The 230686-nt window shown below is 46.5% G+C and carries 209 protein-coding genes and 3 pseudogenes (1 of these 212 running past the window's edge); 58 read left to right on the forward strand and 154 right to left on the reverse strand.

Annotated elements, in window-relative coordinates; genetic code table 11:
* From cas8c to EBB54_RS14290, 19 genes and pseudogenes are all read right to left on the reverse strand, one after another.
* Nucleotides 1-1180, reverse strand: partial view of a type I-C CRISPR-associated protein Cas8c/Csd1 gene (gene cas8c / locus EBB54_RS14200; protein ID WP_125127892.1) — the 5' portion only. Its footprint begins 689 nt before the window's first position; only the first 1180 of its 1869 coding nucleotides appear in the window; the start codon lies at nt 1178-1180; the stop codon falls past the left edge of the window.
* The gene (gene cas5c / locus EBB54_RS14205) at nt 1155-1904 is read right to left on the reverse strand and encodes a type I-C CRISPR-associated protein Cas5c (RefSeq protein WP_125127893.1); all 750 of its coding nucleotides are present in this window, start codon (nt 1902-1904) and stop codon (nt 1155-1157) included. The genes cas8c and cas5c overlap by 26 nt, the downstream gene beginning before the upstream one ends.
* Nucleotides 1905-1931: 27 nt before the next feature.
* The gene (cas3, locus tag EBB54_RS14210) at nt 1932-4355 is read right to left on the reverse strand and encodes a CRISPR-associated helicase Cas3' (protein WP_162307142.1); all 2424 of its coding nucleotides are present in this window, start codon (nt 4353-4355) and stop codon (nt 1932-1934) included.
* 211 nt (nt 4356-4566) lie between these two features.
* Nucleotides 4567-5418 carry an aldo/keto reductase gene (locus EBB54_RS14215; RefSeq protein ID WP_125127895.1) on the reverse strand — a complete coding sequence of 284 codons (852 nt, stop codon included), beginning with the start codon at nt 5416-5418 and terminating at the stop codon, nt 4567-4569.
* A gap of 67 nt (nt 5419-5485) precedes the next feature.
* Nucleotides 5486-6676: a glycerate kinase family protein gene (locus tag EBB54_RS14220; protein WP_125127896.1), complete on the reverse strand. Its 1191-nt coding sequence runs from the start codon at nt 6674-6676 to the stop codon at nt 5486-5488.
* A 31-nt stretch (nt 6677-6707) separates the two neighbouring features.
* The gene (gene garD, locus EBB54_RS14225; RefSeq protein WP_125127897.1) at nt 6708-8228 is read right to left on the reverse strand and encodes a galactarate dehydratase; all 1521 of its coding nucleotides are present in this window, start codon (nt 8226-8228) and stop codon (nt 6708-6710) included.
* A gap of 25 nt (nt 8229-8253) precedes the next feature.
* Nucleotides 8254-9420, reverse strand: a complete 1167-nt coding sequence (locus tag EBB54_RS14230; RefSeq protein ID WP_125127898.1) for an aromatic acid exporter family protein — start codon at nt 9418-9420, stop codon at nt 8254-8256.
* Nucleotides 9389-11308: a sigma 54-interacting transcriptional regulator gene (locus tag EBB54_RS14235; RefSeq protein WP_125127899.1), complete on the reverse strand. Its 1920-nt coding sequence runs from the start codon at nt 11306-11308 to the stop codon at nt 9389-9391. Before EBB54_RS14235 ends, EBB54_RS14230 begins: the two co-directional genes overlap by 32 nt.
* 240 nt (nt 11309-11548) lie before the next feature.
* Nucleotides 11549-12877 carry an enolase C-terminal domain-like protein gene (locus EBB54_RS14240; RefSeq protein ID WP_125127900.1) on the reverse strand — a complete coding sequence of 443 codons (1329 nt, stop codon included), beginning with the start codon at nt 12875-12877 and terminating at the stop codon, nt 11549-11551.
* Nucleotides 12878-12996: 119 nt separating this feature from the next.
* On the reverse strand, nt 12997-13896 hold the full coding sequence (locus tag EBB54_RS14245) for a dihydrodipicolinate synthase family protein (RefSeq protein WP_125127901.1): 900 nt from the start codon (nt 13894-13896) through the stop codon (nt 12997-12999).
* Nucleotides 13897-13918: 22 nt separating this feature from the next.
* Nucleotides 13919-15319, reverse strand: a complete 1401-nt coding sequence (locus EBB54_RS14250; protein ID WP_125127902.1) for a GntP family permease — start codon at nt 15317-15319, stop codon at nt 13919-13921.
* A gap of 241 nt (nt 15320-15560) precedes the next feature.
* Nucleotides 15561-16448, reverse strand: a complete 888-nt coding sequence (garR, locus tag EBB54_RS14255; protein WP_125127903.1) for a 2-hydroxy-3-oxopropionate reductase — start codon at nt 16446-16448, stop codon at nt 15561-15563.
* 427 nt (nt 16449-16875) lie between these two features.
* Nucleotides 16876-17064, reverse strand: coding sequence for a PD-(D/E)XK nuclease domain-containing protein (locus EBB54_RS32635; RefSeq protein WP_330554518.1), 189 nt, complete (start codon nt 17062-17064; stop codon nt 16876-16878).
* Nucleotides 17065-17080: 16 nt separating this feature from the next.
* Nucleotides 17081-17738: pseudogene (locus EBB54_RS32240) on the reverse strand (AAA family ATPase); the annotation flags it as partial.
* 3 nt (nt 17739-17741) lie between these two features.
* Complete coding sequence (locus tag EBB54_RS14265) at nt 17742-18263, reverse strand: hypothetical protein (RefSeq protein ID WP_125127904.1); 522 nt, start codon at nt 18261-18263, stop codon at nt 17742-17744.
* Nucleotides 18264-18633: 370 nt separating this feature from the next.
* Nucleotides 18634-19626, reverse strand: coding sequence for a virulence RhuM family protein (locus tag EBB54_RS14270; RefSeq protein ID WP_125127905.1), 993 nt, complete (start codon nt 19624-19626; stop codon nt 18634-18636).
* Nucleotides 19627-20026: 400 nt separating this feature from the next.
* On the reverse strand, nt 20027-20893 hold the full coding sequence (locus tag EBB54_RS14275; protein WP_162307143.1) for a Fic family protein: 867 nt from the start codon (nt 20891-20893) through the stop codon (nt 20027-20029).
* Nucleotides 20894-21586: 693 nt separating this feature from the next.
* Nucleotides 21587-23302, reverse strand: a complete 1716-nt coding sequence (locus EBB54_RS14285; protein ID WP_125127907.1) for an adenine deaminase C-terminal domain-containing protein — start codon at nt 23300-23302, stop codon at nt 21587-21589.
* A 15-nt stretch (nt 23303-23317) separates the two neighbouring features.
* Complete coding sequence (locus EBB54_RS14290; protein WP_004070401.1) at nt 23318-24622, reverse strand: NCS2 family permease; 1305 nt, start codon at nt 24620-24622, stop codon at nt 23318-23320.
* Nucleotides 24623-24745: 123 nt separating this feature from the next.
* On the opposite strand from EBB54_RS14290, the gene EBB54_RS14295 reads away from it, so the two are divergent.
* The gene (locus tag EBB54_RS14295; protein ID WP_125127908.1) at nt 24746-25654 is read left to right on the forward strand and encodes a LysR family transcriptional regulator; all 909 of its coding nucleotides are present in this window, start codon (nt 24746-24748) and stop codon (nt 25652-25654) included.
* A 103-nt stretch (nt 25655-25757) separates the two neighbouring features.
* Nucleotides 25758-26105 carry an arsenate reductase family protein gene (locus EBB54_RS14300; protein ID WP_125127909.1) on the forward strand — a complete coding sequence of 116 codons (348 nt, stop codon included), beginning with the start codon at nt 25758-25760 and terminating at the stop codon, nt 26103-26105.
* 221 nt (nt 26106-26326) lie between these two features.
* Here EBB54_RS14300 and EBB54_RS14305 read toward each other — a convergent pair whose 3' ends face one another.
* Nucleotides 26327-27379, reverse strand: coding sequence for a DUF1810 family protein (locus EBB54_RS14305; protein WP_125127910.1), 1053 nt, complete (start codon nt 27377-27379; stop codon nt 26327-26329).
* 187 nt (nt 27380-27566) lie between these two features.
* On the opposite strand from EBB54_RS14305, the gene EBB54_RS14310 reads away from it, so the two are divergent.
* Nucleotides 27567-27785 carry a thioredoxin domain-containing protein gene (locus tag EBB54_RS14310; RefSeq protein WP_162307144.1) on the forward strand — a complete coding sequence of 73 codons (219 nt, stop codon included), beginning with the start codon at nt 27567-27569 and terminating at the stop codon, nt 27783-27785.
* Here EBB54_RS14310 and EBB54_RS14315 read toward each other — a convergent pair.
* Nucleotides 27782-29173, reverse strand: coding sequence for a sensor histidine kinase (locus EBB54_RS14315; RefSeq protein ID WP_125127912.1), 1392 nt, complete (start codon nt 29171-29173; stop codon nt 27782-27784). The two genes, EBB54_RS14310 and EBB54_RS14315, sit on opposite strands and share 4 nt — an antisense overlap.
* 100 nt (nt 29174-29273) lie before the next feature.
* On the reverse strand, nt 29274-29996 hold the full coding sequence (locus EBB54_RS14320) for a response regulator transcription factor (protein ID WP_125127913.1): 723 nt from the start codon (nt 29994-29996) through the stop codon (nt 29274-29276).
* 263 nt (nt 29997-30259) lie between these two features.
* On the opposite strand from EBB54_RS14320, the gene EBB54_RS14325 reads away from it, so the two are divergent.
* The 4 genes from EBB54_RS14325 to EBB54_RS14340 all read left to right on the forward strand — a co-directional run bounded on the left by EBB54_RS14325 (nt 30260) and on the right by EBB54_RS14340 (nt 32843).
* Complete coding sequence (locus tag EBB54_RS14325; RefSeq protein ID WP_125127914.1) at nt 30260-31015, forward strand: ABC transporter ATP-binding protein; 756 nt, start codon at nt 30260-30262, stop codon at nt 31013-31015.
* Nucleotides 31012-31731: an ABC transporter permease gene (locus EBB54_RS14330; protein WP_125127915.1), complete on the forward strand. Its 720-nt coding sequence runs from the start codon at nt 31012-31014 to the stop codon at nt 31729-31731. The genes EBB54_RS14325 and EBB54_RS14330 overlap by 4 nt, the downstream gene beginning before the upstream one ends.
* Nucleotides 31728-32492 (forward strand): ABC transporter permease, encoded by a 765-nt coding sequence (locus EBB54_RS14335; RefSeq protein ID WP_125127916.1) that lies wholly within the window; start codon nt 31728-31730, stop codon nt 32490-32492. The genes EBB54_RS14330 and EBB54_RS14335 overlap by 4 nt, the downstream gene beginning before the upstream one ends.
* 75 nt (nt 32493-32567) lie before the next feature.
* Entirely contained in the window at nt 32568-32843 is a 276-nt protein-coding gene (locus EBB54_RS14340) for a hypothetical protein (protein WP_125127917.1), read from the forward strand.
* A 398-nt stretch (nt 32844-33241) separates the two neighbouring features.
* Here the strand turns inward: EBB54_RS14340 and ltrA are convergent, their stop codons facing one another.
* Nucleotides 33242-34540, reverse strand: coding sequence for a group II intron reverse transcriptase/maturase (gene ltrA, locus EBB54_RS14345; protein ID WP_004070134.1), 1299 nt, complete (start codon nt 34538-34540; stop codon nt 33242-33244).
* 527 nt (nt 34541-35067) lie between these two features.
* Here ltrA and EBB54_RS32495 point away from each other — a divergent pair.
* Nucleotides 35068-35190 (forward strand): HTH domain-containing protein, encoded by a 123-nt coding sequence (locus EBB54_RS32495; protein ID WP_408640799.1) that lies wholly within the window; start codon nt 35068-35070, stop codon nt 35188-35190.
* A 122-nt stretch (nt 35191-35312) separates the two neighbouring features.
* On the opposite strand, the gene EBB54_RS14350 is transcribed toward EBB54_RS32495, so the two are convergent.
* The 12 genes from EBB54_RS14350 to EBB54_RS14405 form a co-directional block, all read right to left on the reverse strand.
* Nucleotides 35313-35771 (reverse strand): NUDIX domain-containing protein, encoded by a 459-nt coding sequence (locus tag EBB54_RS14350; RefSeq protein WP_125127918.1) that lies wholly within the window; start codon nt 35769-35771, stop codon nt 35313-35315.
* A 105-nt stretch (nt 35772-35876) separates the two neighbouring features.
* Nucleotides 35877-36698 carry an MBL fold metallo-hydrolase gene (locus EBB54_RS14355; RefSeq protein WP_125127919.1) on the reverse strand — a complete coding sequence of 274 codons (822 nt, stop codon included), beginning with the start codon at nt 36696-36698 and terminating at the stop codon, nt 35877-35879.
* Entirely contained in the window at nt 36695-37156 is a 462-nt protein-coding gene (locus tag EBB54_RS14360; RefSeq protein WP_125127920.1) for a DUF1810 domain-containing protein, read from the reverse strand. Before EBB54_RS14360 ends, EBB54_RS14355 begins: the two co-directional genes overlap by 4 nt.
* 185 nt (nt 37157-37341) lie before the next feature.
* Nucleotides 37342-38295 (reverse strand): ArsA family ATPase, encoded by a 954-nt coding sequence (locus EBB54_RS14365; RefSeq protein WP_125127921.1) that lies wholly within the window; start codon nt 38293-38295, stop codon nt 37342-37344.
* Between the two features lie 11 nt (nt 38296-38306).
* The gene (locus tag EBB54_RS14370) at nt 38307-39503 is read right to left on the reverse strand and encodes an ArsA family ATPase (RefSeq protein ID WP_125127922.1); all 1197 of its coding nucleotides are present in this window, start codon (nt 39501-39503) and stop codon (nt 38307-38309) included.
* Between the two features lie 102 nt (nt 39504-39605).
* Nucleotides 39606-40217 (reverse strand): MarR family winged helix-turn-helix transcriptional regulator, encoded by a 612-nt coding sequence (locus tag EBB54_RS14375; RefSeq protein WP_125127923.1) that lies wholly within the window; start codon nt 40215-40217, stop codon nt 39606-39608.
* Nucleotides 40218-40348: 131 nt separating this feature from the next.
* Nucleotides 40349-40975, reverse strand: coding sequence for an SGNH/GDSL hydrolase family protein (locus tag EBB54_RS14380; protein WP_162307145.1), 627 nt, complete (start codon nt 40973-40975; stop codon nt 40349-40351).
* Nucleotides 40972-41736, reverse strand: coding sequence for a creatininase family protein (locus tag EBB54_RS14385; RefSeq protein WP_125127925.1), 765 nt, complete (start codon nt 41734-41736; stop codon nt 40972-40974). The genes EBB54_RS14380 and EBB54_RS14385 overlap by 4 nt, the downstream gene beginning before the upstream one ends.
* A 27-nt stretch (nt 41737-41763) precedes the next feature.
* Nucleotides 41764-42594, reverse strand: a complete 831-nt coding sequence (locus tag EBB54_RS14390) for a carbohydrate ABC transporter permease (RefSeq protein WP_125127926.1) — start codon at nt 42592-42594, stop codon at nt 41764-41766.
* A 13-nt stretch (nt 42595-42607) separates the two neighbouring features.
* The gene (locus tag EBB54_RS14395; RefSeq protein ID WP_243127672.1) at nt 42608-43492 is read right to left on the reverse strand and encodes a carbohydrate ABC transporter permease; all 885 of its coding nucleotides are present in this window, start codon (nt 43490-43492) and stop codon (nt 42608-42610) included.
* A 54-nt stretch (nt 43493-43546) separates the two neighbouring features.
* On the reverse strand, nt 43547-44848 hold the full coding sequence (locus tag EBB54_RS14400; protein WP_243127673.1) for an ABC transporter substrate-binding protein: 1302 nt from the start codon (nt 44846-44848) through the stop codon (nt 43547-43549).
* A 57-nt stretch (nt 44849-44905) separates the two neighbouring features.
* Nucleotides 44906-47062: an FAD-dependent oxidoreductase gene (locus EBB54_RS14405; RefSeq protein WP_125127927.1), complete on the reverse strand. Its 2157-nt coding sequence runs from the start codon at nt 47060-47062 to the stop codon at nt 44906-44908.
* A gap of 231 nt (nt 47063-47293) precedes the next feature.
* Between EBB54_RS14405 and EBB54_RS14410 the strand changes: the two genes are divergently transcribed.
* The 5 genes from EBB54_RS14410 (at nt 47294) to EBB54_RS14430 (ending at nt 52662) form a co-directional block, all read left to right on the forward strand.
* Nucleotides 47294-48205, forward strand: a complete 912-nt coding sequence (locus EBB54_RS14410; RefSeq protein WP_162307146.1) for a helix-turn-helix domain-containing protein — start codon at nt 47294-47296, stop codon at nt 48203-48205.
* Nucleotides 48206-48544: 339 nt separating this feature from the next.
* The gene (locus tag EBB54_RS14415; protein WP_004070419.1) at nt 48545-49078 is read left to right on the forward strand and encodes an RNA polymerase sigma factor; all 534 of its coding nucleotides are present in this window, start codon (nt 48545-48547) and stop codon (nt 49076-49078) included.
* Between the two features lie 205 nt (nt 49079-49283).
* Nucleotides 49284-50021 (forward strand): hypothetical protein, encoded by a 738-nt coding sequence (locus tag EBB54_RS14420; RefSeq protein WP_125127929.1) that lies wholly within the window; start codon nt 49284-49286, stop codon nt 50019-50021.
* A gap of 357 nt (nt 50022-50378) precedes the next feature.
* On the forward strand, nt 50379-51305 hold the full coding sequence (locus tag EBB54_RS14425; RefSeq protein WP_125127930.1) for an ABC transporter ATP-binding protein: 927 nt from the start codon (nt 50379-50381) through the stop codon (nt 51303-51305).
* Between the two features lie 142 nt (nt 51306-51447).
* The gene (locus tag EBB54_RS14430) at nt 51448-52662 is read left to right on the forward strand and encodes an ABC transporter permease (protein ID WP_125127931.1); all 1215 of its coding nucleotides are present in this window, start codon (nt 51448-51450) and stop codon (nt 52660-52662) included.
* Between the two features lie 200 nt (nt 52663-52862).
* Here the strand turns inward: EBB54_RS14430 and EBB54_RS14435 are convergent, their stop codons facing one another.
* Nucleotides 52863-53873 (reverse strand): hypothetical protein, encoded by a 1011-nt coding sequence (locus EBB54_RS14435; RefSeq protein WP_125127932.1) that lies wholly within the window; start codon nt 53871-53873, stop codon nt 52863-52865.
* A gap of 282 nt (nt 53874-54155) precedes the next feature.
* On the opposite strand from EBB54_RS14435, the gene EBB54_RS14440 reads away from it, so the two are divergent.
* The gene (locus EBB54_RS14440) at nt 54156-54590 is read left to right on the forward strand and encodes a hypothetical protein (RefSeq protein ID WP_125127933.1); all 435 of its coding nucleotides are present in this window, start codon (nt 54156-54158) and stop codon (nt 54588-54590) included.
* Between the two features lie 189 nt (nt 54591-54779).
* On the opposite strand, the gene EBB54_RS14445 is transcribed toward EBB54_RS14440, so the two are convergent.
* From EBB54_RS14445 to EBB54_RS14595, 29 genes are all read right to left on the reverse strand, one after another.
* The gene (locus tag EBB54_RS14445; RefSeq protein ID WP_125127934.1) at nt 54780-55976 is read right to left on the reverse strand and encodes a UDP-N-acetyl glucosamine 2-epimerase; all 1197 of its coding nucleotides are present in this window, start codon (nt 55974-55976) and stop codon (nt 54780-54782) included.
* A 375-nt stretch (nt 55977-56351) separates the two neighbouring features.
* Nucleotides 56352-57011: an acyltransferase family protein gene (locus tag EBB54_RS14450; RefSeq protein ID WP_125127935.1), complete on the reverse strand. Its 660-nt coding sequence runs from the start codon at nt 57009-57011 to the stop codon at nt 56352-56354.
* 29 nt (nt 57012-57040) lie between these two features.
* A complete protein-coding gene (locus EBB54_RS14455; protein WP_125127936.1) occupies nt 57041-57646 on the reverse strand; it encodes a GtrA family protein in 606 nt (201 codons plus the stop codon).
* A gap of 31 nt (nt 57647-57677) precedes the next feature.
* On the reverse strand, nt 57678-58124 hold the full coding sequence (locus tag EBB54_RS14460) for a glycosyltransferase (protein ID WP_162307147.1): 447 nt from the start codon (nt 58122-58124) through the stop codon (nt 57678-57680).
* Between the two features lie 14 nt (nt 58125-58138).
* Nucleotides 58139-59416, reverse strand: a complete 1278-nt coding sequence (locus EBB54_RS14465; RefSeq protein WP_125127938.1) for a hypothetical protein — start codon at nt 59414-59416, stop codon at nt 58139-58141.
* A 45-nt stretch (nt 59417-59461) separates the two neighbouring features.
* A complete protein-coding gene (locus EBB54_RS14470; protein ID WP_125127939.1) occupies nt 59462-60337 on the reverse strand; it encodes a hypothetical protein in 876 nt (291 codons plus the stop codon).
* Nucleotides 60338-60426: 89 nt separating this feature from the next.
* Entirely contained in the window at nt 60427-61563 is a 1137-nt protein-coding gene (locus EBB54_RS14475; RefSeq protein WP_148099365.1) for a polysaccharide pyruvyl transferase family protein, read from the reverse strand.
* A 13-nt stretch (nt 61564-61576) separates the two neighbouring features.
* A complete protein-coding gene (neuC, locus tag EBB54_RS14480; RefSeq protein ID WP_125130813.1) occupies nt 61577-62734 on the reverse strand; it encodes a UDP-N-acetylglucosamine 2-epimerase in 1158 nt (385 codons plus the stop codon).
* A gap of 25 nt (nt 62735-62759) precedes the next feature.
* Nucleotides 62760-63452 carry an acylneuraminate cytidylyltransferase family protein gene (locus EBB54_RS14485; protein ID WP_125127941.1) on the reverse strand — a complete coding sequence of 231 codons (693 nt, stop codon included), beginning with the start codon at nt 63450-63452 and terminating at the stop codon, nt 62760-62762.
* A gap of 1 nt (nt 63453) precedes the next feature.
* On the reverse strand, nt 63454-64641 hold the full coding sequence (locus EBB54_RS14490) for a GDSL-type esterase/lipase family protein (protein ID WP_125127942.1): 1188 nt from the start codon (nt 64639-64641) through the stop codon (nt 63454-63456).
* Nucleotides 64626-65666, reverse strand: a complete 1041-nt coding sequence (neuB, locus tag EBB54_RS14495; RefSeq protein ID WP_125127943.1) for an N-acetylneuraminate synthase — start codon at nt 65664-65666, stop codon at nt 64626-64628. Before neuB ends, EBB54_RS14490 begins: the two co-directional genes overlap by 16 nt.
* Nucleotides 65663-66304, reverse strand: coding sequence for a NeuD/PglB/VioB family sugar acetyltransferase (locus tag EBB54_RS14500; RefSeq protein WP_125127944.1), 642 nt, complete (start codon nt 66302-66304; stop codon nt 65663-65665). Before EBB54_RS14500 ends, neuB begins: the two co-directional genes overlap by 4 nt.
* A gap of 15 nt (nt 66305-66319) precedes the next feature.
* A complete protein-coding gene (locus EBB54_RS14505; RefSeq protein WP_125127945.1) occupies nt 66320-67459 on the reverse strand; it encodes an N-acetyl sugar amidotransferase in 1140 nt (379 codons plus the stop codon).
* Complete coding sequence (locus EBB54_RS14510; RefSeq protein WP_125127946.1) at nt 67456-68928, reverse strand: oligosaccharide flippase family protein; 1473 nt, start codon at nt 68926-68928, stop codon at nt 67456-67458. Before EBB54_RS14510 ends, EBB54_RS14505 begins: the two co-directional genes overlap by 4 nt.
* A complete protein-coding gene (locus tag EBB54_RS14515) occupies nt 68921-70177 on the reverse strand; it encodes a hypothetical protein (protein ID WP_125127947.1) in 1257 nt (418 codons plus the stop codon). The genes EBB54_RS14510 and EBB54_RS14515 overlap by 8 nt, the downstream gene beginning before the upstream one ends.
* 93 nt (nt 70178-70270) lie before the next feature.
* Nucleotides 70271-70822, reverse strand: coding sequence for an acyltransferase (locus tag EBB54_RS14520; RefSeq protein ID WP_125127948.1), 552 nt, complete (start codon nt 70820-70822; stop codon nt 70271-70273).
* Nucleotides 70823-70828: 6 nt separating this feature from the next.
* On the reverse strand, nt 70829-71701 hold the full coding sequence (locus EBB54_RS14525) for an NAD-dependent epimerase/dehydratase family protein (protein ID WP_125127949.1): 873 nt from the start codon (nt 71699-71701) through the stop codon (nt 70829-70831).
* A 42-nt stretch (nt 71702-71743) separates the two neighbouring features.
* Complete coding sequence (locus EBB54_RS14530; protein ID WP_125127950.1) at nt 71744-72730, reverse strand: CgeB family protein; 987 nt, start codon at nt 72728-72730, stop codon at nt 71744-71746.
* A complete protein-coding gene (locus tag EBB54_RS14535; RefSeq protein WP_162307148.1) occupies nt 72715-73734 on the reverse strand; it encodes a hypothetical protein in 1020 nt (339 codons plus the stop codon). The genes EBB54_RS14530 and EBB54_RS14535 overlap by 16 nt, the downstream gene beginning before the upstream one ends.
* A 147-nt stretch (nt 73735-73881) precedes the next feature.
* Entirely contained in the window at nt 73882-74826 is a 945-nt protein-coding gene (locus tag EBB54_RS14540) for a glycosyltransferase family 2 protein (protein WP_125127952.1), read from the reverse strand.
* Nucleotides 74826-75887 (reverse strand): glycosyltransferase, encoded by a 1062-nt coding sequence (locus EBB54_RS14545; RefSeq protein ID WP_162307149.1) that lies wholly within the window; start codon nt 75885-75887, stop codon nt 74826-74828. Before EBB54_RS14545 ends, EBB54_RS14540 begins: the two co-directional genes overlap by 1 nt.
* Before the next feature lie 54 nt (nt 75888-75941).
* Nucleotides 75942-76799 (reverse strand): dTDP-4-dehydrorhamnose reductase family protein, encoded by an 858-nt coding sequence (locus tag EBB54_RS14550; protein WP_125127954.1) that lies wholly within the window; start codon nt 76797-76799, stop codon nt 75942-75944.
* 27 nt (nt 76800-76826) lie between these two features.
* On the reverse strand, nt 76827-77894 hold the full coding sequence (locus EBB54_RS14555) for a polysaccharide biosynthesis protein (protein WP_125127955.1): 1068 nt from the start codon (nt 77892-77894) through the stop codon (nt 76827-76829).
* Between the two features lie 2 nt (nt 77895-77896).
* Nucleotides 77897-81037: a sugar transferase gene (locus EBB54_RS31210; RefSeq protein ID WP_243127674.1), complete on the reverse strand. Its 3141-nt coding sequence runs from the start codon at nt 81035-81037 to the stop codon at nt 77897-77899.
* A gap of 173 nt (nt 81038-81210) precedes the next feature.
* Entirely contained in the window at nt 81211-82614 is a 1404-nt protein-coding gene (locus tag EBB54_RS14575; protein WP_243127675.1) for a DegT/DnrJ/EryC1/StrS family aminotransferase, read from the reverse strand.
* 228 nt (nt 82615-82842) lie between these two features.
* Complete coding sequence (locus EBB54_RS14580; RefSeq protein ID WP_162307150.1) at nt 82843-83379, reverse strand: transcription termination/antitermination NusG family protein; 537 nt, start codon at nt 83377-83379, stop codon at nt 82843-82845.
* Between the two features lie 64 nt (nt 83380-83443).
* Nucleotides 83444-83995, reverse strand: coding sequence for a hypothetical protein (locus EBB54_RS14585; protein WP_004072532.1), 552 nt, complete (start codon nt 83993-83995; stop codon nt 83444-83446).
* Between the two features lie 367 nt (nt 83996-84362).
* Entirely contained in the window at nt 84363-85511 is a 1149-nt protein-coding gene (locus EBB54_RS14590; protein WP_125127957.1) for a tyrosine-type recombinase/integrase, read from the reverse strand.
* 329 nt (nt 85512-85840) lie between these two features.
* Nucleotides 85841-87739 (reverse strand): IS1634 family transposase, encoded by a 1899-nt coding sequence (locus tag EBB54_RS14595; protein WP_125126599.1) that lies wholly within the window; start codon nt 87737-87739, stop codon nt 85841-85843.
* Nucleotides 87740-87971: 232 nt separating this feature from the next.
* Between EBB54_RS14595 and EBB54_RS14600 the strand changes: the two genes are divergently transcribed.
* Nucleotides 87972-88325 carry a type II toxin-antitoxin system RelE/ParE family toxin gene (locus EBB54_RS14600; RefSeq protein ID WP_193554361.1) on the forward strand — a complete coding sequence of 118 codons (354 nt, stop codon included), beginning with the start codon at nt 87972-87974 and terminating at the stop codon, nt 88323-88325.
* Between the two features lie 5 nt (nt 88326-88330).
* On the forward strand, nt 88331-88627 hold the full coding sequence (locus EBB54_RS14605) for a helix-turn-helix domain-containing protein (protein ID WP_125127958.1): 297 nt from the start codon (nt 88331-88333) through the stop codon (nt 88625-88627).
* 80 nt (nt 88628-88707) lie between these two features.
* On the opposite strand, the gene EBB54_RS14610 is transcribed toward EBB54_RS14605, so the two are convergent.
* From EBB54_RS14610 to EBB54_RS14655, 11 genes and pseudogenes are all read right to left on the reverse strand, one after another.
* Nucleotides 88708-90279, reverse strand: a complete 1572-nt coding sequence (locus EBB54_RS14610; protein ID WP_125127959.1) for an alpha-L-rhamnosidase-related protein — start codon at nt 90277-90279, stop codon at nt 88708-88710.
* An 88-nt stretch (nt 90280-90367) separates the two neighbouring features.
* Complete coding sequence (locus tag EBB54_RS14615) at nt 90368-91285, reverse strand: nucleoside hydrolase (protein WP_004072539.1); 918 nt, start codon at nt 91283-91285, stop codon at nt 90368-90370.
* 97 nt (nt 91286-91382) lie between these two features.
* Entirely contained in the window at nt 91383-91517 is a 135-nt protein-coding gene (locus tag EBB54_RS31595; protein WP_279229967.1) for a hypothetical protein, read from the reverse strand.
* 28 nt (nt 91518-91545) lie between these two features.
* Nucleotides 91546-92979: an MFS transporter gene (locus tag EBB54_RS14620; protein WP_125127960.1), complete on the reverse strand. Its 1434-nt coding sequence runs from the start codon at nt 92977-92979 to the stop codon at nt 91546-91548.
* A 236-nt stretch (nt 92980-93215) separates the two neighbouring features.
* Nucleotides 93216-94406 (reverse strand): AraC family transcriptional regulator, encoded by a 1191-nt coding sequence (locus tag EBB54_RS14625; protein ID WP_125127961.1) that lies wholly within the window; start codon nt 94404-94406, stop codon nt 93216-93218.
* Nucleotides 94407-94545: 139 nt separating this feature from the next.
* Nucleotides 94546-95199 carry a TetR/AcrR family transcriptional regulator gene (locus EBB54_RS14630; RefSeq protein WP_004072545.1) on the reverse strand — a complete coding sequence of 218 codons (654 nt, stop codon included), beginning with the start codon at nt 95197-95199 and terminating at the stop codon, nt 94546-94548.
* Between the two features lie 71 nt (nt 95200-95270).
* The gene (locus EBB54_RS14635; protein ID WP_125127962.1) at nt 95271-96632 is read right to left on the reverse strand and encodes an MATE family efflux transporter; all 1362 of its coding nucleotides are present in this window, start codon (nt 96630-96632) and stop codon (nt 95271-95273) included.
* A 226-nt stretch (nt 96633-96858) separates the two neighbouring features.
* Nucleotides 96859-98220 (reverse strand): MATE family efflux transporter, encoded by a 1362-nt coding sequence (locus tag EBB54_RS14640; protein ID WP_125127963.1) that lies wholly within the window; start codon nt 98218-98220, stop codon nt 96859-96861.
* Nucleotides 98221-98295: 75 nt separating this feature from the next.
* Nucleotides 98296-98505, reverse strand: a pseudogene (locus EBB54_RS14645) (AAA family ATPase); the annotation flags it as partial.
* A 218-nt stretch (nt 98506-98723) separates the two neighbouring features.
* Nucleotides 98724-100049 carry an IS4 family transposase gene (locus tag EBB54_RS14650; RefSeq protein ID WP_125127865.1) on the reverse strand — a complete coding sequence of 442 codons (1326 nt, stop codon included), beginning with the start codon at nt 100047-100049 and terminating at the stop codon, nt 98724-98726.
* 115 nt (nt 100050-100164) lie between these two features.
* Nucleotides 100165-101367, reverse strand: coding sequence for an AAA family ATPase (locus EBB54_RS14655; RefSeq protein WP_125127964.1), 1203 nt, complete (start codon nt 101365-101367; stop codon nt 100165-100167).
* A gap of 191 nt (nt 101368-101558) precedes the next feature.
* On the opposite strand from EBB54_RS14655, the gene EBB54_RS14660 reads away from it, so the two are divergent.
* From EBB54_RS14660 to EBB54_RS14685, 6 genes are all read left to right on the forward strand, one after another.
* A complete protein-coding gene (locus EBB54_RS14660; protein WP_125127965.1) occupies nt 101559-102149 on the forward strand; it encodes a TetR/AcrR family transcriptional regulator in 591 nt (196 codons plus the stop codon).
* An 85-nt stretch (nt 102150-102234) separates the two neighbouring features.
* On the forward strand, nt 102235-102981 hold the full coding sequence (locus EBB54_RS14665; protein ID WP_125127966.1) for an ATP-binding cassette domain-containing protein: 747 nt from the start codon (nt 102235-102237) through the stop codon (nt 102979-102981).
* Nucleotides 102953-103648, forward strand: coding sequence for an ABC transporter permease (locus EBB54_RS14670; RefSeq protein WP_125127967.1), 696 nt, complete (start codon nt 102953-102955; stop codon nt 103646-103648). The genes EBB54_RS14665 and EBB54_RS14670 overlap by 29 nt, the downstream gene beginning before the upstream one ends.
* An 18-nt stretch (nt 103649-103666) precedes the next feature.
* Entirely contained in the window at nt 103667-103891 is a 225-nt protein-coding gene (locus EBB54_RS14675) for a hypothetical protein (RefSeq protein ID WP_125127968.1), read from the forward strand.
* 9 nt (nt 103892-103900) lie between these two features.
* Complete coding sequence (locus EBB54_RS14680) at nt 103901-104146, forward strand: hypothetical protein (RefSeq protein ID WP_125127969.1); 246 nt, start codon at nt 103901-103903, stop codon at nt 104144-104146.
* The gene (locus tag EBB54_RS14685) at nt 104136-104378 is read left to right on the forward strand and encodes a cysteine-rich KTR domain-containing protein (protein ID WP_125127970.1); all 243 of its coding nucleotides are present in this window, start codon (nt 104136-104138) and stop codon (nt 104376-104378) included. The genes EBB54_RS14680 and EBB54_RS14685 overlap by 11 nt, the downstream gene beginning before the upstream one ends.
* Before the next feature lie 220 nt (nt 104379-104598).
* Here EBB54_RS14685 and EBB54_RS14690 read toward each other — a convergent pair whose 3' ends face one another.
* Nucleotides 104599-105474 carry a LysR family transcriptional regulator gene (locus EBB54_RS14690; RefSeq protein WP_125127971.1) on the reverse strand — a complete coding sequence of 292 codons (876 nt, stop codon included), beginning with the start codon at nt 105472-105474 and terminating at the stop codon, nt 104599-104601.
* A 247-nt stretch (nt 105475-105721) separates the two neighbouring features.
* Here EBB54_RS14690 and EBB54_RS14695 point away from each other — a divergent pair, with 247 nt between their 5' ends.
* The 4 genes and pseudogenes from EBB54_RS14695 to EBB54_RS32245 all read left to right on the forward strand — a co-directional run.
* Nucleotides 105722-106882: an iron-containing alcohol dehydrogenase gene (locus EBB54_RS14695; RefSeq protein ID WP_125127972.1), complete on the forward strand. Its 1161-nt coding sequence runs from the start codon at nt 105722-105724 to the stop codon at nt 106880-106882.
* A gap of 36 nt (nt 106883-106918) precedes the next feature.
* Complete coding sequence (locus EBB54_RS14700; protein ID WP_125127973.1) at nt 106919-107434, forward strand: flavodoxin family protein; 516 nt, start codon at nt 106919-106921, stop codon at nt 107432-107434.
* 17 nt (nt 107435-107451) lie between these two features.
* Entirely contained in the window at nt 107452-107679 is a 228-nt protein-coding gene (locus tag EBB54_RS14705) for a DUF4368 domain-containing protein (RefSeq protein WP_243127676.1), read from the forward strand.
* Between the two features lie 10 nt (nt 107680-107689).
* Nucleotides 107690-107773: pseudogene (locus tag EBB54_RS32245) on the forward strand (helix-turn-helix domain-containing protein); the annotation flags it as partial.
* A gap of 162 nt (nt 107774-107935) precedes the next feature.
* Here EBB54_RS32245 and EBB54_RS14715 read toward each other — a convergent pair.
* The 19 genes from EBB54_RS14715 to EBB54_RS14805 all read right to left on the reverse strand — a co-directional run bounded on the left by EBB54_RS14715 (nt 107936) and on the right by EBB54_RS14805 (nt 129071).
* Nucleotides 107936-109924 (reverse strand): glycoside hydrolase family 31 protein, encoded by a 1989-nt coding sequence (locus EBB54_RS14715; RefSeq protein WP_125127974.1) that lies wholly within the window; start codon nt 109922-109924, stop codon nt 107936-107938.
* A 30-nt stretch (nt 109925-109954) separates the two neighbouring features.
* Complete coding sequence (locus tag EBB54_RS14720) at nt 109955-110803, reverse strand: carbohydrate ABC transporter permease (protein WP_125127975.1); 849 nt, start codon at nt 110801-110803, stop codon at nt 109955-109957.
* Nucleotides 110803-111702: a carbohydrate ABC transporter permease gene (locus EBB54_RS14725; RefSeq protein ID WP_125127976.1), complete on the reverse strand. Its 900-nt coding sequence runs from the start codon at nt 111700-111702 to the stop codon at nt 110803-110805. Before EBB54_RS14725 ends, EBB54_RS14720 begins: the two co-directional genes overlap by 1 nt.
* Before the next feature lie 94 nt (nt 111703-111796).
* Nucleotides 111797-113086, reverse strand: coding sequence for a sugar ABC transporter substrate-binding protein (locus tag EBB54_RS14730; RefSeq protein ID WP_125127977.1), 1290 nt, complete (start codon nt 113084-113086; stop codon nt 111797-111799).
* Between the two features lie 190 nt (nt 113087-113276).
* Entirely contained in the window at nt 113277-114947 is a 1671-nt protein-coding gene (locus EBB54_RS14735) for a response regulator transcription factor (protein ID WP_125127978.1), read from the reverse strand.
* Between the two features lie 79 nt (nt 114948-115026).
* Complete coding sequence (locus EBB54_RS14740) at nt 115027-116805, reverse strand: cache domain-containing sensor histidine kinase (RefSeq protein WP_125127979.1); 1779 nt, start codon at nt 116803-116805, stop codon at nt 115027-115029.
* Nucleotides 116806-116947: 142 nt separating this feature from the next.
* Nucleotides 116948-117400: a GNAT family N-acetyltransferase gene (locus EBB54_RS14745; protein WP_125127980.1), complete on the reverse strand. Its 453-nt coding sequence runs from the start codon at nt 117398-117400 to the stop codon at nt 116948-116950.
* Nucleotides 117401-117418: 18 nt separating this feature from the next.
* Nucleotides 117419-117958, reverse strand: a complete 540-nt coding sequence (locus EBB54_RS14750) for a GNAT family N-acetyltransferase (protein ID WP_125127981.1) — start codon at nt 117956-117958, stop codon at nt 117419-117421.
* A 92-nt stretch (nt 117959-118050) separates the two neighbouring features.
* Nucleotides 118051-118629, reverse strand: a complete 579-nt coding sequence (locus tag EBB54_RS14755; protein ID WP_125127982.1) for a methyltransferase family protein — start codon at nt 118627-118629, stop codon at nt 118051-118053.
* Nucleotides 118630-118701: 72 nt separating this feature from the next.
* Nucleotides 118702-119160, reverse strand: coding sequence for a GNAT family N-acetyltransferase (locus tag EBB54_RS14760; protein WP_125127983.1), 459 nt, complete (start codon nt 119158-119160; stop codon nt 118702-118704).
* 93 nt (nt 119161-119253) lie between these two features.
* The gene (locus tag EBB54_RS31215) at nt 119254-119376 is read right to left on the reverse strand and encodes a hypothetical protein (RefSeq protein WP_330554522.1); all 123 of its coding nucleotides are present in this window, start codon (nt 119374-119376) and stop codon (nt 119254-119256) included.
* Between the two features lie 314 nt (nt 119377-119690).
* The gene (locus tag EBB54_RS14770; RefSeq protein WP_125127984.1) at nt 119691-120596 is read right to left on the reverse strand and encodes an Rpn family recombination-promoting nuclease/putative transposase; all 906 of its coding nucleotides are present in this window, start codon (nt 120594-120596) and stop codon (nt 119691-119693) included.
* 613 nt (nt 120597-121209) lie between these two features.
* A complete protein-coding gene (gene deoC, locus EBB54_RS14775; protein ID WP_125127985.1) occupies nt 121210-121953 on the reverse strand; it encodes a deoxyribose-phosphate aldolase in 744 nt (247 codons plus the stop codon).
* 129 nt (nt 121954-122082) lie between these two features.
* Nucleotides 122083-123324, reverse strand: a complete 1242-nt coding sequence (locus tag EBB54_RS14780) for an oxidoreductase (protein ID WP_125127986.1) — start codon at nt 123322-123324, stop codon at nt 122083-122085.
* A gap of 25 nt (nt 123325-123349) precedes the next feature.
* Nucleotides 123350-124873, reverse strand: coding sequence for a sugar ABC transporter ATP-binding protein (locus EBB54_RS14785; protein WP_243127677.1), 1524 nt, complete (start codon nt 124871-124873; stop codon nt 123350-123352).
* Nucleotides 124874-124884: 11 nt separating this feature from the next.
* Entirely contained in the window at nt 124885-125859 is a 975-nt protein-coding gene (locus EBB54_RS14790; RefSeq protein WP_125127988.1) for an ABC transporter permease, read from the reverse strand.
* A gap of 29 nt (nt 125860-125888) precedes the next feature.
* On the reverse strand, nt 125889-126953 hold the full coding sequence (locus EBB54_RS14795; protein ID WP_125127989.1) for a zinc-dependent alcohol dehydrogenase: 1065 nt from the start codon (nt 126951-126953) through the stop codon (nt 125889-125891).
* A 15-nt stretch (nt 126954-126968) separates the two neighbouring features.
* Nucleotides 126969-127949, reverse strand: a complete 981-nt coding sequence (locus EBB54_RS14800) for a sugar phosphate isomerase/epimerase family protein (RefSeq protein WP_125127990.1) — start codon at nt 127947-127949, stop codon at nt 126969-126971.
* A gap of 81 nt (nt 127950-128030) precedes the next feature.
* Nucleotides 128031-129071, reverse strand: coding sequence for a substrate-binding domain-containing protein (locus EBB54_RS14805; protein WP_125127991.1), 1041 nt, complete (start codon nt 129069-129071; stop codon nt 128031-128033).
* A gap of 319 nt (nt 129072-129390) precedes the next feature.
* Between EBB54_RS14805 and EBB54_RS14810 the strand changes: the two genes are divergently transcribed.
* The 3 genes from EBB54_RS14810 to EBB54_RS14820 are packed head-to-tail and all read left to right on the forward strand — an operon-like array spanning nt 129391 to nt 133203.
* Complete coding sequence (locus EBB54_RS14810; protein WP_125127992.1) at nt 129391-130182, forward strand: DeoR/GlpR family DNA-binding transcription regulator; 792 nt, start codon at nt 129391-129393, stop codon at nt 130180-130182.
* Nucleotides 130183-130230: 48 nt separating this feature from the next.
* Nucleotides 130231-131658, forward strand: a complete 1428-nt coding sequence (locus EBB54_RS14815) for an ATP-binding cassette domain-containing protein (RefSeq protein WP_162307151.1) — start codon at nt 130231-130233, stop codon at nt 131656-131658.
* A gap of 21 nt (nt 131659-131679) precedes the next feature.
* Nucleotides 131680-133203 carry a xylulokinase gene (locus EBB54_RS14820; protein WP_125127994.1) on the forward strand — a complete coding sequence of 508 codons (1524 nt, stop codon included), beginning with the start codon at nt 131680-131682 and terminating at the stop codon, nt 133201-133203.
* 60 nt (nt 133204-133263) lie between these two features.
* Here the strand turns inward: EBB54_RS14820 and EBB54_RS14825 are convergent, their stop codons facing one another.
* The 6 genes from EBB54_RS14825 to EBB54_RS14850 form a co-directional block, all read right to left on the reverse strand.
* Complete coding sequence (locus EBB54_RS14825) at nt 133264-134337, reverse strand: SIS domain-containing protein (RefSeq protein ID WP_125127995.1); 1074 nt, start codon at nt 134335-134337, stop codon at nt 133264-133266.
* A gap of 25 nt (nt 134338-134362) precedes the next feature.
* Nucleotides 134363-135187 carry a PTS system mannose/fructose/sorbose family transporter subunit IID gene (locus tag EBB54_RS14830; protein ID WP_125127996.1) on the reverse strand — a complete coding sequence of 275 codons (825 nt, stop codon included), beginning with the start codon at nt 135185-135187 and terminating at the stop codon, nt 134363-134365.
* Nucleotides 135180-135962 carry a PTS mannose/fructose/sorbose/N-acetylgalactosamine transporter subunit IIC gene (locus EBB54_RS14835; RefSeq protein ID WP_125127997.1) on the reverse strand — a complete coding sequence of 261 codons (783 nt, stop codon included), beginning with the start codon at nt 135960-135962 and terminating at the stop codon, nt 135180-135182. The genes EBB54_RS14830 and EBB54_RS14835 overlap by 8 nt, the downstream gene beginning before the upstream one ends.
* An 18-nt stretch (nt 135963-135980) precedes the next feature.
* Complete coding sequence (locus tag EBB54_RS14840; protein WP_125127998.1) at nt 135981-136460, reverse strand: PTS sugar transporter subunit IIB; 480 nt, start codon at nt 136458-136460, stop codon at nt 135981-135983.
* Nucleotides 136454-136885 (reverse strand): PTS sugar transporter subunit IIA, encoded by a 432-nt coding sequence (locus EBB54_RS14845; RefSeq protein WP_125127999.1) that lies wholly within the window; start codon nt 136883-136885, stop codon nt 136454-136456. The genes EBB54_RS14840 and EBB54_RS14845 overlap by 7 nt, the downstream gene beginning before the upstream one ends.
* Nucleotides 136886-137180: 295 nt before the next feature.
* Complete coding sequence (locus EBB54_RS14850; RefSeq protein WP_125128000.1) at nt 137181-139955, reverse strand: sigma 54-interacting transcriptional regulator; 2775 nt, start codon at nt 139953-139955, stop codon at nt 137181-137183.
* A gap of 195 nt (nt 139956-140150) precedes the next feature.
* Here EBB54_RS14850 and rpoN point away from each other — a divergent pair, with 195 nt between their 5' ends.
* Both rpoN and EBB54_RS31600 read left to right on the forward strand, forming a co-directional pair.
* Nucleotides 140151-141539, forward strand: a complete 1389-nt coding sequence (gene rpoN / locus EBB54_RS14855; RefSeq protein WP_125128001.1) for an RNA polymerase factor sigma-54 — start codon at nt 140151-140153, stop codon at nt 141537-141539.
* A gap of 30 nt (nt 141540-141569) precedes the next feature.
* Nucleotides 141570-141701 carry a hypothetical protein gene (locus EBB54_RS31600; RefSeq protein ID WP_279229968.1) on the forward strand — a complete coding sequence of 44 codons (132 nt, stop codon included), beginning with the start codon at nt 141570-141572 and terminating at the stop codon, nt 141699-141701.
* Between the two features lie 93 nt (nt 141702-141794).
* Here EBB54_RS31600 and EBB54_RS30555 read toward each other — a convergent pair whose 3' ends face one another.
* The 4 genes from EBB54_RS30555 to EBB54_RS14875 all read right to left on the reverse strand — a co-directional run bounded on the left by EBB54_RS30555 (nt 141795) and on the right by EBB54_RS14875 (nt 144724).
* Entirely contained in the window at nt 141795-141980 is a 186-nt protein-coding gene (locus tag EBB54_RS30555; protein WP_170178095.1) for a hypothetical protein, read from the reverse strand.
* Between the two features lie 215 nt (nt 141981-142195).
* Nucleotides 142196-143452 (reverse strand): uracil permease, encoded by a 1257-nt coding sequence (gene uraA, locus EBB54_RS14865; protein WP_004072593.1) that lies wholly within the window; start codon nt 143450-143452, stop codon nt 142196-142198.
* Nucleotides 143453-143506: 54 nt separating this feature from the next.
* A complete protein-coding gene (locus tag EBB54_RS14870) occupies nt 143507-144118 on the reverse strand; it encodes a P-loop NTPase family protein (protein WP_004072596.1) in 612 nt (203 codons plus the stop codon).
* Nucleotides 144119-144139: 21 nt separating this feature from the next.
* Nucleotides 144140-144724, reverse strand: coding sequence for a sugar O-acetyltransferase (locus EBB54_RS14875; RefSeq protein ID WP_004072597.1), 585 nt, complete (start codon nt 144722-144724; stop codon nt 144140-144142).
* Nucleotides 144725-145376: 652 nt separating this feature from the next.
* Between EBB54_RS14875 and EBB54_RS14880 the strand changes: the two genes are divergently transcribed.
* Both EBB54_RS14880 and EBB54_RS14890 read left to right on the forward strand, forming a co-directional pair.
* On the forward strand, nt 145377-146684 hold the full coding sequence (locus EBB54_RS14880) for an MFS transporter (RefSeq protein ID WP_125128002.1): 1308 nt from the start codon (nt 145377-145379) through the stop codon (nt 146682-146684).
* Nucleotides 146685-146856: 172 nt separating this feature from the next.
* Nucleotides 146857-147267: an HI0074 family nucleotidyltransferase substrate-binding subunit gene (locus EBB54_RS14890; RefSeq protein ID WP_125128003.1), complete on the forward strand. Its 411-nt coding sequence runs from the start codon at nt 146857-146859 to the stop codon at nt 147265-147267.
* Between the two features lie 110 nt (nt 147268-147377).
* Here the strand turns inward: EBB54_RS14890 and EBB54_RS14895 are convergent, their stop codons facing one another.
* A complete protein-coding gene (locus EBB54_RS14895; RefSeq protein ID WP_243127678.1) occupies nt 147378-147587 on the reverse strand; it encodes a hypothetical protein in 210 nt (69 codons plus the stop codon).
* 293 nt (nt 147588-147880) lie between these two features.
* Here EBB54_RS14895 and EBB54_RS14900 point away from each other — a divergent pair, with 293 nt between their 5' ends.
* From EBB54_RS14900 to EBB54_RS14955, 11 genes are all read left to right on the forward strand, one after another.
* The gene (locus tag EBB54_RS14900; RefSeq protein ID WP_125128004.1) at nt 147881-148423 is read left to right on the forward strand and encodes a helix-turn-helix domain-containing protein; all 543 of its coding nucleotides are present in this window, start codon (nt 147881-147883) and stop codon (nt 148421-148423) included.
* 93 nt (nt 148424-148516) lie between these two features.
* On the forward strand, nt 148517-148720 hold the full coding sequence (locus tag EBB54_RS14905; protein WP_125128005.1) for a PLDc N-terminal domain-containing protein: 204 nt from the start codon (nt 148517-148519) through the stop codon (nt 148718-148720).
* A 221-nt stretch (nt 148721-148941) separates the two neighbouring features.
* Entirely contained in the window at nt 148942-149256 is a 315-nt protein-coding gene (locus EBB54_RS30785) for a hypothetical protein (protein ID WP_004083136.1), read from the forward strand.
* A gap of 17 nt (nt 149257-149273) precedes the next feature.
* Nucleotides 149274-150833, forward strand: a complete 1560-nt coding sequence (locus EBB54_RS14915; RefSeq protein ID WP_125126762.1) for an IS66 family transposase — start codon at nt 149274-149276, stop codon at nt 150831-150833.
* A gap of 85 nt (nt 150834-150918) precedes the next feature.
* Nucleotides 150919-151818, forward strand: a complete 900-nt coding sequence (locus EBB54_RS14920; protein ID WP_125128006.1) for an ABC transporter ATP-binding protein — start codon at nt 150919-150921, stop codon at nt 151816-151818.
* On the forward strand, nt 151815-152573 hold the full coding sequence (locus tag EBB54_RS14925) for an ABC transporter permease (RefSeq protein WP_125128007.1): 759 nt from the start codon (nt 151815-151817) through the stop codon (nt 152571-152573). Before EBB54_RS14920 ends, EBB54_RS14925 begins: the two co-directional genes overlap by 4 nt.
* 364 nt (nt 152574-152937) lie before the next feature.
* Nucleotides 152938-154059, forward strand: a complete 1122-nt coding sequence (locus tag EBB54_RS14935) for a helix-turn-helix transcriptional regulator (protein ID WP_125128008.1) — start codon at nt 152938-152940, stop codon at nt 154057-154059.
* A gap of 143 nt (nt 154060-154202) precedes the next feature.
* A complete protein-coding gene (locus tag EBB54_RS14940; RefSeq protein ID WP_125128009.1) occupies nt 154203-154409 on the forward strand; it encodes a PLDc N-terminal domain-containing protein in 207 nt (68 codons plus the stop codon).
* Nucleotide 154410: 1 nt separating this feature from the next.
* Entirely contained in the window at nt 154411-155307 is an 897-nt protein-coding gene (locus EBB54_RS14945) for an ABC transporter ATP-binding protein (protein ID WP_125128010.1), read from the forward strand.
* A complete protein-coding gene (locus EBB54_RS14950) occupies nt 155304-156065 on the forward strand; it encodes an ABC transporter permease (protein ID WP_125128011.1) in 762 nt (253 codons plus the stop codon). The genes EBB54_RS14945 and EBB54_RS14950 overlap by 4 nt, the downstream gene beginning before the upstream one ends.
* 127 nt (nt 156066-156192) lie before the next feature.
* Complete coding sequence (locus EBB54_RS14955) at nt 156193-156999, forward strand: helix-turn-helix domain-containing protein (protein WP_162307152.1); 807 nt, start codon at nt 156193-156195, stop codon at nt 156997-156999.
* Nucleotides 157000-157067: 68 nt separating this feature from the next.
* Here EBB54_RS14955 and EBB54_RS14960 read toward each other — a convergent pair whose 3' ends face one another.
* On the reverse strand, nt 157068-157745 hold the full coding sequence (locus EBB54_RS14960; protein WP_243127679.1) for a hypothetical protein: 678 nt from the start codon (nt 157743-157745) through the stop codon (nt 157068-157070).
* A 326-nt stretch (nt 157746-158071) separates the two neighbouring features.
* Between EBB54_RS14960 and EBB54_RS14965 the strand changes: the two genes are divergently transcribed.
* Nucleotides 158072-158512 (forward strand): MerR family transcriptional regulator, encoded by a 441-nt coding sequence (locus tag EBB54_RS14965; protein ID WP_125128013.1) that lies wholly within the window; start codon nt 158072-158074, stop codon nt 158510-158512.
* Between the two features lie 93 nt (nt 158513-158605).
* Here the strand turns inward: EBB54_RS14965 and EBB54_RS14970 are convergent, their stop codons facing one another.
* A complete protein-coding gene (locus tag EBB54_RS14970) occupies nt 158606-158926 on the reverse strand; it encodes a FlxA-like family protein (RefSeq protein ID WP_125128014.1) in 321 nt (106 codons plus the stop codon).
* Nucleotides 158927-159308: 382 nt separating this feature from the next.
* Between EBB54_RS14970 and EBB54_RS14975 the strand changes: the two genes are divergently transcribed.
* From EBB54_RS14975 to EBB54_RS14985, 3 genes are all read left to right on the forward strand, one after another.
* Nucleotides 159309-160022 carry a LytR/AlgR family response regulator transcription factor gene (locus EBB54_RS14975; protein WP_004072640.1) on the forward strand — a complete coding sequence of 238 codons (714 nt, stop codon included), beginning with the start codon at nt 159309-159311 and terminating at the stop codon, nt 160020-160022.
* Nucleotides 160023-160153: 131 nt separating this feature from the next.
* On the forward strand, nt 160154-161314 hold the full coding sequence (locus tag EBB54_RS14980) for an ATP-binding protein (protein ID WP_162307153.1): 1161 nt from the start codon (nt 160154-160156) through the stop codon (nt 161312-161314).
* Between the two features lie 301 nt (nt 161315-161615).
* Nucleotides 161616-164102, forward strand: a complete 2487-nt coding sequence (locus tag EBB54_RS14985) for an ABC transporter permease (RefSeq protein WP_243127680.1) — start codon at nt 161616-161618, stop codon at nt 164100-164102.
* A 63-nt stretch (nt 164103-164165) separates the two neighbouring features.
* Here EBB54_RS14985 and EBB54_RS14990 read toward each other — a convergent pair whose 3' ends face one another.
* The gene (locus tag EBB54_RS14990; protein ID WP_125128017.1) at nt 164166-165038 is read right to left on the reverse strand and encodes a DMT family transporter; all 873 of its coding nucleotides are present in this window, start codon (nt 165036-165038) and stop codon (nt 164166-164168) included.
* Nucleotides 165039-165301: 263 nt separating this feature from the next.
* On the opposite strand from EBB54_RS14990, the gene EBB54_RS14995 reads away from it, so the two are divergent.
* Both EBB54_RS14995 and EBB54_RS15000 read left to right on the forward strand, forming a co-directional pair.
* Entirely contained in the window at nt 165302-165565 is a 264-nt protein-coding gene (locus EBB54_RS14995; protein WP_162307241.1) for a zinc ribbon domain-containing protein, read from the forward strand.
* A gap of 107 nt (nt 165566-165672) precedes the next feature.
* On the forward strand, nt 165673-166578 hold the full coding sequence (locus EBB54_RS15000; RefSeq protein WP_125128019.1) for a YaaA family protein: 906 nt from the start codon (nt 165673-165675) through the stop codon (nt 166576-166578).
* On the opposite strand, the gene EBB54_RS15005 is transcribed toward EBB54_RS15000, so the two are convergent.
* Nucleotides 166537-167031, reverse strand: coding sequence for a helix-turn-helix domain-containing protein (locus tag EBB54_RS15005; protein ID WP_125128020.1), 495 nt, complete (start codon nt 167029-167031; stop codon nt 166537-166539). The two genes, EBB54_RS15000 and EBB54_RS15005, sit on opposite strands and share 42 nt — an antisense overlap.
* Before the next feature lie 127 nt (nt 167032-167158).
* Nucleotides 167159-168718: a hypothetical protein gene (locus EBB54_RS15010; protein WP_125128021.1), complete on the reverse strand. Its 1560-nt coding sequence runs from the start codon at nt 168716-168718 to the stop codon at nt 167159-167161.
* Between the two features lie 785 nt (nt 168719-169503).
* On the opposite strand from EBB54_RS15010, the gene EBB54_RS15015 reads away from it, so the two are divergent.
* Entirely contained in the window at nt 169504-171690 is a 2187-nt protein-coding gene (locus EBB54_RS15015) for an alpha-galactosidase (protein WP_125128022.1), read from the forward strand.
* 97 nt (nt 171691-171787) lie between these two features.
* Here EBB54_RS15015 and EBB54_RS15020 read toward each other — a convergent pair whose 3' ends face one another.
* From EBB54_RS15020 to EBB54_RS15045, 6 genes are all read right to left on the reverse strand, one after another.
* A complete protein-coding gene (locus tag EBB54_RS15020; RefSeq protein ID WP_125128023.1) occupies nt 171788-172255 on the reverse strand; it encodes a hypothetical protein in 468 nt (155 codons plus the stop codon).
* Between the two features lie 9 nt (nt 172256-172264).
* Nucleotides 172265-173110: an AraC family transcriptional regulator gene (locus EBB54_RS15025; RefSeq protein ID WP_125128024.1), complete on the reverse strand. Its 846-nt coding sequence runs from the start codon at nt 173108-173110 to the stop codon at nt 172265-172267.
* A 214-nt stretch (nt 173111-173324) separates the two neighbouring features.
* Nucleotides 173325-174245 (reverse strand): DUF5692 family protein, encoded by a 921-nt coding sequence (locus EBB54_RS15030; RefSeq protein WP_125128025.1) that lies wholly within the window; start codon nt 174243-174245, stop codon nt 173325-173327.
* A gap of 37 nt (nt 174246-174282) precedes the next feature.
* A complete protein-coding gene (locus EBB54_RS15035; RefSeq protein ID WP_125128026.1) occupies nt 174283-175449 on the reverse strand; it encodes an iron-sulfur cluster-binding domain-containing protein in 1167 nt (388 codons plus the stop codon).
* A gap of 1 nt (nt 175450) precedes the next feature.
* Nucleotides 175451-176983 (reverse strand): phytoene desaturase family protein, encoded by a 1533-nt coding sequence (locus EBB54_RS15040; RefSeq protein WP_125128027.1) that lies wholly within the window; start codon nt 176981-176983, stop codon nt 175451-175453.
* 101 nt (nt 176984-177084) lie between these two features.
* Complete coding sequence (locus tag EBB54_RS15045; protein WP_125128028.1) at nt 177085-177942, reverse strand: hypothetical protein; 858 nt, start codon at nt 177940-177942, stop codon at nt 177085-177087.
* 199 nt (nt 177943-178141) lie between these two features.
* On the opposite strand from EBB54_RS15045, the gene EBB54_RS15050 reads away from it, so the two are divergent.
* Entirely contained in the window at nt 178142-178888 is a 747-nt protein-coding gene (locus EBB54_RS15050) for a FadR/GntR family transcriptional regulator (protein WP_125128029.1), read from the forward strand.
* An 80-nt stretch (nt 178889-178968) separates the two neighbouring features.
* Here EBB54_RS15050 and EBB54_RS15055 read toward each other — a convergent pair whose 3' ends face one another.
* The 3 genes from EBB54_RS15055 to EBB54_RS15065 form a co-directional block, all read right to left on the reverse strand.
* Nucleotides 178969-179775 (reverse strand): anti-sigma-I factor RsgI family protein, encoded by an 807-nt coding sequence (locus EBB54_RS15055; RefSeq protein ID WP_125128030.1) that lies wholly within the window; start codon nt 179773-179775, stop codon nt 178969-178971.
* A complete protein-coding gene (locus EBB54_RS15060; protein WP_004072674.1) occupies nt 179759-180241 on the reverse strand; it encodes an RNA polymerase sigma factor in 483 nt (160 codons plus the stop codon). Before EBB54_RS15060 ends, EBB54_RS15055 begins: the two co-directional genes overlap by 17 nt.
* A gap of 107 nt (nt 180242-180348) precedes the next feature.
* A complete protein-coding gene (locus tag EBB54_RS15065) occupies nt 180349-181026 on the reverse strand; it encodes a hypothetical protein (protein WP_125128031.1) in 678 nt (225 codons plus the stop codon).
* Nucleotides 181027-181400: 374 nt separating this feature from the next.
* Between EBB54_RS15065 and EBB54_RS15070 the strand changes: the two genes are divergently transcribed.
* A complete protein-coding gene (locus EBB54_RS15070; protein ID WP_125128032.1) occupies nt 181401-182465 on the forward strand; it encodes a hypothetical protein in 1065 nt (354 codons plus the stop codon).
* Between the two features lie 286 nt (nt 182466-182751).
* Here EBB54_RS15070 and EBB54_RS15075 read toward each other — a convergent pair whose 3' ends face one another.
* The 4 genes from EBB54_RS15075 to EBB54_RS15090 form a co-directional block, all read right to left on the reverse strand.
* Nucleotides 182752-186036: a glycosyl hydrolase family 2 protein gene (locus tag EBB54_RS15075; protein ID WP_162307154.1), complete on the reverse strand. Its 3285-nt coding sequence runs from the start codon at nt 186034-186036 to the stop codon at nt 182752-182754.
* A 69-nt stretch (nt 186037-186105) separates the two neighbouring features.
* Nucleotides 186106-186954 carry a carbohydrate ABC transporter permease gene (locus EBB54_RS15080; RefSeq protein WP_125128034.1) on the reverse strand — a complete coding sequence of 283 codons (849 nt, stop codon included), beginning with the start codon at nt 186952-186954 and terminating at the stop codon, nt 186106-186108.
* Nucleotides 186955-186958: 4 nt separating this feature from the next.
* Nucleotides 186959-187870: a carbohydrate ABC transporter permease gene (locus EBB54_RS15085; protein WP_243127681.1), complete on the reverse strand. Its 912-nt coding sequence runs from the start codon at nt 187868-187870 to the stop codon at nt 186959-186961.
* Nucleotides 187871-187996: 126 nt separating this feature from the next.
* On the reverse strand, nt 187997-189115 hold the full coding sequence (locus tag EBB54_RS15090; RefSeq protein ID WP_148099366.1) for an ABC transporter substrate-binding protein: 1119 nt from the start codon (nt 189113-189115) through the stop codon (nt 187997-187999).
* A gap of 30 nt (nt 189116-189145) precedes the next feature.
* Here EBB54_RS15090 and EBB54_RS15095 point away from each other — a divergent pair, with 30 nt between their 5' ends.
* Together EBB54_RS15095 and EBB54_RS15100 are read left to right on the forward strand one after the other, a co-directional pair.
* Nucleotides 189146-190498, forward strand: coding sequence for a sensor histidine kinase (locus tag EBB54_RS15095; RefSeq protein WP_148099367.1), 1353 nt, complete (start codon nt 189146-189148; stop codon nt 190496-190498).
* A gap of 16 nt (nt 190499-190514) precedes the next feature.
* Nucleotides 190515-192071 (forward strand): response regulator transcription factor, encoded by a 1557-nt coding sequence (locus tag EBB54_RS15100; protein WP_162307155.1) that lies wholly within the window; start codon nt 190515-190517, stop codon nt 192069-192071.
* A 30-nt stretch (nt 192072-192101) separates the two neighbouring features.
* On the opposite strand, the gene EBB54_RS15105 is transcribed toward EBB54_RS15100, so the two are convergent.
* Complete coding sequence (locus EBB54_RS15105) at nt 192102-192611, reverse strand: acyl-CoA thioesterase (RefSeq protein ID WP_125128038.1); 510 nt, start codon at nt 192609-192611, stop codon at nt 192102-192104.
* A gap of 251 nt (nt 192612-192862) precedes the next feature.
* Between EBB54_RS15105 and EBB54_RS15110 the strand changes: the two genes are divergently transcribed.
* Both EBB54_RS15110 and EBB54_RS15115 read left to right on the forward strand, forming a co-directional pair.
* Nucleotides 192863-193336, forward strand: coding sequence for an RNA polymerase sigma factor (locus EBB54_RS15110; RefSeq protein WP_125128039.1), 474 nt, complete (start codon nt 192863-192865; stop codon nt 193334-193336).
* Between the two features lie 2 nt (nt 193337-193338).
* Entirely contained in the window at nt 193339-194136 is a 798-nt protein-coding gene (locus EBB54_RS15115) for a hypothetical protein (protein ID WP_125128040.1), read from the forward strand.
* Between the two features lie 121 nt (nt 194137-194257).
* Here the strand turns inward: EBB54_RS15115 and EBB54_RS15120 are convergent, their stop codons facing one another.
* Complete coding sequence (locus EBB54_RS15120) at nt 194258-195397, reverse strand: DUF362 domain-containing protein (protein WP_193554362.1); 1140 nt, start codon at nt 195395-195397, stop codon at nt 194258-194260.
* 503 nt (nt 195398-195900) lie between these two features.
* Between EBB54_RS15120 and EBB54_RS15125 the strand changes: the two genes are divergently transcribed.
* Entirely contained in the window at nt 195901-196986 is a 1086-nt protein-coding gene (locus tag EBB54_RS15125; protein WP_125128041.1) for a glycoside hydrolase family 172 protein, read from the forward strand.
* A gap of 111 nt (nt 196987-197097) precedes the next feature.
* Here EBB54_RS15125 and EBB54_RS15130 read toward each other — a convergent pair whose 3' ends face one another.
* The 27 genes from EBB54_RS15130 to EBB54_RS15260 form a co-directional block, all read right to left on the reverse strand.
* Nucleotides 197098-198390: a putative ABC transporter permease gene (locus EBB54_RS15130; protein ID WP_125128042.1), complete on the reverse strand. Its 1293-nt coding sequence runs from the start codon at nt 198388-198390 to the stop codon at nt 197098-197100.
* Between the two features lie 12 nt (nt 198391-198402).
* The gene (locus EBB54_RS15135) at nt 198403-199104 is read right to left on the reverse strand and encodes an HAD family hydrolase (protein ID WP_125128043.1); all 702 of its coding nucleotides are present in this window, start codon (nt 199102-199104) and stop codon (nt 198403-198405) included.
* A 523-nt stretch (nt 199105-199627) separates the two neighbouring features.
* Nucleotides 199628-200740 (reverse strand): non-hydrolyzing UDP-N-acetylglucosamine 2-epimerase, encoded by a 1113-nt coding sequence (gene wecB, locus EBB54_RS15140; RefSeq protein WP_125130829.1) that lies wholly within the window; start codon nt 200738-200740, stop codon nt 199628-199630.
* 108 nt (nt 200741-200848) lie between these two features.
* Nucleotides 200849-201919 (reverse strand): UDP-2,4-diacetamido-2,4,6-trideoxy-beta-L-altropyranose hydrolase, encoded by a 1071-nt coding sequence (pseG, locus tag EBB54_RS15145; protein WP_125128044.1) that lies wholly within the window; start codon nt 201917-201919, stop codon nt 200849-200851.
* Nucleotides 201916-202473, reverse strand: coding sequence for a formyltransferase family protein (locus tag EBB54_RS15150; protein WP_125128045.1), 558 nt, complete (start codon nt 202471-202473; stop codon nt 201916-201918). The genes pseG and EBB54_RS15150 overlap by 4 nt, the downstream gene beginning before the upstream one ends.
* A 28-nt stretch (nt 202474-202501) precedes the next feature.
* Entirely contained in the window at nt 202502-204064 is a 1563-nt protein-coding gene (gene pseI / locus EBB54_RS15155) for a pseudaminic acid synthase (protein ID WP_125128046.1), read from the reverse strand.
* 65 nt (nt 204065-204129) lie between these two features.
* Complete coding sequence (pseF, locus tag EBB54_RS15160; RefSeq protein ID WP_125128047.1) at nt 204130-204852, reverse strand: pseudaminic acid cytidylyltransferase; 723 nt, start codon at nt 204850-204852, stop codon at nt 204130-204132.
* A 6-nt stretch (nt 204853-204858) separates the two neighbouring features.
* Entirely contained in the window at nt 204859-206055 is a 1197-nt protein-coding gene (gene pseC, locus EBB54_RS15165; RefSeq protein WP_125128048.1) for a UDP-4-amino-4,6-dideoxy-N-acetyl-beta-L-altrosamine transaminase, read from the reverse strand.
* 28 nt (nt 206056-206083) lie between these two features.
* Nucleotides 206084-207079, reverse strand: coding sequence for a UDP-N-acetylglucosamine 4,6-dehydratase (inverting) (pseB, locus tag EBB54_RS15170; protein ID WP_125128049.1), 996 nt, complete (start codon nt 207077-207079; stop codon nt 206084-206086).
* Nucleotides 207072-208499, reverse strand: a complete 1428-nt coding sequence (locus EBB54_RS15175; RefSeq protein ID WP_125128050.1) for a hypothetical protein — start codon at nt 208497-208499, stop codon at nt 207072-207074. The genes pseB and EBB54_RS15175 overlap by 8 nt, the downstream gene beginning before the upstream one ends.
* Nucleotides 208500-208513: 14 nt before the next feature.
* Complete coding sequence (locus tag EBB54_RS15180; protein WP_125128051.1) at nt 208514-210253, reverse strand: ABC transporter ATP-binding protein; 1740 nt, start codon at nt 210251-210253, stop codon at nt 208514-208516.
* A gap of 48 nt (nt 210254-210301) precedes the next feature.
* On the reverse strand, nt 210302-211726 hold the full coding sequence (locus EBB54_RS15185) for a phenylacetate--CoA ligase family protein (RefSeq protein WP_125128052.1): 1425 nt from the start codon (nt 211724-211726) through the stop codon (nt 210302-210304).
* 30 nt (nt 211727-211756) lie between these two features.
* Nucleotides 211757-212287, reverse strand: coding sequence for a GNAT family N-acetyltransferase (locus tag EBB54_RS15190; RefSeq protein ID WP_125128053.1), 531 nt, complete (start codon nt 212285-212287; stop codon nt 211757-211759).
* Nucleotides 212288-212336: 49 nt separating this feature from the next.
* On the reverse strand, nt 212337-213470 hold the full coding sequence (rffA, locus tag EBB54_RS15195) for a dTDP-4-amino-4,6-dideoxygalactose transaminase (RefSeq protein WP_125128054.1): 1134 nt from the start codon (nt 213468-213470) through the stop codon (nt 212337-212339).
* A 16-nt stretch (nt 213471-213486) separates the two neighbouring features.
* Entirely contained in the window at nt 213487-214569 is a 1083-nt protein-coding gene (locus tag EBB54_RS15200; protein ID WP_125128055.1) for a TDP-N-acetylfucosamine:lipid II N-acetylfucosaminyltransferase, read from the reverse strand.
* Between the two features lie 168 nt (nt 214570-214737).
* Nucleotides 214738-216201 carry a DUF362 domain-containing protein gene (locus tag EBB54_RS15205; RefSeq protein WP_125128056.1) on the reverse strand — a complete coding sequence of 488 codons (1464 nt, stop codon included), beginning with the start codon at nt 216199-216201 and terminating at the stop codon, nt 214738-214740.
* Nucleotides 216198-218171, reverse strand: a complete 1974-nt coding sequence (locus EBB54_RS15210; protein ID WP_125128057.1) for a heparinase II/III domain-containing protein — start codon at nt 218169-218171, stop codon at nt 216198-216200. The genes EBB54_RS15205 and EBB54_RS15210 overlap by 4 nt, the downstream gene beginning before the upstream one ends.
* Before the next feature lie 19 nt (nt 218172-218190).
* Nucleotides 218191-219402: a nucleotide sugar dehydrogenase gene (locus tag EBB54_RS15215; RefSeq protein ID WP_125128058.1), complete on the reverse strand. Its 1212-nt coding sequence runs from the start codon at nt 219400-219402 to the stop codon at nt 218191-218193.
* Nucleotides 219403-219464: 62 nt separating this feature from the next.
* The gene (locus EBB54_RS15220) at nt 219465-220658 is read right to left on the reverse strand and encodes a glycosyltransferase family protein (RefSeq protein WP_125128059.1); all 1194 of its coding nucleotides are present in this window, start codon (nt 220656-220658) and stop codon (nt 219465-219467) included.
* A 10-nt stretch (nt 220659-220668) separates the two neighbouring features.
* Complete coding sequence (locus EBB54_RS15225; protein ID WP_125128060.1) at nt 220669-221448, reverse strand: glycosyltransferase; 780 nt, start codon at nt 221446-221448, stop codon at nt 220669-220671.
* Between the two features lie 65 nt (nt 221449-221513).
* A complete protein-coding gene (locus tag EBB54_RS15230; RefSeq protein WP_125128061.1) occupies nt 221514-222944 on the reverse strand; it encodes a hypothetical protein in 1431 nt (476 codons plus the stop codon).
* Nucleotides 222945-222958: 14 nt separating this feature from the next.
* Nucleotides 222959-223732: a glycosyltransferase family 2 protein gene (locus EBB54_RS15235; RefSeq protein ID WP_125128062.1), complete on the reverse strand. Its 774-nt coding sequence runs from the start codon at nt 223730-223732 to the stop codon at nt 222959-222961.
* A gap of 39 nt (nt 223733-223771) precedes the next feature.
* Entirely contained in the window at nt 223772-224647 is an 876-nt protein-coding gene (locus EBB54_RS15240; protein ID WP_125128063.1) for a hypothetical protein, read from the reverse strand.
* A complete protein-coding gene (locus tag EBB54_RS15245) occupies nt 224628-225479 on the reverse strand; it encodes a sugar transferase (protein ID WP_125128064.1) in 852 nt (283 codons plus the stop codon). Before EBB54_RS15245 ends, EBB54_RS15240 begins: the two co-directional genes overlap by 20 nt.
* A 6-nt stretch (nt 225480-225485) precedes the next feature.
* Nucleotides 225486-226808, reverse strand: coding sequence for a DegT/DnrJ/EryC1/StrS family aminotransferase (locus EBB54_RS15250; RefSeq protein ID WP_243127684.1), 1323 nt, complete (start codon nt 226806-226808; stop codon nt 225486-225488).
* A 228-nt stretch (nt 226809-227036) separates the two neighbouring features.
* On the reverse strand, nt 227037-228377 hold the full coding sequence (locus tag EBB54_RS15255) for a DegT/DnrJ/EryC1/StrS family aminotransferase (RefSeq protein WP_125128065.1): 1341 nt from the start codon (nt 228375-228377) through the stop codon (nt 227037-227039).
* Nucleotides 228378-228836: 459 nt separating this feature from the next.
* Nucleotides 228837-229745, reverse strand: coding sequence for a transcription termination/antitermination NusG family protein (locus EBB54_RS15260; RefSeq protein ID WP_125128066.1), 909 nt, complete (start codon nt 229743-229745; stop codon nt 228837-228839).
* Nucleotides 229746-230686 lie beyond the last annotated feature (941 nt).

Consider the following 230686-nt stretch of genomic DNA (forward strand, 5'->3'; position numbering starts at 1 on the left):
TTTTCTCGTTGAATTTAATATATTTCCAATTGCAGGTTTGGCCCCAGTAGATCATATTCGCCAGGAAATCCGACGCGGCCAGTTCGTGATAATAGGTGACCGAAAGCCGCCCTGTTGTCGCCGCGTCCAACCCCATCACAATAATCGAATCCATTTCTTCGAATTGGTCCTGATATCCCTGAAATGCTTTTTTCAGTTTTTTTCGATAAGAAATGTCCGTATCCAGTATTCCCTCATCCTCAATCAAACCGAGTTCATCAAATAAATCCGGTGTTTTCTTTCCTTCTGGATTCCAACAGATAAAAGTCCTTTTATTCTGACTTCCGATCGGCACCCCCTGCTTTTTCACGAGCCAAGTCAACGCGCTGTGTATTTTCTGAGATGCTTCATAACTTAATGCATAAGACTGCTCCGCATCCCGGAATCTTCCCCGGTAAGTATATCCCTGGGGGTCATTTGCCGATACCAGCTTTGCTCCATAATCCGATGCTACGATTCCTCTTGGATGATTCGTGGAAATCGTATTCTCTTCACCTGATAAATAACAAACATCCTTTTTTCCCTGTTGCCTGTTTAAATAATATTTTGTATAAGTCTGTATCAAAGAATCATCTTCCCATGTACAGTCACGCCCTTGTCCTTCCAAAACCCGAAATCTGACTATCACCTTTTCATAAGGCTGACCGCTGATTTTTTTCTTTTCAAATACCCCGTCTTCTCTTACCTCAATAAAACCAGCTTTGACAAGGTCTGAAATCAGCATTTCCTTTACAAGATAATTATAAATAATCCGTACCTTCGGATGCGAATCCTCAGATTCCGCCCACCTTCTCAGGTTCTCAATATAAGACTTAAATTTCTCCTGGGCACTCTTTTTCTGCTCCGCATTTTCACAATGTGACGAAAAATCCCCCGCTATATAGGGAAGCATGTCACTTAATGCATGAGGTGCTATCAACTTGCCCGATCTGCTTGCAGATGCCTCCGTAACCGGAATCAGCGTAGCCGTTTCTTTTTTATCTATATTTACTGCCCCTTTAAATTCTCCTTCATGGTCTAATGTAATCTCTACCTGAGCATTCGCATTCATATGTGCGATCGGAGTCAGCTGAATCTCTGACTGCTGCCCTTTTCCTATATTTTTTTCATAGGTTTTATAAAGTTGGCTCATCCATGACATCCAATCCCCCTCCTTCCTCGCTGACCATTGAAAAATTGCCGGCTGCCTCGTCAAATTGTTTCATATTCATCTCTCTTACCGGACGGTGGATACATTCCCATGGAGGCAGAAATGAAATTACACCCTCCTTCATGACTGCCTGCCAGAGCCGCACGCTCATTTTCCCCTTCGTTTCTTCCGAAAATGCTTCATCCGCATATGTAATCCCATGATACATCATCCCAAAACTCAATTCTGGAAGGTGATCATAGAATCCCTCTTCTTCCCCAAAAACACAAGGTCTTACATATCCCTGGCATTCTCTGGTTCCCAAAAAAATATCTCTTCTCCCACCACGTTCGATCATCCTTTTCGCAATATTATGATGCTTATTTTCATTACGGTCCTTTTCCAGTTCCGGACGGTTCTCATTCCAGATAAAGTGTGCCAGTATCTGATATCTGCAGTCTTTTAAATATGTATAATAAGACAGATCGTTATCATCGTTGTAATATTTGATCGGGCGCACTCCTTTTGTCTCCGTCTGGATCGGGTTCATGATTCGCACTTTATCTATGATCCAGATGAGTGTAGGCTTCCAATATACGCTTTGCAAGATCCCTTTCAGCGCTTCATATGTTGGAACCTGATATGTAAACTTCTCTCCTCCCACACGGGTAACCGGATCTGCAAAGAGTCCATAATCTCCAGTCACCTCAAATTCCACCGAATTTCTGTGTTTCATTTCTTCCTCCCTTCTATCCTGAACCACTCATAAAATATAATGTTCAACCGCCTGTTCCTCCACAACCATCAAGCCAAAGCAGCTGTCATATGCCTGGCTGTCAAGCACTTTAGCCCTGCCTTCAAGAATATGATATAAGAGTCCTGCCTCATCCAGTTTTTTCTTTTGCCATTCATAAATGCTGACCATATACTTCTTAAGCTGTCTCATAATCTCTTTGTATTTTTCCAGATCAAACCACTCTTCTTCCATCATTTTCAACTGACGGATCAAATACTCTCCCTGTCCATAGGGAACCAAAACATCCATTGTATTCTGATCAAATACGGTAAATGTTTTTCCTATATATTTAAATGGCTGATGCAAAACAAATTTTTTATTTTTTTCATTTCTGGCATTGCCGTTGGAATTGGCCAGAAGATCCGCCAGATAAATCTTGATCCCGCAGTCCATGACCGGATATTTTATTTCCCCTTTTGTTTCCTCAAATAAATACCGGTAAAACTGTCTGGCTGATTTTTCTTCGATCAATGATCCCTTTTCTGCTTCCCAGGTCTCCAATACTTTCCGGGTACTGTCCTGGGCATGTTTTATGTCTTTCAGCATACTTAGGTTTTCATTCTTCAGATAAATCAAATATACCTTTCCCAACTGTCCGTATTCATTTCCTCGGTTACATCTTCCTGCCGCCTGTGCCAGATTATCAATCCCTGCCAGAACACGAACAACGCACGCAAAAGAAATATCAATTCCCGCTTCAATCAACTGCGTAGAAATACAGATTACTTTCTGACGCTGAACACTATTTTTTGAAATACTCTGCTGTACGGCATGCAGACTTTCTCTCAACTGCCTCAACACATTCTGCCTGTGATCCTGACACATCGCCGTAGACAGATGAAATATCTTCCATCCCTGAATCTCTGCCTTTTCCTGTAAATTTTGAAATAATGTTCTTGCCTCTGCTTTCGTATTACAAACTACCAGAAGCGAATCATACTCTTCCATCCTATCCTGACAAAAGCCGGCACACTCATTCCTGTCCATGCCATAAGCGTCCACGTGAGGGATTATTTCTGCCCGCTGAAAGACCTGCATCTGCTCCTTATTTAGCCTAACCAGATCCGAATTTTCCGCAAGCTTCAACGGCCATTTCAACTCCTCAAAACATGGCTGTGTAGCCGAAGACAATACGATCGTTGCATTACAATACTGGCATAAAAAATTCATCGCCATATTGAACATAAATGTCATTTTCTTTGGCAGTGACTGAATCTCATCAATCACAATCACACTGTTGCATAAAGCCTGCATCCTCCCTATTGACGAGGTCCCATCCGAAAAAAGAATATCCGACAGCTGAACCAAAGTAGAGACCACTACAGGAAAATTCCAGCTTTCTGCCAGAAATTCATATCTGTCTGTTTCCTCACCGTTTTCCTTTTCCCTGATCACATTAGAATGATGTTCCAATATCTCACTTTTATTTGGAAGGAAGTCTTGGATTACTTTTACATTCTGGTCAAGAACGCTCAACAAAGGAATAATAAATATAATCCTCTTTTTGTTATATTTTTCTGCATGCGCTAACGCATATCGCAAGGTACATAATGTCTTTCCGGCTCCTGTAGGAACATTTAACCGGTAAATTCCCGGCATTCTTTCTGACGCCTCCAGGCATTGCGCGGAAATACATTGCCTTACCTGATTCAAAGTCGTAGACGAATCCATTTGTCCCAACTTCGTTTCAAAATATGCTCTTCTGCTTTTCCAATCTGATGTAGAGACCTGTGGAGTTTTTCTCTGCCGCATAAACTCACTGGTATCTCTTCGGTCTCCATAAATAACAGAAGATAGCACCATTCTGATCAGCATACTAATCTGAAAAAAAACTTCTTTCGAATCCGAATGGTATTCCTCTTTTGCGATAGCAAAAAAATCTTTTATCTCCTGTACCGCTATCTGAAAATGTCCATCAACAGTATCTTCCTCCGCGATCTCTGCGTAAAAATTATTTACCGCTTCTTGGTAACAGAGAATCTCCCTGTCTTTCTGCAAACGATGCAAAAAGCCATTTTCTCCATCCAGATCCACACAATCAAACATACCATGATGGGAACCAACAGCATAGCCAATCACTTCACACGCCATACGCTCCATCGTCGTATTATGATATTTTTCAAGTAGCCATACAACACCAGCAAATGTATGGTTTACACTCCCTCTTTTCACTTCTTTTCCCTGATATGCATCTTCCAGATATGTCACAAATTCCGACTTTGCTTTCCCCATATCATGTAATAGACCTGCCAGATACGCGGTGTGATATAATTTCGCATTTCCAATACTTTCAGAAGCATATTCCGCAACCTGAAAACAGTGTTCTTTTAAACCCTGTTCCCTTCTCTCGCCGTCAATATTGGTCAGGTGTGCCAGAAAATACATATCCATATCCCTCCCGCCTTTACCAACCCGCAAAAAAACAGGCTGCTCATCTACCATAAGATTCTCTATTCTATTCGCCACTATTCATTATTATCTGACATTTTAACACAAAAATCAAATATTTTTTTACTCATTCTTCAACTCCGCCGAAAGAAAAAGAGCATGACGAATGCCATACTCTCCAAATTAAAATGATAACCTGTATACAATTTTTCTGTCACACGATATCCAGATACGTCTTATGATCCGGCGCGGGAAATGCCTGATCTATTTCCGCCAGTTCCTGCTCTGAGAATCGGATATCCAATGCTCCGGCATTTGCCTCCACATGTGCGCTCTTCCCGCTTCTGGGGATCGCGATCGTATGTTCCCGCTGCAGAACGAATGCCAGCAAAAGCTGTAGCACCGTAGCCTGATGCTCTGCGGCGATGCGTTTCAGAACCGGATGATCCACAAGCCCTCTCTGCAGCTCCCCGGCCTGGGCCAGCGGGCAGTATGCCATCAGGGCCACATCGTGGGCGTCCATCCAGGGCTTCAGAGAATACTCGATTCCCCGGGAACCAAGATGGTACAGGACTTGATTGACCAGACAGTTCTTTCCCTCTGGAAGAGAGAACAATTCTTCCATGTCGTCGGTATCAAAATTGGACACGCCCCAGGCCCGGATCTTTCCTTCCCTGACCAGTTCCTCCATACATTCTACCGTTTCCCGCAGCGGGATATTTCCTCGCCAGTGGAGCAGATACAGATCCAGATAATCCGTGCGCAGCAGGCGCAGGCTGTGGTTGATGCTTCTGCGGATCCGCTTTTCTCCGGCATTCTGGGGCAGTACCTTGGATACCAGGAAAAGCTTCTCCCGATCCAGGCTGCGGATGGCCTGCCCTACCAGCTGTTCGGCCAAGCCGTTTCCGTACATTTCCGCGGTATCGATCAGTGTCATTCCCTGCTCGATCCCGGTCTGCAGGGCGCGGATCTCTTCCTCACGGGCCGATAGCTTTTCCCCCAGATACCAGGTTCCCAACCCCAGCTTCGGAACCGATACTCCATTTTTTAATGTGATATATTCCATATTCTTCATCTCCTGTTTACAATGATTCCCGGCTGCGGTTCGGCAAGTGGGTTGGGGGATTCTATATTCACACAGACAGCGCCCGGAACACCTGCTCTACGGACAACTCCATATTCTCCCTGGCGTTCTCCAGAACCATGGCCTCATCCAGTGTCGTCACGCCCCGGACGATGGGGAAAAATGCGTCGATCCCCGCAGCGTTGCACTCTCCCGCGTCCTTTGTGACACCTCCGGCAAATGCCAGCACCTTTGCGCCGTATTTTTTCGCCAGCCGGGCCACGCCTACCGGCACCTTGCCCATGGCGGTCTGGAAATCCAGCCTGCCTTCCCCGGTGATCACGATATCCGCGTCCTTCACTTCCTGCTCCAGCCGGATCGCGTCCAGCACAATATCAATCCCGGACTGTAACTCCGCATTAGGAAGATAGCTTAAGAACGCAAAGCCAAGTCCGCCTGCGGCGCCTGCTCCTTCCGCCATCCTGTGATCCTGGCCGGTAAATTCCTGTGTCTTGTCTGCAAAATGCTTCATCTTCTCGTCAAAGCTCTGTTTTTCTTCTTCCTTAACCCCCTTCTGCGGCCCAAACACATACACCGCGCCGTTGTCGCCGCAGAGCGGATTTTTCACGTCGCAGGCAATGCGGAAATGGCATTCCTTCAATGCGTCCGGCACATGCTTTGCGGTGATCGACGCGATCCTGTCCAGATCCCGGATCCCCGGCCGGATGGGATTGCCGTCCCCGTCCAGAAATTCGTAGCCCAAGGCCTGGAGCATCCCTGCGCCGCCCTCGGTTGTGGCGCTGCCGCCGATCCCGATGATCAATTCCCGGCAGCCCCGGCCTACCGCATCCAGGATCATTTCACCTACGCCGTATGTAGTGGCTCTGGATGGGTCCAGCTCTTCTCTTTTTATTAAAATGATTCCGGAAGCCTCCGCCATCTCCAGCACGGCGGTTCTTTTGTCTCCCAGGATGCCGTATCTGGCTTCCGTTTTCTCTCCCAGCGGGCCGGTTACCGGAACGGTCACATATTCCCCGCCCAGACCTTCCACCAGCGCCTCTGTAGTTCCTTCCCCGCCGTCTGCCAGAGGTTTTACAACAATTCTGTCTGCGCCGCAGGCTCTTTCAATTTTGTCCGCACCGCAGGCTCTTTCAATTCCATCTGCACCGCGGGCCCTTTCGATCCCGGCCTTCGCCGCGCAGCCCGCTTCCATGGAGCTCATACTTCCTTTAAATGAATCGATTGCGATCACGACCTTCATATCGTTTCCTCCTAAAACCAATCCGCACAGATCAGGTGATCGGCGCCGGATTGAAGATACACATGTCATTATGGAATCCGTACTGGTCGCTGTAGGGTTCCCGGATCCCGCTTGCCACATCCAGGATCATGTGGAAGATCTCTGTCCCCACATCCGCGATGGTCGCTTCTCCCGCTGCCACACCTCCTGCAGAAATGTCGATCATATCAAACCAGTGGTTCTTCATCTCATTGCGGCTGCACACTTTGATGACCGGACAGATATCCAGTCCGTAGGGAGTTCCCCGCCCGGTCATAAAGACCTGCAGGCCGATTCCGCTGGCAACCTGGCTGGGGCCGCACACAATATCGCTGGCCGGGGTCGCCGCATAGATCAGGCCGTGCTTTTCGGGCTTTTGCGCCGGGCTTAAGACCTCCACGATGGGGCTTGTGCCGGATTTTGCGATGGAGCCCATCGCTTTTTCCACGATATTGGCCAGGCCGCCTTTTTTGTTGCCCGGCGTGGGATTGGCATCCCGGTCTACGCCGCCGGCTTCCAGATAATCGTCATACCACTTCATCTCTGCCGCCAGGCGATCCCGCACCTGTGCGTTCACGCATCTTGCCGCCAGCATGGGAACCCCGTCCCGGACTTCTGTTACCTCGCTGAACATCACAGTGCCGCCGCCTCTTACCAGCATATCGGCCGCATAGCCTGCGCTGGGGTTCGCGGTAATCCCGCTAAACGCATCGCTTCCGCCGCACTGCATGCCGATCAGCAGGTCGCTTAAGGGCAGTTCTTCCCTCCGTCTCTGATTCAGCTTCTGCAGCTTCTTCTCCGCCATCTCCAGGATCGCGTTCATCATGGCGTCGTGTCCCGCATAGTCCTGCAGGGTCAGCACATTTTCCGGGGTAATATCCTCCGCAGGGAGCACTCTGTCATAGGTCAGTTTTTCACAGCCCAGGCCGACCACCATGATCTCCCCGCCGAAGTTGGGATGGCGGATCACATTGGTGACAGCCCGGATCGGAATCTCCGCCATGGGCGCATTGATGGCCACACCGCAGCCATAGGGATGGGTCACCGCAACCACACCGTCTACATTCGGATATTTGGGCAGCAGCTCCCTTTTGATCTGATCCACCGCAACCTTCAATACCCCTGCGGCGCACTGTACAGTGGTCACGATCCCCAGCAGATTTCTGGTGCCTGCCGGGCCGGTCTTGTTCCGGTATCCCATCCATGTGGTGCGGACCGGAACCGGCAGCTCCTCCATGGGAACCAGGTTGGTCCCATATTCCAGATTTTCTACGGACGGGCTCTCCGGCAGGTCCAGCATATGCTCGTTGATCCACTGTCCGGTGCGGATATCCGCCTTCGCATAGCCCAATACGACTCCATACCGGATGATCTCTCTGCCTGCCGGAATGTCCGCAAGGGCGATCTTATGCGCCTGGGGAATGTCATCCAGCAGCACCAGTCCCGGCTGCACCTCCGTGCCTGCGTTCAGGTCATGGACCGCCACCGCCACATTATCTATATCCTTGATCTTTATGATCTCTTTTGATTTCATGATCTGTCTCCTCAATGATCTTCGCTCATTTTTCTTTCCAATACAGCTTCTTCTGCCGTTCATCCAGCGATCTCACGAACCGCTGTTTATAGACCAAAAATTCCTCCATATCCATCAAAATGTGATAGAGGATCGCTCTGTTTTCAAATTCCTCCCTGGACTTGGGCAGCTCTTCCTTTTTCATGTCCCGGAAGATGCCTTCCAGCTTTTCCATCTGTGCGGACGGGACATTCCGCTCCACCACATAGTCCGCCAGGTACAGCATGTACTCTGCCACCACCCCGGCCTGCTTCGGTATGTAACGGATCTTTTTCACCTCATAGTGCAGGTTGTGGAGCACATGGCACTGGTCGGAGCGCATTTCAAAGTAATCGATGTAATAAACCGGGTGGGAATGGAATGTATTTTCCTGATATTCATATGCTTCCAGAACGAAGCCCTGCAGCTCCTTCTCCAGCAGGATGATATCATCCCACAGATTGCCGGAAGGCATAGGGCCGCCCTGCCGGATTTTTCCCCGCGAACCGTTGTCCGCCGCAGCCTGCTCCTGTCCTGCCTGCAGCGCAGAACCTGCCGCACCCATGTTCGCTCCCCTGTCTGCGGCTCCCGGAATCTCCTCCTGGGATAAATACTGTGCGAACCGGCGCAGGATCTGCTGCAGCCGTTCCTCCGTGTAGCGCATATTTGCGATGATATCCTTTTCATTCCTGTCATTGTTCTGGAACAGGTTCAGCAGAAAGGCGATCACCACCCCGATCAGTACGAGCAGAAATTCATTTTCCACGAAGGACATGCCAAAATCCCGGCTGGTCAGCAGATGGGCGCCGATCACGGAATTGACCGATATGGTGGCCCGCCAGCCCATAACCTCTGCGAACAGGACGACGCAGAAAATAAAGACTCCGTATCCGATCCACATGCTCTTGATATGAGCAAAGGAGGCCCATGCCAGCAGGATCGTCACAGCAAACGTGACCAGGCGGAATGCCGACAGCCTGACGGTCTCCCACTTGGTAGTCAAAAGCGTCAGCAGCGTGATGGTCCCCGCGGAAATGGCGTACTCCAGGCCCAGCATTTGGGCAATATAAATCGCCGCGCTGCTTCCCACCGCGATCTTCACTGCCAGAAGCAGCGTTTTCCTCTTTTTCGCCAGTTCCTTCTTAATCCATTCCAAATTTGGACTCGATCCCATACTTATTCATTTTCCTCCACAGTGTGGTCGTGCTGATCCCAAGCTCCTCCGCCGCCAGCTTCCGGTTTCCCCGGTGCTTTTTCAAAAGCTCGCTGATCTTCACCGCCTCTTCCGTCTTGTACACCACCAGTTTTTCTTCTCCGCCCACTTCCCCCACATAGGGGTACAGCTCTCCGAACAGCGTTCGGATCGTACCCTCGGCAATGCTCCGCTTGTTCGCCGTCAGCACCAGCCGTTCCAGAAATGCTTTGAGCTGCAGCTTGTTCCCCTGCCAGGAGAACTGCGCAAGCTGCGCGTATCCGCCCTCGGTGATGACCAGGTACTTGTTGTATTTCCTGCAAAATTCTTTGAAATATCTGTCGATATAGTACCGCAGATCCTCGCTCCGTCTGTTCAGCGGCGGGATCTCCAGGGTCAGCCCGTGCAGCACATAGAACAGGCTTTCCTGGAACAGCCCCTTGTTCACGCCGTACCGCAGATTTTTCTGAGCCGCCGCAATGATCCGCACATCAATATTGTCCATGGGAAGCGCGTCGGTGCGGTTCACCGCCCCGTCCAGAATGACCCGCAGCAACTGGTACTGGGCTTGTATGGTCAGCTTCTCGATATCCTTGATCAGAAGCGTGCCGTGGTTGGCCCGGATCACCGCCCCTTTTTCCCGGGGATGTGTTCCCAGGGTACCGTTCCTGCTGCCGAACAGGAGCTCCATCTGCTTCTCCTCCTCCAGGCCGCTGATGTTCACGCTCACGAAGGGGCCTCCCTTGCGGATGCTGTTGTTGTGGATCGCCTCGGAGATCTGGTAATACTCCGTCCCCGTCTCCCCGTAGATCAGCACCGGGCTGTCCGACAGTGAATATTCCCTGGCCGTCTCCAACACCCTCCGCATAGTTTTATTTTCCGTATGGATATTGGAAAAATGAGTCTCTGCCGTGAATCCGTGGAGCAGCATGTCATTGGCCAGCTTCCGGTCCTTGCGCACGATCTCGGTGATGGCATGGAGGGACAAGATAGCTCCCGTGATCTGGCCGTCAAACTGGATCGGCGCCGCCAGAAACATCCAGTTCCGGCCTCTCACCTCAATGGAGGAGGAGCAGTTTTCCCTGGCTCCGGTCAGAATGTCGTCCACGATCCATTTGTCGATCTGCGGAAACATATCGTAGAGCAGCTCCCCTTTGACGTCTTCCATATTTTTTCCGAGCAGGTTCTCGATCAGCCGGTTGATGGCGATGATCCTGCCCGCGGAATTGATCTTGATGATCCCGTTAAAGGAAGTGTCCAGCACCGTCTCAAACTGGGCCGCGTTCCGTTTTTCGTTCTCCACTGCGTAGGCCATATTTTTCGCCCGTTCCATGGCCTCCCCGATGGATTCCCCGGTGGCCTTGAACTTGATGGACAGACAGCCGATCTTTTCTGCCTCCCGGTTCACCGTGTCTCCGCCGATCACGCAGTCCACGCCTTCCTTCTTCATGCCGTGAAGGAGATCCGGCACCTCCTCGATCCGTTCCACATAGGCGATCCGAAGCCGGACGTCGAACAATTCCTCCATGTGGGACAGGTCGCAGAGCATATTTTCAAACGCGATCAGACCGATGACCGGGCGCTCCTTGTGGGAGAGTCTTTTCGCACGCTGCAGGAGCAATCCGATCTCCTGGGCGTGGAAACGCATTTCCACCACCGGGATGTTGGTATATTCCTTGATGAGCTGCGCCTGATAGCCCCGGGCAATGATGATATCCGCCCCCTGCTCCGCAGCGATCCTGGCTTCGTTTACGGCATTTTCGCTTTCAATGACCTTGATATAGTCGATTTCATAATGATTTTCATGGATCACCTTCCGCGCCGTCTCCGCCATATCCTCATATGGCAGCAAAATCGCAATTCTGGCCATGGCCTGATCTCCTGTTTTTTCAATCTGTTTCCGGCTGTGCGGCTGCAATCCGACGGTCGTTGACATGCAATTCATTGCAATGGAAATGACTTGTCGGATTCGCAGCCGCACAGATGGATCTGTTTTCTGTTCGCCCGGACCGCCCGCCTGCCGCAGGAGGACCGTAAAACGCGGCGAATGTTCTTACTAATAAATATACACGATGCCGTCCGTTTTTCCAATGGATATTTTAGAATCTTTTTATCTCACCAGGCAGGGCTTCTTCGGATTGAACTTCCAGCCCGGAATCAGGTACTGCATTCCCACTGCGTCATCCCTTCCGCCCAGACAATTGTCCAGATAGAGCTGGTGTGCCTTTTTGATCTGCTCCATATCCGCTTCGATTCCCAGTCCCGGCTTCTTCGGAACCGCCACGCAGCCGTCGATGATCTGCAGCGGTTCTTTTGTCAGACGCTCTAAGCCCTCCTGCCAGATCCAGTGGGTATCCAGCGCGTTGTACTCGCCCGGTACGGCCGCCCCGACCTGGGTGAACATAGCCAGGGAAATGTCAAAGTGGTTGTTGGAATGTGATCCCCAGGTATAGCCGAAATCATGGCACATCTGGGCCACTCTCACAGAGCCGCTCATGGTCCAGAAATGGGGATCTGCAAGGATGATATCCACTGCCTGGGATTCCAGGGAATGTCCCACCTGCCGCCAGTCCGTGGCGATCATATTGGTGGCAGTCGGGAATCCGGTCCTCCTGCGAAATTCGCTCATCACCTCACGTCCGGAGTATACGCCCTCCGCCCCGCAGGGGTCTTCGCAGTAGGTCAGGATGCCTTTCATGCCCTTCACATATTCCACCGCTTCCTCCAGAAGCCAGCCGCCGTTGGGATCCAGGTCGATCCTTGCGTCCGGAAATTCCTTTTTCATGGCGCGGATCACGTCCATCTCTTCATTTCCCGCAAGGACTCCGCCTTTCAGCTTAAAATCCTGGAATCCGTATTTTTCCTTTGTCGCCTTTGCAAATGCTACGATCTTGTCCGCAGTCAGGGCTTCCTCGTGGCGGATCCGGTACCATTCGCAGTCCGCGTCCGGCTCTTCGTCATAGGGCAGGTCTGTTTTTTTGCGGTCTCCCACAAAGAACAGGTAACCCAGCATGCGCACCTTGTCTCTCTGCTGTCCGTCGCCCAGCAGCTCGCAGACCGGAACTCCCAGCATCTTTCCCATCAGGTCCAGGCAGGGCGCTTCAATGGCGGTGATCACGTGGACACCGGTGCGCAGGTCAAAAGTCTGCTCTCCGCGGACGTCCTCCTCGCCCTTGGAATCCAGGTGCCTCTTTACTTTTAACAAAGTGCTCTTGTACTCGGCCAGGTTGGTTCCTTCTACAAGAGGAATGCATTCCTCCAGGGCCTTCGTGATCTTCTCCCCGCCGGGAACCTCTCCCACACCCGTATCTCCGTTATCCGCGTGAAGGATCACGATATTTCTTGTAAAATAAGGCGCGTGGGCGCCGCTTAAGTTCAATTCCATACAGTCTTTTCCGGCTACCGGGTAAACTTCCATTTTTACGATTTTTCTCATCATCTTACGTTCCTTTCCGAATTTTTTGTTGTACGGTCCGCAGACCGCCGTTTTGACTGGCCTTCTGTTCTGAATCTCTTTATTCCCGCGAAGCAGCGAGCCAGGCTTCCTCAGATCGTTCCTCAGATCAGCCCCGCCTGCTTCATCTCCGCTTTGATCTTATCCAGCACCGGCCCCTCCGGGGTAGGCAGGCTGGGCGTATAGGGCAGGCCTGCGTTTCTTCCCCGCAGATTTGCCATATCCTTTGCCGCAACCGGGAAGCTGGCCCCATCCATGGACAGGCGGACCGGGTTGAGCTTGAACTGAGCTTCCAGGGAACCTTCCAGATCGCCTGCCGCGTATTTGTTGTAAATCTCCGTGATCAGCTCCGGCATGAAGTTGCCTGCCGTACATACGCCGCCTACCGCCCCGTGGCACAGGGACGCGTACAGCAGGGTATCCTTGCCCCCGAACACCTTGAAGCCCACATCCCGGGTCCTGCGGATAAATTCCGAGGTCTGGGTCATATCGCCGCTGGTGTCCTTCATTCCCACAATATTTTTCACTTCATGGGCCAGCCGGTCCACCAGGTTTCCGGACATGGTATAGCCTACCCGGCCCGGGTTGTTGTACAGCAGCACCGGGGTATCCGGCACCGCGTCCGCAATGGCTTTGAAATGTCCGAACAGCTCCGCTTCCGTAGGCTTCAAAAACATGGGCTGGAGCACGGAGATCCCTGCCGCTTTGTTTGCCGCCGCCATCCTGGCCAGGCGGACACATTTTCTGGTGCTGATGGCTCCGATTCCGAAGTAGACCGGCACACGGCCCGCTGCCTGATCCGCCATGATCTTCAGACCCCGTTCCATCTCATCCTCTTCGATCATATAAAATTCGCCGTTGCTGCCAAACGCAAGGATGCCGTGGACACCGCCCTCGATCACATAATCCACCTGCTCCCGCAGGGCTGTTTCATCAATCAGCTCGTTTTCATCAATCGGTGTGATGATCGGCACGATCACGCCTTTTAAAAAATCTGTATTCATAATCCGGTTCTCCTCCTATATCTTAATGCATAAAGATGGATAATATCAACAGTTCTACAATACCAACGCCGGCCATGATCAGTGAGATTGCCGTCTTGCACCGGATCTGGTCTTTCAGTTCAGTCACGCCGAACATTCCGTTCCATACCCAGAACCCGCTGTCATTGAAGTAGGAGAAGGAAATCGCGCCTACACAGCAGGAGATCGCCATCAGCAGAGGGCTTACCGCGATCACGCCCATCAGGGAAGCGGAAAGAGATGCCGCTGTGGTGATGGCCACCGTTGCGGAGCCCAGGGCGATCCGCATCAGCGCCGCAATGATAAACGGGATCAGGATTGCGGGCAGGGGAAGCGCCATCACCGCTTCGCCCAGGGCATCGCCTATGCCGCTGACTTTGATCACATTTCCAAGGGAACCGCCGGCCCCTGTGATCAGCATGATGATGCCGGTGCTCTTGATGGCATCGTCCATGATCCCCAGGACTTCTTTGGTGTCATCCTTCGCCATCAGGCCGTAGATCGCAAGCAGGGTGCCGATGGCAAGAGCGATGATCGGAGAGCCGAGGAAGGACAGGACCGCAAGCTTCATGCCTGCCATTCCCAGGATCGTGTTGGAAAGGATCAGGACAAGCGGGATCACGATCGGGGCAATGGACATCCACAGACCCGGAAGTTCCTTTTGTCCGATCATGCTGTCCAGCTCTTCCATGGATTTGATGTATTCCTGTTTAAATTCTTTTCTTTCAAAACCGCCGTCGTCTGTCGGGATCTGGTAGATCTTCTTTCCCAGCCTCTGGCAGTACAGCACCGCAATGATGAGCATCGGAATGGAGATCAGGGCGCCGAAGATGATCATCTGGCCCACGTCAACGCCAAGCATGCTGGCCGCGGTGGTCGGGCCGGGTGTGGGCGGAACCAGGCAGTGTGTCAGCTGGAGCCCGGCTGCCATGGCAAGCGCAAGTCCGATCAGGGATTTTCCGGTCACCTTGGAAATGGCTTTGCATAAGGGGGCGAAGATCACGATGGCGGAATCCGCGAATACCGGGATGGAGATGAACCATCCTGTGATCGCCAGTGCCCATTCTTCTTTTTTCTTGCCTACCGCCTTGATAAAGGAGTACGCCATCCGTTCAGCCGCCCCGGATTTTTCCAGGATGCCGCCCATCATCACGCCTAAGCCGATGATGATGCCGGTGCTTTTCAATGTATTTCCGAATCCGTCCTGGATGGCCGTCACCAGTCCAGTGATCTTGGACTCATCCTCCAGTGTCACGTCTACCAGGGGCATGCCCCCGATGATTCCTGCGATGCAGCATGCCGCCAGCAGCGCGATAAATGTATGTACCTTTGTCTTTGATACCAGGATCACCATGATCACGATCCCCAGGATCAAACCGATCATCATTCGTGTTGATTCACTCATATTCCCACCTCTTCTGTTCTTTTTTACTTGCTCTCTTTATAATGCATCATAGCTCTCTCGCTTTTTACTTGCTCTCTATCATAACGCATCATAGTCGTCTCGCTTTTTACTTGCTCTCTTTATAACGCATCATAGCTGCCGCCGTTTTCTTTGCCTCCGCCTCCGCATGGACCACGGTTTTCGCCCCATGCACCACCTCTCCGGCGGCAAATACACAATCCGGTTTTGAGCCGTGATTTTCCTATTTTTTCTCCACCGATACATCCGCGATCTTTTCATAATATTTTACGATCGCGCTGTGGTCGTCCTTCTCATTCCCGTCTGCTTTGAGCGCCTGCATGATCTCCATCACCTGGGAGGTAAAGGGCACCGGAGCGCTTACGGCATGGGCCGCGTTCAGGGCATTGTTCAAGTCCTTGATGTGGAGCTCGATGCGGAAGCCGGGCTTGAAGTTGTGGGCCATCATCATGGGGGCTTTCGCGTCCATCACGGTGGAGCCTGCCAGCCCGCCCCGGATTGCCTGATAGACCAGCTCCGGGTCCGCGCCGCTCTTCACCGCCAGCGTCAGTGCTTCAGAGACTGCGGCAATATTGACTGCCACGACCACCTGGTTTGCCAGCTTGGCCACATTTCCGGAGCCCAGGGGGCCTACATACACAACGGAACCGGCCATTGCCATCAGGAGGTCATAATATTTGTCAAAATCTTCCTTCGCGCCGCCCGCCATCACGGAAAGCGTGCCGTCGATGGCCTTGGGTTCCCCGCCGCTGACCGGCGCGTCCATCATGTGGATATCCTTCTTCGCCAGCTCCGCCCCGATGGCTTTGGACTCTACCGGGTCAATGGAACTCATGTCGATCACAATCGTACCCGCTTCTGCTGTTTCCAGGATTCCCTTTTCTCCCAGGCAGACCTCCCGCACATGGGGGGAATTGGGAAGCATGGTGATGATCACCTGGCATTTGGACGCCACGTCCGCCGGGCTGTCCGCCGGTTCAGCCCCAAGGGCCGCCACTTCCTCTACACTGTCACGGCTTCTGTTGCAGACCACCAATTCATAACCTGCCTTGATCAGGTTTTTGCTCATAGGTTTTCCCATAATTCCAAGTCCGATAAATCCAATTTTCATTTTGATAACTCTCCTTTATTGTTTAATCTATTGCAGGTTTCATATACGCGGGCGCCTTGCGTTTATGAGCTTATTTTAGAAAAGAAGAGGAAAAATTTCTATTGACAGAATCCCCAAGGCCGGGAGGGAAATTTTATTGCAGTGTTCCAATCTTTCAATATGTGAAATAATGATTGCAGTTTTTATTTTATCTGATGCTTATTGGAATGATCCCGCGGTGAAATTGAATTTTGCTTCACGGTTTGAAATGGATTTTGAAATAAGAATTGCAGTTTTGGAAAATCAAGGTAAAGTGTTAAATTTTAGGGGCTGGTATCTGTAGGAAATGAATATAAGAAAAGTGCATGTCCCCTGCCGCCGGGCGCACCAGAACGTAGAAAAGATGGCTGATAACAGCCATCTTTTCTACGTTCACAGACAATTCTGTTTATGTTTCTGCCAGCATAACCTTACAGCGCTTTTTATAACATGCGATCCCGTATTTCAGGATGCTCTTTACTCCTTCGTCTTCACGGCCGTCTTCATATCCGGTATGCTCTATCTGCTCCAATGCGGCTTTGCATGCGACGTCCAGGTTTCTGTCATGTGCATATTTCACCTCGATGATGATCCCCATATCTCCGGTATCCGGTTCCGAAATGATATCCGTCATACCATTTCTTTGCCGCATCATAGCTGTCGGAATATCCATAATGCTCCAATAACGCCTTTACTTCTGAATCTGTAAATCCAAAATACCGGTCAAAACGTTTATCTGTAATGGAACGGACTTTCAGATGATTCAGCCCGGTAAAAATACTTTCCTTTGAAATCCTCACACACTCTGTCAGCACTGCGAACTTCAGGCCGCTGTTTGTCTTAAGTACCTGTCCGAACAGGCTGCGGATCAGAGAGAGCATCTGGCTGTAATATGCATTTGCGAATACCTTTGCCAGCAAAACGTCATATTCATCAATCAGCAGAACCGCTTTCGTTCCGTAATGCTTTTCCAATAATCCTGATAGCTTTCTCAGACTGCTGCAAAGCATGCCTTCATTCATATGATCGTCCAGCAGTTTTCGATATTCTGCTTTATCATGCTCATTCAATTTTTCGTTAAAAGAAATTTTCCAGCATACTCATATTCAGCGTTTTGCCGAATCTTCTGGGACGGGTAAACAGATTTACCTCTCCCCAATTATGAAGAAGCTCTCTGATCAGACCGGTTTTATCAATATAGTAAAAGTCATCTGAACAAAGTTTTTCAAAATTTTCAATCCCGATCGGAATTTTCTTTTTTCGCTTCTCCATTTCTCAGAGATCCTTTCCGAGTATAATCAAATGAAAACCTGTTTCGTAGGCATTCGGCTGGATACCTATCACCCGGAAGCCCTGTTCCAGATACCATATATAATCAATCCGGCTGCACTCCAGCCCTGCGATTGCGTCTGCAATGCTGTCAATCTTCTTTCCATGAATGTTAAATCCTACGGAGCTGATCCCGCTGCGAAATGTCAGATAACCTTTTCTTCTGGCATAGTCCTCCGCAGCCTCAAACAAATCACCGAGCTTATGCTCCAGTTTAAACACCCCATTGTCGTCGAAGCCGCTGCATTCCAGTTCCAGCGCCCGGTATCCGATCAGCTCCCGGCACAAAATCCAGCCCTTTGGAGTATCCCTATTCTCCCCCAGATACCAGCCCACTGTCCGGATTGATTCCTCCGTACCGCTTAACTGCCCATATGCCCCTTCATAATCCCACCAGTCGGGTTTGATTGTACACATCAGCTCCGCAATCTTCGGTATAGATCCCGAAGTCATTTCAAAAACGTCCACTGTGTCCTCCTCCTTTGCTATACTCCTTCATTCATTTGCTGAAGTGGCAGACGAATAGTATCTTAATCTTAATCATAATAAAAATTCCTCCTAAAATGCGATGATTTGCCGTGTTTTGACACGTTTTGCGTGGTTTAATTTTCTGATGAATATTGTTAAAAAAATCACAGAATGGGCAAAACGGGGCAAAATGCTCCCATTGTTTCACAAGGGAACCATAGATGAATGGCCTTAGGGAATCAGATCGGCTGTTGCCGGTAGTTGACAGTGCCGTGAGGCAGGCATTTAAACGCTGGTGTATCAAGTCAGGCGTGAAGAAAATCCGCGTACATGATCTGAGACCCCCGTATGTCAAGCCCACGACAAAAAATTATTTTTTATCTTCCAATTCCTGTAATTCCTCTATGCTTTCAAGGAAATGGCATTCCACTGGAGAAAGGATATCCTCCTGCTTTTTCTGATATTTGTCGTATTCTCCATGCGCCTTTTCAAGAGCCTGTTTATGAGTCACTCTTCCTTTTGTAGTTAAAATATCCCTTCTTGTCATTTTCAGGTAGTCATCAATTGTTTCCAACCAGTCTTTCATATACATTGGTTCTTGATTCAAGGCATGGACTTCCGCAATATCTAAATACGCCGTAACGATTTTATTTAACGCATCTATTTCTTTTTCGTTTAAATAATTCTTTGCAACCTCTACATCAGAACGTTTTATTTCCTTTCCAGCCCACGCTGTTAATCCCATATTGTCCTTATCTGCATCTGCCCGCTGATAGATTACTTCTGCTGCTGTATGCTTATGAGCCGCCCAGTGCATTTTATTTTGTACCTGCTTAAAAAATATAATCGAACTTTCTGCTTTTGGGTCATAATCAATACTTGTTGCATATATTTCCAGAACTTTTCTCCAAAATACTTTTTCAGAAGAACGAATATCACGGATACGAGCTAACAATTCATCAAAATAGTTTCCGCCTCCAAGATTCTTAAGTCGATCATCATCTAATGCGAACCCTTTTTTCATATATTCCTTCAAAATAGAAGTAGCCCATATTCTAAACTGTGTTCCTCTCAGGGATTTTACCCGATAACCAACGGAAATAATAACATCTAAATTATAAAAATCCACCTGATAGGTCTTGCCGTCAGAAGCAGTGTAGGCAAATTTTGCCCAAACTGCTTCTTTTGCCAATTCTCCTTCTTTAAAAATATTTCTTACATGTTTTCCAATTACGCTTTTATCCCGTTGAAATAATTCGGCCATTTGATCTATAGAAAGCCAAACTGTATCATGGTCAAATGTAACTTCTATTTTTGTGACTCCATCTTCTGTAGTGTACATGATAATATTTGATTGCGTCATTATATCCTCCAAATCTTAGATATTTATCGCTGCCTAAAGTTCTAGAATAAAGAGCCAATAATTTGATCTTATCGAATATTCCTTTAAAACGAACATTAATCTTATATAAATGGGATGCAAGCGCAGTATACTTCCAAATACGATTCCTCATGTTGTCGTTTTCTTGAGTGACGATGCCATTCTCTCTCAACAAGTGCAGGGCATTTGAGATTGAATTGAACGAACTTCCCAACTGTGTGGCGGCATGGGAAATGCTAGTACATCATTGCATTAATAACCGAGTAAATAGTGCCCGCTGTTCACACCATCGCTGCGTTGGAGTCAGTCAACGATGCTACCAGCATCGCCTCCTTCCTCCGTCTTGCGCTGCTGTAAACATCAGACGCTATTTACTTCGGAATTAATACAATGATGTACTAGTCACAGGAAAAAACTTAAGATAATCATATACACGCCAGACACTTTTGGGTAACAACTGTATATCTTCTAATTGTTTTATATCTTTTGCTACAATATCTTCATACTGTATAAGTAACTGAGCTAACCGTTTTGCGGTTTCATTTATTGCATTTACACAAAATTTGATCCACCGAATATAACCACCACTGTATTGGGTAGTTCGAAGCAAGTCGAAGTATTCATTCTTGTTGTGATACAAATACTCGGACAGACATATTAGCGGTTTTGCTTCTCCAACAATATTGCACAATATCGTTGGAACAATGATTCGTCCTACAATCCCGTTATATCTCTCAAACGGATGTATCATCTCAAACTGATAATGCACTAATGCAGCCTTAATTAACGGATCAGTGTCTTTGTCATTATATAGATAAGTGGAAATATCGGCCAGCGCTAGTAAAACTGCGTCAGGGGCTGTGGGGTTGTAAGATATAAGGTTCGTCCTGGCATCCAATAAAAAAGTCTGCTTGTCCCTAATATCAACTGGCTTACTAACTGCATCACCATATAATGCAATTCCGCAAAGTTCACTTAGAACTGGAGCTGAAATTGTCCTATCTATCGCTTTCTTGTATGCCAGTTTGAGATTAGTAATTGATGCAATAGCGTTTTTACCACTCCCGCGACTGGCAAGTACATCGTGAAAAGTGAGAGTATCGTAATCAATCATTCGGGAATATGTGCATTCTTTTAATAGCATTAATTCGACGAATGCTTCTCTATTTGGGGCATACTTAAAAAGTCCCTTTAAAAATCCAATATTTCGATAAGCTTCAATTAGCGAAGTGGATAGTTCATCGTCCATTTTATACATATCCCCATGCATCAGAGGACGTGGGGTAAATGTGTAATATTTAAAATTATCTATGCTACCATCAATATGTTCAATGTAATCTCCAGTATAAGGAATCGTCTCATATACCTCAATAGTAAAAATCTATTTTCAGTATATCATTAATATTGAAATAAATGAAGTACAATTTATTGAGTTCATTTCAAAATTAAAGAAATAGTGCAATATAAATTCAAAAGCAAGTTTCATGACTTAGACATTCCCATGTATCATTATTAATTGACATAGGATTCCCAGCAATGCTCATTGCGGAGCGAATCGGCGATACTGTAGAAATGATCAATAATACATACGGACACCTGTACCCAAACCAGCACGAGGAAGTAGCAGACAAGCTGGAGCAATTAGTATCAAATTAGTATCAAAACATAAAGGAAACGCCCGGAATCCCCTTATTTTGAGGGTACGAGAGTGTCAGATAATCTGTGTAAATTGTCCAGACCACAATTCTGATTTTATCGAATTGTCAAAATCCTGTAAAGGCGGAAACCCTTACCTTGGAGGGCACTGAAAAAGTCTGATTCTTTGAAAAAGGATTAGGCTTTTTCAGTGCCCTCTATTTTGAAGGTTTCCGGGTTTTCTGTTACAGGACACACCTTGACCAGGCGTGACCTGTAACTCATCCAGCCACAGATACGCTGCGGATCACGATACGATCAGCGGTACCACCTCGCCCTGTTTGACATCCACAAGACCTTTGTCTGTCAGTTTGATGGCCGGACTTACCGGAAGGCCAATCGTTCCAAGCGACATCACGGGATTGCTGTGATGATACCCCAGCTCTTCCAGGCTTTCCCGGACTGCCTTTAGACCAAGGGCTGTATCCCGGACACCTTTTCCGGAAAGAATCCCGCATACAGGCAGCGCAAGCTTTGCCAGGACTTTTCCATTCCTGACAGTCAGAAATCCGCCCTGCATTTCCTGAATCTGTTTCACAGCGAACAGCATATCTTCCGGGTTATCCCCGGCAACAAAGAGATTGTGGTGGTCGTGAAAATACGTGGTGGCCACGGTGCCGGTATTCAGGCAGGCTCCGGTAATAAATCCGTACCCGATATTCCCGTTTTTACCATGGCGCTCCAGCACCATCGCCAGCAGGCAGCCGCTGCCTCTCCAATCCAGCAAATGGTCCCGCACCGGCATCGTGACCAGCTTCTCCGTGGTCTGCGTCCGGTCCGGATGTATCTCTATCACTCGGACAGTGACCTCCTCCTGATCCGTGTCTGCCGGGACTGCAAAATCCTTAAGCGTGACCGGCGGCAGGCAGACGCTCCGATAAAAATCCTCCGGGAACCGATAGGATACCGGAAACTCCTGCCTGCTTTTCTGTGAAAAGATCTGGACACCGTTTTTGTATACACAGGACGGGGCCAATACCGCAGGATCTGCAAGCAAGGCAAAATCCGCAAGTTTCCCGGGCGCTATGTCGCCCCTGTCGTACAGATGCATCCTCCGAGCCGGCGTGTATGTGGCACAGTAGATTGCCATTTCCACAGGGAAGCCGGACTCCATTGCCTTCTGTACGACATAATTCAACTGCCCTTTCTCGTAAAGGACGTCCGCCATGGTATCGTCGGTCACAAAACCGCAGTACTCATAGAGCTGATTCCGGCAGATGTATTCCAGAACTTCGGGTTTCAGCATTTTATCCTGAATCTCAAAAAACATCCCGTTTTCGATCCGCTGCTTCACCTCTTCCAGTGTATGCTCTGTGTGATCTCCGTTAATTCCCAGATACAAAAATCGGGCAAGATCCAGATCCAGAAGGGACGGGCAATGCCCCTCAATCACGTATCCCGGACGTGCGCCGCGGAGATAGCGCAGAAATTTCGTAATCTCCAGGTCATTTTCCTGTATGATCTGCCTGTAGTTCATAATCTCTCCCACACAGACCACATCCTCTTCCCTGAGAAGCTGCTTCATAGCGCTGCAGTCAATGATCCCCCCGGTGGTCTCCAGCCGTTCGCTGGTTGAAGGCACGCTGCTTGGGATTCCGTAGAAAATATCGATGGGCGCGCTCCCGGTCGCGGAGATCATCTCCAATACCCCCCGGGTTCCCTTCACATTTGCCATCTCATGAGGCTCCGATACAATCGTAGTCACACCGTATGCCGCCACGCAGTCTCCGAATGGCTCCGGTGTCATCATACTGCTTTCAATATGCATATGGATGTCCACAAGTCCCGGAATCATATACTGCCCGCCGGCATCCAGCACGGCTTCCGCCTGAAAATCGGTGTCCATTTTCCGGTCGATGTAATAGAACCTTCCGTCCTTCACAGACACATCCGCAGGAATAAATTGTTTCAGATAGCTGTTAAATACTTTTGCGTTTCTGATCAGCAAAGAAACCGATTCCATAAGTCTTCCTCCCGCTTAAACAATGGTATAGAAATAAAGCATGCAGACCACCACAAGCACATACATCACAGGCTCGATCTCCTTGATTTTCCCTGACGCGATCTTCATGATCAGATATGCCGGGAGCGCGACGCAGATTCCGTTTGCAATATTGTTTGCAAAAATCGTAAAGGTCACGCAGATAAACGCCGGCACATATTCTGTGATGTCCGAATAATTGACATTGCGCATCCCGCTCAGCATGTTCATGCCGATGAAGATCAGGATCGGGCCTGTGGCTGCCGACGGAATGATCAGCGCGATGGGAGCCAAAAACAGCGACAGCGCAAAGAAAATACTTGTGAATACCACGGTCAGCCCGGTCTTTCCGCCGGACTCCACACCTGCCGAGGACTCCAGGTAGGTCGTCATGCTCGGCATGGTAAACAGGGCGCCGAAGCTGGTTGCAATTGCATCCACCTTGAAGCATTTGTCGATGCCCGGAAGGTTGCCGTCCTCATCCAGATATCCGGCCTTTGCGCCGACTCCGAGCACAGTCCCGAACGTGGAGAAGAAATCCGGTACAAACAGCGCGATCAAAAACGGAATATACGCAAAATTCAAAGCTCCTGCAAAATCCACTTTCAGGAACTGGGTCCCGATATTAGCAGGAAGGGAGAACAGGCTTTCCGGAAGCTTGGTCACTCCAAACGGAATGCCGATGACCGTGGTAATCAGGATTGCCAGGATCATTCCGCCCGGAATGTTCCGAACCTTGATGACCAGAAGCAGGATAAATCCGATCACGGCAACGATCACGGAGGGAGAAGTCAAATCTCCGAATGCCAGATTATTTTTATTCGCATTTGCCACGATCAGCCCGCAGTTCTTCGCGCCCAGAAGTGCAATAAACAGTCCGATGCCGGCGCTGACCGCGTGCTTCATGCTGACCGGGATCACCCGCACAACCGCTTCCCGAAGCCCCAGAAAGGAAATCAGGATGAACAGGACGCCGCTCCAGAAGATGACGCCTGCGGCAATCGGCGCGCTGATCCCCTCGTTTGAGATCATGGACGACACGATCCCCACGCTTCCGAGTCCGGGCGCCAGCGCAAACGGGCGGTTCGTATAGAATGCCATCGCACAGCTTGTCAGAATGATCAGAAGGACCATGGCCGTCAGCACAATATGCTTGTCCAGCCCGGCCCCGCCCAGAATATTCGGAACGGTTGCAAGGACATACGCCATCGTGACAAATGTGGTCAGCCCCGCCAGAAGTTCTGTTTTTACATCTGTTTGGAATGCTGACAGTTGAAATTGTTTCTCAAGCCAGTTTTTCATTTGTTTTACTCCTTTTCCTCTTGATAATGTTTCCATATTTATAGTATGATGATCATGATAGATTGTCCAATTCATATTTTCCATAAAAACTATGCCGAATCGGAATACCACAGGGAGCAAAACATGCATTTTCAGGAATTGAATTATATCTTATGTATTGCAAAGCACCAAAATCTTACCAAGGCAGCCCAGGAGTTGTATATCTCCCAGCCGACCCTGACAAAGTACCTGCAGAGGCTTGAGCGGGAAGTGGGCGGAAAGCTCTTTGTACGCAGCGGAAACAGCTATACGGCAACTTATCTGGGCCGGAGGTATCTGGAGTATGCCAGGAAGATTTTGACGGTGGACCAGGATTGGAAGAAGGAATTGCAGGATCTGACATCCTACAATGAAGGGGAACTCAATATCGCATTCCCGCTGATGCGCAGCTCCTTCATGGTTCCCCAGATCATGGAGACATTCCACAGGCAATATCCGGGAATCCGGGTGAACCTGATGGAGGAAACCTATGCCATCCAGGAGAAGCTGCTTCTGGACGACCAGCTTGATTTTGCGATTTTCAACGAAGCGAAGCCCCATCCCAAGCTGGAATATGAGACGCTTCTGAAAGAAGAGGTGCTGCTGGTGATGCCCCGGGGGCACCCGTTGGCCGCCCTGGGGGAGAAAAAAAGTGGGAGGGAATATGCCTGGATCGACCTGCGGCTGCTCGGGCAGGAGCCGTTTATTCTGCATTTTCCGGAGCAGACCACCGGACAGATCGCACTGGAATTATTTGAAAAGTACGGCATCTGCCCGGATGTCCCCATACGCACAAGGAACACGGTAACCTGCGTAAAGCTCTGCCAGAAGGGAATGGGACTGTGCTTTATTCCGGAGACCTATCTGAAAAATATAGAGCTTCGGCAGCCCCCGCTTTGTTTTTCTGTGGGCAGAGAGGGAGCCTTCAGCACGCTTACGATCGCGTACCGCAAAGGCGCTTACCTTCCGGCCTACGCCCGGGATTTTATCCGGATCGCACGGGAGAAGCTTTGAGGGCCGGATGAGTGAACCGTTGGAGCGTTATGCCGGCCGACGGTTCTCTTGTCAAATATAATGCGTATTGTCAAACCATGAACTTTTAAGGAGGAAATGAAACATGCTGTTTGTAAATTATCCCAAATGTTCCACCTGCCAGAAGGCAAGAAAGTGGCTGAGTGAGCATCAACTGGAATTTGAGGACCGCGATATCAAGGGGCAGAACCCTACGGCGGCCGAATTGAAGGAGTGGCATCAGAAAAGCGGCCTGCCGCTGAAACGGTTCTTTAATACCAGCGGCATCCTCTATAAGGAGATGAACCTGAAGGAAAAGCTTCCCGCCATGAGCGAGGAGGAACAATATGGCCTGCTGGCCACCGACGGCATGCTCGTCAAACGGCCCATCGTAGTAACCGGGCAGACGGTTCTGGTCGGTTTTAAGGAAAAAGAATGGGAGAGCCTGATTTAGGATCGGCTTCTTCAGCCAAAAACTACTCTTTGGGGCTGCTATATCCGAGTTTTTTAACCTCTGATACAACAGCCCCGAACTGTTTCCTCCCCCTGCTCCTGCGCTTCACCAGCGCAAGGCACCACGATTCAGTCTGCTTTCTTGCCGCTTTCCATGAACTGGAAAAACATATCGCAGCTTTTTATATATATTCACGGCCAATAAAATTTACCTCGCACTCCCTATCCGATTCCATCTGCCACTTTCTGTATTTCCGAAAGATCAACGGCCAGCTCCCCTGCGAATATCTTTACCGGAACCGTCTCGTCCATTCCATGGATCACCGGGATATCGTCCGCTTCAAAATCATAGGTAATGACCCGGCCCTTGTCCAGATCAATCATCCAATATTCGCGCACCCCGGCCTTTTTATACTTCATCAGCTTCAGGAACATATCCTTTTCCCTGGTAGACGGGGACAGGATTTCCACGATAAAATCCGGCGCGCCCGCAACGCGCTTTTTGCCCAGCTTCTTCTTGTCACAGACAACGATCACATCCGGCTGCACAATGGTACGGTCATCCCGGTCAAGCTGTACGTCCGCAGGGGCGGCAAATACAGAACAGCCTCCCCCCCTTTTCCGGATAAAATTACGGATCTGAAAGGATAATTCCATGGAAACGGCCTGATGCCCCAGAGAAGGAGCCCACATTTCAAAAAACTGTCCGTCGATCAGCTCTACCCTTGTATCCTCCGGCAGTGCCTCATAATCCTCCACCGTATAATCGTGCCTCTCGCCGAAGCTATACTTTGGAGACGGCTCCCGGATGAGATCCGCATCCTTTCTCACCGTATACCGTCCTTTGTCCTTTTTTTCTTTTTCCAGAAAATCCAGGGTTAGCTTGTCCCGCTCCCCGGCAAAAAATTTGTCCAGTACCTGTCCGAATACCGGCTCTTCGCTTACCGCCTCAAATAAGGTCATAGAGGATTTCAGATTCATGTCGTCCGGCCAGCCGAACACCTCCCTGGCATCGCAGGATTTCAGACGGGTCAATTCCCCGGAGATCTCCAGGAGCCTGCCGCCGAGAAGTGGGTGATCCATATATGCTTTAGCCTCCGCCCGGTCTTGAACCGCATAATACTGCGCGGTGGGACTGTGCCCCAGCCCCTGGAGCTGGGGGAAAATGAACCACATCCAATGGCTGGCCTTGTGCCCGTTTCTGATCTCCAGCAGGGCCTGCGCGTAAAACGGCTCCTGCGCTTTTACAAACCGTTCTAAACCTTCGTTCTTCATGATGCTGCCTCTCTTTCCTGGATTCTGTATGTTAAGCGGAAAAATAGTATCTGTTTTTTCCTGTCCGGCCTGCTTACACATTCCATGTGCATTTCATTATATCATACGTCATCAGGAAATGCCTTCTTTTTTCCTTATTTTGTCCAACCTCCGGCCAAAACAGCAGCCATGGTCATGTGAGTATCTGTTGCAGGAACAAAGTCCATTTTTGACATATATTTCCCATTGTGATACGTTTCTGACCTTGCGGGCTTCCTGTACAATGTCCTCTAAAAACTTCCAGTTCACAACAGCACTTGATAAGGAGGAAATGAACCTGAAGGAAAAGCTCCCCGGCATGAGCGTGGAGGAGCAGTATGACCTGCTGCCACCGACGGAATGCATGTACCCAAGCTGGTTCCCCTAACCTTCCGCAGGCATCCCAAGGTTCACCGTAAATCCGCCGTACGCATTCCGTTCGATCTCCGCCTCCCCACCGTGGGCCGCCATGATCTGCCTGACGATGAGCAGCCCCAGCCCATGCCGCTGCTCCGTGGTTATCTCATCACAGACCATATAGTGGGGGCTGCGGCTGAGGGTTTCCATCTGCTCCTGGGATGCTCCCACGCCGTCATCGGCAACAGTAACCGTACATCTCTCATTTTCCATCGTTACGCGGACATAGATCGTGCATCCATGCTCATTGTGGTTGACGCAGTTCTGGATCAGATTGCTGATGGCCCGTTTCATCAGATCCGGATCCGCGCGGACCGGACAGACTGTCAGGTTTTCTTCTGTTTCCCATTCTATGGGATGCGTGCCGCTGATATCCAGATTCATGAAATCCACTACCACCTGCCGGACCACTGCAACCAGATTCACCTTCCGCAGATGGAAGGGCTGCATATTATACTCCAGCCTGGAAGCCAGATTCAGGTCGTTGATCAGGTTCCGCATACGCTCGCTCTGCTTTACGATGACCGCCGCCTTCTGACGTTCCCCGCCGGTCAGATGGGGATCGTCTCTCAGCTGGCCCGCATAGCCCATCACCATCGAAAGCGGCGTCCGGATGTCATGGGATACCCCTGCGATCCAGTTCGCTCTTGCCGTTTCCTTCCGCCTCAGCCGGCTGCTTTGAGACTGCAGGAGCTCCGAGGTTTTGTTGATACTCATGGCGAGCTCACAGAGCAGCCCTTTTTCCTTAATATAGACAGCCTCCCCTTCCGGCAGGGCCTGGATGCCGTCTATGATGGGCCTCACAGACCCAAGCAGCCTGGTATTCGCGGCCATATAGATCAGAAAAACCATTGCGGCATTTACTGCCAATACGGAAAGCATTGTTTTCGGCAGATTTGCAATAAACTGATAATCCCAGCTCGGCCACATATGCTTCCAAAAACGGTCCTTCGGATATCCCAGCACTGCCAGCCCGTCTTCTGCCTCCCCTGTAAATGTAGGATAATCATCAATATAGCCCCTGGTCAGACGCGCAATGTCTGAAGCCGAATAGGACATGGGCACCGTCTCCGGCAGGTCATCTGTCTGCCAGACTACCTGCATGGAAGCGTTATCTATGAAGATCGCCCAGGCATCCGACTCCTTTAGTTCCTGTGTGACCGCATCCGGCAAATGATATCCTTCCCCGTCGCGCCGCAGGCTTTCCGCCAGCTCCTGGGCGGTTTTCCAGGGATAGGCATTGGGCGTCGACGCGGACGCGATGATCCCCAGCAGCACAAGATTCAAAAGAAGCAGCAGGATCGCCGAAAGCACCAGGATTCCCACGAAACGCCGTATCAGCTTTGGTAAACTTTTCATATCAGACTATATTCCCTTCTTTCTGTAGTTGCGATTCCCAGCCACCTCACTCACATGCGCAAAAACAGCCGGCAAAGCCGTCTGACGATGCCGTGCGTCTTCATTTTTGCTTATGTGAATAGTAACCCTCTGTAATCAGTTTATACCCCAGCCCTTTCACCGTGATCAAAGATTGGGGATGGGAAGGATCGGCCTCAATCTTTTCCCGTATGCGGCGGATATGGGCCATCAGGGAATTTTCATATCCGAAAGGATTCTCTCCCCAGGCCGCTTCGCACAGGGAGTCGATGGTCACGATCCGGCCTGCGTTCCGGTACAGCGCTCCCAGGATTTCATATTCCTTTGCAGTCAATGCAATCTGTTTCCCATCCCGGACCACCTCCGCGCGGTCAAAATCAATCTCACAGTCCCGCAGCCTGACCAGATGATTTTCCCCCTGATAGCTCCGGCGGAGGATGGCTGTAATGCGGAAGATCAGTTCCTTCGGCAGAAAAGGCTTCACCACATAATCGTCCGCCCCCAGGCCGAACCCCCGGAACTTATCCTCATCCTCGCCCCGGGCTGTCAAAAACAGAACGGGGTATTCGCCTCCCCGCTTCAATTGTTCCATCAAGGAAAATCCGTCGCCGTCGGGAAGCATCACATCCAAAACGGCCAGCTCTGGCCGGAAGCTGTCGGACAACTCCAATGCTTCCCGGACTGTCCGGGCCGCCGCGATCTGCCAAAAGCCCTCTTCCTTTAAAATCGAGATCACCATTTCCAAAAGCTCCTGCTCGTCATCCACCAGGAGGATACGTTTCTTTTTCAAATATTCCAGATCCATAAGAACACCTTCTTTTTTATTGAGAGCACTCTATTGATATCAGCTATTCAGAGCACAGGTCGAACATCCGCCCTTTTTTTACTGACATTATAGCACACCCGCCCTTACTTTTCCTCATGTCCCGGGAAATGTAAGGTAAATGTAAGGCTGCGGGAATGTGGTTGTAAGGCTGCCCCTGTACAATAAAGAGGGCGGACAGTGATGGTTCACTGCACGAACACCTGTATTGAACAAGAAAACAGTTATGAAAGGAGCAAACTGCTATGTACATGATCGAAACGAAAAACCTGACCAAATCCTACGCGGATTTTACCGCCGTCGCCGGGATCAGCCTGCATATTCCCAAGGGCGCGGTCTACGGCTTCCTCGGCCCCAACGGCGCCGGCAAGTCCACCACCATGAAGATGTTTCTTGGGCTGACAGCCCCCACCGGCGGATCATTTCGGATCGGCGGGAAACAATTTCCGCGGGACCGGATGCGCATTTTAAAGGAGACTGGTTCCTTCATTGAAGCCCCCGCATTTTACGGCAACCTGACCGGTGAGGAAAATCTGGACATTGTCCGCAGGATCTTGGGACTGCCGAAATCCGCCGTCTCCGAAGCCCTGGAGCTGGTTGGGCTGAGCGCGCACAGGCACAGGCCTGCCAGAACCTACTCCCTGGGTATGAAGCAGCGGCTGGGGCTTGCCAGCGCTTTGATCGGGAGGCCGCCGATCCTGATCCTGGATGAACCCACCAACGGGCTGGATCCGGTGGGCATCCACGAAATCCGGACGCTGATCCGATCCCTGCCGGAACGATTCGGCTGCACCGTACTGGTGTCCTCCCATTTATTATCGGAAATCGAACTGATGGCGGACCGCATCGGCATCCTGAACCATGGGCATCTGCTGTTCGAGGGAACACTGGATGAGCTGAAATTCAATGCCGCTTCCCAGGGATTCCCCACCGATAACCTGGAAGAGACCTTCCTGGCCCTGATCGAATCGGATAACCTGCAGAGAGGAGGCGCAAGATGAGCTTTTATCTGGAATGCAAAAAAATGAAACGGACCGGACTGGTTCCCGCGTTTTTCTGCGGCGGTCTTCTGGCGGCGGCGGTTCCCGTCCTCAATATGGCCTTCCGTTCCGAAATGTATCTGGGGCTGGATGCCCCGCCCATCCAGATCCTGATGGAGGCCAACTGGCAGATGATGTCCATGCTCAACATCCTGCTGGTCACTGCGGGGGCATGCCTGATGTACCACACGGAATACGCGGACAACGCCATCCAGCGGATCTGCACCCTTCCGGCAAAAGAAAGCCGGCTGTTTTTCGGCAAATCCGCTTTCCTGTTTTTGATGTGCGCCGTCATTCTGGCCGTCGAAGCCGCCGGTATGGCGTTCTGTATCTTTCATTGGTTCGGGCACTTTGGAGGACTTTGGAGTGTTTTTAAAAGCTTCGGATATGCGTTTCTTCTGATGCTCCCCGCGGTCTTCGGCTCCCTCTGGATCGCCTCGGCCTGCCGGAATCTGTGGGTGTCGCTGGGGATCAGCGTGGTCTGTATCTTTACGGCCACCCTGCTGCCTGTGAAAAACTTTGCCTTATCGCTGTTTTTCTTTGCCATGCCCTTTCAGATCCTTGCGGATACTCCTCCGCAGGCTGCCCGCCGTTTTATGATCGCGGCTGTGGCCGAGCTGCTGGTCATTGCCGCCGGGGAACTTATTTTTCTAAAGCTAAGGAGGTCTTTCACATGAACTTTTTTTCACTCATCCGCATCGAAGCGAAAAAGCTGCGGCGCTCCAAAATCCTGTGGTTCCTGGCGGCCGCCGCCTTCCTGCTCTGGCTGCCCTCCGTCCTGAACTCCCATCTGAACTTCGAGATGCAGGCGGAAGGAATTTCCCCGGAGCACAATTTCCTGATCCAGGGCCTTTTGGGAATGTCCTGGTTCCTGTTTCCGGCCGGTATGGTGGTGAGTACGGTCCTGCTGAATCTGACAGAAGAAATGAATCACGGCATCCTGAAAATGCTGGCCCTGCCGGTCCGTCCGGCCCGGCTGTGCCTGGCAAAATTTGTGATCCTGGCGGTTCTGGCGGCGATCCAGATCCTGATCTCTGTGGGAATGTATTACGCAGGCGGAGCTATCGCTTCCTATACCCAGGATTATCCGCTGCTTCTGCCGCCCCTGTTCGTACTGAGGGAAGCAGGGCTGATCTATCTGGCCGCGATCCCGATGCTTTCGATTTTCTGGCTTCTGTCCGTCTGCATTCGGACGCCGATTTTTTCCATCGGAGTCGGGCTTGCTTCCATCGTCCCCTCTGTGCTGATCATCAACACAAAGGCGTGGTTCGTGTATCCCTGTTCCTATCCGCTCTTTGTGATCACGGCGGAATATGGAAAGCTGGCCGCCAATCTGAATACAGCGCCGGTGGAGCTTGTTCCGTGGCTTCCCGCCGCGGCCGGGATCACGCTCCTCTGTTTATTCATTTCCTGCCTTTGTTTCGGACGGGGCAGGTAAGGGAAGCTATAGAAAACATAATAAAACAGGCGATCTGTTTTCAGATCAGCTGCCTGGAACTGAAAGGAGATTTTTATGAAAGAGAAAATTTTAACCGCTGTCAGTACCCTGATGATCTTTATACCCTGGACGATCCTGCCGCTTCGGACCTTTGACTGGGCGCTGGAATCCCCTGCGGCAGAAATCATGATCTCCTGCTATGCGGGATTCATGATCTTTGGCGGGCTGTTTACGATTCTTTCTTATATGAAAGCAAGAGCGCGGAACAACCTGATGAAGGTATGCCTTGTGATCCATGGGCTGTATCTGGCAGGCGGGATTGCCGTGGTGGCTATGATGTTTTTATCATAAAACGATTCTCGGTGCCTTGCACATTGCTGCAAGGCATTCGGGCGGTAAAGCAGCGGTATCGTACACTTGCTGCACGGCATCCGGCCACAGTGATGGAGCGGCATCCAGCCCCCGGCCGACCTTCGGGCCGCTATCTGATCCGGGGATTTACCCACCGCGATATCCGAGAAAGCCTCTAGAACAAAAGTGCGCTTCGCACACTCCCGCGTTGTTACATTTTTAGCAGCGCAGCTTTTGTTCCGCGCGCGTAGCTGCGCATCCCCCGGAGGGTTTTTGTTCTATAGGAAAATTCGGAGAAGTTTGGTAAGTAGGTAAGTCCCTTGCGGGGCTTACCCCTCTCAGAACCGGACGTGCAGCTTTCCCGCATCCGGCTCCCTGCAAAGCTAATACATCTACAACTATCCGTATATACTGACATAGATACGTGGTCGGACGAGTGGGAATTGTCTCATCAATTCCTTATATCCTTCCTTTGTATAGCTTCTTCTCTGGCTTCTTCTATTCAGCCAGTAGAATAACCGGAACCATACTACATTATAGAATGAGTTCAGGCTTCTTGAATTGTCAGTAATTCCGTAGTAATGATAGTAACCAGTTAAGATTTCATTCAGCTTCTTTACTATCTGGTTTATGCGTAGAAATCTCATATCTCTTATCGTAGCATTTATTTCCTTGCTTTTCTTTGCTAGCTTTTTCTTACTGGTCTTCCTCTTCACTCTGAACTTTCCCGTTCTTCCATGCGAACAGTAATGCGTGAATCCGAGGAATGTAAAGGTCTCCGGTTTCCCGTCTCCACGTTCTTTCCGGTTCCTTTCTGCAAATCGGCCGAATTCTATCAGCCTCGTCTTTTTCTCCTCCATTTCCAGTCCAAAGTGCATCATTCTGCGCTTTAAATATTCATAGAACATCTCTGCGTCTGTTTTGTATTGAAAGCAGACTACAAAATCATCCGCATATACCACCAGCCCTGCGTACCCTTTCATGATCGGCTGCATTTTCTCCTTGAACCACCACACCAGTACATAGTGCATATATATGTTTGCGATTACTGGTGAGCAGACCGAACCCTGTCCGGCTCCTTCCTCTGTCTCTTCATATCTGTAATCTTCCATGATTCCGGCTTTTAACATCCGGCGTACCAGCCTGATGATATTTGGGTCTTTAATTCTTGATTCTATGAACTTTATTATCCATTCATGGTCCAAGTGGTCGAAAAATCCTTTTACATCCGCATCCAATACCCAGTTTGTCTTTTCTTTTTCCAGCATTCCGTTCAGCTTTCTTAATGCCTTATGACAGCTTCTCCCTGGTCGGAATCCCATCATTTCATCATAGAAATGTGGTTCGAACACTGCTTCCAGTACTCGTCTCAATGCTTCCTGCACCAGTTTGTCTTCATAGCAATAGATACTGAGCGGCCGTGTCTTTCCGTTTTCTTTCGGTATCTCCACTCTTTTTGCTGGCTTGGGCTTGTATGCTTTCTTCTTAAGCTTTTCCTCTAATTCTTCCAGATTTTCCTCCAGCCTTGCCCCGTATTCCTCTTTGGTTATCCCATCGGTTCCTACTGCTTTCTTTCCGTCCATTTCCTTGTGGCACTCTTTTAATAATTCCTTATTTATCAAATGCCCTATGGACGTAAATACCATGTCTGGATGTTCGCCTGATAGTTGTGATATTCTCGCCAATTTCGTTTCCATAGCTCCTCCTGTCTCTGCGTACAGTCTATGTTTCCTCCTTGATATGACTTTGCATGGCTAGCCTGCGAGGACAGGCATTTCTCGACTTCCACTGTATGTTTTACCGTGTACTATTCGGCCATCCGACTTCTGCTGGCCATTTGCGGTTCTCCCTTCGACAGTTGTTCCGCATACCTGATGTACGCAACTCATCTGGAACCAGACAGACCTCCTCCAGTTGACTTGAAATCCTTGATTGCATGACCAACCTCAAAACTCCGGGGAAGCAACTGTATTCTCGCTCTTAGTGACTACAGTTATGTTGCTTTCAGTGTATAGGAGCACCTCTGCCTTCCCACTTTCATTTTCATATCGAAGCTATGTGCAGTTATGCCCTGCAATCTCGCTGTCTACGCTTAGCAGACAGCATCTCTGCTGTCCACCCAAGACTCGCTTGGTGCGGTATAGCTTGTACCTTACACCGTAGGACTTTCACCCACCGAATTCCAAGCCCTTAGCTGGGCGCACCCTATAGAATAAAAAAGGGGCTGTCTGTACAGTCCTTTTTGCTACTTTATGTTGAAAAATATCACATATCTAAGAAAGCGGTTGCTGCTATGGCTGGTGTAGAAACAAAAGACATTGAAAGACTTTTATTAAACACGCAGTAGGTTTGCTGTAATATTCAAATAAAAAGAGTTTGGGCAAGTTTTCCTCAATCTTTGTATCTTCCGCAAAAACGAATGAGTTCCGTAAATATCCACCCTTTAATTTGGCTTACCACAAATTATGCTCATAATCTATGAATATTGTATACTTGCTCAACCGCCCAGATTTGATGAGGTAAAAATAATTTTTCTTTGATTTGCTCAAAAGTCAACCACACCAAATAGTGGTCAGGTTCAGTTGGTTCTGATACAATATCTCCAATTTCCATGTAATAGAAATAGCCGACACCATGAAAATCTGTTTTTGTTTGTTCTATCAAATGATAATAATCACCTTTGCATACAAGCTCTTTTGGCATTACAGAAAGGCCGGCTTCTTCCAATGTTTCTCTAATAATACAATCAATATGACTTTCATTGTTTTCAATACCGCCGCCAAGCAAAAAGTAACCTTTTTCTCCATTATACAAATGGGTCATTGCGACAGGTATTTTATCATCATACGAAAAACCAATACCATATGCACCAGTTCGTTCCTTGTATATCGTATTAGACTTTTTTATGCCAAACGTTTTTTCTAACAAAACAGCACCCTCCTGTTATTATTCCTAATAGAATACCACAATCACATTTATGTTTCTTTGTTCATCTGCATCTGGTAAATGAGTGCAGCAGTCTCTCCTGCCTTTTTATAACAAAATTTGATCCCCGGAATGCATGTACCCAAGCTGCTCCCCCATGATCTCCCGCATCATCTGAAAAGCCGCATTCCCGGTGCAGTGCCCGGTATAGAACCGTGTCCCCATCCCCCGGAGCTCCTTTGCCGCATCCCGGATCAGTTCCCTCTCATCTGCTTCATACCCGGTCTGTTTCATCATGTGGAAACCGCTGATCACAACATCCGGATCGCCCCCATACAGTTCCCGGAAGCGGTCCAGAATATTCAGGATTCCGTTATGCGCACACCCGGAGACCAGAACCTTCTTCCCCTCTGCCTCCGCCACGATGTACTGCTCATGGTCAAAGGAATCCTGCCGGAAACCCTCCTCTGTTTTTCGTTTCAGAGTCAGGTTGCTTTTCGGCCATTTCCTCCTGCCCGTCACGCCGGAAAAAACGGAGATCTCCCTGTCAATCCTGCATCCGTCCTCCAAAAGGACAACCTGGGGCAGTTTGGGGATTCTCTGATCAATGCCGATATATTTTTCCCGGCCGTCCTTCAAATTGTAATAGTCATGCAAGGCCCGGGCATGTATATAGATCTTCGCATCTTGGTTCCTCTCTGCAAAGGACAGGATTCCGCCGGAATGGTCATAGTGGCCGTGGCTCAAAAATACGAGATCAATACCGTTCAGATCCACCCCCAGCCTCGCGGCATTCTCCCACGTCTTTTCAGAGGCCCCCGTATCCACAAGAAGCCGATGCCCCGGCGTCTCTATATAGACGCTGAATCCATGCTCCGCATATACGTCGTTTTTTCCGGTCGTATCTTCCATTAAATTGATGATTTTCATAAGCTCCGCCTTCCTGCCCCTTGATCCGCCTGCCCGTTCTCTTTTTTCAGAAAATCCAGAGTAAGCATATCCCTCTCCCCGGCAAAAAATTTGTCCAGCACCCGGCCGAATACCGGCTCATCGCTGACCGTCTCGAATAAGGTCATGGAGGATTTCAGCTTCATGTCGTCCGGACTGCCAAACACCTCCCTGGCATTACTTGATTTCAGCCGGAGCAGTTCCTTGGAAATCTCCAGAAGCCTGCTGCCAAGAACCGGATGGGCCATATACGCCTTTGCCTCCGCCTGATCCCGAACCGCATAATATTGTGCGGTGGGACTGTGTCCCAGTCCCTGGATCTGCGGAAAAATGTACCACATCCAATGACTCCTCTTCCGCCCGTTTTGGATCTCCTGCAGAGCCTGTCCGTAAGACTGTTCCTGTGCTTTTACAAATCGTTCTAAACCTTCGCCCTTCATGAAGCCGCCTCCCTTTTCTGATACTGTATCTTTACGAAGCCTGTCTGAAAAAAACAAACCGCCTTTTCGCTGCTCATCCTTTTTTGAAAATGCAGATACATGACCTGCCCGCGCATCCCATATACAGTTTATTATATCATACATCCTCTTGGACTGGCCTTCTTTTTTTCTCATTTCAGATCATTTCAGAGGGCTGCCGGGTCCATCTCTCCATAAAGCAGCTTCGCCGCGCTGCTCAGCGCGTCCACCCCCTGCAGTTCATGATCCTGAAGCTCCAGAGTGAGCACCGGAATCCCCCTGGAGCGTTCCGTCCACTCCCGCAGATTCTCCTCCTGCCGGGCGATCCACGCCTGGAAATAGCCCTCCAGCGCCTGGGGCGGGTAAATCCGGTTCAGGATCAGCGCATCCACCCGATATCCCTGCGAACAAAGGCAGTCCAGCAGATGCTCTGCCTCCCGCATCACGATTTTTTCCGGCGTGGCGACGATCCGCAGGCTGACCGCCAGACGGTTGTTCATCAATTGTTCCAGGCGTTCCAGTTTCTCCACCAACCGGGTCAGCTCTTCAAATACGTCCTCCCTGGGCATGGGAATTTTTGTAATCCTCTCCATGGCCGGCCCTGCCATATGCACTGCCTTTTGCTTCAGCGGCAGCACAGTCCGCAGAATACCGCCGAACCGCTCCGGCAGTTTCAGCATGGAAAGAGTTTCTCCGGTGGGCGCGCAGTCAATGACCAGTACTTCATAGAAAGTCTGCAGAGCGCACTGGGAATCCGCCTCATAAAAATCCAGGATTTTGAAGAGGGAGAACAACTCCTCCAGTCCCGGAAATACCAGAAGCTCCTCGGCTTCGAGCCCGCCCTGGGCATGGCTGGCCAGCAGCCTTTTCAGGTATCCCTGCAATCTGCCCCATGCCTTTTCGCTTTCGCTGACCACATTGATTTCCAGCGCATCCAGATTTTCCCTGACCTGCAGGGGGTCCTCCGTCAGCTTCACCCCGAAGGCGTCGCCCAAGCTATGGGCCTGGTCCGTGCTCATCACCAGCACCTTTCTCCCCTGTTCCGCCAGACGGCAGGCAGTTGCCGCTGCCACGCTGGTCTTTCCCACTCCGCCTTTTCCCGTAAAAAATAGGATTCTCATGTTCAACCTCCTTACACCGTACGCGATATTTCCTGCCGGGCAAACCGGATCTCCAGCATGTCCCCGTTCTGCCTTGCCCCCGCTGCCTCATAATGCCGCAGAGTATCCGGAAGCGCGATATTCCTTTTAAAATTGCCTGCCTTTAAAATGAGCGTTCCGTCCGACTGAAACATCTCCAGATCTTCCCTGGAAGCACAGGGGACAAATAATTTCAGCACATATCCCACCTCTGTTTTCTCGTATACCTCGCCGCCCCGGTGTTTCTGCACATCAAATACAGGGACGCCCTCCAGAACCTCCCTGCAGATACGATCCAGAGCTTCCATGGTACACGGTTCTGTCTCATACCAGGGAATCCGTACTATGGGTACCTCCCGAAATCCTTCCTCCAGCTCTGCCAGAGCATTTTTCTGCAGCGTCTTCCAGCCATCGAAAAACCGGTTATCCACAGCATCGGGCAGCACCCGGTTGATGTAGAGCCCGTCCACATAAAAGCCATAAAGATTGAGATACATGTAGTTTCTTCTTGTCTCCTCCACGACCATTTTTTCCGGCGCAGCCACGATGCGAACCGTGGTGAGCGCGTCATCCTTCAGCAGTTCCTGCAGCCGGATCAGCCGGAAATAGAGCCGTTCTATATCCGTCATCGCATGTCTGTCGGGCAGCTCTATTTTCAGCACCGCCCTGGAAAGGGGAGACAGTACGCGCACGGCAAGCTTTCCGATTGGGAAAAATTTTTCCATATACCAGCAAAACAGCTCCGGAAATTTCAGCAGCGCCAGCGTCTCTCCGGTGGGTGCACAGTCAATGACCAACCTGTCGTATATGCTGTCCTCATACAAATCCAGAATCTTTAGCAACGAAAACAGTTCCCCCATTCCCGGAAGGCCCGCCACGGAAAAAAGGCCATTTTCCCCGCCTGCCCCCAGTCCGGCAAAACCCGGCAGTTTCTCGACGGCATGCACCATATCCCGGTAGTTGTGCTCCATCATGTATTCCGGGTCTGCCTCCAGGGCATACAGATGTGGGGCGATCCGGGTTTCCTCCCGGCCGATCTCCTTTCCGAACAGGTCGCTCAGATTGTGGGCCCTGTCCGCCGAAAAAAGCAGCGTCTTCTTCCCTTCCCCGGCTGATTTAACTGCGTGCGCCGCGGCGATGCTGGTCTTTCCCACACCGCCTTTTCCTGTAAAGATCAAAATCCTGTCCATTTGGTCTCCTCCTTTTCTTCTATCTCCGAATTATTCGAATGTCGAAGTATATATTTCAGCAAAAGAGCCCGTTCAAATGGACTCCTGCATAATCTGGTTCTTCTATTCAATCCGGATCTTCCGCACTTTCCTGACCGGTGCTGCCTGGTCACTGCCGTTTGGGACTTTCCCATCCGAAGCCTCTTTGCAGTTCTGCTCCTTCCCGCACGGCTCTTTTCCATTCGAAGCCCTCCCGCGCAGCTCCTTTTCGTATGTTCCCTTCCTGTACTGCGCTTTCCCGTACTCCTCCTTCAGCCCTTCCAGCACTTTATCGATCAGCCGTATCCCGGTATGCAGCTCCTCCGGGGTAAGACGACCCAAGATAGACTGCCCATAGCAAAAAGCCTGCTCCAGAATGTCCTTGATGCAGGCTTTCCCCTGCTCTGTCATCCTAATCGTCACCACCCGCTTATCCTCTGCGCTCCTTTGGCGCTCCAGGAGCCTGCGCTTCTCCATCCGGTCGATGATCCCTGTGACCGTGTTCAGCGGCGACTGGAGGTAATCGGACACCTGGGTCATGTTCACCTCGCCCTTCCGGTAGAGCAGCAGCATCACGAAAACCTCGTTCTTCGAGCAATCCAGCAGAAGATTCTCCCAGGTCCGGGGCGAAAGCAGTTCCTTCACCCGATCCAGATAATCAAAAATCAACTTCTCAAAATCCGGTATTCCTTCCATTCCATTTCCCGCCTTTTTAAATACTTCTTCTCTCGAAGTAATTTGAGTGTACTCTATTTAAAGGGAGATGTCAAGCAGGCTGGAAAGAAATTTCCGAAAAACCGGATTGCAGCCGCACAGCCGGAATCTTCTTACCTTAATATGATTTCCGCAAATTTTTCCGCAAGCCTGCGGTGGGAGGTCCGGTTCATATGATGCTGATCCGCCGGGTCGGCCGAGGCCGCCAGTCCTGCTTCAAAAAAAGCGCATTGATACCGGGCAGCCACCTGCCGGATCAGCTCCGGCAGCATCCTGGAATACCTCGCCGCCTCCTCCCGGAATCCTCCGTACCGGCTGCTCTCTACATCTTCTCCCATTGCCACCGGAGAGGCCAGCAGGATTTTAGGCGGCCCAGGCTGCTGTTTGTATGGGTGGTGCAAAATAGTCACTGTCAATTTTTCGATTCCCGCGGCCACATCCTCGGGCAGCGCCGCAAAATGATGCTTCAGGTCATTATTTCCCAGCATCAGTATGATCCAGTCCAAAGGCGCATGGCTGTCCAGCAGCATAGGAAGCGCGGAAATGCCGCATCGATGGCCCGCCAGCGGGTCCTCCCACACCGTTGTGCGCCCGCACAGCCCCTCCTCAATCACACTGTACCCTGTCCCCAGCAGTTCCCGCAGAATCCCCGGCCATCGTTCATTTCCGGCCAGCCGCATGCCGGTTGCCGGATCGATCCCATATGTATTGGAATCCCCGAAACACATGATTGTTTTCATTGCATCATCTCCTCCAATATGCTCCTGCATCGTTCCACCTCAAAATCCAATATGTTTTCTCCTAGTTCTCCGGATGCATCCCTTGGGTCATGCCTGACAAAATATCCGCTGCTGCTTCCCCCGGAATCCGCTATCCCAAACTCTTTATAATACAGCAGTTCCGGTTTTGGCGGCAGTTGCCCCAAATCCACTGCTTCCGGGCGGATCGACTGCATGATGGATGTCTCCGCCAGACCGGCATGTCCCAGCCCCGTACCGCAGTCTTTGAAAAGCACCGTGATTGAGATCACCGCTGCCCCGTCCGCCTGTTCCTCTTCACAGATCTTCCCCAGAAGTTCCTTCTGAACCGCAGATGCATGTCCGTTCAGGATCACGATGCGCCGAAATCCCATATCGAGCAGCATGTCTACCTGCTGTTTTACGATCCGGTAAAACAGTTCAGGAGGCCAGTAACAGCTTTTCACCGTATTTGCCGGAAAATCCATGCCCTTTATCGTTTCTTCTCCCGAAAATCCAAGCCTTTTCAGTGATTCCGGCGTACGTTCATTTTCCGTACCGATATACAGCGGGGGAAATACCGCGCCGCCCATTTCTTTAGCCAGCCTGAGGGCAACTCGTTCCGCATGGAGCGTATCCATTCCCATCCCCATATGGGGCCCGTGCCATTCCATGGAGCCGACTGGGAGAAATACCGCTTTTTTCTCCCGCTGCACGCGCAGCAATTCCTCCGGCACCATCTCTTCAAATCTTCGTTTATCCAAGCCCTTCCACCTCTCTCTGAAAATCGGTTATTCCTTTACAGCCCCGGAAGTCATTCCCTGGATAAAATATCTCTGCAGGCAAATGAATATGATCGTAACCGGAATGACCGCCACAATGCTTGCAGCCATCATATACCCCCAGTTTGTAGACCCCATTCCCAAAAACGTCATGACCAGGCCGCTTGCAAGCGTCCGCTTTGCATTATCCGTAACCAGCGTCATGGAATAGAGCAGATCGTTCCAGCTCCAGACGAATCCGTAGATCGCGATTGTGATCATTCCGGGCACCGCAAGGGGAAGCACAACCTTTCCCATGATCTGCAGATGGTTCGCCCCGTCGATTTTTGCGCTTTCGATCAATGAATCCGGTATCTGGTCAAAATACCCTTTCAACGTCCACGTTCCGATGGGAAGCGTAAATACCACGTAGCTGATCAGCAGCGCCCAGTAGCTTCCCAGCAGCCCTGTTTTCTGCATGATCGTATAGATGGACAACAGCAGGATGGCGTGGGGAAATGCCTGGCTCATCATGAACATTCCCATCACAAACTTCCGGCCCCTGTAACGGAATTTTGAAAAGCTGTAGCCTGCCAGGCCGCATACAAGGGTTGCCATCAGGCTGGAGCCAAGGGATACGATGAGGCTGTTTTTCAGATATCCCATGATCTTCTGGTCTGTGACTATGTGCATGATGTTGTCCATCGTCTTCGGCCCCGTAAAGAATACCAGTGAATAGGTATCCGAGGTCGGCTTCAGCGCCGTATTGATCATCCACAGAAGCGGGAAAAATACAAAGATACTGATTCCGGCCATGCACACCCAAAAGAAGATCCTGAATCCAATCGTTTTTCGAAACATTTGCGTTCCCTCCTTAATCCGTATCTTTTACCTGGCGCAGATATACGAAGCTGAAGCAGGCCAGAAAAACCGCCCAGATGGTACCCACTGTCGCCGCTTTTCCCATACTCCAGTTTTTAAATGCCGTCGCATACACTTCGATGGAAAGCGTGGTTGTGGCCCGGGCGGGACCTCCCTGGACCATCGTCCAGGGCAGGTCGAAATGCTGCAGGTTTCCGACAACCCCCATCACCAGTATCAAAACTATGATATTCTTCATGGACGGAACAACCACATTTGTAAAGCATTTCCAGTTTCCGGCTCCGTCCATACGCGCCGCCTCTATCTGATCCAGCGATACTCCCTGCAGCCCTCCCAGCAGAAAAGCCATATACCACGGAAGCATCTGCCAGGTACGCGCAATGACCACACAGAGCAGCGCGGTGCTTGTCTGCCCCAGCCATGCGGTATTGCCGGCTCCTCCCAGTTTCTGGAGCATGCCGTTGAGCACCCCATACTGAGCATTGAAGATCCAGCTCCACAAAAATCCGATCGCCGTCCCGGGAATGATCCAGTTGATCAGGGTTACCCCCCGCATAAACTGTGCCCCGCGAAATCCCTGATTCAGCAGAATCGCCCAGACAAGTCCCAGAATGAACGGCAGCGCCGTTGCCCCGATCACGAACAATACGGTGGTTCCCATGGTTTTTAAAAAGTAAGGATCGCCGAATACTTCCGCGTAATTCTGAAATCCGACAAAATGGGTCTCCGGATTTATCATTGTCTTATCCGTAAAGGACATACGGATTGCATCAATAAAGGGAAATAAAATGATGGTCATAAAAATCGCCAATCCGGGGATGATCAGCAATACCCCGACCTGCTTGTCGCTCAGGCCCCTGCGTCTGTTTTTTTCCACAATAAACACCTCGCTGACTCTGTTTGATTTTACGGCAATACCGCCCGCCTTCAGTTAATTTGCTGATTCAATACGCTTTGCCGCATCATCCAGGGCCTGTTTCGAATCCTTCTGTCCAAGCAATGCAAACTGAATCTCCTCTGTAAGAATATTTTTAATTTCACTTGCATTTGTCATTCTGGCTGTTTCCTCCAATCTGGCTGTCGCTGTAGACTCGATGAAGGTCTTAATATAGGGATCATTCTGAACCACCTCGCTGGAAGCCGCTGATTTTGTCACCGGCGGCATGCCGTTATTCTTAAAATAATCCAGCGCCACGTCATCGCTGAGCAGCACTTTCGCCAAGTCTCCGGCCTGCTCCTTGTACTCGGAATCCTTATACACCACCAGCATGCCTCCCCACTGTACCGCCTGCGGTTCATCTCCCTCGTTCACTACCGGGCGCAGCATCGCGGAGCATACATCGACCACATCGTCCGGCTCCACGCCGTTAGACACCACCTGGCTCTTTGCCACTACCGCGTCGTCATAGAAGGCCACCTTTCCCTGCGCAAACATCTGGCGCGCTTCGCTTCTCCCCACATCCATGGAGACATAGCCTTTTCCCAGCATATCCTGGTACCAGTCCAGAGTCTCAACGCCGGCTTCGTTGTTTACGATGGTCTTCCCGTCCTCATCCCAGATGCCTCCGCCGTTTGTCCAGAGCCAGGGTACAAAGTCCGCCCCGCATGTAACGTCTTTCGTACTCAGGGCGTAGGGAATGATCTCCGGGTCATATGCCTTGATATCCGCCATACAGGCTTCAAACTCTTCCAGCGTAACCGGCGGTTCCTCCCATCCCGCAGCCGACAGGATCTGGGGATTGTACACCATGGTAAGCGCCGCCATAGTCCAGGGCAGGCCCAATTGCTGTCCGTCTATGTTTCCAACGCTTAACACAGACTCCTCAAAATTCTCCGATAAATATTCTTCGCCCAAAACATCCGTCCAGTCTGCCAGAATGTCTGCCTGTGCCAGGGTATTGAAAATGGAAATATCCGCCTGGGAGATATCCAGTTGTTCCCCTCCCTGCGCACGGATAAGAAGCTGCTGGGCCGCATCCGCCCAGGTAAAGCCTACCCAGGTAACCTCCTGCCCTGTTTCTGTCCGGTACGCCTCCATCATCCTTTCAAACGTCGGCTTGCTGGCTTCCTCCTCGCCGCCCCATCCGGCCCAGACAATATCGGTCTGTCCGGCATCCGCTTTCTGTTCCGGTTCCTGGGGCTCTGCGCTTCCTTCTCCCGAAGAACATGCGGCGCAGGACATGGCAAGCGCCAGGGTTAATAATAGTGCTGTCATTTTTTTCATCTTTCTCATGTTTTTCTCCTCTTTTCTTGATTATTTTCTTATGAGGCATTGCCGCCCCCATAATTCTTAATAGATACGCACCTGGTAAATCTGTGCTCTTAAATCCCCCCATGTTTCTTCCACAGTGATCCGGACTTTTTCGGCCTCAACAGCAGTTTCCCTTTTTACCACCGCCATCCTCTGATAATTTTCCTTCACCGTGGAAAAATGCATCCAACTTCCGTCCCGGTAATACTCAATGGAAAATCCCTTCACCAACTGGGGCGGCATCCCCTTGCGGATGGTAAACTTATGTTTTTCATCCCACCTCCCGGCGCAGCTTGACGGGATCTCCATCGAAAGATCCGGATCCAGATAGAGCCGGACTTCCTCAAACCGGACAGGCCGCTCCCACTCCAGCAGAACCCACGGCTTTTCCTCGTTTTGGGAACACCAGATATGGACGCCCCCATATGGCCTTGCATATCCGTCGGACAGATTGGAGACGGCATAAAGCGTCTCATCTTCCCATTCCACACATGGGTCCTTATAATCCGAACTGTTTTTTCTTCCGCATAAAATTCCCGGATTCCGTATACGGTTAAGCCTTAATGACAGAATCTCATTTTCTTTTATGTAAATGAGACCGAATTTTCCCGGCTTCATGCCTGAGAAGGAAATCTCAGCCCAGTTTTCACCTTTTGAAACAGGGACAGCCTGTTGGGAAACCCGTGCGCCGGGGCAAAGCCTGTTGGGAAGATCTGCTTCGTACAGCTCGATTTCCAGTTTTGTATCTGCCTCTGCCTCCAGCAGGATTTTTACGGCCCCTTCCCTGGAAAACGGCACTACCACAAAGCTTTCCTCTGTCAGACGCATGGTTCTGTCCGACGGTTCTGCCCTCAGCTTATATTCCGAGCTGGCCGAAACGCTTGCCTTTTGCCCCAGATCCAAGGGGTCCGCATTTCTCTTACCTGGTATAAACATGTCCTCCCGGAGAAGGTTCTGTACAATCTCCTCTATCTGCCCTTCCTCCAGTTCTGCAGGGCTGCACGTTTCTTTCATGCATTCCGCTGCCAGGGCGGCGGCGGCCTGTCCTGAGAGGGCGCAGGTATTCATGATCCGGGCAGAAGCAAAAGCCTCCTGGCGCGTACCGATATTCCGGCCGGCAAAAAATAGGTTCGGTATGCTCCGGCTGAACAGGCACCGAAGCGGAAGCGTATACACATTGACGGGAATCTGTACGCAGCTTTCCTCTTCACTGTTCAGTCCCCCTGCGGGATGGAAATCCATATACCATCCCCCGTAAAACGCCCCGTCCTCAAACCGGCGCTGCTTTAAGATGTCTTCCATGGTCAGTTCATATTCTGTCATCATCCTTCTGGATTCCCGTTTTCCCGGAATACTTCCGATCCATTCCAGAGTCCGGGTTTCTGCTTCAGGATATTTTCCGCTGTTTTTAATGTAATTCCATACCCCCAGCACCAGTTTTTTCAGCTCCAGCCCGATCTCCTGGATCTCTGTGATCGTATTGCACAATCCTCCGTATTCGAACCACCAGCAATCGCTTCCGGTCTGTTTTTCACTGATGATCCTTCCGCCTTTATTGATCAGGGTTTCCACATAATCCATATCATACGCATATTGCGGCGCCGCAAACTTAACTGGCTTTTTGCTGTCCTTTATAAAGTATAATATGGAGCAGCTCAGCAGTTCCGCCGTCTTTTGCTGATTTTCGGGCGTATAGGGCAGATCCCCGATCCGGTAGGGGACGCCCGCCTCCGCGCCGATCATCCCATCCCCGGTAGCGTCGATAAAATAGCTGCTCCGGAAAATATAGCGGATCTCACTTGCCTGCTGTACCCCTTCTACCTGGCAGATCCTGCCCCCGCCACATACAACCTGTTCTACATTCGTGTTTAAAAAGAGGCGGATATTTTTTTCTCCCAGTACGGCATCCAGAAGGATTTCGTCCCAAAAGATCACATTGAACTCCGGATTTTCATACAGATTCCGCATCTTCAAAAACCCCAGCACACCCATTTCTTCGCTGAAAATATTTCCGGCGCCTGTGGCTCCGCGCATCCATACTCTGATTTCACTGCTGGAATTTCCTCCCAAAACGGGCCTGTTATGTACCAGAATCGTCTGGATTCCGGCTCTTGCCGCCGACAGGGCTGCACATACTCCGGAAACGCCTCCTCCGATTACGGTCAGTGAAGAATTTATTGCAACTGTCTTCATCATATACCTCCTGCCCTTTACCCGCACGAATTAAGCAGACTTTTCCAGAAAATTCTTTCTTTTTTTCCAGATTTTACGTCTTATTTTCCTATCTTTTAATAATTATCACGGGTTTTGATATTATATTAATGGATTTTATCGTTGTTTTCCATAATAATTATGTCTGCTTTCTGGATTATTCTGCACTATTACGGTATAATGAGTGCAGAATATGAAAGAAAGGAGATTTTTCTCATGTCCAATCCATATCAGAATATTACAAACTACCTTCACTTTCTCTCCAGGCGATATAACGTCAAGATCAATATCAAGGATTTTTTTGGCTTTATTCCTATCAATAAAGAACTGGACGAAGCGCTGCGCCCTTTCCTTGCCCATACCAATCCTTTTTGTATGTATATAAAAAGCGAGACCCAGTCCTATCACACCTGTCTCCGTATGATCAGAAAAATGTACAGCAAATTTGAAAACGGGGATTACGAATATTTTTTTGGGGTGTGCCACGCAGGGCTGATGGAATATGTGATCCCGATTCGTTATGAGCAGGATCTGCTCGGATCTATCAACGCAGGTTTTTTCCAGTCAGATCCCGAAACAACACAGGCGCGCATACGTTCCGCATGCCTTGGAAGCCGGCTTCTTCAGTTTGAAACTGCATACCGTTTATATGAACAATACATTACGGCGCCTGACATTGCAATCGAAGACCTGCTGCCGCAGTTGAATCTTCTTGCGGAATATCTCAGCCACACGTATGGAATCCTGTGTAAGACACATCCTACATCGACCAATATTTTCAGATATCATAATTCCAATGAGGATATGATTCTGTCCCATGCGGTCAAGTATATCCAGCAGAACAGCAGCCAGCGTATTACCGTAAATGAACTGGCCGATTTCTGCCACTGCAGCACCTCCTACCTGAGCCGCATTTTCAAAAAACGGACCTCTGTAAATATCAATACTTATATCAATAAGGTCCGTATAGAGCTAAGTAAAAACCACCTGATGAACTCAACCAATTCCATTGCGGAAATCGCCATTACAACCGGATTTGATGATCCCAATTATTACAGCAGGGTCTTTACGAAAATGATCGGGATATCCCCTACAGAATTTCGAAGGCGGTTCAAAACATTTACATGACCTGGACAGACCGCAAAAAATATCTATATTTTTGCATTCGTACTATCTTTTTCTCTTCCTGCTTCGTTATACCTTATGAAACGGCCGAATGGCCATAATGGGGTGCCCTTGGGTATACCTTGCGAAACGGCCGCATGGCCATAATGGGATGCCCTTGGGTATACCTTGTGAAACGGCCGCATGGCCATAATGGGATGCCCTTGGGTATACCTTGTGAAACGGCCGCATGGCCATAATGGGGTGCCCTTGGGTATACCTTGCGAAATGGCCGCATGGCCATAATGGGATGCCCTTGGGTATACATATTTGAATGGGATGTAAAACGGGGAGGTGAATGCTGTGAGCGGCGATTTTTTATTGATCCGAAAAATGAAGCAGGGTGACGACGGCGCATTTGAGCTGTTTGTCCGCAAATATTACGGAGACATCCTGTCTTACTGCCATTATCACTGCCCGGATCAGGAATACGCCGAGGATCTGACCCAGGAAACCTTCGCCCGTTTTTTCGCCAAATTATCCGATTACAGGTATCAGGGCAAAACCAAGAATTATCTTTATACGGTGGCCAAAAACCTGTGCCGGGATTATTTCAAAAAGAGCCGTGAAAGCCCTCTGGAGGATACAGAGCTTTACGAAGAGCTGGGTACAAAAGACCATCCTGCGGAAGAGATCGTGAACCGGCTCGCCGTCACCCAGGCCCTAGAAACGCTGCCGGAGGAGCTGCGGGAGGTTGTGATCCTCTATTATTTTCAGGAGTTAAAGCTCCGGGAGATCGCCGATACGCTGCAGATCGGCCTCCCCCTTGTAAAATACCGTCTGAAACAGGCCAAACTGAAGCTGGCGGAATTGCTGAATCCAAATTGTGCGTCTTAACCATCTGCAGCAGCAGCCTAATATCCATACCTTGTGAAATGGCCGGATGGCCATGATGGGGTGCCCTGGGGGATAGCTTTTGAAACGGCCGGATGGCCATAATGGGGCCCTGGGGGATACATTACGAATCGACCGAATGGGCCCCTGGGGATGAAGGCATGACTGCCCGGCTCGCTGCTTCGCAGGAATAAAGGAGGGATTTTCCATGCATCTAAACGAAGAACTTCTTCATTATAAAACACTTACCCGGCCACGGCCGCAGGAGGAAAAAATCCTGGAAACCATTCGTAGGTCAAAGGAAATCTTTTATATGGCCGAGCAGGAAAAGCTGCTGTCTTACTATGAATTTTTGTGGGGGCAGTTTCAACTGATCCAAAAAAAGTGGTGGCTTTTTCAGTTCCTGATCCTGTGCGCATCCGCCGGCCTGCTGTCCTCGGCATATGACGAAACTTACATCCACAGGGGGCTGGGGATCATGGCTTCCTTGTATATCATCCTGATCATTCCGGAATTGTGGAAAAACAGGACCAACCGCTCCATGGAAATCGAGTATTCGTCTTACTATTCCCTGCGGCAGATCTATGCGGCGCGTATGGTTTTGTTCGGAATCGCGGACACGCTGCTGCTCACCGGATTCTGCGGAGCGGCCATCCTGGGAATGCATATGGCATTTACCGTGCTGCTTGTCCAGTTCCTGCTGCCTATGCTTATAACTGCATGCATCTGCTTCGGAACCCTGTGCAGCAGGCATATCCGCAGCGAAGCCGCATCCGTATGCCTGTGTCTGCTGTGGTGCGGATTGTGGCTGGCACTCAATCTGGATGAGGCTCTCTATGCCATGGTCATGCCCACGGTCTGGCTCTCCTGTGCAGGACTTGCGCTCCTGTTCCTGTGCATCACGGTTTACCGCACTTTAGACCGCTGTAGAAGTTATACCTTGTGAAAAAGGACGGATGGCCATAACGGGGTGCCCTGGGGTATACTTTATGAAATGGCTGGATGACCATACGTGGTGCCCTGGGGTATACCTTGTAAAAAAGGGCGGATGGTCTTGATGGGGAGCCTGGGATATACGGTGTGAAAAAGGACGGATGGATATAATGGGATGCCCTGAATATACGGTGTGACGTGCTGTATTGCAAATGCCTATAAGAGGTGTCAAATTGGTTACTTTGAAATTGCCCGCATTTTAGATCTGCTTCGCAGATAGCGGGCAAGCAATCACTTGCTGGGAAAGTGGTTGCATTCAGCAGGCAATCCATTTGCTTTGTAAATTGATTACAAATCAGGAGGTATATTTATGGAATTGGAATTGACGGATCTGACAAAAAAATTCGGGGAGCTGACGGCTGTTGATCACATCAGCCTGACCATGACCAGCGGTGTCTACGGTCTGCTGGGCGTAAACGGGGCCGGAAAGACGACGCTGATGCGGATGCTCTGCACCCTGTTAAAGCCGACCTGCGGAAGTATCACCTGCAATGGAAAGGACATTTTCAAAATGGACGGGGGGTACAGAAAATTATTGGGCTACCTGCCCCAGGATTTCGGATTTTATCCGGAGTTTACCGTACAGGATTATCTCCTCTACATTTCCTCAATCAAAGGCATCCGACCCGCCGCGGCAAAAAAACGCACCCGGGAGCTGCTGGCCCAGGTGGGACTTGCAAAAGCAGCCAATAAGAAAATGAAAAAGCTCTCCGGCGGCATGAAGCGGCGGGCCGGAATCGCCCAGGCCATGCTGAACAACCCCAGAATCCTGATCCTGGATGAGCCCACCGTGGGACTCGACCCCAACGAGCGGATTCGTTTCCGCAACCTGATCAGCGAGCTTTCCGAGGATCGCCTGGTTCTGTTGTCTACGCATATTGTTTCGGATATTGAATACATCGCAAACGAAATCTGGCTGATGAAAGACGGAGCATTGGTACACAGAGGGACTCTGGACGAAACCATCGCTTCCATGCCGGAAACCGTGTGGAAATGCGCGGCAGAACACTCCATGGTGCCGGCCCTCACGAAAAAATATAAGGTTTCAAATCTGAAATCCGAGGACGGGCATGTGGAACTGCGTATCATCTCGCCCAAGAGACCCGCCCCTGATGCCGAACCTGTCCGGCCCGCGCTGGAAGATGTATTTCTATATTATTTCGGGGAAACGATGGATGACGAACCTGATATTGACAGCCCGAGCGGCGGCCCGAACCGCACCCTTTTTTTCAGGTAAGGTTTACAGGACTCTTTGATAAAAAAATTTTCGGCTGTGCGGCTGCTAACCTGACAGAATATTTGCATTGAATATATCGCACAAAAGTTCTGCCGTATTGCAGCCGCACAGCGAAAAATCGCAAAAAGGTTGGTAATAGAATATGATCCGATATGAAATCAAGAAAATATTTTCGAAAACGATGAACAAAGCGGCGCTGCTGGTCATGACGGCAATACTGGTTATCGTATGCCTTTTCACACTAAATTCCGTATATTGTACGGATGAATCCGGCGACCATCTTTCCGGAATCGCGGCGGCCAAAAAACTGCGTGAAATGCAAGAGCCATGGTCCGGACACCTGACAGAGGATGTATTTGCGGAAGTCATCCGAAAAAACGCACAGATCAATGGTTCCGAAGAAGCACTGTCCGATGACATCCTAAAACAAAATCAGGCTTATGCAAAAAAGCAGGGCTTTGGAGATATTCTTAATCTGCTAAACGACATGTTCAGCCCCTACCGGGATTGGGACCCATTTATGGCGAACCGACTTACGGAGGAAGACGCAAAGTATGTGTATGAAAAAAGGATTTCTGGATTGAAGGAATTTCTGGATTCCGGTGAAGAGTATTTTTCCGAAAATGAAAAGGCTTTCCTGGTGGAGCGGTACGAGGCACTAAAGATACCCTTTTATTACGAATATATGGGCGCCTGGACCGCGCTGTTTCCAAAGGTCAGCACATTCATCCTGCTGCTTGCACTGGTGATCGGTTTCCTCGTGTCCGGCATCTTTTCCGACGAATTTCAGTTAAAGGCGGATTCCATTTTCTTCGCCTCCAGGCTTGGCAGGAGCAAAGCGGTTCTCTCCAAAACAGCCGCCGGTTTTCTTGTCACCACCGTGCTGTATATCGTATTTGCCTTCCTATATACCGTGATCATGTTAGCGGCATTGGGAGCAGGCGGAGCAGACTGCCCGATTCAGTTCCAGTTCCGCAAGTGCATTTACAACATCACCAACCTCCAGGCATATCTGCTGATCATTGCCGGAGGATATATCGGAACCCTGTTCGCTGCAACCACTGCCATGCTTGTATCCGCAAAAACACGTAATACCGCGCTGGCGGCTGCCGTACCGTTTCTCATCCTGTGTACGTTTCCGTTTCTGAGCAGGATCATCCCGCTGCCCGGGCTCTGCACCCTCTTCCCGGACCGGCTGATGGATATCTTCAACAACATGCTCCACGACTTTTCACTGTATGAAATCGGCGGGACGGTAATGGATGCTTTGGTGATCGTGTTTCCGGTGTATTTTCTGGCTTGTGTTGTGCTGCAGCCGGTGGTGTATGGGGTATTTAAGAGGGTGGAGGTGAAGTAGGATCAAGTACTGCAATATTCGGGATTTTTTTGTTGACGGAGGGGTAGAGGTGATTTTAATGGGATGGAAAAAGGAAACTGTATTTAAACTCAATCCGCGCGTAAAACGACCGCAAGGATTACGAAGATTCTACAATCAAAAAGCACATCCATCCCATACTCCGCTATTTTATGAGTACAGGATGTGTCGTGTGCCAAATGTTATAAATGGTATTCCTGATATAACCTTTCACGCAATACGTTATCCTCCGCGATTCGAATGATCATATCATTTTTTCCTTCTCCGGTCAGGCGGAGAATCAGCCTACTGTATTTTTCAATCTCCTCTTTCGCCGCCTGCGCATCTTCTTTGGCTGCTTCCACTTCCTTCTGCGCCGCGTCCCATACTTCCTCAATCGCCTCTTCCCGGGCTTCCTCCCGGTTTGCTCTTATGTCCTCTTCATAATCATATTCCGCAATCAACATATTTGTCACCTCACTGCCTTTCCGCTCCAGATAATCTGCCAAGATCCCGTTGGCGATGCATTCATTGATCGCCTTCTTTAAGGAATCCTCCTCCTTATCATATTTTCGCACAGTGTCAACGAACAGGCTGTATTCCCTGAGTACCCTGCATTTTTTTAAGATGTCATGACCCTTATCGGAATTGATATTGATGATCTTCACCGTCAGTTCCAGCGGGTTTGCCGCCGTAGGATTGAGAAAAGAATCCGACAGATGCAGTTCTTCTTCCTGCGTAAAGTCCTCAATTCCATTGTAAAAGGTATAAAATTCCGGGGTAGGAATCTTTACCAGACGCCTCCAGTACCTGGCTCTCGTTTCAATCAACTGTTCATACGCTCTTCCCACATACATGAGGAAACGCAGGGGCATGTTTTTGTTGATGGTTGCCTGGTGTTCCCCGAACACGATCACCTTATGATCCATTTCAAATGAAATATCATTCTTGAAGTTTTTGTACAGGACATTCTCAACCCGGATCTTGTGGATCTTTTTCTCACTCCGGTAATTCGTGCTGTGCAGCGCGTTGTAAAGGCTCAGCAGATTCTTTTCCGCTGTCTCGTCCTCATAAAATAAATCCGCAAAGACACTGGACTTATGCTCCCGGTTCTCCTTCTTTGTCATCCTGGCCTGTGTTCCCTGCTGCTTCGCGGAAACAGCAGCGACCTCTGTGCAGCGCGCTCTCTTTCTTGCTGCTCTCTTTTGCTTCATTTGAAAACCTCCTTATTCTGTTGTTGTCAGGAGATTTTCCATTGCCCTGTCAGAAAAAGCTCCTGCTTATGTGGTTAAAAGCATGAATTTTCTGAAAGGCAGGACGCTGAGGCCCCTGTGCAGAAATGTCTTGTTTTAAGATATACCAGAAGCAGACGTTCCGGTATAAGAAACTTTAGAAAATTTGCTTTTTATTATTGTAGCATATGGCTGCAAGGGAATACAAGAGGAAATATCAGCTTCATATGGATTAAAATAAAGTTTGAACTTTTCACGTAGATCATGTTAGCGGCATTGGGAGCAGACAGAGCAGACTGCCCGATTCAGTTCCAGTTCCGCAGGTGCATTTACAACATCACCAACCTCCAGGCATATCTGCTGATCATTGCCGGAGGATATATCGGAACCCTGTTCGCTGCAACCACTGCCATGCTTGTATCCGCAAAAACACGTAATACCGCGCTGGCGGCTGCCGTACCGTTTCTCATCCTGTGTACGTTTCCGTTTCTGAGCAGGATCATCCCGCTGCCCGGGCTCTGCACCCTCTTCCCTGACCGGCTGATGGATATCTTCAACATGCTCCACGACTTTTCACTGTATGAAATCGGCGGGACGGTAATGGATGCTTTGGTGATCGTGTTTCCGGTGTATTTTCTGGCTTGTGTTGTGCTGCAACCGGTGGTGTATGGGGTATTTAAGAGGGTGGATGTGAAGTAGGATCAAGTACTGCAATATTCGGGATTTTTTTGTTGACGGAGGGGTAGAGGTGATTTTGATGTGGGGCAAAAAGAAAGCTGTATTTAACCCACTCTGCACCATTCAACAGGAAATCCGTTAAATGTACGCTCTTCACACCGGATGAAAACCTATCATGCAGTATTTCAGTAAATCATCGACAAGATAGAATTATGCTTTCTCTTTCCTCCAGACGAACTTATCAATAACCCCTGTATAGCTTTGAATAATTTTAATCACCTTGCTACTCACATTTGTATTTACATAGTCTGGAACAGGGGATGGAAAATCCGAATTCTTAATCATTTCTACTGCCAAATCTACTGACTGGAGCAGGCCTAATGTATCTATGCCAGAAAGAATAAAGCCTCCCTTATCTAACGCTTCCGGTCGTTCTGTACTTGTACGGATACAGACGGCCGGGAAAGGATGACCTGTTGTAGAAAAAAAGCTTGATTCTTCTGGTAGCGTTCCACTATCAGATACAGTTACAAAGCTGTTGAGTTGTAGACAATTATAATCATGAAAGCCAAGAGGTTCATGGGCATAAACTCTTCGATCAAGCCTGAATCCAGAAATTTCTAATTTTTTGCGCGAACGGGGATGACACGAATACAAAACTGGCATATCATACTTATCTGCCATATTATTTATTGCTGTAAACAATGATATAAAATTTGATTCAGTATCTATATTCTCTTCACGATGAGCAGATAATAAAATATAACTCCCCTTCTTAATCTCTATACCTAATTCTGCACTTAAACGACTATGTATGTCGGAAGAAACAATACTGTTAAGATTAGATGAAAGCACCTCTGCCATCGGACTGCCAACCACATAAGTACGCTCTGGGGGTAATCCGTTATCTTTCAGCCAACGCCTAGCATGCTCAGAATATGCCAGGTTCACATCTGAAATCACATCTACAATTCGTCGATTTGTCTCTTCCGGCAGACATTCATCCTTACAACGGTTTCCAGCTTCCATATGAAAAATTGGAATATGCAACCGCTTCGCAGAAATCGCAGATAAACAAGAATTCGTATCACCTAGAATTAGCAAGGCATCTGGTTGAATACTCTTCATCATCTTGTAGGTTGCATTTATTATATTTCCAATAGTTTCTCCTAAGTCATCCCCTACAGCATTAAGGTATATATTGGGAGACACTATATTTAAGTCTTTAAAAAATATTTCATTTAAAGAATAAGTATAATTTTGCCCCGTATGGGCTAAAATTGTATCGAAATATTGTCTGCATTTTGTAATTGTTGGCGCTAAACGGATAATTTCCGGTCGGGTACCGACTATAATAAGCAACTTCAGTTTTCCATTGTTCTGCCATATTGTTTTATTGATTTCCATGTAACTACTCCTCTTAAAGCGTTTCTTTTCACCATAGTTTTGTTTTCTTTATATATCAAAATAGTTTTTGTATTATGTAATTCGTAATTGGATTTTCAATTTTATAAAATAAAACTCCAGCAGAAAGACATAATAAAATACTAATGATAAACTGCAGTATCCAATTTGGGATAGCATTACAGATTGTGTTAAAGCAAGCCCAATAATATATCATTTGAAAAAGATAAATATTATATGACGCTTTACCAACGCAGCAAATCATACTTTTCTTATAATTCTTATTACTATTCAAAGCCAGATATAACAATGGACATGCAAATAGACAAGCCATACAGCATGTGCCTGTCCAATTTTCCAAAAAGACAGGTGGGTTTCCTATATATTCCGTATAGATAAGAAATCCCCCCCTATTGCACCAATGATCATTATTACATGTTTCTTTATATCTCTTTTATAAAAATACAGAAATGCACCAAACGCTAAAATAAATAGATATCTAAAAGCGCATAAACGGTATATACTATCCGGCATATTGATCAGTGTTTTAACCACTTCATATAATAAGTTAAGAGCAAAGCATAAGAAAATGCCTATAAGCGGATTGTTTTGTAGCAAAAGATATATTAACGGCATGAAAAAAGTGATTTGTATTAATATAGGTACATAGTATGCGCCTGGCCCTAATCCGCCTGTAATAAAAACCATAATTGAATATGGTATTGAAATTTTGTAAGAAAAGCTATAGTATATAAATAATTCAATACTGAAAATCACGAAATATGGTATAAGATAACGAAGAAGCCTTCTGAATGTATACTTTAAATCATAAATTTTTTTGAGTGTATTACATCCTTTATTATCAAATGACATTGAAAAAACATATCCGGTAATTATCATAAAAACCGGAACTGCCATTTCTATCCAAAAAGGAAACAACAATAAATCTCTTTGTTTATCACTCCAATTAAAGTGAGTAACTACAACAAATAAAATACAAATACCTTTAATTCTATCTATTTTGTAATTTCTTTGCATATATTTACCTCATATCAAATCTCACCATACTAAAAAATCGATGTTTTTTGTATATGATAGCTAACAAAAAACAACACTATATCTACCAATATCTTTACAGTAATCTCCATTTTTATAAAAGTAATTTTTATAAGTAAAGTAACAAAAATAGCACTCAAGCTCATTTGTATCACTGCCAAGATAACATATTTCATTCCAGAATAAAACATTGATTTTTTACTGTTAAATACCGTTTTATAGTTTACACCATAATTGTATACTATGGAAACTGCTCTTGCAGCAACAGTTGCAATCGCTATATAGTATAAAGGATATTCTTCTTTTAAAAGATTACAAAAAAATATAAATACTGTGAGATCTATTAAAGAAGCTGAACTTGAACTTAGAATAAATTTCAAAAATGGCCGCAATAAAATTCTGTAAATTTGAAATGAATCTACTATTGGCTTAAAATGAGTCTGATGTTTCTCTTCCGAATCATAAATCGTATCAATTGGAATTTCAATGATAGAATATTTTCCGATTGCCTCGATTAGCATTCTCATCTCATAATCAAATCTTTCTCCTTCAATTTTTAATCCTTCCTCTATAAGTTTACGAGGGATTCCCCGTAAACCAGTCTGAGTATCACTCACATGTACACCTGTTATATATGAAAAAATCTTATTAGTCAGCAGATTCCCCCCCCCGACTTTTCCATGGAATCCCCTCGATATCAAACCTACGTACACCTAAAACTAAGTAATCCGGATTCTCAAATAATGAATGTAAAACACTACCAATACTATTTGTCGTATGTTGTCCGTCAGAATCTGCCGTTATGACTCCTACTGCTTGTGGTATTTCATGAATGACGTATTCAAATGCGGTTTTTAATGCCCGTCCTTTTCCTCTGTTTACTTCATGTACTAATAATTTTCCACTATTTCTTTCAACAATCTTTTTCACTTTTGAAAAGAAAACATCATACTTCTTATCACTGCCATCATTCACAACAATAATAGGACCAATATTGCAACTATCCAAGTTTTTCAATAAATCCAATAAACGTACATCAGGTTCATAGGATGGAATAATAATAGGTATCGTATCTGTTCCGTTTTTATTATACAAATTATTGTCTCTTTCTATATCTTTGATTTATTTTTAATAGGATATACTAATAAGCTATAAAACATCATTCCAGAAAAAACAACTATTGATAAGTTTCTATACTGAAAATATGCATGTATTGCTGTCGGTTGCGCTGCAATCATATACCATAGGGCTGTACATATAATAGGAAATAAAAGTGTTATATAGTTTACACATTGATCATGTTTCAATTTGTTATATATAATGCAGAATATTAATACTATAATCATACAAAGAATTGTAATGCATGCTATTATCCTCGATAATGTATCTGGTAATGCCACTCTTATTAATGCTCTAAATGCTTTGCCAATGTCATAATATTCTATTAAATCACTTCTTTTTGTAATTCCAACCCTAGCTGCAAAAGAATGAAATCCATTAGAAAATCCATTAACACTTGTAAAAAGAGTCGCACATAACAATTTCATTATCCACATTGTTCCATAACCAATACCCCACCCCACGATTGAAAGCAATGAAAGTTTAACATTAGGCTTTTCATTCGTTTTAAGAAGGATCATAAAGATTAATGGATATCCTAGCACAACCAAAGGACTAGTATAAAAATCAAAGTACATGGTCAGCATACCAAGTAGTAAAAAAAATGGAATTTCTTTTCCTTTTTGAATAACTATTGGTATAAAAAACAATGCAAGCAAAGCCAAAATAAAACAGCAGCTATATTGTAAACTATTGCACAATACTTGTGGTTTAACAAAAATTATACTGATTGCAAATAAAACTCCAGTTCTTATGTCTATATAAGATGAAATAAAAAATGATGTAATTATAAATAATACAAAAATCACCCATGAAAGAAATCTTCTAATTTGTGAGTAATTCATAAAAACAAGCATGCTTCGAACAAGCGTTCTAAACCCCATCCAATACCTTACGTAATATCCAGTAGGATTTGTTTTATCTCTTTTTTCAATAAAATTAGAAAACTCAGCAACAGGATTTACATCAAAGTATAAAGGATTGCTAAAAATACTTTGTAACTCCGCAATACGCATTGTAGAGGACTCCATCAAAATAAGACAATCTGTAAAATTGTCCAGCATTGAGGAATCTTCTTTATCACCAATCCGAGGATATTGTCCTTCATCTTCAAAAACTGATATTGATTCTTGAATATTTTTATCAATTAACTCTTGAGGAAAAAGACAACCAATCAGCAGAAAGCATACTGCGATAGCTACTATTATAATATTTATATAAATAATCTTTCCAATAATCTGGAGCGTTTTGCTTAGATTTAGTCTCACACGCTTAATCTCCTTTTAGCAGTTCTCATCGTATAGTTGTCCTTTTTACGGTCGTATAATATCTAAAATTCTTATACTTTCTGAAATAGTATGTGCAATCCAATATTCACCTTTTAGCCCATCAATTATATCCAATCGTCTTATAAGTGCAGATATAACTGCAGATTTCACCCTACCATTTTCCATAATTAATAATTGATTATTCAGTTTCAAATAAAACAAGGAAACTCTACCTTCTACAATCTTGTAAATCGAATCATTTTTCCACTCAGTTTTTATCAATTTACTTTTTACATCTACTGAGATTGTAATATCTTTTTTTTCATCACATATCATAAAATATCTCTTTATTTCTTCTTTTAATTTATGATAGATATTGATATTGGCTATAGCTAATAAGTAATAATTATTCTCAGCAAGTAATCTATCATATCTTTCTTTGATAAAAAATATTTCTTTTTCCGGTAAATTGATGCATTTCAACCACTGAAATCCATCTACAGGGAAAATGCTATAATCCTCTACCGAAACACACGGTATTTGTATCTTTTTATCAAATAAAGCAAGCCATGCAAGTCGATGTGTACCATTTAACAATTCAACTGGATGACGCGATATAACAATATTATCAATACTTGGATCAAATCCTTTTTCTTTCAGAGACGTTAATAAATCATAAAAGCGTTCGTCTAATCGTTCTAAATCCATATTACTTAGTTTTTCAAGACCATCTAGTAACGTAATCCTCCTTTGCCAGAAAAAATACCCCCCCCCTAAAAAACTTTCAATATCTAAAATTCGTGAAATAATTATATATTGATGTGCCGTCAACAAACCATTATATGGCATTAATAAATCCAAATAATTTAAATAGCACTTTTGAATTCCTCTCTTCTTCTGAAAAATTAATTTGTTTTTCATAATATCTGCTTCCAATCTCCAAAAGTCCATTATTAATGAAATTTTTAATAACACCAGTTTTAACTTCTACTACTTCAACATAGATTTTTTCACAAAATCACACCGTTACAACTAAGGAACTTTTTCGCTATATACACATAATCATTGTGCTTCTTTTCTATACTTCGCATAAGTTCTTCCTCCTCATTTACAATATTATTACAATAAAGAGTTTGTTCGATCTTGTCTCTAAGTATATTTATGTATTCTGGATTCCCAACCTTGACGCACTGTTTACAATAATTTATCTCCCTATAAAGATCTTCAATCTGTTCATGCATTGCAAGTCCTATAATCGGAATTCTATTCGCGATTGCCATTACATTAGAATGAAATCTCATTCCGACAACAGCATCACAACCTTTGTAATATTTAAGAATCCGCTTTCCATTATCATAAAAAGAATATGGAGCGATTGTAACATCTTTTCTCATTTTTTCTGCTCCCATTCTTGATACAATTTCATACAATGTCAATAGATCCTGTGGCGTATGAAGAAAAAAACATAGTTCAGCCTTTTCTAAATATTCAGATATTATTTTTGCCATTCTGTCATTAAATTTATCAATATTTTCACTACCAGTATATATAGGATCTAGTAATTCATTTGTTACACTCAAACCAATTCTTTTTTTATAAGATTTTTTGTACTCAGGTTCCGTATCAACGGCAAAGCGAAATCCATTATCTGGAACTACATATATATGTTCCAAAATGTCCTCCCCATAGATGTTCCTTATTCGCTTATAAGATCCGTCATTTCGGATGGAAACAAACCAGTTTTCCCTTCGTCTTATATCATTTAAAAAATGAAAAAACTTATATTGAGCTTCACTTCTTTTATGTATAAAATGAACCCCCATTGCATTTACTAATACCGGAACTCTAATTTTGTCTAAAAATGTTCTAGACATATCAAGAGTTGTCCCCGTTGATGATTCATTCCAGTAAACATCAAAAAAACCTCCACCACCAAGAATCAGCAATTTCTTACTATTAATTTTCTCTATCAATGCTTCATTAAAGGCTAATTTATCAGAACCCACACAGTTTCTATAAAATCGTCTAATTTCTATTTTCTCCACACACTTTTCATCTATATTAAAACTTTTATAAAAACCATGGTGGTTAATAATATCCCCTATATTTCCGGAAAACGATGCAATATGCATAATATTCTTATTCATTTTCAATATATAACTACCTCACATCGAAAAATTCTTTTGCTGTATTCATTTTTATCCAGCTTTTTTCTAGTATTTCACATGTCTTTTTATAATAATTAATAGCGGTATTCTCTTTATAATATGGATTTTTATACATCAGCAGCGTATCTGATTCATATATCTGGCTTACTGCGTATCTCATTTCAGAAGCTATACAAGGAACATCAATCACACTTTCTCCCCGCACCCTTCCCTTTTGCCTATCTCCCACGTTAATCGTCCATACTCCAAGACTTGGAGCTTCAATGATCCCAGACGATGAATTTCCAATTAAACAAATTGAATTTTTCAGAAGGTAGTGATATGCATCCGTATGAAGATTTTCAAAATACACAGCATTACTATGATTTCTAACATAAACGGCTACCTCATTACGTATTTGATCAGAATGAGTGTCTGCATTTGATCCAATAAATATTACTTTTTTATCCTGAAAGAAATCTACCGCTTTCAATACTTCTTTCATTTGCTTTCCAGCATCAACATCCTTCAGAGTCTCCGGATGAAATAAAATAACCAAGTAGCCATTATTTGGCAGGGAAGTTATTTCTTCCGGCACATTGCTCATATCAATCTTTTTACAGTTTTCTGCGCCAAGAGCCCCCAAATTAAAAACAGTTTGGGGATCTTCCCCCATCTGAATGATCCTGTTTTTATACTCCTCAGTTGATGCAAAATGAACTCTTGCCATTTTTGTAATACTATGTCTAATAAACTCGTCATAGTTTGCATATGTAGCTTCACCACCATGAATATGCAATATAGGGATTCGATACATTGCGGCTGCTATGGAAACAGAAAGCATCTCGTATCTATCCCCCAAAACAATAAGCAAGTCATATTTATTCATTTGAAACAGTTCTCCAAATTGATCTAATGCATCGGCCATTGCCTTTATGATTCCAGCATTATTTCTTGTATCGATAGGTATCTCTATTTCCTTTCCTATTTGAAATCCATCTTCTCTGATTAGATCAACTTGATGTCCATATTCTTGACTTAGTAAAGCTCCAGTAACCAAAATTTCAAGTTCGATATGAGCATCTTGATCAAGATACTCCAGGTAATGTCTCACAATTCCATAATCTGCTCTTGATCCGGTTGCATATGCTACTCTATAAATTTTCCCCATATTTATATCCGCCATTTCAAATGTATTATCCTCTTACAATGTTCTGCTCCATAATCGCTCTAGCCATTTGCAAATCAAGTTCATCATCAATATCAATAGAATCCTTTTTATTCATTTTATATGCCAAAGCTCTGCTGCCAAAAAAATGTTTTTGTTTTAAGTATTCATTACTTTTTCCTATAAAAATAGCCCCATTAGGGGTGTATTCTTTAAATGCCTGCCGCTTATAATTTGAAAAATCCGTATCAAAATATTTTAAACTGTCATCATCATCTATGGGTTTAACTAAAACACCGGCATGATCAGCCTCTTTCACTGAAACCAGAAAGTCAAACGAATTGTATTTCTCTTCAAAACTTGAGACCGCTTCTTTTATATGAATTGAATTGCGCATCGGCGATGTAGGCTGCAGCAACATAAAATAGTCAATCCTATCATTGTATCTTCTTAACACATCTTCTAATACTACAAACGTAGATGCATTATCTGTTGCCAGCCTTTTATCCCGCATCATAACTTCTGCACCATATTTTTTTGCTATGAGAGCATATTTGTCCGAATCTGTCGAAACAATAACACTGGAAAATAGTTTACTCTCAATGGCTGCAATTATAGAATATACGATTAATGGTTTTCCGCAAAGCGGAATAATATTCTTATCTTTCAATCCTTTCGATCCTGAACGCGCAGGAATGATTGCAATTTTATTATATTTCATTTTACATATCCTCAATCAAACGAGTTTCTATATGATCCTGTAATATTTTATATCCCTTATTGGATAAATGTAATCCATCAATTGTATATCGTATATCCAATTCTCCAAATTCATCATCCATAAATTCAGTATTTATCCAATTAACAACATTTCCGAGCACTTTTTCAAGTCTGGAATTAAGCTCGTCAATTCTTCGATTATCCCTGTCTAATCTCCCATTTGTGTGCAAACAGGAAATAAAATAGATCAATGCTTTTTTATTTTTTTCTCTTATGTAAAAAATCGTTTCCTGAATGCTAAAAACAATCTCATCTATTCTTCTGTCCATTACAATATCATTTGTACCATGCATGATCACAAAAATATCTGACGAACAGTCCAGCATTCCTTTAGATAAAATATATTGCTCATATTCAAAACTAGAAATCCCTGCAATCCCACAATTCTTCACTTTATAGCCTGCGAGGTTCTCGATCTTCCAATAGTCTATCTGAGAATGTCCCACCAGGCATATAGTTTCTCCATCAATACCTGATGAAAGTATTCCCTTCTTTTCTTCAATTCTTTCCAATATAGCCTTGGTCAAATTTCTTTTTTTCTCTTCCTTTTTCTTTAATATGATTGAGAGTTCAAAATCATTTACCGTATTTATTACCAATGCCTCATCACGATTCAATTGAAATGTTGAAATCGAACTGTCTTTTATTTCCCCATTATTTATCTGATAAAATGCGAATATATTTTCAGGCCTGCTATTATACCCAGATATAAAACTTTTAAATTTGCATGGAAACAAGAAATCATATTTTGCTTCTGATATAGACGAATACATGGTTCCACTGCAAAACAATGAACACGCTTTCTTAAGTGTATTGCTTCTCAACATTACAGCCCTTCCAGACAGGACACAAATCACTGAATCGGATTTCGGAAAAACGAAGTCTGACTGCACACAGATTCCTTCTTCATTTCCCAATGACTTCTCAATTTTCATTGAATCTGTTACCACTATGATTTGATCAAATACATTGCTTTTGATTGCAGTTTCTACTACATATCTATAAACAGCTTTTCCCCAAATATTCAGATTTAGAAAATCGTTCGTAAGTGAAGTATCTATTCGGCAATCAATATAGCAAAAAGTCTCTGCCTTTTTCTTTTTTTCACTTTTATTTATTCCTCTTGCCACTTAAGCCCTCCACAGGTTATCAATTCATCAAACGCAAAATCTCTTTCGGCCCTTTTACCAAGTACGCTATACCATTCCATGGGGCTGATTCCATTCCCAGGTCTTTTACAAGTTATGTTTTCCTCTGAGAATAAATCTCCACTCTGTATTTTTGTTTTTGCTACTATAGACTTCCTGGCAACAATCTTATTTTTTCTTTCTGATTCAGAAACAATCTTTTTATCTGATCCTAACATCATTTCAATCCGTCTTACATTGCAGACAAGCTCTTTCATCTCATCCGGAGTTGCTGACGCCTTATGATCGGGACCTGGAAGGTTCTTATCTAAGGTAAAGTGTTTCTCTATCATGGATATCCCCAAAGTAGCTGCTGAAATAGCTGCCACATAGCCTATCGAGTGATCTGAAAATCCCACTTTATATTGTGGAAATTTCTTTCTTAAATCATTTATCGCGAAAAGGTTTATATCATGATCCGGAGTAGGATATTCTGTATTGCAATGAAGGATTGTAATCTGATCTCTGACTGTCCCCTTCTTTTCGAGCACCTCAATACAAGACGTTATCTCATCTATAGTCGCCATCCCTGTAGATAGGATAATCTGTTTATCCTTACATTTTATTGCTCCTATTTCCTCTATGTAAGGCAAATTTGTGATTTCACCAGACGGTATTTTCCAGATATTTTGCCCGCTTGAAAATAAAAAATCTATTGCTCCAGAATCAAACGGTGTTGAAAAAACTTCTAAATCGAGCTTTTTTGCATAATCCCGTAATCTAATAAATGCATCATTCGAAAGTTCTAGCTTCTCAGTCATTTCAAGCTGTGACTCTTTTTCACCCGTTGTAATTTTTTGGTATTCTGCCTTTGGTGCATAAACAGAAATCAAATTTTTTGCTTTAAATGTCTGGAATTTAACGGCGTCTACACCACATTTCTTTGCTTCACTGACCATTTTCCTAGCTACTGCTTCACTTCCATTATGATTGCATCCGATTTCAGCAACAATCCATATTTTCTTCATATAAGCTCTTCTCCATTATTGCAGTCCTTAATAATTCTTGCCGGAACTCCTGCAACTATTTTGTTATCCTCCACATTATCTACAACAACCGCACCTGCACCTACTGTCACCCAATTTCCAATCTTTAATTGCCCTCTTGTGACTGAACAGCTTCCTAAAAAACTTCCTGTTCCAACACACACATCACCATTAATAACTGAATTGGTCGAAATATTCGCGTGGTCAGATACATAACAACCATGCTCAATCAATGCCTTACTATTTACTATACAGTCATCACAAACTATTGATTTGCTGTTCACAATGGCCATTTTCCCGATAAAACATCCATTGCCTATTGTAGCTCTCTGCGATACTAATGCAGATTTATCTACTACATTTATTAACCGCAATCTACGCTCCTTTAATTTATCATACCATCGCTTTCTATGATAGTTATTCCCTATTGCGATAAAGTAAAAATATTGTTCGGCATTTATCAATTCCTCTATACTAGACGCCAACATAGGATATCCCAAGTGTTCGGTATTACTGCTGAATTCATCAACAAAACCTGCAACTTTATAGTTATAGTAGTCTATCGAATCAAGGACTGACTTTGCATATCCACCAGCCCCAATAATAATCAGCTTTTCCATATAATCAACTTACCGTTATTCCCAATCTTTCTCCGGTTTTCTCCTTGCTTCTATATATTGTGGTTTTAATCGCCATTGTCCGAAACCATTTTCTTCAAACAAGTCCTGACTGTAGAGTTTATCCAACGCCTTATAAAATTCTTGTATCGACATTCCTGTAAAATCACAAAAGTCTTCAACTATTTTGGGGTCGAGATTATGATCCCGATTCTCCGCTAAGTGAACAGCTTCTTCTCTGGTCAGCAAGCCATAACGCACCCATCTTGCAGCGTAATCTGTAGCATATGCATGTCCGTACTTAGGATATTTCATCCATGCATTCAGAAGATATCCCGTACTGTCAATCTGGTTGAAACTTTCGATATGATTCGTACGGTCCCACTCATGAGTTAGATCTTTAAATCCTCTTTTTTTAGCAAATTCATAATTCTTTATTCCGTTCCATTCTACGAAATAGCTTAGATAAATAGGCTCTAATTTGTCCAAAATCTCCCTTGATGGAGATTCAAGATATGCTAATTCGTCCTCAGTAACTCCAGCCTCAACCAGTTCATTCAGATTCACATCCGGCGCAACCCCGTTAAAAACTTGTTCCCTTGCCGAATATGTCTCCTCATCATTAATTCCGCCATATTCATAAGAAACGTTTTCACCATATACAAGAAGCGGAAGATTCAATGCGGAAGCATAATAAAGCGGCACCGTATATAACAATCTATCCACATACCAAAGTGGTCTCCCATACTTTTCAAACATATATCTAGAAATCACCTTTGCAGCCCGACGATTTGGTTTAAAAGAAATCATATTACAGCCAAAAGCTTCTGATATATTTTTAATATTGTGTTTTCCTGCTTCTGTCATCGTAAAAAAATCTTCTACTGTTATAAGCAGAGGATTCATATTCATCATTTCCTTCATAATATGAACCTGATAATGGCTATCCTTTCCACCAGATACAGCAATAATACAATCATATTTTCCCGGCGTTGTTCTCCGATATTTATCGCACAAAGCTTTCAGTTCTTCAAATCTAGAATCCCAGTTTACGTTCTTCTTCTTTTCGTTATTTTGGCATGCAATACACACCCCTTTTTTGTTAAATGTAATATGTGGCCTGGTATCAGGCATAATGCATTTTGTACAAAATCTCATTGATTACCCCTCCTATACCTTTGTTTAAACTTACCGACAAAACTATTTATTTGATCCAGAAAAAACGAATCTCTTAATATAATTAAGCATCCAATATAAACCGCAACTCCTATTGCAACTAAAATCATAGTCGATATCACATCAGCTTTCAATTTCATTGATACAATATTAAGTATAATCAACATTCCAAGTCCGGAAATCAGATATTTTTTTGATATACAAATCCACTCACCAACCGACAATATATCCTTACAGCAAACCCAAGATAATAGTAACATGACAACTTCTGATAATAATGTGGCCGCTGCTGCTCCTCTGGCCATAAATGCATTGATAAAAAAGTAATTTAGTATTAAATTTATGACCGCACCTGTCCATATAATAATATTAGATGTTTTTTGGCGACCATTTGGAGTTAGGTATTGATCCAGAAAACAATTTGACATAGGCTTAATAAGCAGCCACGGCGCCATTATTTTCAGCAAATCTATCACTGGTTTATATTCTTTTCCAAAGAACCAAATCACAAAAAAATCTGAAACCACAAAAATTCCTATAGAAACAGGTATTGATAGAAGTGCAATAAAATTAAAAGTTTTTTTCATCAGCCTTTTTATTTCTTTTTCTTCATTTCCAGAAAACAAGTAAGCCATTCTTGATCTCATTGTATGGTAAAATGATGAAAAAACTGAAAATACAATTGTATCAATTTTTATTGCTTGTTCATAATATCCATTATAAACTTTACTTTCTGTCAAATAGCCCAGCATCAGTTTATCCACTGTTAATAAAACAGTAGACGCAATAGTAGGCAAAAAATAAACCATTGTTTGCTGAAAATGCTTTTTTAAATGTAGTCTCTCTAATTGTTTCAAAGAAATATAATTTTTTATATATGGGATTACACTCGCGTTCCCGATAAAAATACCGCATACATTAATTAACAAATATATTACAGTATCCTTGGTACTTTTTATAAACAAAAAAATACACACTATACTTAAAAGCTTTACAGCAGTATTCTTTATCATTATATGTTTAAAGTTTTCAACACCTTCATACAGCCAGGTGACATCTATTGCATATCCGAACAGCGCTATAAACTCTACAGCATATAACGATATATATTCTTTCTGAAAAACAATAAAGCCAAAATATATAATAGCTGAAACACCAGTTGTTATCCATCTTATAGTCATGACCTCAGCAAAAAACTGACTCAATTCTTTTTTGTTTCTTCTTATTTTTGCTGCTTCAACTTGTGAGTATGTCCCAATACCAAGAACTGCAATGAGCTGGAAATACAAAAATGTAGCATTAACATAACTATAAGCCCCTATATTTTCCGCACCAAGCACTCTCGATACATAAGGTGTTGTTATAAACGGAACAATAATCTGTAATATTTGAAATCCCAATGTATACAAATAATTTTTTTTAATACTTGGTAATTTTTCATTTCTACTCATTTGTACATTCCTTAAAGAACAACTGATAATATTTTTTTATACTTCCATCAGGAATAAAATATTGTCTAACAGTTTGCACCTCATGTAATAGTTGTTCTTCATTTTTAGTATAATAATCTATAATTTCTCCTTCAAGTTGATATTTATCAGAAAAACAAAATTTATTTATTTGCGGAAAATAATCATGTATGCCTATATATCTATAGGCAGGACATCCAAAAATAAATGCATCTATATATGCAGTTGTCGACCCTGTCAATACAAAATCACATTGAGATAGAAAATCCCTCAATTGTATATTTCCAGGGCATTCACTATATTGCTGTATTTTTTTTATCCTATGCTCTGGTACATCCCCCAATGGATGTGGTCTAACTATTACACTAAATTTTTTTTCCTTGGTGAGTAAATATGCAAAATCAAGTAATTTCCTATCCTCTCCTTCCAATCTCCCGGCTCTCGCACCATTCAGCAAAATACCATATGTTTTATCCCTCTTTACCAAAGATCTTACCATAGGTGTTTCATCAATATACGATAACGGACCTAATACACAAACTTTTTTTTCGTTTAATCCTGACAAAATTGCTTCTTCTTTTGCATGCTCATTTATTGCTAAAAAATAGTCACTATGTGAATGTGCAAACTCATATCTACTAATGTGATCATATACACCATGCTGTAATGTTGCCGTTTTTATGCCACATTTATTTAGCATAAACGTAATAAGATAATCTGGAGGATGTACATCGCAAAAAGTTACACAAATTTTTGCTTTACTATTATTTTTTATTATTTTTACTGCTTCCTCTGCAATAATTAAAGCCTTAAATGTTTCAGCTATCATTCGATATTGAATTTTTTTATTAAAGTTTGTCTTCTTTAATTCCTTCCGCCAACAAAATATTAATGGAAGGTATCTTAATCTCTTAACTTGAAAAGAAATTTCCTTTTTTGGAAAGATAATACCCCTGTGTTTAATACAATTTGCAACATTTTCAAATTGATGTCGCAAATCAGCACGTCCAAAATACGAATATGTAGAAATCAGCCATATTTTTGCATCCTGATAAATATAATATTCATTTTTGTCTAATACTATAGATGTCAAGATACTTTTTAATAACTTTGTATTCCCTATTCCTTCCCGCTCAAAATAAATCGTTGCCAATAATTCCCCAATAGGAATCTCCTCAAGACCTTTCAAATTCACCTTATTTAATTCAAATATAAATTCATCATGATTCATACCTTATCCGTAACAATCTCCTTTTATATTAGACTCCAAAATCAAGGAACTACACAAAACGATTTCTTTCAATTAGATATACTTTATTAATTTCTACTTGATAATCCTCGCTGGGACGCCCACGGCCACAGTATTATCCGGAATATCTTTTGTCACAACAGAATTTGCGCCTATCACTGCATTGTCTCCAATATGCAGCTTCCTATGTCCTATTATTCTCGCCCCCATTCCTATAGTTACAAATTCTCCAATTTCTACTAAACCAACCTCAATATTAGTTTCGCTAAGTGACTTTCCTTGAATATACATATGTTCAATATCAGTAATCAATACATCCGGCATTATGCTAGAACCACGTCCAATAAAAATTCTATTAGCTGCTGTAATATGACAATTCTGCCCTATTGCAACACCATCATTGATTATTATTTCAGGATCATATGTCTCATCCAGCCATTTATCTATGGCTTCTAACCTTATTCCATTATTTATAATTACATTTTTTCCTATAGTAATATACTTCTTTCCAATGACTCTCATTGGTTTGATTACTTTACTCTTATTTCCAAAGTCTTTATATGAATTATCTATTAAAGACATGACTTGATTTATTAACTTATCACACATGTTTATGATTTTTTTCATGATTACTCAAACCTTTTGCTTGACTTTACTTATTATGTCCCCAGTATTCTCTTCTTTCAATGCCATAATTTTTTTTATCTTTGTGTCATCCCCCCAAACTGCTTTTGAATCATAAGGCCTGTCTTGAAATGAACCATATGAAAGCCTTATTTTATAGTGATTATCATTTATGAATTTTTCGACCCTATCTGCTAATTTTTCTGGATATCCAGAACAGGCATTAATAATTCCGCAATATTTATCTTGTTCAACAATAGATGCAACTTGCAAACAAAATTCCTCATAATCAATAAAGTCCCACTGATTTAATCCTTTTGTAAACGGAAAAAACTTTTTTCCTTCTTGTTCAGCTTTTACGATTTTTGAAAATATAGAACTGCCACGTGAACTATTTCCCACAATATAAAACCCTCTTATCCATTGTATCTTTTTATTTTTTTCTTTTTCAAGAATACATACTGATTGACGCAAAGCATTTTTGCTTATTCCATAGAGACTTTGTGGATTAGCTGGTGTATCATCTTTAATGGAGCCTTCAAAAAAACCAATCTCATGCATACTTCCAATAATAGCGACTCTTTCGATATCCGAATTCATTACGGATTCTATAAAGCTATAATGTTTCGAAAAGTCCTCAATATGACTAGGTGAATTGTGGACAAATCCATTTCTCCATGCCATATGCAATAATACATCCGGTTTTTCGAAAAAAGCATATGGATTCTTAACACTGAAAAGGTCTGTTGAATAGCTTTTAGCCCTTTTGTCAATCTCTTTACATTCATAATCTGTAGCTATAACCTCATGTCCATCATCAAGTATTTGTTTTACTACACCTGTACCCAGATAACCATTTGCTCCTGTCACTAATATTTTCATCTCTTTATCCTTTCCGTTAGCTAATGCATATTATAAAATTCATTACATATATATTTCTAATTCTAAGATTTCATTAAGCCACTGGCTAATAGAATATTTGTTCAATATTGGTGTCGATATTTTTTTATAATTTTTTTCAAAAAAATCGATTGGGATATCTTTCAAATTATTTTCAAAATAATATATGTTATTAGAATCATAAAAATCTGCCCGTAAAACAGATCTATTATTTGTAATTAGCTTACATCCATTCCCCAGGCATTCAATGGTACGCATAGTCAATCCACTTTGTGTATTAGAAGCAAGATCTATTACGGCAAATGAGTTATTGTATACCTCATATGTTTTTTCCAATGATAATGGCAAAAAATTTATTTTTGCTGACTTTTTTCCAGATTGTTCTTTTTGCAATCTATTTTTTATAAAATAAGACATAGGAGCGTATAAGTAATCATGAATTTTTATATTCTTATCATATGCGTATTCTTTTAATTCATTTACAAAACGGATTCTTTCAGGATATGCTGTACAAATAATAGATATATCAAAAATAGGGATGTGCGTACCAACTAAATCTTCAATATAAAACAAAGGCCTGTATTTCCATCCATTATCAACTGAATCTTTATAATCAAAAGTATATATATAATCAAATAAGGCATAATAGCCAAGTACATTAGGGCAGTTTTGTATACTGTCCCAAAGATAAAGAACTGATTTTGCATTTTGATATTTTTTCAGTACTTTAACTATGAAATCCCTTTTCATAGAAGCTTCAGCTATCATAAACACAATATCATAGTCTTTTTCTTTAATTTTACTTTCAAAGCTTCTTACATAATATTCGGATGTTATATATAAAGGCATCATTTTTAGAAATCTATATCTATAATCATATTTTATTAGATTTGTATAGAATACATCTATATTTAATTCTTTTTTTTCCAATTCACTTAATATATACTTTTCATACCCATAGAACTGCGGCATCAAAAGAAGTATTTTTTTATCTTTTAATTTTTTACCCATGAATGTCCCTTTATTACTATTTTTTTATAGTGCTTTTTATCTTCATGACACATCACAAAATATTTTTGTGAATCCTTGCTGAGAATACAAATAATCGCTAGTACACAATACAAAAATGTAATTGAATGACCGCTTAAAGCAAGTGCATTTAAGGAAAATGGTAAAAGCACAATCAATGCCTGCCCTTTTGATTTTTTTATAATATGCACCCATAGAAAAAGTAACGCAACAAGTCCTATAATTCCAGCTTCAACCAAAAAAACAATAAAAATGCTGTGAGCACCAATATTCATATAGTATTTTGCGTTTCCAAATCCAACACCAATGATTTGATTAAATATAGAAGCTGATTTAAAATACTTTCCTGTATAATAAAATAGTGCGTATCTGGCCATCAAACTATCATCTTGTATAATCATTTTTAAAAACCAAATCCCAGCTGTTCCGCCTAAAAGAATCAATAATACAATTTTATTTATTTTGGATATATCCATACCAAATATAATCCAAAACAGAATTATGGTAACAATAGATGCTTTCGATAAGGTTAACAGGCATAGCACAAAAAGTATTATCAAATGTATTCTATATTTTTCTTCAAAATATTTTCTTAAATAGATACAATAAAAGAATAATACCACAATATATATACCCACAAAATTAGAATCCTGATACATAATACTTGAAATTTTATATCTATAAATATATGCTCCACGAGAAATATTTTCAACCAAATCTACTGGATGAAGCCATCTATATATCGCCTCAACCATTAAGATAATTATAGATGCATTTATAAATATGCGGGATATCCTGCTTATCTTTTTATAGTTCAAATGCTCAATAGTTCTAAATGTAACAATATAATAAGCCAATGCCAGAAGTACGTTTATTACAGGTTTTGTATAATTACTTAATATTAAATATTGTGTTATTATAATATATCCTATAAACACATATATTGGTAACAATTCTAATTTTAACTTAAGTTTCTTATTTGACATTGCTTTTGGATATAGCAAAAAAACCCCTAAAAGAAAGGCAATGTATATTGGGTCTATTTTCATACCATATAGATAAAATCCCGAGAAAACAATAATCAATAATGCTGAAAGATACAATTCTATTATTCTCCTGACTTTTTATTACATTTATCTTCCTATTTCTATATATTCGATAAAAATCAAAATCCTCAATATTACCGCTTCCAAAATATGTTTACGGTAATATTGAGAATATATCATTGCTAGCAGTACATTTTTCGATAACTCAATCTTATTGTCCCGATTGCGTAATGCTTTTTCCATGACCTCTCCCGCTTTTATATAGTTGATCGCTTCTTTATCGGTACATTTTATTGCCTGTTGATACCCCTCATATATATACAAATCTCTTTCCGCTTTACACTCTTTTTTGTATAATTCTTTTACAAAACACTTTGCTTTCGCTTGTCTTATTCCGTTAGATGATTGAGTATTTCCCATTCTTGTTCTCACAGAATATAATGATTCATCTACATTTGCAAAACGAAATCCCAACCTCATTCCACGTAGTAAAAAATCATAATCTTCCGCAAAGGGTATCTCTCTATACCCCTTTAATTTCTCATAAACATTTTTTCTCGCTAACCATATATGTAAAATACAACACATGGTTTTCAAACCAGGTTTTATATATTTCCATGTTCGTGGGAAAGATTTATTGGAAATCACATTTCCTTTTTCATCTATATTTAAAACTTGACTTCCAACAAGAGCACAATTTTCATGCTGATCAAGATACCTTTTCAATATTTCTAATCTATTTACATCACAAAGATCATCACCATCCATCCTTGCAATATATTTCCCTGTAACATAATTAAGAGCTTTATTTAATGTTTTACATATTTTTTGGTTACTCTCGTTTCGATAAAGTTTTATCCGTTTATCTATTTTTGATAATCTTTTTAAAATTGTATATGTACCATCGGTTGAGGCATCATCTACAATCACTAATTCTATATTTTTATAGGATTGATTTAAAATACATTTAACTGATTCTTCTACATATTTTTCCACATTGTATGTAGGCATGATGACAGAAATCAATTCCATTATAACTCCTTATTAAGAACATCAAAGTAATATCTAATATGTTCATTCGTCATGTTCGCAAGTGAAAAAAACTTTTCATATAATCTGTAAGATGCTTCTGAATAAACTTCTAATTTCCTAATTATCTTGTTATAAGCTGTTTTTAGCGACAAAATATTACCTGCTTCAAAATATGCCACGTCATTTTCATCAAAATAATCCTTATATATATCTAATTGAGAGCATATAACAGGTTTCCGCTTTGACATTGCTTCCAACAGAGCAAGTCCAAATCCTTCTGAATAAGAGACATGAGCATAAATATCCATGTATTGATAATAGTTATAGGACTCATCTCTATAGCCTGGAAAGAATACTCTGTCAGTAACACCCATTTCATCCGCTAGCTTACACAAGCTCCCCAATTCCGGGCCTTCACCTATAATAACCGCTGCACAGTCCTTTTCTACTTGTAACAGCTTAATTATTTGATGAAATCCTTTTCTTTTATTTAGGAGTCCTACTGAACCAATTATTGTATATCCTTTCTTTTTAAATTCATCTAATTTTTTTGTATCCTCTTTATTGATATCCTTATATTCATGTTCTATAATTCCATATGGAATTACCTTATAATTTTTATGCCCTATATAATTTTCGTAATAATCCTGCATTTGTTTAGATGATACAATTACATTTTTAGCCTTTGCAAGTGCTTTTTCCCAGAAAAAAAGAATAATCCATGCCTTAAACCGCGATTTTTCCATTTTTAATGCCTTGTCGTTATAACTATGCATAGATGTTACCCAAATTGTTTTCTTACTAAATAACGATGCATAGATATCTGGAACCCCCATGGTAGAATGTATAATGTCAAAATCGGAAAAGTCCCATGCTTTATAGCAAGATATTTTTGTACATTTTACACCCATATCATATTCTACTCTCCCCTTAAAGTAAAATATCTCTACATTTTTTACACGTTCTTTTAAGCCCATAAGTAGATAATGTGTAAATATAACCGGCCCTCTACTAATTACCGATGGCAGCAGAAAAGCGATTCTTAATTTTTTTTCTTCCATCCTCAGATTCCTTATCTCCATTTCATAAATCTCAGAACTTTTTTCAGCTAAATCTCATAATTCATAATGCGGATACTGTTCCCTATGCTTCCGCATCCATTCCCCAAGCTCTCTGACCTGCTCCTCATATCCCGGAATCTTATAACTAAACCGCTCAAAATTCGTTCGTTTGAGACTTTTATCAATCCTAAAATTCTCCTCCGGCGTGATTTCAATCGGCTCTTTTCTCAGATATTGATTAAAAAGGATCAGCATATCATACTTGCTGATGCACTTCTCCGGAACCATATTATAAAGGCCATGCACATGTTGTATTGCAGCATTCTCTATAGTTTTTGCAAGCTGAAGAGTCGTCTGTCCGGTCCACATGGCATTCTTATAGCCTTTCACCCTGTCCCTTTGCTGCATAAACCAATTGACCAATCCGATACCATCTTTTTTCAGGTCCGGCCCAACGATCGAATTTCGAAATGTAATATCCTTTTTATTGACCAATTCCCCTAATGCTTTGGAACGGTCATAGAATAATTCTCCATCCGGCAGGTCTGACTCCGTATAGCTGCCCCTGCTCCCGCTGAATACACAATCCGTACTGATGTGAATGATCTGCGTAGAGGTATGGGCCGTAATCCCGGCTAAAAACTGAGGGAAATAGGAATTTAAAAATACAGCCGCTTCATGGTTATTCTCCGCAAATTTATTGAGCAGTCCGATACAATTTACAGCAGCATCATACTGCCCGTCCTCTATCACCTTCCGAACTGTTTTCAGCTCTCTGACATCCCCGACAAGCGTCCTGACAAACCTGGATTCTTCTCTTGCAAATCCGTCAACCTCATAACCCTGTTCTTTCAAATAAAGGCTGATCGTATGTCCGGCCATGCCATTACAACCTAAAATCAAAAACTTCATATCAACTTCCCCATAAATCGCTGCTGATTACACGCCTGCTGCCCTTCTGCTCCCGTTTTCAATCTTCCCCAGCTCTGCTTTCACAAAATCTGTTGTCAGAAGCTTCCGAACCGTCCCTTCCACATCCAGCCGGTTCGTATTATGGCTTGTATATGGTTCGTTCTCTTCCTGATGGACTTGTCCGTCTATAAAATATTTATCATAGTTCAAATCCCGGTTGTCTGCAGAAATACGATAGTATTTTCCCATATCTTCTGCCCGCGCCCGCTCCTCCACTGTCATCAGCGTTTCAAATAACTTCTCGCCATGGCGTGTACCAATCACTTTCGTACCGCTGTCACCGAAAAGCCTCTGTACTGCCTTTGCAAGAATCCCGATCGTGCTGGCGTCTGCTTTCTGTATGAAAAGATCTCCCGGATTTGCGTGCTCGAATGCAAACTGCACCAGATCCACTGCCTCATCCAGATTCATAAGAAATCTGGTCATATTCGGATTGGTGATTGTAACCGGCCGGCCGCTCCTGATCTGATCCACAAAAAGAGGAATCACCGATCCTCTGCTGCACATTACATTTCCATACCGCGTACAGCAAATCACCGTATCCCCGCGTTCGGCTGCGACTCTGGCATTTGCAGATATGACATGCTCCATCATTGCTTTACTGATTCCCATTGCATTGATCGGATAGGCTGCCTTATCCGTGCTCAGGCACACCACCTTTTTCACTCCAACTTCAATTGCCGCATGGAGCATGTGATCTGTGCCTTCTACATTTGTCCTCACGGCTTCCATGGGAAAAAATTCACAGCTCGGTACCTGCTTTAACGCTGCCGCATGAAAGATGTAATCCACACCGGGCATCGCATCACGCAGCGCCTGCTGGCTCCTCACATCCCCAATATAAAATTTTACTTTTTTATAATATTCAGGATAGTCTCTCTGCAGCTCATGTCTCATATCATCCTGTTTTTTCTCATCCCGGGAAAAAATGCGGATCTCTCCGATATCCGTAGTCAGAAAATGCTTCAGGACCGTGTGTCCAAAAGATCCTGTACCGCCGGTGATCAATAATGTTGCTCCATGCAATGCTGACATTGTTATGCTCCTATTTTAAATATTTCATCCAGGCGTCCTAATAAACGCTCTTTGTTAAAATGTGTCTCCGAATAATGAAGTGCATTAGACGCAAGCTCATTGCGCCGATCTGTGCTCAGCTCCATAAATGATTTTATGTTGTCAACAAACCCACACACATCTTCCGCATCACTGCAAAGTCCTGCATCTGCCTCCCGGATGATCTCCTGCACCTCTCCATCCGCAGATACCAGAATTGGTTTTCCGCATGCCATACAAGACTGCGTTTTAGCCGGAATTGTGATTGAGAATACATCGCTTTTGGACAGTGTAATCAGGAGTGCGTCCGCCCATGCAAGATACTTTGGAATCTCTTCTGCCGGTTTTCTCGGGATCAAATTGAAGGAATCCTCCAGATTGTTTGCCTTGATACTCTCCTGAAGTTTGGGCAGATAACGGCCGTCACCTATGATGTGAAAACACACCCGCCTGTTTTCTGATTTTAATATTTTCGCCGCTTCCACTAAAATACCGAGTCCCTGCGCGTATCCGACACTTCCTGCAAATACCAGGTTCAGTACTTCATCCTTTGGCTTTTCCAAAGAGTCCTCTTTTTTTACAGGCCTGTAAAAATCTTCCGCATATTGAGGCCAAAATTCTATCCGTGCTTTGCTGATTCCCCTTTGGCTGATCGGTTCTATAAAGCTTTGCGAACACGTAAAGATTCTGTCACAATTCTTATATACATAATCCACCATCTTCTGAATCGGATAGATCACAGCCTTACTGTGAATGCCTGTAACTGATTCCACGTTCTCCGGCCAAAGGTCTGTTACATATAAATAATGCGGAACATGATATTTTTTCTTATACCAGCAGCCAATCAATGCCTGAGTCATCGGAGAAACTTCGAATGTAAATACAAGGTCTGCACGGATATCTGTCATTGCCTTCCATATAAATCCGGATACAGCAAATGACAGATAATTAGCAACCATGCCAACACTGCTGTTTCCCCTTGGAATCAACGGTATACGGATTATTTCCATCCCATTCCACCGCTCTTTTCTTCGGCTGCGATAACCGTAGCCTTCAAAAAACTTCCCCATCGGATAATTAGGTATGCCTGTAAGTACAGTAACTTTGTATCCCCGCTTTACCCATTCTGATGCCATATCATTGATCCGAAAAGTTTCCGGATAAAAATATTGGGATATCACAAGGATGTGAGTCTTCCTAGGAATCTGACTCTTTCGTTCCATATCAGCATCTTGATCATATATGTTGTGCCCTTCTGTGCGTTTTACTGACTCTTTGAGGTCAAATAAACGATATTCCAGTCCGTTGTAGATGCTTAATTTCTGGCTGTATACACAATCCCCAAACGCTTTATCCGTAAGCCTCCCTATTTTTCCAGGAAAATGAGCAAGAACTCTAACCGCAGGGTTGAAGTATTTCGTCATCCAGATCCGCTTCCCAACAGCATGATTTATTTCTCTGACAAGGGATGCTGTACTGCTGTATTCCCTGTTCTGCGGAAAATAGATTCCGCCCTCCCCGGAAATCATCAAGAGACTGAGAAATTCGCACAAAATATCGATATGAAGCATGGATCTCCGATGATTTATGTCAGGAAAAACCGGCAGCTTTTTTGCCAGTTTGGCAAGCATTTTATAATTCCCCTTACTTCCTCTCCCATATATCATCGGTGGCCGAAGTACCGCCACACGGAACTCTTTATCCTGCAGCCTGCGCACCAGCTTATCCGCCTGCCATTTGCTGTCTCCATAAAAATTTGCCGGAGCAGGAAGTGTGTGCTCGTCTATCACCTTCTGTTTCCCAATGGAAGCCGCTTCTCCATAGATGATCATAGAGGACATAAAAACAAACTGAGAAACACCTTCTGCCTTTGCTTTCCGGGCGGTCTCGACTGCCAGATCCGTATTGACCGCATAATATCTGGCTTTCGTTTCCTCATCTACATGTCCCACATCCGCATGGGCAATTCCTGCCACATGGAACACACAGTCATAGTCTCCAAAATCCTTTTCCCTCCAGGTACCGTCAATCATATCTACAGTATCTATGATGAAATTTTCACTGTAATGCTCTCTCGCATATGTCTCAAAAGATTGTCCGATATAACTGTTTGCTCCTGTGATCAAAACACGTTTGGAATGAGCTGCATTTGTATCTATCTCAAACTTTTTCTTATAAGCATAGTCTTCAAATCCTGCATCCGCAGCTTCAACCGCTTCCATTCTGTATGCTGTCCTATGATCTGCTTCGGTTTTTTTTGATCTGACGCCGTTTCGCCTGGATACTTTTCTCTTATGTATCTCCCCGGTTCCGCCTTCCACAACTCCGTCTCCACCGGCAACCGAAAGAACTGTTCCAAACAGACATTTCACATCAAAAAACAGGGCCTTCCTTCCGCCCTGCCGCAACTGTCTCACATATTCCCCATCCAGCTTCGCCTTTTCCGGTATTTCCAGTTCATCCCTGCCATTGATCTGCGCCCATCCGGTCAGGCCCGGTGTCACGCTGTTTGCGGAATACTTGTCACGCTCCTTTACCAGATCCTCCTGATTCCACAATGCCGGTCTTGGACCGATTATGCTCATTCTCCCCCGAAATATATCCCAGATCTGGGGAAGCTCATCCAGGCTGGTCTTCCGAAGCACGCGCCCCACCCGTGTGATATACTGTTCCGGGTCGCTCAACTGGTGCGTCGGCACATCGTGGGGCGTATCCATCTTCATGCTGCGGTATTTATGCAGCATAAAAAAATGCTTGTCCTTCCCCACTCTCTTCTGCGTGAAAAAGACAGGCCCTGGATCGTCCAGATAGACTGCAAGGCTGAGCAGCCCGTAGAGCGGCGACAAAACCACCAGCCCGCCGAAGCTGAGCAGCTTATCCACCGCCGGCTTCACCTTTCCCTCATAAACCGTCTCCGGCCGTTTCTCGGCTTCGCCCGGCTTTATATAAGGATTTCCGGCGTCAATATTCTCCGGTTCTGTCCTCTTCTTTGCCGCAGCATTCATCACGCCGTACGCCCCTGCCAGAACAACCCCTGCCAATATGAAATTTCTGCCATTTAGTTTTCTGTCGCCCATAGCCTCCCGTATCTGTCCCCAATCATTCAAAGCAGATGTACGCTTCATTTGCTGCAGATGCAGCCTTTACAGCGCTGTTTCTGCAGTGAATCCTTTCTGCTTTTCCAATCTGCCCCTGTTACTGCCTTAAACAACAAAAAATTTTGCTTGCGAAACTCGCGCCTGCGGCGGTCGCATTGCGACATCTACCTCATACGCCGCAGTGCGCATCCCCCGAGGGTTTAGATCGCGCACCACAATCCCCGATCCATCTCCCGCCTGTTATAGCAGGAAACCACAATATCAATCACCCGCTCCTGCTCTTCCTCCGTCATCCGGACATCCGACGGCAGGCAAAGCCCGTTCCGGAAAATATCCCCACTCTCATTGCTCCGGACCCAAAAAGCATCCTGCTTTGTTTTTTCATACTCCCTCCTGCTGCCGTCCAGTGTAATCTGGTCGCAATTCCGAAAAATCGGCTGCATATGCATGGGCTTCCAGAGCGGCCTTCCCTGGATACCAAATGCCTCCAGCGCATCCAATATCTCCATCGGGGCCGCCGTACCATGCTGGGATTGATATTCATATTCCCGCTCCGAGCGGGTTTCCTTAAAAATGATGCTGCTCTCCACCGTCATGCACGACATCCGGTAATTCGGTTTCGTGCCTTTTCCTATGGGATTCAAAAGCATCATATCCTCCGAAAAATGTTCCTCGTACCGTTCATATATCGCTTTTTTCTTTGCGATATGCGCATCCAGATGTTTCATTTGTCCGTGGATGATTCCCGCAGCCGCGTCCCCCAACGGAGCGCCGTATATCCACCTGCTATCCCGGCATCCGAACGCACTTGAAAACGACTGTGTTTCCAGTCTCCGCGCCTTTCGATCCTCCCAGGAATCATTGGTCAGAAGCATACCGCCTCCGGTTCCTGTCATGAGCTGGCCATTGCCGAAACTCAGCACACCGTAGTTACCAAAGCTGCCTGTCTGTTTTCCGTCAATGACAGCGCCGAAGCTCTCACACGCGTCCTCGATCAGCAGGGCGCCGTGTTTTTCACAGATTTCTTTCACCCTCCTGACCTGTCCCGGAAAACCGTAAATGTGCGCCATGATGACAAGCTTCACATCCGGATACCTGTCAAAGGCAAGCTCCAGGGCTTCAGGGTCCATCCCCCAATCCCAGGGCGATGCGTCAATAAAAATCGGCTCGCCCCCTTCGTAAAGCACCGGATTCACCATCGCCGAAGAGGTCAGATCCGAACAGAACACCCGTCTGCCGGACAGCGCACCGCCTTTTCCATATACACGGCTTCCAAAAATGTCATTTCCGCATCCGACGCCGCAATCCCCGCTGCCGTAGATTTTTTCCGCTGCCAGTCTGACGGCCATATGCAGCGCCGCTGTACCGGAAGAAAATGCTGCGCCGTGCTTTACCCCGATCAACCGGGCCGTCTCTTCCTCCAGGGCCTCCGTATGTTCACCGGCCGCCCCGGGTTCCAGCGCCTTGCTGACATACTCCAGCGCTTCGCCGTACAGGATCGGTGCCGCCGGCTCCGCTCTTCTGTTATGAAATTGTTTGATTCCTCTGAACCTTGGCTCCTCCCTGATGGATTTCGCCGCAGCTTCCGTCAGCACTTCCGACACCCTTTTCCTTTCATTTCCATAAGTCTGCAGAGGATGGGACAGATTGTTTCACGCCCGCACCTCTGGGAATATTTTTTTCAAATGCTTCCGCCCCTCCCGGCTTTCCGCCGCGAAAGGCAGGCTTCGCCATACAGAGTTCATTCCTGCCCTCTGTCTTTGGCGCGTTATATCCGCTTTTTCCTGCGTGGTGACCCCATCATCCTCCGCATTCCAAAGTTTCCTGAGTTTCTATCCTTCCATCTTGCCGTCCGGCTGATCTGAAACCTTTTTCAGAATCCCGACTCCCATCTTGACCATCACCTTGCGCCCCAGAAGCATGACTTCAATCCCGGCAATCCTCTGGTGGCGGTCCACCCATTTGACCCTTCCTTCCATGCCTTTCATGGGGCCGTCGGTCACGACCAGCTTATCATTCACCGTGTATCCTTCCGAATAGCGTATGACATGCTCCGCCCCGCCGAGCCTTTCCAAAAGCTCCTGCTCATCCGGGTAAATCGGTGCGATCCGGTCGTCTACTCCCAGCATCTTCGCCATCTCCCCGACGTTTCGGAGTCTGATGCGGAATCCGTCCGTGTCCCCGGTCTCGGCAATGATATATTTCTGGAAGGCAACCTCGGTTTTTTTCTTCCATTCCCCGCGTTCCTTGACCATCCGTTCGGAAAGGATCGTAAATATGTCCTCACCGGGAAGGAGCAGATTCCGTTCACGGCACTTTTCAACCACGGCAAGCTCGCGCTTTGCCTGTACCTGTATCGCATACCACACAGCTTTCCATTCCTTTCGTTCCCCATCCTGTATCGGACAGTCGATGTTTCTTAAGGGCAGTTCCTCATATGCCGGCCTGATTCACCATTTTGCCGATCTCCTCGCCGTCAAACCGAAATCCCAGCCTCAGGGGCTCTTTTCCACCGATAAAGTCCCCGCCGATGACCGCAAACCTGCGGTGGTAATTCACGTAAACCACTTTGTCGGCAACCTTCACAAGGGGCCCGGAAAGGTACTCGTTTTTCTTCTTCCCATTTCCGGCATCCACGGACGTCCTTGCCGTGGAAAGCCCGATCTCGCCTTTCTCATCCACGATCAGGCGAAACAACGCCTCTTCCTCCCCGTCTAAGGTGGAGACAGACCAGTTGTCGCTGAACAGCAGCCTCTTCGGCGTTTTTTTCAGAATGTCATGCACCGCTTCCGGCTTGTCGGTTTCGATAAATACATAGCCCGGAAGGTATTTTCTCACCACATCCCTCAACATGCCCTGACTTTTCTGTGCCTTGTGCTGCACCAAATGGAAGCAGCGGGTATAGGATGACGCCGGAAGCAGCGCCTTGATAAAATCTTCTGTTTTTTCCTCTCTGTCATCCCCTGCATAAACCACACACCACATCTGACATCATCTCCTGATCAGCTTATTTTTTTCGTAGAATTTATATATTCTACGAAAGTTCCGATGGAAACCCGCAGGATCGTTGGACCTGAAAATCCGATCAGTCAATGTTTCAGCCAATCAGCTTATAAATCAGCGAATCCGAAAATCGCATTTTCCACGGAAACAAAAAAATCCGGCAGAAGATGTGAAAATTCCGTGAATTTTTCTACCGGATTCTATGTATTTGGATACTCATGAACAATTTTTCCACCTGTACGGTTGCAATCCGAAGTCACATTTTTATGCAATTTATTGCAATAAAAGTGCGACTTCGGATTAGCACCGTACAGGTGGCAATTTTTTGTTTCGCGGGAATCCATCTTTTTTATGATTGGGTTCTGCCGCTGATCAATACGGAAAGCTTGTCCATATGCTTCTGTTTCAGATCCATGGTGGGATGGACATATCGGTCCATCGTAATCTTCACGCTTGCGTGGCCGAGAATTTCACTCAAGGATTTTACATCAAATCCCAGTTCAATACATCTGGTGGCAAATGTGTGGCGCAGCGCATGGAAATTAGCGTCCGCGATTCCGCAGGCGTCTACAATCGCTTTGAAACGGTTTTCCATCGTCCGCGGTTCCACGTAGACATTCCTGCGCCCTGTGAGAAAATAGGTATCTTTCGGTTCCTCCATTTCCTTCAAAAGCCGCAGGATGTCGGAGGGGAGCGGAATCTCCCGCACGGAGCAGGCGCTTTTCGGCAGCGTCACAATGACCCGCGTCCTGCGCTCGGGGTCGTCCGGCGTCTGAATCCGCGTCATGGTCGCATGGATATCCAGCTTTCTGTTTTCCAGGGAAATATCCTCCCATTTGAGGGCGCAGAGCTCGCCGAGCCGGATTCCGGTATAAAGGCAGAGCATAATGCCCAGCCTGTCGCTGCCCAGATCGGAGAGCAGGCATTCCTCCAGTATGTGCTGTTCCCTGACACTGAACACACGCAGCGGCTTCTTCTGGTCTTTCAGCGGAAATGTATCGAGATCCGCGGCCTGGACATGCCTGGAATCCCGCGCATACCTCAGCACGGCTTTGAGTACGCAGATGATCCCCCTGACGCCCCTGGGAGACAGCCCCTTTCCATGTATTCCCCCCGATGTAAGCAGCCCTGTAAGATATGCAGAAAATTCTTCCTTGGTGATCTCCGCAACGCATTTGCCGCCAAATTCCGGGAGCAGGTACCGGTTCAGGATGTTGCGGTATTTGGCCATGCTGCTCTCCTTTAAAAATGGCTCCCGCTCCTTAAGCCATTCCCGGGATACCGTGGAAAACAGAAGCCCGCCTTCCAGAAGAAACGGATTTTTCCTGCTTTCCTCATATGACACAGCCGCCGCATCCCGCCTTTTCAGCGCTTCCTCATAGGTTGCTCCGGAAACATAGCCGTATCTGAGCCTGCCGTCGGCCCCCCTGCCTTTGATGTACCGCCCCTCCCATTTTCCGGTGTTCCGCAGATAGATGTTGTTTCCTTTTCTCGCCATGAAATTTCCTCCTTTGTATGATTCCTTTTCCATATTTAATAATATATATTGCGTTGGAAAACCAGACAAAATTTGGATATTGACAAGCTTGTGAATTTGGTGTAGACTACAGACTGTATTTACATGCAAATAGTTCTGTTTCGTAGAATATATAAACTCCACGAAAACGAGGCCGTTTCCTTTGACAGGGATGCGGCCTTTTTTATTTTTAATACTTGACAATATAGGATCCCGTTTTAAACACTTTGAATTAATAGAAGAAGGCGAAACCATTGAAAACACGAGGTTTTGCCTTCTTTTTGGTGTTTTGAAAATGTTGTATGGAAATCCTAGCTTGAAATTTTTTTTATTCTTTTATTTAGCTCTTTTGGCTGATAGTATTTTTTATCCAGACCAAGCTCATAAATGCTATTTAGTGCAGTGCACAGCTTTGACCCCGTATAGGTCGACATATAGTACATATCCTGGACATTTACAACATTCATATTTTTCAGCATCTCAATGATATTATCAATGGTAAAATGCATTCTTTCCGCAGGATCATTGTGGTCAATACCACACCTGCGGTCATAATCTTTACAGTAATCTTCAAGCTGCTTTTCCATCAGCCGGTAGATCAGCAGTGCTGTGTAGCATATCATAAAATGAGCGGTGATATGTTCTTTGGTATGATGATATACAGGACGGCCGGAAAAATTTGTCTTCATAATCCGAAAACAGTCTTCTATTTTATACCGTTTTGAAGATATCTCAAGAATCTGGGCGGCATCATCATCCAGACTGGTAGCAACCGCATAGTAACCATCGTATTTTTCTTCTTCCCTGATCCGTTCTTCATTAATCTCGTAAATATCCTTCACGCTCCCATCCGATACCCTTTTGATAAATCTTGTCACATCATTTGGGCCTTTTTTATATGTTTCAGGGTCCAAATCCTTTAGCAGGCGCTTGGCTCGTTCAACCTGCCGGTTGCGGATATAGCGCTGATATTCCATGGTTTTTCTGGAAAACGTGATGATAATCTTTTGTTTGAGCATCCCTTTGGCTTTTACCTGTCTCTTTTTTCCATTTTTACATATTTTTTCTTCATAGAAACCCAGGTCTTCCAGACGGTCAGCATTTATTATTTTGTATGCCTTGTCCTGATAAAGACGATAATTTTCTTTTTTATGATGGTCAAAGCTTTTCATGCTATCAATCGTAACCGGATCATCGGAAGAAAGAAGCCGGTAGTCGCAATCGTTAAAAACAGCTTCCTGCAGAGTGCCTGCCATTTTTTTGATTGACTGGGTCACAATAAAAGCCCGCCCACCCATGGAATTAAAACGTCTGATATTGAGTGACCCCAGCCCTGCATCTGCACAATAAATAAACGTCTTCCCTTTAAACATTTTTGTCAGTTCTTTTTCCAAGGGGATGGCAAGTGTCTGTTCATTATCTGACCCCGGGGCAAGACACATGGAAAGAGGAATCCCGTCCGCGTCCATGAAGAGTCCCATCTCTACCAATGGTGCGGGCTGATGCTGTTTGGAAGGGCCGTATTTACGGAAGCCTTTTATAAATTCCCCGGTCACTTCATCAACATAATCATCATCAGGCGACTCAACTTCAAAATAAAAATTTGTGCAGTCAAAGTAACATACGGAAGTATTACGCCTGACAATCCTGCAGCTATATTGGAAAAGGTTCTGGAGATATCCGGTATAGTTTTCAGCCAGAAGATCCAGTGTCCGGTGGATATGCTGGTACCCAATTTCCGGCTGCTCATAATAACGGCCCAGATGGCGGAGCGTAGCAAACTTGGATTCTGGTTCCAGTATTCTTGCGCAGGTCAGAAACCGGTTCACAAGGTTGGGGTCGAAGGTGATCCGGGAATCAGCGGATACTTTTTTGAGGAAGCTGCCAATTGCAAGGTTATGATAAACGGACTGCAGGAAAAAGTAGCCGATATTGCGGCTGGTGTCCGATGAAATAAGGTCATTTGATGCTTTGATCTTTTCGTCAAAGTCGATTGTCACCTCCATAGAGACCTTACTGTTTTTCATCTGCTCGTTATATTCGGCAACTTTTTGCTTGGCATAAGCAAGGGGATCATCAGTGATCTTAAGAAGATCCAAGTGTTTACCGATCACAGCTACATTTCTGGTAGAAGTCTTTTTGCCATTGCGGAATCCTTGCTGGATAAAATAAGTTGGGTTTTTTGATTTTCTGTCATAATTCAATTTCATAATACCATTATAACACAATATACAACTCCGTACAACATATAATTTTATAAAATTTGACATAAAAAAAGCCGCATTTTTGCGGTTTATGGCGTTTTTTGCGGTTCAAAAGTGTTTAAAACCCGGCCGTTTCCTTTGACAGGGATGCGGCCTTTTTTATTTTTAATACTTGACAATATAGGATAAAACACATATAGTGAATCATAGAAAGAAATATATACTAAGGAGGCCGGACATGATCCGTTTTGAGGTAGAATTTTACGAAAAGCCGGATGGAACTTTTCCGGCAGAGGAATTTATCTTATCGCAAGACAAAAAAATGAGAGCTAAGCTGTATCGTTTGATCGAACTTTTAGAAGAATATGGCTATGAATTAAGGGAGCCCTATTCAAAAATGCTGGATGATGGAATCTTCGAGTTACGTGCGAAACAAGGTTCGGATATATCCCGTGTTTTATATTTTTTCGTAGTTGGCAGCAAGGTTGTTTTAACGAATGGTTTTGTAAAGAAAACGCAAAAAACACCGGCAAATCAAATTGACCTTGCTAAGAAATACCGATTAGCATATGAACAAAAAAGGGAGGCATGATTCGTATGGGAAAAAGTTTTAGAGAATCTTTGAATGGACAGCTCCAAGATCCTGAGTTCAAAAAAGAGTGGGATGCTTTGGAGCCTGAATTTCAAGTGATCCGCGCTATGATTGATGCGCGGCGCCAAAAGCAGCTTACGCAGAAAGAGCTTGCAGAGATTACGGGAATTGCCCAGGCCGATATTAGCCGAATGGAAAATGGAAATGCAAATCCCTCTCTGCAAACCTTGAAAAGATTAGCTGCCGGACTTGGGATGGCACTGAAAGTGGAGTTTGTTCCTGTACCGACTAAAAGTAGATAATACCAGAGCCAGACTGCCGCAGAGCAAGCTGCCGCAGTCTGGCTTTTCCTGTTTCGACCAAATCTAAATATCCGAGTCCTTCAGAAATATTCCCTCAAAAGCCACGCCGGCGTGCAGCTCCAGGCATGGCAGAAGCTGTTCACCTGCGTATTTCCGTAAGGCGACGCGTTAGGGTCCTTCGGGTCGAATGCCTCCCAGAAGGTATCCGCCCCCAGCTCGATCATGCCGCCCCAGTATGTCCTCATCAGCTCCAGAGCCTTTTCCTTTTCTCCCACATGGAGCAGCGCCTCGATCACATGGTGGTACGCGTAAGGCGTGGCAACTCCCATCTCCGGATTTTCCTCCAGGAGGTGCAGCATCAGCTCCCGGCTCTTTTCTTTTTCAAATACATCCGCAAGAACCATCCACGCCTGGGTGGACCAGGACACCTGCCGGGCGGGGCCGCTGACAAAAAATCCCTGTCCTTCATCCCAGAAATGCTTCACCGCGTTTTCCAGCGCTTCCTCCAGAAGCTTCCCGATCCTGGCTTCTGCCTTTGTATCCTCAGCCAATCCTGCCAGCACTTTGCCCTGGCGCAGGCAGTAGATCCAGACGCCCTGGGCCGGGGCCTGGCGGTCGATTCCGTCTTTCCAGTCAATGAACGCCAGCATGGGATTTTTTTCCGTATCCGGCACGCCGTCCTTCATGTCCTCCAGCGCCAGCTCGATCTGCCGGCAGGCCGCGGGCCACAGCTCCTTTACCAGATCCAGATCTTTTGTCTCCTGATAATAGTCATATAAAATGGAAACGAAAAACAGGGAGTAATCCCACAAAAACGTGTCGTCCACCTGCATCACCGGCTCCGTAAACAGGCAGGCGCCGATTTTGCCGTCGTCCCGGGTCAGTCCCGCGAAGAGATACATGCAGCGTTTTACCAGGTCATAATTGCCGAAGGTGGCGTAGTTTGCCTTTGCCTGCAGACGCAGATCCCCGATCCACAGACGGCGGTCCCGCTTCGGCCCGTCCTCAAACACATGCTGCATGCAGTCCTGCAGCGTTTTCAGGCTGGCCCGGTCGATTTTCTGCAGATCCTCCGGCAGACCTTCCACCGGCTTCACCGCATCCATGGATACGGCGGAAACCGCGGTCAGCTCCACACCTTCCACCACCACCTGGAATTTCTGGGAGGTATCCAGCGCAAGCACCTCCAGATAGCGGAACGCATACCGCCTGGGCAGCTTCAATTCACAGGGAAGCACATCAATATGTACAAATTCCTCCTGAATCCATCCTTTGCTGATCCAGCCCTCATAAGTGGAGGAATCATCCAGTATCTCATTCGGAATTTCCGCAAATTTCAGACGCAGGAATGCAGGCGCATCCTGGGGGCTTCCCGCGGAATGAAGCTTTAATGTCACATATCCCACATGATGGTCGCCAAAGTCCATACAGATGCTGTCTCCCTTTGCCAGCCGTTTCTTCGGCATCTCTTCTATACTCTCTTTTGCCGTCACAACACCGCTGCCGTTTTCCGCCCGTCCGATCGTCACCAGCGAAACAGGCGCTGTTTTTTTCTCAATCAGGTCATGATCCAGTTCCACCGCCTTTTGAACAAATGCCTCCACTGTTTTCCGTTTCATTTCCGGTATCACGCTTATCAATGCTTCTGCCATATCTTTCCCTCCTCTGTCATAGTCCCTGCAGCAGTCAAGTTTCCATGCAGGCATGGCTGCCTGCCCGCTGCTTTGCGTGAATAAAAAGTTATCCAAAGTTAATCGCCAGCTTTGCGAAAAAGTCTTCCAGCGTCAGCCTTGCATCCAGATATTTGTACACCCGGATCTCCCGGCTGTCCTGATTGTGAATATAAGTCATGTCCTCCGCAACCCTGGGCGCAGGCACGAGATCGTAGCTGACCTTCTCCAATTCCTCCATCAGCACGGCTATGGTTCCCTGGTCGCCCAGCCCCCAGATCTCCCCGTGGGGCCATGGCATCTCATATTTTGCCGCAGCCTGGTTAAACTCCACCATCTGCCTGAACAGGTATTCCCCGATTTTCCCGCAGGGGCGTACCTTTAGCTGCAATTCTGCCAGGGAGACCGCCATCACCTTATACAGGCTTTTGGGAACCTGCCAGAGCGGAACTTTGGAAGAAAAGAGGACATTTGCCGCATGGACGTCCATCATCAGGTTGAACTCAAATCCCCCCTTCGGGTAGTCCCCTCCTCCGATCCAGATGACGGTCATCCGCTCCGCGATCTCCGGCTTCATCAGCAGCGCGCAAGCCACGTCCGTCACCGCGCCCTGGCAGGCAACGTACAGCGGGCGGCTGTCCTCCTTCATGGCTTCTTCTATAATAAATCTCGCTCCCTCGGAATCAATCGGCGTCTCTTCGTCCTTCATGCCGACGGCCGCTCCCATGAGCACAGGGTATTTTCCTTCCAGCCCCATCAGTTCCATGACTTTCTGAATCTCGTCATAGCTGGCTTTTGCGGTTCCTTCCTCCCCGTAGGTCTGAGGATTTTTCCAGAAATGCCCGGCCACGATCCCTCTGACGTCAAACCTGGGCGTCATCAGATGGTGGGCCAGCGCAAACTGGTCATCCGCCTCATTTTTACAGTCCGTATGTACGATCACACGAACCCGTTTATTTTCCGGTACTGTATACTCATAATTCCACATTTGCCTTCCTCCTAATATAATGTAGCGCCCCCTCACCTCCGTTCGAGGGCAAGTCGTCGGAAGGCATTTTGAAAAATGCTTCGCATTTGCCTTCCTCCTATTTTTTATCTGTATATTCATAAGCCGCTTCGAAGCCATGCTGCATCTGCAGCCGGTTTCGAAGCGGATCAGTGGGGATATTCTGACTGCCGACTGTGCTGTGCGGGATTGCCTTTTCCCAGGCATCCTTCACTCCCGGCAGTCCTCCCCCGGGGCATTTCTTATTTGGACTCCGCCTGCCGCTGGTTCAGGTCCGCACGGATTTCCGGGTATCTCTTGTCCAGGTCGTAGGGGAGCATGACCACAATCGCCAGAACCGTAGACACCAGGGACAACCCGCCGAATGCAAAGTTGATGGCGGTCTGTGTCCTTGGAAATGCTTCCGCCAGGTTTTGTCCGGCCTTCAGCGCGGCATCCATTGCCTCGGAGTCATACGCGCCCCATACCAGAAGCGCGGATACAATGGCCGATGCGGATGCGCTGGACAGCTTGTTCACAAAGCCGGAGAGGGCGTTCTGTGTACCTCCCAGGTTCCGTCCGCACTGCCATTCCGTATAATCGTAAATGTCCGGCATCATGGAGAAAAACATACTGGAGCGGAAGCCGAAGCCCAGACCGATCAAAGCCAGGGACAGCGTCGCGATGGTGCCGTTGGAGGTAAAGAACAGAACCGCATAGCCGATCACGTCTACCACCGCGCCGAACTGCATCAATGTTACTTTATGTATTCCCCGCCCGTTCAGATAGGCCGCAAGAACCATGGTCGGGATTGCCAGGATCGTCAGCAGCGACAGGGCGATGGGCATGGAGCTCTGGTCGCATACAATGTAATTATAGTAGTACTGCATAGCCCCGTACATTCCAAGATAACCCAGGAACAGGAAAAATACAAGGAGCAGAAGCATGATGTAGTATTTATTTTTAAAGACCGCGCCCAGATCCTGCAGAATGGAAGATTTTTCCGCTGCCTTGGATGGCGGGTTGATCTCAGCCGTATTGAATACGCACAGGCACATGATTGCAATGACCATCAGCCCCAGCACGATATTGGTATTCCGGTAGCCTGCCGCAAGCGCAGCGCCTGTGGCGTCCTCAGATCCTGCGAAGTAGTACACCATCGGGATGACGAACAGGGAGGAGGTCAGCGATCCCAGATTCGAAAATACGGTACGCGTGGTCGCGATTTTGGTCCGTTCTGTAGGAGACGGGGACAACGCAGAAACAATCGGCGCCATCGGAATGTTGACCAGGGTATATCCGAATGAAAAGATCACATAGGTTATATAGGCCCAGGCCAGCTTCGCGCCTGCGCTCCATCCGGTGGGAACAGAGAACAGAAGCACCATGCCCACTGCCAGGACTGGCGCGCCGCCCAGCATCCATGGGCGGTAGCGGCCCATCTTCGTATCCGTATGGTCGATCATCGCCCCAACCATATAGTCCGTAAACGCATCAATAAACTTTGTCACAACGAACATAAATCCAACTGCCGAGGCAGCCAGTCCCGCGCAGTTTGTGTAGTAAAACAAAAGGTAGGTATTTGCCAGCAAATACGCCAGGTTGCAGGCATAATCGCTGATACCGAATCCGATACGCTGTCTCCACTTAAATGCGGTAGTCTCATAATAGGCCGGTTCATGTTTTAATATTTGCATAATGATTTTCTCCTCTTCCTTTTCATTTTGAAACGCGTTTCCTGATCACTTGTGATAGGTATAGTATAGCCGCCGGGATGAGGTTTCTATATCATTATTTCTACATTTATATCAAAATCAAAACATCTTTTTCAAATCAGTGCCAGCCGTCTGTACATGTTCCACCTGTACGGCCAATACCCCGGGGATCATCCAGCCTGCTCATCCATCCGCAAAAAAAACGCGCTGACGCACTCTTACGAGCAAAACTCCTTCTCTTTATACCGATCCCGGTACTGCTTTGGGGTCATCTGCATATACCGTTTGAATGCATTTCCAAAATGGCTCTGGGAGTGGAAACAGACGTAATCGCTGATCTCCGTCAGGCTGGCTTCCGAATATTTCAGAAGGTTTGCCGCCCGCTCCACCCGGAATTTCTGGATGTACTCCTGGATCGTCATGTCCATGTCCTGCCGGAATACCCGGGAGAGATGCCCCGGGCTGATGCCTACCGCGTCCGCGATCTCTTCCAGATAGATCTTATGGTTATAATTTTTATAAATATAGTCCTTACACTGTTCCGTATATCTGCCTGCCGCCCTCTCTTTTTTCTCCTCCGCCACCAGACAGGCAAATTCATAGATCGCCTTACTGGAATATTCCTGCAGACGCGCCGTGTCCATGCACCGGTCGATCCGGTTGATGAAAATATCACTCAGCCGGTAGGCTTTTGCGGGGGATACCCCGCCTGCGATGACTTCCCTTGTGCACACGGTGACGGTGGTCACAGCCAGGTTTTTATAGTGGTTCTGTTTCCGGCCGGAGAGGATTCCCGCGTTTTCCATAATGGTATTCGACCTCCGCCTGGCCTCCTCGGGACGGCCTTCCCGGACGCATTCCATGACATAGCGCTCCTCCTGATAGGTGTGGTGGTAGATCTCGTCATCCAGCTTGCGGAGCTCCAGAGCGGTATCCTCTTTTTCCACATCCGCCTCTGTTTCCTCCGCAAGCCCGTTTGCTTTCCGGATCTCTTCGTACTCAATGGGCGTCCCGTTTTCCAGTTCGCCGATGATTGCTGCAAAGGCCAGTATCCGGATCAGCACGGTTTTCACCGGGTGCTTTTTCTCTTCCCCGGCAATGCCGTAGGCTTCCCAGAACCGATTCAGCCCTTCATACCCCAAATCCTCCGTACAGACCGGACCTGCCAGATAAAAGCCGCGCCTTCTCCGGGCGCAGATAAAAAATATTCCATTCTCGTCTTTATAGACCACCGGAAGCTGCTGGCGCCTGCACCGCCCAACCAGCAGCTCCACGAGGGAGGGCGCGCACACAAAGGGGCTTTCCTGTTCTAAAAAGGCACCGAAGCTTTTCGGTGCACTTTTCTCATCCTCCATATGGAAAACGGGGATTCCGCAGAGTAATTCTATTTTTTCTATCAACTGTGCCATAATTTCTCCCCCAAAAAATGTCCAACTGTGCGGTTGCTAATCCGACAGGTCATTTTCATTGCAATGAATTGCATGTAAACGACTTGTCGGTTTGCAACCGCACATCTGGAAAAATGTTACGTTCCTTTCCTTCGGGCCGTTACCGGTTGCTCTGATAGATGGCTGTCAGCTCCTTCATCCGATCCTGAATCTCCTCGTCCAGAATATCCAGCCCGAAGCCCTGCATCATCTGTCTGAATACGCTGAACTTCCGGTAAATCTGCTCCGGGGAATTGCCGAATACCATGGGATTCATCCAGATATTTGCAAGCAATATGATCAGCTCTGCAAGTTCCTCCGGACAGTCCGTCCGGATCGTCCCGTCCGCGACTCCTTCCCGGATGATGGGCAGGATGTAGTTGGGCGATACCCCGTCCACCGTGTCCCGGAACATGCTGAACAAAAGCGTGGGGCTCTTGCTTATATTCGGCGCGGCCGCAAAGATTTCTTCCTGAACCGGCCTGTTTAAGGACTCCGTGAAGATCATCTTCAGCTTTTCCTTTCCCGTCAGATCCTTTCGGTCACGAATTTTGGCCAGTATTTTGTTGGATTCCTCTGTCATCCTGTTGGTCACCGTCTCCAGGATCTCCTCCTTGGATTTGAAATGGTGATAGATCGCGCCCTTGCTCAGGCCGCCCAGGTTGTTTAAAATATCCTGGATGGAGGTGTGCTCGTAGCCCTTCTCCATAAACAGGCGGTAGGCCACGTTCAGAATCTGGTTTACGGTTTCCTCGGGGTGTTTGTTTCTTGCCATAATTGTCTCACCTCCTGATCTGAAAATGTATCATAGGGTTTATAAAAGCAACTTTATCATAAAAATACGGATCAGTCAAAGTCCCTTGTAATATTTTTCAGCCATTTATAACTCTTATAATGCCGGTACACAAACGGCAGCTTCACGAACTCGTCCAGATAGATCAGAAAATACACCCACATGGGCGGAAGTTTGAGCACGAATGCGCTGATAAATCCCAGCGGCACCGCAAACAGCCACATATCAATCACATCGCAGATAAATCCCCACCGGGAGTCCCCGCCTGCGCGGAATACGCCGCAGATCACGGTGCTGTTCATGGCCTGCCCAAGGACAGAATACATATTGATAAACAGCATGATGCTCAGATACCCCTGGGCCGTACTGCTTAAATCCGCCATATTCATAAACAAAGGCCGCAGAAGGATGATCAGCGCTCCGCCTGCAATCCCGCTGACAAATGTGATCCAGCAGAAACGGGAGGCGTCCTCCTTTACCGTGTCCATCTGTCCGGCGCCGATGGCTTTTCCCAGCAGGATGGCTCCCGCGTTGGCGATTCCGAAACAAACCACCGTTCCCAGGTTTTTGGCCACAACGGCCACCGCGTTGGCCGCAACCATGTCGCTCCCCAGATGCCCCATGATCACCGAATACATGGAAAATCCGACTCCCCAGGAGACTTCATTTCCAAAGGCGGGAAGGGAATATTTCATAAAATCCTGGAACAGCACCTTGTGATGCTCCAGCAAAATCGACGGCCGGAAACGGATTGTCTCGAACCGGCAGGCGTCCGCCAGACAGATCAGCAGCTCCACGCCCCTTGCAATCGTAGTCGCAAGCGCCACGCCCAGGATTCCCATTTTCGGCAGACCCAGCAGCCCGAAGATGAATACGGCATTGAGGATGATATTCAGCCCCAGGGCAGATCCGTTGGTGACGGTGGCAAAGACCACCCGTTCAATGGAGCGCATGGTACACAGATATACCTGGGAAATGCTCATAAACAGGTAGGAAATCCCCACAATCCGCAGGTAGGAGATCCCCGTATCAATGAGCTCCGTCTCGGATGTGAAAATCAGCATCAGAAGTCTCGGAAAAAAGCAGGCCAGCACGAAAAAGAGGAATGAAACCAGGATGGACAGCTTCATGCCGATCCCCATAATTTTCTCAATCGTCCGAGTATCCTTCCTGCCCCAGTACTGCGCCGCCAGCATGCCGATCCCGGAGGAAATCCCGGAATAGACAAGGTTCAGGATGAACATGATCTGGCTGGCCAGGGAACCCGCGGAAAGCGCCGTCTGGCTGACCCAGCCCAGCATGATCACGTCCGCGGAGCCTACGGCGGTGGTGATCAGGTTCTGAAACACGATGGGAAGCGCCAGCCGGAACATATCCCTGTAAAACGTAGATGATTTTGTGATTGTATTCTCCATAAGTACAGCCTTTCCTAAGCCCCGGAATGTTCCTGTAGGGTGGCTGCCGCGCAGACCTGCAAAAAAAAACCGTTCCGGGAAATCGTTATAATGAAAACAGTATAACGGATTTTCCCTGGGCTGTCCTACGAAATACCAGAAAAAAACTACATTATTTTGACTGTACGGCAATGGCCGGCCGCCGTACGAACCATCCACGGCGCCACGCTTCCTGTCTCTCCCGGTGTCAGGCGTTTTCCAGCAGCCCCTTCATCATCCGGGTCAGGATCATGGTGCTGATCCCTGCCAGCATCAGTTCCGCCGCAAATGCCCCGTATGCGATTCCGTAGATTCCAAACAGCCCGTTCAGAATCAGGGTCGCAGGGATTTCAAATACGATCTTGCGCAGGATCGCGAACACCAGCGATATCTTCCCCTTCCCCACACTCTGGAACACCCCGATTCCCAGAAAATCAATCACCAGAAATACGATGCAGAGACTGAGCGCCCGCAAAAATATCGTCCCATAGCGGATGATCTCCGGGTTGCCGATGAAAATCCGGATCAGCCCCGGCGCGAACATACATCCAAACGCAGCCACCACTGCCAGGCTGGGGATCAACAGCCTGCGCACAAAGCGGATCGTTTCATCCATCCGCCGGTAGTTTTTGCTGGAATAAGAATATCCCACCAGGGGCATGATCCCCTGTGTCCCGCCGAGCGCGATCTGCATGGGAATCATGTAGATTTTCTGCGCAATGCCGATCGCCGCCACCGCTTCCGTGCCGTAGCCTGACATGAGATTGTTCAGTATGGTCATTCCGGTCACGTTGAGCAGGTTCTGGATAGACGCCGGAACCCCCACGCCGCAGATACCTGCCACGATCTCTTTTTTCCATGTAAAATCTTTTGGTTTCACACTGATAAACGTGCGCCCCCGTTTGATATACAGCAGAATAAAAAAGTAGCAGCACGCCGTGCAGTTGGAAAGAAAGGTCGCCAGCCCCGCGCCGGCCGCGCCCATCCCAAGCCCCCAGGGCATGATGAATATGGGATCCAATATCATATTTAAAATGCATCCGCTCATGGTCCCGATGCTGGCATGAAACGCAGCTCCCTCCGAGCGCACAAAATACGCCATCACCACATTGAGGATGGACGGCGCCGCTCCGCAGATCACCGTCCATTTCATGTAGGCGGCTGTGGACTCCATAGTAACCGCGTCCGCCCCCAGAATCTTAAGCATCCCTGTCTGGAACAGCAGGCAGACCGCAGAGATCAGCAAACCTCCTGCCAGGGCGCAGTAGAACCCGAAGGCCGCGCTTTTTTTCACGGTATCAAAATCCTTGCGGCCCAGCGCCCGGCTCATCATGCTGGAGCTGCCCACCCCGAACAGGTTACTGACCGCGTTAAATGACAGCATCACCGGCGCCGCCAGCGTGACGGCCGCATTCTGCAGCGGATCGTTGAGCCTCCCCACGAAATAGGTGTCCGCCAGGCTGTAAATGACCATGACCAGGGAGCTGAGCACAGTCGGGATCATCAGTTTTTTTGCCGCTTTCGGGATCGGCATCTCCTCAAATATCGCTTTATTTTCTATTTGGCTCATCTGTTTGTTCACCTGCCTGTGCCTCTATGAAATGTTCCCGGAACATCATCAGTATTGGATCTTTTCAATCACGCAGCTGTGGGTCAAGACATGTATCACTTCCGTCCATCCGCCTGCGCCCATGGCATTTTCAAATTCCCGGATGATCTCTCTGTTTGGGATAAACGCCTCTTCTTTCTCAGAATCATACGCAAGGTATCCCAAATGGATCAGCAGTGTCAGCACGTCGTCCTTTGTCCGGAAGCTGCGCATATCATTCTGAAAGCTAAGGGTATTGACCCTGATACAATGTCATTTAGTTAAACAAAGCCAGACCGGTGTTCTATAAATTATTAGATATAAAGTGGACTTGTTTTCACAGCACAAGCCAGAACATATGTTTTTGCTTGTGTCTGAGAGACTGTTCGGATCATAATGAAAGAGGTGAAAATTATTTTTGGGCATGACGACTAAGCAGATCCGCATCTGCTTAAAAAATATCTATATTTAAGGTAAAAATGCTTTCAGGCTGCCCGGTATATAAGATATCGCGGCCTCCGGAAATGGGCTGTCTTTAGCCTGTGATACTGCCGTTCATTTCGGATCGGGATCAACCTGCGCTGAAGCAGGGCGGTTACATTGATTGAGCCTTCTTTCACAGAAGGACGTAGGAACACCCTGCAAATATGGGCTGCTGTACCAAAATGTATTTTGTAATCATGCTTTGTCTTCTTTTGATGGACCACAGCAGTATGGTTGATGATACTTTCTGTCAAGTTGTAGACGATGAGTTTTGCCCATATTTCCTGTTTGACAAAGTCCGGCTTATAAGAATGGAAATTGATCAATCCGATGGTATATTTCAGTTTCCGAAATGAGGATTCCACGCCCCACCTGGAAAAATAAAGCTCTTTTAGACGCTTTGGCGGAAATTCCTCTTCCGGGAGATTGGTAACCAGGCACTCATAAGTGGACTCTGATATGGGAAACCTGACAATGCGGAACGTAAGCTGGTAGGTATCCCGTGTCCCGTACTCAATAAAATCAAAGGAGGTTGCCTTATCGACAAAACGGCGGTATCCCTCTACAGCAATCTTTTTTGACTGGCTGCGTACCAGGGTGACCCGAACCCGGATGTCAAAGGATTCCTTGTCAGGAAAATCAAAACCGGAAAGAAGGCCTTTGGAATGGATATCCTTTGCGCGGAAGAGGAAAAACTGCCCTTTTTTGAGCACATGGGCCATATTATTATAGGAGCAGTAACCACGGTCACCGATAAAAATAGTCTTTTTCCAGGGGGAAGTCTGATGGCGGTCCACCAGGGTGGCAAAGGCCCGGTATTCATCCTTATTGTGAATCGGCTGGATCAGTGCATCGGTATAGATGTGCTTGTCCAGATTGTACAGGGCATTTAAATGCAAACTGTAAAATCCTTTGGCAGAATGCCCTTCGGAAACAAAGTAGTCAGGGGAAGCAAACGTGGGCTTACTGAAAAAGGAAAAGGTAGAGCCATCCGCAGCAATGGATTCATAGCCGTCTGCGCCTTCCAAGGAAGAGAGTGAGGAATGGAAGTGATGAAAAACGGCTTCCATGGCTTCCGGTTTTAACTTTGCCCGTTGCTGATTGAGTGCGGAAACGGAAGGGGCATCTGCATCCAGATCAAAAAACTCCAAAAGTTCCTCGGAAGTGGAGGAAGAGCCCTGGGAAACCAAAAACGTAATGAGCTTATCCGGTGGAAGCTTTTTCTGGCGGGTAAAATCCTTGTCTGGGTGGACGGAGTATTTTGAGATTGTGGACGCAACGCTGTCCACAGCAGAAGAAAAAAGAGCCTTGATTTTTTCATGAAACATAACGAATGTACCTCCTTGGATTAGAATCATATATCGCTCTAAATCCAAGGGCCGCGCTCGCTACCTCTAAAAAGAGGATCAGCAGCGAGCGCGGCCGCACATTTTGTTTGATTTGTCAAGTACTAATATAAAATTCCGCAAAAAAATCAAAAAGAATGGTTAGACCCCCACTTAAAAAAGGCTCTACCCCATCCATCTGAGTTTTCTGCTGAAAAAAACAATAATTTCCATGAAAATGGATTTTCAGATGCAAGGTTTTCAGATAGAATAACCCCAGTAATATCGCGGGTTGAAGCCAACAAGACGGGTGAACACCGGTGAGTGGAACATCGGATTTCGTCCATATATTAACTAAATGACATTGGACCCTGATATGTCCCCCGCCGAGCATCTGCACGATATCGGCGCGCAGTCCGTCAAAATCCATATCCATATAGATTTTCAGGGCGTCGTAGGTCTCCGTTGATGTCCAGTAATTTGAAAACTTTCGGCGCAGCATCGCCTCCACCACGGATTTTGGGTTGTAGATATGCCGGAAATCCGTAAACTGATACCCGTCATACCAACTGCCTGCCTCTGCAAAATCCATATGATACTGCCCGCACAGTTCCTGCACCTCCTTCTCCGTAAAGCCGGTATATTCCTCAAAAAACCCCTGATCCGTCATTGAGTATTCCCAGAACATGTTCAGCGCAGAATGCAGGCCGTATTTTTTCACAGGAAGGATACCCGTCATATAGGCAAGCGCAACATAGGGCTGATCCTTCAAAAGATTCCGCAGGAAATCCAGATACTGCTTCTGCAGAGCTTCCGTCTCCTGCCGCTCGCGCATGATGCAGTCCCATTCATCGATCAGAAATACAAATTTTTTCCCTGTTTTTACATAGAGTTTCTCTAAGACAGCCGCAAGGATCGTCTCCCGCCCCGAAACGTATTTTCCATATACTTCGCGGAGCTCCTCAATCACTGCTTCTTCCAGATAATCTGTCATGCTCCGGTCCCCTGCCCGAAGCAGAAAATGCTGCATATTCAAAAAAATGACATCGTACTGGTTCAGATGCTCCTCAAATGTTCTGTCACTTTTTATCTTCCATCCTGAAAACAGCTCCCTGGAATCACAGCCGCAGCTGTAGTACGCAGCCAGCATCTTTAAAGCCATTGATTTTCCAAAACGCCGGGGCCTGCTGACGCAGATATATTTTTGCTCCGTATTGAGCAGTTCGTTTGTACATGCGATCAATCCTGTCTTGTCTACGTAGATTCTGGAGCGAATGGATGTCCAAAAGCCATCATTTCCCGGATTCAGATAAATACCCATAAGATGTCCCCCATTCACATCATTTCATTAAACTTGATTATACAGCCAAACCCGATATACCGTCAACTTATATCTGCGCAGAAATCAAGTTCCCTACTTGACAATAGTTATCAATCGTGCTATCATTCGTTTTGCGAATATTTATTGCGAATATTCGCAAATACATTTTAGAAGAAAGGAGAAGCGAAACTATGCCGTCAAAGCCAGTCCTTTCGGACGCTGATAAAAAAGCAATCCGCAAAAAGCTGGGAGAACTATGCGAGGAATGTTGGATAGCACAAGGGTACAAAAAGACAAGCATTAAGAATCTATGCGACAAGGCAGTTATCTCTATCGGTACTTTTTATACGCTCTACCCAACAAAGGAAGATTTATTCCTTGAAACAATCACAAACATACAAAGGAGGTTGACAGAAAAGATTATCGACATAAACAGGAACAGCCGGACGAAAGAGGGATTTGCACAGTCTATGAAAAGGCTTTTCCGGGAATATGACAGCAAGCCATTCCTCTACAATGTCAATACGCCGGATTTTCAGTCTTTTGTGACAAAGCTGCCGGAAGAAACGATTAAGAAAATCAAGTTTGACAGTTTCGATTTTTTCAGACAGGTTATCCATGCCGCAGACCTCAATCTGAAAATGGAGGAAGCACAGGCGTATGGGATTTTGAGTGCGCTGCTGTCAACAATCAATGCAAAAGAAACGCTTTCCATCACTTGTGATTATTTCGCTGTTTTTGATTTTATGGTGGATAGCCTTGTGGCAGATATTTTTGAGTAAAGGAGATTTTTATGACAGAATTTGAGTACAAAACTTTATCAATCGACAGCAAGGAAACAGAACATTCCGAAAAGGGGGCGGGCGAATGACAAATGCGGTTGAAGTCCGGCACTTATCAAAATCCATAGAGGGCAACCCCATACTGAATGATATTTGCATGAATGTAAGGCAAGGGGAAGTGTACGGATTTCTGGGCGCAAACGGCGCAGGAAAAACTTCGCTGATGAAAACACTGTACCACATCATTTTCCCCGATACAGGTACGGTATGTTTATTAGGCGAAACTATCAACAAGGGGAACAATCCCGTTTTCTCCCGTATCGGCAGCATTATTGAAAGCCCTGTTTTTTACAGCCATTTAAGCGCATATGAGAACATGGAACTCCATTGCCGGTACATGGGCGCAGGCTATGAAAACATCATGGAAACGCTGTCATTGTTGGGTATTGCAGAAACGGGCAATAAAGCTGTAGGGAAATTCTCTTTGGGAATGAAACAGCGGCTTGCGCTTGCAAGGGCAATGCTCACGAAGCCAGATTTGCTCATTTTAGACGAACCTATAAACGGCTTAGACCCACAGGGAATTATAGAAGTACGGGAGCTGCTACTGCGAATCAACCATGAATACCACACAAGCATTTTAATATCCAGCCATATCCTTGACGAGCTATCTAAAATTGCCGACACAATTGGAATTATTGACCACGGGGCTATGCTTGCGGAAGTATCTATGAAAGAGCTTACGGCGAACGGGATAGACCTTGAATCCTATTATTTAGGCTTATTGGGAGGAGGTGGAAAAAATGTGGAATCTTATCCGCATGGAAATTAAGAAAGTACCGTTAAAGCCGCATATCGCCGGATTGTTAATCGCTAACTTTATCATTTTTCTGCTTTCGGTCTTTACGTCCAGCCTTTTAACTGCAAGCGGCAATATATCCACACTTCCGGGATTTGCCCCTGTCCAGTTAGATACGGTTACGTTAGCGGCAATGCTTGTAAGGGCTACTCTGATTGTATGGGAAGCGGTACTGATTTCCGTATTTGTGATTGAAGAATACAGAAACAAGACAATCGGCTTGCTTTTCACTTACCCGATCAGCCGCACAAAACTGATTACGGCAAAACTCATTTTGATATGCTGCATTAGCTTTACGTTCCATGTGCTGTCAAATATCTTCCAATATGCCACAATCTTTCTTGCGGCAAAATGTTTTGATTTTGTCACGTTCAGCTTTGGAAACATACTGGCACAGGCAGTTACAACAATATCCGCTATCCTGTTGGGGCTTCTCTCTCTGTATGTTGGAATGATAAAGAAGTCAACGATTGCAACCGTTGTTTCGTCTATCGTCATTGTTGCCATAGCGTCAAACTCACAGGGAATCAGCGCAGGACTTTTGTCAATTCCCGTTGCGGCAATTATTTTCGGTATCATAGGAATCATTTTTTCAGCAATCACAATGAGAAAAATAATTTTATCAGATTTGAGCAGTTAAAAGAAAGGGGGCTATAAAATGAACTTTCCAATTCCCGACTTTGTACCCGTTCCAAGTGCGGAAATCATGCAGACTATTTCAATCATATCATTGATTATCGGTATCTGCCTTGTAGGTGTGGGATTGCTTTTCCTGTTTCTGAACAAGAAAAAGGGGAAAGAAAAGAAAGCCACAGCCTTATGGGCTGTCATAGGCATTGGCGTGTTACTCATTGCAAATCACGGCATACAGTTATTATTTTAGGAGGGCAAAATGATTAAAGAAGTAAACAGGGCTTGCAAAAAGCTGAATGATACACTGGGAATATCCGTAGAGCTTCCCAACCCGAAAAAGAAAGCGTTAAAAACGGCAGCGGTATGTAACTTAGTTGTCGGTGTTGGTTTGGTGGCGGCTGGAATCCTTTTCTCGTCAAAATCTTGTGCGTTATTGGGCGGCGTCAGCGTTATCAGCAGTGCTGTACTGAAAAAGGAAAGCAAGAATAAAACCCATGAATCATAACGAGAGCGAGCAATTCAAATGGTTATTATGCCCTGTTTGCAGAAGCAAGACACGCATTAAAATGCGGTCAGATACAGAACTTCGGAATTTCCCGCTGTTCTGCCCCAAATGTAAGCAGGAAATCTTAATCAGTGTAACACAATTTCATATTTCGGTTATCGTGATGAAGCGATCGGCAGACTGTACGGGCGTTGCAGAAGTTTCCATGTGCTGTAAACAGAGTTATCCATGACTCCATAGCGAGTTATGCACATTTCCATGATGCAAGGGAAGGATTCAGGATATGATTGATATGATTGATTCAGTATGACTATAATCCGTTTAATTTATATCAGTATTGTTACATTCCGATTTTCGGAATTCAAGAAGTAAAGGAAATAGACTTCAAGAACTCTGGTTCTCGGAATATGTTAAAAAGCAAACGAAATGGGATGGATATAGCTTTTATCTGTTTATTTCATCTTTTCTTTTAAATTATCCAAAAGACGCTCTGCAATGGGGGTAAAAACTTGATACTTTTTCCATACGAGATACATTTTCGTTTCTAATTTGGGGAATAAGGGGCGGAATACCAGTCCGCTTTCAGGGCCGGTATCAATCAGTCGGTCAAAGGTCAGAAGATAGCCAAGCTGCTCTTTCACAAAAAGAGAGGCATTATAGGAAAGCCGGAAAGAACCTTCTAAATGCAGTGTATCAATTTGTCCGCCGCACCAGCGGGTAATATCTTTGTGCCAGCCCTGATCGGAGCAAAATAAAGGCAGACCGATTAAATCCGCCGCCTCAATCTTTTCTTTTTCTGCAAGCCGGCAGTCCTTTGGCATGACAACGCCCCATACATCAGATTCCGGAAAACATAAATAATTGTATTTTGCGGCATTTGGTTCTTCAACAAGTACGGCAAAGTCTATCACTCCCTTATCCAGCTTTTCGGTGACCTGTTCCGTATCACCGCTGGTAATATGGTAGCGCAGACCGGGATATGTTTTTTTGAAAGTATTAATTTCCCTTGCAAGAAAGCGGATTTGATAGGATTCTGCCAGACCGAAGTAGACATCGCCGCCTGTAACGTCATCAAGTGTGATAAACTCGGTAATAATTTTGTCTGCCATTTTCACTAAATCTTCTGCCCGTTTGCGAAGCAGGACGCCTTCCTCGGTAAGCTGGATACTAAAACTGTGCCGTGTGAATAGCTTTTTCCCCAGTTCATCTTCTAAGGATTTTAGCTGCTTTGAGAGAGTAGGCTGTGTAACATGAAGTATTTCGGCGGCACGTGTCATATTTTCTTCTCTGGCTACTGCCAGAAAGTACCGTAATGTCCGTATTTCCATGCGGCAATCCTCCTGATATTCAATGTTGGAATAACATGATATAAATTATAACCATTAGCGAATCGGAAGTCAATGGAGTAAGATAAGGGCAGACAGGGGCAGGCTTTTGCGTCTGCACCGGTGTGGATTGATGGACAGTCTGCATCAAAGCCAGAACAAAGTGGACTGCCTTGACTATCTGGTTTACAAAATGGAGAAAAAAATAAAAGAAAAGAAAGTAAATGATAAGGAAAGGTGAAAGAAAGATATGAACATGAATTTTAATTTTAACAACCCTACAAACATTCTTTTTGGGAGAGGTATGCTGAATGAACTTGGCAGACAGCCGCTTCCCGGTAAAAAGGCTTGTGTCCTTATTTCAAGCGGTAAATCCACCCGTGCGAACGGGTATCTTGACCGTACACTGGAACAACTGAAAATTGCCGGTGTGGATTCGGTTGTGTTTGACAAGTTCACGGAAAATCCGTTGAAAGAGCATTGTGAGGAAGGCGGTAGGTTTGCCCGTGAAAACGGATGTGATTTTATTGTTGCGCTTGGCGGCGGCGCAGTTTTGGACAGCTCAAAAATGGTGTCCTCTATGGCAGCCAATGAGGGTGACCTGTGGGAATATGCAAAGGGTAAGCCGTTTCAAAATGCGGGACTTCCAATCGTAACGATTCCGACAACTTCGGGCACAGGCTCGGAAGCCAACTGCTCCGGCGTTATTTCTAATTTGAAAACACAGGAAAAAATTGGATTTGGCGATACCAGAAATATACCAGTCCTTGCAATTGTTGACCCGGATCTTATGAAAACAGTTCCTTCTAAGTATACGGCATATCAGGGATTTGATGCACTGTTCCACAATACAGAAGTAATGATTAGTACGGGATTGAATCTGTTAAGTGAAGCGATTGCGCTTTCGGCAATCGAAAATGTTGCCGCTTATCTGCCCCGTGCGGTGAGGGATGGAAGCGATATGGAAGCAAGGGAACATATTGCCTATGCGTCAACGGTTGCCGGGATTACAATGAATCTGACGCTTACGACAGCAGAACACTCTATGGAACATTCCATGAGTGCATATCACCATAATCTGCCTCATGGGGCTGGTCTGATTATGATTTCCAAAGAATTTTACCAGTTTTTTGTAGATAAGCATGTCTGTGATGAGCGCTTTATAAAAATGGCAAAGGCAATGGGAATCAAAAATGCCGATAAACCTGAAGATTTCATTACTGCTCTCGTAGAACTGCAAAAAGCCTGCGGTGTGGATAACTTGAAAATGAGCGAGTATGGTTTTGAAAAGGATGAGGCAATGACACTTGCCAGAGGCGCACGTTCCATGCAAGGGCTTTTATATACTTCAAATCCCTGTGAAATGACGGACGAGGATGTTGCGGGAATCTTTGAAAAATCTTACCATTAATGAAATTATCAGATAATCCATACTGGAGGTTAGAAAATGAATATTTTAGTATTAAATGGGAGCCCCCGTCCCAATGGAAATACTTCCGCACTGGTGGAAACTTTTACCGCAGAAGCACAAAAAGCAGGTCACAAGGTATCTGTATTCCAGATTGGCAACAGGGATATTCGTGGCTGCAAAAACTGTGATGCCTGCCGTGCCACTTTGAATGGGAACTGCGTCCAGAAAGACGACATGCAGGAAATCTATCCTGTTATGAGGGAATGTGAAATGCTTGTGATTGCCTCCCCGATTTATTACTATTCACTTACGGGACAGACACATTGTGCAATTGAAAGGATATATGCTTTTGAACGCCTGCCGAAACTGAAAAAGGCAGCGTTACTGCTTACTGCTGCGGGATTTGGTTTCACTTCTGCAATCCAGACATACAAAGATGCAGTCATTGGACATATGGGCGCAAAGGATTTGGGGATTGTAAAAGCTGTCGGAAGCCAGTCTAAATCTGTTGCAAAACAGAATGAAATCAGGGAAATCGTGAAAAAAATATGACTTGGCGAGGTGGTAAAATGAAAAAAATTCCAGCCGTTCTTCTGACGGTGGCATTTGCGCTGTTACTTACCGCCTGCGGCAAAGCGGAGCAGTTTACAGAGAGCCTTGCACAGTGCGCAGGCATGAAGAAACTGACAGCAATGATATTAAATTCACTGATAGAGAAGATAGAAGTACACAATCCAGTTATGGTCAACGGAGTGAAAGAGCAGAAGTTGACTGTCTATTACATAAAGTACCTATAACTGTAACGCAATAGAAAAAGCCGTTGCCGGAGAGCCGGAAGCGGTAGACGCAGTATTGCGGTATTACACTGCGCATATCAAATATCTGTCTATCGCTATGCGCCCTTGACAGCTTTTCCCGCCTTTGCTAATAGGCAGTCAAGAGGGCGAAATCAGCAGACTGCTTTCGCCCTCAACTTATTATGGGATTTGTTACGCAGTAGAGGTTATTTTTCTCTTGATTTATGCGACTTTGCTGGCGTTGAAATAACTGCCCTTAAAATCCCCGGAACCCTTTCCTCAAAAATACCGGAATCGTATCCAGCGGCGCTTCGGCCAGGTACTCCTTCCCCCCTTCGTACTCCTTCCCGGAGGCATACTCGATCCACCGCTCCCCTTCCGGCAGGTAGACGCTTCTGGATACTGCCCCGGGGGAGAGGACAGGCGCCACCAGCACGTCCGGACCGAAGAAATATGCATCCTCGATCTCCCAGCATCTGGCGTCGCCGGGGTACATATAAAACAGAGGCCGCATCACCGGGGTGCCCTTCTCGTGGGCCTCCTCCATGACGCGTCTCGTATAAGGCCGCATCCGTTCCCGCAGTTCCATATATTTTCTGCAGATCTCATAGACCTCTTCCCCGTAGCTCCACACCTCATTGGCCGCGCCGGAACAGCAGGCAGCTCCCCCTGTGACGCCCTGCTGGGGCTGTCTCGGCTCCCGGTCTCCATGAAGCCGCATCACCGGGCAGAAGGCGCCCCACTCGAACCATCTGGCAAATAATTCCCGAAACCCAGGGTCCTCTGGATTGCCCCCGTGGAAGCCCCCGATATCCGTGGTCCACCATGGAATCCCCGCAAGCCCCATGTTCAGTCCGGCGGCAAGCTGGTTACGCATACTATCAAAGCTGGATGCGATATCTCCGGACCACACCAGCGCTCCGTACCGCTGGCTTCCCGCCCATGCACAGCGCAGAAGATTTACGATCTGTTTCTGCCCCTCCGCCTCCATGCCTTCGTAAAATGTTTTCGCGTAATCCACGGGATAGAGATTTCCGATCTGCAAATTGGTTCCCCGGTGATACCGGTAATTGTCAAAATCATAGACCGAATATTCCGGTTCCGCCTCGTCCAGCCAGAACACCCGAATCCCCTTGCTGTAATAATTCTGCTTTGCCTTGTTCCAGACATATCTGCGTGCATCCGGATTTGTGGCGTCGTAATGAATGGTCGCCCCCATAAAATCCAGCCCCACCCGGAACCCCCGCTCCGTCCGGATCAGATAGCCTTTTTCCAGCATTTCCTCATAATTTTCACTGGCCTTGTCTACCGTGGGCCAGATGGACACCATCAGTTCAATCCCCATATCTTTAAGCTCCCGCACCATGGCGTCGGGATCGGGCCAGTATACCGGGTCGAATTTCCATTCCCCCTGTTTCGGCCAGTGGAAGAAATCTATGACGATCAGGTCGATGGGAAGATTTCTCCGTTTGTACTCTCTGGCCACCTCCAGCAGCTCCTCCTGGGTCTGGTACCGGAGCTTGCACTGCCAGAAGCCCAGCCCGTATTCCGGCATCATGGGCACGGTTCCGGTGACCGACGCGTACCGTTCCTCGATTTCCGCAGGCGTATCGCCTGCCGTCACCCAGTAGTCCAGCGCCTTCGTGGAACAGGCTTCAAAGCTCATGATGTTTCTTCCAAATACCGCACGGCCCACACCGGGATTGTTCCAAAGCAGGCCGTATCCCAGGGACGATATGACAAACGGCACGCTGGCCTGGGAATTTCGGTGGGCCAGCTCCAAATCCAGACCTTTCAGATCCAGGTACGGCTGCTGGTACTGCCCCATTCCGAATAATTTCTCATTCCGATCCAGAGATTCGAACCGCATTGTGAGATGGTAATCCCCTCCGGAAATGGGTTTGAACTCCCGGGCTTCCACCTCAATCGCGCTGCATTTCGGATCCAGCACGTCCCTGCGGTTCCTGCAGTATTCCTCCAAAAGCACTCTGCCCTCCCTGCTGCAGATCTGGATCTTTCCCAGACGCGTGATCTCCGCCCGGATCTTTCCGTTTGAGATCTCCGCCCCCGTCTCCGTATACTTCATTTCACAGGGATGGGGCCGTCTGCGCAATGCCCAGTCCTCCTCCGGCATCTGCCGCTCCTTCGTGGCGCGAATCCGCAGCGCATCGGCTCCCCACGGTTCGATCCACACTTCCTCCGCGTCATAGTGGTATATCAGCCTGTTTTCTTTGATTTCCAGCATCTCGTTTCCTCCTTTCTTTTCCGCATGTACTCAACCCTTCACCGCTCCGCTTGTCATGCCGCTGACGATATATTTCTGCATGAAAATAAAGATCAGCGCCACGGGAATGATGGTCACCACCGCAAAGGCCGTCAGGTAGCTCCATTTCGTCCCGTATTGTCCCATAAAATTAAAGATCCCTGCCGTAATTGGTCTTTTCTCCTGATCCAGGATAAAGGTCATCCCGTAGGCCAGATCCCCCCAGGCGTACAGGAAGGAAAAGATGGCGCAGACCATGACTCCCGGCCTGGCGATGGGAATCAGCACCCTGACAAATGCGGTGAATCGGCCGCAGCCGTCCAGATAAGCCGCCTCTTCCAGATCCTTCGGTATGGACGCGAAGTAATTTTTCAAAATCAATATGGAAAACGGGATGCCGATAGTGGCATCGGCCAGCATCGCGGAAATCCAGGTGTTGTACACATGCATGTTCTTGAACATAATAAACATGGGGGTGAGCAGCACGGATACGGGAAGCATCTGCGTCACCAGGAAGGACAAAAGCATCACCTTCCGCCCTCTGAAACGGTATTTCGCGATCCCATAGGACGCCGGAACGGCCAGTATGACCGCGATCAGCGCAGCCCCCATGGAGATCAGGAAGCTGTTCGCGAAGGAGCGGAACATGTTAAAATCTCCCGTCTCCACCTGAGCCGCGTAGGACTGCGTATTCAGGACGTGGGGATAAAATGTGGGCGGATTCCTAAAGATTTCCTGCTCTGTCTTCAGGGATGTAATCAGCGCCCAGTACAGAGGGAACAGCAGGACGCACAGAAGCAGCACCGACACCGCGCACAGAATCATATTCTTTTTTCCTGAAATCTTTTTTTCTTCATCCATCACTCTTCCTCCCCTTTTGTTGTAGCCTTGATATAAAGGATTCCCACCGCCATCAGGATCAGCAGCAGTACATTCGCCACCGCGGAGCCCTTACTATACTTGAACATTTCAAAGGACAGCTTGTAGGAATATGTGGACAGCATGTGGGTCGAATTGACGGGCCCGCCGCTTGTCATCACATAGACCAGATCGTAGACCTTGAAGGTATAGATAAATCCAAGGATCAGCACGGATTCGATGGTGGGCCTTAAAAGCGGAAGCGTGATCTTAAAAAACGTCTGCACCCGGTTGGCCCCGTCGATGGACGCGCTCTCGTACAGTTCCTTCGGGATCGTGGTCAGCCCGGTGGAGATCAGGATCATATTAAATGGAATCCCGATCCAAACATTTGCACAGATCAGGGCGAACATGGCGGTTTCGGGCGTGGTCAGCCATTCGATATTTTTTTCAATCAGGCCAAGGCTCCGGAGTATGTAGTTCAGCACTCCGATATCCGTTGCAAACAAAAGCTTGAACATCAGCGCAGTGACGGTCACCGGAATCATCCACGGCGCCAGCAGGATTCCACGCACCGGCCTGGCAAATGAAAACCGTTTGCTGAAAAACAGCGCCAGCGCGAATCCGACGGCAAACTGGAACACCAGGCACAGGAGCGTGTAGCGCAGCGTATTGACCAGCGACGTGGTAAATACGCTGTCCCCCAGCAGTTCCCGGTAGTTTTCAAACCATACAAAATGTTTCGTGCCCCGAACCAGATTTCCCGCGTTTACATCCTGAACACTGAGGATGAGGTTGCGGACGATGGGATATCCCACGAACACCAGCATATACAAAAACGCCGGAAGCACAAATAAAATTCCTGCGTTGTCATAGCGAAATCTCTTTTTTAATTTTTCCATGTTGCATCCTCTTTGCAGCCGCCTGTACGGCAGGCTGTTCCAGTCAGGGCAGCCTGTTTCCTGCCCCGACTGTATCCATTTTTAACAGTTTCCCCTATTTTACAATCCCGTCAATTGTGGCCTGGGCTGCGGCGGCGGCCTCCTCGGGCGTCGCGGTTCCCGTGATCACCTGGTTGAATGCCAGGGAGATGGCGTCTGATACGCTGGGCCATTCCGCCAGAGGACCTCTGGGCATCGCATATTCCAGTTCTTCCACGAATGGCTGGTATGGGGAGCCTTCCTCAAACTGGCTCTCTGCAATGGTCTGGTCCGCAGAAATGTATCCGAATTTGTCCATCAGATATTTGACCTGTTCTTCAGCCGTCGAATAGGTCAGGAAGTTCAGGGCTCCCTCCACGTTTCCGCCGTTGATCACCGCGTAATTCTCGCCGCCGAGCACGGACGCATAGTCGGAATCCTTTGGAATCAGAGTCACCTTCCAGTTCAGATCCGGGGCTTCAGACTGCATGGTCGGAATCTGCCACGGGCCGTTCTCCATCATCGCCACATTTCCTGCGATAAACTGATTCATGACATCTCCCTGGGTCCAGTTGATGCATTCCTTGCTCATCACGCCTTCATTGACCAGATCCTGGATAAAGGCCAGGGCACGGATACCGTTCTCGTTGTCAATGTCATAGGATGTGGCCCCTGTAGACCAGAGCCAGGGCGCAAAATTAAAAGTCCCCTCCTCGTTCTGTACGCTGCAGAGCGCCAGGCCGGTCACGCTGTCTGTGGTCAGCGCCTTTGCCGTCTCTTTGAGCTCCTCCCATGTGGTGGGCACCTCGCATCCGGCATCCTTGAGCATGTCTTCATTGTAATACAGCGCCAGGCAGTTTGCGCCGAAGGGGACGCCGTACAGTTTGCCGTCCACGGTGCAGGAATTGACGGTTCCCTCATAATAACTGCTGACGTCAAATTTTCCCGTCAGATCTTCAAAAATCCCCATTTCCACATAAGACGCGTGATCCGGTGAATCCAGGATGGCGATATCCGGAAGGTCGTCCGCCGACGCGCCGATGGAAAGCTGCTTCTTAAAATCCGCGAAGGGTACGTATTTTGCAGTCACCTCGTATTTGTCCTGGGATGCGTTGTAATCCTGGATGACTTTATCCAATGCCACCTGGTGTCCTTCTGTCTCCCAGTAATACCAGATCGTGACGGCCTCCGCGGCTCTTCCCCCGGAAGCTTCGCCCCCGTCGTCCCCGGACGTATCCTCCGCGGCTGCGCCCGCGTCCGTTCCGGATGCGCCTTCCTCATTGCCGCCCCCGCCGGAGCACCCTGCCAGCAGTCCCGCGGTCATTGCCAGAGCTGAAATTAATGCGATCCATGTTCTCTTCTTCATCTTTTCTCCTCCTTTTCCATATAAACAGATCTGCGAAGCAAATTGACTTGCCTGCTATGAACTTATCATACCGTCATTTTTTTCCTTCCGAAATGGTAAAAAAGTGAAAAAGGATCAATTATCTAAAATACAGTGACCGGAAATCATCCCAGAACATCCCTCACCGGACCGGCTGTTTTCATCCGGCTTTTCAGCGGTTTGCCTTGCGGTACTCCGCAGGCGACATTCCCACGCATTCCCTGAACACCCTGGCAAAATATTTTGCGTCTGTGTAGCCCGTCTTTTTCGCGATCTCATACTGCTTAAGCCGGGTTCCGATGAGCAGCTCCTTTGCCTTGGCCAGACGGTAATTGCGGATATATGTACTGAAATTTTCTCCCAATTCCCTGTGGAACTGGGCGCCCAGATATTCCTGGGTCAGGTTCAGCCGATCCGCGATCTCGTTCAGCGTGATCCCGTCCGCATAAAATTCATGGATCATGCTCTGGGCCTTTTTCACCGCCAGGCTCAAAGCCCCCGTCTCCTCCGAAGAAATGTGCATCCGGCTGAGCAGTTCTTCACAGGTCTTTTTCAGCTCGCCTTTTGTCTTAGCGTTCATGATGCAGTCCAGAAGCTTTTTCTGGTCGATCTTCTTATAATTGATGCAGTCCACTTCCTTCGCGATGTTGATCAGCGACCACTGAAAACGGACATAGGATTCTTTCACTTCCTTCGGGGAATACATTTTTCCGCCGGAAAAGAATTGCTGGAACTTCTCCAGGATCTCCCTGATCCGTTCCTGTTCTCCGGCGCATACCGCGATCTTCATCTGGTTTTCCAGCTCCACCGGATAAATGCAGATCTCTGTACGGATATCCGTGATCCTGGGATAAGAGATCAAAATGTCATCCCCCAGGACAATGTTCCAGTCCATGTAGGGCAACAGCTTCTGGTATCCCTCCCGGACGGCCCCCGCCCCGGTGACCTCCAGCATTCCGTAGCTGAACTGCCGCTCACGCCTTTCCCGTTTTTGCAGAAGGATCTGGTTCTGGAACCACCGCTCCACCTCCTGCCGGGACGGGTACCTGTATATGACCGCGGCAATGACCCGGTCGTATTCCAGCTCTACCAGACAGAATCCCAGTTTTTTCTGCTCCAGTACCCGGCACAATCCGTTTCGTTTTCTCTCACGCTGTTCTGCGAAACCGTCCCCCAGATAGACCAGCAGCTCCAAAAGCTTTGATTCCCTGGATATGCCGTACCGTTTCTCCAAAAAATCCTCCGTCTGCGCGTCCGCCGCCGACACCCCGTACATGAGATTGGAGAGGACATTTTCCAGGCTCCCTATGGCGTCCGGAATCCGTTTCTGCTCCTGCTCGTACAGATTCTGTATCTTGCGGATGGTTCGGACAAATTCCTGCACCGCCACAGGCTTGATAATATAATCGTTGACTCCCAGCTTTACGGCCTGCTGGGCATAGCTGAACTCGGAGTAGGCGGTGAGAATGATCACTTTGGGAAACAACCCCCGTGCCTGCATGCCGGACAGCATTTCCAGTCCGTCCAGAACCGGCATCCGGATATCCGTGATCACCAGATCCGGCCTGCACGCTTCGATGCAGGACAGCCCTTCCTGCCCGTTTCCTGCGGTGCCCTCAATGGTGATCTCCGGAAACATTTTGTTCAGCAGCCTGCACAGCCCCTCCCGAATCAAAATCTCGTCTTCCACTACTACCGCTCTCATAAAATCCCTGCCTCCCTTTTTGCCTGCCGTCTGCACGGCAAGATTGACTTCCTCACTGCCTGCCGTCTGCGCAGCAAGATTGACTGCCTCACTGCCTGCCGTCTGCGCAGCAAGATTGACTGCCTCACTGCCTGCCATCTACGCAGCCCTCACTGCCTGCGCGGCAAATGGATTGTCCCGCTGCTGCCTGCCGGGCTTTTCCTGACTGCGCGTATACTCAGGATATCGGAATGCGCACTTCCACAGTGGTTCCGGCCCCGCTTTGGCTCTCGACCCGAACCCTGGCCTGATTCCCATAATACATGCGGATTCTGGTGATGGCGTTTTCCATTCCGATGTGGTTCCTGTCATCCGTTTTCCGGAAAATCCCTTCGTTGATCTCCTCCGCGATCTCCCCGGGAATCCCGCATCCATTGTCTTCAATCCGAATCCGCACAAAATCCCCGTCACGGGCCATATCCACCAGAAGCCTGTATTTTCTCTCCACACCCTCAAATCCGTGGAGAATCGCGTTTTCCACAAAGGGCTGCAAAAGCAGTTTGTGGATGGGAAGTCCCAGCAGCTCCGGCTGTGCGTTGATCTGACATTCAAAGGCATTTTTCAATTTGGTCTGCTGCAGAAATACATACTGCTTGAGCCAGTCCACCTCCTCCCGAATCTGCACCACCCCGTTGCTGTCCGAGATCCCGTACCGCAGAATCCCGGCCAGTGTCGCGATCATGCCGCTGATCTCGTACTCGTCCTTGTCGATGGCCATCCAGTTGATGGTGTCCAGTGTATTGTAAATAAAGTGGGGATTGATCTGGGCCTCCAGGGCTGCGATCTCCGCATTCTTCTGCTTTTCAACGGATTGCTTCAGCTTTTCCATCGCAGAATTAAATTCCTCCGCAATGATTTCAATCTCCGTGGGCCTTGTATCATCCGGCATCACGCGGACGGTCAGATCTCCTTTCCCGGCCTTCCGCATCGTCTCGACCACTCCTTTGATGGAGCCGGTCATCCGGGTCACCTGGCTGACCATGATCACAAGGATTGCCAGAAGTGACAGAAGCGTGATTGATACCAGGAGCTTTTGCTGCTGATGGAGCCCCTGCACCAGCTCTTCCTGGTTGGTGGCGCGGATGATCTCCCATCCGGTTTTCTCGTCATGAACCGAATAGATGGACAGCTCCCCGTTTCCAAGAAGCCCGGTCCCGGACGCAAGTCTCCGCCAGGCAGCCTCCTTTTCCCGGCGGTCTGCATCCTCATGATAAATGGATTCTCCGACGGCTTCGGAATGGGCGCAGGATATCACCGTTCCCTCCTCGTCTATGATAAAATTCAGTCCCTTTTCCGTGGATGCCGAGCAGATTTCCTCCAGAAGCGCTTCGTCAATGCTGACCATGACGACCCCGCACTGCTTCTTCACGTTCCGGTAGTCGATGATGCGGTGGCCGATATGGAATAAATAGCAGGAATTGGTTCCGAAGACGACTTTGTCCCCGGTGGGAAAAATATGGGTCGCGTTGTCCCGGCTGATCCCTGCATACAATTCCTCCTGGGACATGGCGATGCTGTCCATCCAGGAGGTGGACGTGGTGGAAGCCGTCAGTTGGTCATAAAATGCCAGTTCCCCGCTTTCCGTGATGACAGAGATTGATTTTACATAATCCTTTGTATAAAACAGGCCCCGCAGGGTTTTCCTGAGCAGCTTCCGGTTGTTTGCCAGATCCTCCCCCGCGTTGATCTTATCCACCAGCTCCACGATGTAGTCATCGGTGTACACCTGGAATAAAATGTCCTCGTACGAATCCAGCCACACGTCAAGGCTCACCTTGGTCTGCTCCAGGTTGGCCCTTGTCATCCTCTCCACATTCTGCTGCACCAGCCTGGATGTATTGTAATAAGAAATAATGTTAATCAGCAGGATCGGAATCACGGAAGTCACGATAAATGCGGTCACCAGCCGAATCCGGATGCTTCTTCTGTCAAGCTTGAACAGACTTTTTTTACTCATGGCAGACTCCTCCTGTGCTTTATTATATATGGTGTTTTTTTGACATGAAATAGAAAAAATGCAAGAAAGGTTGAAATATACAAGGTGAATTAAGGGCAGAATCAGCAGAACAGCTTATGGATCGCGGACTACGCGGCAGATATTACCTGCCGTCTTTTTCCATCACAAAATTTGTCAGAAACACGCCTTTTCGCTCCACCTGCTGTTCCCTTACCACCCTGTAGCCTCTTTTTTCAAAAAAGGGCCTTGCCGTAATCGAAGCATGGGTAGTGATTTTCCCTGAAACGGCCTGCTCCAGCCTGCTGCAAATGGCAGCGGCAGCGCCTTTTTTCTGATAATCCGCATGGACATAGAGGCGGTCGAGATAGCCTGCTTTGTCTATATCGCCGAATCCGATTATGGTATCTCCCTCCACTGCGACGACGCTGTAATGCTCTTGAAAGGAACGGTTCCACATCTCTAAATCCACATCCCCTGCTGCCCATGCATCCAACTGCTCCTCTGTGTAATCGCCTGCGTTCACTGTATGCACTGTGTGATAAAACAATTCTGCCAGCTTCCTGCAGTCGTCTGGCTGATATGCTCTGATAAACATGTTTTTCATTCTCCTTTTTTATCCGGAAGCTTCTGCACTGCTGCGTTCTTCCCATTCCTCACGTGTTATGGCGTACGCATAGGAAATGCCGTCTTTTTTATTGGGATATTCCTTGATTTTTTTCATACCGTTTGCAGCGGCGGTAGCGGAGGACGCGATATTCGTGTATTTCATGTATGAATACAGGCAGTCAAAGTCCGTGTTCACAAATGCCCAGTCCCGAACCGCTTTTGCCGCCTCGCTTCCAAATCCCCTTCTCCAGTATTTTTTGTGAATATGGTAGCCGATCTCCGGAAGCATTTCTCCGTCAATATTTTGTATAGTCAGTCCGCAGTCACCTATAAGCTCTGAGGTTTCTTTCCGCACAACGGCCCACAGCCCGAATCCATATTCTTGATAATTTTGGAGATTCCATTCAATCCAGCTTCTGGTGCGTTTTTCATCAAATGGTTTTGGATAGTGCCGCATCGTTTCCGGGTCTGACAGGATTTCATGGATTGCGTCAAAATCCTCCAATGTATATTCCCGTAGAATCAGACGTTTGGTCTCAATCATCATTTTTTCCTCCTTTCTTTAGTCCAGCAGGTATCCGGCCTCATAAGAACATTCTAAATAGCTGGGGTTCTGGTAGTATATGTCTGTCTGGAACTCTATTTTCTCCCCAAATATCTACAGACCTTTTTCTTATATTCCAGATATTCCTGTCCAAACGCCTCTGTTAAAAAAGCTTCCTCAACATATACGATCTGCAAATGAAGCATAACCCCCGCAAATAGGACTGCTGCAAACAGCCCCCAGTTAAAGAACATCAGCCCGATGCCGATATGCACAAGGTCAAACCCTAAAAAAGCCGGGTTCCGGCTGATCTGGTAGATGCCATTTGTCACCAACGCAGTCTCTTCCGTTTTGGAAACGCCGGCCCTCCAGCTATCCTGCATTGTCAGAACCGACACGACAAATATGGCCGCACCTGCCGCACCTGCTGCTGCACCAACAAGTCTCATAGGCGTCGGTAATAAGCAGACATGAAACAGGATGCTGAACAGCTCCGCAGCAAAAACCAGATATGCGGAGCCTTTCATGACCAGTTCGATGGTTTTTGCGGCGCCCTCCTTCCCTTTCCCGATCTGATCCGTTCGGATTCCTTTTTGACTCTGGCTGATCATTTTTATGAAATAGCATCCGTAAAAAATCAGCAGAATTACGATGCCGGTTATCTGAAATTTCACTGTTCTGTCCTCCTGTTCCGCATCCGACTTCTTTCCTTTTCTTCCTTGGCCTTTTATATCTGTTGAATAGATTCAAAGCTCCATATTTATTGATTGGATAGTCAAACCGTAATCTGTATACATCTTACAGGCTGCTTCATTTTTTGCGTTTACCTGCAGTTCAATCCCGTCATACCCTTTTTCCTTTTTCAATTCTTTAAGAAAATCAAAGAATGCATGTCCGATCCCTTTTCCACGATATTTCTCATCCACTGCCATAGAATCAATAAAAATAATGTCTCTTGTCACCAGATTCGGATTTTCTATATGCTGGTATGCGACAAATAAAATGCCTGCCACAGTCCCTTTATATTCCGCGACGAAAAACGTTTTTTCCTTCACCGCCTGCTCATACATTTCAACCGGCAATACGTTTTCGCTGTATTTGTAAATATCCGGCCGCCAGCCAATGTGCATTTGCTGAACCTGTTTCATAATAGATTCCGCGATTCCATATTCATCCATTTTTGCATTTCTGATACATATTTCCATAGCTTTACCCTCTTTTTTTTACCTTTTGCGCTTCCAAAAACCGCTCATCCCCTGTCATGACTGACATAAATCTCAGGACGGCATCTACATGCTTTATCGTCCTTCTGCTGGGGATGTAGTTTTTTGGTAGACGGCGCCGTCATATCCGATGATCCGAAACGGCATATCCAGGTTCGGATCCGTCTGGTTTTCCAGACCCAGCAGGGCAATTTTCACTTTCCCTCCAGACCAGTATTTTGCGTTATCCGTTCTTCTGAATGTTTGAAAAGCTACACCCGCTGCAATTACGAGTGTTTTTACTTTTTAGCATAAAGGGAGCTGAAAAGCAATTATTTTCTGGAAACGAAAATTTTGCCATTTTGTACAAGAAATTGTTCGTAAGTGCCTAACTTACCTGCAGACCGAGAAAAAGAGCCGCCGGCTTTCTACCGACAGCCTCGTTTCATTTGAAATACAAGAATGTTATATAATCTGTGTAAATAATCAGACTTTATCATCCTCTCTTAATCCAATACATTTTCTTTAGATAATCAGGCGAATGCAATATTATGCTTTCTTAATAACTCCTTCGCCAGGGCCAGCTCTTTGAGAGCGGCATCTTTTTCGGCGATCATTGCATCCTTCTCTGCGATCACCGCATCTTTTTCCGCAATTACAGCGTCCTTCTCTACGATCACCGCATCCTTCTCCGCCCGCATGATCTCCATCCCCTTCTGAATCCCACGGTTTTCAACCTGGTCTAAAATCTCACACATATTCTTTTTACCTCCTTCCGTTTTTACCTTTTGCGCTTCCAAAAACCGCTCATCCCCGGTCATGACTGACATAAATTTCAGGACGGCATCTACATGCTTTATCGTCCTTCTGCTGGGGATGTAGTTTTTGTTTTTTCGCTTCTGTACAAAATAGTCCGCTACGATCCGAAAATCGCTTCTAAATAACTTTACCTGCTCCTCTGTTAAATATGCCACCTCAAAGACATGAATCTTATAATCATTCACATACTTTTCCATACCTGCCGGAATCGTCACCATCTCATTGATAGACTTCGGCCCGCTCCACCGGGGATTCCCGAAATACAGGACTATACTCAGCACCGGGCAGCGGTCCTTTGATTTCTTATCAAGCAGCTGCGTCCGGTAGGCGGCGCCGTCATATCCGATGATCCGAAACGGCATATCCGGATCCGGATCCGTCTGGTTTTCCAGACCCAGCAGGGCAATTTTCACTTTCCCGCCAGACCAGTATTTTGCGTTATCCCGTTCTTCTTCATGCAGCTTGCTGCTGTCTGCCTTATACTGGGATCTGACCTTCAGAGCTTTCAGCTCCCTGGATCGGATCACACGTTCTCCCTCAAAAACCAGTACATTTACGATGTCGGCAAAGACATCGTTATAATCCTCCAGATTCTTTTCTACGATATCCTTCTGTCCCATTCATACTCCTCTTTGGTTTCTCTTATTATAGTCTTTTGGCTGCCGGAATACAAGTATATACTGTTTACGCCTACGGTGTTCACTGTAACAGTGACACTGCAAGTACATAACTAATCCATCCCATCTCCTCCCTTCATAAAGTCACGAAAAAAATTTGTTTCAAACATTGAAGTAAAGGCGATACAGCCCTGAAAATAAAATAGAAATTTTCATCTTAGATAAAGAGAATGTTTGAAAAGGTACACCCGCTGCAATTACGAGTGTATTTACTTTAGCATAAAAGGGGCTGAAAAGCAATTATTTTCTGGATATTTTTCTGCAAAAAACCAGGCCGCCCGCGCAGAATTCTCTTCCACACAGCGGCCATCTGTTTATCGTGTCTAAAGAAAGATAACTACCTTCCGGCGTAAACTCCGGCAACGTGGAAGGCAGCTCCTTGTTCATCAGATAATAGGTGCCCATTTTATACCTCCGGCCCGAAATATTTTCAACTGTGCGGTTGGATAATCTAAGAATCCTCCAACTGCACAGCTGGAAATGTTTTCAGCTATGTTTTTATAACAGTTCTATCCGGGGGAGACACATCATTTTTTACGCCTGCTTTTTCCGCTTCCTATAATTCGGATTCGTCAATCACAATATCCTTCATATCAATATCATGCCCGATTGCTTCTGCTTCTTTCAGGATCTTTTCTGCCGACGCGCATCCGATCCCAAAACGGCACGCTCCTAATTTGTACATTTTCAGCAAGGTATCAAGATCCCTCACCCCGCCAGCCACTTTAATCTTTGCCCGGTCGCCCACCGCGTCCTTCATCACCTTTACATGATGGAGGGTGGTCGGTTTTCCGACAGAAAATCCCGTACCCGATTTCACATAGTCTGCTCCGCCTTCGATGGACAGCTCGCAGGCCTTCCGAATCTCTTCGTCGGTCAGCAGCATGGCCTCAATGATCACCTTCAAAGAAGTCCCCTCCGTTGCTTTCCGGACCGCCTTGATATCCTCAAGCACCAGGTCGTACCGGCCCGATTTTAAATATCCCACATTCATAACCATATCGTTTTCTGCCGGATTCATGGTCATAAAATATTCGGCAAGCTGTACCTTTGTTTCCGTCGCCTCCTGCCCGGACGGGAATGCCAGCGATGTGCCGAACGCGGTATCCGTTCCCTTCAGCAGTTCTACCAGCTGGGGATAATAACAGGGCCAGCAGAAGCAGGTGCCGCATCCGTACTTTTTGCAGAGCTCCACCATATCCTTCACATCCTCAAGCGTTGTATCCAATTTTAAAACACTCGGATCCATCATATACGCAATATCCTTCATTGTTAAAATGTCTTTCCTGTATTCCTTCATGATTATAATCCACCTTCCTGAATGTCTGTCTTTGGCCGCGGTTCACCGGCCGGAAAACCGCAGCCCCATCCATCCTTCCATTTTTTATTCTGTTTTCTGTTCCAAATCCGCCTTGTCCGCAGCCTGCGGTCAGGTATGCAGCTCCGAGAGCTTGCCGAATTTTTTCCGTGTCTCCACAAATTTTTCCGTGTAAATCTTATTGAATGCCACGCATCCCACCGGCTGCTGACGGATCATCAGCTCTTCACAGTTCATGCACTGGGTACAATACTTGATCTCATCCTCTCTGCCCTCCATGAGCTTTAAGGGAGTGAGCGGATCGGCAAAGGACTGCCTGCCGAGCCCCACCATATCCATGATCCCCTCCTCGATACAATGCGCCCCCATTGCGAAGAGCGATGATTTCTCCGGATCCACGGACAGAAGCTTGTTCTTCTTCCCCCTGAACGGCGAAAAATGGGAACCAATGACCACTGTCTCGGGTTTGAGAACCTTTTTCATCATGTCTGAAAAATAAATATGCAGGTAGGAAAGCTCCGGCGCGTCCGACAGCGCTTCCATATAATTCATCGCGCTGTGTACATTTCCAAGTGACTCGATGAAGTAGCTTGCCCCGCGCTCCTCCAACCCTTTGATCAAATCAAGCGGTTCCGTCATATCCATAAGCGGGGACTCCGGTCCCGCGGAGCCAAATCCGCCCGGATGCCCTTCCCACATGGACATCTTAGAGCCTATCAGGAAATTCTTGTCATTCACCGCTTTCATGATCCTCTCCTGCAGGTCATATGCCCACTGCGCCCTCCTTTCCCAGGAGCCGCCGTATTTCCAGTCACGGTCATTAAACGGGCGGATGATCTGGGATCCCAGATAGCCATGGCACAGCTTCATATCAATGCCGTCCGCTCCCACCTCATGCGCGATCTGGGACGCAAGGACAAACTGGTCCATGATATGCTCCACTTCCTCCTCCGACAGAATGTCCCCTCCGATCCCATACATCGGTTTTACACAGACACGTCTTGAAAAATCCGGTTCGCTGATCTCTCCCGAATGGGTCAGCTGGAATACGATCAGCGTATCCGGGTTCACCTCTTTAAGGCGCCTGATAAAATTTTTCAGCGGCTTTTCATTCCGCGGCATGATTTCAAGCTGCGTCTTTCTTGCCCTGGATTCGTTCGTAACCGTGATCGCCTCCAGATCCACCAGCCCGAACCCGCCCTGATACAGCTTTTCATATCGCTGATAAGTCAGGTCCGTAGGATTTCCCTCTTCGTCAGAATCCACACATTCCATCGGCTGCGCAAAAAAACGGTTTTTACACTCTCTGTTTCCGATTTTGATCGGGTTTAACAACGTTTCTTTATATCCCATTGTATTTTCCTTTCTATATTAATTCTCATAGTTTCTCGCCGCTGGCTAATTTCATGATGCCTTCTTCCGAAAACTCCTCCTGGGACAGCTCCCCGGTCAGTACCCCTTCATGCATCACCAGGATCCGGTCTGCCACTCCCATGACCTCCGGCATTTCGGAGGAAATCATAATAATGCTGACTCCCTCCTGCACCAGCCTGTCCATCAGCAGATAAATCTCATACTTGGCCCCAACGTCGATCCCCCTGGTCGGCTCATCCAAAAACAGGATTTTACATTCCGAAGCGAGCCACTTTGCAAGAACCACCTTCTGCTGATTCCCGCCTGACAGGAACCGGCATAATTTCCCGGTATCCGGCGCCACGACCCTCAGCTCCTGAAAATATTTTTCCGTCATCTTCTTTTCCTTTGCCCCGCTGACAAACCCGGCCTTGGAAATCTTATCTAATGCCGCGGCCGCGATATTGTCTTTGATATCATGGTTCAAAAACAACCCCTGCGTCTTCCGGTCTTCGGTGGCAAATCCGAGGCCGTACTTCAATGCCCTACTTGGATGGCTGATATCTGCCTCTTTCCCAAAGATAGTCACCTTCCCTTTTTGAAGCTTATCCGCCCCGAAGATTGCCCGGAGCACTTCGGTCCGTCCGGCTCCGACCAGGCCCGACAGCCCAAGGATCTCCCCTTTTCTCAGCTGAAACGATATATTTTCAAAGCGCTCCCCCGTCAGCCCTTCCGCCTCCAGCACCACTTCCGTACTCCTGATCCTGTGCCGGGGCGGGAAGGTATCCTTCAGATCCCGGCCGATCATTTTGCTGATCAGCCAGTCCTTATCAATATCCCGGATATTTTCATCCGCAATATATTTTCCGTCCCGAAGCACCGTGACACGGTCGCAGAGCGCAAAAAGCTCCTCCAGGCGGTGGGATATATAGATCACCGTGATCCCATCCGCCTTTAATTTCCTCACAATTTCAAATAAAACCTCGATCTCGCTGTTTGTCAGGCTGTCCGTCGGTTCATCCATAATGATGATCCTGGTCTGGTAGGACAGCGCTTTTGCAATATCCACCATCTGCTGCTGCGCGACGCTCAGTTTTTTCACCGGCGTTTTGTAGCTCGCAAGGGAGCCCCTGCTCACATAATCCAGATACTTCCCGGCAAATTCATTTTCCTCCTGAGTTTTGATGATCCGGCAGAAATTTTTCTCCTGCCCAAGCATGACATTTTTTACGGCATCCAGCTCGGGAACCAGGCTCAGCTCCTGATAAATAATAGCCACTCCCTTGTCGATCGCGTCACGCGGGCTTTTGATCACAACCTCTTTCCCGTCGATCTTCACGGTTCCCGCATCCGGTTTGTATACCCCGGAAAGCACCTTCATCAAAGTTGATTTTCCGGCTCCGTTCTCCCCGATCAACGCGTGGATCTCGCCCTTTTTCACACGGAGGTCTACCTGGTCCAATGCCGTGACCTTAGAAAACGTCTTTGTAACCCCCAACATCTCCAATGCATATTCGCTCATAGTTTCTGCCCAGCCTTTCTTCTCCACCGTGTGAACCGCTATTTCTCCCGCCTTTGGAACAGTACCGCCACCAGGATGATCGCGCCGCGGATGACGCCCTGCATATTGGGGTCGGCCCCGATCAGGTTCAGAATATTATTGACCATGGCCATGATCAGCACGCCGGCCAGGGTTCCTGCCAGGGTGCCCACCCCGCCGCTCATGGCCGTTCCGCCGATGACCGCCGCCGCAAGCGCATCCATGTCATAATTGGCGCTTCCGTTGGGCTCTCCTACCCTGACACGGGCCATCAGCATCACTCCTGCCAGGGCCGCTGTAAATCCGCAGAGCACATATGCCATGATTTTATTGATTTTTACCTTGATGCCGGTCAGCCTGGCTGCCTCCGCATTACTTCCGATCGCGTAAATATGGCGCCCATACACCGTCTTATGCAGGATCACGATGAATACGGCCATCATGACCGCATAAAGGATCACCGCGCAGGGAATACCCATCACATATTTGGAGCCGAAATGTACCCAGGCTTCCGTCACCTTCCCGCCCGGGGCTCCTTTTGTATAAAGCATGACAATGCCCTTCACCACCATATTGACCCCCAGGGTAATGATAAACGGCTCCAGATTCCTGGTCACGATGATGAGACCGTTCACAAGTCCGATCAGGCATCCGATCATCAGGACAAGCAGAACCTGTCCCAGCATGATCCCCTGCTTTCCCTGCCCGATCCCCGCCTCCATCATATCTGCCAGCAGGCAGGCGCATAGGGCCATCACGCTGGTCACAGACAGGTCGATCCCTCCGACAAGCAAAACCACAGTCATGCCTATGCTGACCATCCCTACAATGGATGCCTGCCGCAGGATATTGGCTATATTGGTATACGTCGGAAATATATCCGGAGAAGCAATGGTCGAGATCACAAACACCAAAATCAATGCAATATAAGGTGTACTGACCGGATGATCCAATATTTTTCTGACAATATTTTTCTTTGTTTCCTGATTACCCACCACACACTCCTCCTGTTTTTCTCTATGGTTTACTTATATAATACGGTGCGCTCTTTTGCTTCCGGGCTGACCAGTACCTTGACCAGCTTTGGATTGGTCCTGATCTCTTTCAAGGTATCCTCCAGTTCCTCAAGAGGAACGATCATGGAGATCAGCGGCATGGGATCCACCCGTCCGTATTTCATCAGCGTCAGGGCATCCCCCCAGTCATAGCCGATCCCGGCGCAGCTTCCGCTGATCTTTTTTTCACTCGTTACAAATTCTACCGGCGGGAGAGACGCCAGATCATCCTCCGCGCAGATACCGAAGGCTTCTACCTTTCCGCCCTTTCTTACCATTTGAAATGCCTGCTCATATGTCCTGGAGCTTCCTACCGCTTCCAGGACAAAATCCGCTCCCACGCCGTTCGTCAGCCGCATCACTTCCTCAATGGGATCAACCTCTTTGACATTGATGGTATAATCCGCAACCACTTCTTTTGCCATTTTCAGCCGGTCCGCATTCGCGTCGATCACGATGACAGGCGCGGCTCCGCGGAGCTTCGCAAGCTGTGCATGCATGATCCCGAGTCCTGCCCCGATCACGACCACGCTGCGTCCGATCGTGCAGTCCATCTTATGTGACGCGTTGAGGCATGCCGTAAGAGGCTCTACAAATGCTGCTTTTTCATCTGACACCTCATCCGGAACCACATAGATATTCTTCCACGGAACCTTTACATATTCCGCAAATCCGCCGTCCGTGTGGATGCCGATCTGCTTGAAGTCCGAACACAGCAGCGGCTCTCCGATCCTGCAGTGGTAACAGGTACCGCAGGGTGTACAGATGTCGTATGTAACCCGGTCTCCCACATGGAGCCCTTTCGCGTTTTTCCCAAGCTCCGCAATGGTTCCGTAAACCTCATGCCCGGTCGTAAGCGGGATACACGCTACCTCATCGGCATATTTCCCGGTATAGGATCCCCAGTCAGAACCGCAGATACCGCAATACTTTACCTTCACCAGCACCTCGTCTTCGTTGATCTCCGGTACCGGCACTTCCTTTAATTCAAAATGATATGGTTCCGTAAGAACCTGTGCTCTCATTGTCTTCATCTGAACTCCTCCTGTTTATTTTGTAAATAATTTATCCGTACGTCCTTCATATGGGGCATCGATCATAAGCGGCCGTAAAAAGTCGATGGTCTTTTTCACGCCGTCCGCGCGGCTCATGATCACATCCTCATGCTCGTAGTTCAATACACCGTCATAGCCCGTAATGAACAATTCACTGATCAGGCGTTTCCAGTCCACATCCCCCCAGCCCGGGATCCGGAACCGGAAGGACCGGTCAAGCCGTCCCCAGCCGTCCTGCATGTACATATTCAGCCCGCCCTTTCCGAGGTTGTGCTTCACGATCTCGCAGTCCTTTGCGTGGACCGTAACGATCCTTCCTTTGAGCTCGTCTACGAACTGGTTCACGTCAATCCCGGAAAACAGGATATTCGCCGGATCCAGGTTGATCGCGAAGCTCTCATGGTAGTCTGTCACCTCCAGCAGGCGAAGCGTGGACTGCGTATCATATACGATATTATTGGGGTGCGGCTCAAATGCCACCTTTACACCGTATTCCTTATACTTGTCAAACACGTATCCCCACTTTTCAGCAAATTGCTCCTCTTCATATTTCCACCCGTTGGGCTCCGGCCAGTCATTGATATGGCCGTAATTCTCCATTCCGGAAAATGCTACGACAGAGGATACTCCCAGCTCCGCCGCCAGGCGCGCGGAACGGATCATACTCTCCTGGCCGAACCGGATCTTTTCTTCCCTGGTGCCCGGGCAGATCGAATCCATGCCCGCACTGTACGGCCCCATGATCAGAGGAGAATCGGCATGGTTGCTGAGCGCCGAAATAAACAATCCATGATCTTCGATCATTTTTTTCATTTTTTTCGCATTGTTTCCTATTAATAGTTCCTGGACATCCAGCTGTCCGTTATCGGTATATGCCGGCAGCTCTACCGCGTCATATCCATGCTCCGCCGCAATTTTGCATACCTCTTCCAGAGGCTTTTCCGAATAATTTACCACACAAAATCCAATTTTCACTTTCTTATCCCTCCAGCTTATCCATCGTATTTTTTCCTCAGCTGTTCCTATGGCCGGCACGGCCGGATATCTGCTTCCGGCTTAATATGTCCAGTCAAAATCATCGCCGTCCTCAATGACATATTCATCAATATTGTCCTTTGTAACAACGATCGGGTCCTTTGTAACATCCTTTTCCTCGGGATCCCTTCCCTCCAGTGTTTCAATCGCGAGGTGGAGCGCTTCTACCGATGCCGCACATGGGAATTGCGTAAATCCCACGCAGGTTCCGTCCTTTACCATTTTCGCAATGCCGTTGATGCCGTCCGCGTTTACGATAAAGATCCCGTCCTTTTCTCTTCCTGCCTCCTTGATCGCATCCATAGCCGCCAGGGTCACGCCCCCGTCCTGGGAGATCACGCCGTCGATCTCGCCCGGGCCGTATTTGCTCAGAAAATCTTCCATACAGGATTTTCCTTTGGATGCTTCAAAATCCGTGTACTGCCTGTCCACGATCTTGATATCCGGATACTGGGAAAATACCTTCTCCTGCCCGGCCTTCTGTCCGTTATCCGTACCGGAGCCTGCAATGGAATCCAATGCGATGATGTTTCCCTTCGGCTCTCCGTACTTCTCTGTCAGGGCATCTACCAACAGCTGCGCGCAGGCCGCGCCGTTGTTTTCATCTGTCCAGCCTACATAGTGCGTGTAATCCTCCGTCGTGGCGGTCCTGTCAAACAGGATCACCGGGATTCCCTTTTCAAACGCTGCTTCGATCCCCGGATTCACTGCGTCCTCCACGCAGGGCGTGATCAGGATCGCGTCCAGATCCTTCTGGAGCATCGCCTCAATATTGCTGTTCATCGTATTGGCATCGTCATGGGCATCTGTCTCTACGATCTCCACCCCCAGCTTCTCCGCTTCTTCAATCAGCATATCCCGCATCTTTACACGCCAGCTGTTGGATACGGACGCATTTGCAAAGCCGATCACATATCCTCCGTCCTCTTTGCCGTCCTCCCCGCTGTCCCCGGAGCCGACGCTGTCCGCAGGCCCTTCACCCTTGCTGCCGCAGCCGGTAAAAATCAGGCCGCTTACCATCATAACCGCCAGCAACATTGATAACATCTTTTTCTTTTTCATAAAACCTTACCTTCTTTCTTTTTTTATTAACTTTCTTGCCGCAAGCTCGTCTAACTGATTTGAATATATCACATTTCTTTTCATTTGTCGATATATTTTTTTCATTTATTTTTATTTATTTCGTTTTATTTTTGTATTTTTTTGTTTTATTCCAAAAAATCCTTTTCATTTTTTTTCATTTTAATTTGCCAATTCATTTCTTTTATGCTATGATTAGTCTGACGCGATATGATGCACACAGCCGTATGAGGAAATATGCCGCTGTGCGGCTGCGGCCGACACAATACTCACGGCAAACCATTTTGCAGAAGGACTGACCATGTTTAAAATAGAGCGAATTCGACGGATAAAAGAAATACTGCGCGACTGCCGGCAAATCGAGGTTTCTGCACTGAGCTCCCTGCTGAACGTATCTGACGCTACGATCCGCAATGACCTGGAAGAGCTCGAAAAGGAAGGCTTTTTAACCAGGTTCCACGGCGGGGCGACCATTAATTCCCAGGAAACGGCGGAGCCGGTCAACAGCCCGGACGATTCCATGATTGAATACGATAAGGCCAAGGAGGAGATCGGCATCATCGCCGCCCGGCTGATCCGCGAACGTGAGTGGGTCTTTCTCGGCCCCGGCACGACGACCTATTATATTGCGAAGGCCCTGGCGCCGAGAAGCAATATCAACGTCCTGACCAACAGCTTCCTGGCAGCCAATATCCTGAGAAGCTCGCCCAACATCAAGGTCCTGTTTCTGGGCGGGCAGCTGGAACGGCTTGGCTTCTACACCGTACCGGACAATCTGGAAAAGGAACTCAGCAGCATTTACCTGGATAAGTCCTTTTTCTCTGTTGACGGGGTGGATCTGTCTGCCGGGTACACCTTATCCGATACTCCGGTGCTTGAGATCATACAGCTTATTAAAAACCAGTCCCGGGAAACGATCATGGCCGTGGATTCCGCAAAATTCAACCAGCGGGCATTCCGGAAGGTCTGCGGCATCGATGAGATCAAGACCATTGTCACAAATGCGGAGATTCCGGACGATTATAAGCAGTATTTCCTCGAGCACGGCATTTGTACCTATACCGCATATGATCTGAAGCCGATTACATTTTAAATTTTATGGATAACCGTCATGAAACCTTTTTGCATTGAAACGAAGCATTTGACCAAAATTTCAGACAGAACACTGGTGGATAATATTAATTTTACTGCCTATTCCGGGGAGTTCCACGCAATCATCGGAAGCAACGGGGAGGGCAAGACTGTTTTCGCCAAGCTGCTGGCCGGCATCCGTTCCATAACCAGCGGAAGTATCCTTCTGGACGGGAAGGTTCTGGACATTCATGATGTCAGCTCCGCGCAGAAGCACGGCATTTATATGCTTTTGGAGGAGCAGGTGATGTTCCCCACCCTGTCCGTGCGTGAAAATATCCTCTCCGGCAGCGAATACCTGCTCAGTGCTTCCCATATCTGGGCGCCGTCCCGGAAAAAGGAGAACCAGGTATGCCGGGAATATCTCCAAATGTTCGGCCTGGAGCTGGATCCGGAAATGCCTGTCACGGAACTGACGGTATTTGAAAAGCGGATCCTGCAGCTGATCCGGGTACTGATCCGCCGTCCCAGGGTGCTGATCCTGGATGAGTTTGCCTCCTGCCTTACCTACGATGAGACCGAACGCGTATTTCAGGTCTTAAAGGGATTAAAGGAGCAGCAGACCGCCATCCTCTTTATCACACACAATTATTCCGTACTCCTGCGGTACAGCGACCGTGTAACGATCATCAACGACGGGACGGACATTGCCTCTTTCAGCCGCAGTGAGTTTCACGCGAAGCCCTTTAAAGAGCATGTCGAAGCCCTGAAGCTGAATTTTTCCTATCCTTCCCTGCGCCTGCCTCCCGGAAAGGAAGTGGTTCGTTTCTGCCATTTTTCCAATCCCCAGCTCCATGACGTTGATTTTACACTTCACAGCGGTGAGATCATTGGAATGGCCGGACTCTCCTCTACGGAGAAGGCCTCGCTCATACGCGCTGCCATAGGGGATACGCGTCCCGCTTCCGGTTCGATCCTGTTTCCCGGCAGCCAGGGCCGCCCAAAGATCAGCCTCATCGGCGAACAGGACAGCGAACTGGCGCTGTTCAGCTCCCAGTCCATCCCGTTCAATATTACGGCATCGGATTTCGGACGGACGGCCTCCCATGGCTTCACCTCAAAAAAGAAGGCCGGACTCTATGCGCGTCACTGCCTGGGACGGCTGAATTTCCGCAATGCCGGGGCGGAGGATAAGACCAGATATCTGAGCACCGGAAATAAACAAAAGCTCATCATCGCACGCTCCCTGTTCTGCGGCGGCAGCCTGTACATCTACAGCGATCCGGCCAAAAACCTGGATGCCGCAAGCCGGCTGGAGCTTTACAATATACTGAACGCACTGATCTTAGAAGGAGCCGCGATCCTTTTAATTTCCTCCGATTTTGCCGAGCTGATCGGTATGTGCAGCCGGATCATCCCGTTAAAGGACGGCCGGCAGATCGGAAATTATTCTACGGATTATCTTTCTGTCCAAGCTTTGTCTAACACACTTGAGTAAACGACGGAAGGAGATCACATTATGAGTAAAGACAAATTCATCGCCTATGACCTGGGTACCGGAGGAATCAAAGCCTCTCTTTTTGACGCGCGCGGAGCTTCCCTTGCGGAGACATTCCGGCAGTATGACACCTATTTTCCCATGGACCGCTTCATGGAGCAGAAGCCCATGGACTGGTGGGACGGCGTATGCCGTGCCACCCGCAGGCTCCTGGAGGAAAGCGGCTGTCCCGCAGAGGATATCGCCTGCGCCGCGCTGTCCGGGCACAGCCTGGTTGCCGTTCCCATTGACAGAGACGGCGCGCTTCTGAGCGGGCAGGTCCCCATCTGGTGCGACATGCGCGCGTCGGATCAGGTTTCTTCTTTTTTCAAGGAGCTTTCCTACGAATTCTGGTACAAAACCACCGGAAACGGTGATCCGGCCGAAACCTATACCATCTTCAAGCTGATGTGGCTTAAGGAACACCAGCCCGATCTATTTCACAGGATTCACAAAATATTGGGATCCAAGGATTTTGTGAATTACAAGCTGACCGGTTCTGTCTGTACAGACCCGTCTTATGCCTCCGGCTTCGGAGTCTTTCACCTTCTGAATTGGGACTATGAGGATCGCTTTTTTGAAGCCGCCGGCATCAGCAGGGAGATCTTTCCCCCGATCCGCCCTTCGGATGAGATCATCGGTTATGTGACGGCCGAGGCCGCCGGTGAATGCGGCCTGTGTCAGGGCACCCCTGTTGCCTGCGGCGCCGTAGACAATACCTGTATGGCACTGGGGGCGCGCGGTCTGGAGGAAGGGACCGTCTATACCTCCCTGGGCTCTTCCAGCTGGATTGCTGTCACCTCCCGGAAACCGGTCATTGATGTCAGCAGCCGCCCCTTTGTGTTCGCACACGCGGAAAAAGGCTATTATACGTCTGCCGTCTCCATCTTTTCCGCCGGGAACTCCTTCCGCTGGATCCGGGATCATCTGATGAAGGACTATGCCGGGGACACGGATACCTACGATGTGATGAACCGGATGGCAAAAGCAGTCCCTCCCGGAAGCCATGGGGTCCTGTTTAACCCGACGCTGGCAGGCGGAAGCGCCCAGGAACCCAGTCCAAACCTCTGCGGCGGCTTTATGGGGCTGACTCTTGGAAATACGCGGGAGGATCTGGTGCGCGCCTCCATGGAAGGGGTCGCTATGGCGCTCCGCAGAACTTTAGATATCCTAAAGCGTCAGGTCGAGATCCAGGGAGATATGCTTCTGTGCGGAGGAGGCAGCAAAAGCGCCGTCTGGCGGCGGATCTTTGCGGACATCTACCATATGCCTGTCCTGAAAACCAATATCGACCAGGACGCGGCGTCCCTCGGCGCTGCCGCCCTTGCCGCCAATGCCTGCGGCCTGTGGGACGGGTACGGCATGATCCCCTCGCTCCACCGGAAGGAGGATCATCTTCTCCCGGATGAGGAGACAAACGCGTACTACGAAAAACTGCTCCCCATCTATGAGGAATGGACCCAATGCCTTTCCAGGCTCGGCGACCGGATGGCCGGGCTGCGCTAGGATGTTTTGAAAGGGGGCTTGAAAAAGCCCCCTTATGATTTTCTTTTCTATTTTTCTGTTTTATTTTCCCTGTTCTTCATCGTGTGTCTTGAAATAGCTTTCCATAACGCTGTTGTCATGCGGCGCAAACAGATCTCTCCCTCCGTCAAAGGCCAGCCTGTACGCAATGATCTGTACTGCCGGAGCAAGCTCCAAGGCCGTAAAATCCGCTGTTTTTAAATCTGTTTTCAGATCTTCTTCATCTACGACTGCGTTTCCCACTACAAATCCGTTATTTTTCACTTCTTTCATCCATCTGGCCAGGGCAAGCCCTTTTTCCTCCTCCGTGCCGTCGTTCAGGACGATCACGCAGTGGTTGCTGCTGTATCCGTAGTTCGGCCCATGCATTCCCTCTTCCAGCTCATAACCGACCGACGCGATCTGCGGTGTCTCCCATACCTTCATGGCGCCTTCCAGCGACAGCCCGTACAGCGGCCCTGCCCCTGTAAAGACGATTAGCTGGGAGCGCAGCATCTTCCGTTTGGCCCGGTCCATCCATAACAGCGCGCCGGCGCAGACTGCCCGGCTGCTTTCCGGAACCCTCTGTGCCTGGGACAGATATCCGTCATATGCTTCCTGTGTCAGATGTCCGTAGAGCTTTCCGATCTCAAGCCCCATGAGCATCTGCGTAAAGACCGAAGCGCAGTATCCGATGGTGCGCATCGGATATTCCTCCTTTCCGCAGCCCATGTCGATATAGATCTGGCTTTCTGATGCCAGCGGTGTGTCCGGCGCTTCGGAGATTGCTGCCGTCAGATATCCCTCCTCCCGGAACTTTTTCTGTGCTTTTCTGACAAAGCCGGAGGTCCCTGTCTGGGATGTGAACACGTAGAGCGCGTTTGGATTGCGCACATAGCGGTCAAACATAAACTCATTGGACGAAACAACGGTCGTCCTGAGCCCGCCTGCCTTTTCCGCAAACGGGCGGGCGGTAACGGCAGAGGTATTGGAGGTTCCCGATCCGATAAAGATGATCTCGTCGATCTTCCTTTCCGATACCGCCTTCTTCAGATCCCGGAAGTGCTCCTCCCGGTTCTGCAGGATTCCCTCCAGTATGGACGGAACCCTTTCAATACAATCCAAAAATGATACCATATCCTCTTTTCCTTTCTTACAATACTTAGAAAATTCCCAATAATGCTCCGATCACGCCGAATACCATGAGGCCGAGCATGATCCAGATCGCTTTTACATTTTTATTGATCAGCTTATAGCAGACGAATGTCAGCAGCAGAGGAAGCAGGTTCGGGAAGATCTGGTCGAGCATCTCCTGGATCACCAGCTCCGATCCCTGGATATTCAATACCGCCGGAATCTGGAAGCTGATCATGGAGCAGGTCATCGCGCCGATCGTCATCAGCCCGACGATCCCCGCCGCCTTTGTAATCTGTCCCAGTATGCCGTTTTCACTTGCTGATTGAATAAAGCTCGTCCCCATGTTATATCCCGCGAATACCCCGTAGTAACGCAGCAGATGCGCGATCACATTATAAACCAGAAGGTGCAGGATGACACCCAGGATGCTCCCCTGTGCCGCCAGCGCGATCCCGATCCCGAGGGAGATAATCCGCAGGGAACCCTGGAATATGGAATCCCCAATTCCGGCAAAGGGTCCCATCAGAGACAGCTTCACGGCATTGATCGAATTTGTATCAAAATTTTTATCCTGCGACGCTTCTTTTTCCATTGATGTGGAAAGACCTGTGATAAATCCTCCCATCGTAGGCGTCGTGTTAAAAAGTTCATAGTGTCTCTTATAAGCCGCGATCCGGTCCTCTTCTTTGTCATAATAACGGCTGATCACCGGGATCATAGTATAGACATACCCCAGCCCCTGCATTCTTTCATAATTATAGGTTGAGCTCAAAGTCATCGTACGCCAGAAAACCTTATTGAGCATCTTACGATCTTCCTTATCCTGTACCTGAAATGCCTGATTAGTCATTGAACAATTCCTCCTCTACACTTTGCGCAGCCTGTCCCGCAGGCGCCGCTTTTCCCTCATTCATTATAATGATCACCGCAAGAATCACACCGACACATGCAACCGCAAGGATCGGGGCATTGAAGTAGCTCACCAGGACGACTCCCAGAAAAAAGTATACCGCCATCCTGCCTGACCACATCATTTTCAGCAGAAGCGCAATACCAACCGCAGGCATCAGGTTCGTCGCGTAGTCAAGTCCGCTTTGCACCACTTCCGGTATTGCGTCGATCAGCCCCTGTGCAAATCCGGTTCCGAACGCAAGCGCGGCAAATAGCACCAGCATCTTCGGCAGATCCGGAAGGAACGATACGAGAATATGTACCCTTTCGATCCCTTTCACATCGCCTTTCTCGCAGAGCTTCTCTACGTATGGATTTACCAGGCCGTTGATGATGTACTTCAGCAGGGTCAATGTGGAGCCGAGTACGGCGATGGGCACCGCAAAGGTCAATGCTGTCTCCACATCCTGTCCCATCGTAATGGAAAATGCCGTGCCGATCACCGCCCCCAGCGACGCGTCCGCAGGGAGTGTTCCGCCGATCTGCATGACTCCCAGGAAGATCAGCTGCAGCGTCGCTCCCGCAATGACCCCCGCCTGAAGGTCTCCCAGAATCAGCCCCACGACCGGGCAGAGTACCAACGGTGTATTCACCATCGGATATGCAAACCACGCTTCCGCCCAGGTAATAACCCACACCACCAATGTGATCAATAACGCGATTCCTATGTTCATAAGTATCCCTCCTGTAAATTAATAATTTTTCATTACTTCATTCCATGTTTTCGCGGAATCCGACGGAACCATGCGGAATTCTATGGAATCCACCAGCCCGCTCAATTCTTTCAGATTTTCGATATCCTCATCATTCACATGTACGGCCGCAGCGATCATCCTGCTGCCCTCTTTCTTCCGGATCCCTCCGATATTGACCTTCCTGATCTGACCGGTCAGCCGGCACAGCCTTACAGCGTCCCCGATCGTTTTCACAATGACAAAGATCCCGATCTCTGCCGAACGGGGGTCGTTGAGCAGCGCCGCGGCATCCTCGACGGAGCGGATGGCAAGCTTCATTCCGCTTGGCTTTGCCATTTTCAGCGCCATCTTTGCCATCTCATTTTCCATGACTTCATCATTTGCGATCAGGATCGAAGTCGCATTTACATTACTCACCCATGTAACCGCAACCTGCCCATGAAGAAGTCTTTCGTCAATCCTCATTAGACTTACCATAACCCATCCTCACTTTCCTTTTCTTTCAGCTTTTTCATGACAGACGCATTGCAGAACTGGATCCCCTGTCGGCCTTCCTCGATTAGATCTTCGATTTCATCCGATAAGACCGCTTCCTGCGGCAAAAGCGCCGTGCCGAGCACCACGCCGAGGTTCATACCGGAAATGATGCTCACATTGGGCTCCATGCACAGCTCGATCATCGCGTTATAAACGCTGCCGCCTTTGATGTCGCACAAAAGCACGTATTCATCTTCCGGCTCCTGTTCCATCATCTCTCTTACCTTCCCAAGGACTGCCTGCGGCGTCCCCCAGGTATCGAGCCCGAACGCGCTGACCTCGGCGGTATCGCCCAGGATCATGGATACCGCGCTCTTCATGCCTTCCGCCAGGCTGCCATGGGATGCCAATATCAATTTTCTCATACCACACCTCCCTCTTTTTGATGTTTTTACCTGATACTATATTAAAGAGCAACTTTCTGTTCATTTCATGCCAGTTTTTATATTTTTTTCTTTTTTATTTCGAAAACAGCGGATTTTCCGCATTTTTTAGCCTTATTTTTTTATAAAAGCGCAAAAGAAAAATCTGCCGGAATCTTCATTTTCTTAAAATTTCGGCAGATTTCATCACTATTTCTATTTTTTTCGTCACTGTTTTCAAATCTCATTGAGCAGTATTTCTCTTCGGAAGACTGTGCCTCCGGTAAATCAGATTTTTTCAGCCGTTATAGATATATTCATATAAATACGCGATTTCCGATACCGGGATTGCCAGGCCATAATATTTTTCCGCCTCCTGAAAGCATTCTCTCACAATTCCTATGAATTCTTTTTTATCCTCCTCAAACCTCTCGACATCTTCATAGCTTACGCATACTTTATCTACGATCAGGCGCTCTATCATACAGCAGATGTGGATATACAGGCCTACCTTTGTCTTATTTTTAAACGGCACTCCTGTCCTGATCTGCAGCAGCCTGATGATCTTCTCGGCAAATTCGATCACTTTCTGGGGATTTAAGATCGTCAGATGCCCCACCAGGTTCGTCAGAGAAAAATTCTTTACCAGATTGTCGTTAAACTGCCTCAGCTCTTCCCGGGAAAGGACTTTGGAGAACAGGCCGTTGATCTCGTCGGAATTGTGCTGCTGTATCATGTTGTCCAGTGATATATAAGGCACGCCTTCCACCCCGGGATCACTTGTCCCTATGATAAAGAGGACGTTATATTTTTCAAATACAGGCGACTGCCGGCCTGCATCGGACAGGCTTCCATAATTATAAGGAATCATCTTGAGCTCCGTCGTCACCGGAAGGCTCTGGGCCAGCAGATCGGCAATCCTTTCCGCCATCCCCATCCCGGTCGCGCAGACAGACAGTATGGCCATCGTTTTCTTCCTGTTTTCTATATAATGGCATTCCGGCCGGAATTTGTAGTCTTCTACAGCTTCCAGGATCTTGCTGATCGGCATCCCGTCCCGGATATATTCACCGATCATAACCATAAGCTTCAGCGAGGTATCGCCGATCATTCCCAGATTGATATCATGGATCCCGTCAATTTTGGTATAGATGTCAAGCAGGGAACCAAAGTCTACCATCAGGATGATATCCTTTACCCCGTGGAGCTGACGGATATAAACGGCTATTTTCCGGGCAATCTCCTCACTGGACACATTGACAGGCATATCCACTCCGTCGAAGATATGGTTTCCCAGAAGGTCATTCGCCGTTGCCGCCATGCTGCTTGCCGTTGAATACCCGTGCGCGAGCACGATTCCGATTGTCTGTCGGCTTTCTGACTGAACGGCAAATGTGGAGATTGCGATAAAAAGATCCAGTATCCCGACCGCGTTCAGATTTTTTCCCAGATTATTGCGCATTTCACAGATGAGCTCTGTGCAGAGCTTATCGTGTGCCGCGTCCTGCCTGCGGAAGATTTCCTGCACCTTCGCGATCTCGCCTTCATACTCCCGGAGGAGCGCCCCGCAGGAGGATCCGTTCTGGATATAGTCACAGATAAACCTTCCCACATTCAGAATATCCTGGTTTGAAAACGTAATCCCGCGGCGCTTTCCCACCTGCTGGCATACCTGTTTTACAATTTCCATATAAAGGTTATCCTTTGGACTATCCTCCCGGTTTGTGTCAAAGGAGATCTCGTCCATATACTGGGAAAAACGGTTCCGGCTGATATTGACCAGATCTGCAATGTCTTCCTGCTCCCGGAGGATCCTGCGGATCTGCCGCAAAAGATCCCTGTTGAAAAGGTAGATCTTTTTCTGCACCTGAAGCTCCTTTCGGAGTTCCTCCATGGTCAATACGCTTTTTTCTTCAGTTTCCTCCGACTGGCCGACATAGTTTTTTAATACATAGTCCGGAAGATGGTGCATATAGATCGTCATCTGCTCCTCGCCGTGTCTCTGCGAATCTAAATACGCGTTTGCCGAACAGGTTCGGACGCAGTTCACCATCTCTCCCACATTGCCGCTGAACTGGTATTCCAGGATTCTATGGTATGCGCCGCCTACGATCCGGATCTGGCGTTCGATCCGCTGCTCCTCCTGGCAAAGCAGTGAATATAATATTTCTTTTTTCTCCTGCTGCGGCCTGTCCTCCAAAGCCGCCAGCCGCGTCACCAGCGGGATCCTCCGCGTCAGGGTCTTCAGAAGGGCCATCTCCGGATTCTCCGTGGTCGCCATTACGATCCGTGTCCTGGCCGTGTACCACCGTTCATTATCCCCCACCATATGGTACTGCCCTTTGTCCATAAAATGAAACAGCTTTTCCTGGCACTGGGAAGAAAGGCAGTGTACTTCATCCAGAAATAAAACCCCTCCGTCCGACATTGCGATCAGCCCTTTCCTGTCCTTGTCCGCTCCTGTATATGCCCCCTTGCGGTATCCGAAAAGATTCGTGAGAAACAGCTCCGCATTGTTCGCGTATTCCGCGCAGTTCACACTGACATACTGCCCCTCCGGGCCGATAATGTCCTTCTGCCTGGCATATTCATACATCATCCTGGCAAGGTAGCTTTTTCCGGTTCCGGTCTCTCCGAGCAGCAGGATGGGCAGCCCGGCCTTCGGATAAGTGATGGCCGCCTTGCACTGCTCTACATTGTAGCTGAGACTCCCTTTGCTTCCGATCATACGTGAAAATACCGAATCATCCTTTGCCCGGAGCACCTCCTGTTCCAGTTCATCCAGGGAACTATAATTCCCCTGGAACCCCATGCCCGCCTGCACCGGAATGCTTCCATAGGCTTTCCTTTCCAGCGCCCTTCTGTCGAAAAAATATACCGGCCTTGTATTTACCTTGACCAGGATGCCTGCCGCTGCCGCCTCGTTCAGATACTGGCTTGCCGCGGTCCTGCTGATATTCAGCCGGCCGGCAATGGATGCCGCCGAATATTTTTCCGCCGACTGAAAATCCGTATTTTCCGTGATCTGTTCCAAATATTCCAAGACCTGATGTCTGGTATCCTTTCCTGTCATAAGTCCCCTCCCGCATCGAAATGATACTTTTCTTCTTATGGGAATATTATAACATGGTACAAAAAAGTTCAATATCTATTTTATAGAAAATCAAAAAAATCGAAACAAAACAAAAACAAATAAAACCAATTTGCAAATCATCAAAAACCGTGATATGATAAAAATGTCAAAAGGATTTGTCCGAGGTGTGTTGTTATGAAGCTTGATCTTACGGCCCGTCAAAAGTTAAAGATCTCCCAAAAGCTGGCTCCCGCACAGCAGCAAAAATTGAAAATTCTGGCTATGGATACCCAGGAGCTTTTACAATTTTTAGAGTCGGAGCAGCTGGAGAACCCGATCCTGGAATTCGATTCTTACTCCGCGGCCGGGCAGGAATATACCTCCCTGGGGGAATGGATGGGATATTCGGCTCCTGCTGATCCGGAAGAATCCGGCATCCGCGAGAGTGGAGAATACTGCCCCGAGATTCCTGCCGAAGAGCATCCCCTGCTTTCGGATCACCTGCTTTCGCAGATCGAGCATCTCCGCGTGCCGCCTGAGCTTTTGATCCGCGTAAAAGCACTTCTTCCCTATATGGACGGTACCACCGGATATTTTCAGGAAAGCCGAGGATATCTTCAGGCGGTCCTCTCCTGCAGCGACGGGGAATTTGAAGAGGCCGCCGGACTCATCCGCAACATGGAGCCGGCAGGTGTCGGCGCCTTTGACCTGGCGGACTGTCTGGCCCTTCAGCTGAAAAGGAAGGGGGAGTACGATGAAACGCTGGGACAGATCCTGTCGGAGCATCTGGAAGATCTGGCCGGAGGAAAGCTGAGCCATATTACACGAACGCTTGGCATTTCCACGGAAAAGGCCCGGAACTACCTTCGAATGATCCGGAATCTGGATCCGAAGCCTGCGAAATGTTTTGGCCGGCAGGCAGTCAGCTATATCATACCGGATCTCAGAGCGGTTAAGGAAGAAGGGCGCTGGGAGATTACCGTGCGCGACGGCGGGCAAAGGAGGATCCATTTAAACCCTACCTATATGCAGATGGCAGGGTCCGCCCGGGAGGAAGCGTTGCAGAATTATTTTAAAGAGAAGATCGGCCGTGCGGAAGCCGTCATACGCGCTGTGGAGCAGCGGGAAGAAACCCTGATCCGCATCGCCGGATTTGCCCTTTCCCGCCAGGAGTGCTTTGCCCTCAGGCACGGGCAGCGGATCCGGCTTACCATGCGGCAGGCCGCAGAGGAGCTTGGACTGCATCCTTCCACTTTCAGCCGGGCAGTCCAGGGAAAATACATTGATCTTCCGACCGGTGTCTGTGCCTTGAGAGAGCTTTTCCCCGGTTCCAATGAAAAGGCGGAGGCCGGGAAAAGGCAGGAGCTGTCCAAAGAGGAGCAGATGATCGCTCTGCTGGAAAGCTTGATCCATGGAGAGAACCGATCCCGCCCGCTTTCCGATATGCAGCTTTCGGATCTTCTCTCGAAGAAGGGCTTTACTGCCGCCAGAAGGACTGTGGCTAAGTACCGGGAAATCGCCGGTATTCCGAGTGCTGCCCGGAGGAAGGGGATAGCATTCCTGAACAGCTCCGGCAAAAACTGAACATTACGGAGGTACCCCAATGAAGGACGTGTGATCACCGCCGGGGCAAATGCTTATGTGGATTTTGCGATTGAGACGGTGAAGGAGCTGGAGCTGTTCGAGGATGAAGCAGATCTGCAGGAGACGATTGCTTTTTGGAAATATCATAAGAGGGCGGAGTAGGATTTTAAAAAGGCTCTACAGATGTTCCCTCATGAGTAATTTGATCAGTAAGCGATACAAAACCTCCTGTAGTGCATCCCACCCCATCCCCTGCTATACTGTTCCTAAATTTTGTTCTGCAATAAAAAGCAGGACTGTCTGAATGGCCCAGGACACCAGACGAGTGTTGTATGATGATGTAGATTCTTTAAACCATTCGTCTATCATTTTTTCAAACATAACAGACACTTCTCTGTGAAATGTCCCTCCTGAGAGCAAATCCTCCATTTTCATCTTCATATCCGCACTGCCCTCGCGGATCAATTTCCCTGCAAGTCCGTTGCTGCTGGTATTTGCCCAATAGTTCGTGACTATGTGTTTATCCAAATAATTTATGATGGACCATAGATTTGTCGATATAAAAAATATCTTCTGTCACTACTTCCTCAAAATTCTGGTGGCCGATTCCAACCGTTTTTGCCATACCCGCACCTCACAATCATTTGCTTTCGGTCCTATTCCTGATCATTCGTCAGATTCAGCTTGTCCAGCATATAAAATGCCAGGCTCAAAAGCATTCCCACGATGCAGGCCAGCACCATACCGGTCAGTTCTACATTTCCCAGCTTCACGGAAATGCCGGACAGGCCCGTGACGAAGATGACTGAGGTCAGCGTCAGGTTTCTGGAACGTCCGTAATCCACCTGGGAATCCACCAGAATCCGGATGCCGGATGCGCCGATCATGCCGTACAGCAGGAAGGAAATGCCGCCGATTACCGGGCCGGGAACGGTCTGGATCAGCATGGACAGTTTTCCCACCACGGAGCAGAGGATGGAGAGCACCGCCGCCCCCGCGATCACCCGCACGCTGTAAACCTTTGTAACCGCCATCACGCCGATATTTTCTCCGTAGGTGGTGGTGGGGACGGAGCCGATCAGGCCGGAGAGCATGGTGGAAAAATTATCTCCGAAAAGGGAGCGGTGAAGTCCCGGGTCTTTTAACAGATCCCGGCCCACGATCTTGCTTGTCACCACCTGGTGGCCGATGTGCTCCGATGTAATCACGAGGATCACGGGAAGGATGGTCAGGATTGCCGCCACGTCAAACTTCGGAAACTGAAAATTAGGCAGCGCGAAAAACGGGGCCTGTGCCACTTCTGTAAAGTCTACGATCCCGCAGGCCAGCGCGGCGATGTATCCTGCAATGACCGAGATCAGGATTGGGATCACCGACAGAAATCCTTTGAAGAGAACATTTCCGAACACAGCCACTCCAAGAGTCACCACAAAGACAATCACATTTTTCATGCTGATGGTTTCATCCAGAAGCCCTGCGTTGCTTGCGGCGCTCCCTGCAAGCTCCAGCCCGATGAGGGCGACAACCGGCCCCATAGCCGCAGGCGGAAGCACAACGTCGATCCAGTCTGAACCGAATTTATAAATGATCAGGGCCACGATGCAGCCGCAGAAGCCTACCGCCACAAAACCGCCCAGCGCGTATTCATACCCCATCTGACTGATGACCAGTCCCGCCGGCGCCAGAAATGCGAAACTGGAACCAAGATATGCCGGCGCCTTTCCTTTTGTAACCACAATAAAAAGAAGCGTCCCCACACCGTTCATAAACAGCACGATGGCCGGGCTGATTCCGAAAATAAAGGGCACAAGCACCGTGGCGCCGAACATGGCGAACATGTGCTGGATACTCAGCGGAATCAGCAGCTTTGCCGGAACCTTCTCTTCAACCTGGATGATGTTTCTTTCTTTCATTTTCTCTCTTCTCCTTTTCATTCTCCTGGTGTACTGATGTTAGCTTCCAAGAGATCACTCATATTTCTTTCTGCCTTTCATGCTTCCAACCGGGGAGGTGGGGTCATCCTGTATCCTGGATATTTTGGATCTGGGAAGCCCGTCTTTTTCATACAGATCAATCTCAATCTGATATGCCTCATCAATGAGAATATAATCGGCTCCGTAAGCCCGGCACTGTTCCAGGATTTCCGCGTTGTCCCGGCATACGTTTTCTATGGTGCATTCCCCGTCATCCATTCGCTTTTCCACAACATTTGCGTATTCCCTGATCTCCTGGAAATGCTTTCTGATATAGCCGCTGCTCATGACCAGGCAAATGTATCTGATATGCTCCAGATATTCCGGCGCGAAATCTTTTTCCCAGCCAAAGGGAATATAACAGCCTTCCACAATCAGATTCTGCTGATTCTCCACCGCCGTTTTTATCATTTCCCGGACAATCGGCCACAGACAGCCGGTCAGCGCCTCATCGCTGCTCGTCGGTGTAAGATCCGTATGTCTGCTTCGGATCAGCCCCATCTTTAAATGGTCGATGGATAAATATGGGAAATGATATTGCTCAAGCAGTCTTTGGGCCAGCGCTGTTTTCCCTGTGTGTGACGCTCCTGCGATTAAAACGATCACTCCTGTCCCTCCGTTCTCAGTTCAGCGGTTCTCCCGGATCACCCTGCATGGATTGCCGTATGCGATGGTGTTGTCCGGAATATCCTTTGTAACTACGCTTCCTGCACCGATCACAACATTGTCCCCAATGGTGACGCCCGGCATGATGATTGCGCCTCCGCCGATCCACACGTTGTCCCCGATGGTCACCGGGGCAGTCTGGGTTTTGCAGAATGCAAAGGAACCGTCTTCTTTCGGCTCTCCAAACCGGTCAATGGCATTTGTTGGATGAAATGCCGTATAGATCTGCACATTGGGGGCAATGAGGGCGTTGTTTCCGATGCGGATCACATTGTCGTCTAAAAAGGTGCAGTTCATATTGACCTCGCAGTGGTTTCCAAAGTAAATATGAATGCCGTAATCCACATAGAACGGGGCGGTAATCCAGAGGTTCTCGCCCTTTCCTCCCAGCAGTTCATCCAGGATTCTTTCCTTTTCCCTGGCATTTGCAGAATCCGTGCTGTTATAGTCTCTTACCAGGTCCTTTGCCTTATGCCATTGGGTCAATAATTCCGCATCCCCGCAGTCATAAAGCTGACCTGCCAGCATTTTTTCTCTTTCAGTCATTGTGTTTCCTCCATTTGTATGCGCTCTCTGAGCAGCCTAACTTTGCCGGGTCAGATCCGACGGCCTTTTGGCATCGTGTTTAAAGCCGTTTCTGCTTACATCATCTTACCATCGTTTTGCCTGAAATACAACCAATGGCACTACATTATATATCTTTTCGTTTTATAGTATTATAATTCACCGCTGCGGATTTTCACGAATGCTGTTTTCCGCTTCGAAAAAAAAGTTTGCCCTTTCCTTCATTATAAAGTATACTAAGGGCGTTACTGTTTACACGGTGTTGTGCACTTGCTGCACGACATCCGCCCTATACAGTGATGGGGCGGGCATCCGGCTCCTCGCCGAAAGGCGACTTTCTAATGAGCCGGATGCCGGTACTGTGAGCGCCCGGTCAGGGTGTGAACAGTATACTAAGGGCGTTACTGTTTACACGGTGTTGTGCGCTTGCTGCACGACATCCGCCCTATACAGTGATGGGGTGGACTATGAATTTTCGTGAGGAGGTGAAAACGCATGCCCATGTATCTCTGCGTTGCAAAAGCTCCATGCAAAGTCTTTTAGGGCAGGACAGCATGGAGCGATGAAAAACTGCTCTGGGACTTTGCAATTATCAAAGATCAAGGAATCTATAAAAAGATAAGGAGCAAAGTCTATGAAAAATCTGATACACACAATTCGGGAAATGAATACTTTTTTACTGCTGTGGATCACCCAGTCCTTTTCCGGCCTGGGCAGCGCCATGACGAGCTATGCGCTGGTGATCTGGTCTTATTCACAGAGAGGGTCGGCTTTGATGACCGCGCTTTTGATGGTCAGCTCGTACGCCCCCTATGTGCTGCTCAGCGTATTTGCCGGGGCGCTCAGCGACAAATGGAACAAAAAACGAACCATGCTGGTATGCGATTCTGTGGCCGCGCTGACCACCGTTGCCATGCTGATTTTACTGCAGAATGATTTGCTGCAGATCTGGCATCTCTATGTGATCAACGGAATCAACGGGCTGATGAATACGGTCCAGCAGCCGGCTTCGGAGGTGGCGACCACAAGGGTGCTGCCGAAAAAATACTACCAGCGGGTGGGAGGTTTGAAGTATTTTTCCAGCTCCCTTAATTCCGTCATGACGCCCATCATTGCCACCGCGGTGCTGGGAATGGCAGGCATGGGCGCGGTAGTTGCCTTTGACCTGTTTACATTTGCCGCCGCATTTGCGGTGCTGGCATTCGGGATTCGGATTCCGGAACATCATGAGCCTGCCGAAGATCGGGAAACGCTGCTGGTTTCCGCAAAAAAAGGGATTGCCTATCTGAAACAGGAACGGGGCATCTTTCACCTGATCCTGTTTCTGGCTTCCATCAACCTGGTGGCTTCCATCTATGACGCGGCATTTCCTGCCATGATGCTTTCCAGAAATGGGGGCAGTGAAAAGGTGCTGGGCCTGGTAAACGCGGTGATCGGCATCACTACATTTTCCGGCAGTCTCCTGGCCGCTTTCCTGAAAACGCCGGGAAGCCGGATTCGGGTGATTTGCAACTGCCTGCTCTTTTCCATGAGCACGGAAAATTTTCTGCTGGCATTCGGCCGGACGCCCCTGGTCTGGTGCCTGGGCGGGTTCCTGGGATGGTTTTTCATCCCTCTGATGAGCACCAACCTGGATGCGGTCATGCGCCTGCATGTCCCCGAGGAGCTGCAGGGGCGGGTGTATTCCGTCCGCAATTCCCTGCAGTTTTTCACCATTCCGGTGGGGTATTTCCTGGGCGGGTTCCTGGTGGACCAGGTCTTCGAACCTGTCATGGCCGTACAGGGGGCCGAAAGCTTTCTGGTGAAGCTCTTCGGAAGCGGAAAAGGCTCCGGCGCGGCGTTTTTGTTCCTGATCCTCGCCTTTGCCGGGATCGGGGTGTGCCTGTATTTCCGGCGGGACCGGCAGATCTGGAAGCTGGAGGAACACATTTCCTATCGATAAAGTTATAGAACAGGGCTGCCATACGGCTTGCTTTAATCGGGAGATTTCAATTCTTTCTATTGGGATATAAAAGAAAATGTGCATTCGCTCCTGATTTTTGATATCATTGATCTCGATTCGGGAGTTTCGGAAGAGTTAAAAAAGGAACTTGAAAGGGACGGGGTAGTCATATATGAAAAAACTCGATAATTTTACAAACTGTCTGGGTGTGCTGAAAAACGCTGATTTTGCGTTCGCGGACGAGAACGAGATTTACAGAACAGGCATCATCGGACAGTTTCACCTCACCTTTGAACTTGCCTGGAAAGCAGTACAGGCGGTTTTAAGGGCGCACGGGGTTGAAAGCGCAGCGTCCAGATCGCCCAGAGAGATTTTGCAGCTCGGCTATAAGCACGGCTTTGTAGACGATTCCGCGGTGTGGCTTCTCATGCTGAGAAAACGTAATACCTCGGCACATATCTACGATGAAGACGAAGTTGACGAAATACTCCTTCTGATCCGCGACAGTTTTATACCCGCGTTGGTTGCCCTGGAAGAAACATTGAGGACGAAACTTGACGAAGCCGGAGGGGCAGCCTTCTAAAGATGAAAAAGAGGCTGCCATAAGGGCGGCACTCATAAGACAGCATTAGAAATGTTTTCGGGAAACGGCGTAGCTTGCGGGCTATGCCGTTTCTCCGTTTTGCAGGTCATTCAGTAAAGACGCAGGGAGTATTCCCACAAGGTCATAGGAAATGTCAATCTGCTGTTCCCTATGCCCCTTTGATTTATCCGGCGTTCTGCATGCGTCAGTTGCCGCCGCTTCGCCGCCAGTTCCTTTTTCGCTTCGGCTTTCTGTTTCGTACCCATAGCCTTGCGGAATTGTTCTTCGTGATTAGCGACACAGGCAATCGTCAATCTCATGTGGGCGAGTACGCCCTGTTCCAAGACAACAGCGCGGATAAAATGAGTAGAGCAAATCTCTTTCCCCTTGAGCCTTGAAGTAGAATTCACTACCTACTACAATAGACAAGGCGATTTTGCCGAAAATTTTAAGAAATATTTTTTTCTACTTCCTACTACGGGGGATTTTCAAAAATGCCAAATATACACCGAAAAAATGTTCCATATTTCTAATTGCGTTATATCAAAGTGTCGATTGACTTTTTAGTATCAAAATGATAATATTTTCATATATCAACGCAGGAGGGTGAAAGATGACAGATAGGCTTATGGAGTGCATTACAAATCCGGTGAAATGTAAATTACTGCTTGAAATACATTCACAGGGGAAAGCAACTGCGAAACAGTTAGCCGATATTTATACCGACATTCCCCAAGCTACCTTATACCGGCATCTCAAAAAAATGTTAAGCGACGGTATTTTACAGGTGGTGGAAGAAACACAGGTGCGCGGTACGGTAGAAAAAACTTATTCGCTGGCCCACAACCTCAGCAGCGATATAGAAACAATCGTCGAGAAAAATTCCGGCGAACTTTATATGCAGTATTTCATGCAATATTTCATTGGGTTTGCAAAACAGTTTCAGGAATATTGCCACTCTCCGAATATCAATATCAAAAAAGACATGACGGGATTTTCTCTTTCCCCACTATATCTTTCTGATGATGAATTGACTTCTCTTATAACAAGTATTTCTCAAATAATCAGCGCAGCAAAAAACAATGCACCCAACTCGGAGCGCAAGCTGCGGACGATAGGCGTAATCGTATCTCCGGCAGAAAATACAGATAAATAAAATGACCGTCCCAAATCAGAGGGACGGTTTCTATTGACTTTATATTATCATTATGATAATTTTATTAAAACAATAAAATAGGAGGTAAAAATATTGAACACGCTATTTGAAATTCTGCCATTACTTGTTCCCGTTCTGCTGATAGACATTGCTCTTGCAGCAGCAGCAGTAAGACACATTCTACGACACCCATGCTATTGCTTTGGAAACAAAACCATGTGGCTTGTAATTGTTGTAGTCCTTTTGCTCTTTGGACCGATTATTTATTTTGTCTTTGGAAAGGGGGAGAACGAATGAACGTCCTCACAATACAAAATTTATCAAAAAGTTACTATTCACAGTTGATTTAAACCAAAGGCTTATCCACTAGAAATTTTGAGTACAAACATAACAAGAAAATTTCTATTTAGAAAGTCGCTAAAACAATGAAAAAAATGTTGTTTTTAGTGATTTTCTTCTTGTATTTCATATCGGTATGTGTTATAATTAACACATACCGATATGAGGAGGAATATTATATGAGCATTGTTTATCAGACGGACAAAAGATCTGGAATTACTTATGCTTATGAATCGAAAGCATACTGGGACAGCGAAAAAAAGCAATCCCGTTCTAAAAGAACATTGATCGGCAGGGTTGACCCGGAAACCGGCGAGATCAGAAAAACAGACGGACGATGCCGAAAAAATAGCCCTTATCAAACCGTACAGCTGACGGAACAGGATGAAATTTTAAACCGGTTAAAAGGCATGAAGATTTCTGAGCTAAAACAGGAAATATTACGCCTGGAAATCGAGAACAGGGAACTCAGGAATAAACTGGAATCCCAGTAATCAAAGGAGCAGCTATCGTGATCTACAGTAACAGCAAACGTGTCAGCCTGGAGCGAATGTCCGCTGAAATCATAAATCTAAAAGACAGGATACAGGATTATCAGGAACGCTGCCATTCCCTCACCAATGCCCTGGCCAGATGTGAAAAATCAAAAGAAAAAATGAAAGCCGCTTATGAGGAAATGCTTTCCGAAAGAGACGCGCTCATCAAGGAACTAACAAATAAGGTGCTGCATCTTGAAGCTGTAGCGGCTCATGACGGCACAAACACGGGAATGTCTACTGCTACTACGCCAATCAACAAGAAAAAAGTGATCCCCAATTCCAGGCGTGGAAGCAGTTTAAAAAAGGGCGGACAGCCGGGCCATGAGAAGCATGGGATGGAAAAATTTGAAGATTCCGATATTACGGAGACCATTTCCCATGAGCTTGACCTGTCTGCTGAAACCTGTGATTTTTGTGGTGGGAAACTCATAGATACAGGGGAGTCCATTTCAAAAGACGAATTCGATGTAGAGATCAAAGTTGTGAAACGCAGGCATGAATACCATATTTACAGTTGCGTGGACTGCGGCGCGACAGTACGCCTGCCGATTGAGAAACGTCTGAAAGAACAAAATCAATATGGAAGCCGTGTACAGGCGTTGGCCCTTTCTATGATGGCTACCGGAAATGTAGCGGTTAATAAGGCGCGTATGCTGGTCAGTGGTATGACGGACGGGCTGATGTGTCCAAGTGAAGGCTTTATCTGCAAGCTGTATAAAAGGGCCTCGGGGAATCTTCAGGCATTTATGTCTGACCTGAAAAGGGTATTGATTACAAGGGCACTCCTTTACTGGGATGACACTGTGGTCATGATACAGACGAAAAGAGCCTGTATGCGTTTTTATGGAGACGAAACGATCTCGTACTATACCGCCCATGAGCATAAGGACCTGGAGGGCATGCTTGATGACCAGATCCTTACAGCGCTCACTCCGGAAACAACGGTCATGCATGACCATAACAGGGTGAACTATAACGAACTTTTTTGTTTTCAGAACATTGAGTGCAACCAGCATCTGGAAAGAGACCTTCAAAAGATAGCGGATGATAATCCGACCCATAAATGGGCAATTGGTATGAAAGGACTGATATCATCGACAATAAAGAAGCGTAAGGATCTGATCTTGAAAGGAATAGAGTCCTTTCCGGACCAGGAGATAAAAAGTTTTAAAACGAAAGTGGAACGTTTTTTGAAGAAAGGGGATAAAGAAAACAAAAAATCCAAAAACAAGTATGCTGTTTCCTTCGAAAGGACCGTTTTGGATCGGATTGAAAAATATCAGGAGAATTATTTCAGATGGGTAGAGGATTTCCGCCTGCCGACAACAGATAATTTAAGCGAGCGAGGGCTGCGCGGAATCAAATCCCATATGAAGATCTCAGGACAATTTGACAGCGAAAAAACCGCAAAGTATTATGCGACAGTGAAGACCTATGTGGAAACGTGCAGAAAGAATCACATAAACGAAATGGAGGCACTTTCAAGATTATGTGCCGGAGCTCCTTACACTGTTGAAGAAATCTTTGCATAAACTGTCAGTTCATAATACCAGCAAACCAAGAGACTATTTCAAATCCCTTGGTCTACTGGTGTTTATAATTTTAAATCGACTGTGAATAGTAACATCAAAAAGTTTTGGAAAGCAGAAAATCATTGACAATCTTAATCTGTCTGTTCCAGAGAGAAGTATCTTTGGCTTCATAGGGAAAAATGGTGCTGGCAAAACAACGACTATGAAGATGGTGTTGGGACTGTTACAGCCCGACAAGGGAGAAATCCATGTCTGCAATGAGCCTGTTTGTTTTGGACAGACAAGGACAAATCAATATATTGGATATTTGCCGGACGTTCCAGAATTTTATAACTATATGACGCCGATACAGTATCTAAAGCTATGCGGAGAAGTCATTGGTCTATCAAAAACCGAAATTTCAAAAAGAAGTGATGAACTCCTTTCCCTTGTCGGTCTAAACGGTGCAGCAAAGCAAATCGGCGGATTTTCTCGCGGTATGAAACAACGATTAGGAATTGCACAGGCGTTGCTCACACAGCCCAAATTACTGATTTGTGATGAACCGACAAGCGCGCTTGACCCCGTAGGAAGAAAAGAGATTTTGGATATTCTTTATAAAATCAGCAAAACGACAACGGTCTTATTTTCCACGCATATTCTTTCTGATGTGGAGCGCATTTGCGACCATGCCGCCTTTTTGAATGAGGGAAAAATCGCTGTTACCGGAACACTTGCAGAAATTAAGGCTTTACATGGACATGACAGCTTGCTTTTAGAATTTTCGGCGGATCAAGATTTACGGCTTTTCAAAAAACAAAAATCCATAGAGCCAATGCTGCTTCATTCCGAAGAAAATAACAGGGAACTTATTTTGCATAGTCGAGATATGGTAAGTGTGCAAAAATTATTGTTTCGCGTACTTGCGGAAACAGGGATTTGTCCCGTAAAAATAGAACTTATGGAGCCGTCCCTTGAAAGTTTGTTTTTGGAGGTAGTGAAATGAGTGGATATATTGCTTTTATAAAAAAAGAATTTACGGAAAATATGAAGAACTATCGTTTCCTTATCCTGTTCGCAGTCTTTCTGATTTTCGGTATTATGAGTGCGTTTCTCGCAAAGTTTACGCCGGAAATATTATCGGCTTTGGCCGCAGATATGGAAATGACCTCTGAACCAGTCGCTTTGGACGCATGGAAACAATTTTACAAGAACATTTCCGGCGTTGGTTTCAGTGCATTTATCATTTTGTTTGGAAGTTGTCTGTCAAATGAATATTCCAAAGGAACCTTAGTTTTAATGGTTACGAAGGGATTATCCCGTAAAGCTGTTATCCTTGCAAAATATACGGCAGCCGCCGCGCTTATGACAATCAGTTATTGGATTGGATATGCTGCGGCATACGGTTATACAGCCCTTTTATGGAATGATAACCACCTTTCAAATGTTGCTTTCGCGGCAGTTTCCCTTTGGATCGTCGGCTTTCTGTACTTGAGTATTTTAATGATTGGGTGCGTGATATTCAGACAGACTTTCACAAGCATACTCTTTACAGGCGGCATTGTCGCCATAATATCCCTGCTCGGAATGATAGAACCGATTGCGAAATTCAATCCGTTCATTTTAACTTCAAAAAATATAGATTTGATTTCCGGCGAAGCTGTTCCGTCAGAATTTATGATACCTGCTGTTATTTCCATTGCCTTATCCATTTTGGGGGTGCTGACTGCCATTCGCCTTTTCAATAAAAAACAGCTTTAATTGTCGACGACTGTTTTTGTCGCGCAAGGGAAAGAAGTTGTCGTTACAAGTAAACGGTCAGCCGACGCATTAGCGAATCTGTCAGAACAAAGGCGTACTGTTCTGCTAATGGTATTTTCTTCCTCGGTTACAGCGAAAGAAAATACCATTAGCCATCTTTTTTCTTTTTTTAATGGATAAATTTCAGTGGGCACTCACCCCCTTTCTTCCCTTCTGTAAGATAATTCCTGCAAATCCGCTTACTTCAGTAATCGTTCAGTTTAGTTTCCTACCAGTTGATTTTGTCTCCCAAAGTATCTATCCGCTCTATTGTATAGACCCTTGTTCGTTTGATACAATAACAGTACTTAAGGAGGTACCAACCATGTTCCAATTACATTTATCAGAAAACCTCATCCGCCTGCGCCGGGATCGGAAGATCACCCAGGAAGAGCTTGCGGATTTTATCGGCGTAACCAAGGCGGCGGTCTCCAAGTGGGAAAACGCCCAGACCACACCGGACATCCTGCTGCTGCCCCGGCTGGCCTCATTTTTTGATGTGACCATCGACCGGCTGCTGGGCTATGAAGCGCAGCTCTCCCGGGAACAGATCCGGCGCTGCTATATGGAGCTCTGTCAGGATTTTGCGAACCTTCCCTTCTCGGAGGTTTGGGAAAAGGTGCGCTCCACGGCCCATCGCTACTACTCCTGTTATCCGCTTTTGCTGCAGCTCTGTGTCCTGTACCTGAACCATTTTATGCTGGCGGAAAGCAAAGAGGACAGCCGGGAGATGCTAAAAGATGCCCTGCGGCTCTGCGGCCGGATTCTGGAAGGATGCCGGGATACGGGAATCTGCGCCGATGCCGCGGTCGTCAAGGCCATGCTCCATCTGCAGCTGGGCGTCCCCTCAGAAGCCATCGAACTTCTGGAGCCAACGGCGGACGTAAACCATCTCTCACTTCAGAGCAGCGCAGGAGCCTTGCTGATCCAGGCGCACCTGATGTCCGGCAATACAGAAAAAGCCAGGGATTACGCCCAGGTCAGACATTATCTCCATCTGCTGGATCTGGTCAGCGATGCAATCCAGCTTCTGCTCACAAATGCAGAAGACTTCAAACGGTGCAGGGAGACCATGAGGCGCGCACAGGGAATCATAGACCTCTGTCAACTGGAACATCTGCACCCGAACCTGGCGTCCCAGTACTACTACCAGGCCGCCGTCACCTATGCGGGAAACGGGGATCCAGCGCACGCCCTGGAAATGCTCCAAAGGTTCGAACATTGCGTCAATTCCCTTTTGAGCCAGGAGCGCATCGCGCTTCACGGGGATGACTATTTTGACCGGCTGGAACAATGGATGGAACAGCTTCCCCTGGGCGATGGAGCGCCCCGCAACAAAGCCTTTGTCAGACAAAATGCCGCAGGGTCGCTGTCCCACCCTGCTTTTTCAAAACTGAAAGAAACGCCGGAATTTCGCAGTCTGTATAAACGCCTGTCGGAAGACTAGAGCTGCATTCATCCATTTGGAACGGCAGACAGAATTGCCGTCTGACTTTTGCGGAAGCGGGTCAGTCTGCGGACTGACGTTTGTCCATCTGAACCATATATTTATCCATCTGAATTATATTTTTTTGAAAGGAGTCATTCAAAATGCCTGATCTTATCTACGAAATACTGCCATTTATCATCCCATTGGCCATTGCAGAATTTGCGCTGCTGGCCTATACCATTTACCATATCCTGACCCACCCCACCTATAAGCGTGGAAGCCGCGCCCTGTGGCTGACGGTTGCCGTGATCGGGATGCAGTTTATCGGCCCGGTCCTGTATTTTCTGCTGGGAAAGGAGGACGGCTGACATGGATATGCTGACCCTTTCCCATGTAAAAAAACGTTTTGGGGAAAAGGAGGTCCTGCAGGATGTCAGCTTTTCCGTCCCGGAAAATACGGTATTCGGCTTCGTGGGGCAAAACGGCGCAGGCAAGACCACGGCCATGAAGCTGATCCTCGGGCTTCTCTCCTGCGACGAAGGCAGGATCACGGTCAACGGCTCGGCCGTTCGTTACGGCAATACACACACAAACCGGTTTATCGGCTATCTGCCGGATGTACCTGAATTTTACTCCTACATGACGCCGGCGGAATACCTGGCCTTCTGCGGTGAAATCACAGGCATACCGAAACCAGAAACAAAAAAGCGGGCTGCCGAGCTGCTTGCCCTTGTGGGACTGGAGCAGGAACGCCGCCGGATCAAAGGTTTTTCCCGGGGAATGAAGCAGCGGCTCGGCGTCGCCCAGGCTCTGATGAACCGCCCCAGGCTGCTGATCTGCGATGAGCCGACCTCCGCCCTGGACCCTGCCGGGCGGAAGGAACTGCTGGATATCCTGGTGGCGGTAAAAAAAGAGACGACCGTGCTTTTTTCCACCCATATCCTGTCGGATGTGGAGCATATCTGCGATGAGCTGGCATTTCTTCATGAGGGCCGGATCGCGCTTAAAGGAACACTGGAAGAGGTGCGGAAGATTCGCAGAACCGCTGCGGTGGAACTGGAAATGGAGCACGCCCGGGATGCCGGACTGCTGCTCCGGGAATGTCCGTTTCTCCAAAGGCTGGGACACAATGTCCTGCTGCTTCGCGAGCCTGAGCATCTGCCGGAGGTTCTCGGCCGGATCGCAGAGAAACGGCTTTCCGTCCTGCGGGTGGAACGGATGGAGCCTGCACTGGAGGATTTATTTATGGAGGTGGTCGGAAAATGAGGGCATTTTTGAAAAAAGAATGGATGGAGCTGGTTCGTACCGGACGGCTGCTGCTCCTGCTTTTGATATTTATTTTATTCGGGATCATGAATCCGGCCATCGCCAAGCTGACGCCCTGGATGATGGAGATTATGGTGGAACAGCTTGCCGAATCCGGTCTCGCCCTCACCGCCGTCACCGTGGACGCCATGACCTCCTGGACCCAGTTTTACAAAAATATCCCCATGGCGCTGGGAGTGTTTGTCCTGCTGCACAGCGGAATATTTACGACGGAATATCAGAAGGGGACGTTAATCCCGGTGGTCACAAAAGGACTCTCCCGCCCCAGGATCGCGGCGGCAAAGACGATCCTGCTGCTGGGAACCTGGACCGTCCTGTTTTTTCTCTGTTACGGGATCACTTACGGATACAATGCGGTTTTCTGGGATAACGGCATTGCCCGGTTTCCTCTGCTGGGCGCTGTGTGCTGCTGGCTGTTCGGCGTGTGGGTGCTTGCCTGGATGCTGCTCTTTTCCATAGCCGCAGATACCAGCACCCAGGTGCTCCTTGGAACCGGCGGGGTGGTTCTCGGCATATATGTGCTGAGCCTCTTTCCCAAGCTTGGAAACGTTCTCCCGGTGAAGCTGCTGGACGGGATGAGCCTGCTGTCCGGAAACGCCTTCCCCAAAGATTATTATGCAAGTATGGGGATTGCCTGCGCGATGGCGGCTGTCTGTCTGCTGCTGGCCGCCTCCTGCTTTAACCGGAAAAATCTGTGAGCACCCACAAGTGTGAACAGAGAGCTGTTTTTCGCCTCTTTTGGGGGATTCTACCGCTGGTCGATTGCCTTTTTTCCGAAAAATGATTAAAATAAAGCCAGATCAATCCAAGAAAGCAGGTGTCGTCATGTTTGAAATTGATAAACCGGCCTTTGGGGAATTTCTGGCCAAGCAGCGGAAGGCCAAAGGCTACACACAGAAAAATCTGGCTGAAAAAATATTTGTGTCGGATAAAGCGGTAAGCAAATGGGAACGGGGGCTGAGCATGCCCGATATCTCCCTGCTCATCCCTTTGTCCGAGATCCTGGACATTTCAGTAACCGAGCTGCTGGAAGGCCGGAAGCTCGACCATGCTTCCGAAATGGATGCGGATCAGGTGGAAATACTGGTCAAAAAAGCACTTTCTTTTTCCGAGGACAGTCCCGAACGGAAAAAAGAACGCCTGAAACGTCATGCGTTCTTTTTCGGCTGCTGTACGGCGGCTGCCGTATTGGAGATATTTCTGATCTTCCTCGGCCTGTCCGTCAGCGCGGCAGACCCTGTTTCCCTGTGTATGCCCCTCCTATTGTTTGAGATCCTCAGCCTGAGCCTGGGAGTCTATGCGTGGTTTTTTATAAAAGAACGGCTGCCCGCATACTATGATGAGCATGAGATCTATACCTATCACGACCGCGGGTTTACCCTGACGTTATTCCGGACAGGCTTAAACAACAGCAACTGGCCGTATGTTGTAAAATCCCTGCGGATCTGGTCGGCAGCCACCATAGTCTTTATGCCCCTGCCCTCTGTACTGCCCCTTCTCCTGTTTCGAAATTCAATGTGGTTTCTGGTCTGGCAGGTTCTGCTGCTGATCCTGTATCTGGCGGGGCTGTTTCTGCCCATGCATCTGGCAGCCAGAAGGTACATGTCACCCACCGGCCAATCACCATGCTGATTGGTCGGGAGGATACACATAAAATCTAGTTAGATTCGTATTGGACGCTCTTTGCTGTAAAAGCGAAATTAAGCATTTACCGGGATGTGATATTGCTCCAGTAATGCTCTCATACGGGCAAGTTCTGCGGTGAGCGTCTCATTATCAGCAGTGAGAGCTTCATTGTCTGCAGTGAGAGCTTCTTTGTCTGCGAGCAATATCTCATTATCCGCAATCAATGCCTCTTTATTCGCATTCAAACTGTCAATCTCCGCGTACAGACGTTTTTGAAGGACGCTGGGCAGTTCAATCATTGGTTTCGTCATACGATCCACCTCTCTTTCAAAATCGGCATGCTTCTCAAATATGTTTTCTGCGGCACGGCGGAACAGGTTCACATAATCGTCATATTCCTGCTCTGTCAAATATCCCTGTTCCACTTCATCTTTTAGTATTATCATAACCTTGTCAACAAAGGCTGTCAATTCATTTTTTGTCAAAGGAGACTTCCTTTTCGGATTCAACCGGGGACGCAGCCGGAGCAGAACGTAGGGTAGAAAAAGGTTCAGGTGCTTTTCCTGGATCTCCTCCAGGGAATAGGACTGGATTCTGACAGTAGGGATCTGGTAAATATGCTCGCTCCCGTCCTGAAAAATGATGCGGCAGCGCAGAACATCCGGAATGCGGCTATTCTTCTCCGGATAAATGACGGCAGAGCGGGGAAAGCTGTTCCGGCATGGCATCCACGATGGCTTTGAGAATTTCATCCCACAGTATCGAGCTGCCAGGTTTGTTTTTTGCAGACATAGGCTGTAAGTCCTTTCTTTTGTAAACTATAAACCAATGGGTTTCAATTGCTGTGAAATACGGCGAGATGCCAGAATTGCCGGACAGCCGGAATGGCGTCCGATAGGTTTTCACATGACAAGTATAACAGACAGGGCAGAGAAAGTAAATAAGCAAAATCAATGCAAATTGACTTTTCCCGGATTCTGTGTTATTTTAGTCATGACATCTTGACCTGACTTTAGGTTAAGATATTATGCACAGCGGACTATTCCGCTTATTTTCACAATACTCAGGAGGAATGATCATGTATACAATAGGCCAGGTTTCTGAAATGTTCCATCTGCCGGTTTCCACACTACGGTACTATGACAAGGAAGGGCTCTTTCCGGAATTGAAACGGGTCTCGGGGATTCGGAAATTCAGTGAGAACGAGTTGGAAAAGCTGCGGCTGATCGAATGCCTGAAAAAATCAGGCCTGGAGATCAAGGATATTAAGCGGTTTATGGAATGGTGTTCACAGGGGAGCTCCACCTACCGGCTGAGATATGAATTTTTTCTCCGTCAGAAGGAACTGATGGAGCACAAAATGGAACAGATGCAGAAAACGCTGGATATGATCTGCTACAAGTGCTGGTATTACGAACAGGCGTCGGCAGACGGCAATGAGGACCGCATCCAGGAGATGCTGCCCGACCGCCTTCCGGAATCTATACAGAAACTCTTTGATCATGCACATGAAGATTGAAGGACGGCCGGACGTTTTTAAGGTCTGGCAGGTCATCCTGAAATCCCCTCCTCCGTAGGACAGACCGGATACACAGGGGCACAGGCGTCCCCTTTACCCCCATGTATCGACATAATTTCCCAGATTCTCATCCGCCGGGAGATCGGAAGGGCCTTTTGCCGCAGGATCTCCCGGATCGGAGGCTTTGTTCTCTTCTTTTTGTTCCAGCTTCCGCTTCTGTTCCTCCAGCCTTTTGATCTGCTCCTCCAGTTTTTGGATTCTTTTTTCCTTTTCCTCAGGAGGGATCTGATCATCTCCCTTTACCTGCTTCAACTGCTGCTTCAGCTTTTGGATCTTCGACTCAATGAACCGCAGGTCTGCAGAGGGAACCTGATTTTGAGTCCCGTTTGAGGCACCTATACCAGAAATCATCATATCCGTTTTCCTCCATTTCTCATTTCGAGCGGTCTCGGAAACTCCCTTGCACCCATCTTTGCGGCTGGGTTTCCGAGAGTACTCATTTCTCCGAGAGCAAGAAAATCCCTCGGGTTATAAGTACAGTATATCCCCCGCCTGCAGATTTTCAAGTGTTTCGCCATGAACTGTCATCTGAATGTACTGAAATGCTGCTCATTCCCTTGCAGGGTCTGTTCCCCCTTTTCATGGGCTGGATACTGTTACTGGAGCACCCAAACGTTGTGAACAGTAATGGATGCGTTACAGGCCGCATTTTTAATTGCAAAACGGGATTGAGAATCCGTACCATGTGATTTATAATATCAATTAAGAATACAGGGACATCCCTACGGAGAATAACATGATACATATAGCGATATGCGATGATGAGCGGGACTTTTTGACGCACTTAACAGCATTGTTGAAGAGATATGCTCTGGAATCAGGAGAAGAGATCAAGATCAGTACCTACAGCAGCGGCCTGGATTTAGTGGAAGCATACGATGCTACGGTCGATTTGATTTTCCTGGATATTAAAATGAATGATCTGAATGGTTTGAAAACAGCAGAGAGGATACGGCAGAGAGATGAACACGTAGCTCTTATTTTTTTGACTACCCTGTCCGGCTGCAGCCTGGAAGGGTATAAATATCAGGCCGTCAATTATATTATAAAACCGATTCATTATGTTCGGCTGAAAGAAGAGATGGATCAGTGGATCAAGAAGCACAGGCAAAACACAGAACCTTTTATCATTGTCTCGAATGACACCGGAAAGTACAAGGTCTTTTTAAAAGGCTTGAAATTTATCGAAACCTTCAATCGGAATCTTCTGCTGCATACCGAACACGGACATGTGATCTGTTACCGGAAAATGAAGGAGATGGAAGCCGCATTGGGGCAGCAAGGCTTTGTACGCTGCCATTCCGGGTATCTGGTAAATCTGTTCTACGTAAAGCGGATTGAAAAACTGGAGATTATTTTGCTTACGGATGAAAAAATTCCGATCAGCCAGTTAAAGAGAAAGGCATTCATGAAACAACTGGCTGATTATTGGGGGAATCAGTTATTATGACGGAGACACTCTTTTATGTATGCCTGGATACGCTGGCTACATCGGAAGAAATTTTTATGCTCTATTTATGTACTGCTGCTTTCTGCAGAAGATGTGAAAAGAAAGCGCTTGAAGTCCTGCCTTATATAGTCATGGTAATTCTCACATGTGTCTTGACCTGGATCGTACCTCTCGGAACGCTGAAAGTGATCCTGACTGCCGCCGTTTTTTTCATTTTACAGCGATTGATCCTGAAGGAAGCATGGTATAAGCTGATCGGGTTATATTCGCTGTATCTCATACTTTTAGTTCTGAATGATGTGATCAGTTTGATCCTGACAGCGACGGCATTCGGACATACCAGCAGGATTTACGGAGATATCGTTGTAAATATCTGGCCCTACTATCTTATAAAATTAGGGATGCTTTTCGGTATTATTTTCTGCCTGTACAAGATTTTTCAAGATTATGCTTATGAAATGCAGTCAAAGGACGCGGCGGTTTTGTTTCTATATTCTATCTTCACTTATGCTGTGACGTATATCAGTATTGGGCGGGGATTTTTTTCAGGCAATGTGAACTGGTTTGATTCGACCATTGCCACCTGCTGCGCGCTTTTCGGATGCCTGCTTCTGCTGATGTTCCTGTATCTGAAAAACAGCAGCTATTTGAAACACCAGAGAGAGACGGCGCAGCAGAAAGTGCGGGAGTTGGAAGCCATACACGCATATTATGAGCAAAAACTCAAAGATGAAGAACGGGTCAGGGCAATTTACCATGATTTTAAAAACCACCTTTTGATTCTTCAGGGCGAAAAAAAGGGCAGCGAACCTTTGCAGGAGATGACGGAGTATCTGCAAAAGCAGATTTCAGATTTCGAGAATTATCAGCGTACAGGCAATCCGTTTCTCGACACCATCATAAGTGACAAAGCAAAAAAAGCAAACGAACAGGGGATTGATTTCAGCGCGGTGATTCAGTTTGAAAGCGGAAGCTTTCTCGCGCCCTTAGATATCAGTACCATTTTCGGAAATGCCATCGATAATGCGTTGGAAGCCAGCATGACACTGCCCCAGGACCAGCGCCTGATTACCATCAAAGCCGGCCGTATTCATGATATGCTGGTCATTGTTTTTAAAAATCATGTGCTTCCGGAAAAAAATCAGGGAACAGATACCGGAAAAAAAGATTTGTTCCTGCATGGATTTGGTTTGAAAAATATCCGGCAGGCAGTTGAAGCCTATGACGGGCAAATGACTGTTTCGCAGGATCAGAGCGCATTTATCCTGAAAATCGTGATTCCCATTCCATAAACAGAGGGAACGATACGCCGGGGAAATTTGAGCGTACCGCAGTAAAGCAAAGGCTTTTCCTGCGGTACGCTGCGTTTTATCCCGCCGTTTTTCATTGATTACGCAGCGTGAATGATTGAATAGGCAATCTCTGTTGAAGGGGCGCCCTCCCTTTATGTATACTTTCGTCAAGTAAACAATACATGGAGAGCGGGGTTGCAAAATGAGTCAAATAAAAACAAAACATTTATGGGGATCTGGACCGATTCCAGTCCTGGCAAAACGGTTGTCCGCGCATCATAAAGGCCGGAATTTTGTGTCTGTGCTTGCAATAGTACTGACCACACTGATGTTTACCGCCCTGTTTGTGCTGTCCCGGAGTATGAGCCGGAATCTGGAGGAAATGGCGTTTCGACGGACCGGATATGATTCCCAGGTTTCCTTCAAATCTGTTACGGACAAACAGATGGATTTGCTGAAAAGCCATCCGAATACAAAGGACGCGGGGGAAAGCATTCTTTTGGGTATAGCGGAAAACCCGGCGCTGGCGGGACGGCAGACCGAAATCCGCTGGGCCGACGACAGCTATGCAGAGCATTCTTTCGCAAAGCCCAGCGCAGGTACGATGCCTAAGGCCGCTGACGAGATCGCACTGGACACCTTCATCTTAGACCGTCTGGGGATTCCCCACGAAACCGGGCAGACCGTCACCCTGGAATGGCGGAAAGATCTGACGGATGACAAGGTCGTTTCCTCCAGCTTCAGATTATGCGGATACTGGGAAGGAAACCAATCCCTCTATGCAAGTATGGCATGGGTCAGCAAAGCATTTGCCGATGAAATGATTTCCGGCGCAGAACTCCCTGCATCCGGCCAGCTTTTTGGAATGCATATGGCGCAGCTCAACTTGTATCGCGAAAACAATATTGAAGAAGACGTAAAAACGATTCTTTCCGATACAGGGCTGCAGGATTTAAAATACAATGTGAATCTTGCGTATTCACCTGAAATGAAAGCGACGGCCCTGCAGGAAAATGTTCCGATGTATTTCGGTATGGCCCTGATTTTTCTCGCGGGATATCTGATTATATATAATATCTTTCAAATATCTGTCGCATCAGACATCCGTTTCTACGGGAAATTGAAAACCCTGGGAACCGATAAAAAGCAGTTGAAAGCGCTCATTTACAGCCAGGCAAACCGGCTGTGCCTGATCGGAATCCCTATTGGACTGACGCTGGGGTATCTGCTGGGAATGGTTTTGGTCCCTGTTCTGATCGGGAGTGAAAACCATCCGGCAGCGGTGTCCGCTGATCCGGTTATCTTTATCGGTTCCGCGGTATTTGCATGGATCACCGTTTTTCTCTCATGTCTGCGTCCGGCACGCCTTGCGGGAAAAATTTCACCGATGGAGGCTTTAAGGTACAATGATTCGGGCAGCGCGATGAGGAAAAAAGAAAAGATGCGCAGAAAAGGAGCTTCTTTGTATCGTATGGCATGGGCGAATCTGGGGCGCAATAAAAAGAGGACCGTCACGGTCATCTGCTCTCTGACGCTGGGGCTCGTCCTGTTAAGCTGTTTCTACGTGAAAAACACATCCTTTGATATGGAAAAATACCTGTCGGAATTGACAATTTCAGACTTTGAGCTTTCGGACGCCTCAGACGAAGATTATATCCGGGGCTACAACCCGAAGGGAGATACTTTAAGCGAGAACTTCGTTTCAAAAATGGAATCGCTGGAAGGAATCGAAAAAACAGGCCGCTTGTACACCCACCAGCTCACCTGGAAAATGGATGAAGGGACGGCAGAAAATCTCCGCCGATTTACTCAGTCGGATGTATTTCAAATCGCCGAACGCTATACGCCGGATGTTGCCCAGGCGATGAAGGAAGCCGTCAAAAGCCGGAAAACAGACGTGGTGATGTACGGCATCAGCGGGATTCCCCTGGAAACGATTGTCCAGGATGGGTTTATTTATGCGGGAACTTACCATGCAGAAGCATTTGAGACCGGCAGGTATGTCCTTGCAGTCTGCCCTGCAGCAGAACGGGAAATCTTTGAAGACGGGACTCCTTTTCCTACGGCATCCGTCGGAGACACAATTACAATAGAAGGGAAAGCCTATACGGTCATGGCGGTCGTCTATCCCATCGAACCCATTGAGGAAGGCGCATTAGAAACAGGGGCAGGTACAGGCTTTGAACTGGGATTTATTCTGCCCGAGGACACGTTCCGGGAACTGTGGCCGGACAATACGCTGCGGAAGTTATTTATAGACGCTGCCGATGAACAGATCGCTTCTGTCCAGAACGTGCTGGATGAATCTGCCGCTGATCCAAACCGCCCCCTGCCCTTTATCTCCAGGCAGACCATTGCAGAGCAGTTTGAGAAAGAAACGCGTTCCTCAGCAGTCATGGGGAACGCTGTCACAGCGGTAACCGGGCTGGTCGGCATCCTCAATTTTATAAACAGCATGGTTACGGCCATCGTAAGCCGCAAAAAAGAATTTGCCATGATGCAGAGCATCGGAATGACCCGGCGGCAGCTCCGCATGATGTTGATTTTTGAAGGACTCCATTATGTCGGATTGACGCTGGCCCTCTCTTATATCATCAGTGCCGCCGCGTTGGAAGCCGTTGTGAAACCCATGATCGAAGGAGGGTATACGACGTTTCGTTTCACATTGACGCCCCTTGCAGCCTGTACGCCGGTTCTGCTTATATTCGCAGTGCTGATCCCGTATGTATGTTTTCGAAATATAGAGCGCAAAAGCATTGTGGAACGGCTGCATGAGGCAGAGTTATAAAAAGAAACCAGGGGCACGCCTCCTCTGTACGGGCAGACAAATGCCGCCCCCTCTGCCCTGCCCCTACACTTCGTTCCACACCGCAAACCCAATGATCAGTATCCCGCCTATGACCTGCAGTCCTGTGATCCCCTCCCCCAGCACCAAGACGGAGATCACGACCGCCACCGCGGGGTCGATGTAGCTCAGGATGGCGGCCTCCTGCCCCCGCAGCTCTTTCAGGGCGGAAAAGTACAGGCAGTAGGTCACCCCTGTATGGAACAAGCCCACGATCAGCAGGCTGCCCCACCCCGCGCCGGAAAGCTCTGCCAGATGGAAGCCGCCGGTGCAGGCCACATAGGGAATGAGCACGGCAATGGCCGCCAGAAACTGCAGAAATGTACGCTGGATTCCGGAAACGCCCTTGATCAGCTTATTCAGCAGAATGACCGCTGCGTAAAATACCGCCGCCCCCAATCCCAGCAGGATACCGACCAGGTCTTTTCCCCCGCCGGTCAAGTTACGGATGCCGATGATCAGCACCACCCCTGCCGTTGACATGACGAAGCACAAGACCTGTTTTTTTGTCAGATTTTCATGAAAAAATACCGGGCAGAGCATGGTCACGATGACCGGAGCCGCGTAGTAGCTCAGTGTTGCCGCGGAGACGGTTGTGTATCTGTAGGCTTCAAACAGCAGAATCCAGTTCAGCCCCATCGCCGCGCCTGAAAGCAGCAGGACGGCCAGTTCTTTTTTCAGCAGTGAAACCTGGATCCTTGTTTTGCCGGCCAGAAAATATACAAGGATCAGAAGCGCCGCCAGAACCGCCCGGTACAGCGCCAGCTCCCCGGAGGGCAGCGGGATTCCCCGTACAAATACGGCAAGCGTACCGAATACGGTCATGGAAACGACCAGCTCCATGCGGGCTTTTCCTGTTTTGTTTTCTGTTTCTTTCATCCTTTGTGTCCTCCCGGCTACTTTTTTCTTCTTTCTATTTTAACTGTAACAGGGCTGAAAACAAGTACTTTTTTGATTTTTTGTTACTATTTACAGCCATATAAAAATCAAGATGCGCAGCATCGGCAGAAGGACATGTTTTGGCTGCACAGGTCATTTATTTCCCAAACCCTGACAAAAGATGTCAGGATATGTGTGTTAGATTAAGACGGCAAGATACAGTCAGACACATTCGAAAGAAAGAGGGAAGAAACATGAATGAAATGAACCAGAAATTTTGTCAGTGCTGCGGGATGCCGATGGGAGAAACGGATGAACTGTACGGAACAAATGCCGACGGCAGCAAACATGCGGACTACTGCAGGTATTGTTTTGAAAACGGCAGTTTTACTTTCCATGGTACGATGGAAGAAATGATTGAGCTGTGCGTCCCGAATATGGCGGCTGCCGATCCCAATATGACCGAGGAAGATGCAAGAAAAAGCATGCTTGCCTGGTTTCCCACATTGAAACGCTGGAAAAAGTGACCGCTTATGGCTCTTCCATTTTAGGAAAAAAGGATTTATAATGTAGAAACGGCAAATGTATATTTGGCGGCGCCCTGTAATTTTTACTGAAAGAGGATTTTTAAAACATGCTGAAAATCATCATTTCCCCTGCGAAAAAAATGCGTATATTTGAGGATTACTCCTGCCGGCTTTCGGCCCCTGTTTTTCAGGAAAAGGCCGGGCAGCTCCATACCGCATTGCGGAACCTCTCTTTTGAGGAATTAAAAAAGCTCTGGAAATGCAGCGAAAAGCTGGCTGTCCAAAACTACGAGCGGCTTCATGCCTGGGTGCCGGGCAGACACCTGACCCCCGCGCTTCTGGCTTATGAGGGCATCCAGTATCAGTATATGGCGCCCCATATTTTTTCTGAATCCCAGTGGACATATGCTGAAGAACATCTGCGGATTCTGTCCGGTTTTTACGGGATTCTGCGGCCCACCGACGGGGTAATCCCCTACCGTCTGGAAATGCAGGCCAAACTAACCCCTGTGAGGGAAGCCCTCGGCTCTGTCAATTCCCTGTATGAATACTGGGGGGATTCCATTTACCGGCATCTGGCCGCCGAGACACCTGCAGATATAGATGCCCTGCAGAGCGCGGGCCCGGCCGCAAAGACGCCCGCAGACACGGATTCCCTGCTGAGCGCGGGCCCGGCCGCAAAGACGCCTGCAGATGCGGACGCCCTGCAGATTGTCAACCTGGCCTCCGACGAATACAGCAAGAGCGTCCTTCCTTTTATCGCGCCTTCCGTGACATGGGTTTCCTGCATTTTCGGAGAATTGGCGGACGGGCGGGTGAAGGTAAAGGGCACGCTTGCTAAGATGGCCCGTGGGGAGATGGTTCGCTGGATGGCGGAAAACCAGATCCAGGATGTGCGCGGGCTGCGGGATTTCCGGCAATTAAACTATCGGTTCCATGAGGAGCTCTCTTCAGATCGGGCGTATGTCTTTTTAAAAAGCCCGGAAGGAGGACACCGGGGAGTCTTCCGATAATTGAACCGCGGCGACGATCTGGTTCTGGAGGGACTCCACCTCTTCCACCCGGATTCGTCCGATCCGGTTCTGCACTTTTTGAAAATCTGTGTCCCCATAAATACCCTGCAGAAAATTCTGTACCGCCGGTGAGGCTCCCATGGATGCCTTAATCACAGCTTCCACCTCAAATTCATCCAGAATTTTCTTTAACCAGGCGGGGTCTGTGTTTATGATATCCTCAAAGTCCTGTACCTCGCTGTCTGAAATCCGCGGCTCCAGGATTTCGTTGATGGTCAGGCCGTATAACCGGGAAAGCTTCAGGAGCGTATCCAGATCCGGTATTGCCGCCCCTGTCTCCCATTTTGACACCGCCTGCCTGGATATGTGAATCGTCTGCGCCAGTTCCTCCTGGGTGAAGCCCTGCTCCCTGCGCAGCCGCTGCAGATATCGGGATATGAGATTTGTATTCATGGAAATATCGCCGTCCTTTCTTTTCTGTTTTCTGTAATTGATTCTATACCATGAAACTCTGCCGGAAAAGAACCTGACGGCTGCCAAAAAGCAACTCCCCACAGCTTGACAGCGTGGGGAACGTTTTTTATTTTGTCACCGTTACCGCGTATCCGGCCAGCATGTCTGTATACAGTTCCAGCTCCTGTTCCGGCACAGCCACCTGAATCCCGTTTCCGCCCGAAGCCCCGAAAACCTGTTCTCCGAATGTAAGTCCCATACAGTCCCGGATATCCAGCCTGTAGATCGAGGTTCCTTCAAACGCCCGGCCTGCGATCCTTGTGACACAAGGCGGCACTGCATAGACGTCCATCCATGCGGCGGGAAATGCAAGCAGCACCGTCCCCGTACTGTCGAACAGGACGCCGCAGCCGCCGGTGCATCCGGGATTTCCGGGTTCCACGTCGATCCATTCCAGGGAGACCAGGCCGGAAAGGGCGCCCTCTTCCACCACAGCGGCCCTGGCCGGAATATATAATTCCACGATACCCGCTCCGCTCCCGGAAAATGCACCGCTTCGAATCCCCGTGCATTCTGCCGGAAGGGTCAGGCATCCGTCGGCAATTTCCGCATATTCCGGCAGAAATCCGCAGAGCATCCCCATCTCATCCAGCAGGAAACAGGAAGGTGCGTCCTGATCCTGGTTCTCTCCCGCCCCGGTATCGGCCGCCGCGTCATCGTCCCCGGTGGACAGGGAGGAATCCTGATCCGGCTGGGAAGGGTCTTTGACCTCCTCATTGTCGGCAGGTATGTCCGGGACAATCGGCTTCTCGGAACTTCCAATGTCCGAAGGCATGTCCGGGGCGATCGGATCCACGGTATTTCCGGTATCCGAGGGTGTTTCCGGCACGATTGGCTCCACAGTATTTCCGGTATCGGAGGACGCTCCCGGCACCGTCGGTTTCACGCTGCTTTCGATATCAGAAGGCGTTTCCGGCACGATTGACTCCACAGTATTTCCGATATCCGAGGGTGTTTCCGGCACGATCGGTTCCACAGTATTTCCGGTATCCGAAGGCATTTCCGGTACCATCGGCTCCACAGTATTTCCGACATTCGGGAAGGACTCCGGCACCACCAGCTTCTCGACTGCTGCCCCTTCCCCCGACGATGCAGCCGGATTCATCTCCATTCCGGCATCGGCAGTATCCCCAGGCGCCGCCTGACGCAGCAGTTCATTTCCCTCCCCGGCTCCGGATATCCCCGGTTCTGTCTGACAGGCACTGCCTCCGGACATGCTGAAATCCGCCGTCCTGTCTCCCGGCATCCTGTCTGTTTGCTCCTGTACCGCTTCCCAGACAGTTCCTCCGTCCGATAGCTCCGGCAGTCTCAATGACGGTTCCGGTATGGCCTCAGACAAACGCAGATTGCCCTCACCCCTATCCTGCAAAGGCAGCATCTTCAAAACCAATGTCTCTGCATCTTTCAATATCTCATTTTGCCCCGACAGCCCTCCCCCTTTTATCTGATTCGCAAGATCACTGCTCTCCACTCTCGCGATCTCCTGCTCATCCCGAGCCATTCCTTCCGCCCCGGTTCCCCCCTGATTCAGGAGCAATACCATTCCCAGCAGCGCGCAGAAGCCTGCGGCCCGGTTCGTGTGTTCCCCAACTGCTTCGCCGTACCCGGCCTGTATCGTTTCTTCCATTTTTCGGTCACCTGTCCTTTCTGTCAAACATGAAGCCGCCACATATGTATCCCTGTGTTATGATTCACAGCCATATAAAAATCAACGGGCAAATTCGGCAAGCATAGCTTGTACGAAGCTGCTTGATGATTTTTATATGGCTGAAATCAGTCACTCCCCGCATATAAGCAAAACGTAAAAATGCGCTGCATCGGCAGACAGCCTTGCCGGCTGTTTTTGCGTATATAAGTGAACTGACTATGAACCATAACATCCTTATATTATACAGAATAAACAAAAATGCTGCAATTCTTGGCATCATTTTTTTACATAATTTCCATTGTCAGCAGTTACAGTTCACGGCCCAACCGGCCGCGAACTGTAACGCATCCAGCCCATTGAAAAGTCGCCTGACGACGAGGGGCTGGATGCACACAACCGCTATTTTACTGGCCGGATGCCTTGCAGCAGGGTGCAAGGCACCGTGAACAGTAACTGTCAGCATACCAATCATCCGCTGCCGCCCAGATAAACAGTAAATGACATTGCATGTGAACAGCAACAATAACCAACTTTTTCAATATTTTTCCGTACATTATAACCATTCATTTCCACTGCCATTCCTGTTATACTATGTTTGCAAAATACAAAAGTATCAGCACCGCGGCCATAATGGGGTGCCCTTGGGTATACCTTGTGAAACGGCCGCATGGCCATAATGGGATGCCCTTGGGTATACCTTGTGAAACGGCCGCATGGCCATAATGGGATGCCCTTGGGTATACTTTGTGATTAGGAGGTCAATTATGTCGATTATTTTTAACGAACAGGCAAAAACCTTTACTCTGCAGACAGCGCACACATCTTACCAGATGAAAATCGGAAATCTGGACTATCTGCTGCATCTATACTACGGGCCGTCTATCTGCGACGCGGACTTGAACTACCAGATCATGCAGTATGACCGGGGATTTTCCGGGAACCCTTATGAATCGAGGGATGCCAGGACATTTTCCCTGGACGCACAGCCGCAGGAATTCAGTACCCAGCAGCAGGGCGACTTCCGCACCACAAGCATCGAAGTCGTCAATGCGGACGGCAGCTATTCCTTCAATGGAAAAGTCTCGCGCTTCACGATCCGGGAGGGAAAATACCAGCTCGATACCCTGCCCTGTACCTTTGCAAAAGAGGACGAACGGGCGGATACGCTGGAAATCGTACTGACGGATCAGATCAGCAGCGTGGAAGTCATTTTATTATACAGTGTATTTGAAAAAGCCGATATGATCACCCGTGCCGTAAAGGTCGTCAACAAGGGAACGGCTTCGATCCAGTTAAAAAAGATCATGTCGGTCTGCCTGGATTTTCTGAACGGGCTGGATATGGATCTGGTCAGCCTGCCGGGCAGGTACGGCCAGGAACGGCAGGTGGAACGTCAGAAAATGACCCACCACATCCACACCATCGGAAGTGTGCGCGGCTCATCCAGCCACCAGCAGAACCCCTTTGTGGTTCTCTGCGGCAGGGAAGCCACCGAGGACTATGGGAAATGCTATGGCTTCTCGCTGGTCTACAGCGGCAATTTTCTCGCAGAAGCCGAACTGGATCAGTATGACCAGCTCCGCCTGGTTATGGGGATCAACCCCAAGCAGTTTGTGTACGAGATCAAACCCGGAGAACAGTTTGAAGGCCCGGAGGTGGTCATGGCGTTCACCGAACACGGTTTCACCGGACTGACCCATCTGTACCATGATTTTTACCGCACCAACCTTTGCAGGAGCAAGTTTGTTTCCGAAGTGCAGCGGCCCGTTTTGATCAATAGCTGGGAAGCCGCGTTCATGGATTTTGACGATGTAAAGCTTGTGGAAATTGCCAAGGCCGCGAAAAACATGGGCGTCGATATGCTGGTCATGGACGACGGCTGGTTTGGAAAACGGGACGATGACAACAGCGGCCTGGGCGACTGGGTGGTCAATGAAGAAAAGATCAAGGGCGGACTGCACAAGCTGGTGGAGCAGATCAACAACCTGGGAATGAAGTTCGGCATCTGGTTCGAACCGGAAATGGTTTCCGAGGACAGCGACCTGTACCGCGCCCACCCCGAATGGGCCATGCAGATTCCTGGCCGCCACGCGGTCCGCAGCCGAAACCAGATGGCGCTGGATATGAGCCGCAAAGAGGTGCAGGATTACCTCATCCAAAGCGTCAATGCGATCCTGGACGATGCAAATATCTACTATGTAAAATGGGACATCAACCGCTCCCTTGCCGATATCTGGTCCAATGTGCTTTCCGCTGACAAGCAGGGAGAAGTGTACCACCGCTATATCCTGGGCCTGTACCGGGTGATGAATGAGATCATCCTGACCCACCCGGATATCCTCTTTGAGGGCTGCAGCGGCGGCGGCGGACGGTATGATCCCGGTATGCTGCACTACTATCCCCAGTACTGGGTCAGCGACAACAACAATCCCATTGACCGTTTGAAGCTCCACTACGGAACCTCTTTCGTGTATCCCATCTCCACCATGGGAGCGCACATCTCCGACAGCGGCCGGTTTGTTCCGCTCCGGACAAAAGCCGTGGTGGCCATGTGCGGAACCTTCGGGTATGAGCTGGACGCGTCAAAGCTGTCCGAAGAGGAGCAGGAAATCTGCCGGGAACAGAGCGATCTCTTCCGGAAATATTATCCCATCATCTTCGGCGGGGATTATTACCGGCTGAGCAATCCTTTTGAAGTGGGAAATATGACGGCATGGCAGCATGTGACGAAGGATAAAGCAGAATCGCTGCTGAGCGTGGTGGTGACAAACCTGACCTGCAACGGGCCCCAGGAATATGTGAAGGCCAAAGGGCTGATCCCGGATGCCATGTATCGGATCAACAACGGGGAGCAGGTGCTTTCCGGCGCGGCGCTGATGTACGCCGGCCTTCCCATTGACAGAGAAGTACCGGAATACAGTTCCTTCCAGTTCTATCTGAAACAAATCTAACTGCATCGAAGAGGAGCTGTTGTACAAGGATCAAAAATCCTGGATACAACAGCTCCCTTTTTTGATTTTCATTTTCTGCTGTGCTGCTTCTAACGCTTTACTGCATGAACTCTTTTCGCAAAAATTCTTTGATAAATGGCGTACTCTCTTCGGTCACAGCCGGCATAAACGCCATGTACCTGCATTTTTGATAGCGCGTATTATCCATGAAAAAGTCATATCCCATCGCGCATTTCGGATTACAGTCATCGGGATTTATAAGGCGTTTGCAGACAGAGGACTTTATAATCTCTTTTTTCATCTTTGCCGGAAGTGTATCCAAAAATTCCATATATTCTGGAAGCCGCTGGGGATAAATCCTCAATTTGATCCCTGTTTTTCTGCAAACAAAGGTTGCCAATGTTTTTTTGCTCTCTTCCAAAAGATAGGAGACGGTAAATCCGCTTTTCGACGTTTTGATTTCACGCCTGCAGCGGCTGTCCATAAGAAAATCGTTGATTTCTTCAACCTGTCTCCTGCTTGGGCCTGTAATTTCTAAAAATTCACTATAATTTTTATCTGTCATGTTTTTCCTTCATTTTTTGATCGGCAGCCAGACTTCATACTGCATATTGCTGGGATCAGGATTTAGATAAACTTCTATATCTGGACCATTGGCAAATTCATAGCCGGACGTCGGGAGCCATTCTGTTACAACGCGCTGTTCTAATTCCTGAATGGATATGCCCGTCCCGGTTCCACTGAAAATTGCCCATGTACAGGCAGGGACAACATATTCCTCTAAAGAGCTGTCTATTTCAGAGGAAGAAGATACGGCGATGAAATATTTCCATTCTTCTTGATCGTTGCAGGCGCTGACGCCTAAAACGCCCATAGGCTGACCGTTCATAAGCGGTGTGATTTTTTCAAGCGTGCCGTCCATCGCTGCCTTCTGCCACATCTGCGGTACAGCCCTGAAATTGTGTTCCATTTCCTGATCCAGCGGCCAGGATACGCCGACAATACGGAATGCTGCTTTTTCCTCAATCCGGTAGTTCATTTCTTCTGCTCCTTTTACGGTTATTTTGAAACTGATCGGAGGATAAGACTTTACAGGCGTTCCCTCTTTTCTGGCTGCTGACGGCGCTGTGCCGTGCACGCTTTGAAACGCCCTGTTAAATGCGGTCGGAGAAGAATATCCATATTTCATACCAATATCAATGATTTTTTCTTCACCGCTCTGCAGGTCAAGGGCTGCTAAAGACATCCGCCTGCGTCGGATATACTCCGAGAGAGGAACGCCTGCCATATATGCAAACATTCTTTGAAAATGATATGTAGAGCAGCAGGCTATGCGCGCAAGCTCATCATAACGTATTTCTTCTGTGAGATGTTCCTCAATATAAGAGAGTGTTTTATTCAGCCGTTCTATCCATTCCATGTTCCTGCTCCTTTTCATCAGTCAATTCCATAATACTTCTATATTGTTTCGAATACCTCTCTTTTTATGCACAAAAAAGAGAGGCGGCGAAGCTTTATCGTTCCTTTTTGGGGCCTGGCCGCTTCCATTGCGCGCCATTTTTTATTTCCCAAAAACACAAACCGGCTGTTTTAGTGCACACCTGAATCTGTGCGCACTAAAACAGCCTGCTTTTTCAAAGCCCGTTTGCTTCCAGATTCTTCTTATAAGAATCCAGTTCCGTATAGATCGCCTCTTTTAGAGGATTCCGTTTTGTCCGCCGTATGGTCCGCACCTCGAAAACCAGCACGCCCACGTTGAACAGCAGCGCCGCTATGCTCAGCAGAAGCTTGGGCAAATCGGACTGGGTGGATGTGATGGCAAAATATTCTTCCGCCGCGGAATAATCCACCGTCAGGGAGAACATGGCCCACAATGCCAGTGTCTGCGCCCTGTGCTGCAGCCAGGCTCCCCGCCGGATAAAGAACTCCGCCGCTGTGCAGGATACCAGAAGCAAAAATCCTGCATAGAAGGAGCGGTTGGAAATGCAGTTGTAGCAGTAGGACAGATTCCACAGGTCATAGGCAATGATCCAGAACCAAAGCTGGTCCGCCCACACCATATCCTGGGATTTTGTCTTTCCAATCTGAATGCCCAGCCACCCTGTGATGGTGATGATATTGAGGATGCCCGCTACGGCGTTGATCACATTCCAGGGGCCGCCGATCATCTGCAGTCCGGCCTCCATCTGCCCGGTCTTGGGCAGGCATTCCAGATCCGCGTACACCGCCTCCAGGATATTCACTGCCAGGATCAGGGCCGGATATGTGAGCATAAATTTGTTTTTCTGAAGCTTTGGAATATAGCGCAGCAGCATGAATCCGATCACGCCTGCCAGCGCGGAGTACGTTTTCACCCATGCAAACCAGGTGCCGCCCACATTTCCTCCTGCGGTCTTCGGCCAGATGAAAAAGGTAGCTGCAATTGGGAGGATGACATACATCCCGATCCCGGCCCATTTGAAGCGGCGGGTGATCTCATTGAGTCCCACCAGGGCGACCGTAAGCCCCGCAAATACCAACACGCTTGTAACTGTATAGCCTGTAAAAAATAACATCAAAAACCCCCCTTTATTGTCCGAACTGTACGCCTTTTCAGAACCGCAGCTCCAGGTCGCTGATGGGATACGCCTTGCAGGAATGGATGTAGCCGAACAGCTCATCCGCGTACCGCAGCAGCGCGCCCTGGGCGGTAAATACCTTTCCGGACACGAGCTGCACCCGGCACAGGCTGCATTCGCCGGAACGGCAGCATACGTTGACCCGAAGTCCACCCCGCTCCAGGGCGGTGAGCACGCTTTCCCCGCTCTTCGCTTCTATGGTTTTCTCTCCCACTTTGATCTGGAAGCGTTCCTCTCCTGTCATGCCCTCCGGCCAGCCCGGTTCGTTCCAGATGTCCCGCCTTGTTCCGAATACCTCCCTGCGCACCGCGCGGCCGGGAATCTGAAGCTCTTCCAGCGCCTGGCGGCAGAAGTCCATCATCACTGCCGGGCCGCACATATAATACGTGCAGTCCATCAGATCCGGCACATGGGCCCGAATCCGCCCCGCGTCGATGAATCCATGCTCCATCCCTTCCTTTTCCTCATCCGAGAGAACCAGCGTATAGTGGAAATTGGGATGCTTTTCGGCAAATGCGGACAGTTCCCGGTGGTACATGGCCAGCTCTTCCGTGCGGCTTCCATACAGCAGGGTGATGTCCCGGTCTTCCCCGCTCTCCAGGGCGGTTCTGATCATACTGACAAACGGCGTGATGCCGCTGCCGCCCCCCAAAAATACGGACTTTTTGGAATGAAAGACGGGCTGGTAGCGGAATACCCCTGCAGGCCCGTTGGCTTCCAAATGGTCTCCGGGTTTCAGGTGCTCCAGCAGATGGCCGGAAACGAAGCCCTGTTCCACCGCTGCCACGGTAATTTCATAGTAGGCCCGCTGTTTTGCCGAGGAGGACAGGCTGTAGGGCCTGGAAGTCCGCACCCCGTCAATGTCGCAGAACACATTGATATACTGGCCTGCCTCAAAGGGCGGCAGATATCCGTCCCCGGATACCAGACGAATCCGTTTCGCAATGGGGCTCACCGGTTCGATCTCGCTGACTGTCAGATGCAGAACAGGCGGATGGTACTGAGCGACCTTCCGGCGCACCGCTCCCCGCTCCAGGGAAATGTCCTTCCCCGTTTTTTTCGCGTTCTCCAGCTCTTTTAAGGTCTCCGGGCCATTTTGCATGGTGCTGATGATCATATCTTTGATTGGTTTTCCGCTCATGTTATCTGCCCTCCTTTAAAATAGACTGCGCGATCTTGTCCCCGTAGGCATAATTGGGGCCGAAGCCGCATGTATTGACCCAGCCGCCCGCAAAGGTCAGGCCGGGGATAAATTCATCCTGGGGGAAGAAGAATACGCTGGACTTTAAGTCCTGTTCATATCCGTAAATGGCTCCTCCCGGATGTCCCAGATACCGCATGTGGGTCAGAGGCGTGGCTACCTCCATCTCCTCAATGTGTCCCCGAAGCCCCGGGAAACGGGTTTCCAGGCGCCGCACAATCTCATCGGCTGCCGCGTATTTCGTCCGGTGGTATTCCTCGGGAGACAGCTTTTCCCAGGCTTCGCCGTATTTCAGCGTGCCCGCGGTGATGATCGACGTCCCCGGCGGCGACACGCAGGGATCGTCGATGGTATAGCAGGTAGCCACGATGGGGTCGGTCTTTGTATCGGTAAAATAGGCGTTTTTAAAGTCCTTGTTGGCATCCAGGCTGTCGTAGATCAGGTTGAAGGAATCGGTAAACCCGATCTCCTCCGGCGGGCAGTCCAGCCCGATAAAGCAGGTCAGGGCGGAGATCCCTGTGGTATAGCTTTTGAAATACTGCCGGCAGGCATCCGGCACCTCCTCATCCTTTAACAGCCCCGCATAGGTCACGGTGGGCGATACATTGGAAATGATCTTATGTGCGTAATGGCGGCCGCCGTTTTCGTCCTCCACACCTACGGCACGCCCGTTTTTCAACAGAATCCGTTTTACGCCGCAGTTCACGAATACGCTGCCCCCGTGCCGCCGGATGGTTTCCATCAGCCCCTGGCTCATAACCTGGCTTCCGCCCCGTACATAATAGGGCTTGTCCACCGTGTACAGGTACATGCACCTGGCCAGGATCGAGAAGGGGAACCGCTCCGGGGGCATCCCCATAAAGCACCAGTAGGCAGACAGGCAAAGCTGCAGCTCCCTGCTTCTGAAAAATTCATCCAGTACGTCCTGGGTGCTCCTGACGCCGTACTTTGCCAGCACCTTGTAGATCTTCGGAAATCCGGTCTTGGTGATAAACTTCTTCAATTCCGAAGGGTTGGCCGGGCTTGCGGCGCTTTTTGCGAGGAAATCCGCGATCTCCTCATTGAACTTCCAGACCATATGGAAATAACGCCGGATGGCATCCGTTTCCTCCGGAAATTCCCTGCACAGCAGATGGCAGGCTTTCTTCTTGTCCGCCGGAAGCGCCACTCCCCTTCCGCCGGGCAGGTTGATCTTGTACAGGGTATCGATGGGAATCCATTCGATGGCGTCCTCAATCCCCCATTTGCGGAACAGTTCCCTGGTCGGGCCAGGCTTGTCCTTCGTATTCATCCCATTGAGCTGGTGGAGCGCCACTTCAAATTCGAACCGCCCCCTTCGGAAGGAAGTGCCGCAGCCGCCGGGAATATTGTGCTTCTCAAATACCGCCGCTTTTTTGTGATTCACCGCCAGGGTAGCCGCGCTGGCGAGCCCCCCATTCCCCGCGCCGATCACGATCACATCATAATTGTCCATATTGTTTTCCTCCTTGAATTTGTAACCACCTGCAACACAGGTGATTACCTGCTCGAGCGCCATCGCGTAAGCGATTTTCATGCGCTCGATTCCTTATTTCCTTAGATGAACCCGAAATAAATTCCCACCGGAACCGCGATCAGGATCAGGTTGACGATCATCAGTACGAGCTGCACCGGCCTGGATTTTACTTTGTCAATAAAGGCCGCCAGCTTTTTGTTCTCCAATTGCTTTTCAATATTGTCCTTGCAGTAGATCTGGAACACGCCGCCGCAGGTCAGGCTGTTGGCACGGAATACCAGCCAGTAGCCGGGATTCATCGTCAGCAGGATGCTGAGGATCGGGGACGAGAGGATGCCGATGTGCAGATATCCGATGGAAGGGCTGAACTCCCCGATCACGAAGAGCCAGTTCCAGATGGTATAGGCAACCAGCCAGCAGATCGTCCCGATGACCACCACCTGATCCGATACGAACAGCGCTTCCGTCCGGGGGCCTGCGTTGGCCGTGTAGATCCCGGTGAAGGGACCTGCGATCCCGGGGAACCATTTTCCGGCAAGGGTCAGCACGGAAAGGCTCAGCGCCAGACCGGTGACAAAATTATAGGGCTGGTGGTTCTTCAGCAGGTCTGTCATCGTGGCTTCCATACAGTTGATCACCAGGAATACCAGCACAATCTTGACAAACAGCTCCCCGCTCATAAACCCGAAGATCGGGAGCAGGATCAGCGCCCGCATCAGCACCAGCGTGGACAGTTTCAGCTTTTCAAACATGACCATCTTTAATTTTAAAAGCACCAGCACCGGCAGCAGTACGTTGACGACCACATTGACCCAGAGCGGGAAATAGGACGCCAGCATGGACACGGCACAGATCAGGGCCGTCCAGATCAGGAAGGTCGGAAGCTGCCCGATCCTGTCAAAAAAGCTCCAGAATGCATTTCTCTTCGTGTTACTCATAATCACCCCATCCTTTCATTCTCATATGTTTGGTCTGACCACACTTCTTTTGTTTACTATAACATCTAAACCTCAAAATAGCAACCTATATATTATATATTTGCACATATTTTTTGTTTTATATATAGTTCTTTTGTTGAAAATACACAAAAACCGTGTTAAAATATTTATACATGGTCTGACCAAAGGAGGAATATCTATGCCGTTTCAAAAAATTGTAATGCCGACAATGAAAGAATTGTTTGTGCGCCAGATGGAAAACATGATCCTCTCCGGCGAACTCTCCGCCGGGGAGCAGCTTCCCAATGAACGGGATCTGGCCGCCCAGATGAATATCAGCAGGACAGTGGTAAATTCGGGGATTCAGGAGCTTGCGAAGAATGGATTTGTATGCATCGTTCCGAGAAAGGGAACCTTTGTCAATGATTTTCTGCGGCAGGGGAACCTGGGTACCCTGACCTCGATCTTCCACCACAGCGGCAGGCAGTTTGACCTGTCCATGCTGACCGCGTTGATGGAATACCGCTCCATCAATGAGCAAAAATGCGCCCGGCTGGCGGCGGAACGCCATACGGCGGAGGACTTGAAGCATATGTTTGAGCTGCTGGAGCAGTTGGAAACCTGCTGCGACCCGGAGGAATGCGCGGAAGTCAGCACCCGGTTCCACCGCGCCATTTTCATCGCTACCCAGAACCTGATCTACCCCCTGATGTACAATTCTTTTCAGGAAATGAGCCTGGCTGTGACGCGCATCCTGTTCCGCCACATCCCCCTCTCCCATGTCTGCTCTGCCATGCGCGCTGTTGCGGAAGCCATCGCAGAACGGGACGCAGACCGGGCAGAAGCGCTTATGTCGGAGCATACGGTGCGGTGCAGCCAGATCCTGCTGGAGCAGTATCCTTTCGGGTCCGCCGGGACGGAAGCAGGCGGGCAGGCAGAGACATAAAAAGAACCAGGCTCCATTTTTCATGTCCTGGTTCTCACAAAATGCCCGAGTGTGCTGACAATATCCTGGTTTTCACCGAATCACTGCCCTTCATGGTGGTGTGTATGAGGGCGATTCGGATCGTGGTTATGGTGCTGTCCCACTGGGCAGGCTTCACCGTTGTTTTCCTGTGCGCCGGTGTTCTCCTCCGACTGGAGGTTTCTATATTCGGCAGTCTGCCCCTCGTAGTCCCGGATCAGGTCCTGTATCTCGCACATGCATAGTCCGCTGACCTCTTCCAGGGTGATGGAGGGATCTAATTTCTGGAGTGCAAGAAACGCCTTATATTTCCCCAGCGAAACTCCTGCCTGGTTGGCCGCCTGTCTGTCTGACGCGGTTCCGCCGTGGCCGCTTACATTGCTGCAGTGCTGTCCCGCGCATTCGACGGCCCGGCCTTGTATCCGGATGCTTCGGTCCTCGTCTTCCGCAGCCACCGATATGCTGACAGCGGCATTGTCCGCCAGATACACGGACATCTCGCTGCTGGTGAGCAGTTCGGTGATGGCGTCATCATATTTTCTGTGCTTTAAGTGCAGATCCGCCGCCACATTTTCTGCTTCTTCATTATAACAGATGACAGAAACCACTCTGTCCAGGCTGTTTACCTCCCATTCCATCGACGGATTGACGTCAATGCTGATGGCCGCGACGGGAGTCATGTATACGTGGTACCCTGCGCCTCCCAGCAATACAAACAGAAGGCACGCGGCGGCGGCCGCATAGCGGGCAACCCCGGACTGACAGCGCTTCGGTGTCTGGAACAGGTATGATTTTGTCTTATCCTTCAGATCCTGACCTGCACTTACACAGTCAAATGCTTCATAGATCCGGTTACTCAAATTCCTCACCTCCAAGCCGCTCCTTTAACATCGTCTTGGCACGGGCAAGAAGCGTATACACCGTGTTGACATTTTTTTCAAGAAGTTTGCTGATCTCTACCGCCGAGTACTGTTCGTAAAAATAGAGGTAGACGACTGTCTTGTATTTGACCGGAAGGGAAAGAACCGCCTCCAGCACATCGCTGTGATCCTCCGGCACATCTGCAGTGAGCTCTTCGATCTCATCAAGTGGAACCGTACGGCTCCTGAAAAAGCTCTTCATGAAGTCTTTGCAGGCATTGAGCGTCACACGGATCAGCCACGCTTTTTCATGCTCCTCATTTTCAAACGCGCCCGAATAAAGGACATACTTCAGAAATACTGTCTGAAATATGTCCTCCGTGTCAGAATCGCTTTTCAAATGCAGCATGCAGATTCTTCGGACCGTATCTGCATACAGTTCGATCGCTCTCGCAGCCTCCTGTTCGCTTCGCATAGTAACTCCCTTATCCTGCAGGCAGCAATAGAACGCACTTTGGATTTACGGTGATGTACAGCTCCATACTGCAGTTCACACCCTGTCAGGGCGTGAACTGTGACAGCTTAATAGCATCCGCGCCCATGATGTCCGCCGCCGTGGCCGTAATTATGGCATCCTCCGCCATAGCCGCCGCCCTGGTAGCCGTATCCGCCTGAATAGTCGTAATTTGTTCCTGTAGTATTTGTATACGTATTGTTGACATAGCAATAGCTGTTCGGGCAGTCCGAATAACCGCACATATTGTCATAGCAGATAGGATGTCCGTTGGGACAAACCGGCTGATATACAGGCTGGGTATCCACCACCGGCTCTACATAAGTATTGGCTGTCTGCACAACGTTCTGAGCTGCCGCTGCTGCCGCAGCCTCTGCCTGCCTCTGGGCTTCCGCCGCCGCTGCCGCGGCTGCTTCTTCCTCGGCCTTCTTCTGGGCTGCTGCCGCTTCTTCTTCCGCTTTCTTCTTAGCGGCTTCCTCTTCGGCCTTCTTCTGAGCGGCTTCCTCTTCGGCTTTCTTCTCTGCCGCTTCCGCCGCTGCCTTCTCCTCTGCCTCAGCCTTCCTCTGCAGGGATGCAAGTTCGGCCTTTAACTCGGCTGCTTCCTTCTCCGCTTTTGCCTTTGCCACAGCTTCCGCCTCAGCCTCTTTTGCCGCAGTCTGCGCCTCGCCTGCAGCGGATGCATATACCGTCACGCCGCCGATCACAAGGGCAGCCGCTAAGAGAAAGGAAACAATTGACTTTTTCATTTTCACATACCTCCATTACTTTTCAAAATAGGAACCCCTTTGTAAGTAATACGAATGAGATGGGAGAATCCTTTCATAATTAAAAAAGAATTATTTGAAATTTATTAGTATATAGAAATATCGGCTTAAAAAGGGATTTCTTAAGTGGGCAGTCGGGCCGGGAGAGGACGTAAAATACAATTTATTTTGCTGAAAATAATCCTTTCATTATTTTAGATAGGCATATTTACTTTCTCTGCCCTGTCTGTTATACTTGTCATGTGAAAACCTATCGGACGCCATTCCGGCTGTCCGGCAATTCTGGCACCTCGCCATATTTCACAGCACTTGAAACCCATTGGTTTATAGTTTACAAAAGAAAGGATGGATCATCTATGTCTGCAAAAAACAAACCTGGCAGCTCGATGCTGTGGGATGAGATTCTCAAAGCCATCGTGGATGCCATGCCGGAACAGCTTTTTCCGCTCTTTAAAGAACTCTACGGAAAAGAGTATCCAAGAGGGACACTAATCACCCTGCTGGCCACGGAATCTTCCACTTACCGGGAGCACCCGGATGCGCCGCCTGGTTCCCGACTGTCCGATATCGCGCTTTTGGTAAATGGCACGGACTATTATCATCTGGAATGTCAGATGCACAATGACCGGGATATGGTCATCCGCATGGTCGCTTATGATCTGCATTTTGCCATGCAGCACACCACCTCCGGGGAACAGAACCTGGACGGACTGGTCATGCGCTTTCCCCGCTCTGCCGTCATTTATCCGGAGAAGAACAACCGGATTCCGGATGTTCTGCGATGCCGCATTATTTTTCAGGACGGTAGCGAACACATTTACCAGATCCCCACTGTCAGGATCCAGTCCTATTCCCTGGATGAGATCCAGGAAAAGCACCTGAACCTTTTTCTACCCTACGTTCTGCTCCGGCTGCGTCCCCAATTAAATCCGGAAAGGAAGTTTCCTTTGACAAAAAATGAATTGACAGCCTTTGTTGACAAGGTTATGATAATACTAAAAGATGAAGTGGAACAAGGATATTTGACAGAACAGGAATATGACGATTATGTGAACCTGTTCCGCCGTGCCGCAGAAAACATATTTGAGAAGCATCCCGATTTTGGAAGAGAGGTGGATCGTATGACGAAACCAATGATTGAACTGCCCAGCGTCCTTCAAAAACGTCTGTACGCGGAGATTGACAGTTTGAATGCGAATAAAGAAGCATTGATTGCGGATAATGAGGCTCTCACTGCTGACAACGAGGCTCTCATCGCTGACAATGAGACACTCACTGCTGACAACGAGGCTCTCATCGCTGACAATGAGACGCTCACTGCTGACAACGAGGCTCTCACCGCTGACAATGAGACGCTCACTGCTGAACTTGCCCAGATGAAAAAGCTGTTAGCGCAATATCACATTCCAGTGCCGGTTTAATAGTTCTCTTTGCAGCATAGGTCATCTAATTTTGATAAAACACAACTGTCGGAAAACGCTGTCTGAACACACTATATCGAATATCCTTTCGGATTTCAGAGCGATATGTTGTGTACAGTCAGCATTTTCCGACAGCTTTTTAATACCATCGTATGCAGAAAAGCTGCCAATGGCAGATTTTCTGTATTCTAAAATTCAGCAAATATCCAGTTCCGGACCCGGTTCCGCTTTTTGTTCTGCATATCCTGCGGGTCTATATGCAGCCAAAGGGCGCAGCAGCGCTGCTTTACACTTTCTTCCACAGCATGGGTGCTTTTAAAATTCCTGTCTTTTTCAACTGATATTCATATGACCAGCTCTCTCCTGTTGTCCGCCATGCATTGGGGTCAAAATAAACTTCCTTCTCATCACAGTTATGGACTGCCCCAAAGGTGTTCACCCGGCTTCCAAAGCTTTTTATGCCGATCCGATGGATTCCCGGCCGACCAATCTCAAACGGAAGCGTGTAGGGGGCAGTAATGATATTTCCCGCTTTTTCTCCGTCAATCCTGACTTCCAGAAGGGGAGCCCTATATTTGGATACTTCCAGCAGATATTCCCCTGGTTCCAACTCTGCTTCCGCGGCATAAACCGCATTACCTCCATAGAACGGCATCCCCTGCTCCGTCAGGCTTCCCCAGCAGGGCGCGCCCCTCCTCTTCCTCAGCACGGTACGGCTTCCGTATACTCCAACCTGGAAATCTCCCAGCAGATAACAGCATTCCAGATTCACTTTTTCGGAAAAAGCGATCCGAAGCTCAAGTTCATGTCTCCCCCGCAAAAGCACAGGCAGTTTTACGGAAGATATGCAGGAATCCACGTAAAACCCGCTGTCTGTATCGGTATTGATCCGTTTTCCATCCAAAAAGAGTTCAGTTGCCTCCAATGCTTCCAGAGCAAGCGACACATGGTCGATCTCTGTCTCGCAGGACAGAATATACCGCAGGGCGACAGGATACGCTGCCGTTGGATTGGGCCTGGTCCAGGGCTGTGCAAGTGCTGCCCTCCGAAGCGGAAGATTTCTTTTTTCCCTCAGCTTATTGTCTATGCGAAGAATCTCCTCGGGGCCTTCGAAGTGCGGATTTTCATCCCCGAACCGATACATGGGCATATCCAGGAGCAATACATTCGGCTCCTCCAGTTGAATTTCCACAGGGTCCGCAAGCCGCTCCTGGCAGAGTGCATAACCGAAGTGTGCCTGTACGAACGCCTGCCGTAAATCCGGACTGGCGCATCCTGCTTCCGCTGTACAAATGGGTGCGGTGAGAAACAATTCACCGGACGATTCCTTAGAGGCACGGCCTGCTTCCGCTGCATGGAGCGCGGCAAAAGATGATTCGACAGCCGCTTTCTTAGAGACGCAGCCTTCCCGAAGAGGCTCCAGGTGCAGCAGAAGGCTGTCATGTCCGTAAAACCGGTGGTACAGCACGGTCTTATTATGTTCCACAGACGCCTGCTTCCTCTTCACGGTTCCCTCCATTGTATCCAGCTCCGTCACGTTCCAGGCGCCGTCCAGTTCAATTCTCACATCATCAGGCAATGCCAGATCCGGACTTTCTTCCTTTGTTCCGTTTGCCACAAACAGCCATCGTCTCTCCCCTTCCCGGCGCATCTGGTAGAGATATTTTTCCGCCCGCTCCCCATTCCAGTTCTTTTTATGGTTCGGTTTTTTCAAATGTTTGTCGCCGTCATACCGAATGTCCAGAAGCCGAAATTCTTCCAATTCTTTTAACAGTTTACTTTTAGCAAACTCAATCTGTATGCAGTTTTGTGCAAAAGTCCGGATATCGCCGCAGGCACACGCATCCATACAGGCAGGCGCCTTTCCCATAAATATAATCTTTTTCCCCCCATCCCGCATTTTTTTCAGAATGTCCAGCGTTGTGCGGCGCAATGTCAGGCATCCGGGCACCACCACCGCGTCGTACTCCATCCGTCCCACCTTCCCGTCGTTCCATTGTTGGGGCAGAAGGCTCTCCGCTATATAATCAAAATCCAGTTGATGAAACAAAAGCCACTCTGTCACATCCCGAAACCTTTGGTCTAACTCCTGCCGCTTCTGTCCTGTCTGCTGATTGGGCCCAAATAAGAGCCAGAAGGATTCGATTGGATGGATCACTCCGATCCTTACCACCGCATTTCCCCTGCGCATTGCAGTGTTCACCCTCGCAAAGTGGTTTTCAATGATCCTGTATTCCCAATACCAGGGAGACTGGAAACCAATCGCGGCCGGATAGTCCCGCTTCGCTTCGCCACCCATGCTCATCCAGCTTAAATGATGCACACGGTGGGTCACTCCCAACGCTGCCTGCCAGTCTCCCTGCAGTTTATGGCGCCGAAAGTCAAAGTCCCAGTTTGTCACCCCGTACAGCTCGCTTACCACCCCTTCCCTCCCATATTGCCGGCTGACGCTTTCCGCCTGCTTTGCCGTCGTATATTCCCGCGCGTCGCACAGCATGTCGATTCCCGGAAGGTGAAATCCCCGCAGGCTCCGCATCACTTCTCCCAATGCCTGTGTCTGGGACTGCAGGGACGGCTCTTCCATCATATGTCCTGCCAGGCGGATGCCGTGCCGTCCGCACCATGTTCCGATCTGGTCCGAATAAGCCTCTGCAAACCGTTCCGTCAGATGGTCGTGATACCAATACCTGTATTTTGAAACTGCCTCCCCGGGAAGTTCCCACAGCAGCTCCGGAATATGGTCCAGCAGATCTTCGCCATATGTGCTCTGATAGGTCTCTGCAAAATCCTCTGTATACGGAAGCATGACCTCTTCCATGGCCCCTGCATTTCCCAGGCATCCTTTCTTCCCGAACTGGGGCTCATCGGTAAAAATAGCAGGAATGGTTTTTCCAAACGCTTCCCCCACTGCCTGACGATACTTTTCATGGGTCACTTCCAGAAAATATCTGACAGCCTCCGGATTCAGCGTATCTACATAGGACTGGCCGTTAAACCAGGGGCTGTCGTGGGCTGTTTCCAGATATACATACCAGATCCCGGCATTCTTTTCTGCGGCAGACTCCTCACCGCATCTTTCATAGGAGCGCAGGGTCCCGTCCGGGTTCAGTTCCACTTTGTATGCAGCCAAAAACCGCCCGTTTCCCTGCGGGGAAGGGGACGCCATAGAGTCAGCATTTCTATACTCATATGTTTTTGTCCCCTTCCGGCAGGGTGTGATCAAAAGGTTTCTGTTCCTGTATTTTTGGTGCTTTGTCACCCTTCCCCCGCCATAACCCGAGGGCCAGCGGTCTTCGTCATACAGGCAGCAATAGAGGTCCTTTTCCCTGGCGATTTCTGCCGCCTTTTTCACACATTCCATATAAACAGGCCCCATATATTCCGTATCCAGTCCCACCCTTGTGTGGATATAAAAGCCGCCCATCCCCATTTCACGAAACTGCTCGATCTGCCAGTCCAGGCTTTCCTTGTCCAGCTTCGTATTCCACGACCAGAATGGGGTTCCCCTGTATTCTTTTCCCGGATTCTCAAATTCTTCCAGAAATCCCTGTGGCAAACTGTTCTCGTTCAAAAAAATCATCCTTCCTTTCCATTTACCGTGTCACAGGTACAATCGCTGATGCTGCCCATCCCGGCGCGCTCATCCCTTTACCGCCCCTGCCGTGATGGAGCGGACAAAGGTTTTCTGCGCAAACAGATAGATCACGACAAATACCATTGCGCTGACTGTCAATGCCGCAAACACCGGCGTATAGCCAATCGTCGCGATCTTATCCCGGATCACGGCGATCCCTACGGACAGGGTATATTTTGATGTATCGCTGATGGAAACCAGCGCCCACATATATTCATTCCAGGCATTCATACCGCCCAGGATCGCAAGCGTTACAAGCATCGGCTTCACAAGAGGCACCATGATGCTCCATAAGATCCGGTATGTACCGCATCCGTCCATTTTGGCAGATTCGATGATCTCATCCGGTATGTTATCCATATAATTTTTGATCAGGATCAGTCCCAGCGGCGCAAAGCCCTGATAATAGGGAAATACGATCGCCGCAAGCGTATTCTGGATGCCCAGATTCACAACCTGCAGGTACATGGGAAGCAGGATGATCGGGGTGGGGATCAGCATATTGATCAGGATCATATAGTAAAAGAATTTTTTAAACTTCATCTTCAGTTTCGAAAATGCGTAGCCCAGGCAGGTGATCAAAACCAGGTCCACCGCCAGCGTGGCAGAGGTATTTATGACCGTATTTTTCAGATAGGTCAGAAGGTTTGCCTCTTCAAATGCCTTGACATAGTTATCCAGATTGAGCGAGGATGGCAGGGACCAGATACTGCGCAGAAATTCGCTTTCTGTCTTAAAGGACTGCAGAATCACCCAGATCAGAGGATAGATGGAAATCATCGCCGCGATCAGCATGATTACAAATACTGCCGGCGAAATCTGGTTTTGCTCCCCGGACGGTTTCCGTCTATTCATCAGCCTACCCTTCATTTTTTCCACCTGCTTTCTTTACCAGCTGTAAGACCACCGTGATCCCGATCATCACTGCCATCATGAGGATCGACGCTGCCGTAGCCGGCCCGAATTTTTGTGATACAAATGCATTGGAGTACACATAGGAGGTCAGTACATCGGAGGCTCCGCCCGGCCCTCCCTGGGTCATCACCCATACCAGGTCAAACGCCCGGAGGTCATTGGTAACCGTCAGCACCGCCAGCGTGGCAAATGTGGGAACCATATGCGGAATGATGATATACTTAAGTCTCTGGAACCTGGAGGCCCCATCGATCTCCGCGGCTTCCAGATGGTCTTTCGGAAGCGTCATAATATTGGCATAGCAGATCAGCATGTTAAACGGAATCGTACGCCAGATCCAGGTGACGATGATCGCAGGCAGCGCCGTATGGATCTGTGAAAGCCAGGGCTGCGCCAGGTTTCCCAGCCCGATCAGCTCCAGAATCTGATTCAGCGGGCCGATCGTGGGATCATAAATGATTCTCCAGATACATCCGATCACCACCATGGAGATCAGATATGGGATAAACAGCGCTGTATTGAAAAACCGCTTCATCCGAATCCCCCGGAATAAAATATAGGAAAGGATAAATCCGATCGTAATTGAAAAGATCAGATCGCACCCGATCAGTTGAAATGTATTGCCGAATGCCCTGTAAAACTGGTCATCCTGGAGTACGGAAACATAATTTTTCATCCCCACATATCTGGTCAGTTCCCCGTATCCCTTATATTTATAAAGACTGATACGAAATGCATTCGCGAATGGTATGAACAGAAAAATAACCAGTATGACCAGGGTCGGAAGAATCAGTATGTAAGCCGGAATGCTTTCTTTCAGCTCCTGCATAAGACCTGCTTTTTTATTTTTATCCACGATATTCCCTCCTCGTGTTTTTTTCATTTTCAGAATCCGCTCTGAACCGGCCGCTTTTCTGCGGCCTGCGTGATACAAAGGGCTCGCTGCGCGCCTGCCCTTTGTATCTGTCTTTCAAAAAAGCGGTTATTCCTTATCTTCCAGGTATGAATTGTATGACTCCTGCAGGCTTTTCGTCACGTCTTCCAGTGCGATCTGTCCCAGCAGATAGTTGGGGATCAGGTTTTCTTTAAACTCCGTATTGATCTCCGTTGACACGGTCGTCGGCACGAAAATGTCCGGGCAGAAACCATTTTCCGCCGCTGCGCTGTATCCAGCCAGAATCCCGTCCAGCTCCGGACTGCGTTCTACATCATTGAGTCCGGAATTTGAATATTTCAGACCTTCGTCGGTTTCAAAATTGGTCCTGGATGTCAGGTATTTCAGCAGTCTGACCGCTGCTTCCGGGTGCTCTGTATCTGCGCTGACCGCGAAAATATTGCTCGCCCCGCCCAGAGATCTGGAAGGAAGCCCGTCTATTCCCGGAAGCGGAAATGTTCCAAGCTCCATCGTATCCGGCGCGTTATCCATGATATATTCCAGCTTATCCGGCGCGATCATTACCTGGGCAAGCTTCCCCTGAAGGAAGAGCTGCGCGGTCGTATCCAGATCTGACGTCATAAAGTTCTCCGGCAGATACCCCTTATCCCAGATCTCTTTATATGCTTCCAGCCCGGCTTTCACCGATTCCGTTTCAAAGGTCATCTCTCCGCTTTCAAAAGTCTTGCCTTCGTCTTCGATCTCTTTCCTGCAGAACTGATCCCAGAACAGTCTCGGCATCCAGTCAATGCATGTATTGGATTGTACGGACAGGGGAGCATATCCCGCTTTTTTGAGTTCCCCGCAGTTTGCCATAAATGCTTCCCAGGATTCTGGCTCAGACAGATCCAGCTTCTCATAAATTGCCTTGTCATACATCACGGCAACCGTGGTCATCGTAAACGGAACTCCGTAATCGTAAGAGTCCATCTCCCCGCATCCCGTATAGGCGATGTTCTGCAGGCTTTCCAGCAGGGACGGGATATAGGTATCCTTCCATGCAATGTCCCCTTCGTATGCCTGATCCGCCAGCGCATCGGAAATATCCATCAAAAGCCCTTCGCTGATCTGGTCGCAGTAATAACCGGATTGGGTCCAGAACACGTCCGGAACTTCATGGGAGGAGGCAAGCGCCGCAAATTTGGCTGAATAATTTCCGGAATCCATTTTACTTTTGAAAATACTGCTGATACAAAATTGGTCTACGGATACACCCCGGCAGACGAAGCCTGGTATCAGGAGGTCATCGACCGGCGCGGGAAATTGTATATCAGCGGAATTTCCTCCCACCCCGATATATTCCAGAGTCAAAAGCAGAGCTTCTTTCTGGCAAAAAACCTCTACGATATCTATACTTCCAAAAGTCTGGGGGTTTTAATGATCAACTGTGATCCCGGCATCTTTGACCTGGATGCGCTCAATACGATTCCGGATGTCACCTCCATTTCGATCATCAACCATGACAGAAATGAAACGCTCTACTGCACCGCCTCAGACGGCCGTATCCCTGCACCTGAGGAAGCCGGACAGCTTGCCGCCTACGCCGCGGAGCTTACGCATCCCTCACTTACCCTGTATACCTTTGTGGATCACAGCCGCCTGTACCGGGAATTCAGCGCTACAGGTATCCTGCTGATCCTGATCGCATTATTCTGTGTGGTCAGCGGTATCTTTCTGGCACTGTATTTTTCAAAATCTGTAACAGGCCCGATCGTCCATCTCAGCAGGAAAATGTCGCGGCAAAGCGAGGAAAACCTGAGTATATCTACGCGCTGCCTGAACCGTACGGATGAAATCGGTGTTTTGTACAATGAATATAATTCGATGATCGAAGAACTGAATACCGCCATAAAGACAAATTATCAGAGCAGGCTGATCTCACTCGACGCCCAGATGAAATCCCTGGAGGCAAGGATCAACTCCCACTTTCTTTTCAATACCCTGGAAGCGATCAACAGTATTGCCGTGATGGAAGGAAGCCGTTCTGTCTCCACCATGGCGATGTCCCTGGGCAATATGTTCCGCTATGCCATCAAGACGCCCAGCGAAATTGTTACGCTTCAGGATGAAATAAACCATGTGCTGGATTACATCTCGATCCAGTCTATCCGTTTTGACGGGCTTTTTCAATTTCGGCTGCGCGTTCCGGAAAGCATGAAAAGACTCAAAGTGCTGAAGCTGATCTTACAGCCGCTTGTAGAAAATGCTTTTTCACACGGACTGCAGAACTGCCAGTTCGGCCATCGGATCAGCATTCGGGGATTTTTGTATGATGCCTGTTTTTATATCTATGTTATGGATGACGGAAAAGGCATGAGCTCTGAACAACTGCGGGCATTGAATGATTCGCTCAGGGAAGAGCCCGCCTTTACGGAGCTGGGGCATCGAAGCAGCCAGAGCATCGGGTTAAAAAACATCAACACGCGCATTGAACTTTACTATGGGAAAGGATATGGCCTGTACGCAGAAAGCAAGCCGAACCGGGGAACACTCATCCGGATCAAGCTCCCCTGCCTGCATGAAAACAATGCGGCCGGTCCTTCTTCTTAAACCGGAGGTAACGCCTATGTATCCGTTTATTATTGTTGACGATGAACCCCTGATTCGCATGGGAACATTAAAAAAACTGGAAACGCTGAATGAAAAGATCCATTGTGTGGGAGAGGCAGGCAATGGAGAACAGGCATTGGAGCTGATTGAAAGATATCATCCTGCATTTGTAATACTGGATATGGAAATGCCGGTCATGGACGGAACCCGCCTCCTTCCTTTTCTGGCAGAACATTTTCCGGATATGCAGCTGATTGTGATCAGCGGATACAAGAGTTTTGACTATATTAAATATGCAATCTCTGCCAATGTGATCGACTATATCTTAAAGCCCTTTACAGAGGAGCAGATCCAGCAGACGGTGCTCCAGGCCCTCAGGCGTCTGGAAGCCTCCGAGTCCATCGACCAGAAGCTCCGTCTCAGTGAAGAGCAGAAGGAGATGGCTTATTATGAATATGACCTGCAGCTGATCCAGAACCTGATCCTGGGTTATGCCGTAACCGACACTGCCCTCAATTCTCAAAAGCTGGGCTTCCTGCGTCATTCCTCCCGCATTTATCTTGCCGCGGTGCGCTCTTCCATGCCGCTGGATGCCTTCCGCCTGCAGGAGCATGTGGCAGAGCTGGGCTTTTCGGAAATGGCCCTTTATCTGTCTCATCCGACGAATACGCTGCTCGGTTTTTTTGTGCTCTGTATTCCCAATGACGCAGATTTTACCCCCCAGTCGTTTTATCAGAAATTTGTGCAGGATTTTATCTCTCATCTGCAAAGCTATGGCTCTGTTTCTTATTGGGGGATCAGCAGTGCATGCCAGGCGCCGGAGCAGCTTCACGGCGCTTATGAAAAATGCCGGGCGGCTCTGAACACGATCCCGGCACTCCAGACCTCCTCTCAATACTATGTCTGGCATCCGGATACCAAAAACGAAATCCAGGAAATCCGTTGGAATAAAAAGGAAGAATTTTTGTTCCGCGTGGAGGCCGGGATGACAGATGCGGTATTCCAACTGCTCCAGGATCTGCAGGACTGCTGCCGGGCGATCCCTTCCCTTACACTGGCGGACGTCAAATACCATTATCACCAGCTGACCGAAGAATGCATGCTGATCCTGAAGCACTATGTCAGCCAGACCAATCCGTCGCAGAGCATGCACAATATCGTCAAAGAGATTTTTTCCCCGGAAGAGCTTCACAGCTATTACAGGCAGTTTTTCGGCAACCTGTCGGAGATGCTCAAACCGCAGAGCGTCTATGCTGTCCAGGATCCCATTGAGCAGATCCAGATCTACACCCGGAGGAACTATCCGAAAAATCTGACCGTAGAATTTCTTGCCTCGCTGTTTTATATGAACAGCAGCTATTTAAGTCACCTGTTCCGCAAGCGTACCGGGGTAAAGTACGTCTCCTACTTAAATTCGATCCGCATTGAGCAGGCAAAAAAACTTCTGGAAACTACGGACCGTAAGTTGTACCAGATCGCCAAGGCGGTTGGATATGAAAATAATAAATACTTTTTCCGTGTGTTTAAGAAACTGGAAGGAATCACACCGGAACAATATCGGAAAATGCAGTAAGTCCGATAACATCCCGGAAGCCAAGGGGGCTCAGAACCCTTCCGCCCTCCGCTGTTTCCGCAGCTGATACCTTTTTTCCCCTCCAAGCCATTCTGCCTGCTCTGCCTCGGATTCCAGGATGAGGCCCGGCACCTGGGTCGGATTTCCCTCTTCGTCCACCGCCACCATGACGATGTAAGCCCGGTTGATGCTCCTGCGGTTTCCCTGATAGTCCTCCACGCAGGTATCCACCCGTACCTCCATGGAGGTACGGCCTACATAGGTCAGCTTCCCGACCAGGACAACCATGTCGTTCTGATAGGCGCCGGCCTGAAAATTCAGGTTGTCAATGGACGCGGTGGTGATCATTTTTCCGCAGTGGCGCCGGCTCACGATCCCGGCCATCTCATCGATCCACTGCATCAGGTAGCCGCCGAACAGCCTGCCCTGGGGATTGATGTGCTGGGAGCGTATGATGTAGACCTGTTCCGTCTCTGAATCGCGGACGCGCTTCTGTGCGGCTGTATGGCTGGTGGATGGATTTTCATAGTGATGTTCCATAATCTCGAGTCCTTTCTAAACGAATGAATAATAGATATAGTATATACTAAAAAGGGGGAATACAAAAGGAATACCCGAGAGCATTTTTATTTTTTTATTTTTTCTCTAATGAAATTTTTCAGCTGTTTCAAGGATATATATAATAGAATGGTCTTTATCCCAGGTAGATGTGCTGCGTGCAGAAAATCTCCTCAAGGAGAGAAAAAAACAAAGTCTCAGAGAAAAACAACATCCCCAAAGGAGAACCTGATATGTTCCCGAAAGAAAAATTTGCTGAAATATCAGAAAAATATATGGATACCATTTTTCGGATTGCGTTCCATTATGTGAAAAATCAGTCTGAGGCAGATGATATCACCCAAGAAGTACTGCTAAAGCTGTACAATACACAGAAATGCTTTGAAAACGAGGAGCACATCCGCAACTGGCTGATCCGTGTTACGATCAACTGCTGCAAGAAGGTATTTTTATCTCCATGGAGAACACATGAACCACTGGAAACCTATAAGGACAGACTGTCCTTTTCCACTCCGGAGCATGGTGACCTGTTCTATATGATCATGGATCTGCCGCGAAAATACCGGGTCGCAATTTATCTCTACTATTATGAAGAATACAGCACTGAGGAAATTGCACAGCTTCTGCACATTCCCAAGGCAACCGTGGCCACGCACCTTTACCGCGGAAGGGAACTGCTCAGAAAAAAAATTAACGGAGGTGAATGAGCATGTTTGATAAAAAAATGTATATAGAAACTATTTCAGCCCTTCATGCGGCCGATAATACGCTGAACCAGATCTATCAGACCGCGGCGCAAAAAAGATCCCCAAATCCGAGTAGAATCCGCCATGCCTTAATTCTTGCCGCCATGCTTGTACTAATGGCTTCTTCAGCGGTTCTGGCTGCTGGCGGCCGGATCATGGGCGGATGGCGGCACAGTGCCTCAGTCAGGGATATAGAGGATATGGGGCATGTATATCCGAAACAAATAGGCGAATACCGTCTTTTGGATGCATCCCCTACGAGTATTCATGTTGCACCTGAAGACTCGGGCTGGCTTACCGCCTGGATGAAACCGGATTATACCTGGATGAGCCTGGACTATGAAAGAAGCAACGGGCAGCTTCTTTCGCTCAGCTTTGGAAAAACAGACGACCCGCTCTGGGCTTACTGTTTTGATTATGATGAGGCATCGGGCGGATGGCTTGGAGCAGCAAAAGCCCATAAGACAGATGATACAACACTGGATACAAAAGTTCTCGAAAACGATTCGCTCCCCACGAATGTTACAAAAACCATCTACAAAGGCTGTACCATTTATTTGGCAGACCGGATCATGAATACTTCTTCCGACAGTGCTCCGGCTCAAGGGAATGCCAACGGAACGCTGGCCGAAGCCCACTGGGTGGATTCGGAGATTGGTGTCTGCTTCGCCATTACTGGCGGATTCTCCTCCAACAAGACAGGGGCGACGCAAAAGGAACTTCTGGCCTGCGCCAAGTCGGTCATTGATCATAACCGTTAGACACCGCAGTCTGTTTCTTGATCTTCTGCCCCAATCTGCAGTACAGGCTGCATACACCATGCACCCTGTACTGTAGGTATACTGCGTTTCCTCTATAATTTCAAATTCCAAACCGGGCGGTTTATTTTACGGTAATCAGCTCATATTCCTTTGTACCGAGGCCGATCTTCTCCGCATGGGCGAGGCAGGTCTTATACTCGGAATTTGGCGTCGTGTTTTCAAAGTGGTCGTGGTGGTCGTGGAAGTCATGGCCGGCCATCTGCTCTGTCAGTTGGGAGTTGGGCAGCGGCGTCTGGCGCAGGCAGGCATCCACACATGCCTGATCCAGGGCCAGCGGGTCAAAGGACGCGAACATTCCGATATCCGGAAGGATCGGGGCGTCATTTCCCGAATGACAGTCGCAGTTCGGAGAGATATCGCATACCAGGGAAATGTGGAAATTGTCCCTGCCTGCGACCACGGCTTTTGTATATTCCGCCATACGGCAGTTCAGCTCTTTGACCGCCGCATCCTGCCCGAAATGGATGGCGTCAAAATCGCAGGCCCCAATACAGCGCCCGCAGCCGACGCAGTGTGCTTCATTGATCGTCATCACTTTTCGTCCTTCGTCAAAGGCCAGGCCGTCGTTTGCGCATTCCCGCATACAGAGCCTGCATCCCCGGCAGTTCTCCGGGTCGATGACCGGTTTTCCGTTGTGATGCTGGTCTTTCTTGCCGGCCCTGGAGCCGCAGCCCATGCCGATATTCTTGATCGTCCCTCCGAACCCGGTGAGCTCATGGCCCTTGAAATGGGTCAGCGAGATAAATATATCCGCATCCATGACCGCGCGCCCGATCTTCGCTTCCTGAATATATTCGCCGCCTTCCACCGGAACCGCAATGTCGTCCGTACCTTTGAGCCCGTCGCCGATGATCACCGGACATCCTACCGTCATGGGAGTGAAGCCATTTTCCCAGGCACAGTACAGATGCTCGATGGCATTTTTCCTGCTGCCCGGATACAGGGTATTGCAGTCGGTCAAAAACGGCTTTCCGCCGCATTCCTTTACCAGATCCGCCACAGCCTTGGCATAATTGGGCCTGAGATAGCTCATATTTCCCAGCTCGCCGAAATGCATCTTGATTGCTACAAATTTTCCTTCCATATCGATCTTGTCCATCCCTGCCGTCTTCAAAAGACGCTGCAGCTTTTTCACCGGGCTTTCGTCCATCTCACAACGAAAATCTGTAAAATATACCTTTGCTTTTTTGATATCGCTCATGATTTTTCTCCTCTCTTATCACAGGATCTGCTCCGCGGCATCCATCTTCTTCATGCTATGTATCTTTTCCGATCCTGCCATTTCTACCAGTTTACCACATCTGCGAAGGAGTTGCCATAGTATATTTTTCATAGAAATTTTTCTAGCTGTGCGGTTGCAATCCGACAGGTCGTTTGCATGCAATTCATTGCAATGAAAATGACCTGTCGGATTAGCAGCCCATTTATTCATGAGCAAAATGTGGCTGCGTCAGCAGACACAAGAGTGCGTCAGCACGGATTTTGAGAATGGATGAATGGGTTGGATACTCTTAAAGTATCCAACCGCATAGCTGGAAATTTGGTCTAAAGCATGCTATAATGACTGCAATTCACGGCTGCGAATCGGAACGCTGCAATTTGAATCTGGTTTATCGTAACTGCCGGGATTTTTTATGGGATTTGCGCTGTGATTTTTTGAAAACAGAACATGTTCAAGAATGATATGAAAAAGGAGTAGGAGACATGATCAATCCATTAACAATGAAGCGCGGGAAAAGCCGGGCCATCAATGCGGAAAATCTGACGGGTGAAAAGGGGAAGGGCGGGATGGCGTCGAGCCATCTGGGACAGTCGAGAAAGGGAAGCCCCTGCCTGACCGATATCGCGCCGGGCGAAGAGGTGGTGCTTGCGGACATCCAGGGTGCGGGCGTTATCTCCCATATCTGGATAACCGTAGACTATAAGACGTCGGATGCAGAGTGTTTCGTTTTGCGGAACCTGATCCTGAAATTTTTCTGGGACGGGGAAACAGAGCCTTCGGCAGAAGTCCCGCTGGGTGATTTTTTCTGCTGCGGCTTCGGCAGGGAATGTCTCGTCAATTCGGCCTGCATTACGGTTGCGCCTATGCGCGGGCTGAACAGTTATTTCCAGATGCCTTTCGGGCGAGGCGCCAAGGTCGTGCTGGTCAATGACCATCCGGAAACGCTGCCTGTATTTTTCTATCAGATTGATTATATTCTCTATGACGAACTCCCTGCAGATACGGAATATTTTCACGCCCAATGGAGGCGTCAGGCGGTCACGGAAAAGGGAACGGACTATGTGATTCTGGACGGGGTGCAGGGCCGCGGCCGGTATGTGGGAACCTACATCGCCCTGTCTACCCTGGAGCGGTACTGGTGGGGCGAAGGCGAAGTGAAGTTCTACATCGACGGGGACCGGACATTCCCTACGATCTGCGGAACGGGAATGGAAGATTATTTCGGAGGCTCCTGGAGTTTTGCCGGATATCCTGACGGAAACATGCAGGAGCAGTGTTATTCCACGCCTTACCTGGGATATCCTTTTTATTCCCGGCATGATACCAATCTGACCCACCCCTATCACAACGACGACTGTCCGCCCATGCGGGGCTTCTACCGGTGGCATATGTGTGATCCCATCTTTTTTGAGGAGGATCTGAAAGTGACGGTGCAGCAGATCGGGGTCTCCCACCGGGGGCTGTTCGAACGGCAGGACGACCTGTCCAGCGTGGCCTACTGGTATCAGGCGGAACCGCACCGGACATTTCCGGCGCTGCCTGGGCGGGAAGATCGGAGGCCCAGGTAAGACTGCCGGGGCAGGCACAAGCCGCCGGGATATGTGCTTCCGGCAGCGAACCGCATGCAGATATATTTCCCAGAACGAAGGGGCTTGCCCGCCAAACCTGCGGCTGCCCTCTTACTCCACCCGGATCGCATTGGGATAGATCCGCTCCACCCTCTCGTCCGGGAAATGGGCATCGGTCCATGTCTGCCAGTCGGAAGCTGCCGCCATGCCTTCCTGGCGCTCTCCGTACCGCGCCAGGGCCATGCAGGACACGGTGATATTGCAGCACATGAACAGGATCAGCGCCCAGGTGGAGACTTTTCCGAGGATCACCGGCAGCTTTTCGATCATCCGGGAAATGAACGGGTAGCAGCATTTGAACCAGACCACCGCTGCGATTCCCCAGAAGAAACAGTAGAGCAGGTTGATCCTTCCGCCCAGGTTGAAGGGAATTTCGCTGTAGTCCCAGAACACCGTGCCGAATACCATTTCCGTAAAGACGCTGCAGAAATATTCATAGGCCCCTCCCAGAAATGTCCCCGCCAGAAATAAAAATCCTTCCGACCGGTTCCGGTATTTATAGAGCATGGCGGTCACCAGCGCGATGGCCAGCCCCCAGACGATGCTGAACGGGCCCCAGACCACGCTGCTGCGGCTCATCCAGACTCCCGCCGTGATCCGGCAGAAGATGGTTTCCGTGATATCTCCGAGAAATGCCCCTGCAAAGAAGAGCCATACGACCTTGTAAAAACCACAGCCTTCCGCAAAGGTCCCGAACAGCTCTTCCATTTCCAACTGCTCTACTACCTGATAGGCATTGTGGATTCGTTTTTCCACCTGTGTGGAGATCCATTTTCCAAGCCTTGCGGAAACCTGTTCAAACCGGTTGTCCGCAGCCTCCCAGCGGTCCAGGTATCCGCTTTTTCCTGTCAGCAATATATAGGTGGCCAGGGCATCCACAAGCAAAGCGGCCAGCAATATCCACACAATGGCCTTTCGGAGCAGATCTGGCACAATCCCGTACAGCTTCACCAGAAGCGGATTTCCCCATTTGATGCAGACAAATCCAAGGACGCCCCAGAGCAGGGACATGGAAAGACAGATGTATCCGTCCAGGTTCCAGCGGATTTTGGAATAATCCCACCATCTCTCGCGGTAATATTTTTCGATCAGATGTCCTGCGATCCATTCCAGCGACGCCGCATAGATCGCGCTTCCCAAAAACAGCCAGAGGCCCGTCACTTCATGCAGGCCGACGCTCATGAGGGCGGCTGCCGTTCCGTATATGATACAGAACGGCCCGTTGATCATCCCCCTGTTTACAAATTTTTTTTGCTTTACTGCCGCAGCGGCAGTTTCCAGAACCCATCCGAGAAATGAGTACGCCAGAAACAGCCAGAGCAGTTCGTATCCTGTGTACTGCATCTTACTTCCCCTTTATACAATTGCTTTCAGCCAGTCAGCGGTTCCTGCCTCCTGGAAGGAGCGGATCACCGGAAATGCCAGCCCCTGCGCGGGTTCTTTTCCCTGGCTGTACCAGATTCCGTGCAGGCCGGCGTCGATAGAGCCCTGCACGTCTTTTTTCAGGTTGTCTCCTATAAATGCGCATTCCCCTGCCGGGCATCCGGCTTTTTCCACACAGAGCCCGAAAAACTTCGAATCCGGCTTTTCCACCCCCGCCTCCTCGCTGGTCACGACCATGTCCACATAAGGCGAAAGCCCCAGTTCTTCCAATTTCCGATACTGGATATAGGCCGTCATATCCGTGCCGACGCCGATCCTGATGCCGCTCTCATGCAGAGACCGAAACAGCTCCGCCGCGCCGGGATATGGCTCCATCCGTTCCAGCACCGTGTCCCAATATGTACAGGCCAGTGTTTTGACATGGGGAAACAGGGGCTGACCTAATAATTCCATCATGCATTGAAAACGGAGCATCCTGTTGTGGATCGCGGCCGTGTCCGACCCCACCCGCTGCTCTGCCATATGCCACGCCTTCCGGTAGCATTTCTGAAAATGCGGCTCCTCCAGGCCGAAGGAACGTGCGCAGTAGTCCTGCACCGCCTCCATTCCGTATCGGTTTGCCCTGTCAAAATCATAGAGCGTGTTGTCAATGTCAAATATCACTGCTTTTATCATATCTGCCTGTCCTTTCTTTTTTTGTACGCCGCAGCGCACGGTACGGCGCGGTCTGCAGATTAGTCCATGGTCTGCAGACTGATGCCTGATCTCTTAATTGGTTTTTATTCCAATCTTGGGGGAGTGATTGGAAATGGAATTGTGAGTTTGGTTTTGGTTTTTTGATATAGGGGTATTATAACATATGTGGGGGAGTTTGGATAGGATGATCGTTGGGGGATTGTAGATGGGGGAATTGGCAGTGGTGTAAACAGTCTGTTTTCCTCAGCAGATACTCTGCAAACACGATGCTGATGTAGGTATCCGCCACATATTCACATACCCGCCAAATATATCGCCAAAATTGCCTACAGACATTATATTTCCTGTATTTTTATACAAATATCAATAATCTGGAAAAGGTATGTCTAAAATTATCCGTTAGTTTGGCATATTAAATGAATTTTTTAATGAACTGGATACAGAAAGAGACAGCGTTTATGGCATAGGCTAAAGAACAGGCAAGACCTGTAAAAAATAATCTTCACGTTTTCATATGTCCAAATTCCAATATATCCGCAATCCTTTCACAAGCCTGGCCATCACCATATGGATTCGATGCATGAGCCATCGCATTATAGGCTGCATGTTCATTCAGCAGTTCTGTAAATGAAGAATAAATTACCTCCTCATCTGTACCAACAAGTTTTAATGTTCCAGCTTCTATTCCTTCTGGTCTTTCTGTTGTATCACGCATGACAAGAACCGGCTTCCCAAGGGACGGAGCTTCTTCCTGGATACCGCCGGAATCCGTTATAATCAGATAGGACCGACTAAGGAAATTGTGAAAATCAAGAACATCCAGAGGTTCGATCAAGCGAATCCTGTCAGTACAGCCGAAAATTTCTTCAGCTATTGCCCTTACTACAGGGTTCATATGAATTGGATAAATTGCCTTCACATCGTCATGTTCATCCAACACGCGCTTAATAGCTTTGAACATGTGATACATGGGTTCCCCCAGGTTCTCCCGTCGATGGGCTGTAATAAGAATAAGGCGGCTGCCTTGAGCCCAGGTCAAGTCTGGATGTATATAGTCAGCTCGCACCGTTGTTTTGAGAGCGTCAATTGCCGTGTTACCTGTGACAAAAATGGACTCCGGCTTCTTTCCTTCTCGGATGAGATTCGCTTTTGATATCTCTGTTGGGGCAAAATTGAATGAAGAAATGATTCCTACTGCTTCTCTATTAAATTCTTCTGGGTAAGGACTATAGATATTATAGGTTCTAAGACCTGCCTCCACATGGCCAACAGGAATCTGCTGATAGAAAGCCGCAAGTGCGGCGGCAAATGTGGTAGATGTATCGCCATGTACGAGAACGATATCTGGACGAACGATTTCTAGAACTTCCTTCATACCATTCAGGACAGAAGTTGTGATGTCATAAAGTGTCTGTTTATCTTTCATGATTGAAAGATCATAGTCAGGGACAATTCCGAAAGTTTCCAGAACTTGGTCTAGCATGGTTCTGTGCTGACCTGTAACAGCTACAATTGTGCGGAATGCCTGCCGTGATTGGAGCTGTTTTACGAGAGGGCACATTTTAATAGCCTCAGGTCGAGTACCGAAAACGAGTAGGATCGTTTTTTCTTTCATGGATTTAATGGTCATCTTTTTCACTCCTTATCTTGAGACTGTAAATTCAACTGCATATTGCCGAAAAATAGTATATATAATTTTACATACTTACATTTCCGAAAAAATTTATAAACAGCTAAGCACCTCCATTATTCTTTTCCCTCCCATTCCATCAACGATAGAACGCTGTAATACTGCTATTCGGTTTCGTTCTTCATATTCACAGCTCAATCCCACAGCACTCCTGATTAATTCTTCTGCCAGATTTTCACACCCTTTTACCCTCACATCCCCAATATTTTTCAGAATCCCCTGACGCTCAAACCCTTCTGCTCCCAGAATCTGATTGTCAGCTAAAATATATGTTATGGTCGGGGTCTGTGTTGCACAGAGTTCATACAGGGTACTTCCTGACGCACTAACAGCTACGTCGCATTTTTGCATCAAGGCACTCATGAATGTCACATTATGATAAAGAGTTATATTTGGAACTTTTGACGCAAGAAGTTTTATTTTTTCCAAATCTCCATTCATTGGACCAATAATAAAATCAAACTGATATGTCCTGAATATTTCACCGCCGTTTATCACAGCCTGTACCAGGGCTAATCCCATATGCATACTATCTGCACCGCCTGTGGAGACAAGAATGTTAGCAGCATCTCTCCTTACAATACGCTCCGGCAGATTTTGAAATTCCTTTCTTAAAGGGGCATAGCCTGTTCCTAAAAGTAAATGTGGAACTTTCCTGTTTTTATTTCCACTGTATAATTCTTTATACTCCCGCTCTTTGTCCGAACCATAAATATTATAATTAATCAATACATCACATGAGTATGGAAAAGATAGTATATCATCTAAATAAACCAGCTTAACGCCAGCAATTGAGCACGTACTATACAATGAAGAAAGGTAAAAATCAGTCACATAATACGAATCCACAAAAAAGGCTGAAGGCTTATACTTCTCGACTAGCTTTTTTGTGACTTCTAAATCACTATTCAATTTTTTATAATCCGTATTTAAAATAAGAGTTTTATGGCCATGTGTATGAATAATATTTTCAAACACATTGTCACACGTCAAAAACCAGCATTCATCTTCTTGAGCATCTGTGCTGTCTGCAATTGATAAGCATCTCATGATATGCCCTGATCCGATATTCATGTTGCCGTCACAACGGAAAAATACTATCACATTTTCTCCTTCCCACTATTTTCTATAGATCCTATCATCCTCTGCTTAAAATCGTATATTGTTTCATCCCAGTCTATTGCTTTTCCCTCCATAAAATCCTCCAGATCTTTCCTTCTATGGTACGCCCCCGCCCCTTGCTGCACATATGGGGTCAATATCTGTTTTTTTATCTTCTGAAAATGTTCTGTAAACAGCGCTACAATTTCCTGGTTCAGTGATTCATACGTTGTGCGGAATGTTTCTTTTTTTTCATTGAAGAAAAGCTCTTTTTGTAATAAAATATCACCTTGGTCTAATCCCTCAGATAATTTATGGATTGTAACCCCCTTCGGCGTGTCATCAATAAAACTCCAAAAATTGGGATCAGCTCCTTTATTCCATGGCAGATATGAGATATGTAGATTTACGATTCTTTCTTTTACTAGCTGAATCATATTCTTTGGAATCAAATAGCTGTAATTATAACTGACTACCAATTCAGGTGATAAAAATATAATCTGTTCTTCTGTAAGCTTTCCGCTGTAAAAATAAACCTGCTCTCCCTGTTCTCTCAGCCATTGATAGAGGGCAAACGAATTTCGATTATTGCTTAATAGTAATCCCCCCCCTGATTTTTTTGTTAAACTCCTGGTCTATTTTGCAGTATTCGATCCGTTTATGATAACGAAAATATTTGTCTCTCTCTTCTGCTGTGTAACCCAATTCCTCAAATATTTTCTGGGAAGCAATATTCTCTTTGAGTACCTCGCCAAAACAACAATTGCACTCCTGAAAATCTTTTACAGCAGCATTGTTGAGCAGTTTGATTAAGGCCTTTCCATATCCACATCCCCGGCGTTCCGGAATGATGCTATAGCTGATCCGGCAGGTCTCACCGCTGGCTTCCAGCCTGCCTTGTCCAACGGGCGTGATTCCATCCATCAGTATATATTGTTTCTGTGTTCCGGAAAGCAGAATTCCTCTGAACCAATCCATATGTTCTTTCCAGGTAATCTTTTGAGGATTGAATGAATTTCCCCTGCATTCGCAGTCATTCACCAGATTAAATAGAAATTCCGCATCTTCTTGAACTGCATAACGTAAAAATATATCTTCCATAAAACCATCCTTTAGTTTTCCAAGTAACTCCTCGTTAATCGGCTCTCCCCTTTTTATATCGATACAGCTTTTTCTGGATACTACCGTTTCCAGATATTTAGGTTTTATACCGTATCCCGGGCGAATGCTCCTTACATTTTCTGCAGAAAGCAATTCGCCGGCTTTGATATCTTTTACCGCAAAAAGGCTTCTGCGGAATACGGTTGATGCTTCTTCTCCTTCTGTCAAACTATAATCCGGCCCTTTTGCTATCAATTTTGCATTCCGGACATCTTTTACCATCTGCGCAAATTCTGTTATTTCCATACTGAATTTGCTGTCCGCACTCTCAACGTCCGGTAATTTTATATGCTTTTCTACCACACAGGCACCAAGCGTCACTCCCACGACTGCACCAAGGCTTCCCGCACTATGGTCGGACAAACCGATGGGCAGACGGAAGCGCTGTTTCATATCCGGAATATTCCTCAGGTGCATATCCTCCCACGGAGCTGGATATTCACTACAGCATTTCAGCAATACGATCTGATCGTTGCCGCCACGCTGACACGCATCTATAGCATCCTGTATCTCCTCCAGGCTTCCCATCCCCGTGGATATAATCATAGGCTTTCCCTTTGATGCGGCATATTCGATCAGCGGAATGTCTACCAATTCAAAGCTGGCGATCTTATATGCCTCAGCGCCTAAGCTTTCGAGAAAATCTACCGCATCGTTATCAAACGGAGTGGACAAAAAATCAACACCGCATTTTTCGCATTCCTCTTTGATCCTGCCCTGCCACTCATAGGGTGTCCCGGCTTCCTGATACAGGTCATAGAGCTTACAGCCATCCCAAAGCCCTCCCTGGATTCGGAAGTATTGGTTATTGCAGTCAATGGTCAAAGAGTCTGCTGTATAGGTCTGTATTTTTACGCAATCCGCACCGGCTTTTGCAGATTGTCTTACAAGCTCCAGCGCATTTTCAATACTTCCTCCGTGATTAGCGCTTATTTCTGCAATAATATAAGTCTCATCCATAGCAATCTTTTCAAAAATATGAAACATGTTTTATGATCCTCCTTTTTAGTTGAGCTTTTCAAAATCGCAGAAAAAAACTCTCTCCGCAAATGCTAACTTTTTTTGTCTAACTCCTTACTTCTGTAATCTTCCTGGTAAAGAACCGTATATTTTGCTTCCGCGATATTCCAGTCAGAAATTGTATCTATATCTTGAACCTCTTCCTCATCAACTATGTATGGCATTGTTTTCGGCAATATCAACGTATGTTCATTTAAGAATTTCTCACATGAGCATATATAGAACTGGCCGCAATCATGATAGATTGGTTCTAAATCCTGGCTTCTCGTTCGTTCATACTGCGGATATTGATACTTAATCCATTCTTCCTCTATCACAAATCCTCTTTGCGGCGGGAAACTGTAACGTACTACGGAAACAAGCGCATCTGCTAATTTTTCTTTTAAAGAACCCATTGCATCTGCTAATTTAGATGCTGTAACAAAGGGTGCTGTTGGATAAATACACGCAAAATAGTCATACTTCTGTCCCCTTGTTTTATATGCTTCCAAAACCTCAGCAATAACATCAGCAGTTGTCGCAAAATCATTACTTGTTTTCTCACTGCGCAGGAATGGAACCTTTGCTCCGTGCTGTTCTGCTATGTCCGCAATTTCTGCACTATCTGTAGAAACCATAATTTCGTCAAATACGCCGCTTTTAATTGCGGCCTCAATACTGTATATGATGATTGGTTTCCCACAGAACTCTCTGATATTCTTTTTAGGGATTCTCTTGCTCCCACCACGAGCGGTTATAATTGCTATACTTGACATACTCTCTTACTTCCTATAATTCTCTACAACTTTCTTCACTGCCTGGATCACATCTGCAACATCCTGGTCCTTCATCCTTGGATACAGCGGGATGCTCATGATCGTTTGATATATTTCCTCTGCAACTGGACATAGTCCTTTTTTATAGCCCAGCCCTTTATAATAAGGAAACCAGTAAACAGGGATATAGTGAACCTGGCACTGGATATTTTCTGCTGACATAGCATCAAAAAACTCTCTTCTGGTGCAAGAGAGTTTTTGTAAATCTAATCTGATAATGTATAAATGACGGCAACTGTCTGACTCCGGGATTTCTTCCTGAATTATAATCTCTGGAATTTGCGAAAATGCTTCATTATATTTACTGACAATCTCTTTTCTTCTCGCGGAAAATTCTCCTAGTTTATTCAACTGGTTTAATAGCAGCGCCGCCTGGAAGTCTGTCATGCGGTAGTTAAACCCTAATGAAATCTGTTCATAATACCAAGCCCCCTGGTAATAAGCTTCCTCCATCAAATTTTCTTCACGAGTAATGCCATGAGTGTGTGCCAAAGTAAGCTTTTTATAAAGTTCCTTACAGTTTGTTGTTATGGCACCTCCTTCGCCGGATGTCACCGTCTTGACCGGGTGAAAAGAAAAACAGGTCATATCTGCAAGACTTCCTATCGGTCTGCCGCAATATTTTGTTCCGATCGAATGTGCAGCGTCTTCAATAAAGATGAGATGATGCCTGTCACAAATTTCTCTTATCTCTTTTATCTTTACGGACTGTCCCGTAAAATCAACAGCTACAACAGCCTTTGTCTTATTTGTGATATGTTCCTCAATGCTGGCAGGGTCTATGTTGTAAGTTAAAAGATCTACGTCTGCAAATACAGGCCTGGCTCCACAATATAACGCACAGTTCGCACTTGCTGCAAATGTCAGCGGGGTAGTTATGACCTCATCTCCTGCGCCAATCCCTGCCGCAATACAGGCACAATGGAGTGCGGCAGTTCCGTTGCTTACAGCCACCGCATATTTTGCTTCAGTCTGTTCAGCCAAAACCCGTTCCAGCTCCTCCACTTTTGGCCCGCAGGTGATAAAATCACTTGTCAATACCTGGCTAACAGCTTGGACATCATCCTTATCAACCCATTGTCTTCCATAATAAATTTTTTCATTCCGTACAGGAATACCTCCGTCTATTGCCAGTTTTTCCATAAGTTTACACTCTGCCTTTCACAAAAGATTAATGCTCGTCCAAATCCGTATTCAATTTCTCCTTTAAATCGTCTACATCCAGCCATTCCGTATTTGTACCGGAACTGTATTCAAACTCAGGAGAGACCAGCTTACCTCCTGGTATAATGTCTTTCTTTCCCCACCAGTTATAATTTGGATATATAATAAAATGTTTTTCATACTCATAAGTATTAAGCGAATCTTCCATCGTTACCATAATTTCATGAAGCTTTTCACCTTCTCGTATTCCTACTTCTGGCATTTCACAGCCTGGAAGCATAGCCTGAGCTAAATCCGTAATTTTAAACGATGGAATTTTTGATATAAATGTTTCACCACCGCGTGCCTCTTCAAGAGCCTTAATTACCAATTCTACCCCTTGTTCAAGACTAATCCAGAAGCGTGTCATTCTGTAATCCGTAATTGGCAGCCTTTTTTCACCATGATCAATGATGCTTTTAAAAAAGGGAATCACACTCCCTCTACTTCCAGCCACATTTCCATATCGAACAACCGCAAATCTGGTTCCATCTGATCCGCCATAAGAGTTTGCGGCACAGAACAGTTTATCTGACACAAGTTTTGTCCCACCATAGAGATTGATCGGATTTACAGCCTTGTCTGTACTTAATGCCACAACCTTTCTAACCCCGACTTCTAACGAAGCATTGATTATATTCATTGCACCATTAACATTTGTCTTAATCGCCTCATTTGGGTTGTATTCACAGGCCGGTACTTGTTTTAAAGCCGCAGCATGGACAACATAATCAACATTCTTCATTGCCATCCGAAGCCTGCCTTCGTCGCGGACATCCCCAATAAAAAAGCGGAGTACATCCTCGTACTCCCTATAACGGTTGCTCATAACAAACTGCTTATATTCATCCCTGCTATAAATAATAATTTTTTTCGGATGATAATGCGTCAAGACATATTCCACGAAATGATGGCCAAAAGAGCCAGTACCACCTGTCACCAATATTATTTTGTTATTAAGCATTTTCTTCACTCCTCTGTCCATTAAAATTTATGTTATTCATGATAATTCTGACCACTTCCTCTTCCGGGTGCTCTATATTCTTATCATATCCCATGATTATTTCTTGCTGCTTTCTAGTAATATCAGCCCGAAGTTCTGCATTATAAATCACCTTATCGACTTCATCTAAACCTTTGACCCTATAGGCATATGGCTGCTCTGGAAAAATATCCCATTTTCTGATTAACTGTACTGCAATAACCCCCATTTTTATTGCCTGAATACTTACAGTACTGCCAAGAGAAATACAAATATTTGTCTCTGCCAGCACATCAGTTGCAGAACGTCCGCCGGACTCTATAGTAATCTCATTTCCAAACAAAGAGCTATATGTCTTGAAATACTTTTCATCATCGTTAGGGTGTAGTTTTAAAGAAAATGTATACTGATCTTTATTTCTATTATATAACTCAATAAATTCATCTAATGACCTTTTTATTTCCCTGTCATATGTCTTATTTGAAGTAATCCATGCGCTGTCCGTAAAGTAAACGATTTTATTCTTTTTTTCTGTCTCCACTTTTTTTCTTGTCAGCATGCTTCCGACTGCAATAGCATTTGTTCCATAACCTTTCTTAAAAAGTGCTTCATGTACTGACCCATATGTAAAAGCAAGGTATACATTGGACTTTGTAAATGCTGACCAAACCCGCAGGCTGGCTTCATTATGCTCACCATGCTGCATAGCAAAATGCTGGATTCCGTACTTCTGATGTAAAAAACCGAAAATACGATTTCCAAGACTATAAGAAAATCTGCAATTTTGAAAATATCTCCTGTAAAGACCATTTGAAAATGCTCTATAAGAAATAAATTCACTCACATATTCCAGATAGCTTCCCAAACTATATCTCGAAATAATATTTGAAATAGTCTTTGCATTTCTAAATGCATCCGCCAAATCTGATATTGTGAGAAACACATTCCTTTTATCCCCCAATTTTTCTGTGGAATATACGGTTGCGTATGATAAGTCCCTTAATTCTGTTTTATGTGCTTTGTAGACCTCCTTATCGACAAAGAAATAAAAATATACCTTTTTGCATTCCAGTTCTTGTGCAACAGGCCAGATCAATCCCCAATCATTTTCTCTATCTAGATATGAGATTATTATTCCCTTTTCTTTCTGCCATCTTTTCTCTTTCTTACTGCGATTTATTATGCTCAAGATAGGAAAGGCTATGATTTTTCCTATACTTTTAAACATTTTTATACTTTTTCCGATATTTCGTCTGTCACTCATTTCTGACAAAACAATCTCTGCGTACGGGTTTTTATCAAAAAATTTATGGTTTTCCTTCAGGATTTTGTCCCATCCTGCTCCCGATGCATATTCATATTTCCTTTTTTCATCTTTTATTGTTTTCTTTAGAAATTTCACAGTCTTAAACTACTCTACCTCTCTAATCTTAGCACTCCGTTATCCAGCTTATATATTCGATCACAGGAATCGAGCGTAGATAACCTATGTGCAATAATAATCATTGTTTTATCTCCTCTAAGAGAATTGATAGATTTCATCAACTCAGTTTCCGTTTTGCTGTCCAATGCGGATGTAGCTTCATCAAGTACTATAAAATCTGGATTCATATATAATGCCCTTGCAATTCCAATCCTCTGTCTTTGGCCACCGGACAGCCTCACTCCCCGATCCCCCACTTCAGTGTTAATTCCTTTCGGTAATGATGATATAAACTCCCCTAATTGCGACTGTTTTATTGCCCTTTCTATTTGTTCACTGTCAATTTTTTCCGCACCAAATACAATGTTAGCTTCAATTGTATCATCCAATAAAGAAATCTGCTGTGGTATATAGCCGATATTTAAATGATACATCTGGTTCCTTCCATTAATCTTTGTATCATCCCATAATACATTCCCTTTTGCACTATTTAAAAGCCCCAGAACCAGATTGACAAATGTAGTTTTTCCTGCCCCTGACTCACCTATCAGACCAATACTCTCGCCTTTTTTGATGTCCAGACTGATATCGTTAAAAACATTTTGATCAGCATCCGGATATGAATAGGAAACGTTTCTTATGAAGATTCCTTTATGAAGTCTGGCCAATTCAGGCATTCCGACATCAGTACTATGTATTCCCAAACAATCCGGATTCCTGCCTATATAAGATAATGCATCAATAACATGATCCACTGACGTCTCGTTAAACAGCACCGCATTCAATGCTGTATTTAATCGATTAATACTCGGCAAAAGCCTGACAGCCGCAACCGCAAATGCTGATAGCTGTGGTATGATACCACTCAACTCAGCCCCACCGACATAGCTTATTCCAAGCATTACTATGATACCTGATATCGTCCCCGCCTCTATCAAAAGTCTCGGAATATTACTAATCACTTGATTTTTACAGCTCGCATCATTATAAATTTTTGATTGCTTTCTAAATCTACTTACAAAGAAATTCTCTCTCTGCATTACCTTGATTTCTTTGATATTATCTGTAGACTGTAGTATCCACTGATTAATATTTCCAGAAAGTTCGCTATATATCTTTCCGATTCTTTGCATTTTAGGTTTAATGAAAATATATATTATGATTGTAATCACCGCTATGATTCCGATACAAACCAAAGAAATAAATGGATTGATAATCAAAACGGTAATTACCAAAGCTATACTCACTACGCCCTCCATCAATACATTCATAATGGACAACAAAGAATTATATACTCCCATAGAATCCACATAAATATTCCGAAGGATATCGCCTGTATTTGTACCTAAGTAAAACTCATATGGTTTATAAATGCAATCCTCATAAAGTTTATTTTGTATACGCTGCCTGACATCACTGGCGAATCTTGACTGGTAAGATATCTGAATGTACAGCAAAAAGTTCTTACTTATAAATACCCCTGCAATCGTAAAAAATAATATCTGTACAAAAAACTGAGGACTATTCATATGAAAAAGCGCATCTGCTGCCAGATATACTTTATTTTTCTGTACAGACTCAATATCCATAATGATACTTACCATTGGAACTAGTATTGAGACACTTAATGTCTCTAATATGGCGCCTATTGCCATAAGTAGTAATACCAGTGGGATTTTTCTCTTTTGATCTCTGTCAATCAGACTTTTAATTTTATTAATATTTGTAATCATTTGATATTAAATATTTTCTCCATTTTTCTCTGTTATTCGTCTCCCAAATCACTTTATATTGCTTATAATAAACCTCTGTTTTCCAGCTTTTGTCCTACTGATTTCATTCACATAATCTATTTTAATGCTTAAGCTGTCACCAACTTTTGCACCTAATTCCTCTAAAATCTTAAGTTCATCTTCCTCACCATATTCAATATCTTTTACAATTTTTATAATACATTCTCCTACCTGATTCTGGACAAATTGATAATTTCTTACATGATCAAAAATTCCATTATGCATATTAACCGAAGCCATAGAAATTTTATTTCCTTTTTTTCCAATGAAATACTCTTGCAGCCATCTACCTTTTATATCATTTAATAGTTTATAATGTCTTCCACATGGACATGATTGAACGTCGCAATATGAAGAATAATCACCTGTTCGATATCTGATAAATGGAGAGACTTTATTATTAAAACCTGTACATACTATTTCTCCCATTTTATTGGGTTCGGTTATTACCTGGCCATTCTCATCAATCAGTTCCAAGTATCCATATTCAGTATTTATATGGTAGAAATCAGATTTTTCACACCATCCAGCTATTCCTGCCCCCTCACTATGTCCATAAAATGTAAAACACCTGGCACCTAAATATTTTTCAATTTCTTCTTTTTGTCCTTCATAAATATTTTCAGATGTAACCAAGACTCCCTTGAGTGATACAATTCCTTCTTTTCTCATCCGTTTCAAATAATCGCACAATACTAATGCTGCAGACGGATATGTATGGAGAAACTCAACTTTCCAGTTACTGAGTTTATTTAATATTAACTCGATATTTTCGTCCGACAAATGATAGGAGTCTATAATAAGTTCTTTATTTTTATAATCATAGCTCCATAGCTTTCCTTTAGGCAGAATTTCATTTCTTAATCTTGCTAATTTTGACTTACCTCTTACGTATCCAATCCGTCCCCATATTGAATTAATATATGGCAATTCCCGTTTTCCATATGCTCCTTTTTCGTTGTAAAAGCGTGTTTGAATTCCACTAGTCCCTCCTGTAGTCGAAACAGCAATATCTTTATCTTTATACAAATCACTAACCATACGTTTTCCAGCACCGTTAACAATATTCTTATCTGAAAAGGGGATTTTCTGTATATCGTCTAAGTCATGAAAAGTATCCGGCGAAAAATTTATGCTTTTAAATAATTCTTGATAGTATGGTACATGTCTATACGCATACTCCAATAACTCCTTAAGTTTAAAGATTTGATATTCATCATGTTGTTTATATTCCCACCATTGAGATTCCTTCAAAAGGTTCTCGGATCTTCTATATTCCTTTCCATATTTAATGTTAGCAGGAATAACTCCCCATGCAAATTCAAAGGGCACTCTTATAACTGGCGGAGATAAATTTATCATATCTTTTGCAATTCTATTCCCCATTTTACACCTATAGTCTAACTCCTTCATAAATATTTCGGCAAATAAATACTAATCATTTCATCTGTTATCATTCAGCATCGCCATAAATATCACGTCATGATACTTCCCGTCAATATACACCATATCTCTAAACAATCCTTCTTGTCTAAATCCCACGGATGAATAGACTTTATAAGCATCCTTATTTCCGCTTAATACCCGCAATGATATACGGTGGAAATTCAAATAGGAAAAGCCAAAACCTACAAACAGCTTCGTTGCTTCAAAACCGAAACCTTTACCAATAGCATTTTCTTCACCGATAAAAATTCCAAATTCTCCACTATGATACAGTTCCATGATATTTCTGAAATAGACAGAGCCAACAGGAATCCCTTTTACTTCTATTATATATTGAACCGCCTCTCCTTTTTCAATTTTGGTATTCATCCATTTCTCATGAATTTCTGGCGTAAATGTATCTCTAAAAATAAAATTTTTCTTTACCCTTGGTTTATTTCTCCATTTTACAATCAAATCTGTATCTGCCAATGATATAGGACGCAATGATAATATTGATCCAGTTATTATTGGAAGTTCTTTCCCCATACTTTCAAACTCCTTTCAAATCCATTCTATTTCATTAATCGTGAAATAACTATATCATGGTATAAAATGCTTTTACTATTTGTATTATCTTTTCTACATCCTCTTCTTGTATTTTATAATATAAAGGTAGTCTTATAAGCCTTTCACTTTCTATTGTTGTGTAATTATCTGCACCATAAAACCTACCATACTTAGAACCTGCTGGTGAAGAATGCAATGGTACATAATGAAATACAGCTAATATACCATGACTTTTCAAATAGGATATCAATGCTGTCCTTTCTTCTAAAGATTTGCATTTCAAGTAAAACATATGGCCATTATGTATACATCCTTCTGGAATAAAAGGAAATTCAATTTTCCCTGATTCCTTTAATTCCCTTAATCCATTCCAATATTTTTTCCACGTTTTTAATCTATTTTCATTAATTTCATCTGCATTCTCTAATTGTGCCCATAAATATGCTGCATTTAATTCACTCGGTAAATAGCTATCACCAAAGTCAACCCAAGTATATTTATCTACTTGACCTCGAAAAAATCTTGACCTATTGGTTCCTTTTTCTCTCAAAACCTCAGCGCGTTCATTGTATGCAGGATTATTAATGACAATAGCTCCTCCCTCACCCATTGAATAATTTTTTGTCTCATGAAAGCTATAGCATCCAAAGTCACCTATAGTCCCTAATGGTCTACCCTTATAAGTACTCATTATTGCTTGAGCAGCATCTTCCACTACCATTAGATTATGCCTTCTAGCAATATCCATAATAACATCCATTTCACAAGAGACACCCGCATAATGCATAGCAATAATAACTTTTGTTTTATGTGTCACAGCTCCTTCTATTTTCGTTTCGTCTATATTCATTGTATCTGGTCTAATATCTACAAATACTAAATTAGCACCTGCAAGAACAGGTGCTGTTGCCGTACTGGAAAACGTATAAGAAGGTAAAATCACTTCATCTCCTGGTGATAAACCACATAATAAAAGTGCCATATCTAATGCTGTTGTTCCACTCGTAGTAAGCATAACTTTTTGTGCATTAAATCTCTTTTCAATCCAATTATTACATTTTTTAGTAAAATCCCCATCACCAGAAATATGATGATTTTCAATTACTTTTTTTAAATATTCAAACTCCGTCCCTATATATGGAGGAATATTAAAACAAATCATGACATCGCCTCACTAATTATGAATAAAATATTGGGTTCCACTTCTCTTGGAAGTACTCGTCTGAACATATTTTTAAAATTATCTCCCTGTTATTGCCAATCTGCTCATCTGATAGTTTTGTATCTAGTTCGTATCCATTGATATCTTTAGTACTATATATTATCGCTCCTTCTTTTCTTAAATGCGGACAGACACCATTATAGCTTGATGCAAAAATTTTAACTCCTAAATATAACATATTAAAAATATTACCTATTGCCAATTGTAATTCGCTTATAAAAATTGCCACGTCTATCTGTGATAGGAACGAAAAATAATCTTCCCGTGACATCCATTTAAGAATAGGATGGTATCTTTCTCCAAACATTCTATTACCATATTTTATAACATTACTTATATAATCTTCATTACCATCATATGAAAGAATTGAGAACACTTCGCCTTTAAATCCACATTTCTTTACTAGATTATAAACTTCAATATGGCAATCCGCGCTATTGGCACTATGACCTACTAATAAATTAGTAGATTTTCTGTTCTTTTCAATATGCATAATATTGGGGGATGTGGGTAAGACATATGCATAAAATGCATGCATGTATTTTGAATTTATCTTATAATTCTTTTTTGCATAAATATAATCACTATCCGCAGCTGTTATAATGGTATCCAAATTTCTGATAATTGTGGTTCTACATCTTTTTTTGATACGTTTTTGAATCATAAATCCATAAATTCTTTTTTCCATCTCGCATTCATTAATCAAATCACCACCCCAGACAAACCATAAATATTTTTTCTTTTGAAATCTAGAGAGTATTGCAAATCCGAACAATTCTTTCTTATGCAAAAATAAACTATGGAAAAATACTTTTTTTGCCTTAAATGTCAATAGAATCATTTTTATAAATAATATTACATTAATTCTATCTGTTACTATAATATTCGGAAAATAATAATTTCTTTTTTTAGTTAAATCATATCTATATATAATAAACAAGTGTTCCTCATTTATATATATATGATTTATTTTGTTTATATAATCTACTGTATATATAGAATCAGGCATTAAGTGTAAAAATTTAATTTTTTTTATCATTTAATACGTCACCACTTTGCTATAATTAATCCTTTCATATACTATATACTTTATTTCTGCCAGCCCTCCATCACTTTCATTATCAATGCCACTTTTATTTTTCATTTTCAATCATAATATCCTTCAGCACATCTATAAAACTTCACATGAACCGTTTGAAGGTAAGTCTTACGATTCAATCCGTATCCTGCCTTTCCAGCCGTCTGCCTCTTCAAATACAAAATACTTTCCGGATTGATCATTCCAATTGAAATCGTCGTTCATATTATGGAATACTTCCATATTTTTCATTTTAGATGCTGTCTTTTTATCCAGAAGCAACTCATGGTATGGTTGAATGTGATTATAATCAATATCCATCAGCCTTATTGCTACCAAGTCTGCAGCCAAAAGATCTTCTCCTGCTATCAAGGTACCACAATGCTTCTCCCTTGGTTCAAGGGGCCCATTTCCTTCTCCTGCTATGATTCCGTCTATAATACAAAATAGTTTTCTTTGAGGTCTTTCTCTGATGTTCCCATCAAGATCGCCAAACTCTATTATCTTGTACAAGTCAGCAACAGTACGCCACAGAGTATCATTGCCATACCAAGCACCGCCTCGAATTAAACTTCTTTTTATACCTTTCTTCACAAATATCTTTTTCGCAAAAGCATATAAAGAAAAAATGCACTTATAAATACATGTTTTAGTCTTTGTCGGATGAGCCAACAGCCTGTCTGTCAAAAATCGATTCGTGTATTTTATCGTCTTATCCGTCTGATTCAAAGGCTCATATTCATCCCCACCGTCTGATGGGTCACCTATTCTAAAATGCGGCAGGTAATTTTTATTGCCATTAATCCCTATAAAATTTTTATAATTTAAAGTAACACCATTTTTCCGATGCGTCTTCATTTTTGGAAGTGAAATGACAACATCCGCTTTCATCACTGTTTTTGCTATACAATATTCATGATGTCCATTCGAATGATGTTGCAGTACTTCGCTGCGATCATAATCCGCCCCATATATTCGCTCTGGGTGGCCAATGCCTTCATGTCTGCTGTTATGACTCATGTCAAAGATGATATACCCTTCCGGATCTCCATTCAATTGGATACGTGAATCTTCTAAAAGTACACCATCTCTATATTCAAACCTAACCTGTCTAAGGTCATACAGTTCAATCTCAAAGCAATATTCTTCTCTGTAATATTTAACCAGATCCTTTAACTGAGTTATCCTTACTAATTCTTCAAAATCACAGTCACTCTGCGGTGAGTCAGCAATTATGACTCTTCCTTTATCCCCTGCTGCTTTATATGCATAATCAGTCACCGCCCGAATAACGGATGGGTGGGTAATGACTGCCCAAATACTATCCCCACACCCATTCCTATGAAGAACAAAGTTTGGCTTTAGAAGTACAGTATCTCCGGGCGTAATCACATCCCCTAACGGATTCCATTTTTCTGTTCCATAATTGCTGTCATCCAATCCTAACATATGAAATAACTGCCTTACCATTTCATATGTTCTATTCTCTTCCTCTCCAATAGCACCCTGATATTCCGGATATTTCCTGTGAGGGTGGAATGGCGTGCCTTTAGGATAATCTATCTCTTCTACTTGAAATACTATTTTGCTCACGTCTCTATATTCCTATCTATAACCCCATAAGCCGGGGATTTTCTTAGTTGCATTTTTCGGTGTATATCAAAGTCGCGTTTTCCATAATCCTCTACTAAAACCTTGTTATCTCGAATCACGATCCGTCTGATATGCTCAAAGTACATATTTCTATACCTGACTGCAATTGCACTTTTAGTAAACTCCACAATCTCCCTGTTATCCGCAGTTCTATATCCAAAAATACCCTGGAATTCTCTTTGCTCTTGTCCATAATATGGTACATTATGGGCTTTTGCTGAACGATACGCATTTCTCTTTTCAGGATATCCAGTATAAGTAAAAGTTCCTGGGTCTTTCTGGTGGCTTATACCGTCCACTTCATATTCATAATGAAGAGTATCGTTATGCCCATGCCCACTTCTTTCGTTTGTACCAAATCTAAATAACAAAGACGCCTTGTCACTTCTTATAACACAGAATCCCATTTTAGAAAACAAAGTAAAGTCTAAAAGTTTATTTTGTGTCTTGAAATCTATAAGTTCTGTTGACTTCTTAATTGGATACTTTTCCAATACACTCTGCTCTAAATTCAACGATATCTGGACTTTTTTATCATTTTGTTCCGCTCCCATGTTACCATTTGTATACTTTTTTTGATAATTCAATCTTTTGCCTGCCAGTTGATATACCATCACTGCTTCTAACGATGGTGTATCATTTTTCGTATTTGCAATCAATCCATCTGTATATCGAATCAGACTGTCCATGCTGCTGTCATCTTCTAGAAAATATTTTTCAGCTTTTCCGTAAATCTTTGTATATCCATCTAAATTAAGGTACTTAGATTCAGCTTCACTATTTGATAAAAATCTTCCATGTGGTACTACCTTTACAAATCTGCCGCTGTCACAGTCTCCGAAAGAATAATATGAATGATTCGTTTTTCTCAAAGAAACAGCCAAATTTTTATTGTTATATAGCCGTTCCATTACAAAACCAGGAATAACCTCTCCATTTCTTATAAGCATCGCCGTTCCAAAGACAGCCATTTCTGCCACAAGTTTGAAATAGCCGGTGGAGCCTTCAAAATGTCCGCCTTCTGAATAAAACTGTTCTTTGGTTTCTTTGAAAAACTCTTCCCTAGCATAGTTATACACTTTCTTTGTAAAGACATTTTTATTTTGGAGATAACCTGTAGCCACCAATAATCCGACAATATCAGAATAATAATGATTGCCGTTTTTCCCACCAAATATATTTTTCTCTAAGTTATTCCATATAAATTTAATATGACTATAAACCAGTTGTCCTATCAATATAGTAAATTCTGTATCTAAAATATCTTTGTCATCTGTCTGTTTTAGCACATCATACGAAATCAGGATATTTGATATCCTGATAGATGCTTCCATCGGAAGAACCCAGTTTACGCCAATTCCTACAGGATTATTTTTTGTAAAATCCTCAATTACATTCCTATAATGAATCAATGCTGCCATTTGTAGTTCACGATCTGTCTCTGATAAAACATGCAACGAAAATGGTACGAGATAATTCATCCTTCCTAATTCCCATACATTTTTTATATCCACACCTTCTGGAGAATGAATACAATCATTTTCATCTAAATAATCCGCAGCCCACCTGTAACCGGTCTTAATATCTACATTCCAAGGTATTCCCCTATACTCATACTGCCCTCTGAAATCATCCTTTATATCACATCTATATCTGACCCATCCGCTTCCAAGAAGATCAAATCGGTTTTCCATGGTCATCTTTCCATAATAATTCACTTCGTCTACAATCAGGCTTGCATCAATTTGTGTAATATCTATTAAAGACTTGACCAAATAATTGTCACATTTTCTCCGCGGAATCCTATATCCTACAAATTTATTTATTTTTGTACTATTTTTGAAAACCTTATAAGCAATAATATTACGTAACCTAATTAAATCCCCTTTATTTTTAATTTTTAATTTCATACATTTTATCGTCTTTTATTCATAGATGATAGACTCCCTCTAAACAGCATATATTCCGCGTATCCAAAACAACTTTTCCTACAAGCTTACGAATATTATGCAAGATTTCGTCATGGCCAACCATAATTACAATGATATCTGTGTCATTTAAAAAGCTATCCAAATCATGATACTGATGATCTACTACATTTTCTATAATGAACGGATCATAAACCTTAAGCGGATACCCAAGATGCTTCTCCTGACTTTCAAGTAACTGGAGGGTAGGGGATTCTCTCATGTCATCTACATTCTCTTTATAAGTAAGCCCATAGAGACCAACACGACTTAAGTCGTTCATCCCCTTTTCCTTCATGATATCATAGATACGATGCAAGACAAATGCAGGCATCGCGTCATTCGTTTTCATAGACTCATCAATAACCTTCGCGAGACTCGGATAATCCCCCACAAGAAACCATGGATCAACTGAAATACAGTGTCCTCCCACACCTGGACCAGGCTGTAAAATATTCACCCTTGGATGCATATTACAAATTCGAATAATCTCATAAACATCCAAATTATCATGACGGCATATTTTCGCCAGTTCATTAGCGAACGCTATGTTGACTGCCCGGTAGGTATTCTCTACTACCTTTGTCATTTCTGCTGACTGAATATCCGTTACAACAATTTCTCCCAAACAAAAAGAGGCGTATAGCCTCTTTATCTGTTCACCTGTTTCCATCGAATCTGCGCCAATTGTCCGATTGTTATGATACAATTCCTCCACCATATTACCTGGAATAATTCTTTCTGGAGCGTGCACTAATTGCACGTCCTCCCTTCCTGCCTGTCTAAGCAATGGACGTATAGACTTCTCAATTGTGCCTGGCGATATTGTGGACTCAATAACAATAATTGCATTTTCCTTTGCCACTTTTAATGTCTCTGTAACAGCTGATACTACAAACTTCGCATCTATTTTCTTGCTGAACTTATCATATGGCGTAGGTACAGAGATAATATATGTATCTGTATTTTGATATGATATATCAAACATTATCCCGCACTCCCGAGCTTTCTCAAATAACCTATCAATCCCTTTCTCCTTGAAGGTAAGGTGTCCACTTCTGAGAGCTTCTATCACTTTTTCATTATAATCTGTCCCCACTACTCTGATACCATGTGATGCAAGCATCAAAGCAGTGGGAAGTCCAATATACCCTAATCCTATTACATTTACCATTCAATCATTCCATCCTTTTTCTGGTTAATATTTTCAGATTGTATATGCAATACATTTTAAAACTAATCCTCCAAAAGAACCTTTGCAGTATACACATCGGTAAAACGTTCTCCTAACTGATAGGTTTTACCGTTTCTAATCTCGTCTTTTGCCTTTCTTATGGCATATTCTATACTGTCAGCTTTATTGTCGCATATAATATATCTGTGAAAGTTCTCAAAGTAGGATCTCATTGCATCCTTTTTCTCACCGTCTACAGCAAGTATAATCGGTTTTTGGTATTCTGCAGAATAGTATATCTTTCCAGGTATCTGAGATCCTTTCCTGTTGCAGATGCATACAAGAATGTCCATGCTTTCTTCCATTTCAGTCGCAATAGCCAATGGCTGCATATCCACTACTTTTACATTATCTGTGGATTTCAGGAAAATATCGGAGCCTCCGACAATCTTCAACCTATGGTTCCACCGATTACATGCCTCATATAATGGCCATATATTCCTGGATCTACTGACATAATTTCCAAAGTATCCAATTACTATATCCTTTTCCATAGATTTTTTCTTTGACTTTTGATTTGTAACTTTTGCTTTGACTGATTGATTTACCCATGTCATTTTATCAGCATACGCAGGAAATAGTTTCTTCTGTTCTTCCCATGTGAAAGGTGATGTGTACACTACTTTCTTTGCCATGCTCAGATAGTATTCTTCTTCTTTAAAAACTCTTCTTCGTAAGAGCGGAAATGTATTCCCACTGTCTTTAAACCATGGATCCCCCCAGCACTGAATCCATTTATCCTCAATATTCCTGATCTTTCCATCCTTTATCAATTCCAATATCAGCTTATGGGATGATTTGGGATCGCTTATAGATATAATCCTATCATATCTATCATAGTCTAATTTTACTTTCCGAATTCCGGAAATATTAATCACCTGTACATCATAAATATTTAACAGTCGATATATTTTTTTTAACAGCGTTCTACAAATATTTTTCTTTTTTGCACCTGCTTTGGATTGCTTTAAACGATTGTATGTCCCTGAACGCTCAAATGTAAAATACTGATTGACATATTGTCTCACGAAATCCTCATTGGTTGCATCATAAGAATAATCATCCGTCTCAACATTCAGAGTCAGTAAGTCACACTTATTTCCTAGTTTATTTGCACCTGATATAAATCCGCACATTCTAATCAATGCACTTGTATTATGATATATCGGTGTCATATTGATAAATAAAAGATTCACTGTTCAATCCTCAATTTCCCTTTTGATCCAACATCTCCCAGAATACCCTCAACCAGTTTTTCTTATATAAGTTCTGATGTCTGATTGCATCCTGAAAACTTATCAGCTTCCACCACCTTTTAAATATTGTCCGATAGAGTCTCCCCTGGTCGGAAAAATATTTTTCAGTGTACCCCTTCCGCCACGTTGATGTGCTGCCCGGAGTCAACATAGCAATGTATACTGGAACGGCGTATACTTTTAATCCTTTCGACAGGCATTCTGCCAGAAATATATTATCCTCGCCATGCTGATACTGGCATCCCCCTCCAAAATTCTGATTAAAATAAATTCCGTTCTCTACTATGGATTCCCGCCTAAATGCAATTCTAACCGCCCCATACCTTAAAAAATTATGCCACCAGACTCTTGTGGCATGTTTTATAACATACCGTGTTACGGGTTTTTCATATATGTTAAAAATAATAACATCTGCATTTCCGAATCTTGAAAATGCTTTTCGTACTTTGTTCGCATATCCTTTTACATAGATAATGTCTTCATCCGCCAAAAGACAAATGTCTCCCCTAGCTCGAATCATAGCATTATTCCTATTCAATCCAACTCCTCGTTCAGAAAAATTTAAATAGATGATATTATTCCCATTCCATTCAAATCTCTCGATAGAATCCCCGTCACATTGATTTCCAATAATCGCATCTGTTTCAATACGCATTCTGTCAAGAAGACTCTTATCAGACTGGTGCATTGCTGCCACCAATACTTCTACACTAATATCTTTTTTTTTCATCTTATTCAATATACTCCAATGTAAACTATATAGTTGTAGTATGTAATAAAATAATTCAGTATGTGTCAAAACATTTTCAATGCAAAATATAGCATAGCCATCATTGCAATTCCAAACGTTATAATTACAGCATAATATTTTCGTTTGATCCTCTCTGTCCTCGAGAATTCCTCCGCTGCTGCCAACACGAACAAAGGAAGCGGCATAATGAAATGTCGAAATGTAAAAGTCGTCAGAACAACACTTGAATAAACAACCATATACATCCAAGCGTTCACATTCCTTTTTACAATAGCTTTAAACATATATGGAAGCATGTATATTTGATAGAAAGTACCTAAATAAACCATTGCATTACTTGTGGAAAATAATGGTTTATTTAGAAAATCCAAAGAGAACAGGCCAGCAGGAAACGGCACTGTAAATCCATACATTACTCTTAAGATCCAACCAAATGGGAAAACAGGGGTTGAAAAAATCTTGGAGGATAATCCGTAATCCTGGGACAGAAGATACATTGTGTATTTCTGCGAATAATTTATATAAAGTCCAAGTAAATTGTATCTCAATAAGATTACTAATCCCGCTGCCCCTAATAATAAATACAATAACCATTTACGTTTTTTTCGAATATCACTATGAAAATCCATATATATCAATGCTCCTAGCAGAATGCATATATATACCGAAGCCATTCTGATATAAGACAAAAAATAGGTGATAACAATAATTGTGATTATACTTACAAACTTTCTAGAATAGTGTTTCAATTGATCTTTTTTAGTGAACAGTTGTGCCAAATTATAAACGATAACAATGATCAAAAACTCCATTAATGTGTCGCGGTAGACAAAAGAAGAAATATATATTCCATTTGGAAATAGAGCCAATGAGATAAACATATATTTTTCAATTTTGGAATCCATTATCCTCTGTCTCAATAATTTGCATGTGAGAAGTGATAGCGAAAGCCACAAATACAGATTAAGTATCCTTGGCATTGCCGTATGGTAATGACCAAATACCAATAAATTTATCCATGATAAAAGCAATGGATAACCCCTGGCATTTCCCTGATTTGTAAATACTACGTTATTCAGTTCTCCAAAAGAAAAAATCTCCCTTTCAAACAAATACTGTCCCCAGGATTCAAAATGCTCGTCATCTCCTGCATAATATGGAATCCCATATTCTTCTATAAGTCCATAATAATGTATCATAAGATACAGCAGCATTACGAACATTATAATGAACATATAGCCATAGTATCTCTCTGGTAATCCTTCTGCGCAAATCAGTGATATAGTCATACCAATAAAACCAATGACTACTATTCCAGCATTTCCCCAAAAAATAGACAGACAAGTCATCAAAAAGAGATTTGCATAAAAATATGCCTTTTTCTGACTGCTTACATATCTTATGTTTTTTCCGAAGGATTTTATCCGAAGAGTATTTCCTATTATAACGTTCTTATTGCCAATGTACTCTTTCATATGTCTCCCTATTTTTATTTTCCAACAAATTTTTTCTCAAAAATTATTTTTTTTAATATTCCGAAAAACAAATTTCGAATTACAAATATCGTTGATAAAATGACAGACCTTTTTTCCACATTACGAAAGAGTTTATAGTGCCATTTAATCAGCGATAAATAATGTTCTCTTGAAATTGATCCGGCTCTTATCCGATATTTTGCAAGAGTTTCGTCCAGCAAGGAACATTCCGCATAGCGTGTAAGCATCAACCACATAGCGTAATCATTATTTTTACGAATATTATTTATCTGCAGTTTGTTTGGCAAAATATCAGCCCTATACATAACGGTAAGGCATCCTGGCCAACAATAGTCGAACATTCTGTTCCTTTTTATCAACTTTGGCCCGGAAACATAAATTCCTAATGGTTTTGAAACACTATCTATTTTTTCATACCTTGTGTAAGAGAAGCAGCTCTGTTTTTCTTCCATAAAAGTTATCTGCTTACTCAGCTTTTCCGGATACCATAAATCATCAGAATCCAGGAAAGCAATCCACTTCCCCCTAGCCTCCTGTAAAGCCTTATTACGGCATTTCGCAGCCCCACAATTTTTTTTTGCTCGATACATCGTAATTCGTTTATCATGAAAACTACGAATCATATTTACAGTTTCATCCTGACTATGATCATCTACAATGATCAACTCCCAGTTTGAATACGTTTGATTTATGACAGATTGAATAGATTCCTTAATATATTCTCCTGTATTATATGATGGCATTATTATAGATACTAGTTCACTCATTTTTTTATCAAACAGAATAAATTTTTGTTTTACAAAATATTATATCTGATCGCCTTTCATAATAGCATTCATATACATCACAGCATTAAGCGATTGAATTAGTCTAAAGTAAGAATAATGTTCGAGCCTTTTCCTAACAGGATATAGAATGCTTACTATAATTCCTATTCCTTTCCGATATCGCAGGTTAAGCTTGCAATAGCTCTTTCTGAAATGAAAATATTTTTCAAAATATTCATTGAAATTGGTTTTATGGTTAATTGTTCGCTCACCATTACATATGTATTTTCCTTTCCCAATTTCACTATTAAGATCTTGTAACACTTTAAATAAAATTGCCAAATTTACCTGATATCTCTCACTTTCAGGCGAAGACTTATGACTTATTATCTTGAAAAAAGTATCCTTATCGGCCACTGACGTATATGCGCATAATTGTTTTTCCGCATTGAATGCCCCCCATACTCTAATCTCATCTGGCCACCCTGCAATACTTTTTATTGTTTTTTCTTTGTTATAATTCTTCACAAATTGTTTTTCATACGACGAATTTGCTTTTATCAGCACTTGATATATCTCTTCCGCATATTCCTTTGCTCTAATTTCCTCGCATTGAAAATTCTTTATCCCTTTTCTAATTTGGGTACGAATTTTCGATTTTACATCTTCCATCTGAAATGGATTATCTTTTATCACATACCACCAATTCGTTTCATATCCGCAATCCCACTCTGTCGTCCAACGAGCCAAAAGTGGAATCCCTCCTCGAATTTTCCAAATTGACCCATTCTCTATCAATTTCAAATTCGGAATTTCATGTGGTGCACATGTGGGAATGGCAGCATGATTATAATATTCCCACCCAATCATACCATCCCCCATTTTTATATTTTCTTCAGTCACATTTGCTCTCATCTATATATATGCACCGCCTTTTATGAAGTTTTTCAGCAGCTTCTTCAATTATTTTTCTTGCTTCTTTCTGTAAAGTATCATATTCTTTTGAATTTACTCTTCCATTCTCTAAAAGCCAATCTCCGTAATCCAGAGCAGTTGCTTGCCCCTCCTCAGTAATGCCGTCCTTCCTGATGACTTTCCATACAGTTTTCATTATTATCTTCATATCGCCAATGAAAGTGATATGATCTATGTACTCCAAATCTTTATCGAGTTTCTCTTCCCAGCTGATTGCATTTCTTCCAGAAACTTGTGCCAATCCAGTCAAACCGGGACGCACTGTGTGTCTTTTCCTATGCTTATCACTCATAAATACCATATCTCTTACGAGCTGAGGCCTGGGACCAACGATTGCCATATCACCAGTTATTATACTGATCAGTTCTGGCAGTTCATCCAAACTACTGCTTCTCAATTTCTTACCGAAAGGTGTAAGACGTTCTCTATCAGAGAGCAACTCACCATCTGTACCTTTTTCATCTGTCATCGTCCGATATTTTCTAAGAGTGAATAGTTTTTCTCCCAATCCTGGTCTCACTTGTTTAAAAATGACTGGTAATCCGATATTCTTTTTTACACTACAGTCGAGAACCAGCATAATCGGCCACAGAAAAAATAATGCAATAAGCGATAATACAAGATCTAAAGGGCGTTTTATATGTTTCTCATATAAACCATACGGAGTATGACTATTACTCCATCCCTTTTTCTTCTCTGACTTGCTAACAATTATTCCAAATGCCGTACACAGCCCAAATAATGTGACGAGTCTCTTCGAATTTGTTTTCATATCACCTCACCTAAAGCATCTATGTATGATGTCAATTACGACTTTCTGCTGCTCAAATTTCATTTTATTATCTGAGGGCAGACAAAATCCCCGATTGAAAAGATCACTCGATACTGCCACACTCCCTCCCATCTTTATATATGCATTAGATCCTGCACGTCCATTCCCATCTTTCTTCACAAAACTATTGCCACTATAAATTGGCTGCTCGTGCATAGGCTTCCAGATAGGACGTCCTTCACAATTGTAGATATTCAATGCCTCTAATATCTCCGTAGGACAACTCTTTCCATCCACAATCTCATACACTGCGGATCTCCCATTCCTCACCATTGGCTCCATAGAGTTGGCTTCAATCAATCCACAACTTAGCCAATAGTTGGATATACCAACTATTCCCATAGGATTCATACTCACTGGCAGATCCCTGAGACCTTCCTCATACATCTTATAAATCTTCCGCTTGCTTTTAATATGAGTCTCTAAAAAATCCCACTGCCCACGAATAAGTCCCGCAACAATATTAGACATCCTATAGTTATATCCCAACTCCTCATGTTCATACCATAGTGCCTCCTCACGAGCTTGAGTGGACCATTTTTTTGCTTTATTGTAGGAATACTCATCAGGTGTGATCAGCATTCCTCCCATAGATCCCGTAATAATCTTGTTACCATTAAAACTGATGATTCCGTAATCGCCAAATGATCCTGTCGGCTGTCCGTCAACTGTTGCCCCTAAAGACTCCGCTGCATCTTCAATCAAAAGAGCTTTGTGTTCAGAACATATCTTCCTGATCTCTTGTATCTTCGCAGGAGTTCCATAAAGATGAACTAAAACGACAATTTTCACATCTGGATAGAGTTTAAAAGCTTGTTTTAGCGCCTCCGGATCCATATTCCACGTATCATATTCAGAGTCGATAAATATCGGTTCGCCTCCTTCATAAACAATAGGATTGACTGTAGCATCAAAAGTCAAATCACTGCAGAAGACTCTTTTACCGAGCATACTGCCCCCGTATCCTTTCCCATTCGGAGTACTGATACCAGTACTGCTTTGATACACCTTCTCTGCAGCAAGTTTGATCGCCAGATGAATCGCGGCAGTACCACTGGCAAGCGCAACTGACCTTTTCCCCATGTATTTACTTACTTGCCGCTCCAGTTCATCAATATTCGCCCCAACTGTAGTAACCCACTCAGTATCATATGCCTCCTGGACATACTTCATTTCCGCGCCATTATGCATGGTCGGCGATGACAGAAGCGCGCGTTCAATTAATGGTTTTAATCCTTTAAATCTCTTGTCATTTTTAAAGTCATGCAATGTTTATTCCTCTGAAATTATAATAATATCCTATAAAAGATGAATACTGGTATATTGTTGCTACCAAAAATCACTCTCATAGTTCTTTGTTATTCAAAAACTCTTTTTGCCTTACTTCCTTCTCCTTGAATTGCAGCTATAAGTCCTACTGTACGATAATAATCGCTTGTAAACAAATTTTTCGTATACACATATAAATAATTATTATACCTAAGCTGCAATGATGATCTAATCAAAACAAGACCTCACAATCTCAACAACCCGATCCTGCTCCTCCCCCGTCATCTTAATATCCGACGGCAGACACAACCCTCTGTCAAAATTATCCTTCGCCACATCGCACCTGACCCAGAACCCATCCTGATCAAACTCCGGATACTCTCTCTTCGATCCATCCAGCGTGATCTGATCATAGTTTCGAAAAACCGGCTGCAAGCTCATCGGCTTATACACAGGACAGCTCTCCACATTAAACGCCTCCAACGCGTCATAAATCTCCATCGGGGAAGCGGTCCCGTGCTGATTTGTGTAGGTATATTCCCGCTCCGACCTGGTTTCCTGAAACAAAATATTGCTCTCGCAGGTGATACAGGACATCCAATAGTTCGGCTCCGTCCCTTCGCCTACCGGATTCATATACATGATATCCCCGCCCAGCTTCTCCAGATATCTTTCATAAATCATCCGTTTCTTTGCGATATGCTCATCCAGATGCCGGAATTGCCCCAGGATCAGGCCGGCAACGATGTCGCTCATCAGGCAGTCGTCTCCCGGCTCCTCGTGCTGGCGCCATGGCGCCGCGGCTCTGGAATGGGATGCCCGGCTTCTCGCTTTTTTTGAACTGTAATCATCATCCGTGAGGAGCATTCCGCCTACGGAACCTGTGATGATCTTGTCGCTGCCGAAACTTAAGATGCCGTAATCGCCGAAAGAGCCGGTCTGTTTTCCGTGGACCTTTGCGCCCAGGGACTCTGATGCATCCTCAATGAGGAGCGCGCCGTGATCCCTGCAGATTTCCCGGATCTTCATGATCTGCCCGGGAAATCCGTATGCGTGGTTCATCATCACAAGCTTTACGTCGGGATAACGCTGAAACGCGATCTCCAGCACTTCCGGGTCCATTGACCAGTCCTCATCCGAGGCATCCACAAACACAGGTTCCCCGCCCTCGCTGACGATGGAATCCGCCATTGTGGACGATGCAAAATCCGAACAGAACACGCGCTTTCCCTGCAATGCCCCCACCGTTCCAAGACTGCCTGGAGCAGATACTGCTGCGCTGCCGTAGAGCCGTTCTGCGGCCAGCTTCACCGCCATGTGCATTGCCGCGGTGCCGGAATGGAGTGCCACCGCATGTTTTACGCCGATGTATTCCGCCGCTTCTTTTTCCAGCCTGGCCGTGTTCCTGCCAGTAAACCCTTCGTCAAATGCCTGGTTTATGAACGTTTTTTCATCGCTGTGCATAGTAGGCGATGCAAGTCTTACCCGCCTTTCAAATGTTCCTTTGTTCTGAAAAATACCTTTGAACCTTGGTTGTTCTCTGATGCACCTTGCTGCAATGTCTGTCATATTCGCTCCTTTTCGCATATATGCAAGCAAGGAACTGTATGGAAATATCCCGCGCAATCTGCACAAGTTATTTCCTGCAGTTCCTAACAATGAGTATATTCTATATAGAATACAATAAGGGGTTGCCGGTAAATTCCCGCAGCCCCTTAGCATGATAGGATCTTATTTATTGATCTTTTCTGATCTGATGCTTCCCCTTTTGAGCATAGCTTCGCCATCCGTGGTGTAAAATTCCTTTTTTCATCACCTGTCATACATTTAAGCCCGCTGATTTTTGGGCAGGCTTCGCCACCCGCAGGCTTGATGAATCCTCTTTGGAATCTTATCCCACGCTCATGATACGCGCTATGACCAGAATCAGGGGTGGGGTAACGTATACAGCGACTACCCGTCCGTCATCATATTTTCTATCTTTTCTTATTTTATGAATGCATGATTCGTTTCTCCTGTTTCACTGGCTTATCTTTTCTTCTCTTTTTGCTTTGATCCCATCATCATGTTCCGGAGTCTTTCCAGATTCACTTCTGTACCGTCATGCAGCACCATCGGCGCGCCGTTGTCATCCGGGAACCAGTAGCGTTTGGGCTTCACTTCAAATCCTGCCCTTACGGCGTGTCCGTTGATCCGGATGTCCAGATAGGCTTTCCGGTCGTGGACATTTACATCAGTGATGCGGTTCTCGTATGCTTTCAGCGGCCCTTTCATGACCACATACTTCCCGCCTTCGCGGTATCCGTATGACATCCTCAGAACGCCTTCTTCGGGGATTTTCGACATCACCGCCGCTGTTTCCTCTCCCCCGGATTTGCCGCCCTCGTCTCCACGCGGGCCGTTTTTGCTTTCTACGTCTCTGCATATGCCATCTCTGCCTGTGCTATCTTTACTTTCCGCATTTCTGCATAGACTGTTTCTGCATTCCGCGTCTTTGCCAACTTCACAATCCATATCGTCTTTTCCGCAAGTCAGCAGGAAGTCCAAAAATTCTGTCTCATCTTCTTTCAAATCCATCTGTACATATTTGTATGCACCGATTTCATCCGCTGTCCCGGCAGCAGCACCGCCGGAAATCTTTTTTTCAGTTATGCGCAGTTCTTTGATGAAAGAAGCTACGTCCTTCCTGTGTTCTCGTATGAAATGATGGAGTTCCTCCGGTTCCATATCGGAACGGATAAACAGATATCCGGGGAAAAGCGCCCTGATCTCCGTCTCTTTTTTGTCGTGTCTCCACAGCTCTATGCAGGGATAAAACACCGTGCCCCTTCCTTCCGGAAGTTTTTTCTTAAGTACCGTTGTTACTTCCCATTGCTTCAGTGTCTGCGTGTAGAGGACACAGTAATGGGACTGATTATCCTTGTCATTTTGCTTCATTGATCATCGTCCTAAATCATGGATTTTACTTTCTATGGGCCGATGAAGCTTCAGTTTCGAATCGCAGATTGCAACCATCTGCGAGATAGTCTCCGAAAGCCCGTGAAAACAGGATTCGTGAAAAACGGACCGACTAATTAAACCACCTTATCACTTTAAAAATCACCTTATCCCTTCTAGCTATACGACTTTGAAGAGCTACTGTTCTGCAGTGTCTGTGTCCGGTCACAATGTTTTGACTTTTTTTGTTGTAGATACAAGATTATAATTTCTGTATATGAAAATTTGGAAAGTTTCCAGATCGGTAAAAGAAAAGTCCGCCGGCATCAATGCGATTCCGACAGGGAAAAAATGGGTGTTGACAAATCTACCTGTTAGGTGTATTGTAACAAATGTCGAGATATGCTATAAAGTTTCTCGCAGATGGTTGCAATCTGCGAGAAAATTGTTGTATAGTTGTGCTCTTTCAAAGTGTCATTTCATTTATTTTTTCCAATTGGTCAATTTAGAGTGAGTAAAGATAATGTAATGAAAATCATTGATTTTTTCATTGCATTTTCGTATACTATTTAATATAATCAGGGAAAGTCAATTAAGAAAGTAAGAAATATTTTTTAATGTAAAAATATTTCGAAATTAATAATACATACCAAAGCAATGTATCTCTCCGTTGAGAGGATTGTTTTCAGGATAGTTTGACAAAAGGGTTATATCTGAATAAATGAACAGGAATTACTTATGTTTACGAATTCGAGTCCTACTAGGACAAAGAAAAGAAACAGCCGCGTTCTAGGAGAAGGCTGATTGGCAAGATTTATGAAGAAACCGGCTAGATCGTCCAAACAAACAGGAAAAGAGGCTGTGAAAAGAACATCTGACAGAGATTCCTCAAACCAGTTCCACTGACAAAGAACTGGAAGCGCTATGCCGGAAACAGGCTG

The sequence above is a fragment of the Schaedlerella arabinosiphila genome, from assembly GCF_003885045.1.
Lineage (GTDB): Bacteria > Bacillota > Clostridia > Lachnospirales > Lachnospiraceae > Schaedlerella > Schaedlerella arabinosiphila.

Excerpts from the sequence above, each read along its gene's own strand:
- EBB54_RS14635 (WP_125127962.1), bottom strand. The coding sequence starts at position 96,632 with ATGGAGAATACAATCACAAAATCATCTACGTTTTACAGGGATATGTTC.
- EBB54_RS14665 (WP_125127966.1), top strand. The coding sequence starts at position 102,235 with ATGACAAATGCGGTTGAAGTCCGGCACTTATCAAAATCCATAGAGGGC.
- EBB54_RS14250 (WP_125127902.1), bottom strand. The coding sequence starts at position 15,319 with ATGAGTGAATCAACACGAATGATGATCGGTTTGATCCTGGGGATCGTG.
- EBB54_RS15060 (WP_004072674.1), bottom strand. The coding sequence starts at position 180,241 with ATGCGAAGCGAACAGGAGGCTGCGAGAGCGATCGAACTGTATGCAGAT.
- EBB54_RS14680 (WP_125127969.1), top strand. The coding sequence starts at position 103,901 with ATGATTAAAGAAGTAAACAGGGCTTGCAAAAAGCTGAATGATACACTG.
- EBB54_RS14300 (WP_125127909.1), top strand. The coding sequence starts at position 25,758 with ATGCTGTTTGTAAATTATCCCAAATGTTCCACCTGCCAGAAGGCAAGA.
- EBB54_RS15200 (WP_125128055.1), bottom strand. The coding sequence starts at position 214,569 with ATGATAAAAAAAATTAAATTTTTACACTTAATGCCTGATTCTATATAT.
- EBB54_RS14720 (WP_125127975.1), bottom strand. The coding sequence starts at position 110,803 with ATGGATGAAGAAAAAAAGATTTCAGGAAAAAAGAATATGATTCTGTGC.
- EBB54_RS14445 (WP_125127934.1), bottom strand. The coding sequence starts at position 55,976 with ATGGAAATCAATAAAACAATATGGCAGAACAATGGAAAACTGAAGTTG.
- EBB54_RS14980 (WP_162307153.1), top strand. The coding sequence starts at position 160,154 with ATGGTAATTCTCACATGTGTCTTGACCTGGATCGTACCTCTCGGAACG.
- EBB54_RS14950 (WP_125128011.1), top strand. The coding sequence starts at position 155,304 with ATGAGGGCATTTTTGAAAAAAGAATGGATGGAGCTGGTTCGTACCGGA.
- neuC (WP_125130813.1), bottom strand. The coding sequence starts at position 62,734 with ATGGGGAAAATTTATAGAGTAGCATATGCAACCGGATCAAGAGCAGAT.
- EBB54_RS14900 (WP_125128004.1), top strand. The coding sequence starts at position 147,881 with ATGACAGATAGGCTTATGGAGTGCATTACAAATCCGGTGAAATGTAAA.
- EBB54_RS15190 (WP_125128053.1), bottom strand. The coding sequence starts at position 212,287 with ATGGGGAAAGAACTTCCAATAATAACTGGATCAATATTATCATTGCGT.
- EBB54_RS14975 (WP_004072640.1), top strand. The coding sequence starts at position 159,309 with ATGATACATATAGCGATATGCGATGATGAGCGGGACTTTTTGACGCAC.
- EBB54_RS15005 (WP_125128020.1), bottom strand. The coding sequence starts at position 167,031 with ATGAATACAAATCTCATATCCCGATATCTGCAGCGGCTGCGCAGGGAG.
- EBB54_RS14235 (WP_125127899.1), bottom strand. The coding sequence starts at position 11,308 with ATGGCCAGAATTGCGATTTTGCTGCCATATGAGGATATGGCGGAGACG.
- EBB54_RS14655 (WP_125127964.1), bottom strand. The coding sequence starts at position 101,367 with ATGGGTATTTATCTGAATCCGGGAAATGATGGCTTTTGGACATCCATT.
- EBB54_RS14875 (WP_004072597.1), bottom strand. The coding sequence starts at position 144,724 with ATGACTGAAAGAGAAAAAATGCTGGCAGGTCAGCTTTATGACTGCGGG.
- EBB54_RS14745 (WP_125127980.1), bottom strand. The coding sequence starts at position 117,400 with ATGTTTATCAGAGCATATCAGCCAGACGACTGCAGGAAGCTGGCAGAA.
- EBB54_RS14760 (WP_125127983.1), bottom strand. The coding sequence starts at position 119,160 with ATGGAAATATGTATCAGAAATGCAAAAATGGATGAATATGGAATCGCG.
- EBB54_RS31210 (WP_243127674.1), bottom strand. The coding sequence starts at position 81,037 with ATGAAGCGTACATCTGCTTTGAATGATTGGGGACAGATACGGGAGGCT.
- uraA (WP_004072593.1), bottom strand. The coding sequence starts at position 143,452 with ATGAAAGAAAGAAACATCATCCAGGTTGAAGAGAAGGTTCCGGCAAAG.
- EBB54_RS14925 (WP_125128007.1), top strand. The coding sequence starts at position 151,815 with ATGAGTGGATATATTGCTTTTATAAAAAAAGAATTTACGGAAAATATG.
- EBB54_RS15080 (WP_125128034.1), bottom strand. The coding sequence starts at position 186,954 with ATGAATAGACGGAAACCGTCCGGGGAGCAAAACCAGATTTCGCCGGCA.
- EBB54_RS14215 (WP_125127895.1), bottom strand. The coding sequence starts at position 5,418 with ATGGAATATATCACATTAAAAAATGGAGTATCGGTTCCGAAGCTGGGG.
- EBB54_RS14425 (WP_125127930.1), top strand. The coding sequence starts at position 50,379 with ATGGAATTGGAATTGACGGATCTGACAAAAAAATTCGGGGAGCTGACG.
- EBB54_RS14660 (WP_125127965.1), top strand. The coding sequence starts at position 101,559 with ATGCCGTCAAAGCCAGTCCTTTCGGACGCTGATAAAAAAGCAATCCGC.
- EBB54_RS14340 (WP_125127917.1), top strand. The coding sequence starts at position 32,568 with ATGAAAGAGAAAATTTTAACCGCTGTCAGTACCCTGATGATCTTTATA.
- pseF (WP_125128047.1), bottom strand. The coding sequence starts at position 204,852 with ATGTCAAGTATAGCAATTATAACCGCTCGTGGTGGGAGCAAGAGAATC.
- EBB54_RS14365 (WP_125127921.1), bottom strand. The coding sequence starts at position 38,295 with ATGAGAATCCTATTTTTTACGGGAAAAGGCGGAGTGGGAAAGACCAGC.
- EBB54_RS14600 (WP_193554361.1), top strand. The coding sequence starts at position 87,972 with ATGATCCGTTTTGAGGTAGAATTTTACGAAAAGCCGGATGGAACTTTT.
- EBB54_RS14780 (WP_125127986.1), bottom strand. The coding sequence starts at position 123,324 with ATGGGATATAAAGAAACGTTGTTAAACCCGATCAAAATCGGAAACAGA.
- EBB54_RS15035 (WP_125128026.1), bottom strand. The coding sequence starts at position 175,449 with ATGAGCGGAAAACCAATCAAAGATATGATCATCAGCACCATGCAAAAT.
- EBB54_RS14995 (WP_162307241.1), top strand. The coding sequence starts at position 165,302 with ATGAACCAGAAATTTTGTCAGTGCTGCGGGATGCCGATGGGAGAAACG.
- EBB54_RS15235 (WP_125128062.1), bottom strand. The coding sequence starts at position 223,732 with ATGAGTGAACTAGTATCTATAATAATGCCATCATATAATACAGGAGAA.
- EBB54_RS14945 (WP_125128010.1), top strand. The coding sequence starts at position 154,411 with ATGGATATGCTGACCCTTTCCCATGTAAAAAAACGTTTTGGGGAAAAG.
- EBB54_RS14245 (WP_125127901.1), bottom strand. The coding sequence starts at position 13,896 with ATGAATACAGATTTTTTAAAAGGCGTGATCGTGCCGATCATCACACCG.
- pseB (WP_125128049.1), bottom strand. The coding sequence starts at position 207,079 with ATGCTTAATAACAAAATAATATTGGTGACAGGTGGTACTGGCTCTTTT.
- EBB54_RS14240 (WP_125127900.1), bottom strand. The coding sequence starts at position 12,877 with ATGATGAGAAAAATCGTAAAAATGGAAGTTTACCCGGTAGCCGGAAAA.
- EBB54_RS15020 (WP_125128023.1), bottom strand. The coding sequence starts at position 172,255 with ATGACAGATAAAAATTATAGTGAATTTTTAGAAATTACAGGCCCAAGC.
- EBB54_RS14615 (WP_004072539.1), bottom strand. The coding sequence starts at position 91,285 with ATGTGGAATTATGAGTATACAGTACCGGAAAATAAACGGGTTCGTGTG.
- EBB54_RS32635 (WP_330554518.1), bottom strand. The coding sequence starts at position 17,064 with ATGGGGATCATCATCGAGGTGAAATATGCACATGACAGAAACCTGGAC.
- EBB54_RS14360 (WP_125127920.1), bottom strand. The coding sequence starts at position 37,156 with ATGAAGGGCGAAGGTTTAGAACGATTTGTAAAAGCACAGGAACAGTCT.
- EBB54_RS14535 (WP_162307148.1), bottom strand. The coding sequence starts at position 73,734 with ATGTCAAATAAGAAACTTAAGTTAAAATTAGAATTGTTACCAATATAT.
- wecB (WP_125130829.1), bottom strand. The coding sequence starts at position 200,740 with ATGAAAGAAAAAACGATCCTACTCGTTTTCGGTACTCGACCTGAGGCT.
- EBB54_RS14370 (WP_125127922.1), bottom strand. The coding sequence starts at position 39,503 with ATGGACAGGATTTTGATCTTTACAGGAAAAGGCGGTGTGGGAAAGACC.
- ltrA (WP_004070134.1), bottom strand. The coding sequence starts at position 34,540 with ATGGAAACGAAATTGGCGAGAATATCACAACTATCAGGCGAACATCCA.
- EBB54_RS15115 (WP_125128040.1), top strand. The coding sequence starts at position 193,339 with ATGTTTGATAAAAAAATGTATATAGAAACTATTTCAGCCCTTCATGCG.
- EBB54_RS14735 (WP_125127978.1), bottom strand. The coding sequence starts at position 114,947 with ATGGCAGGCAGTGAGGCAGTCAATCTTGCTGCGCAGACGGCAGGCAGT.
- EBB54_RS14515 (WP_125127947.1), bottom strand. The coding sequence starts at position 70,177 with ATGAATCATGATGAATTTATATTTGAATTAAATAAGGTGAATTTGAAA.
- EBB54_RS14375 (WP_125127923.1), bottom strand. The coding sequence starts at position 40,217 with ATGGAAGGAATACCGGATTTTGAGAAGTTGATTTTTGATTATCTGGAT.
- EBB54_RS14705 (WP_243127676.1), top strand. The coding sequence starts at position 107,452 with ATGAAAAAAATTCCAGCCGTTCTTCTGACGGTGGCATTTGCGCTGTTA.
- EBB54_RS14355 (WP_125127919.1), bottom strand. The coding sequence starts at position 36,698 with ATGAAAATCATCAATTTAATGGAAGATACGACCGGAAAAAACGACGTA.
- EBB54_RS30785 (WP_004083136.1), top strand. The coding sequence starts at position 148,942 with ATGAGCATTGTTTATCAGACGGACAAAAGATCTGGAATTACTTATGCT.
- EBB54_RS14525 (WP_125127949.1), bottom strand. The coding sequence starts at position 71,701 with ATGAAAATATTAGTGACAGGAGCAAATGGTTATCTGGGTACAGGTGTA.
- EBB54_RS14965 (WP_125128013.1), top strand. The coding sequence starts at position 158,072 with ATGTATACAATAGGCCAGGTTTCTGAAATGTTCCATCTGCCGGTTTCC.
- EBB54_RS14450 (WP_125127935.1), bottom strand. The coding sequence starts at position 57,011 with ATGCAAAGAAATTACAAAATAGATAGAATTAAAGGTATTTGTATTTTA.
- EBB54_RS14470 (WP_125127939.1), bottom strand. The coding sequence starts at position 60,337 with ATGAAAAACAAATTAATTTTTCAGAAGAAGAGAGGAATTCAAAAGTGC.
- EBB54_RS14810 (WP_125127992.1), top strand. The coding sequence starts at position 129,391 with ATGTTTAAAATAGAGCGAATTCGACGGATAAAAGAAATACTGCGCGAC.
- EBB54_RS14850 (WP_125128000.1), bottom strand. The coding sequence starts at position 139,955 with ATGACAGGAAAGGATACCAGACATCAGGTCTTGGAATATTTGGAACAG.
- EBB54_RS14630 (WP_004072545.1), bottom strand. The coding sequence starts at position 95,199 with ATGGCAAGAAACAAACACCCCGAGGAAACCGTAAACCAGATTCTGAAC.
- EBB54_RS14650 (WP_125127865.1), bottom strand. The coding sequence starts at position 100,049 with ATGTTTCATGAAAAAATCAAGGCTCTTTTTTCTTCTGCTGTGGACAGC.
- EBB54_RS15090 (WP_148099366.1), bottom strand. The coding sequence starts at position 189,115 with ATGGATTCCGGAAATTATTCAGCCAAATTTGCGGCGCTTGCCTCCTCC.
- EBB54_RS15230 (WP_125128061.1), bottom strand. The coding sequence starts at position 222,944 with ATGAAAGAGTACATTGGCAATAAGAACGTTATAATAGGAAATACTCTT.
- EBB54_RS14880 (WP_125128002.1), top strand. The coding sequence starts at position 145,377 with ATGAAAAATCTGATACACACAATTCGGGAAATGAATACTTTTTTACTG.
- EBB54_RS14685 (WP_125127970.1), top strand. The coding sequence starts at position 104,136 with ATGAATCATAACGAGAGCGAGCAATTCAAATGGTTATTATGCCCTGTT.
- EBB54_RS14550 (WP_125127954.1), bottom strand. The coding sequence starts at position 76,799 with ATGAAGTTTTTGATTTTAGGTTGTAATGGCATGGCCGGACATACGATC.
- pseI (WP_125128046.1), bottom strand. The coding sequence starts at position 204,064 with ATGTTTCATATTTTTGAAAAGATTGCTATGGATGAGACTTATATTATT.
- EBB54_RS14315 (WP_125127912.1), bottom strand. The coding sequence starts at position 29,173 with ATGAAAAGTTTACCAAAGCTGATACGGCGTTTCGTGGGAATCCTGGTG.
- EBB54_RS14740 (WP_125127979.1), bottom strand. The coding sequence starts at position 116,805 with ATGAGTAAAAAAAGTCTGTTCAAGCTTGACAGAAGAAGCATCCGGATT.
- EBB54_RS14500 (WP_125127944.1), bottom strand. The coding sequence starts at position 66,304 with ATGGAAAAGCTGATTATTATTGGGGCTGGTGGATATGCAAAGTCAGTC.
- EBB54_RS14545 (WP_162307149.1), bottom strand. The coding sequence starts at position 75,887 with ATGGAAGAAAAAAAATTAAGAATCGCTTTTCTGCTGCCATCGGTAATT.
- EBB54_RS15045 (WP_125128028.1), bottom strand. The coding sequence starts at position 177,942 with ATGAGTAACACGAAGAGAAATGCATTCTGGAGCTTTTTTGACAGGATC.
- EBB54_RS15015 (WP_125128022.1), top strand. The coding sequence starts at position 169,504 with ATGTCGATTATTTTTAACGAACAGGCAAAAACCTTTACTCTGCAGACA.
- EBB54_RS14400 (WP_243127673.1), bottom strand. The coding sequence starts at position 44,848 with ATGAGAAAGATGAAAAAAATGACAGCACTATTATTAACCCTGGCGCTT.
- EBB54_RS14510 (WP_125127946.1), bottom strand. The coding sequence starts at position 68,928 with ATGAGTAGAAATGAAAAATTACCAAGTATTAAAAAAAATTATTTGTAT.
- EBB54_RS14555 (WP_125127955.1), bottom strand. The coding sequence starts at position 77,894 with ATGTCAGCATTGCATGGAGCAACATTATTGATCACCGGCGGTACAGGA.
- EBB54_RS14955 (WP_162307152.1), top strand. The coding sequence starts at position 156,193 with ATGTTTGAAATTGATAAACCGGCCTTTGGGGAATTTCTGGCCAAGCAG.
- EBB54_RS15000 (WP_125128019.1), top strand. The coding sequence starts at position 165,673 with ATGCTGAAAATCATCATTTCCCCTGCGAAAAAAATGCGTATATTTGAG.
- EBB54_RS14620 (WP_125127960.1), bottom strand. The coding sequence starts at position 92,979 with ATGCAAATATTAAAACATGAACCGGCCTATTATGAGACTACCGCATTT.
- EBB54_RS14840 (WP_125127998.1), bottom strand. The coding sequence starts at position 136,460 with ATGGTAAGTCTAATGAGGATTGACGAAAGACTTCTTCATGGGCAGGTT.
- EBB54_RS14420 (WP_125127929.1), top strand. The coding sequence starts at position 49,284 with ATGCATCTAAACGAAGAACTTCTTCATTATAAAACACTTACCCGGCCA.
- EBB54_RS14295 (WP_125127908.1), top strand. The coding sequence starts at position 24,746 with ATGCATTTTCAGGAATTGAATTATATCTTATGTATTGCAAAGCACCAA.
- EBB54_RS14890 (WP_125128003.1), top strand. The coding sequence starts at position 146,857 with ATGAAAAAACTCGATAATTTTACAAACTGTCTGGGTGTGCTGAAAAAC.
- EBB54_RS14750 (WP_125127981.1), bottom strand. The coding sequence starts at position 117,958 with ATGATGATTGAGACCAAACGTCTGATTCTACGGGAATATACATTGGAG.
- EBB54_RS14640 (WP_125127963.1), bottom strand. The coding sequence starts at position 98,220 with ATGAGCCAAATAGAAAATAAAGCGATATTTGAGGAGATGCCGATCCCG.
- EBB54_RS14605 (WP_125127958.1), top strand. The coding sequence starts at position 88,331 with ATGGGAAAAAGTTTTAGAGAATCTTTGAATGGACAGCTCCAAGATCCT.
- EBB54_RS14380 (WP_162307145.1), bottom strand. The coding sequence starts at position 40,975 with ATGAAAACAATCATGTGTTTCGGGGATTCCAATACATATGGGATCGAT.
- EBB54_RS14585 (WP_004072532.1), bottom strand. The coding sequence starts at position 83,995 with ATGTGGTGTGTGGTTTATGCAGGGGATGACAGAGAGGAAAAAACAGAA.
- EBB54_RS15215 (WP_125128058.1), bottom strand. The coding sequence starts at position 219,402 with ATGGTAAATGTAATAGGATTAGGGTATATTGGACTTCCCACTGCTTTG.
- EBB54_RS14700 (WP_125127973.1), top strand. The coding sequence starts at position 106,919 with ATGAATATTTTAGTATTAAATGGGAGCCCCCGTCCCAATGGAAATACT.
- EBB54_RS15065 (WP_125128031.1), bottom strand. The coding sequence starts at position 181,026 with ATGAAAAAGTCAATTGTTTCCTTTCTCTTAGCGGCTGCCCTTGTGATC.
- EBB54_RS14405 (WP_125127927.1), bottom strand. The coding sequence starts at position 47,062 with ATGATGAAGACAGTTGCAATAAATTCTTCACTGACCGTAATCGGAGGA.
- EBB54_RS14270 (WP_125127905.1), bottom strand. The coding sequence starts at position 19,626 with ATGACGCAATCAAATATTATCATGTACACTACAGAAGATGGAGTCACA.
- EBB54_RS15125 (WP_125128041.1), top strand. The coding sequence starts at position 195,901 with ATGATCAATCCATTAACAATGAAGCGCGGGAAAAGCCGGGCCATCAAT.
- rffA (WP_125128054.1), bottom strand. The coding sequence starts at position 213,470 with ATGATTTGTTTTAATATTCCTCCATATATAGGGACGGAGTTTGAATAT.
- cas5c (WP_125127893.1), bottom strand. The coding sequence starts at position 1,904 with ATGAAACACAGAAATTCGGTGGAATTTGAGGTGACTGGAGATTATGGA.
- rpoN (WP_125128001.1), top strand. The coding sequence starts at position 140,151 with ATGAAGCTTGATCTTACGGCCCGTCAAAAGTTAAAGATCTCCCAAAAG.
- EBB54_RS30555 (WP_170178095.1), bottom strand. The coding sequence starts at position 141,980 with ATGAAGATGAAAATGGAGGATTTGCTCTCAGGAGGGACATTTCACAGA.
- EBB54_RS14990 (WP_125128017.1), bottom strand. The coding sequence starts at position 165,038 with ATGAAAGAAACAGAAAACAAAACAGGAAAAGCCCGCATGGAGCTGGTC.
- EBB54_RS15025 (WP_125128024.1), bottom strand. The coding sequence starts at position 173,110 with ATGGAATGGATAGAACGGCTGAATAAAACACTCTCTTATATTGAGGAA.
- EBB54_RS14845 (WP_125127999.1), bottom strand. The coding sequence starts at position 136,885 with ATGAGAAAATTGATATTGGCATCCCATGGCAGCCTGGCGGAAGGCATG.
- EBB54_RS14440 (WP_125127933.1), top strand. The coding sequence starts at position 54,156 with ATGTTAGCGGCATTGGGAGCAGACAGAGCAGACTGCCCGATTCAGTTC.
- EBB54_RS15110 (WP_125128039.1), top strand. The coding sequence starts at position 192,863 with ATGTTCCCGAAAGAAAAATTTGCTGAAATATCAGAAAAATATATGGAT.
- EBB54_RS15180 (WP_125128051.1), bottom strand. The coding sequence starts at position 210,253 with ATGATTACAAATATTAATAAAATTAAAAGTCTGATTGACAGAGATCAA.
- EBB54_RS14970 (WP_125128014.1), bottom strand. The coding sequence starts at position 158,926 with ATGATGATTTCTGGTATAGGTGCCTCAAACGGGACTCAAAATCAGGTT.
- EBB54_RS15040 (WP_125128027.1), bottom strand. The coding sequence starts at position 176,983 with ATGGACAATTATGATGTGATCGTGATCGGCGCGGGGAATGGGGGGCTC.
- garR (WP_125127903.1), bottom strand. The coding sequence starts at position 16,448 with ATGAAAATTGGATTTATCGGACTTGGAATTATGGGAAAACCTATGAGC.
- EBB54_RS15050 (WP_125128029.1), top strand. The coding sequence starts at position 178,142 with ATGCCGTTTCAAAAAATTGTAATGCCGACAATGAAAGAATTGTTTGTG.
- EBB54_RS14590 (WP_125127957.1), bottom strand. The coding sequence starts at position 85,511 with ATGGCGAGAAAAGGAAACAACATCTATCTGCGGAACACCGGAAAATGG.
- EBB54_RS14390 (WP_125127926.1), bottom strand. The coding sequence starts at position 42,594 with ATGTTTCGAAAAACGATTGGATTCAGGATCTTCTTTTGGGTGTGCATG.
- EBB54_RS14305 (WP_125127910.1), bottom strand. The coding sequence starts at position 27,379 with ATGAAGAACGAAGGTTTAGAACGGTTTGTAAAAGCGCAGGAGCCGTTT.
- garD (WP_125127897.1), bottom strand. The coding sequence starts at position 8,228 with ATGAAATCAAAAGAGATCATAAAGATCAAGGATATAGATAATGTGGCG.
- EBB54_RS14835 (WP_125127997.1), bottom strand. The coding sequence starts at position 135,962 with ATGAACATAGGAATCGCGTTATTGATCACATTGGTGGTGTGGGTTATT.
- EBB54_RS15135 (WP_125128043.1), bottom strand. The coding sequence starts at position 199,104 with ATGATAAAAGCAGTGATATTTGACATTGACAACACGCTCTATGATTTT.
- EBB54_RS14690 (WP_125127971.1), bottom strand. The coding sequence starts at position 105,474 with ATGGAAATACGGACATTACGGTACTTTCTGGCAGTAGCCAGAGAAGAA.
- EBB54_RS14540 (WP_125127952.1), bottom strand. The coding sequence starts at position 74,826 with ATGGAATTGATTTCTGTCATCATGCCTACATACAATGTGGAAAAATAT.
- EBB54_RS14435 (WP_125127932.1), bottom strand. The coding sequence starts at position 53,873 with ATGAAGCAAAAGAGAGCAGCAAGAAAGAGAGCGCGCTGCACAGAGGTC.
- pseC (WP_125128048.1), bottom strand. The coding sequence starts at position 206,055 with ATGGAAAAACTGGCAATAGACGGAGGTATTCCTGTACGGAATGAAAAA.
- EBB54_RS14895 (WP_243127678.1), bottom strand. The coding sequence starts at position 147,587 with ATGAGATTGACGATTGCCTGTGTCGCTAATCACGAAGAACAATTCCGC.
- EBB54_RS14230 (WP_125127898.1), bottom strand. The coding sequence starts at position 9,420 with ATGGGATCGAGTCCAAATTTGGAATGGATTAAGAAGGAACTGGCGAAA.
- EBB54_RS14610 (WP_125127959.1), bottom strand. The coding sequence starts at position 90,279 with ATGGCAGAAGCATTGATAAGCGTGATACCGGAAATGAAACGGAAAACA.
- EBB54_RS14715 (WP_125127974.1), bottom strand. The coding sequence starts at position 109,924 with ATGCTGGAAATCAAAGAAAACAGGCTGATATACCACTATGACGCGGAG.
- EBB54_RS14285 (WP_125127907.1), bottom strand. The coding sequence starts at position 23,302 with ATGGAATCGGTTTCTTTGCTGATCAGAAACGCAAAAGTATTTAACAGC.
- EBB54_RS15255 (WP_125128065.1), bottom strand. The coding sequence starts at position 228,377 with ATGACAGACATTGCAGCAAGGTGCATCAGAGAACAACCAAGGTTCAAA.
- EBB54_RS14595 (WP_125126599.1), bottom strand. The coding sequence starts at position 87,739 with ATGAAATTGAATTATGACAGAAAATCAAAAAACCCAACTTATTTTATC.
- EBB54_RS15070 (WP_125128032.1), top strand. The coding sequence starts at position 181,401 with ATGTCTGCAAAAAACAAACCTGGCAGCTCGATGCTGTGGGATGAGATT.
- EBB54_RS14320 (WP_125127913.1), bottom strand. The coding sequence starts at position 29,996 with ATGGATCTGGAATATTTGAAAAAGAAACGTATCCTCCTGGTGGATGAC.
- EBB54_RS15260 (WP_125128066.1), bottom strand. The coding sequence starts at position 229,745 with ATGAAGCAAAATGACAAGGATAATCAGTCCCATTACTGTGTCCTCTAC.
- EBB54_RS14290 (WP_004070401.1), bottom strand. The coding sequence starts at position 24,622 with ATGAAAAACTGGCTTGAGAAACAATTTCAACTGTCAGCATTCCAAACA.
- EBB54_RS14530 (WP_125127950.1), bottom strand. The coding sequence starts at position 72,730 with ATGGGTAAAAAATTAAAAGATAAAAAAATACTTCTTTTGATGCCGCAG.
- EBB54_RS14795 (WP_125127989.1), bottom strand. The coding sequence starts at position 126,953 with ATGAAGACAATGAGAGCACAGGTTCTTACGGAACCATATCATTTTGAA.
- EBB54_RS14960 (WP_243127679.1), bottom strand. The coding sequence starts at position 157,745 with ATGAAATTCTCAAAGCCATCGTGGATGCCATGCCGGAACAGCTTTCCC.
- EBB54_RS14805 (WP_125127991.1), bottom strand. The coding sequence starts at position 129,071 with ATGAAAAAGAAAAAGATGTTATCAATGTTGCTGGCGGTTATGATGGTA.
- EBB54_RS15105 (WP_125128038.1), bottom strand. The coding sequence starts at position 192,611 with ATGGAACATCACTATGAAAATCCATCCACCAGCCATACAGCCGCACAG.
- EBB54_RS14820 (WP_125127994.1), top strand. The coding sequence starts at position 131,680 with ATGAGTAAAGACAAATTCATCGCCTATGACCTGGGTACCGGAGGAATC.
- EBB54_RS14430 (WP_125127931.1), top strand. The coding sequence starts at position 51,448 with ATGATCCGATATGAAATCAAGAAAATATTTTCGAAAACGATGAACAAA.
- EBB54_RS14730 (WP_125127977.1), bottom strand. The coding sequence starts at position 113,086 with ATGAAGAAGAGAACATGGATCGCATTAATTTCAGCTCTGGCAATGACC.
- EBB54_RS14625 (WP_125127961.1), bottom strand. The coding sequence starts at position 94,406 with ATGGCACAGTTGATAGAAAAAATAGAATTACTCTGCGGAATCCCCGTT.
- EBB54_RS14505 (WP_125127945.1), bottom strand. The coding sequence starts at position 67,459 with ATGAGATTTTGTACAAAATGCATTATGCCTGATACCAGGCCACATATT.
- EBB54_RS14830 (WP_125127996.1), bottom strand. The coding sequence starts at position 135,187 with ATGACTAATCAGGCATTTCAGGTACAGGATAAGGAAGATCGTAAGATG.
- neuB (WP_125127943.1), bottom strand. The coding sequence starts at position 65,666 with ATGAAGAAAATATGGATTGTTGCTGAAATCGGATGCAATCATAATGGA.
- EBB54_RS14935 (WP_125128008.1), top strand. The coding sequence starts at position 152,938 with ATGTTCCAATTACATTTATCAGAAAACCTCATCCGCCTGCGCCGGGAT.
- EBB54_RS15100 (WP_162307155.1), top strand. The coding sequence starts at position 190,515 with ATGTATCCGTTTATTATTGTTGACGATGAACCCCTGATTCGCATGGGA.
- EBB54_RS15210 (WP_125128057.1), bottom strand. The coding sequence starts at position 218,171 with ATGAAATTAAAAATTAAAAATAAAGGGGATTTAATTAGGTTACGTAAT.
- EBB54_RS14825 (WP_125127995.1), bottom strand. The coding sequence starts at position 134,337 with ATGGTATCATTTTTGGATTGTATTGAAAGGGTTCCGTCCATACTGGAG.
- EBB54_RS14520 (WP_125127948.1), bottom strand. The coding sequence starts at position 70,822 with ATGAAAAAAATCATAAACATGTGTGATAAGTTAATAAATCAAGTCATG.
- EBB54_RS15120 (WP_193554362.1), bottom strand. The coding sequence starts at position 195,397 with ATGAGCGATATCAAAAAAGCAAAGGTATATTTTACAGATTTTCGTTGT.
- EBB54_RS14335 (WP_125127916.1), top strand. The coding sequence starts at position 31,728 with ATGAACTTTTTTTCACTCATCCGCATCGAAGCGAAAAAGCTGCGGCGC.
- EBB54_RS14675 (WP_125127968.1), top strand. The coding sequence starts at position 103,667 with ATGAACTTTCCAATTCCCGACTTTGTACCCGTTCCAAGTGCGGAAATC.
- EBB54_RS15185 (WP_125128052.1), bottom strand. The coding sequence starts at position 211,726 with ATGAAGGAGTTAGACTATAGGTGTAAAATGGGGAATAGAATTGCAAAA.
- EBB54_RS14275 (WP_162307143.1), bottom strand. The coding sequence starts at position 20,893 with ATGGACGATGAACTATCCACTTCGCTAATTGAAGCTTATCGAAATATT.
- EBB54_RS15240 (WP_125128063.1), bottom strand. The coding sequence starts at position 224,647 with ATGAGAGCAAATGTGACTGAAGAAAATATAAAAATGGGGGATGGTATG.
- EBB54_RS15225 (WP_125128060.1), bottom strand. The coding sequence starts at position 221,448 with ATGAAAAAAAAAGATATTAGTGTAGAAGTATTGGTGGCAGCAATGCAC.
- EBB54_RS14410 (WP_162307146.1), top strand. The coding sequence starts at position 47,294 with ATGTCCAATCCATATCAGAATATTACAAACTACCTTCACTTTCTCTCC.
- EBB54_RS15130 (WP_125128042.1), bottom strand. The coding sequence starts at position 198,390 with ATGCAGTACACAGGATACGAACTGCTCTGGCTGTTTCTGGCGTACTCA.
- cas3 (WP_162307142.1), bottom strand. The coding sequence starts at position 4,355 with ATGGATATGTATTTTCTGGCACACCTGACCAATATTGACGGCGAGAGA.
- EBB54_RS14725 (WP_125127976.1), bottom strand. The coding sequence starts at position 111,702 with ATGGAAAAATTAAAAAAGAGATTTCGCTATGACAACGCAGGAATTTTA.
- EBB54_RS15245 (WP_125128064.1), bottom strand. The coding sequence starts at position 225,479 with ATGAAAACAAATTCGAAGAGACTCGTCACATTATTTGGGCTGTGTACG.
- EBB54_RS14670 (WP_125127967.1), top strand. The coding sequence starts at position 102,953 with ATGTGGAATCTTATCCGCATGGAAATTAAGAAAGTACCGTTAAAGCCG.
- deoC (WP_125127985.1), bottom strand. The coding sequence starts at position 121,953 with ATGAAGGAATACAGGAAAGACATTTTAACAATGAAGGATATTGCGTAT.
- EBB54_RS14325 (WP_125127914.1), top strand. The coding sequence starts at position 30,260 with ATGTACATGATCGAAACGAAAAACCTGACCAAATCCTACGCGGATTTT.
- EBB54_RS15030 (WP_125128025.1), bottom strand. The coding sequence starts at position 174,245 with ATGTTATTTTTTACAGGCTATACAGTTACAAGCGTGTTGGTATTTGCG.
- EBB54_RS14770 (WP_125127984.1), bottom strand. The coding sequence starts at position 120,596 with ATGGGACAGAAGGATATCGTAGAAAAGAATCTGGAGGATTATAACGAT.
- EBB54_RS15010 (WP_125128021.1), bottom strand. The coding sequence starts at position 168,718 with ATGGAAGAAACGATACAGGCCGGGTACGGCGAAGCAGTTGGGGAACAC.
- EBB54_RS14475 (WP_148099365.1), bottom strand. The coding sequence starts at position 61,563 with ATGAATAAGAATATTATGCATATTGCATCGTTTTCCGGAAATATAGGG.
- EBB54_RS14485 (WP_125127941.1), bottom strand. The coding sequence starts at position 63,452 with ATGAAATATAATAAAATTGCAATCATTCCTGCGCGTTCAGGATCGAAA.
- EBB54_RS14695 (WP_125127972.1), top strand. The coding sequence starts at position 105,722 with ATGAACATGAATTTTAATTTTAACAACCCTACAAACATTCTTTTTGGG.
- EBB54_RS14220 (WP_125127896.1), bottom strand. The coding sequence starts at position 6,676 with ATGAAGGTCGTGATCGCAATCGATTCATTTAAAGGAAGTATGAGCTCC.
- EBB54_RS14940 (WP_125128009.1), top strand. The coding sequence starts at position 154,203 with ATGCCTGATCTTATCTACGAAATACTGCCATTTATCATCCCATTGGCC.
- EBB54_RS14330 (WP_125127915.1), top strand. The coding sequence starts at position 31,012 with ATGAGCTTTTATCTGGAATGCAAAAAAATGAAACGGACCGGACTGGTT.